The following is a 230686-nucleotide window of genomic DNA, read 5'->3' on the forward strand; positions in this document are numbered from 1 at the left end:
AGCCAGCCCATCACGTCATATTCGCGGTGCTGGACAAACGCCCCGCCTGAACGGGAGGCTTCCCGCCCGGCGGCGTCATGGACAAGGGTGAGCTCCGTGCCGTCCGGCAACTGTACCTGTTGCAGTTCACCCGCTGCGCTATAGCTGAACGTGCTGGTCAGCGCGTCATCACGCTCATCTTCTCTGGCTAGCGTCCGCGTTACGGTGCGTGCGGTATCATCAAACTGCCGGGTGAGCAGGGTGCCGTTCAGCCATTCCCGCACTACCCGGTCACGGAGGTCATACTCCAGTTGGACGTGGCTGGTAGCAGAGGTGACTTCGACTAGCCTGCCTGCGGCGTCATAGCGATAATGCAGAGTATCGTCCGGCGCGGTTTCTTTGATGAGCAACCCGCGTCCGTCATACAGGAAGTGGCGGGTTTCGCCTTCGCCATTACGGATGGCGATGCAGTGGCCGTCTTCGTCATAGGTGTAGTGGGTGTCGGTGCCCGCCATATCCCGCTCGCGGATGACCCGCGCATCGGCATCCAGCCACCATTGCCAGCGGCTGCCGTCCGGGGCGACAACGGCGACCAGTTGCTGGCTCTCTTTGTCGTACTCGTAACGCCAGGTGCGATCTTGTGCATCCGTCCGCGAGGTGAGCAGGTCAAAGGGGCCGTAGCTCTGACGCCACAGTGCCCCGTTGCCGTCCACCGTGCTCAGCAGGTTGTTATGCTTGTCGTATTGGCGTTGTTCTTGTTTGTCGTCGGGGCGTATCAGTTGCTCCGGCAGCTTCCAGCTTGCACGGCGGTATCCCAGACGGAATTGTGCTCCGTCTGGCCGCTGCCACTGCACGACTCTGTCCTGCTGGTCATAGCGTAGCTGCTGGGTACGCCCGAGCGCATCGCTGGCACTCAGCAACCGTTGACGATGATCGTAACGCAGCCGTGCCTGAACCTCGCCCGCCTGATCGCTCACCTGCGTCAGCAGGCCGTGGCGGTTCCAGGTAAATCGTACTTCGCGAGTATCCGGCCCCGTGAGCTTCTCCGGGTTGCCCGCCTCATCGAACGCCCATTGCCAGATACGCCCCAGTGGGTCGGTGATACCGCATAACCGCTGAGCGTCGTCGTAGTCATAGGCCCAGGCATGACCGCTGCCGTCGGTGAAAGCGCTCACCAGACCGCTGTCGTCCAGATAGGTGAACTCAACCACCCGGCCTGCGGGGGAAATCTCACGCAACAGGTTGCCGTGGTCGTCGTAGTCGTAGCGGGTGACGTGCCCTAACGGAGATTTTTCCCAGCTCATCAGCGACAGCGCGTTGAAACCAAATTCGCTGCGCTGACCTAATCCGTCGGTCATGACCACGCGGTCATCGAGATAGTCAAAACGCGCGGTCAGGTAGCCGTCAGCACAGGTGGTGTAAACGCAGCGACCCTGATAGTCATACTCGTAACGCGCCCAGGTCTGGTCGTTGTCATGCCAGCGCGTGAGTCGGTTTTCGTTGTCATAGTCGTAGAACAGGTGATAGGCATGGGTGGCATCGGCCTCAATCAGTCGCCCCTGTTCATCCTGCCGGTATTCGGCCAGTACGGTTTTTTGTCCGGCATCAATGCGCTGTATCTGGTGTAGGTAATCTCCCCGCCATACCAGCAGCAGCTCGATACCATCACTGTGTTGCACTTTGCGCAGATAGCCTTTTGGATCGCGGATCAGGGTAATGCGGTTGTCGTGCGGGTCGCGCACGGACGACAGAAGCAGCCGATCGCCCTGAGGCACATCGAACTCACGCCAGGTGAGGCTGTCACGGTCCCACAGGCTAAATCCCTCTGCACGCCGATGCAGAGTAAAGGCCGGATAGAGCGGACAAAATACCGCCTGCACATCCTGATGGAAGGTGAAATCAATGTCGTATCCCTGTGCCAGCGTGATAACGACGTGGGTATTCAGGCCGTCGTGGCTGACGTATGCGGCTTCGCTCCAGGTGTCATACCAGCCGCGTCCTAGCAGGCCGGTATGGGTGGCGGCAGAGCGGTAAGTGCGCTCAAAAAGCAGAGGAAGTGTTTGCCCCAGTTCGAGATCCAGACGCATCTCGATCACATCCCCGCTGGGAATATAGACCGGATCTTTTAGAAAGCCCCGAGTGGCTTCCTTAATACGTGCCAACCCTTTGCTATTTTTAAACCCTTTGCTGGCACACCGAGCCGCTCTCCGTAGCCCCACCGCCGTTCTTAACGCCCCCATGCGAATGCCTTTGAGCACCGCGGTTGGCCCACGTGTAAATAGCTTCCCTAGCCCTTTGAACATGCCCCGGCTGGGCGGTACCAGAAATTCCACGGCTATCAGCAGCGCTTTTTCCCACCAGCTGAATTCGTCACTAATATCCAGACAGGTTTGCTGACCGGAGCCAAAAAAGACGGTGGATGCCCCTTCTTTGATGGTGGCACCACAGACGGTTTTATCGTCGATACGTGCTGCTGGCGAGCCATTGACGTAGACGGTTTCACTGCCTTGCGCAATCAACTGGGGCGAGTTGTGTTTGGTGCAGGCTACCGTATCAACCTCAGCACGGGAAATGGGCTTTTTCTCCGCAAACACGGTGTCTGAGCCAGAATCGACGGGCCCAAACGGCGGGGCGCCGCTGTCTACCATGGCAGAAACTTTGCTGGAGACGCTGCTAATCAGTCCCCCTAGCAGGCTGACTGCACCAAACCCCACCGCAAGTTTGACTGCCCCGACAACCAGTGCCGCCCCCATGCCGCCCGTCCCGACAACAGCGACGGCAATGGCACCTGCCACGGCAGCCGCTGCGGCAAAGGCTACGGCTGCTACAACCGCCCCTGCGATAGCCCCAGCCAGCGCACCGAGAAAACTTTTGTGCTTGATGGTTTTGCCCGGTGATGTCGGTGCTTTTCCCTGGCCCGGTTGAGGACGACCGGCCGGCGGTGTCGGGCCTTTGCCTGCATGCATGGCCCCCACGCGGGCAACACGGTTCAGAATATCACTCAGCATGATGACTCCTTTCAGGCAGTGGCTTTAAAGGTCTCGACCACCGCCAGCATCGCCGTTTTCTGCTCCGCACTGAGCTCGCCCGCCACGGTTACGGTAAACGTCAGCAATAACTCACCGCGTACCTGCATCACGACAACCTGATGCATCGGCCCTTCTGGTGACCGCCAGGTATATTCCAGTCCGTGTGCGGGTTGCCCATCCAGCGTCAATACCCAAACGCTGCGCTCTTCATACCCTTTTAGGTGTGCCGCAAACTGGCCCAACGTCTGCTGATAAACCGTCTCTGCTGTCAGGCCGAAGTCAATCGGAGTCCGGTTGACAACCAGGTTGATGGCATCGCCCGGCAGAACAAAAACATGGAGTGATTCATCGCGCCAATCGGCGGGGATAGCCAGCGTCCCTTCATTCATCTGATACATAGTCATCCTTAATTCAAATCGATACGGGTGCCGTTCAGCGTCAGGTTATTCCCGACGATCTCAATATCCCCGCTGTGCTTGATTGATATATAGCCCGCACCCGTACCAATCTGAATGCTGCCATCTTCGGCGTGGATAAAGATATCGTTCGTCACCCTCAGCGTTTCGTTGTCTTCCACGACGGTGCTCCGGTTTTTCTTCACCACCACCGTTTGCTCCCCCTGGATCTCAGTAATCTGATCGGCAATGACGGAAACCGTCTGGTTCTGCTGCACGACGACCGTCTGATCGCGGCCAATGTTTTCGTTGTGATCCACATTCACCGATGTACTGCGGTTATTCAGCACTACGGTGTTCATGTCTTTCTGAGCATGAATAAACACTTCTTCCTGACCAGCCTGATCTTCAAAGCGCAGTTCGTTGAACCCTGCGCCTTTGTGGGTTGATGTGCGGATTGAGGTGCGCGTCTTGTTGGCGGGCAGCGGATAGGGCGATGGATTGGTGGCGTGGAAGGTTCTGCCCGTCACGATCGGCTGGTCTGGATCGCCTTCGAGGAAACTCACAATGACTTCATGGCCGATGCGCGGAATAGCGATCAGGCCGTACTGACCACCGGCCCAGCCTTGGCTGACGCGAACCCAGCAGGAGCTCTGGTCATCGCTCGCACCGTAGCGATCCCACGGGAATTGCAGTTTTACCCGGCCATACTGGTCGCAGTAAATCTCTTCACCCGCCGGGCCGACGACGGTGGCGATTTGCGGGCCGTCTACCATCGGCTTGTACGGCAGATCAGCACGCCAGGTGCTTTTGGCGCTGATGACCTCGAAGCTGTTGCTGTAGGTGGTCGGTTCACCGCCACTTTCTTCTTCCAGCGCCTGCGGCTGCTGCCCGCTGTGGGTAATGGCCACCAGTTGCCAGCCGGTATTGAGTGCCGGGTTGGGGTGTTCGGTTAAAGCAAAACTGCTGCCGGGCATCAGTTCAGCGGCATTGGATTCACCGGAACCGGTCATGGCACCCGCCCGCAGTGCGTCCAGCCGGTAGCCGGTAAAGGCCTTGCCGCTCGGGTCTTGTTTAAAGCGCCCCGGGTAGTCGAAGTGCTGATAGCTTTCGCGCTGGTGCGTCAGCTCGCCGCTCATCTTGCTGTGCAGCAGACCATAGGCGGGGGTTTTGAAGCTGTAATCCTTGAGGGCGACTTCTGCGGTACTGACGGCTTCGGCATAGCGGAAGCGGTTTACGTACGGCCCTTCGCTGAGACCCTGTGTGGCAAGGTTGAAAAACAGTTCAGAGCCTTTGCTGAGCGCCCCGGCATCATCCGCAAAGACGACGCGGTGTTTGCCTTCCTCAAATTCATGGAAGAAGTACAGGCCTTCTTCTGCGGCCAGTCGGGTGACGAACGCCAAATCGCTTTCCCGATACTGCACGCAGTATTCGCGGGGCGCGTGGTCGTGACGCAGCGCAAAGGCATAATCGGTAATGCCAGACTCTTCCAGCAACGTACCGATAATGACTTCCGGCTTTTGCGCCTGAAAGATGCGGGCGTTGGTACGCAGCCCCAGCCGCCACAACGCCGGACGGACTTCCGCCTGATAGCGCGTGCGGCGAAAGCCGGTGTCGCCCTGTGCAAAGGCGCTGACAATGCCACTCACTCGCCGTTGGAGTATGCCTTCATACCACACCATCAACTCACACGGCTGGTCAAGCACCGTACCAAAATCCATATCCGGCAAGGCACTCGCCAGATTCAGCGACAGGGCAAACGGCTGGTTAAGCGCTTCGCTGAGCTGAAAATCCACCACGGCAAATGTCGGGGCAGGCAATGCGCCGACCTTTACCGTGAACTGTAATCCTGTACTGTTTGCCACGTTTATTCCCTCGCGTCCCGTGATGAAAACCGTGTTGTCTGCACTCAGGTCTGGGAGAATCAGACCTCAGGGCAGTGCACGCAAAAAACCCGGGACAAGCCCGGGTTGAATACAACAAAATTACGCTTCGACCGGTGCACGCCAGTCATCAGAGCCGGAAGTCCCGGCAACGGTGTGCTCCCAGTCAATTTTGCGGTAGGCCAGCGACACTTCAATCAGTTGGGTGTAGTCCAGCTTGGACGGGTCCTGACAGTGTGGCATTTTGCAGTCGATATCCACGATGGTGGCATCGGTCAGGATGGTAGAGAAGAAGTGCTCCTGCTTGCCTTCCACCGAGGTGCGATACCATTTCAGGGTCACGGTCGGCAGCATTTCACCAGATGCCAGGGCGTTGTACATCAGCGGTACGGCTTTGTTCAGCGCGACAGTGAATTTGAACGGCTTGTGCACACGCTGACCGGATGGCTGACCAGACTGCGGGTCGGTCGGTACGGTGACGATGTGTTTGAATTCCTGCACCAGCATTTCATCTTCGTGGCCTTCCACATAGATGTTGCCGACAGAGTCAGAGGTGAAAGCACCCGCGGTGATGTTGCCCTGCGTTTTCCCTTCGATGCTGATATAGCATGGAGTTGGCATAGTCTTGCTCCTTGTTGTTGAACGAAATGAATTGTTGAACGAGTTGAATAACTTCACGTTCTGTATAGCAATTCACGTGCCAACTTTTATCTTATTGTTTTTAATATAAAATAACTTAACTCAAATTTTCCTTAAGCAAAATTTGAGCAAAAAGTTGCGCAGACCTCGTGAAAAAACGGCATCCATTGCGCAAAAAGTGATTTCAACCAGAAAGTGAGCAAGAAGTTGCGCAGAATGCGCAATTATTCTGAAAATTTTGATTAGACATGTGAGATTAGCGTCTTTTTTGAAGGAGTTAGCTATTGATTGGGGGTAAATAAATGTTATTACCGATTAAAAATGCAAAACATAATTCAACTGGCTAATCGTTAGTCGCCTAATGTGGTGGGCGGTAAGGACGGGATGGCAAAAACTGGGAGAGTGAATAAAAAGAGGGAAATGCCTGGCCTTAGCATGCTGAAAGTAGGCGGTAAAAATAGTGGGGCGGTGCGTTGCCCCAACCGTATTTCGTTTAATGACGCGTCTATTCTTGCGGCGAGTTAGCCTTCCTGCATCGCCTTTTCCACTTCTTCCGCCAGAATCGCAATACCGCGTTCGATTTTTTCCGGCTCCGGCACATAATTCATGCGCATGCACTGGTGAGCGTGCGGCCAGTCCTGATCTAAGCCGGGGAAGAAGTAGTGACCCGGCACCATGAGAACGCCGCGTTTTTTCAGGCGCTGGTACAGAATTTCCGTCGTGATAGGCAGATCCTTAAACCACAGCCACAGGAAGATCGCACCTTCCGGCTTATGAATCAGGCACTGCTCGGGCGATAGATAGCGGCGAATGATTGCGATGGTTTCTGTTACACGCTGCTGGTAGAACGGGCGGATGACGTCATTAGATAAGCGCAGCAGATCGCCACGCTGAATCATCTCGTGTGCCAGCGCCGGGCCGACCGCACCCGGAGACAGGCTAATGATGCCGTTCATGTTGCCGATGGCGGAGATCACCTTTTCATCCGCAATGACGATACCGCAGCGTGAGCCGGGCAGACCCAGCTTGGACAAGCTCATGCACAGGATGATGTTCGGGTTCCACAGCGGCGTCGCATCGCTGAAGATAATGCCGGGAAACGGCACGCCATAGGCGTTATCAATCAGCAGGGGAATGTTGTGCTGCTGCGCCAGAATATCCAGACGCATTAGCTCGTCGTCGGTCAGCACGTTACCAGTTGGATTGGTCGGGCGGGATACGCAGACCAGCCCGATATCATCGGTAATCGACAAGTTATCGAAATCGACGTGATATTTAAATTGCCCCTCGGGCAACAGCTCGATCTGAGGACGAACGGAGACGAACATATTGTCGTCCAGCCCGGAATCCGAATAGCCGATATATTCCGGTGCCAGCGGGAACAGCACCTTTTTCAGGCTGCCATCGCTGTGGCGACCGGCAAATAAGTTAAATAAGTAGAAAAACGCACTCTGGCTGCCATTTGTTAGCGCAATGTTCTGTGGTCCAATCTGCCAGCCTAATTCATTACTCAGCAGCTCGGCCAGCGCCTTAAGCAGCGTATCCTTACCTTGCGGGCCGTCGTAGTTGCATAGCGCTTCCGTTAATTTCCCTTGTTCCAGCATATCCTGACACAGCTGTTTGAAGTAGCTGTCCATCTCCGGAATATGCGCCGGATTGCCGCCGCCCAGCATGATGGCGCCTGGCGTACGCAGCCCTTCGTTCAGATCGTCCATTAATTGAGTGATGCCAGCGTGGCGCGTGAATTTCTTACCGAAAAGAGAAAAGTTCATAGTTTAGTTATCAGTGGTCGTACACAGGTTAGCGGCAACCATAGCGCTTGCGCCAATAGGGTGCAATGTGGTCAAAAAACAGCCCGACAATTTTTTATCCTGTTTAGTTTTTGATTGTCAGAGTAAATCGCTGAGATAAATAGGCGCGTGGAAATGATTTCAGACGGTCGGCTTTATTTTGCTGAAACGATGTCAGCTTTTACCGATCGATGTCTCAATAATTCTGCAATTATAGATGCCATTCATAGTGAATTAGTGATGCTAATTGGATAAATAACGCGACAATGCCGAATTTTTCCATCTGGTGATAGCTATCACATTCTGACCATCTGCTGATTTGTAGTCTTTAGCTCGCATTAGCTAAAACAATTCAGCAGAGAGGGATGGTTAACATGAAAAAATTACTGGCTATAGGCATTACACTGGCGCTGACATCATGGCAACTATCGGCACAGACGTTTGTGCTGACAGATGCTGAAGGCAGTGTGGAAAAGGGAAACTGGCAAATTGGCAGTGATGCCCTGAAGATACAAAATCAGCATTTCAGCATTGAGCAAAAAGTCCTGCACGGCGGACGTCAGGAAGGCAGTAAAGTGATCACAATTACCAGCCAGGACGGCCTGAAAATTGCCCTCAGCCCGACGCGAGGGATGAACTTGCTGCATGTAACGGGCAAAAACATCCGCTTAGGGTGGGATTCGCCAGTTGATGAGGTCGTCAACCCGAATACCATCAATCTGGAAAGCCGTAATGGATTGGGCTGGCTGGAAGGTTTCAATGAGATGATGGTGCGCTGCGGCTTCGAATGGACGGGGCACCCGGTTGTCAGCGAGGGCATGATCTATACCCTGCATGGCCGTGCGGGCAACACGCCAGCGTCAAAAGTGGTGGTGGAAGTCAGTGATAAAGCGCCGCATACCATTACGGTGCGCGGCCTGCTGAAGGAAAACAGCTTTAAGAAGTCGAATCTGGAAACCTGGACTGAGCTGCGTTACGTCCCCGGCAGCGAGTCGTTTACCGTGCACGATGTGCTGACCAACAAAGCCGACTATGCGCGTGACTATCAGATTATCTACCACAGCAATTTCGGTACGCCGATTCTGGAAGAAGGTGCGCGTTTCATCGCACCGGTAAAAGATATTTCTCCGTTTAATGACCATGCCAAAGCGGGTCTCGCAACCTGGCAAACCTACAAAGGGCCGACAAAAGACTTTGATGAAATGGTGTTCAACATTACGCCGTATACGGATGCACAGGGTAAAACGCTGGCGGCGCTGGTGAACAAGGCGGGGGATAAGGGCGTGTCGATTGCCTTTGATACCCATCAGCTGCCGCTGCTGACGCTGTGGAAAAACACGGACACGGAAAAACAGGGTTACGTCACGGGGATCGAACCCGGCACTAACTACGCCTATCCGGTTACGATTGAACGCGAACAAGGGCGGGTCAAAAAGCTACAGCCCGGCCAGAGCACGACGTTTGAGCTGACATACAGCCTGTTGAGTAGTGCAGAGGCAGTACAGAAAACGGAGCAGCAAGTGAAAGCCATTCAGGGTGACAACAAAACCACGCTGACGGAAAAACCTATTGCCATCGAGTAACGTTATCTATGCCGACCACAGAATCTGGTGGTCGGCTATCTCACGTTGGTTACGCTGAGTCATTGTCACGTAAAGCCATAATTATCTTTTCTTATCCGTATTTTCATTTTACGCGTACCTTGAAGAAGGTATTTGTTACGTATTTGATCAGGGGATGAGAATGTCGTTGAAAGATGCGCTGCTCGCGCTGTGTGTTGTCGTGCTATGGGGCGTGAACTTCGTGGTGATCAAGGTTGGGCTGAACGACATGCCGCCTTTCTTACTGGCAGGGCTACGTTTTTCGCTGGTGGCGCTCCCGGCTATTTTCTTTGTTCCTTTCCCACGTATTCCCCTGAAATGGCTGCTCGCCTATGGCATGACGATCAGCTTTGGTCAGTTTGGCTTCTTGTTCCTCGCCATCAAGCTGGGTATGCCTGCGGGGATTGCGTCACTGGTGTTACAGGCGCAGGCCTTTTTTACGCTGCTGGTTGGCGCGGTCTTACTCTCCGAAAAGCTGCGCTGGAATCACGTGGTCGGCATTCTGGTGGCGGCGCTAGGGATGGTCGTGCTGGCAGAAGGTCGCACAGCGCTGCAAATGTCCTCTGGAATGACTACCACCACGCTGCTGCTGACGCTGGCGGCGGCGCTGTCATGGGCGGTGGGCAACATTATCAATAAAGTGATCATGAGCCAAAACAGCGATGTGCGCATCATGTCGCTGGTGGTGTGGGGGGCGCTGGTGCCTGTCGTGCCGTTTTTCATCAGCTCCTGGCTGTTTGAAGGTCGGGACGCGATTGTCCATAGTTTAACGACTATCCAACTGCCGACGATATTATCTCTGGTTTATCTGGCATTTGCGGCAACCATCATCGGCTACGGGATTTGGGGAAGCCTGCTGGCGCGCTATGAAACCTGGCGTGTGGCCCCGCTGTCGCTGCTGGTGCCAGTGGTTGGGCTGGTCAGTGCCGCCATTTTTCTGGGTGAATCGCTCTCGTTACTACAGATCGTGGGCGCGGTGCTGATTATGGTCGGCCTGTTGGTGAATGTGTTTGGTGCGCGGCTGCGTTTATGGCTGCCCGTGCGGCAATCGTAGCAGAACGTATTCTCTTGCCAGAGAAACAGCGCCCGGCGGGCGCTGTCGATCATCGCTATTCCCGCGCTTTCACTGCCTGGCGCATCCCTTGCGCCAAAATATCGTTCAGATCGGCTGTCACCTGCTCCACTAAACCTGACCGTTGGGTGAGATCTTCACCCCAGTGCGCGGTATTGGCGAGCACCTCGTTGACCAATTCATGCACGGTTAGATCGGTCCCAACACGTGGCCACCGCTGGCGGTAACGGCTGAGCCACTGCTCATCATCTTGTAAAGGATAAGTCTCGCCCGCTCGTTCTCCGCGGTAGAAGGCAATCAGCGCGGCCAGTGCAAACGTCAACCGTGCCGGAAAGCGCCCGTCGCGGTGGCCTGCCAGCAACTGCGGCAGAATACGTGTGCGGAATTTAGTCATGCCATTGAGTGCGATGGAGAGCAACTGATGGCGAATATAGGGATTCTGAAAACGTCCGGTGACGGCATCGGCAAATTCACGCAACTCATTCGCCGGTAAATCCAGCACCGGGATGATTTCTTGATGTAGCGTATTTTCTACAAAGCGACGCACATCGGCATCCTGCATGGCTTCACCTACCGTATCTAGCCCGCAGAGCCAGGCAACTGGAACCAGAGCGGTGTGTGCACCATTCAGAATCGCCACTTTACGTTCTTTATAGGGTCTGATGTCGTCAACAATGCGGATATTAAGCGGGCATTCTGCAAGTTTCAGTTCATCCGCTAGCCAGTTGGGGCCTTGAATGACAAAGAGGTAAAAATGTTCGGCGGTATCCAGAAAGGCATCGTGGTAGCCCAGTTTCTCTTCCAGCGCTGACGATTCTTCATGCGGGTATCCCGTTACGATTCTGTCCACGAGCGTGGAACAGAAGGTATTTGCCGTCTCAATCCAGTCGATAAACGCGGGTGAGAGCTGCCATTCCTGGGCATAGCGCAGAACCAGAGCTTTAAGCGCTTCACCGTTATAGTCGATCAGTTCGCAGGGGATGATGACCCAGCCTTTATCGCTCTCACCGTTAAAATACGTAAAGCGTTCCAGCAACAGTCGTGTCAGCTTGGCGGGAAAACTGACTGGCGGCGTATCGTTGAGGCTGTCTCCAGCGTGATAGCTGATGCCCGCTTCCGTGGTGTTTGAAAAAACAAAGCGAGTGGCGGCATTATGGGCCAGTGCCAGGTAATCGGCAAAATGCTGATACGGGTTAATCTCGCCATTCACCGATCGGATCAGACGCGCATCGCTGACTGCCTCGCCCTGTTCGTTAAGCCCCCTAATGACCGTGGTGTAAAGCCCATCTTGCGTATTGAGCGACGGTGGAAAATCGGTATTAATCGGGCGCACAATCGTTACGCCCGCCTGAAGATCGGTCTTCTCATTCAGCACATCTAACTGCCAGTCCACAAAGGCGCGCAAGAAGTTGCCTTCACCAAACTGAATCACTTTTGTTGGATAGCATGCGCCGGGAAAGTCTTTCCGATTCAATGTCTTCATGATTATTCCCTCATCAAAATGTGATGACGCCTTTGATTAGCTCACGGTTGTTAATGACATCCTTTTCATAGATGTCAGCCAATGTGGCAAACGGGTAACGGTGCGTCAGCATCATTTCTGCGGTGAGTTTGCCTTCAGACATTAGACGTCCCACTTTGGCAAAATCTTCCGGTGTGGCGTTACGGCTGCCCATCATCGTGGTTTCTTTCTTATGGAATTCAGGGTCGGAGAACTGTAAATCACCTTTAAACAGACCGACAAACACGATGCTGCCACCGTGTCGGATCAGGTTAATGGTGTTGTTCATCGCATGCTGGTTTCCCGTGGCATCAATCACTTTTTCAGCCAATGAACCACCAAATTCGGCGCGTAGCTGGGCCTCAAAGTCCTCGGCAGAGGGATCGACGACCGGCAGATTCAGGTTGGCAATGACGTGTTCGCGGCGGGCAGCGCTGGTATCCGCAACCACCACCTGAGCGCCATCTGCTTTGGCGATGGCCGCTGCGCCGAGGCCAATGGGGCCGGCACCGACGACCAGCACCTGTTCGCCACGTTGCACTTTCGCCCGGCGAACAGCATGCGCGCTAATGGCATATGGCTCGATCAATGCCGCCGCTTGTGGATCGATCCCTTCTGCAAGCAGTACGTTTGTGGCGGGCACAGCTAGATATTCGCTGAATCCGCCATCCTGATGTACGCCAATGACTGAAATTTTCTCGCAGCAGTTGGTACGGCCGCTTTTGCAGGCAGGGCATTGCTGACAGGCTACGTAGGGAATAACGGCAACCTGCTGGCCTTTTTTAAATTGATGTACATTTTTGCCTGTATCGACAACCTCACCACATATTTCGTGACCTAATACGCGTGGGTAGCTAAAAAAGGGTTGATTCCCTCCCCAGGCATGAATATCTGTTCCACAAATACCCACAGACTTAATTTTAATTAATGTTTCACTCTCACCCGGAATAGGTATTTCACGTTTTTTCCAGACAAGTTTTTTCGGTTCCTGGCAAATCAATGTATTCATTGTTGACATGATTTTTCTCTCCTGTTTTTTGTTTTTCCAGATATTGATGAAAAAAAATATTGATGAGAGATAGGAGCTGTAAATTGTGAGTGCGGACTCATAAAAATGTTTTAAATCGGTTTTTAATGTGTGCAAAAAAGGAGATCTCTCATGAGTCGTTCACAAAATTTACGTCACAATGTTATTAATCAGATTATCGACGATATGGCCCGTGGTCATATTCCGTCGCCTCTGCCGTCGCAAAATGCGCTGGCGGAGATGTATAACATCAGCCGCACGACGGTGCGTCATATTCTGGTTCACCTGCGTGACTGCGGTGTGCTTACACAGGTTGGCAGCGATTATGTGATTGCCCGAAAACCCGACCACGACGATGGGTTCACCTGCATTACCGCGCCGATGGATGAGCAAAACCGCATTTTCGAGCAGGCATTTTTCACCATGATCAACCAGCGTCAGCTCCGTGTCGGTGAGGTCTTCTCCGAGCTACAACTCGCGCGCGACGCGGGTGTCAGCCCGGTGGTAGTACGCGAGTATCTGTTAAAATTTGGGCGCTACAACCTGATTCAGAACGAAAAACGTGGGCAGTGGAGCATGAAAGAGTTCGATCAGGCATATGCGGAACAGCTCTTTGAATTGCGGGAAATGCTGGAGACGCATGCTCTGCAACATTTCCTCAATTTGCCGGACGACGACCCCCGTTGGCTACAGGCCAGAACCTTGCTGGAACGCCACCGTATGTTACGTGACAGCATTGGTAACAGCTTTCGCATGTTCTCACAGCTCGACCGTAGCTTTCATGCGCTTTTACTCTCTGCTGCTGAAAATGTCTTTTTTGATCAGTCTCTTGAAATCATCTCTGTAATATTCCATTTCCACTACCAGTGGGATGAAAGCGATCTCAAACAGCGCAACATCATTGCGATTGACGAGCACATGACCATCCTCAGCGCGTTGATCTGCCGAAGCGATCTGGATGCCACGCTGGCGCTACGTAACCATTTGGATTCAGCTAAACAATCGATGATTCGCTCAATTAATCAAACAGCGCGGGCTGACTATTAAAAACCGATTAAAAACCGTAAATCATTATCAAGAGCACGGTTTTATCAAAATAAAAACGCCTGAGAAATATCTCTTATCTATGCTCACGAGAAGTCGAATTTATTAATAAAAATTCGTGAGTGGTGATGACATATTTCATTGCTTTCCGTTTAAAACCACTTTACTCAACCCTGCGTTGAGTAAAGATAAAATTATAATATCCAGGAGCCAGACGTGGAAAAGAATAATATAACGCTAGACCCGCGTTCTTCGTTTGATACCCGTTCTTCAGCACCGCCAGAGGGAATAATTAAACGCAGTAGTCGAATTAAACGTATTCAAACTACCGCAATGATTCTGCTATTTTTTGCTGCGGTGATTAATTATCTCGACCGAAGTTCTCTGTCGGTGGCTAACTTAACGATTCGTCAGGAATTGGGGCTAAGTGCGACAGAAATCGGGGCATTACTCTCCGTTTTCTCTCTTGCCTATGGGATTGCACAGCTCCCTTGTGGGCCGTTGCTGGATCGTAAAGGCCCGCGCATTATGCTGGGCCTTGGGATGTTTTTCTGGTCACTGTTTCAGGCGCTGTCTGGCATGGTACACAGCTTCACTCAGTTCGTACTGGTTCGTATTGGTATGGGAATTGGTGAAGCACCGATGAATCCATGCGGCGTGAAGGTGATCAACGACTGGTTTAACATCAAAGAACGTGGCCGTCCGATGGGATTCTTTAATGCGGCTTCAACCATTGGTGTTGCGATAAGTCCACCCATTCTGGCGGCGATGATGTTAGTTATGGGCTGGCGCGGCATGTTCATTACCATCGGCCTATTCGGCATTTTCCTCGCTATCGGCTGGTATATGTTGTATCGCAACCGTGAGCAGATTGAACTCACCGCGGATGAGCAGAATTACCTGAACGCGGGCAGTGTGAACGCTCGCCGCGATCCGTTGAGTTTTATTGAATGGCGCAGTCTGTTTCGTAACCGCACGATGTGGGGCATGATGCTGGGTTTTAGCGGCATCAACTATACCGCGTGGTTATATTTGGCCTGGCTGCCCGGCTATCTGCAAACGGCTTATAATCTGGATTTAAAAAGCACGGGTCTGATGGCGGCGATCCCTTTCCTGTTTGGTGCCGCCGGAATGCTGGTGAACGGCTATGTCACGGATTGGTTAGTGAAAAAAGGAATGGAGCCGATCAAGAGCCGTAAAATCTGCATCATTGCTGGTATGTTGTGCTCAGCCGCTTTTACTTTTGTGGTGCCACAGGCGACAACCTCAATCGAGGCTGTGTCACTGATTAGTATGGCGTTGTTCTGCATCCACTTCGCGGGAACATCGTGCTGGGGGCTGATCCATGTTGCCGTTGCGTCGCGTATGACGGCATCGGTCGGCAGTATCCAAAACTTTGCTAGCTTCATCTGCGCATCATTCGCCCCGATTGTGACCGGCTTTATTGTGGATACCACGAATTCCTTCCGTCTGGCGCTGATCATCTGTGGTTGTGTGACGGTATTGGGTGCGCTGGCCTACGTTTTCCTCGTTCGCCAGCCGATTAGCGATCCCCGTAAGGATTGATTCTCCGCCGTCCCGCATCCTTATTTGTTCCTTTCTTTTGCGGGGCGGTTTTTTGTCACGTTGCTTTATGACGGTGCGTATAGATCGTGCCGGGTCGCAAAGGTGGCACGACATACTCGCAATTTCTCATGCCTTTCCTACGCTTTTTACTGCTGCTGGTGAATCCGTTAAGCCGTGTCTGTTTATTGGTGTGGATTTTGCAAGTTAGCCAGGCAAGAGGGTAAGAAATAAAAGCAGTGAGTGAAATCAACGGGATAAAGGGGTCGGAATGAGAATAAAAAACAAAACATCGGGAAAATGGCTGCTGTCACTGAGCGTGACGGCGTTGCTGGTGAGTGGAACCGTGCAGGCCGCATCGGCCCCTGCGGTGGAAGCGAAAAACGGTATGGTGGTCAGCTCGCAATATCTGGCTTCGCAGATCGGCGTCGATATCCTGAAAATGGGCGGCAATGCGATTGATGCCGCCGTGGCCGTGGGTTACGCGCAGGCTGTGGTGAACCCCTGTTGTGGCAATATCGGCGGCGGTGGGTTTATGACGCTGCACCTGGCCGATGGGAAAGACACCTTTATCAACTTCCGTGAAACGGCACCTGCGGCAGCCAGCGCCAACATGTATCTGAACGCTGATGGGAGCGTGAAAAAAGACGCGAGCCTGTACGGCTATCTGGCCGCTGGCGTACCGGGAACGGTGCTGGGGCTGGATACTGCGCTGCAAAAATACGGCAAATTGACGCGCGAACAGGTGATGGCACCCGCAATTAAACTGGCGCGTGAAGGTTTTGAACTGACGCGAGCAGACACCGATATTCTGGACACCACCGTCAAGCGCTTCAAAGCCGATCCTGAGGCGGCGCGCATTTTCCTGCGTCCTGACGGTAGTGCGTTGCAGCCCGGCGATAAGCTGGTTCAAACCGATCTGGCGAATACGCTGGCGGCGATCGCCGCTAAAGGGCCGGATGCTTTCTACAAGGGCACAATCCCGCAGATGGTGGAGAAAGCGGCAAAGCAGGGTGGTGGGATTCTGACGGTAGCTGATTTTGCCGATTACCGTATTACCGAAACGGCACCGATAACCTGTAACTATCGCGGTTATCAATTTGTCTCTTCGCCACCGCCCAGCTCCGGTGGTGTCACGATGTGTGAAATTCTCAATATTGTCGAAGGCTACGACATTAAATCGACGGGCTTTAACTCGGCAGCCACCGTGCATGTGCTGACGGAAGCGATGCGCCACGCCTACATGGACCGTAACACGTACCTCGGCGATCCGGCGTTTGTGAGTAATCCCGTCGAGCGCCTGTTGAGTAAGGATTATGCCGCCGAAATCCGCAAAAAAATCGAACCGGAGAACGCGACGCCGTCCGAAAACGTGCAGCCGGGGATTGGCCCGCACGAGCGACCAGAAACGACGCACTACTCCATCGTGGATAATCAGGGCAATGCGGTGTCCACGACTTATACCGTCAACGGGCGTTTTGGTTCGGTGGTAATTGCGCCGGGTACGGGCTTCTTCCTCAATAACGAAATGGATGACTTTACCGTGAAGGTTGGCGAGAAAAACCTGTACGGATTAGTACAAGGGGAACGTAATTCGATCGCCCCCGGTAAGCGCCCACTTTCGTCCATGAGCCCGTCACTGGTGACGAAAGATGGAAAAGTCTTCATGGTGCTCGGTTCGCCCGGCGGTTCGCGCATTATCACCATCACGCTGCAAACGGCGCTGAATATTATCGATCACGGCATGGCGCCGCAGGAAGCGGTGGACGCACCGCGCATCCATCATCAGTGGCTGCCGGACGAGGTGTATTACGAACAGCGTGGGCTGTCTGCGGATACGCTGAACCTGCTGAAGCAGCGCGGCTACAAGATGGTGGAACAGACGCCTTGGGGCGCAGCAGAGCTGATTCTGGTTGGCTTACCAGGTGCGGCGGGCGTGACGCCTGCGGATTCGGGCAATGACTCGGCGGTATCCGGGAAAGTGCGTGAAGGTTACCTGTACGGCGCAAATGATATCCGCCGCCCGGCCGGGGCAGCGATAGGGTATTAATTTTACTTTCCTATAAGTTAGCGGCCCAGAAAGGGCCGCTCTATTGAATCTATTCTGATTTTTTATCAATTAGCCCGAGTAAAGACATATCATAGAGAAGATCTGATTTTTCTTCCTCGGTAATATCTTGGGTTAGTTTATCCAAACCTTGATTTGAGAGGATACTGTTTATACTGTTACGTAAATTTTTTTCAACCTGTTGTGGTCCCCTTCCTGCCATTAAAACCAATGTGACCACGTCGAGCATTAGGTTTTCTATATCTAATGCATAGGCATTTTCAAACTGATAGTATGCATAGCCGATCTCTGACTCATGTTCAGCCCATCTTTCACCTCGGCGATTAAACGACTCAATTTTATTCCTGCAATAGGCATAATAATATCTTAAAAGAGAGTTTTTAATTTCTTCATAATTAATTCTTTCCTCTGTCATTTTTTTGCTCCTGGTCTCAATGTAATCCCGTTGTTGTCAAGTATTTTCACTTCAATCCCAGGGTATCTTTGCTGAAATTGCTCTACAACTCCTAAGCAACTTCCACAGGCTGGACGCTCTGTAAAGATAGTAACCGTTCCTTTAGCTGATATATTACCAGCTAATTTGTCTGAAATATTATCCAGTATCTTATATTCTGAATCCGTATTTCTGGCTATTATAAACCCCTTATTGTTAGGTATCTCTTGGTATTTGAAACTCTCACTTCCTTTACCAACTAAGCCATTACCGGATACATTCACACCACTATGCGCAGCTAGTGTTTTTGGAATGCCGGGGATATTAATATCTGCGACGGCAACATTACCACTACGTTTGGGATCTGATGGTAGTCCTGCTCTTAGGTCTGTCACCTGTTGTTTAAATGCTACCGTCTGCTGTATGGTCTTCTCATTAACCAGATAACTTTTCCAGCCTGCGGTTGGCGTCACGAGGCTTTTTGACAGGTATTGATTACCAACGCCTGCCTTCCCGATGCCCGCGAATGTACTCGCTATCGAAATACCAAAACCTAAAGCTTCTACTGTGTCCTTAGACCAGCCTGTCATCTGGCTAAAATTTTCAATCCATTGGTTTCTGGCAAACATCTGACCATCAGAAATGCTGTCGCCTGTAGTATAGGTAAACAGCTGTTCCATGTCATAGCCTACATAAAGCGGGTAATTGCTTGTACGTTGCCGATCTTTTTGCACCCAATAATTGGCGAGTATTCCATCTTCTTCGCGTGTTGCAGGGTACAGCGCCATCAACGTTTCATATTGCTGACGTTCTTCTGAATTTAACGATTCCTGCGCCACACAGTTAACTTTGCGACAGGATGCTGCCAACAGGCGCATTTCTTTCTCTTTGTTACCCTCGGCAAGCTCTTTGATGGCCTGAATTTCATCAAGGTGCAATTGTCGATTAAAGCGTTCAACAATTTCAGCAGCGTTGGCACCGCTATTTACGCCACTGGCTTTGCCTGTGGCGACTGCGCCCATAATCGCACCCGCGAAGCGGCTAATTTGAGCCTGCTTTTCTTGCCATCCTTCTGATTTTACAAGGTTATCGTTAATAATTATGCCAGCCAGCTCTGCTGCCAGTGCGCCTGCCGCAGCGCCTTTGACGTTACCACCGCTGATTTCAGCCGCTATGCCCGAAACGACAGCATGGCTGAGTGCTTTGCCCGGCACATCAAGGACAGAGCCGTTATCCCCTATAAACTTCGCCCCTTCAGCGTTAATTTGGCTGCCGATATTACTTAGGAGCGCGGTGGTGAAATTATCTTTGAAGCTACCGCCGTTAATCGCGGTGCCGATGCTGGAGCTGATAACTGACTGTCCGGCGACACGTTGCGCCACCTTACTCCAGTCACCGTTGCTGAGCATGGGTAATTTCTCTGCGCCAACAACCGCACGGCCAGTTTTTAATATGTGATCAAAACTGGCTAACGCACCACCCACAGCCATTGAAGTCACCAGCGATTGAACAGAGGCGCTGCTACCTAATGCCCGCATGGTTTTGGTCAGGTTGCCTTTGTTGTCGATCAGCGCGATGGCTGCCTGTGAGGTTAGTGCCGTCATCCCAGAGTAGACAGCTCCAGACATCACGGTGGCTGTCATCCCTGAAGTCGTACCGGCTGCTGCTGTCGCCGCCATCCCTGCCAATCCCGCTCCTGCGGTAACTGCCGCAACGGCAATGGCAATCACGGCACCCACTACGGGGTTCAGGCTTTGTGTGGTGTGGTTCCAACTGCTGTAGGCATCCTGTACTGCGTTCCATTGCACGTCTTTACGACTATTCAGCCCTTTGAGCCACGTTGCTCCTGGTGTATTGCTGAGTATCAGCAATGCTTCTTGCAGCGATTTAGCATTGTGTGTTTTTACGTCAGCGGAAATCCCTGTTGCGGCATCAACGGTAAACTGACCACCTGCATGGATAGATGGCAATAGCCATGTGTCCTTGGTGTATCCCTTATCGGAATTTTTAATGAAAAAACCTTTCGATGTGGTGATGGTTTGCTCGAACGTGGTATTTTTTACCGCTTTAAAGATGACCTGACCCTTAGTGCTGGTGAGTTTGGCGTTCTTGCCTGCCGCTATTTTGCTGGCTTCATAGATGCTGTCATCGCGGCTAAGCAGACTGATGTCACTTCCTGCAGTAAACTCAGCTACTTTGTTGCTGACACTATGATATGTCTGTTTACCTTTTTTCTTTTTGCCATACCAGGTGCGGCTACTGGATTCTGTTTCATAGTGATTGGTTTCTTCCATGGCCTGCGCATACAGGAATCCCCCTTTAGCAGCAACATCCATTGCGCCTTTTGCAACTAAACTCGTTGCCTGGAATAAGATGCTGCTGTTGGATAACAGCGTCAGCACACCACCGCTGTTTAACACGACATTTTGTTGTGTCGTAGACTCATTAAATTCATTATTGCCTTCTCGCATCGCGTAATTTTTTAGTGCGTTAAATTCCATCTTTCCACGGGAGCTTAACGTCATATCCCCTATTGAGGACAATGAACTTCCGTATGCAATGAGATCGCCATTTGTGGCAAGGGTAAGATTTCTCCTTGCATTAATCTGAGTGATAGCATGGCGATCGTCTCTATTGTCCTCATCAGGAGTGGCGATGGCAGAATACGCGGTAGAAAGTAATGAAAGAGTGTTACCAGCCAAGAGAGTGATATTACTGGCGGATAAGTTTGCTGATTTAATACTAAGTGTATTTCCTGAGTTTATTAATAGATTTCCGTTACTCACAATTCGACTTGACAATGAAGGGTGGCGTGTTGATGGAAGATATTTTTTATAAGCCTCATCTGTCTTTTTAGAGTCGATAGTCAGGATGCCATTGGCGATTAAATCAATATCCCTTCCTGAGTTAAAAAATACTCCAAATAAAGATAGGTTACCTTCTGCTTTGGCAAGGATGCTGTTTCTTGAAAATATTTTATTTAACTTAGATAATGTGTTGTCAAATCTCTCTTGATCGTTGTTCTGCGTTACTCCCGTCCCCGTTTTATGAGTGATTAAATCGTATTGATGATTGTTAATTATGATGTCTTTTTTGGCAGTTAATGCAGTGTTTGTGTTATCTCCAAAAATAACACCTGATAAATTTATATTCCCACCCGAATTTAAAGAAAGCGTATCTCCTGCGTGGAGTGATGCATACTGACGATCGCCATTATCATTAAATGTTGGTCGCGTGCCTGTGGAGTAATAGATATTACCTTCACGGCTGTTAAGACTAACGTTATTTGCTTTCAAAACCGATATCGTTGAAGCAATTGTGGCAATGGAGTTGATGTTTATATCTTTGTTTTTTGATAGTAAATTTGAGTTGTCAATAATTGTTTGATTTTTAGAAATCAAATTTATATTATTTGATGATTCAATTATACCATTTATTTTTATATCACCAGCATTCAGTAAAACTTCATTTCCATTAATGTTTATTGTGTCAGGAGTGACAACCGTTGGAGAGGTTGGTTGCAGGACATTTCCTATTTTTATTAGCCTTTCAAAATCTGCAACGACATTCCCAGTGGCATGTACCTTTGCCGATAGCAACTGCTCGCCTTTAAAAACGCTCTCTTTGTCTTTGACTTTATAGTAGGCAAGGATAAGCGGTATACCATCATCCAAAATAGTTGTACTGGCCGATTGTGGCGTATTCGAACGTCTAATGGCCTGTTCTTGTGCCGTTTCTGAGCGGAAATTGGTTGTATGTTCAGTTTGTTTTAACAACGGGGAGATATTTAAAAATTCCTGTCCTGCCAGAAAGATATTTCCATAGGATTTCAAATTGCTGGCGTTATTCTCCAACCGTGTAGCATTAATATAGAGGTTTTTTGCTCCGTGAATTTCGGATTCAGATGTAGCAACGTCCCCTTCAAGCTCTTTTTTAACAATTAAAGGGATATATGTTTTTGCATCGGAAAGCGATCGTATTGGTAATTCATTGCCAACATTAAGGTTGGCGTAAGTTAAATCCTTCTTCTCTTTTACAACGATCTGATCTCTGACATTGTTAAGCGATCTCGTCCGAATCACCAAATCCCCGATATTGGTTTTAATCGTCCCTGAACGATTTTCGACCTTAACGCCTTTATTCCCCGTCGCGTCTTTTTGGATCCACAGGTTGTTGTTGGCCTGAATGGTGGCCTGCGTGTTGGTCAGGTTATCGTTGAACAGGCGCATATCTTCGCCTGCTATAATATTCCCTTGGTTATTCAATACGGTACTGGCAAGCGTGATATCACGATCGCTTTTCACCGTATTGCCTGCGGCGATGTCGACCTGTTGTGCAGTCAGATTAATATCGGTTTTCGCGTGCACATTACCGAGCTGGATTTTACCTTTGCTGTCTAGCGTAATGCCTTGCTGAGAGCTGGTCAGGTTAGCGACGTTCGCACCAACGCCATCCTCGGTTGCCACGAGTCGGATACGTTCAGCGTACATGCCGCCAAGCGCTTTGGTGTCGACTGCCAGTAGTGGTTTTGCACCTTCTCCGGCGATAGGAACGATCGTGCCGGTTTTGAAATCGACCCGATTGCTGCCTTGAGTTAGCGTCAGGTTTTTCGCGTTGATTTTGCCGTTCAGTTCGGTTGCCCGGCTGAGGATATCGACATAATCCGTTGCTGAACCGTCCAGGCCTTTGCCACCAATGGTGATGCTGCCTTTTTTCACTTCCAGCGCTTCAAGTGCGCCTTGCTGATCTAACACCGGTTTACCCGTCGTCAGCGTGGCTGAAGGCGTGTTGATAAACCCACATCCGTCACAGGTGATGCCGTTAGGGTTAGCAATCAATACGTTGGCTTTATTCCCGAAGACTTCTATTTTCCCTTGCAGGTCTGAGCGGGTGGAGCCCGTCACCTCGTTGATAATCAAATCGGCCGCTTTGCCATTGAGGTTGGCGTTAGCGTTTACCTGTCCGGCCAACTGCGATTGACCTGCGGCAATGCTGTTATTTAGCACGGCACCAGGTGTTCCGACGCTGAAATCTTTATAGGTATTGTGAGAAACACCTGCCGCATTTGGCGTCGCGATATTGATGACCGGGACGGCACCCGCGTTGTTGACCTGCGTACGTGGGCCGTCTGGCGTGAGCGCCGCGAATGCAGGGTGTAAGGGTTGAATTGCGGTCAGGTAGATCAGCAGATAGCTAAGCCCGCGTGTGGTGCGGTTATTGAATTTTTCCATGTGACTTTCCTTGTTTTCCTTTTGCTGTGAATCAATGCTTAATCAAAAAGTGCTGTAACGGGGAGGGAGGCGTTCCAGTAAACGACGGCGTTATCGGGATGGAGATCGTCCGGGAAATGCAGCGGCACACCGAGCGACACGGATTGGCTTACCCAACGTGAAGACGCGGACAGACCAACGGAAGCGCCGGTCATATTGCCGCCATCGACTTTGCCGGTTTTCCCGGCGATCCATCCGCTATCCACTGCCGTTGTGAGCGCGATATCGCCCAGGAACGGCAGCGTGGCGAATTGCCAGTTCACTTCGTTACGCCAGTAGAAACCCCGATTGCCGGTCAGCGTTTGTTCCTTAAAGCCCCGCACGGAATACTCGCCGCCGAGCGAGACGCGTTCGCTGGTATACAGGTTGTCCGGCGTGGTTTGGCCGTAGAGGGAGGTCAGGAAGGTCAGCGAAGGTGCAAGCGGGTAGAAATAGCTGCTGCTGACGCTAAATTTACGGAACTCGCTGCGTGGCAGGCCACTGTTTTCCTTTGTGTCATCCGTCGCGCCCCAGCTCCTCAAGCCGTGGCTTAGCATCGGGTTGAGCGTAAAATATCCACCTGCCAGCGTGGTGCTGTAGCTGAGTCCAATACTGGCGCTGCTGACCGTAGGGCTGCTGACTTCAAGGCGTTCGCCTGCCATGCGGTTCTCGGTGCGTCGACGAGAAAGCGCGCTATCCAGCGCCAGCTTTTGCTTCCCATCCCGATAGAGCGTTCTGTTGAGGTTGAGTCGATGGGTATTGCTTTGGCCTTCATAGCGATACGCGCTGCTGCCAATCGGGATCGGCTGGAAAAAGTCGTTCCAGGCGTATTGATAGCCGAGTGTCCAGTAGCCATAAGGCAAGGACATCCCGCCCGATAAGGCTTTGCTGCCGTAGCGATGGTTGAATGCGCTATCACGGCTGGCGGTGAGCCACCAGCGGTCAGCGAGTCGCAGCGGGTTATCGAGCGTGAGATGAGTGGAAAGTTGTTCGCGGCCCGTGCTTTTTTGTCCGCTGTTGTCCGTGCTGAGAGACAAGGCCACAGGGCGGGATTTTGTGGTGCGTTTTAGATAAACAATCGAACTTCCGGCTTGTTTTCCCGGCTGAATATCAATCGCCACCTGTTGCGAAGGCAGGCGATTAATCTGTTCCATCCCTTGTTCGATATCGCGCAGATTAAGAATACGTCCTTCCAGCCCGGGGAATGCCATCTTGATTGCCAGTGGTGTTTCCCCTTCCATGCGGATGGCTTCTATTTTTCCCTCGCTGACGCTGATGATGAGCGTGCCGCCGGAGAGGTCTTGCTCCTGTAAATAGGCCTGACTGGTGACAAAGCCGTGATTGAGGTAGGTGTTGGTGGTTTCCCTCACGACGTTATGGATGGTGGCTAAATCAAGGCAGCGATTTTGGTAGCGTTGCTGGAGAGCGGTCCGATCTTTCGTCGAGAGAGTGTTTGCACCGTGAAAGACAATGCTTTGGATGGGGAAGCAGACGGCATCCTTTGCTGCTGATGCTGTGACCGTGGGTATCGTTAAGGTGGTGCTGTTTTCCAACGATAAACGCTGCTGCTTGGCCTGCTCTAATAATGCTTTTTGCTGGAGCTCCAGCGCATCTCGATCCGTTGGGCTGATGGCAGTGGCGGCAAAGGTTGAGCTGCTGACGCTCAAAAAAATAAGGCTTATAAAAGAAAGGGTTTTACACAAAATGAACGCAATCCTTACGTTGATTTACATTTTGCGCTTATATACACAAATGCCATATTCCGTGGCTAGGTAAAATCAATGGCCAGTAGAAATTCGACAGAATGCATTGAGAAACTCAATTCATGAGAATAAAAATGATAGTCATTATCATTTTTATATAGATAGAAAGGTAACTATATCGTAAGTCAGAGTAATTTTTATATTTATCATAGGGTTTCCGCTGCGATGGAAACCCTATGAGGAGGAAGAGATCGAAATCAAGTACGCGTTAGCGCCCCCAGACAGTCATCCAGTGCGCCGACCAGCCAGTCGATATCTTGTTTCTGGAATGCCAGCGGCGGACGCAGTTTAAGCACGTTGCCATAAGGACCCGCCACGGACGTCAGTACGCCGTTGTCGCGTAGCGCTTCCGTTAGATTCAGCGCCAGTGCTTTATCCGGCGTTTTGTTCTCTCTGTCACTCACCAGCTCAAACCCGATGAATAGCCCAGCACCGCGCACGTTGCCTACACTGGCGTATTTTTCTTGAAGAGTAGTGAGTTCCGCCAGCAACTGTGCACCCACGATGCGGCTGTGTTCCTGAAGCTGCTCATCGTGAATCACCTTCAGCACCGCCTGTGCCGCGGTCATCGCCACCGGATTCCCACCGAACGTATTGAAGTAGGGGATCTGGTCGCTGAAGGCGGCGAGTACGTCGCTTTTTGCCAGCAGCCCAGATCCGGTGCATTGACCCGATAGGCATCCGGTGGTGGAACCAGCTGCGTGGTCGCCGCCAACGGCTGGCCGCTGCCCAATGCAGGTGAGACGCCGGAGGTCAGATCGCTGGTGCCGTGGTAGGCTTCACGCGTCACGATCACACCTGTGCCTATACATCGAGGTATTTCTTGCCGTCGGCATGTTCGGCGCGGAAGCTGTTGGTATCCATGATGGTTGAACGTGTTGACATACTCTCTCCCGTTATAAAATGTGCGCCGCAGTGTTAGTTGGCATCGGCGACAAGCGGCTCGAGCAGATGTTCCCGTCGTGCTTTGGTCGTCAGGAAATAGAGGTAGCCGAGCAGCATAAAGGTGCAGAACAGCCCCCCGATCACTGGGTTGAACCAGAGCATCGCAATCAGGCAGATGATGGCGCAGACGAGTGCGAACGCGGGGACGATAGGGTAACCGGGGGCACGATAGCTGCGTGCCATATTGGGGGCGCTACGGCGCAGGCGGAACAGGCTTAACATGCTCATGATGTACATGACGATGGCGCCAAAAACCGCCATGGTAATCATCGCTGCCGTCAGGTTCATGCCCTGTAGGTTAATCCCGTCGCAGAAGATGGCGGCAATCCCGATTGCGCCACCAGCCAGAATGGCGCGGTGTGGGGTGTGGAAGCGGGACAGCTTGGCAAGCCCCGGCGGAAGATAGCCTGCGCGCGCCAGTGCGAAGAACTGGCGAGAATAGCCCAAAATAATGCCGTGGAAGCTGGCGATAAGACCGAACAGACCAATCCACACCAGCATGTGCATCCAGTTGGAGTTTTCCCCGACGATGAGTTTCATTGCCTGTGGCAAAGGATCGTTGAGGTCGGAGAGCTGACGCCAGTCACCCACGCCGCCAGCCATCACCATCACGCCAATTGCCAGCACCACCAGCGTCAGGATGCCGCTCACGTAGGCGCGTGGGATGGTGCGTTTCGGATCTTTCGCCTCCTCGGCAGCCATTGCTGCGCCTTCGATGGCGAGGAAAAACCAGATGGCGAACGGTATCGCTGCAAACATACCGGAAATGGCCGCGGGTGAAAATTCATGTTGTCCCGCCCAACCGTGTGCCACGAAATTACTCAGGCTAAAGCCTGGCGCAACCACACCCATAAACACCAGCAGTTCCATGACGGCCAGCAGCGTGACTACCAGCTCAAACATCGCCGCCAGCTTCACGCCGAGAATGTTCAGGCTCATAAAGATAAGGTATGCGCCAACGGCCGCGAATTTGGGATTCAACTCAGGGTATTGCACGTTCAGATAGGCACCAATCGCCATTGAAATGGCTGGTGGTGCGAAAACAAATTCAATCAGCGTGGCCATACCAGCAATCAGGCCACCCAGATCGCCGAACGCGAGTCGGCTATAGGCAAAAGGGCCGCCAGCATGGGGGATCGCCGTAGTGAGTTCGGTAAAGCTAAAAATAAAACAGGTGTACATGGCGGCAATGAACAGCGTCGTGACTAAAAATCCCAACGTGCCAGCGACACCCCAGCCGTAGCTCCAGCCAAAATATTCACCAGAAATTACCAGTCCTACCGCGATACCCCACAAATGCAGGGTGCCCAGCGTGGGCGTTAATTTGCTCGTCATCACATTATCCCCGTCAGTCTGCTCATGGTTATTCAGGGCCAGTACGGCAACCCCTGTTGGCTTGTGTAGCGATAATGCCCACGCTTGTTGGTGGAAAACTTGACGCTGGCGCATCGAATGCTGCGCGCTGAAGTCAACTTTTACGGTGGGTATCGCGCCTGCGCCTTCTGGGGTCAAACTGGGGTTCTGGTGCGTCAAGTTTCTCTGTACGACACACGCCATGCTGAACGCTCGTTGAGTCGCGTCGGAGTGGGAACCATGAGTGCTAAACAATATGACACCTTAAATAATTCAGAAATTACCTCGCTGGCGCACCGTGCGCTTGCTTGCTACCCAGCGGCGCTACAAGGCGAAGTGCGGCTGCTGTGCCGCTCGGAAAATGCGACGTTTCTTGTTTCGTCGGCAGGTAAGCGTTATGCACTGCGACTACATCGTAGCCACTATCACCAGAAAGCAGAGATTGAAAGCGAGCTGCTGTGGCTGGATGCGCTGCGAGAGACGGGCATTGCCGTGCCGGAAGCGGTTCGTAATGTGGACGGGGAGCGTGTGCAGTCACTGGGTTTATCCGACGGTTCCTGTCGCTATGCCGTGCTGTTTCACTGGATTGACGGCGAGATGCCGACCACCCGCATTGATCCGCGAGCGTTCCAGCAACTGGGCGAGATCACTGCTCGCCTGCACCAACATAGCCGCCAGTGGCAGAAACCTGACGGTTTCCAGCGTATTGTCTGGGATCATCACACGATGGTCAGCGCGCAGAGTCATTGGGGAAACTGGCGTGACGCGCCGAACCTATCGCATGGCGAACACGGTATTGTCGAAGAGGCCATCGGGCGTATGGGGGCGGAAATGGCGGAATTTGGCAAATCGCCGCACCGCTACGGGTTGATTCATGCCGACCTGCGCCTGACCAATCTGCTCCTGCATCGCGGCGAAACGCGAGTTATCGATTTTGATGACTGCGGTATGGGGTGGTATCTGCACGATCTGGCCGCGGCGATCAGCTTTGTCGAGCACCATCCGCGTGCGGCGGAGTGGGTTGAAAACTGGCTGTGTGGTTATGAACGTGTGGCGCACGTCAGCGATGAGGAATTGGCGCTGTTGCCGACGCTGTTGATCCAGCGGCGCATCCAGCTTACGGCGTGGGTAGGGTCGCACGCAGAAACCGAGATGGCGCAGAGTCTTGGGCCAGACTGGGCAAAACACAGCGTGCGCCTGTGTCGGCGCTATCTGGAAACCAGCGATCTGCCGATTGGCGTGGCCTGAATGCACCACGGACGGGCAGCGTGCGCTATCGTAATGCCTGCTCGTCCCACAAGAGATTTGTAACCCATTGATTTCGCTTCCTCACGCTCTGGTATGAAACTTGCTGGTATGAAGTCTGCTGATCGTTTCATGGCCCGTTGGCGGGTTGTGTGATACGGCGAGGTGAAAGGCAATGGAAAACGTGACGTACTCTTCGGCGCTGAATGCGGCGTTCTCCCGCAACTGTGGCGTGCTGGCGGCGGCGGCAACCGGACTCGGCGACTTTATCCATGATAATGGCGGTGATGCCGATCGTATATTCGGCATCAGCGGCGTCGATCCCGAGCAGCTCGCCAGCCCGACGCTCAGTCTGGGGCTGGTGAACTATTGCCGTGTGATGGAGGAAGCCGCGCGTAATTCAGGCGTTGATAATTTCGGTTTACGCTACGGCAAGCAGTTTAAACCGCAGTCATTAGGCCTGATCGGCTATATCGGTTTATGTTCGGATACGCTGGAGCAGGCGCTGCACAATGTGGTGAAGGCGTTTCCCTGCCATCAGCACGACACGCTGACGCGCATGGTGGATAAAGGCGACTGCTGGCGGCTGGATTACCAGGTTCGGCACGGCGCTATTCTGCATCGTCGGCAGGATGCTGAACTGACGCTGGGTATGCTGCTCAACCTGATTCGCCATGTCTTGGGCAAGCACTGGGCGCCGCGCGAAGTGCATTTTGAGCATCCGCGACCTGAAATGTGGCATGAGCATTGTAAGGTGTTCGATGCACCAGTTTATTTCGACCAACCCTATAACTCTCTGCTTATGCCCAAACACCAACTGGTCCGTACTATGCCGGATCGCGATATGACATTGCTGTTGGTGATGCAAGATGCGATTCGCCGTCTGAATGAGACGTCACCGCAGCAAAGTATTGTCGATCAGGTGCGTACGCAGGTTCATCTGTTATTGATGCAGAAAGAGCCGACGCTGGAAGAGGTGGCGGAGAAGGTGGGGTTGTCCAGTTGGTCGCTCCAGCGTCGTCTGCGGGAGGAGGGGCTCAGTTTCTCTCTGCTGGTAGACAAACTGCGCTGTGAAATGGCGACGCACTATCTTCAACAGAAGCAACTACCGATTTCGGAAATGGCGCTGTTGCTCGGCTATTCCGAGGTGAGCGCCTTTTCCCGTGCATTCCGTCGCTGGTTTGGCATTAGCCCGCGCCAGTGGCGTAAAGGTGAAGCCCTCAACGTTTCCTGATGCTGTCACTTAAAGTCCGCCTCAGGCAGGCGAGAATCCTGCCCGATTCTTCAGTCTGCTCCCCGAATAGCGCGGGGGATATCCCCTATTTTGAGGCCGCGTTACTGCTGCTAGCCTAGGATTAAGATGAAATCCCCCGAACATCAACAGAAAACAGCATTAAGGCGACGATAAGCTGCCTTATACTATTTGCCGCGTATCAATCGTGTTGCTGTGTGTAACGCGTGCGCATTTTTCGCGTTGTATATTGCTCACCTGTTTGTGGTTTGGTGGGTCAGGCATCTAGGTTTGTATAAAGGTTGACGGAGAAAGCGCTTGCGGCTCAGACGTTCATTAACGATTAAACAGATGACAGCCGTGTCTGCCGTGGCACTGGTAACGATCAGCCTGTTTATCGTCATACAGCTCTTTCACTTCGTTCATCAGCGCCGTGAAGATTATGCCAAGCAGTTGGAGAGTATCGCCTATTCCGTGCGTCAACCGCTGACGGATGCGGTGTTACAAGGGGAAGTGCAGCGGGCGGGCAATATTCTGGACAGCTTATTACCCGTTGCCTTTCTGAGCCGGGCAGATGTGCTGCTGCCGGATGATTTCCAGACGCTGCACGCGAATTTCCCGAAAGAGCGCCCAGTGCCGGATTGGATCGCGCGAGTCTTTAAGTTACCAATTCGCATTTCTATTCCGCTTTATTCACCGCCACAGACGCAGTATTCGGCTCCGCTGGCGCATCTGGTGTTGCAGGCGGATTCCTACCGGATGTATCAATTTATCGTCAGCACTTTTTCAACCATGCTGGCGACGTATCTGCTGCTGGCGTTGATTATGTCGATCGCCATTACTTGGTGCATTAACCGCCTGCTGATACACCCGCTGCGTGGGATTATTGTCGAGTTACAGAATCTACCGCCAGACGACATGCTCCACCGTCCGCTTACGCTGCCGTCCTGGCATCAGGATGATGAGCTGGGCGCGCTGGTGCGCAGCTATAACCGCAATCAACAGTTGCTGGTGCAGTCGCTTTCTGCCAGAACGGAAGGGGCGGGGTTGCCGGACAACGCGCACTTTATGCGACGCCTTGAACAGCGTCTGGCCGACGCGACACCGTTCAGTCTGATGGTGTTCGGGCTGGATTCCTCTGCTGGCAAACAGGATAAGGTAGACACGCTAGCGAAGCAGCTCAGCGCAGTGATTGAAGAACAGAACGAGGCTGGGCTCATCTATCTGGCGCGTCTCGACTGTGATGAGTTCGCTATCATCGGGAAGCAACTGCAATCCGCCGGACAGGCACAATATTGGGCACAGAATGTGATGCTGGCGATTAATTCACCTTTTTTGCCTGCGGGCTCCCAGCCTGCGCGGGCTGTCAGCGTGGGTATCCTCACTATTACCGATCCTCGACCCGAAGACGCGGCGCTGCTTTTATCACAGGCACGTTTTGCTATGCAGCTGGCGCGGCGTGATAAAAAATCCGGGATTCATCCTCTTACGGTGCCTTCCTGAGTATTTGCAGGTAACGTAAATGTTACTTTTCATAGAAAGGTTTCCTGAACGGCACATTCCCCGTATGACGGGGGTTTGAGGGTTTTTCAAGGCAATATTTCTGCCGAAAAAATGTGCATCTGTTACAGGTAAATTGCACTGATGTTTCTTTATAATTCCTGCTGACGTGATTCAGCTCTTGTTTTTAACCTGTTGTTCACAAACTAAACTTATAAAACATTCTCAGCTTGTTATTGCAATGTTACTTTTCGGCGCAATCACAGGCGGCATTTTCGTACCCTATTCCCCTCCTGTGTTTTCCCCACCATAGGACGTATGTATGAAAACATCAATTTTTAAAAGTCTTTATTTTCAAGTTCTTGCTGCCATTACAATAGGGATACTGTTGGGGCATTTCTACCCCCAGCTTGGTGAGCAAATGAAGCCGCTGGGCGATGGGTTTGTTAAATTAATTAAAATGATTATTGCGCCGGTTATCTTCTGTACGGTAGTAACTGGTATTGCAGGCATGGAAAGTATGAAGTCGGTCGGTCGTACTGGCGCGGTCGCCCTGCTGTATTTTGAAGTCGTGAGTACGATTGCGCTGATTATCGGCCTGATCGTGGTCAACGTGGTGCAACCTGGCGTGGGCATGAACATCGATCCAAGTACGCTTGATGCGTCTGCGGTGGCAGTTTATACCCAACAGGCTTCGCAACAGGGTCTGATTCCGTTCCTGATGGACGTGATTCCGGGGAGCGTGGTCGGTGCGTTTGCCAGCGGTAATATCTTGCAGGTTCTGCTGTTTGCTGTGATGTTCGGCTTTGCGCTGCACCGCTTAGGGCCAAAAGGCAAAGTGATTTTTGACGTGATCGATAGCTTCTCCAAGGTCATTTTCGGCGTCATTAACATGATCATGAAACTGGCTCCGCTGGGTGCGTTCGGTGCAATGGCCTTCACCATCGGTAAATATGGTGTCGGTACGCTGATACAGCTGGGACAACTGATCGCTTGCTTCTACATCACCTGTGTACTGTTCGTGTTCCTGGTGCTGGGCAGCATTGCCAGAGCGACGGGCTTCAGCATCTTCAAATTCATTCGCTACATCCGTGAAGAACTGCTGATCGTACTGGGCACATCCTCTTCTGAATCCGTGCTGCCACGTATGCTGGAGAAGATGGAGAAGGTCGGTTGTAAAAAATCCGTCGTGGGTCTGGTGATTCCTACCGGCTACTCGTTCAACCTGGATGGCACCTCCATCTATCTGACGATGGCGGCGGTATTTATCGCTCAGGCGACTAACAGCCACATGGATATCTGGCACCAGATTACGCTGCTGGTGGTGCTGCTGCTGTCTTCTAAAGGCGCAGCGGGCGTGACGGGAAGTGGATTCATCGTGCTGGCGGCAACGCTGTCTGCCGTAGGCCACCTGCCTGTTGCCGGTCTGGCGTTGATTCTGGGTATTGACCGCTTTATGTCAGAAGCCCGTGCGCTGACTAACCTGATTGGTAACGGTGTGGCGACCATCGTGGTAGCAAAATACTGCCGCGAGCTGGATGAGAAGAAACTGGATGCTGAGCTGTCTGGCACCAACAAAAACGATAACGCAGCCACACCGACTGCACAGTCATAATTCCAACGTGTAGTCATCATTCCGGTATCGTTTTCTAAATCAATTCCCCACGGCGCTAACGCTCTGTGGGGAATTTTTTTGTCTGCCAACATATCGAACCAAACTGTTTCCCTTCCTTTTCTTGCTCGCCAAGAAACGTAAAAATATTGTTAAATATGACTATTTTTTCCTTTTTTGCGGATTATTTCGCCTCTTGAGGTGACATAGACAAAAGCGCGCTGTCCAAGGGAATGGTACACTTCGCGTCTTCAATTTTTTCCGTGATATATCCACGAGAGTGTGCGGTGGCAGACGCAAGGCCACTATAATGATCAACAATAACCACATTTATTATGTTGGATAGCTATGAGTAGGGGTTCACATGCAGGGCACCAAAAAGGCGCTTTTCGTTGGTGGTTTGTTGCTGGCCGTGGTCAGCAACGGCGTGCAGGCTGAAGCACTACAGCCCGATCCTGCCTGGCAGCAGGGTAAGCTTGATAATGGTTTTACCTGGCAGTTATTAACCACGCCACAGCGCCCCAGTGATCGGGTTGAACTGCGTCTGGTTGTTAATGCTGGGTCGCTGCTGGAAAACGCCCAGCAGGTAGGCTTTGCCCATTTTCTTCCCCGTCTGGCCTTAGCGCCCGGCGATAAGCTGTCCGCCGCTCAGCGACCTTCCATGTGGATGCGGGACGCTAACAGCTCACGCGTCTTGCCTCCGGTCATTGTCTCGTACGACTTCACGTCGTATAACCTGAGTTTGCCGAATAATCGCCCCGAACTGCTGAAAGAAGCGCTGACGTGGCTTTCGGAAAGCGCAGGGCAGATGACGTTTGACGAAAAACGCCTACAGGCTGCGTTGAAGGTGCCCGATCAGGTGGCAACCTTTCCAGTTAACCCACAGGATCCGAGCTGGCGCTATCGCCTGAAAGGCTCACCCTTGCTGGCGCACGATCCTGCTCAGGACGTCAAACCGCCGTTGAATGGCGAGCAGCTCCAGCAGTTTTATAAAACCTGGTACACGCCAGATGCGATGACGCTCTACATCGTCGGTCATGTGGATAACCGCAGCGTGATCGAGCAGATCGGGAAAGTCTTCTCCCCGCTGGAAGGGAAACGTGAATCACCCGCGCCGTTGCCGACACTGAGCCCGCTACCGCCGCAGGCGATCAGCCTGATGAATAACAACGTCCAGCAGGATACGCTGTCGTTGATGTGGGATGCCCCGTGGCACCCGATTCGTGAATCGCAGGCGCTGGTTCGCTACTGGCTGGGTGATATGACGCGGGAGGCGATGTTCTGGCACCTACAGCAGGTGCTGGAGAAGAGCTCGCTGAAGAGCAATAACCTCCGCTTCGACTGCAATGTGTTTTATACCCGTTCTCAGTGTGCGATTCATATGGATGTACCGAATAGCGACGGTGTTGAACCGGGCGTGACGTTTATGGCACGTGAGCTGGCGACGCTGCGTGAAAAAGGGCTGACACAGCAAGAGTTTGATGCACTGATTGCGCGCAAGACGGACGAGCTGAACAAGCTGTTTGCGACCTATGCGCGTACCAGCACGGACATCCTGATGGATCAGCGGCTGCGCTCTCAGCAGAATGGCGTCGTAGATATTTCTCCCGAGCAGTATCAGAAACTGCGCCAGACCTATTTGTCCGCGTTGACGCTCGATATGCTGAATCAGGAACTGCACCAGCAGCTGGTACAGGATACAACGCTGATGTTGATCCAACAGCCCGGTGAACCGGAAGCGAATATGAAGGCGTTGCAAGAAGCGTATAACCGGATTATGACGCCGGTGGCCGAACCGGTTGCCCGCGCTGGGGCAGCGGCATCTGAAGGCGCAGTTTCCGAAGAAACAAAACCGCAGGAAACGGCGCCCACCGCACAGTAAGTCATTAATCAGTAAATCTTTAATCAGCAAATAGTAAAGGCCGCGATTGCGGCCTTTACTATTACCACGCTACGTACGGTTTACGCAGGCATTGCCTCAAGCGGGATAATCGCGCCACGGTATTGAATGACCGTGCTGGCCGTCAGGTGGCCGCGCTGTGCGGCTTCCTGCGTGCTGCCGCCGTTCAGACGTACTGCCAGATAACCTGCGCTGAAAGAGTCGCCTGCGGCGGTGGTATCGACCACTTTCTCTTTTGGCAATTTGATCGCGGGAACATCAACCAGCTCTTGTCCGCGTTCAGACACGATGCAGGAATCAGCACCGCGTTTGATGACCACTTCGTTAACGCCCAAACCGTGCGTCCGATCCAGCACCGTTTCCAGTGGCTTCGTGCCCCACAGCATGTCTTCGTCATCCAGTGTCAGGAAAGCGATATCGGTACAGGACAGGATATCGGTGTAGGCCTGCTGCGTTTCTTCCTTGCTCTGCCACAGACGTGGGCGATAGTTGTTATCAAAAATCACTTTACCGCCGTTGGCGCGGCAGGCGCGCAGCAGGGCGAGGAGACGCTGACGGCTTTCGGCGTTCAGAATCGCCAGACTGATGCCGCTCAGGTAGAGATAGTCAAATTGTGCTAGCGATTGACCGATTTTTTCTGCTTCTGGGCTGTCCAGCCAGTAGCGGGCCGCTGCATCATTACGCCAATAGTAGAATGTACGCTCGCCGCTATCGTCGGTTTCAATGAAGTATAAACCGGGTAATTTGTTGTCCAGTCGCTGAATCAGGTCGGTTTTCACCCCTTCTTTTTGCCAGGCAGCCACCATCTCGGTACTGAAGCTATCGGTGCCGAGTGCGGTCACGTAATGCACACCCAGCTTATCGGCGTTTACCTGGCGGGCAATGTAAACGGCAGTGTTCAGCGTATCGCCGCCAAATCCACGGTTAAGATCCGTGCCCTTCTGCGACAGTTCGATCATGCATTCGCCGATTACGGCAATGTTAGTAGTTGTCATCACTTTTGGCCTGTTTGAAAAGGTACCCTGCACCTGATGTTATTGGGGATAAAAAATGCGGAAATTAACGTCAGTCTCAACATTACGCGAGACTGAGTCAATAGCCTTGAAACGATGTTTTATTTTTTCATGACGCAGATCGGAAAACCAGTGCTTTCACGCTGCTTTTAGCGATCGGAGGACGGTTCTTTTTCTTGCTCATTCTTATCCGTCGAGGTGTCGCCTTTGTAGTTCGCCGTTGCGATCCAGGCAGCGCAGAAGAGCGTCAGACGCGCGAAGAAATAGAAGAACGCCATCAGGCCAATGACCGAACCGAACGCGGCACCGGAAGGGGAGCTGGCCAGTTTAGGCAGCGCGACGGTCATCGCGAACTTGATCACTTCAAAGCCCACGGCGGCGATTAGCGTGCCGCGAAAGAGCGCTTTTCGCTTGGGTTTATGGCGCGGTAAAACGAAAAATATCCACAGGAATAACAGATAGTTGGCGAAGATGGAGATGGACAGGGCAATCAGTGTCAACGCGGGGCGCAACCACTCGATGCCATCGAGCCCCAGCGCGTTCACAATCATGTTTTGCGCGGTGCCGGCAACAGAGGTCAGGAAAAGCGTAATAATGAGCGCAATGACCAGGCCGATCAGCGACAGGAAATCCCGCGTGTACTGAAAGTAAATCTTCTCTTCATCTTTCGGGTTTCGTTCCCACACGTCGCGCGACTGGGCGCGAATCGCTTCACGCAGGTTTCCCATCCAACTGATGCCGGAATAGAGTGCGATCAGTAACCCAGTAAGCCCCACGGTGGTACGCTGCTGCACGGCGGTGTTAACGGTACTTTTCAGCGTATTGGCCAGGTTAGGATCGCTGATGCTGTTGACGATACGGTTAATCAGCCCCGTCAGCAGGTCAGGGTTGGAGGCCAGCACGAAACCCACGGCGGCAAAAGACACCATGAGAATCGGGATCAGCGACAGAAAGGAAAAGTAGGTAATCGCTGCGCCAAACTGGTTGCCCATCCGATCGTTGAAACGTTCGCCCGCGCGAATCAGGTGCGCCACGCTGGGAATGGCCTGAATACGTGCGATCAGGCGTTTGCTTTTGCCAAGCAACGAGTGCGGTTTCTGCGGTGACGCGTTTTTCTCTGGCGTTGAGGATGTTGACTGACGATCCGGATCTGCCGGTACAGGCATTGCGTTTCTCCTGTGTTCGGGATTATAAGTTTGATTATAACCAACAATATAAGAATGTTACTTTTCGATGTTTTTCTGAACGTACGTCATACACGGACGTTAAGCGAGTGAATTTTCCATGCCAACACCTTCCCCATCCGAACCGGCGCTGAGCGGTCTGCGCCTTAATCTGCGCATCGTTTCGATTGTGGTGTTCAACTTCGCCAGCTATCTGAATATCGGCCTGCCGTTGGCGGTGCTTCCAGGGTATGTGCACGATCACCTTGGCTACAGTGCATTCTGGGCCGGGCTGGTGATCAGCCTACAGTACTTCTCCACGCTACTGAGCCGGCCGTACGCAGGTCGCCGCGCCGATGAAAAAGGACCGAAGAAAATCGTCGTCTGGGGATTAGCTGGCGTCATGCTGAGCGGAGTGTTTTACCTGCTGGCCGCCTTTAGCGACGCCTCGCCTGCAATCACGCTGCTGTTGTTGTGTCTTGGGCGTATTGTGCTCGGCGCCGGACAGAGCTTTGCCGGTACAGGTGCAACGCTCTGGGGCGTCGGTGTGGTCGGCTCTCGACACATCGGGCGCGTGATTTCATGGAACGGTATTGCGACTTACGGCGCGATGGCAATTGGCGCACCGCTCGGCGTCTGGCTCAACCATATCGGTGGGCTAAAACTGCTTTCCGTATGCATTATCCTGATCGCAGCCGTGGCGATTGTCCTCGCGCTGCCGCGCCCCACGGTGCAGGTCGCGCCGGGGAAAAAGATTCCCTTCCGCGAAGTGCTGGGGAAAGTCTGGGTTTACGGCATTATTCTGGCGATCGCCTCTGCGGGTTTTGGTGTGATTGCGACCTTCATCACGCTGTTTTATGCCGATCGGAATTGGGAAGGTGCGGCGCTGACGCTGACCATTTTCAGCTGTGCCTTTGTCGGTGCACGGTTGGTGTTTCCTAACAGTATTCAGCGGTTTGGCGGGCTGCGTGTAGCGATGGCGTGCTTTGTGGTTGAGATCGTGGGGTTGCTGTTGGTCTGGGGTGCGACGCAGCCGCTGATGGCGGAAGTCGGTGCGTTTCTCGCGGGGGCAGGTTTCTCTCTGGTGTTCCCGGCATTAGGCGTTGTCGCCGTTCAGGCCGTATCGCCGCAGAATCAGGGTAGCGCGTTGGCAACCTATACGATATTTCTCGATTTATCGCTGGGCATCGTCGGGCCGGTAGCGGGCGTGCTGATGGCCTATACCGGTATCGCCTCTATTTATCTGGCGGCGGCTCTGCTGGGGCTAGGCGGTCTGGCACTGACATGGCGACTGACCCAGCGCACGGTAGAAGACTAGGGCAAGCCATAATAAAATACCTGAACATTGTGCCTCCATATTGCCAGAAGGCAACGCAACAGGCCCTCGTCCAACCTGTTGCGTTAGTGACATCGTGTTATTTAATCGGCTGTTGATCGGTTTTAGGCTGGTTGGCGCGGTAGGCATCCATGATCGGTGCCCAGTCCATGCCTAATGGGACAGGGTACTGTTTAAACAGTTCGCCGTACTCTTTGTCAAAGTTTTGAAGCGTTACCGTATATTGACTCACGCCGATTGGAAATTTTTTATCATACCAATTGTCAGTGACCTCTTCGGCAATGCCACGGGCAAGCAAGAGGTCTGGACTAACGCCAAGCCCACGCCCCATCAAGACCACCTCATAATAACCGCCGGGGGCCAGACCAAAATAAAGCCGGTTACGTTGGTCAATGCGCTCGCCAATCTGATAACGCTGCTGCATTTGTTGTGCTAAATTTGCAGGTAAATCAACCGTGATTCGGTACCGCTTACGATCGTAAAAGGACACCATTTCTATCACGGCTTTGTCAGGAACAACAACGCCTTCGGTAGGTAATCCTCCCCCTCCTGCCCAATAGTAACGTTTGCCTGTGATCCGATCACTCAGCAGCCCACCCGCTCCACCGCCCGCTTCACGATCGGCATAAATAAGTTTTCCACCACGATAAAATTCCGTTCGCGTATTGTTAGTGATATCAATATTGCTGCCAGTGCCATAACGCCAGTTAACCGGAGTTCTGACATTTGGGCTTGAGCAGGCGGCCAGCGAAATGCATAACCCCACCGCTATAATAAAATATTTAAACATCATGCCTCCAAATTGCCGATTAACTGCCGCCGTTCCTTGCTGACGGTGGTTTCCTGTTTGTGGGTTCCCGCTGGACTGGATATGCCCTGGTTGCCAGAAGGCAACGCAACAGACCCTCGTCCAACCTGTTGCGTAGTGACATCGTGTTATTTAATCGGCTGTTGATCGGTTTTAGGCTGCTTAGCGCGGTAGGCATCCATAATCGGTGCCCAGTCCATACCTAATGGGATAGGGTGCTGTTTAAACAGTTCACCGTACTCTTTGTCAAAGTTCTGGAGAGTCACCGTGTATTGGCTCACGCCGATTGGGAATTTTTTATCATACCAATTGTCAGTGACCTCTCCGGCAATACCTCGGGCAAGCAAGAGGTCTGGACTGACGCCAAGTCCACGCCCCATCAATACCACCTCATAATACCCGCCGGGAGCCAGACCAAAATAGAGCCGATTTCGTTGATCAGTGCGTTCGCCAACTTGGTAGCGCTGTTGCATTTGCTGGACTAAATTTGCCGGTAGATCAACCGTGATTCGGTACCGCTTACGATCATAGAGGGACACCATTTCGACCACTGCGTGATCGGGAACCGCCATTCCTTCTACAGGCAAACCACCACCGCCGGCCCAGTAATAACGTTTTTCCGTAATCCGTTTTACACTGGCACCAGGGCCTACTCCGCCCCCAGGATAGCCGCCAATAAATGCCCCAGTACGATAAAACTCAACGTTGGTCGTCCACGTTTCATCAATATTACTGCCCGTACCATAACGCCAGTTAACCGGAGTTCTGACATGTGGACTTGAGCAAGCGGCCAGCGAAATGCATAGCCCCACGACCATGATAAAATACCTGAACATCATGCCTCCTGATTACCGATGATATGCCGCCGTTCTTTGCTGACGGTGGTTTCCTGTTGGTGGGTTCCCGCCGGACTGGATATCCCCTGGTTACTGGCACTGCGGTGTACATAGTCACGACGTAGCGCCCGATAAACCTCGGGAGAAAGCTGCTGACTCAGGTTCTTTATCACGCCCTGCTCGGTTGCTGCCAATGCCCAGAGTTGATCCAATTTAGCCAGATTAACCGCTGGCAATTTGATGGCTCCAGATTCAAGAAGATGCCCGTTTATTGTGGGATCCCACACCTTAAACGGCACCCCAGCAGAACGTCCGGCCTCCACCATCATATGTAACGGGATACGCGAGTATTCCCCTTCTACCACGCGGTTCATCACCACCTCCACATACACGGCCTTTTTCGGCCATACATCATCCTTACCGCGCTTGCGGATAAACGAATAGGGGATCAAACTGATTGCCCCCACGGGGGGCGTGGCCGCACGCGGTAAATGCGGGTGAAGCCGATCCACCCAGCCCTGCGCGATCTTCTCTTCGGCATAGGCTTTCGCCTGACGGTAGGCGCGACTTTCCGTCTCCGGCGTAGTCGTCGCTTCTTCGCTCATAAAGCGCTCCAGTTCAAGGCACTCGGTTAGCGCTGGGTCACTGTTCGGGTTACGCAGGCTCCAGCGGCTGTAATACCCGCCGCCGATATCTGAGTGTGCACCCGGCAGCGCCAGTTCGGTAAAATGCGCGGGGATGCTGGTACCAATCGCCGTAGGCGTGATGCGTGTTAAGGGGAAGTGCTTGCGCACCTCATCCAGTGCGGTTAAATGCACCACCCGTTCGGCGCAGTCATCCTGCAAACGGATGTTGAGACTGGGATGATACGATGAAGCCACCGTATCAAAAATCCCGACAAAGGTGATACGCACATCGTCACGACTGGCCCAGTCAAATCCGGCTTTCAGGCGGATGGTGCTGGTTTTGTCCACCGCTTGCACCAGCGGGTGATCGGCCTTTTGGTCGATCACGTTAACAAAATGGCGTGCCGCCGCCGCCCCACGGCTAAAGCCAAACACATCGAAGACAATACGGTGGATGCAGTCGATGTTAGAAAGAGCCTCCTTCAGATCATCATCTATCGCTTGTACGATAGACTGTTCGCAGGCCTGATTCACCTTGCCAACGATAGAGGTATTTTCACTGCCAAAGTCCAGATCCAGCCCTTTTGTCAGCATATTGTCCGATCGGTACTCCTGGCCCTCGTTTCCTGCAACCGGATCGCGCGTACCAATGCCGCTGATATAAGCATGCGCACTTAACGTTTCGCCACCGACGTTAAACTGCTCATAGAGTTTCCAGACATTGGTTTTATCGTTCGCCGCACTGTCACTCACCGGAAGCCGCCCCATCTGGCAGCCGCGTAGCTCTTTCTCCCGCTGTACTGGGTCGGAACAGGTTTCGGCCAGCCATTGCTCCACTTTTTTAAGGCCGGATTCGGCGTTATAGGTGTTATTCCCCGTACCGTCGAAGAACACACCAATGCGTAACACGTTGATCGGGTAACCTTTGACTTCGATAACGTAGGAATGTTTGGTAAATAGGCGAACCTTGCCGGCTTTTCCTTCCTGATGCGCCTCTGGCAACGGGTGTTCAGGCGCGGTCAGGCACAGGTCACCCGTGGTCGCTTTAATATGTTCCCGTGGAGTTTCCTCATGCCCGATCTTCTCTGTTACATAGGCGGGCACGGCACTTTGCCCTTCCTTCAAGGCCTCACGGGATTGCGCCGCCTTGAGCCAGGGTTGCGTCTCCAGTTTGACCGTTATCGGGCCAACGGCAAAACCGCGCACCAGCGTCGGCCCGTCGTTAAGCTTCACCGTTTCAGACTTGCCAGTATCGTCGGTCAGTGTCGCTTTTAGCCCTTTAAACGAACGATTGTGTTCATCACGAACATCAATCTCTATCCAGCAATCGTAATGTTCGCAGGGGATACAGTAAGGATCGGCTGCCATTAGTTAACTCCTGTTAATTCATTATGCTGCACCATCCAGTGGTTGACCTGCGCGAATTCAGCTTCGGTCAGCATCAGCGGCGCTCGAATACTCTCCAGAGGAAGCCCGACTTGTAAGGTCAAGGCTCCAGCTACCACTCCATCGAGCACGTCTTCCTGAAGCTTCTCCGCATTGGCTTGCCTGAGAACGGACAAAATAGCCCCGGCCGGATCGGGATGACGTGCCATCATGCTCGTCATGGTCTGCCACAGACGCCGACGAAGAATATAGGCATGACGATCCTCGTCATACAACGCCGCCAGATGAGGCGGACGAATGTGAAACCAGGGAGTTTTTAACGCGGGATGAAATGGCGTATCGGGATTTCGTGTAAACCCGGTGTCGTTGATCCAGAGTCCAGTGCACGGACCCAGGACGGCATCTTGCTCTGCTGGGCTCATGGCGCAGAGCATCGGCAGGAAGATTTGGGGTTCAGAGAAACGAAACCAGACCGCCTCTCCTTCACGGATAGCCAATATCAGGCTTTGCCAATGGCGGCGAACGACGTCTGTCGACTGTTCGCTGACCAGATAAAAACCACTCAGTGCTGGAGAATCCGACACGAATGCAGGTGAAGGGTTAGACAACAGCCAGGGACCAAGTGCCACTTGTTCGTCAAATTCTGTCCCCGCAAAGAGGGGGAAAGCTTCACCCTGGCTGAGTTCATAGAAACGGGATACCGCCGCGCGATCTAACGCGCCGTCGACAATAGCAAAGAGGGTGCCGCTATGCTGTGCTTGCCACGTATTCAGACTCATGCTTTGCCTCCCTTCGCAAGGGGGCAAGGTTTGACCAACGGTGACATCGATTCCATGCTTTTATGAATGGCGGGTGCAGGTAATGTCGCGGGTGGAGCAAGGGGGACGGCAACACCGCCCGGCAGAATAGGGCTCTGTCCGGCCCAACCCGAACCACTACCCGCGCTGCCCCCTGAGTTAATATTGATCGCTGGACCAACGATGCTCACGCCGCTGGGATCGATCTTCACGAAGCTTCCCCCGACTTTCAGCGTCAGCTCCGCGCCCGCTTCAAGAACCACCTTAGCCCCCGCTTTTACATGCACTTCCTGTCCGGCCTCAACCAGCAAAGCCTGTCCCAGTTTCTGGTGCATTGAGGCATCAACGGTCAGCGAGTAGTCCCCTTTAATGTGGTCACGTTTCTCGTTCTCGACCGTCAGGTGGTCGTTTGCTTTGATGCGGGTCACTCGCTCATGATCAATATCCGTATGCGCGTCGTGTTTGATGTGCCAGACGACGTCATTTTCAATAACCGCGTTGAGATCCTTCTGACCGTGAAGGTAAATCTCCTCCTGTCCGGCCTGATCTTCAAAGCGCAGCTCGTTAAACCCTTCTCCCTGATGCGTCTCCGTGCGCAGTACGGTACGTGTCTTGTGGGCTGGCAGGTCATAAGGCGGGCGGTTGGTGGCGTGAAAGGTTCGCCCAGTCACAATCGGCTGATCCGGATCGCCTTCAAGGAAGCTGACGATCACTTCATGCCCGATGCGCGGGATCGCAATCATGCCGTACTGGCCGCCCGCCCAGCCCTGACTGACGCGCACCCAGCAGGAACTCTGGTCGTTACTCGCCCCGTAGCGGTCCCACGGGAATTGCAGTTTTACCCGACCATACTGGTCGCAGTAGATCTCTTCCCCCGTTGGACCGACGACGGTGGCGATTTGCGGGCCGTCCACCATCGGTTTGTAGGGCATGGCGGCACGCCACGTCGTCGTGCCTTTCACCACAGTAAAACTGTTGCTCATGGTCGTCGGTTCGCCGCCGCTTTCCTCTTCCAGCGCCTGCGGCTGTTGCCCGACGTGCGTGACGCTCACTGTCTGCCACACCGCGTTCAGCGCCGCATTCGGGTGTTCCGTCAGCGTAAACGTGTTGCCCGGCATCAGCCCCGCACAGTTGGATTCCCCTTCGCTCGTCACCGCCCCTGAGCGCAGCGCATCCAGCCGGTAACCGCTGAACGCCTTGCCGCTCGGGTCTTGCTTATAGCGCCCCGGATAGTCGTAATGCTGGTAGCTTTCGCGCTGGTGCGACAGTTCGCCGCTCATTTTCTTGTGTGACAGCCCGTAAGCCGGTGTCTTGAAGTTGTAGTCTTTCAGCTCGACGTCCGATGTGCTCACCCGCTCCGCATAGTGGAAGCGTCGAACATATTCGCCCTCACTCAGCCCTTGTGTCGCCAGATTGAAGAACAGCTCGGGGCCTTTGGTCAATGCACCCGCATCGTCGGCAAACACCACGCGGTGCTTACCTTCTTCGTATTCGTGGAAGAAATACATACCCTCCTCGGCGGCCAAGCGGGTGATAAAGGCTAAATCGCTTTCCCGATACTGCACGCAGTATTCGCGGGGTGCGTGGTCGTGGCGCAGTGCAAAGGCGTAGTCGGTAATGCCAGCTTCCTCCAGCAACGTACCGATAATCGCCTCCGGCTTCTGCGCCTGAAAGATGCGGGCATTGGTGCGTAACCCCAGCCGCCACAGCGCCGGACGGACTTCCGCTTGATAGCGCGTGCGCCGGAATCCGGTGTCGCCCTGCGTGAAGCCGCTGATAATCCCGCTGACCCGACGTTTTAGCTCGCCCTCATACCACATCATCAGCTCACACGGCTGGTCCAGCACCGCACCAAAATCGACATCCGGCAACGCGCTCGCCAGACTCAGCGACAGGCTGAAAGGCCGATTCAGCCCTTCATCCAGCCTGAAATCCACCACCGCGAAAGTGCCTGCTTCCAGGGCACCGACCTTTACGGTGAACTGTAATCCTGCACTGTTTGCCACCTGTCCTCTCCTTTTTCCTTCGCCATGGCTACCGCACGCCCCGAGTTTTCCCAGAGCGGCACGTCACTATCCTGATTAAAATAAAAACCTGCGCGGTGGTCTGCATGAGGTTTTCGCGATGAGGTATTCACGCTGGAACGGGCAAATAGAGTGCGGAATGGGGACAATAGAAAAATTGTGAAGACGTTCCCTGTAACATCTGATCCTACCCACCAATCCTTGGCATGAATCCTGTTGCTTAATGAGTCTTCAAAGGATAGCAAGCGAAGTGGGAACTCAATAGTACGAGGAAAGAACTAAAAACAATGTAATCAATTGATTAATATTGAAATAGTTTCATTTTTAAATAAAACACATAGAAAAAGAGCTGATCTTTCTCCCATGTCGGCATAGGTAGAGCGATGCTGTGTTTCTCAGGTTAAAAGCTAAGCTGGCAGGAACCTAAAATCCCCAATGAGCTGGGGATTTATTAAGAGACTGGTGGGGAGATTATTTCAGCTTCAGCGTGTGGATGATGCCTTCAGCTTCGGTCTGTGCCTGCTGCTGATTATCCGCTGGCAGCGTGATCTGCAAGGTCAGTAGTTGGTTTTCCACTTTACCCAGCACGACGGAGGAATAAGCCTGCTGCCCGCTGCTGGTGATAATGCTGTCGAGCTGTTGCAGCTTCTTGCCGTCAACGTCGATGGTCTTGTTGGTAACGACCTGGAGGTTGGCGTCGCGCGTGCGCTGTTGATCTTCCAGACGCTGTGCCAGCACGGTCAACTCTTCCGTGGTGTTGTCGCCAAGAATCACGATGACCGCTTTCTGCCCATTATCATTGGCGTAAACGTGCATGTTGTTCGCCTGCGTACCGACTTTACCGCTTTGATCACGCATATCGGCTGGCAGGGTAAACGCAATCTTACCATTCATTAATTCAATATTCTGACCTGCGCTGGCTTCTGCGGCAGGCTTATCTTGCGCGCCCGATTTTGCAGCGTCATCCGTTTTGCCATCACAGGCAGCAAGCAGGCCGACAAGCAAGCCGACACCGAGGTATTTAATGATATTCGACATGGGATCCCTTTCTCTCGTTTTTGAAACCGATAATCGTTTTAAACAGGTAATAACAGTATGGCACCCTATTCAGATAGCAAAAACAAGCATTTTGTTGTTGCAAACCGTTGTTGTTGCCTGCGTTATTTTTACAAAACGATGAGTGACTTGATGAGAAAAGGCGGCACAAATGGCCGCCTGATTGGCATTAATGGTGGCTGCTGACGGAACGGTAGTCGGCCGAGTCTTTCTGTTCGCTTAGACGTTTAAGCACCATGTTCAGCATGACGCCGTACATCGGCAGGAAGAATGCCAAGCTGATCAGCAGCTTGAAGGCATAATCCACCATCGCAATTTCAACCCAGTTTGCCGCCATGAAGGCATCGGTACTGCGGTAAAACGCAATGAAGAAAAAGGCCAGCGTGTCGCTGAAATTACCAAACACGGTCGACACAGTCGGCGCGATCCACCACGCGCGTTTCTGACGCAGTCGATTAAAGACATGAACATCCAGAATCTGGCCGAGAACATAAGCCATGAAGCTGGCGCAGGCGATACGTGCCACGACGATATTTATCTGATTGAATGCCTCGAACGACTGCCACGATCCCTGATAAAACAGGCTCGACACCAGATAGGAAATGACCAGAGCAGGCACCATCACGGTGAGAATGATACGACGCGCCAGCGGCGCACCGAAAACTCGTACCGTCAGGTCAGTTGCCAGAAAAATAAACGGGAAGGTAAACGCGCCCCAGGTGGTATGAAAACCGAAAATCAATACCGGGAGCTGAACCAGATAATTACTCGACGTAATGATCAGGACATGGAACAACGATAGCCAGATCAGCGCCGTAAGCCGCTGCTGGGGAGTAAAACGATACATAATGTGACCTTTTTGGTTATTGGGGTTAGGGAACCCAAGGGATAACGTGCAGATTTATGCTGCAACGCGGCGGCATAATACGCAATTGTTTCGTTAATGCAATTATTTCGCTACGGGCATGTGTTTTGCCTATAAAAAATGGTTGTTTTATGCGCAAATGTTGTCGTCGCTTGCGTCGGGAAATCCTCAGCGTAAACTAAGGCGGTTTTTTGATTCCTGTACTGAGAACGTTGATGACCGATCCCTTTACCAACCCGGATAAAACCCTTGATGCACAGGGGCTGCGCTGCCCTGAACCTGTAATGATGGTGCGTAAGACGGTACGCCAGATGGAAACTGGGCAAACGCTGCTGATTATTGCCGACGATCCGGCCACCACCCGCGATATTCCCAGTTTTTGCGTGTTCATGGAGCATGAGCTTCTGACACAAGAGACCGAGCAAGTTCCCTATCGTTATCTGCTGCGCAAAGGTTAATAATACTCGGTGCGTTATATCGTTCGTTGACGTGTGTGATTAGGAGAAACACGGGGATGAGGTTCCCGTAGGGAGGCCTCGCCCCGTGGTCGCTCCGTGTATCTCGATCCTTCAACCAACAGCCAGCAACGGTAATATCAGTCCTGTTTTCTCAGCAGCCGCAGCGCGTTGGCGGTGACCAGCGCCGTTGCGCCGGAATCCGCCAGCACGGCGAGCCACAGCCCGGTAATACCCAGAATGCTGGTGACCAGAAAGACGGCTTTCAGCCCCAGCGCGATAGTAATGTTCTGGTGAATATTGCGCTGCGTCGCCCGCGACAGGCTAATTATCGCCGCCAGACCGGTCAGGCGGCTGTGCGTTAAGGCTGCATCGGCCGTCTCCAGCGCCACATCCGTACCGCTTCCCATCGCAATCCCGATCGTTGCGGCTTTCATCGCCGGTGCGTCGTTGATGCCGTCGCCGACCATTGCCACAGGATGCTGCTGACTCAATTCGCTGACTGCCGCGACCTTATCGGCGGGGAGCAGGCTGGCGCGGTAATCGATCCCTAATGTCGCCGCAATCGCCGCCGCCGCGCGGGGATTATCGCCCGTGAGCATGACCCCACGAATCCCCAACTGCTGTAAGGCATCCAGCGCTTCACGCGCATCGTGACGTAGCGTATCGCTCAACGCCAGCACGCCGAGCAGACTATCGTCCTCTTGCACCACCACGACGGTTTTTCCTTCGTTTTCCAGCGCCTCAACCCGCTGTAACCAGTCGGTATCAAGCAAGTCGGACGCGACACGAGTCGGCGCGCTGACCTGAATTCGCTTGCCGCCAATCGTACCTTCCACGCCGACACCCGCCAGCGCTTTGCGATTTTCCGCCATTGGCAGGAACGTGCTGCTGGATCGCGCATGCTGGACAATCGCTTTGGCAAGCGGATGGTGTGAACCGGACTCCACGGCGGCGGTGCGTGTCAGCAGCGCCGTTGCGCTCACGCCTGCGGCGGGCAATACGTCCGTCACCTGCGGTTTGCCTTCTGTCAGCGTGCCCGTTTTATCGAACGCGATAGTCTTGATGCTGCCCAGCGATTCCAGCGCCGCGCCGCCTTTAATCAGCGCTCCACGGCGCGTTGCAGCGGCTAGCCCCGACGTAATCGCCGCAGGCGTTGAGATCACCAGTGCACACGGACAGCCGATTAACAACAGCGTCAGGCCGCGATAAATCCACTCTTGCCACGGCTGCGCCAGCAGCAACGGCGGCACCAGAATCACCAGCAGCGACAGCAGCATGATGGCTGGCGTGTAATAGCGGCTGAATTTATCGAGGAAGCGTTCTATCGGCGCACGGCGCTCTTCCGCTTCTTCGATCAGTTGCAGAATGCGGTCGATCGCGCTGTTGCCCGGCTGTGACACCACGCGCAGTTGCACGACCCGATCGACGCACAGGCTGCCTGCGGCAATTTTCTCACCGGGCGTACGTTCAACGGGAACCGATTCACCGGTCAGCGCGCTTTCATCAAAGCTGGCGTCGCTGTTCAAGAGTTCCGCATCGGCGGGGAGCCGGCCACCGGGGGCGACTTCAATCACGTCACCGGGAACCAGACTGGCGACGGGAACGAGGCGTCGCTGCCCGTTGCCGACGACCGTAGCATCTTCGGGAAGCAGCGCCATCAGCGCCGTTACGCCCCGCCGTGCACGGTTTGCCGCGTAAGATTCCAGATGTTCGCCCAGCATAAACAGCAGCAGGATGACGGTGGCTTCGGTGGTGGCGCCAATCAAGAGCGCCCCGATGGAAGCCACGCTCATCAGTGTTTCAATCGCGAAGGGCGTACCCGTGCGAATGAGCTGCACCGTTTTCTTCAGTATCGGAATCAGCCCGATGATGGTGGTCGCGATAAACGCGATCTGCCCGCCGCGCTCGCTTAGCAGGGAAAGTCCCCAGCTTGCAGCAGCCAGCAGAGTGAAAAGTATTAAGAAACCATATTCATGTACGAAGCGACGTACGGTCGAGGTGTCGGGTGGGGCGAGTGGGAGTGCGGTGTCCTGCAAGATGAAGCCCACTTGCTGAACGGCATGTTGAACCTGGAGTCGAATATCGGTGTTGGCATCAACAACCAGTTTTTCGGTGGCGAACAGCACTTTGGCCTGTTCAATTCCGGTGAGATTTTTTACGGCATTTTCGATTTTACGTGCGCAACTGGGACAATCCATCCCGCTGATTTTCCAACTGAAACGCTGGTGGGATCGGGGCCTGTCGCTGTCTCCGCCGTCGGGGTCGTCTGAATCCGTGCTACCGCCGCTGTCTGACGACGACTGATCTGTACCGCACGTGCTTTGCACTACGGCGTCAGATGTGTGTTTGGTTGAACAGCAGCTGTGGTCGGCGTGGTTCGAATGCTGCGTGTGTTCGTTGCAGCAACTTTTGGCGCGGCGTGGCGCGCGGTGAACGCTGTTATTGCAGCAGGCTGATTTCTCAGTGCTGTGGTTATGCTGATGAGAGTGCATCTCTTCCTCCATTGTTAGTGACTTACATTCTCATCAGGAACTTTACACCGCCGCTTAATGCTTAGCCAGATTTTCGTGAGCGCCGCGAACGTCAGAAATAGAGGGAGCGAACGATCAGGAAATGGCCGCCAAAATAGCCCGCCGCCACAATCGCTTGATGGGCACGGAATGGAAAACGGTAATGGTGAATCAGCCAAGCCGCATGGGCGATAAATAGCAGTACGGTGCCCGTCAGCAGGGAGACATTCGCGTTTGTCCCCAGCGCAAAATACCGCTCGCCAGCAATCCAGACCATTAACGTCGTCATGATGATGAATGCGCAGGCGGGCCAACGCTGTGTTTCTAATCGTCCCCAGATAATGGCGATCAGGATCACGGCCAGAATGACGAGCGTTAATGCCAGCGGCCAAAAGAAAGTCAGTGAAATCTGTCCGGTAAAAAAGCTAATGGTGTACAGCAGATGGGAGAGGAAATAGGCGCCAAATGCGTAAAGCAGACGCTGAGTCGGCAGCAACAGCAGGGTATCTGCGACGAGCGTGGCCAGCAGCCCCAGCACAATCAGATAGCCCAGCACACCAAGTAGCGGCATCTGCCAGGCTAGCGCCAGCAGCAGTAGCATCGTGACCGGTTTGAATAACCAACGTTGCCACGTTGGACCACGGTAGCTGGCGTCCACATACAACCAACCAGAAAAAAGCACAGCAATAAATGACCAAAGCATAGCGTGTCCTTTTTGTGTTTTTGTTTGTGTCAGGATAAAAATAAACCGTTCTTTGTTCAGTGTAGGGGATTGTGGGGAAGTTAAACAACACGGGGTGAGACGGATGCGATTTCTGTGAGCTTCATGGTATGTTATCGCCTGTTTTTATTGTAGATGGGCGCCGTGAAGTCTTGTAAGGGAGCATTGTGTTGAATGAGTAATGAATCCGCGCTTTATCGTATTCAATTTATAAATAACGGTAAGAATTACCAGCTTTACGTGCGTGAGTTGGTGCAGAGCAGCCTATTCGGTTTTATTGAAATCGCCGACGTCGTGTTTGATAGCCAGTCTACGGTGTTGGTTGACCCGTCAACCGAGAAACTGAAAACGGAATTCTCCGGCGTGAGCCGCAGTTTCATCCCTCTACAGGCGATCATTCGCATTGATGCCGTGACGGAAAAAGGCAGCGCACGCATTTCTGATTTAGGCGATAACGTTGCCGCGTTCCCTTATCTTCCCGGCAAGAAACCCTGATTTTCTCGGCGCGTGTCCTTTGAGCGAAAGGGCACGAGCTTTATTCGCATTGTGCCTCAATTCGGATTGTGCCCCAGCAGAGGTAGCGATTACGGCTTCGGTGGCTTAGGCTGCTTTTTCTGCCACGCCAGCAGCTCAAACACGCCAAAAAGGAAAATGCGTGCCTGAAGCGCGCGGCTCAGCGCAGGGCTGTCTTTCGGCTGGCTGGATTTTAACAGCAGCAGTTGAAAACCATGCATCAGGATCATAAATACCATCGCCACGGTCATGAAGATATTCAACGGCTTGGGGAACGGCTGAATCAGGTTAAGCAACAAAAATCCCCACACGCCCAGCATCAGTAATCTGCCAAGGTTAATCAAAATCATCTCTTACCCTTACGTCGCTGCGAAGATCACTGACGGATGTATAAACGGTAGGCGACCTGGCCCGCAATTTTTTCACGGTGCAGTTGCCAATTCTCCGGGATAGTCAGTTGCGCATTTTCCGCTTCTGTTTCCACGTAAATCCACGCGTCGGGTGCCAGCCAGCCCTGTTGTTCCAGCAGAGCAAGCGTGTTGTTCAGCAGTTCTTTGCGAAACGGTGGATCGAGAAACACAACGTCAAACGGTGTGCCCGGCTTTGCCAGCCAGCTCAAGGCATCAGTATTGATCACCTCGGCGTTTTCCGCCCGAAGCAGCGCCAGATTTTGCGTTAATTGCTGGGCGACTGCACGCTCCATCTCCAATAATGTGGCGTGTGCAGCATAACGAGAAAGGGCTTCCAGCCCGAGCGCACCGCTGCCAGCAAAACAGTCCAGACAGCGCGCCTGTTGAATGACGGGAGCCAGCCAGTTAAACAGCGTTTCCCGTACGCGATCGGTGGTGGGACGTAAACCGGGGCTATCAGGAACCGGAAGTTTTCTGCCGCGCCATTGACCACCGATGATTCGGATTTGTCCGGCGGCTGACGATGCATTTTTTTTAGCCATAGCTCACAGGGTTATTGTTGTGCCGCATCATCATGGTGTGGATGCGGGCAGGAAATTTCTGGCGCTATTCTAGCGGCGGTTACGTGTAGAGGGAATGTTAAGATGGACGTTAAGGCGCTTAACCCAAAATTTTGTGCTGTCTGCGGCCTTTCGATCACGTACGGTGTTTGACACACTTCGTTACGGACAGTGCCTTTCGTTACGAAGATTGTCGGCAGCGCGGAGAATTGTCTGCCATTGCCCCCGTTGGCTGCGTGTTGCTGTCGGCCGGAAAGTGTTAAACTTGTTGTTTAAATATGATTTTCATTGATTGATTCGCTGCGGTGAGCAGCGTGGAGCGCGATCGCACATGTCAAAAGAAAAGAAGCGCGGTTTTTTTTCCTGGCTGGGATTAGGGAAACAGGAAGAGAAACAACAGGAACAGCCGCCAGAGCAGCCAGTTGTTGAAGAACAGATAAAGGTTGAAGAACAGATAAAGGTTGAAGCGGAAGACGTGATCCAATCGGTTGCTGAGCGTGATGTTACCGCCTTTGCTGACGCGATCGACCATGACGTTCTCGATCGTGATATCGTCGATCCGATCGTGCAGACCTCGATCGCCGACAGCGCGACGGTGGTTAATGCTGAGTTGGACGTTGCGCAGCAGGAAGAACAAGAATACGAAGAACCAGAACCTACGCAGCCGGATGATCTCCCGGCTGTGGCGCAAGAGCAGGAACGTCCGACGAAAGAAGGTTTCTTCGCTCGCCTGAAACGCAGTCTGGTAAAAACGCGCCAGAACCTCGGTTCCGGATTTATCGGATTGTTTCGCGGTAAGAAAATTGACGACGATCTGTTTGACGAACTGGAAGAACAGTTGCTGATTGCCGATGTTGGGGTTGAGACGACCCGTAAAATTATCGGCAGCCTGACTGAGCACGCTAGCCGCCGCCAACTGAAAGATGCTGATACGCTTTTTGTGAAGCTGAAAGAAGAAATGGCGGAGATTCTTGCTAAGGTGGATGCCCCGCTGAATATCGAAGGCAAAACGCCGTATGTCATTCTGATGGTTGGCGTTAATGGCGTGGGTAAAACCACCACCATCGGGAAAATGGCACGCCAGTTCCAGGCACAGGGCAAATCCGTGATGCTGGCGGCGGGGGATACTTTCCGTGCGGCGGCGGTCGAGCAACTGCAGGTCTGGGGACAGCGCAATAACGTGGCGGTGGTGGCACAGCATACCGGTGCGGATTCGGCATCGGTGATTTTCGATGCGATTCAGGCAGCGAAAGCGCGCGGCGTTGATGTCCTGATCGCGGACACCGCCGGTCGCTTGCAGAACAAAGCGCATCTGATGGAAGAGCTGAAAAAGATTGTACGCGTAATGAAGAAGCTGGATGAAGACGCGCCGCATGAAGTGATGCTGACGCTGGATGCGAGCACCGGGCAGAACGCAGTGAGCCAGGCCAAGCTGTTTAATGAGGCGGTTGGGCTGACGGGCATTACCCTGACTAAGCTGGACGGCACCGCGAAAGGCGGGGTGATTTTCGCCATTGCTGACCAGTTTGCTATTCCTATCCGCTATATTGGGGTCGGTGAAGGTATTGAAGATTTACGGCCATTCAAGGCCGATGATTTTATTGAGGCACTTTTTGCCCGAGAGGATTAAAACGGATGATTCGTTTTGAACAGGTCAGTAAAGCTTACCTCGGTGGGCGTCAGGCATTACAAGGGGTGGATTTCCATCTGCGCCCCGCGGAAATGGCGTTCCTGACTGGCCATTCCGGCGCAGGGAAAAGTACCCTGCTGAAACTGATTTGTGGCATTGAACGTCCTAGCGCGGGTCAGATTTTGTTTGGCGGCCACAATATCAGCCGCCTGAAAAAACGCGAAGTCCCGTTCCTGCGACGCCAGATCGGCATGATCTTTCAGGATCACCACCTGCTGATGGAACGCACGGTCTATGACAACGTCGCGATGCCGCTCATCATCGCGGGCGCCAGCAGTGAGGATATCCGTCGCCGGGTATCCGCCGCACTGGACAAGGTTGGCCTGCTGGATAAAGCGAAGAACTATCCTATTCAGCTGTCCGGTGGTGAGCAGCAGCGCGTTGGCATTGCACGTGCGGTGGTGAACAAACCTGCGGTATTGCTGGCGGATGAACCGACCGGCAACCTGGACGACGTGCTGTCAGAAGGCATTTTGCGCCTGTTTGAAGAATTCAATCGTGTTGGCGTTACCGTCCTGATGGCGACGCATGACACTGGGCTTATCGCCCGCCGTAATTACCGTGTGCTGACGCTGTCGGATGGCCGCATGGTGGGGGGAAACCACGATGGCGAATAACGTCCGTAATGCGAAAAAACCTGTCGCAAAAGCGAAAGCGCTGCGCGGTGGCTGGCAGGAACAGTGGCGCTATGCCTGGGCCGATACGTTAGCTGATATGCTGCGCCAGCCGCTGGCTACCTTTCTGACCGTGATGGTCATCGCTATCTCGTTGGCGTTGCCCAGCATCTGCTATCTGGTCTGGAAAAATGTCAGTCAGGCGGCCACACAGTGGTATCCCTCGCCGCAGTTGACGGTGTATCTGGACAAATCGCTGGATGACAACGCAGCACAGGCGGTTATCACGCAGCTTCAATCTGAAGACGGTGTCGATAAAATCAATTATCTGTCGCGCAATGAAGCGATGGGCGAGTTCCGCAACTGGTCCGGTTTTGGTGGCGCGCTGGATATGTTGGAAGAGAACCCGCTGCCAGCCGTGGCGATTATCACGCCGAAAATGAGTTTTCAGGATTCCAACACGTTGACGACGCTGCGCGACCGCGTGGCGGCGACGCAGGGCGTGGATGAAGTACGGATGGACGATAGCTGGTTTGCGCGGTTGGTGGCATTGACCAATCTGGTTGGGCAAATTTCCGCGATGATTGGTGTCCTGATGATCGTCGCCGTCTTCTTGGTGATTGGCAACAGCGTGCGTTTGAGTATTTTCAGCCGTCGCGAAACCATCAATGTGATGAAGTTGATCGGTGCGACGGATGGCTTTATTCTGCGCCCGTTCCTGAATGGCGGGGCGGCGATGGGCGTAGGTGGCGCGGTGCTGTCGCTGATTTTATCGCAGGCGCTGGTTTGGAAACTGGGTGCGGTGGTGGCGCAGGTGGCGTCCGTCTTCGGTACGACGTTTGCCGTCAAAGGATTAAGCTGGGATGAATCTCTTCTGCTGCTGTTAATCGCTGGCATGATTGGCTGGTTGGCCGCCTGGCTGGCAACGGTGCAACATTTACGCCGTTTTACACCACAGTAAGCGTTTTCTGGTATAATTATCCCCTGTAATTCAGACCGTATTGCAGGGGAAATCTCCTCAGCGACATCTCTTATTTGTTCTTCCCGCTGTGTTTTCCCCTTGGTTTAGCGTGTGTGAGTGGCTCGTTTTCCCCCAGCTTGATCTCTGTCATGAGGTGAATAAAATGATAGGAACTTGTGAGCGAAATCACAGTCTGAATAGACAGATTTTAGGATTTGATTAATCTGGTTTTAGGTTTTTCATAAAATAAGCTTTTAAGGTGCCGCATTTTGCCATTTTCGCGCAAAACGATGCGGTTAAGCAGTGCTAAGATAGCCAACTGCAATATGACGAGTAGAGCAACTGAGAGGGTTGAATGACCAAAGATATGCAAACTTTCACCTTAGTTCCCCAAGGCAGTTTGGAAGGATATATTCGTGCCGCCAATGCCTATCCGATGCTGACGGCGGAGGAAGAGCGGGCGCTGGCTGAACGGCTGCATTATCAGGGCGATCTGGATGCGGCTAAGCACCTGATTCTGTCACACCTGCGTTTTGTTATTCATGTTGCCCGTAACTATTCCGGCTACGGCCTGCCGCAGGCGGACCTGATTCAGGAAGGGAACATCGGCCTGATGAAAGCGGTACGTCGCTTTAACCCTGAAGTCGGCGTGCGTCTGGTTTCTTTCGCCGTGCATTGGATCAAAGCCGAAATTCATGAATACGTGCTGCGCAACTGGCGTATCGTGAAAGTCGCGACCACTAAGGCACAGCGTAAACTGTTCTTTAACCTGCGTAAGTCGAAAACGCGCCTCGGTTGGTTTAATCAGGATGAAGTCGAACTGGTTGCGCGTGAGCTTGGCGTGACGAGCAAAGACGTGCGCGAGATGGAATCCCGCATGGCGGCGCAGGACATGACGTTCGATCCGACGCCTGAAGAAGATTCACACGACGGCAAGGCGATGTCGCCGATGCTTTACCTACAGGATAAATCGTCTGACTTTGCCGATGGCATTGAAGAAGATAACTGGGAAACGCATGCGGCCGATAAGCTCACCTACGCGCTGGAAGGGCTGGACGAACGCAGCCAGCACATTATTCGCGCCCGCTGGTTGGATGATGACAACAAATCCACCTTGCAGGAGCTAGCCGATCAATACGGCGTTTCCGCAGAGCGTGTGCGTCAGCTAGAAAAGAATGCGATGAAAAAACTGCGAGCGGCCATAGAAGCTTAATCGCTCTCATCGCCTCTTTCTTTCGCGGCCGGGTAATAATACCCGGTCGTTTTGTTTTTTTGTCTGATGCCAGCCCGCAGTGCGTGAGCTATGGCTTCTCTGGGTTGAGTTGGTCAAGAACCAACGGCGTTTCTTTTCTACGAATGTAGCGCCAGCCGCCGGATACAGGTGAAAAGCCGCAAGACAACATAAATCGCGCCAGTACCTCCTCTTTGATCGTCGCGTGATCGGCTGTGGCCAGCCACCACTCGTTCACTTCAGGAAGCTGACGACGCACTTCATCAATCAACAGTTTCCCTACGCCCCGTCGCCGCGTGACGTCCCTCACCATCAGATCGCTTAGCTCTGCATAGTCCCCTTCAATTTCGACCAGCACACCACCTAACAGCCGATCGTTAAAACGGGCTGCAAATAATCGCCAATCGAGTGAGAGGTCTTCTTCTAATAAATCAATGTTCTGATGTGGCCAGATTTTTGCCAGATCAATTTTATCCTGAGGGCTGAATCGGGTGAGGCATTCAACGGTTAGTTTCATTTTTATCGGCACTCCATCATATGAGTGAAGAATAATGTCGTTGTTTTGTAGTGGTTCGGTGATGTAATTTGATCGTTATGGTTAATAGGGCAAATGTTTTTCTCATTCTTTGTTTTTCGAGTAATCCATCAACAATTAATGCACAAAGTAGAATATCTGACTATATATAAATTAAATGCTGGTTGTTGCATCTGGTGTTTTGTGCTGTTTGCTCCGCTTGTTTCTGACAGTGTCAGTTGATTTGCAGCATAAAATTCCTGTTTAATAATATGAAAAATAAAGCCTTATTAGAAATTATTACTAATAATAACCTAAGCCTTTCTTACTTATAAGAAAATAGCAGGTTATGGCGGAAGGCGGTCAGGTTTTCGGCAATATCCATAATGACAGATGGGGTAAAAAGAATGAAGCTCAGTAAAGGTAAAGTATTGCTGATGGGTTGTATGGCTGCGGCGTTGAGTCACGCAGTCAGCGCTGCCGATATTAAGGTTGCGGTTGTTGGTGCCATGTCTGGCCCCGTTGCACAGTATGGCGATATGGAGTTCATTGGCGCGCGTCAGGCCATTGAAGACATCAACGCAAAAGGCGGTGTAAACGGTAACAAACTGGTTGGCGTTGAATATGATGACGCGTGCGACCCTAAGCAGGCCGTTGCCGTCGCGAACAAGGTCATCAATGACGGTATCCGTTATGTGATTGGTCATCTGTGTTCCTCCTCAACGCAGCCTGCGTCTGATATCTATGAAGAAGAAGGCGTGATCATGATTACGCCTGCGGCAACCAACGCCGACTTAACCACGCGCGGCTACAAAATGGTGCTGCGCACGACGGGGCTGGATTCCGATCAGGGGCCAACCTCAGCAAAATACATTGTCGAAACCATCAAACCGCAGCGTATCGCCGTGGTTCATGACAAACAGCAATATGGTGAAGGGCTGGCCCGCTCTGTTCAGGATAGCCTGAAAAAAGCCGGTGCGAATGTTGTACTGTTTGAAGGTGTGACGGCGGGTGATAAAGATTTCTCCACGCTGGTTGCGCGTCTGAAGAAAGAGAACGTCGATTTCGTCTATTTCGGCGGCTACTACCCAGAAATGGGGCAGATTCTGCGTCAGGCGCGTCAGGCTGGCATGACCACCAAATTCATGGGCCCGGAAGGCGTGGGTAACTCGTCGCTGTCCAACATCGCAGGCGATGCCTCTGAAGGCATGCTGGTGACGCTGCCGAAGCGTTACGATCAGGTTCCTGCTAACCAACCGATTGTCGATGCGCTGAAAGCCAAGAAGCTGGATCCAACCGGTCCGTTCGTTTGGACGACCTATGCCGCGCTGCAATCGCTGACCACGGCGATGACGCGTACGGGTAGCGATGCGCCGGAAAAACTGGCCGCGGATCTGAAAGCGAACCCTGTGGATACAGTAATGGGACCATTAAGCTGGGATGCAAAAGGCGACCTGAAAGGGTTTGAATTTGGCGTATTTGAGTGGCACAAAGACGGTACGTCCAGCGCAGTGAAATAATCATCATGCCGGTAGGTGGGTAACGGATAAAGATGCCGTTGTCCGCCTCTTCGGCGTGAAGAGTATTCTTCGCTCGCTGCGTGTATACCAATAATAATCCCTCAATACCGAAGCCCCCGTTGCCGCAAGGCGCGGGGGCAGCATTTAAGGTTTAAGGTATGTCCGAGCAGTTCCTTTACTTTTTTCAGCAGATGTTCAACGGCCTGACGTTGGGCAGCACCTATGCGCTGATCGCCATTGGCTACACCATGGTTTACGGCATTATCGGCATGATTAACTTCGCACACGGCGAAGTGTATATGATCGGTAGCTACGTCTCCTTTATTGTGATTGCGGCCCTGATGATGATGGGTATCGATGCTGGCTGGCTCCTGATTGGTGCCGCTTTCATTGCCGCTGTGGTCATTTCCAGCGCCTACGGCTGGAGTATCGAACGGGTGGCTTACCGACCTGTTCGAACGTCAAAGCGCCTGATTGCGCTGATTTCTGCCATCGGGATGTCAATTTTCCTGCAAAACTACGTCAGCCTGAATCAGGGCTCGCGTGATGTTGCGCTGCCGAGTCTGGTGACCGGCCAGTGGGTGCTAGGCGAAAGCAATGGCTTTGCCGCGACGATTAGCACCATGCAGTTGACCATCTGGATTGTTACGTTCCTCGCTATGCTGGCCCTGACGCTATTTATTCGCTATTCCCGTATGGGTCGCGCCTGCCGCGCCTGTGCGGAAGACCTGAAAATGGCTAGCCTGTTAGGGATTAGCACCGATCGCGTGATCTCCCTGACCTTCGTCATTGGTGCGCTCATGGCCGCCGTTGCTGGCGTGCTGCTGGGGCAATTCTACGGCGTCATCAACCCCTATATCGGCTTTATGGCCGGGATGAAAGCCTTTACGGCGGCGGTACTGGGTGGAATCGGCAGCATCCCTGGTGCAATGATCGGTGGGCTGATTCTGGGCGTAGCCGAAGCGCTGACGTCTGCTTACCTGAGCACGGAATACAAAGATGCGGTGTCGTTTGCGCTGCTGATTGTGGTGCTGTTGGTGATGCCAACCGGTATTCTGGGTCGCCCGGAGGTTGAGAAAGTATGAAGCAGCTCAACCTGTTTAATGCGTTGGTTTCCGCGTTCATGCTGCTGGTGCTGGCCTCGTTCTTAATGGGCATGCAACTGGCGCTGGATGGCACCAAATTGGTGGTGCGCGGTGCCGATGAAGTGCGCTGGTATTGGATTGGTGCGGGCTGCATCGTGGTGTTCTTCTTCCAGTTGATCCGCCCGTTCTTCCAGCAAAGCATCAAGAAATTTTCCGCTCCGTCACTGGTGCTGCCGAGCTTTGATGGCAGTACGCCACGGCAGAAGATATTAGCTGCGGCGTTGATTATCGCGGCTATCGCCTGGCCGTTTCTGGTATCGCGCGGTTCGGTGGATATCGCCACGCTCACGCTGATTTACGTGATGCTGGGTCTGGGCTTGAACGTTGTGGTTGGCCTGTCCGGTCTGCTGGTATTGGGCTACGGCGGGTTTTACGCCATTGGCGCGTACACCTATGCGCTGCTGAATCACTATTACGGCTTGGGCTTCTGGGAAAGTCTGCCGCTGGCAGGAATGGTAGCGGCGCTGTCCGGCTTCCTGCTAGGGTTCCCAGTGCTGCGTTTGCGCGGTGACTATCTGGCGATTGTGACGCTCGGGTTCGGTGAAATTGTTCGTATCCTGTTGCTGAACAACACTGAAATTACCGGTGGTCCGAACGGCATCAGCCAGATCCCTAAACCGACCTTCTTTGGTCTGGAATTTGGCCGCAGCGCGCGCGATGGCGGTTGGGATACGTTCCACAACTTCTTCGGTCTGCAATATGACCCCAGCGATCGCGTCATCTTCCTGTATCTGGTCGCGCTGCTGTTGGTGGTGTTAACCCTGTTTGTGATTAACCGCCTGCTGCGTATGCCGCTGGGACGTGCCTGGGAAGCGCTGCGCGATGATGAAATCGCCTGCCGCTCTCTGGGGCTGAGCCCAACGCGCATCAAGCTGACGGCCTTTACCATCAGCGCCGCGTTCGCCGGTTTTGCTGGGACGCTGTTTGCCGCGCGTCAGGGTTTCGTCAGCCCGGAATCGTTCACGTTCGCTGAATCTGCTTTTGTGCTGGCCATCGTTGTACTGGGTGGAATGGGCTCGCAGTTTGCGGTCATTCTTGCTGCAATCTTGCTGGTCGTCTCCCGCGAACTGATGCGCGATCTGAATGAATACAGCATGCTGTTGCTGGGTGCGTTGATGGTTCTGATGATGATTTGGCGTCCGCAAGGCCTGCTGCCGATGAAGCGTCCTGAGATGAAGTTGAAAGTCGCGAAGAAGGAAGAGCAAGCATGAGCACGCAGCCACTATTATCAGTCAGAGGTCTGATGATGCGTTTTGGCGGCCTGCTGGCGGTCAATAATGTTGAAATGGACATTCATGCTGGCGAAATCGTCTCGCTGATCGGCCCGAACGGGGCGGGGAAAACCACGGTCTTTAACTGCCTGACCGGTTTTTATCGCCCAAGCGGTGGCACTATCATGCTGCGCGATCGTCATCTGGAAGGGTTACCCGGACAGGCGATTGCCCGAATGGGCGTGGTGCGCACATTCCAGCACGTTCGCCTGTTCCGTGAAATGACGGTGATCGAGAACCTGCTGGTGGCACAGCATCAGCACCTGAAAAGCGGCGTATTTGCCGGGCTGTTGAAAACGCCGGGCTTTCGTCGTGCGGAAGCAGATGCGCAGGAGCGCGCCGCGGTGTGGCTGGAGCGTATCGGCCTGCTGGAGTTAGCGAACCGTCAGGCGGGGAATCTGTCTTACGGCCAGCAACGCCGTCTGGAAATTGCCCGCTGCATGGTGACGCGCCCTGAGCTGCTAATGCTGGATGAGCCTGCGGCTGGTCTGAACCCGAAAGAAACTGACGAGTTAAATCAGCTGATTGCGGAACTGCGCGGTAGCCATCAGGTGTCCGTGTTGTTGATTGAACATGATATGAAACTGGTGATGGGAATTTCCGACCGGATTTATGTCGTCAATCAGGGAACGCCGCTGGCACAAGGCACTCCAGCTGAAATTCGTAACAACCCAGATGTCATCCGTGCCTATCTGGGTGAAGGATAACGTTTATGCTGTCATTACATCAGGTTTCGGCCCACTACGGAAAAATTCAGGCGCTGCATCAGGTGAGCCTGCACATTGATCAGGGCGAGATTGTTACGCTGATCGGCGCGAACGGCGCCGGTAAAACCACGCTCCTGGGCACGCTGTGCGGTGACCCGCGCGCCACAGAAGGCACCATCACGTTTGATGGCAAGGACATCACGAACTGGCAGACCGCGCAGATTATGCGTGAAGCTATCGCGATTGTGCCGGAAGGGCGTCGCGTCTTTTCCCGCATGACGGTAGAAGAGAATCTGGCGATGGGTGGGTTCTTTGCCGAGCGCGATCAGTATCAGGAACGGATTGCGCGCGTCTACGATCTGTTCCCGCGTTTGTATGAACGACGCGCCCAGCGTTCCGGTACGATGTCCGGCGGTGAGCAGCAGATGCTGGCGATTGGCCGTGCGCTGATGAGCCAGCCGCGTTTATTGCTGCTGGACGAGCCGTCGCTGGGCCTGGCACCGATCATCATCCTGCAAATTTTCGATACGATCCAGCAACTGCGCGAAGAAGGCATGACCATCTTCCTGGTAGAGCAAAACGCCAATCAGGCGCTGAAACTGGCCGATCGGGGTTATGTACTTGAAAACGGCCATGTCGTATTGGAAGATACCGGAGCGGCATTGTTAGCTAATGAAGCGGTACGTTCGGCCTATCTGGGCGGATAATTTTAGAGCAGATCTACCCTAAATCATTCGAGCGGCGGAACGCCAACGCGCATGCTGCTTGAAGGATGACAGGGAGAATCGTTATCGGGCCGGTTTACCGGCCTGTTTCGTAGAAGGGTTAAGAAGAAATGGCCATTGAAGGGTTGTTAGCGCACCGCATCGCTCGGTTAAAAAGTTCCGCCATCCGTGAACTGCTGAAACACAGCAAGATGGAAAATATTATCTCGCTGGCTGGCGGGATTCCGTCAGATGCATTATTTGATTTCGAAGGGCTAAGCCAGGCCACGCAGTTAGCGATTACCGAACAGCCGAAAACGGCATTCCAGTATGGTTTAACCGAAGGAAGCGGCGTGCTGCGCGATCGCATTGCCGAACTGTGTGCCGTACGCGGCGTAAAAACGCGCGGTGACGATATTGTCGTGACGGCCGGTTCACAGCAGGCGCTTGACCTGATCATGCGTGCGATGGTCGATCCGGGCGACGTGTTCGTCGTTGAACGCCCGACTTATCTGGCGGCGCTGCAAACGCTGGAACTGGCGCAGGCGCAGGTGATGTCGGTGTCGTCCGATGCCGACGGCATGGTCGTTGATGAGCTGGAAGAGCTGTTGAAGAAACAGCGTATCAAAGGCGTTTATATCGTTCCGAACTTCGGTAACCCGAGCGGCGTTACGCTGAGCTATGAACGTCGCCTGAAATTGATTCAACTGGCGGAGCGCTACGGTTTTGTCATTATCGAAGACGATCCCTATGGCGAGTTACGCTTCACCGAAGAGCGCAACCCGACGCTGTTCCAACTGGCGCAGGAGCAATTGGGCAGCACCGAATATGTGCTGTATACCTCTACGTTCTCGAAGGTGCTGGCGCCGGGATTACGTCTCGGCTGGGCGATTCTGCCGGATTGGCTGTTGCACAAAGTCGCGATTATCAAACAGGCCGCTGACCTGCATGCCAGCGCGCTGTCGCAGACCGTCGCGGAATGCTATCTGGGGTTGGGACGTCTGGATACGCAGATCGAGAAAATTCGCCACGCGTATAAGCACAAAGGCGAACTGCTGGCAAAACTGGTCGAGAAGGAACTGGGTGATGTGATCACCTTCAACCAACCGAAAGGTGGGATGTTCCTGTGGGCGAAGTTCCGTCAGGACGATTTCAACACGACGGAATGGCTGAAGAAGACGCTGGAGCAGGGCGTTGTTTTCGTGCCAGGTGAGTTCTTCTTCCCAGACAATATCGATTACTCAACGCTGCGTCTGTCCTTTGCGACGGCTACGGATGAGCAAATGCATGAAGCGGTAGCACGCCTGCGTCGGGCGCTGTAATCGCCGATAACGGATTACCCGCTAATGTAAAAAGCCGCTGAAGAGTCAGCGGCTTGAGGTTGCTGACAAAGTCGTAGAGCGGGAATAACGGATAGATCGTAAAGACGCTGTAAACACGTCCCTGTGCGCTCGGATTGCGCCATCCCTGGCGCAAACGCTTTACTCTTCTATTCCGTTATGCCCGTTTTCATTCGGTAAATAGGTTTGTCAACGGTCTGAAGCCGCTGAAGAGTCAGCGGCTTTATTTTGTGTGCTAAGTGGCTTGGGAATCTATCACTTGGCCGCGTTCGTTAAAAGGTTTCCCAATTATCACGGCTTGTGCTGCCTGATGTACCCGCCAGAGCCAGCCTCGGTGCCGTCGGCTTCTTCGCTTGTGATGTCAGCCGTGGTGCTGGCGTTTGAACGCCGCTGATTTTGAACACGCCCATTAATTCCAGCAGCGTTCTGGCTTGCTCACTCAGGCTGTCTGCGGCGGAGGCGGATTCTTCAACCAGCGCGGCGTTCTGTTGCGTCACCTGATCGAGCTGATTCACCGCATCATTCACCTGAGCAACGCCCTGTTCCTGCTCGTGCGTGGTCAGGCCAATTTCACTGAGCAGGTTGGCAACATGCTGAGACTTTTCGACGATCTCTTTGATGGTGATGCCCGCATCGTTAACCTGTTTCTCCCCCATTTCCACGTTGGCCACACTTACGCTAATCAGATCTTTGATTTCACGCGCGGCAGAAGCGGAACGCTGTGCCAGAGATCGCACTTCACCCGCGACTACGGCGAAGCCACGGCCTTGTTCACCGGCTCTGGCCGCTTCAACGGCAGCATTGAGCGCCAGGATGTTGGTCTGGAAAGCAATGCTGTCGATGACGCCGATAATATCGCCGATCTTACGTGAGCTGGCGGTGATATCTTCCATGGTACGCACAACGTTATTGACTGCATCGCCGCCTTTTTGCGCCGTGGTGCTGGCGGAGTGGGCTAGTTCTGTGGCGGTGCGTACGGTCGCAGCGTTCTGCTTCACCGTGGTATTCATTTGTTCCATTGAGGCGGCGGTTTCCTGAAGATTTGCAGCCTGTTCTTCCGTGCGCTGGCTCAGATCGGTGTTGCCCATCGCAATCTGCGTCGCGCCCGTGGCGATAGATTCGCTGCTCTGGTGCACTTGACCTACGAGGTTGCTCAGGTTTTGACGCATATCTTCCATCGCCGCCAGCACGCTAGTGGTATCACCATCGCGCAGTTCAATCGCAACGGCCAGATTCCCTTGTGCAACCTGACGCGTGACTTCCAACGTGTAGGCCGGTTCTCCCCCGAGCTGACGTTTAATGGTTCGAGTTATCCACCATGAAATCATTGCGCCCAACACAACAGCAAGCAGAGCGATGATGACCATCAGCGTGCCGGCACGTGTGGCATTCTTTAAGGACTGGTTAGCAGCATCAACCGTAATCTTCTCTTGCCAACTAACCATGTCATTCAATGCGCTGAAGACGATATCCTGCTTAGCCTGAACGTCGGTTAATAGTAGATCTTGAGCTTCTTTGTTCCTGTGTGCTATGACCAGTGCGATGGCGCTTGTTATGCTGTCGTTATAGGTTGGCCGTACGCGATCCAGTGCCGCAATCAGTTCCTGTGAATGTTGATCGATAGCGCGGTCGCGTATTTTTGCGAGTAATGCGTTATTACGGGCGATCATATTGTCGATGTGGGTTTTCTCTTCCTGCATTTTCCGGCTGTCTTCCCGCATCGTCAGGTTTCTGATGACGATCGCGTTAGTGTTTATGTTGTCTTTAAACTCCTTCATCATCATGAGGTTGGTAATGCGGACCTGCGACAGCAGTTGAATGTTTTCCCCGAGCTTGTCGAGTTGGATACGGCCAAATACCGCCACCAGAAATCCGATAGCGATGATCAGGGTAAAGCCGATCCCTAGCATTTTACCCAGGCTACTCTTTTTGATGAGATTCATTGTGTCCCTTATTATATGTTGAGAATGAATATGGTTGGTGTCGGCGTGCTTTAAACGTGAAATAGGGGTTGCGCAAATGTATTTATTTTGCAAGTACCATCACGTTGATACCCTAAAGACTCGCGTCGCAGAAAGATAAATAAACATGCGACTTGAAGAATGACAGGTATATCCTTTCCCGTAATCGTTGCCTGTTTTCCTTGGCTAATAAACTTATCCTAAGTTTACTTTTTCCTGTCACGCTTTCCGGTAAGTAGTCGTCGTGTCTGGTGCGCTAGAACATAGACAAATAAGGGTAAATGATGGCGCAGGAGTATAAAAGGTGGCGGTAAAAGCCGCAATATCTCTGTGGGTTAGAGAAAAAATAAACTGCGGTCATGCTGTAATGCTAAATTGACAATCATGTTAATAAACGTTGTGGTTATGATTTTTTGCTTATTTATTCAACGCTGAGGGGTGTTTATTTTTTATTCATTCTTTTTTTTCGAACAACATGATGTTTTTACCTTCATATATTTGATGTTTTTATCATCGAAAATTGCCATTCCTCGTTTTTTATTGATTTTATTCCATCGCGCTTAATATAAAACGCATTGCTGTTTTTTCTCTTTATTCATTGTCTTTCCCTATTGAAAGATTTCGCTCGTCATCGTCGATGAGGGTCGGAAAGGTAATGTGAGACGTTCGGGTCATAACGGGATAAAAAACCGCTGATCGCTCAGCGGTTTTGGGGGGACTTGGCTGGCTGTTAAAAGGTTTCCCAGTTTTGCTTATCGCTTCTCGTGCTGCTTTTAGGATTAGCGAGAGAGAGTTTGGCGCTGTCAGGCCGTTTCAACGGCGGTGTAATACGCTGTGACGATCCGCCTTCAACGATGAACACTTTCATCAGTTCGACCAGACGGGCAGCCTGATCGCTCAGGCTATCGGCGGCAGAAGCGGATTGCTCAACGAGTGCGGCATTCTGCTGCGTGACCTGGTCAAGTTGGTTCACGGCATCATGAATCTGCGAGACGCCGGATTCTTGCTCCTGCGTAGTGACGCCAATTTCGTTAAGCAGACCCGCAACATTGTGTGCCTGACGTACCAGCTCTTCAATCGTCGCGCCAGCGCTGTCTACCATGGCGGAACCGGCTTCCACCTTCTCGACGCTGTGGCCGATCAGCTCTTTGATTTCTTTTGCCGCAGAAGCGGAGCGTTGTGCCAGAGAACGCACTTCACCCGCAACCACCGCAAAACCACGGCCTTGTTCGCCAGCCCGTGCGGCTTCCACCGCGGCGTTGAGCGCCAGGATGTTGGTCTGGAAGGCGATGCCGTCAATGACGCTAATGATATCGCCAATTTTACGCGAGCTGTCGGTAATCTCTTTCATGGTGACAACGATATTGCCAACGGCTTTGCCTCCTTTGGCGGCGGTATCGCTGGTGGCCTGCGCCAACTGCGTGGCATTACGTACCGTCTCGGTATTTTGGCGCACGGTCTGGCTTATTTCTTCCATTGACGCTGCGGTTTGTTGCAGATTCGCCGCCTGCTCTTCCGTGCGCTGGCTGAGGTCGGTACTGCCTGCGGCAATCTCGCTGGCACCGGTTGCGATAGATTCGCTGCTCTCACGCACCTGTTCAACAATCCCACTCAGGCTTTTGCGCATACCGTTCATGGCAGCCAGCACGCTGTGGTTGTCGCCGGGGCGCAGATCGACGCTGACGGCTAGATTTCCCTGCGCAACCTCTTGGGCGATGTGTGCCGCGTAAGCCACCTCACCGCCCAGCAGGTTTTTTATCGTGCGGGTAATCAAGATGGAGATAAAAATCCCGACGAAGACTGCGAACGCAGCGAACAGCAGCAGCGTATTGCCATCGTCTCTGGCTTTATGCATGGCGTTGGTCGTCGTTTCCATCGTTTGTTTTTTCTGCAACGCCGTCAGCCCGTCCAGAGCAGCAAAAACTGACGCTTGTGCGGGGGGTAATTCATTGACCATAACTAACGCGGCCTGCACTTTTTCTTCCGGCACCCCGGAGAGGCTTAATGCAATAGCGTTATTCACCGCTTTCAGATAAACCGGCCGAGCCTGCGTAAGCTGTTCCAGCAAGGCACGCGCCTCCGGTTCGGCAAGCTGTTTATAGACTTTTTCCAGCGCTTCACTATTACGGGTAATTTGCTGATCTAAAATGCGTTTTTCTTCCTGGATACGCGCGCTGTCTTGTGACAGCCCGATATTACGGACAACACGGGCGACAACCTCAAAGCCACTCTTGGTGTCCTGAATGAGGAGCAGGTTGGTCAGGTTTTTTTCAGAGAGTGATTCAATATCTTTACCCAGATTGGCGAGATGGACGCGCCCCAGAATGGCAACCATCAGACCGATAATGATGACAGAGGCGAAACCCGTGCCCAGCATGGCACTAAGTTTCATTTTTGATAGAAAATTCATAATGTTCCTTTATTATTTTTCATTGATTGATGCAGGCTTTACCTTACAGATTGGTCATCCTTTACGACAGGTCAGGAATGGGGTGCGCTTCTGATTGCATACTGCGGTATGCCAATTTGCGAGAGCGGGCAGGAGAACGCGTTGTTTCTTACCCAAGCGATATTATAAAGGCAGAATAAAAACGGGTAGATGCGGAATACGGGAGTAAAAAGGGCGCATTTTTCAGCATAAAGGAGGTATGTACATGCATTATTCAGTTGATACCAACGGGGAAGCTGCAGCCTCCCCATTGTGAAATTTCACACTTTACAGCACCAGCGCTATTACAGCACCAGCCACAATGCCCATGTGAAGAGGAACCCGGCCAGCCCGAGGATAGTCGTCAACACCGTCCAGGTGCGCAGGCCGTCGGCGACGGACAGCCCCAGATATTTGGTGACAATCCAGAAACCGGAGTCATTGACGTGCGACAGACCCAGCCCGCCAAAGCAGGCAGAGAGCGTCACCAGCACCAGTTGCATCTGGTTCAGGCCGCTGACGGCTTCGCTCAGCAGGCCGCAGGTGGTGAGAATGGCAACGGTAGCGGAACCTTGCGAGGCACGCAGCGCCAGTGACAGAAGAAACGCGGCAGGCACCAGCGGCAGGTGAATGCTGGTCAGCGTATCCGCCAGCGCCTTACCGACACCGGATTCCACCAGCACTTTACCGAATACGCCGCCCGCACCTGTCACCATGATGACGACCGCCGCGGCAGGCATGGCATCGCCCATAATGTTGCCGGTCTTTTCAAGCGACCAGCCTCTACGCATGGCGATAAAGTAAAAGGCGAGTGCTAGGGCAATCAGTAGCGCAACCGCAGGGGAACCGACCAACGTGGTGATATTACGCAGCGGGTGGCCTGCTGGGAACAGCGTCGCCGCCACGGTGCCGAGCATAATAATGGCGATAGGGATGACAATCAGCGCCGTAACCAGACTAGCGGAAGGCGCATTCTTATGTGGTGCCACCTCATTTTTTTCTTCAGTTTTTGCTAATTGCAGTTGCTCCAGCACATCAACAGATAGCGCGTACTGCCGACGGTTAATATATTTTGCAACCCAGAAACCGATGATGCCGACAGGAATAGAGATCGCCAGCCCTAATATAGTTAACCAGCCCACATCGGCTTTTAACAAACTGGCTGCCGCAACCGGTCCAGGATGAGGGGGCAGGGCGACGTGAACCGTCAACATCACTCCCGCGACGGGCAGACCGAATTTAAGTGGAGAGACCTTGGCGACTTTTGCGAAACCATAAATAATAGGTGCCAGAATAATAAAGCCGACATCAAAAAATACCGGAATGCCGAGAATAAATGCTGCCATGGTCAATGCGGCAATGACGCGTTTTTCTCCCAGTGTTTGCGTGAATTTCTTTGCCAAAGACTCAGCGCCACCAGAAACTTCGATCATTCTGCCCAGCATGGCACCTAGCCCAATGATCATGGTGATCGAACCGAGTACCCCGCCCATTCCACTGGACATCACTTTCATTATTTCTTCTGTGGGTATTCCGGTTGCTAATGCAACCAATAGGCTGACGACCAGCAGGGCAACAAAGGGCTGAATTTTAAATTTAATGACCATCAGCAGCAGGAGTAATACCCCGGCGATAGCGATGCAGAGTAAGAGCGAGGTGGCCATGTTCTTATCCTCATTGATCCCGTCTTTTCAATTCAGAGGCTGAAAAGGTATTGGGTTATTGTTTTATTTGAAGAAAAGGGTGACCTGATTCCCGCATCGGAATAATGCGGGAACCTGACCTTTTCTCGATATTTTATAAATATGTCTCTGGTGTTTATTCTTTTATGGGAACAGCAATATTTTTCCGCGATAACTTATTTCTTTAGATAGGGTTTAGCCCATCCCAACCCGTCTTCCGTTTTACCGCGTGGGTTATATTCACAGCCAACCCAGCCGGAATAATTCACGCGATCCAATTCGGCAAAGATGAACGGATAATTAATTTCCCCTTCATCGGGTTCATGTCGCGCAGGAACCGAAGCAATTTGAATATGTCCGATGCGGCCAGCCAAATCGTGAATAATTTGCGTCAGGTTGCCATCGACAATTTGTGCGTGGAAGAAATCCAGCTGGATATAAACGTTCGGCCTGTCGATCAGATTGGCTAATTCCAGCGCCTGATATTGACTAGCGAACAGGTAATTCGGCTTCACCTTCGCGCTCAGCGCCTCAATCATGATGTTGATGCCGTGCGGTGCAAACTTATCGGCGGCGTAGCGCAGGTTATCGATGAAGGTTTGCTGATAGGCAGCACGGTCTTCACCGGGCGGCACGACGCCCCCCATCACCAGCACCGAAGGGCAATCCAGAGCCAGCGCATATTCCAGAGCGTTATCGATATCTCGGCGGGCATCTTCAATACGGTCGGGCAGGGCAGAGACGCCCCATTCGCCCGCCGCAATATTGCCGGGCGCGGTATTGAACAACACCTGCTTCAGGCCATTTTCCCGCAGCTTTTCCGCCAGCAGCGGTGCTGGATAGTCATAAGGAAACAGGTACTCGACCGAGGTGAAACCCGCATCGGCAGCGGCTTTAAAACGATCGAGAAACGGCACATCAGTAAACAGCATAGAAAGATTGGCAGCAAACTTAGGCATGGTTAACTCCATAGCTCAGTAAAAAGTCACTCATCAAGAGAGCTCGGTAATTTCGTCAGCGGTGAGGTAGCGAATTTTTCGATCGCCGAGAATAAAAATCAGCTTGGCGGTTTCTTCCAACTCTTCCATGTTGTCCGCCGCCGCTCGCAGATCTTTACCAGTGACGACCGGGCCGTGGTTAGCCAACAAAAACGCCTTGTAGCGCGAGGCCAGCTTCGCCAGATCTTCACCGAGTCGCGCATCGCCGGGGCGGTAATAAGGCACGACGGGCACTTTACCGACGCGCATCACCACATAGGGCGTGAACGGCTTGATGGCATCCTGCGTGTCCAACCCTTCCAGACACGAGAGCGCCGTCAGATAGGTGCTGTGCAGATGAACGATCGCTTTGCATTCGGGATCGTTACGGTAAATCGACAGGTGAAAACTGACTTCTTTCGACGGTTTATCCCCGGAGAGCCACTCGCCACTCAGGCTGACTTTGGACAGCCGCTCGGCATCCAGTTCGCCGAGGCAGGAGCCGGTCGGCGTTGCCAGCAGCGTGCCGTCATCCAGTAACAGTGAGAGATTGCCCGCGGAACCGGTGGCATAGCCGCGCTGGAAAAAGGACGCGCCCAGCTTGACCATTTCCGCGCGTGCGCGCTGCTCGTTGTTCAACGCGGCTTCGGTGCTGTGGTGTGTTTCACTCATGCGGCAAACTCCTTTTGGGCGCGGGCAAAAAAGTCTTCATCACCGAAATTGCCGGATTTCAACGCCAGAGAGAGTGGATGATTGGTGGATCGCACCCACGGCACGCCGGGAGAAATGGACGGCCCGATATGGAATGCGTGGATGCCCAGCGTCTGTACCACGATGCTGGAGGTTTCACCGCCCGCGATGATGAAGCGCTGGAAACCGTCTTGCTGAAGCTGGCGGGCAACGGCGGCAAACAATTTTTCCACCGCCTGACTGCTGGCTTCCGCGCCCCAGCGCTGCTGAATTTGCGCCAGTTCATCGGGTGATGAGGTGGCGTACAGCAGCGGCGCGAGTGTGTCGTCACGGTGTGCCTTCACCCAGTCGGCCAGTTCCTGAACGTAGGCTTGCTGGGCATCATTGCTCTCTAAGCAGCGTGCGACGTCAATCGCGCGACCCGCCGCCTGTTTCAGATAGTGGGCGACCTGCTTGTTGGTCATCACCGAACAGGAACCGGACAGCACAACGCCTGCGCCGGACTGCGGCTTGCCTGCGCCGGTGGCGGAACCAGTCTGTGTCGCAGACTCTGCCCACTGACGCGCCAGCCCAATCGCCAGGCCGGAACCACCGGTGACCAGCTTCATATCGCGCAGCGCCTCACCCTGCGTTAACAGGTGCTGTTCGTTCAGCGTATCCAGCACCACATAGCGTATGCCTTGTTCTTTCAACTGCGTCAGCCGCTGCTTAACGGCCTCTGCCCCCTGATCCATCACGGCATACGGCACCAGCCCGCAGCGTCCGGCTGCCTGCTGCTCCATGACGCGCATCAGGTTACTGTCCGTCATCGGCGTGACGGGATGGTGGCGCATCCCGGATTCAGACAACAGCTGATCCATCACGAATAAATGCCCTTGATAGACGGTTCTGCCGTTCACCGGCAGCGCCGGAGAAATGATGGTTTGCGTTTCGCCAAGCTGTGCTAACAGCGCATCGGTCACCGGACCGATGTTGCCTTTCGCGGTGCTGTCGAAGGTGGAGCAATATTTAAAATAGAACTGCTGGCAGCCCTGCTGTTGCAGCCACGCCAGCGCCTTGAGTGAATCTGCCACGGCTTGTTCCGCCGGGCAGGAGCGCGATTTTAGGCTAATCACCACGGCCTGCGTGTCGACCTTAAAGTCTGACGGCGGTACGCCGTTGAGCTGCACGGTCGGCAGCCCGTTGTTCACCAGAAAGCTGGCGATATCTGTGGCGCCGGTAAAATCGTCGGCAATCACACCTAGCTTGATCATGGCGCCTCCTTCTTTTCCGGCAGCGTAATGCCGTTAAAAATCTTGATGACCGCGCTGTCGTCTTCTTTACCGAATCCGGCGTTGCTGGCGGCGGTAAACATATTGAATGCGGTGGAGGCCAGCGGCAGCGGGAAATGGAGCGATTTGGCGGTGTCGGTGACCAGCCCCAGATCTTTCACGAAAATATCAACGGCGGATTTCGGCGTGTAGTCGCCATCGACAACGTGACGCATGCGGTTTTCAAACATCCAGGAATTCCCGGCGGCGTTGGTCACCACGTCGTACATAATATCCAGCGGGATATCGGCACGCGCGGCCAACGCCATCGCTTCTGCGCCGGCGGCGATGTGTACGCCTGCCAACAGCTGGTGGATAATTTTAACGGTCGCACCCAGCCCGATCTCTTCACCGATGCGATAGACCTTGCCCGCGACGGCATCGAGCACGGGTTTCAGTTTCTCAAAAGCCAGATCGGAGCCGGATGCCATCACCGTCATGTCGCCTGCGGCGGCTTTCACCGCACCGCCGGATACGGGTGCATCCAGCATGATGAGCTGATGCTCAGCCAGACGCTGTTCAATGTTTTTGGCATCCTGCGCGGAGATAGTAGAAGACACCATAACCACGGTGCCGGGCTTGAGTTTCGCAGCGACCTGCGGCTCACCGAACAGAATCCCGTTAACTTGCGCGGCGTTCACCACCAGCAGCACGACGGCATCCAGCTTGTCAGCGAAGGCATCAATACGTGTGTCAGCCTGCGCCGCACCCGCCTGACGTAAGCGTTCCAGTGCCTGCGGGTTGATATCGACACCGTATGTCGTCAGGCCAGCGTTGATGCAGGACGCCGCAGCGCCAAAGCCCATGGAACCCAGACCGATAACGGCGACAGCATAATCAGAAGTCTTTTTCATCGTGGTTGCCTTGTTAAAATTAGTGATTTTTTGTTCTCTGGTGTTAAATATAAGGACTATCAGAACAAATTGTGGTGATTTTTATCACATAAATTAACATTGAGATCGTGATGATTCAGTGTAGTTGAACCTCGCCGGGAAGGTTATTTCCATTATTATATTTATATATCAGTAGATTATTTCTATTTTGGCATTGAGTGATGAGAAAGGTTGTTATGTCTGGCGTGGTTTATGACGTGAATTTATGATAATTATCGTCATCAAACGGGGTGTTTCTCACAATATTTATCAGCCACCCTATTTATCAGACCAGCACAACCAAACAGGGAACGGACAGCGTGATTCCAGTAGAACGTCATCAACAGATTCTGGCGCTGATCGCCGAGCGCGGCGCGGTAAGCATTAACGAACTGACCGAGCGACTGGGCGTGTCGCACATGACGGTACGGCGCGATGTGCAAAAGCTGGAGCAGGACGGCCTGCTGCTGAGTGTCTCCGGCGGCGTGCGCTCGCCTGAACGGCTGGCGATTGAGCCGTCGCATCAGGATAAATCGGTGATGTTCAGCCAGCAGAAAGAGGCAATTGGCAAACTGGCGGCGCAGCATATCCCGTTCAATAGCTGCATTTATCTGGATGCGGGCACTACCACGCTATCGCTGGCGCGCGAACTGGCCGATCGTGACGATCTGCTGATTGTCACCAACGATTTTGTGATTGCTGCTTTTCTGATTGAGTCCAGCCAGTGCCGCATGATTCACACGGGTGGCACGCTGTGTCGGGAAAACCGCTCCTGCATTGGCGAAGCAGTGGCACAGGCGCTGCGCAACCTGTTTATCGACATCGCTTTTATCTCCGCGTCTTCCTGGAGCCTGCGCGGGCTGTCCACGCCGAATGAAGACAAAGTGGTCGTGAAACGCGCGGCGGTGGACGCCAGCAGCAAATGCGTCCTGCTGTGCGACACCTCAAAATACGGCCGCATCGCCACCCATCTCGCCACGCCGCTTAGCGTCTTCGACAGCATCATCACCGACGACGGCCTGCCCGCTGCTGCTAAAGACGCCTTGAGCAAAATGGGGGTTGAGGTGCTGGTGGCGGGGTGAGGGGGTTATTTAGGCGAATATTTTAGAGATATGAAAAGAAGAATAAGCATACTGCTAAGTATATCGATCCTAATTGCTTTGCCGCTTCTCTATTATTGGCCTGCAATGGTTATTCTGACGGAAGGGAGTTCTCGCTACACGGAACAGGACGCCCGACGATATGAAATGCTTACAGACGACATCATTAAAAATAGCCCGCGTATTTCTTCTCTCTATGATTTTGGCTATGCAACGGTTGATGGCCCTGCGTTGGAAGTCAGCAATATTACGTTTCAAAATACCAATGATGCGACAAACATACGCAGCTATCTAGCGTCGCTTGGTTTTACGCTGAGTTACACAGACACGACCGGTGAGTATTGGAAGTCTACGGATTCAGATAAAACGATACATATAGGAATCATCAACGATCCTAAAATCGTTATCGTTGATGTTATTCGAAAATAGCCCTGAGCGTGGTAGTCAGTGCGTTTGAATGTATGGGTGATGTTCCGGTGTGTAGCATTTTTGTACACGTCATGTAGGGTTGTAGAGAGATTCACTACACAGGCATGATGATGAAACCTGAAACTAAAGAAGCGCCAATCAATATTCGGGCCAAAGCCTCCCAGCGGGACTTGATCGATATGGCTGCAAACCTTGTGTCAAAATCACGTACCGATTTTATGCTTGAAGCCGCCTGCCGCGAGGCGCAGGACATCTTGTTGGATCAACGTTTGTTTATTCTGGACAACGAACAGTTTGACGGATTGTTGGCCGAGTTGGATGCGCCTATCACCGCAGAACGTCATGCCCGCATTAACGATCTGATGAGCCGCAAATCTCCATGGGAATAACTGCACCAGAGCCATTACTGATTATTGTTCTTGGTGGCATGCTATTGATTGAATACATCCTTATTTAGCCACTTTTTAAATATCAAAAAAGTGGCACATAGGTTCCATTTGCTGATGCAGGATTCGGATGATAAGAAGATCTTCTTCTCGTATGCGGTAGAAAATAGCGTGTTGCCTATGATCGAATCGGCGCACACCATTGCTAATTTCAGGGTACTCTTGGCCTATATAAGGGGATTCTGCTAGCAGAATCAGCGTATTCTCTAGCGACTCTGTATAATTGTCAGCCTGACTGATGCCATAGTTGATCAATGTGTACTCAAAGATGCCTGCGAAATCTTCTGCTGCAAGATTAGAGAGTTTATACATTCCGTTCGCGCTTCTTTTTTGCCGCAATTTCACGCAGCGTCAACGAACTTTCTCCACTTTGCTCCCCTGCATAAATCGCTTTTTTCAGAGCCTCTGTTTTGGATTCTTGTTGCTCAAGAAGGCGAAGCGCTGACCTGATGACTTCACTGGTAGAACTATAGCGACCGCTATCTATTAATTTGGAGACAAAGTCATCCAGTTGTTCGCCGATCGTAATACTTGTCGTTCTAGGCATAAAACCTCCTGTGTTATCTATTAACACAGATGGTAGCACAGAACAGCCTACTTAGTAGCCAATAAGAAGATAGTAGCCAATAAGAAGACCTTCTTTCCTTGTCACTTTCCCGTCATCTTCCAGTTATTTTTCTGTCATGTGCTCATGTCATGTTTACCTTCGCATAAAAAACGCCGTGATGATGGCGCATTTAATTGATTGCAGGAGACAGGCATGTTCAACAACACAATTCGTAAAACACATGCTATTCGCACCGCCGCGGCGTGTGTGGCATTAGCGCTGATGAGCGCCAGTGCGCAGGCCGCGACAGAAATTCCTTTCTGGCACTCCATGGAAGGCGAATTAGGGAAAGAAGTGAATTCTCTGGCTGACCGTTTTAACCAAGCGCACAGCGATGTAAAAATTGTGCCGGTCTACAAAGGCAACTACGAACAGAATCTGGCCGCTGGGATTGCGGCCTACCGCGCGGGGAATGCGCCCGCCATTTTGCAGGTCTATGAAGTCGGTACGGCGACCATGATGGCAAGTAAAGCCATCAAGCCAGTCTATGAAGTCTTCAAAGAGTCAGGCATTAATTTCGATGAGTCGGTGTTTGTACCGACCGTCTCCGGTTATTACACCGATGCGAAGAGCGGTCACCTGCTGTCGCAGCCGTTTAACAGCTCCACGCCGGTGCTGTACTATAACAAAGATGCCTTCAAGAAAGCCGGTTTAGATCCAGAGCAGCCGCCGAAAACCTGGCAGCAGATGGCTGAGTACACCGCCAAACTGCGTGCTGCTGGGATGAAGTGCGGCTACGCCAGCGGCTGGCAGGGTTGGATTCAGATTGAAAACTTCAGCGCCTGGCACGGTCTGCCAGTTGCGAGCAAAAACAACGGCTTTGACGGCACCGATGCCGTGTTGGAATTCAACAAACCAACGCAGGTTAAGCACATTCAGCTGTTGCAGGACATGAACAAGAAGGGTGACTTCACCTATTTTGGGCGTAAGGATGAGCCGACCGAGAAATTCTATAACGGCGACTGCGCTATTACGACCGCCTCTTCCGGTTCGCTGGCGAACATTCGGGAACACGCCAAGTTCAACTACGGTGTTGGCATGATGCCGTATGACGCCGATGCGAAAGGTGCACCGCAGAACGCCATTATCGGTGGTGCCAGCCTGTGGGTGATGGGTGGAAAAGATGCCGCGACCTATAAAGGCGTCGCTGAGTTTATGAAATTCCTGGCCGAACCGGAAAATGCTGCTGAATGGCACCAGAAAACCGGTTACCTGCCAATCACTACTGCGGCGTACGAACTGACGCAGAAGCAGGGCTTCTACGAGAAAAACCCAGGTGCGGATATCGCCACGCGTCAGATGCTGAACAAGCCACCGTTGCCGTTCACCAAAGGTCTGCGTTTGGGCAACATGCCGCAAATTCGTACCGTTGTGGATGAAGAATTAGAAAGCGTATGGACCAATAAGAAGACGCCACAGCAGGCGTTGGATAGCGCAGTAGAACGCGGTAACGCGCTGCTGCGTCGCTTTGAACAATCGACGAAGTAACACGCTTCTGTTGAGCAATATCGGGCCGAAGGGAATCGGCCTGTTTCTTTTCTGTTTGCAATGAGTTACCGCATGACATCATCCCGCCCCGTTTTTCGCAGCAGCTGGTTGCCCTACGTGCTGGTGTTGCCCCAACTGCTGATTACCGTGATTTTCTTTATCTGGCCTGCCGGTCAGGCGCTGTGGTATTCGGTGCAGAACCTGGATCCATTTGGGTTATCCAGCGAATTTGTCGGCATGGAAAACTTCAGACAGCTGTTCAATAACCCTTACTACCTTGATTCGTTTTACACCACGCTGATATTCAGCTTTCTGGTGGCAGGGTTTGGCATGCTGATTTCACTCTTTCTGGCCGCGCTGGTGGACTACGTGATCCGTGCCAGCCGCCTGTACCAGACGTTGATCATCCTGCCGTATGCCGTGGCACCCGCCGTTGCTGCCGTGTTGTGGATGTTCTTGTTTAACCCCGGTCTGGGGCTGATCACCCACTTTCTCGGGCTGCTGGGCTATACGTGGAACCACGCACAGAACAGCGGTCAGGCGATGTTTTTAGTCGTACTGGCGTCGGTCTGGAAACAGATTAGCTATAACTTCCTGTTCTTCCTTGCTGCGCTGCAATCGATCCCCCGTTCGCTGGTGGAAGCGGGCGCGATTGATGGTGCTGGCCCCGTTCGGCGCTTCTTCAATCTGGTGCTGCCGATGATTTCTCCGGTGAGCTTCTTCCTGCTGGTGGTCAATCTGGTGTACGCCTTTTTCGATACCTTCCCGATTATCGATGCCGCAACGGCTGGTGGACCGGTGCAGTCGACGACCACGCTGATCTACAAAATTTATCGTGAGGGCTTCGCAGGGCTGGATTTGTCCAGTTCGGCAGCGCAGTCGGTGGTACTGATGATACTGGTTATCGGGCTGACCGTGATTCAGTTCCGTTTTGTTGAGCGGAAGGTGAATTACCAATGAAGATAAATCTACAAGGTCAATGCCAATGATTGAGAATCGTCGCGGGTTAACTATTTTCAGCCACGTCATGCTGATCGTCGGCATTCTCGCCGTACTGTTTCCGCTGTACGTGGGGTTTGTGGCCGCCACGCTGGATAATCAGGAAGTCTTTCAGGCTCCGATGACGCTCATCCCCGGTTCTCACCTGTGGGAAAACCTGCGTTATATCTGGCTGCACGGCGCGGGCAATAACACCACGCCGTTCGGACTGATGCTGCTTAACAGCTTCGTGATGGCGCTGGCGATTACGATAGGCAAAATCACCGTATCGATCCTGTCCGCTTACGCCATCGTCTATTTTCGTTTTCCGCTGCGCAACCTGTTCTTCTGGATGATTTTTCTGACGCTGATGCTGCCGGTGGAAGTGCGTATTTTCCCGACGGTGGAAGTGATCGCGCGGCTGGACATGATGGACAGCTACACCGGTTTAACGCTGCCGCTGATGGCTTCGGCGACCGCGACCTTCCTGTTCCGCCAGTTCTTTATGACGCTGCCGGATGAGCTGATGGAAGCGGCGCGTATCGACGGTGCCAGCCCGATGCGTTTCTTCTTCGACATGGTGTTACCGCTGTCGAAAACCAATCTGGCGGCGTTGTTCGTGATCACGTTCATCTACGGCTGGAACCAATACCTGTGGCCGCTGCTGATTGTCAGCGATGCCGATCTGGGCACCGCAGTCGCCGGGATTAAAAGCATGATTGCCTCCGGCGATGGGGCCACGCAGTGGAATCAGGTGATGGCGGCCATGCTGCTGACCATGTTGCCGCCGCTGCTGGTTGTGCTACTGATGCAGCGCTGGTTCGTTCGCGGTCTGGTCGACAGCGAAAAATAAATCGAGACGAATTTCGGAAACGCTTATGGCATGTTTAAAACTTCAGGCCGTCACCAAGTCTTACGATGGCAAAACACAGATTATCCAACCTATCGATCTGGACGTCGCGGACGGCGAATTCGTGGTGATGGTCGGGCCGTCAGGCTGTGGCAAATCGACGCTCCTGCGCATGGTAGCAGGCCTCGAACGCACCACCAGCGGTGATATCTACATTGATAACCAGCGGGTCACCAATCTGGAACCGAAAGATCGCGGTATTGCGATGGTGTTCCAGAACTATGCGCTTTATCCCCATATGAACGTGTTCGACAATATGGCCTACGGCTTGAAAATCCGTGGCTTCGGCAAGGCGCAGATCCGCGAGCGCGTGGAAGATGCGGCGCGAATTCTGGAACTGATGCCGCTGCTGCAACGCAAACCGCGTGAGCTATCGGGCGGTCAACGTCAGCGCGTGGCGATGGGACGGGCGATTGTGCGTGAACCGGCGGTATTCCTGTTCGATGAACCGTTGTCGAATCTGGATGCCAAACTGCGCGTACAGATGCGGCTCGAATTACAGCAACTGCACCAGCGTTTGAAAACCACCAGCCTGTACGTCACGCACGATCAGGTTGAAGCCATGACGCTGGCACAGCGCGTTATCGTCATGAACAAAGGGATCGCCGAACAAATCGGTGCACCGGCTGAGATTTATCGCCGCCCGGCATCGCTGTTTGTGGCCAGCTTTATTGGTTCACCGGCCATGAACCTGTGGTCAGGTCGCATTAGTGATGACGGCTGCCGCTTTGAAATCGATGGCGACATCGCGCTGGCGCTGTCTGAACCGAAGCCGCAATGGCGCGGTAAAGCATTGACGCTGGGGGTTCGACCAGAGCATATTCAGCTGGCGACGAGTGAAACTGGCGGTATCCCGTTGCAGATTTCAACACTCGAACTGCTGGGCGCGGACAATTTAGCGCACGGCAAGTGGGGCGGGCAGAACGTGATTGCGAGGCTCTCTTATGAGCACTGCCCCGCGATCGGTTCAACGCTCTGGCTACAATTACCGACGTCATCATGGCACCTGTTTGATTCGCAAAGCGGATTACGGATGGAATAATGGAAACAATCTGGCCTTACCCGAGCATTGTCGCCCATCGCGGCGGCGGTTCACTGGCACCGGAAAACACGCTGGCGGCGATTGATGTCGGTGCCAGCCTCGGTCATAAGATGATCGAATTTGACGCCAAGCTGTCGCAGGACGGCCAGATTTTCCTTTTACACGACGACACGCTTGAGCGCACCAGTAACGGCTGGGGCATTGCAGGTGAACTGCCGTGGGACAAGCTGGTCGGGCTGGACGTCGGCGGCTGGTACGGTCATAAATTTGTCGGTGAACGCCTGCCGCTGTTATCGGAAGTAGCAAAACGCTGTGTGCAGTACGGCATGGCGGCCAACATCGAAATTAAACCCACCACTGGATATGAAACAGAAACCGGACGGGTTATCGCGCTGGCGGCGCGCCAGCTGTGGGCCGATCATCCGGTCGCACCGCTGCTGTCATCGTTTTCTATCGAAGCTCTGGAAGCGGCGCAGCAGGCGGTGCCAGAACTGCCGCGTGGGTTGCTGCTGGATGAGTGGGAAGAGGACTGGCTGGCGTTAACGCAGCGTCTGGATTGTGTGTCCATCCACCTGAATCACAAACTGCTGACGGCAGAACGCGTCGCGTCGCTGAAAGCTGCGGGTTTGCGTATTCTGGTTTATACCGTCAACCAACCTGATCGCGCGCAAACTTTGCTGGATTGGGGCGTTGACTGTATCTGTACTGACCGGATAGATTTAATCGGGGCTAACTTCGCGACCGGCTGAGGTCTGCCTTATACCCGTCATACTTCAAGCTGCTTGTGCGTTGGCTGCCTTTGCTCACCCCAGTCACTTACCTGAGTAAGCTCCTGGGGATTCTCGCAGTTGCCGCATTACAAGGCCATAAATGGGCCTTGCCCTAAAGGGTCAACGCATAGCGTTGTTCAAAACGCTAACGTTTTGTCACGCAACTCGAATTATTTAGGGTATATCTCCGTAATAACGGATCCTCTTTCTGACTTGGTGCCGGTAATAAGGAAGTGGCGTCATGCCCGCATTTATTGTTTCGCTTTGGCACCAGATTTTTCTGTCGTTACCCCTCTTTGTTCTTATCGCACTCGGCTATAGCCTGATTCGCTATGGTAAATGGCCGACCACTGTGACCGACGGCATGACACGCTTTGTCTTCTCCGTCGCCATGCCCGCGATGCTATTCCGCCTGATGTCGGATTTTTCCAAACGTCCGGTGGTGGATGCCCGACTGCTGATCGCCTTTTTTGGCGGCTGCCTGCTGGTGTTTGTCTTAGGCCGCATCGTGGCGCGCAAGGTCTTTCATCTCGATGGCGTCTCTGGCTCGCTGTTTGCGCTGAGCGGTATCTTCTCCAACAACGTGATGCTGGGGCTGCCGATTGCCACGCTGATGCTGGGCGAAAAGGCGATTCCGTCTGTCGCGCTGGTCGTCGTGTTCAACGGGCTTATTTTGTGGACGCTGGTGACGGTGTCGGTGGAATGGGCGCGTAACGGCGCGCTGTCGCTACAGGGCTTTACCAAAACCGCGCTGGGCGTGCTGAAGAACCCGCTGATTATCGGCATTCTGTCCGGGACCTTATTCAGTCTGACGGGTCTGCCGCTGCCGTCGTATGTCGATCAGCCGCTTGCCATGCTGGGACAGATTGCCGCGCCGCTGTCGCTGGTGGCACTGGGAATGGGACTGGCGGAATACCGCGTGCGTGATGGCTGGCAGATCAGTACGGCGATTTGCACGATCAAGCTACTGGTTCAGCCGCTGGTGATCTGGGGGATTGCGATTGCACTCGGCCTGCCGGAAATGGAAACGCGTGCGGTCGTGCTGCTGGGGTCGATGGCGGTGGGCGTCAACGTCTATCTGATGTCGCGCCAGTTCGATGTACTGGGTGGCCCGGTGGCATCAAGCCTATTGCTATCAACGGCGATGGCGGCATTAACCACGCCGTTGATTCTGACGCTGATGGGTGTGCGGCTATAAGGCCGCCATCGAATCAGGGATTCTGTTTAATCGGCGGCGGTGGTGTGGTTTTCTGCGAGCGATCTAAATCCTTCTGTAGCTGCTGCTGGCGCTGTTGCTGCAACTGCTGATTGCGCTGTTGGAGCTGCTGATTCAACTGCTGTTGCTGTAATTTCTGGTTCTGCTGCATATTTTGCTGCAACTGTTTCTGGCTGCTGATACCACTCTCAAATTGCTGCTGAGGCGTCGGTGCTTGCGTCGTGTTAGCGCTTGCCAGAAGCGGCAGGCTTAGCAGGGCAGCACAGGCCAATAGTGTCTTAGGGTGTTTCATTAAACCTCCACGCAGGCTATACCCGTCATACTTCAAGCTGCTTGTGCGTTGGCCGCCCTTACTCACCCCAGTCACTTACCTGAGTAAGCTCCTGGGGATTCGCCCGGTTGCCGCCTTCACGCAACTCGAATTATTTAGGGTATACATGCCCGCATCGTGTTTTCATCAGCACATTATCCTGATGTATTTACTTAAGTGTAATCGTTGTGGATGAAAACGTCGTGCAGAGTAATCCGCAATCCTGCGTGCACAGGTTTTGGGCTGCCCTGTGGGAATGCGTTATACTGCGGCGGAATTTTTCTTCGTGGTTGACGCTATCTCATGTTCCATATCGCGCTCTATGAGCCTCAAATTGCACCGAACACTGGCAATATTATCCGACTGGCGGCCAACAACGGCTGTACACTTCATTTGATTGAACCACTTGGGTTTGATTTTGAAGAGAAAAAGCTGCGCCGCGCAGGGCTGGATTATCACGATCTGGCGAACGTCAGCCGTCATAAAAACTATCAGGATTTTCTGGCTGCGGTTCCCGGCAAACGCATCTTCGCCTGTACCACCAAAGGCAGCCGCCCGTATGACCAACCGAGCTACCAGCCAGGTGATGTATTGCTGTTTGGATCGGAAACGTCCGGTCTGCCAGACGAGATTCGCAACGGCTTTGAATCAGATTTCCGTATCCGCATTCCCATGCAGTCTAATAACCGTAGCCTGAATCTGTCGAATGCCGTGGCGATAATTAGCTATGAAGCCTGGCGGCAAAATGGCTTCGGCGGCTGCCTATAGCTGTTGCTTGCTACAGCCTGCCATTGGCGGATTTTTTCAGGGGTGGATTCACCAGAAACACCACTTCCCCGCGATAATACGGTGAAGTGGCAAGGCGCTGCTGCCACTGCGGTTCCCACTTGCCGTGTTGCACCAACCCGACCCGGAACGGCAGGGTCAGCTTCATCAGTGCAGGCAGGTACTCTGCGTAATTGGTAATGGTGCTGCGCCCCTGATAGATCTGCACCACCACTTCATCCAGCTTGCCCTGTAAGCGGTTCAACGCCGCAACATCACCGGTTTTCGACCAATCGAGCAGCCCTGTAATACTGAGCTGACAATCTTCGGGTAAACGCTCGCGTAATTGCGTCAGAAACGCGACATAGCCTGCTAACTGATAGCTTTTCGCGTCAAAATCGATCTGAATCCCAACCACTTGATTGCCCTGACTCTGCCACTTTTCCCGTAACTTTAGTATCCGGTTCAGGTGGCGATCGGAAAGCTCCAGCGTGGTCATGCGGAAAGCCAGCCAGACGCGGTTAACGCGCAACTGGCTGGGCGGGATCCCCTGACGCAGGAACACGACCTTGCCTTGGCGGCGCGCCACTTCGCCCTGATGCAGATACAGCGTCTGTGCCTGATGCAGAATCGGCTGGGGCCGCACCGCCGCCCACAGCCAGAAATTCTGATAGCGCGTTGCGTCGACGATGGGGGGGGCCGTGTTGATGGCTGAAGTGACTGCGTTAACGGAAGCGGCCTGCGAACAGAACGAGAACAGGCCGGCCAACACGATTAACGGCGTTACCAGTAATAATCGAGCTTGTCTGCCCACACGCTGCCTTTGTACTTGGTTTTCAGTTGGGTAAACCAGGCTTTGCGGGTTGCCTTGCTGATGTCCTGCGGACCACAGTCGTTATAGCCGCTTGGCGCATAGCAGTTAACCGCGCGATACAGGGCATAGGTTTTGTCTTCCGGCGGCGCTTTTGGGTCGGCAATCACCCGCATATACCCATCCAAACGGTTATATTCGGTGCCGACGAACTGCGTTGGCGCGTTGGTGAGTCCACTCAACATGCTGCCTTCTCCCCAGTCGAAGCCCACACTGTTATTGGTGCGCAGGAAAAACTCGCCGAGGCAGTTAATCGAACGAGCATCATTGGGGCGTTGATTCAGCGTCTCGACCACGTCATTCAGCGCCGGGCATTGGTAGTCTTCTTCGGTATCGCTGCCGTCCCAGTCAAATGCTGTTAAATCTTCCTGATTCCAGCTTTGATTTTCGCTGCTGACGAGCGGCGCAATGTCTTTCCTCAACTGAACATCTTTGAGATAGCTGGCGTAATCACCGTGGGTCAGCGACTTGGTTAACAACGTATGCAGTGCGATAGCCCGTTCTTCATGGGTTTGCTGCGGGCCCGTTTGCTGACGCAGCAGCTCGGCGTTGGCACTAATTTTCAGCACGGCGGAACGGAAACGCAGATTTTTCACTGGGCTGTCGGCGGCAAAGATCCGCTCTGGATGACCTGCCTTGACCAACGTTTCCGCCAGCGCCAGTTGCAGGAACTGATTTTGCGTGTACCCCATATTGCGTGTTAAGAGTTGACGCCAATGCGCTTCCGCCTCATCCCAGCGCTCCAGACGCACCAGCGCCCGACCGCGTAAGACTTGCAGGCTGAAACGCACAGTATCAGTCAGATCGTTCGCCTGTGTCGCGGGAACGCTGTTAACCACGGCAGCGTAATCTTTTTGACCATAAAACAGCTGTGCTGCCTGAAGGTAGCTGAACGCATCCTGCATGTTGTCTTGCGCAAACAGCGGTTTCTGCGCGGCCAACTCGTCAGCGGATAAGGCGGGTAATGCCAGCCAGCCGTCATCTGAACGCAAGCGTTTGAGGTCTTGCACCATCGTCAACGGCGGGCTGCCCGGCGCGCTGGTGAATTGCCGATTTTCCAGCAGCTTGTTGTCGATCTCGTCGCTCAATTCAAGGAGTGCTTCGACGTCGGCGGTGTTGTCCAGCTCGTGTTGGTACGTTGTCGCTAAGGCATTCATATCGTCCATAATCCAGTAAGCACGGCGATACAGCCCGTTAGCGGACTCGATGTATTGCCCGTCTGGATACTGTTTCAGATAGTCGCCAATATGCTGAATGGCAAGCTGTGCAGCCGCTTTATCGGCTTTACTGGCATCGAACATATTGTATTCATCAAGCGCGTTTTCCATCGCTTTATTGATCGCTACGCGAATCAACATATAGCGCGAGGTTTCCGCGACCCACGGCTGTGGTGAAGATGTTAGCGCCTGAAAGCCGCTTTCCGCCTCATCGAAGTGGCCCTGATAAAACGCCAGCGCCGCGAACAGATACTGAGTGAGTGCGCCGGCATGTCCTTCACCCGGCAGGCTTGCAAGACCTTTGTTCAGCGCCTCTTTGGTATACAACGGGCTGAGAAGATTCACCCGCTGATGTGCCAGCAGTGTGCGCTGTTCATGGGTGAGCGGTGTGTCAGCCCGCAGGACGTCGAAAAACGCTTCCAGCGTGGAAAGCGCATTGGAAATATGGCGACCTTCGTTATCGTCAGGCGAAAACGTGGAGATCGTGCCCTGAACGGCTGAAGAGAGGTTAAGCTGCTTCGCTTTATTCAGCGTTGAAAGGTAGGGCGCATCAGCCGTGACATCTTCCCCAGAATCGGAAGATGGAACCCCTTCTGTGGCGGCAATCCCCATGACTCGGTAGGCCGTAAAAGGGTCGATACGTGAACGCGTTTGATCGGGTAAAGGATGGGGTAACGGAAGCGACATCTTGTGGAGACGGCTTTGCAGCAACATCAGGTTAGCACGCGTGTCGTTGCCCGGCTGCAAATAGGGCAGGGCAGACACGCCACATTCCGAGTCGGAAAAGCCGCACACTCCATCGCTGGAACTGAATGCCTGACTGCTCATTAGCGCGGTCAGTACGCCAGCCAGCAGCGTTACTCCTTTCATGGTTTGTATCCTTCATTCAACACGTGTCTTGCCTGTTTTCGGCATGAGTGACGATCACTCTACGCAATCGCCGAAAAAACTCAATGCAGTATAACCGTTAGAAGATAAACAGAAAGTGACAGGTGCCCATGTCGGGCACCTGAGAGCGTGTTATAGAAGTAAACGTCGGCAGTAGGGAACGTGCCTGCCTGATTTACCGCTGATGCAGTGGCAGCCAGATGATCAGACGCAATCCACCCAGTGGACTGTCTTCCGCTTTTACCCAGCCTTTGTGCTGTGTAATGGCGGTTTCCACGATGGCGAGCCCTAAACCGCTGCCGCCGGATTCGCGGTCACGCGCTTCATCCGTACGGTAGAAGGGACGGAAAATCTGCTCGCGATCTTCCGGGCTCACGCCGGGGCCATCGTCATCCACTTTAATGGTGATGCCCTGATTATCCACTGAGAAGGCCACTTCGATGTGGTTGTGAGAATAACGCAGCGCGTTGCGCACGATATTTTCCAGCGCACTGTCGAGCGAGGCGGTGTTGCCAAAGAGCGTCCACGGCCCCGGAGGATAGGGCACTTCCAGCGTTTTCCCCATCTGCTCGGCTTCAAAGGCGGCATCATCCAGTACATTGCCCCACAGTTCATCGGCACGCAGGAACTCACGGGTCAGTTCGTTCTTGTGTTGATTACGTGAGAGCACTAGCAGATCGTTAATCATGCTGTCGAGCCGCTGAGTTTCCATTTCAATGCGGTTCAGCTCATTGCCTTCACCCTGACGCCGACGCAGCAGCGCCGTTGCCAACTGCAAGCGTGTCAGCGGCGTACGCAGTTCATGGGAGATATCCGACAGCAGGCGTTGCTGTGCGGTGACCATCCGCTCCAATGCGCTGACCATCTGGTTAAAGCTGACGCCCGTCGCCTGAAATTCCTGCGGACCAGATTCCAGCTCAGGGCGCTGGCGTAAATTGCCTTTGGCGACTTCGTCGGCAGCATGTTTGAGCTTACGTGCGGGTTTCGCCAGACTCCAGGCAAGCCAGAGCAGTAGCGGTGAACTGATCAGCATGGTGAAGATCAGCAGTAGTAAAGGGCGGTCAAACAGCAGGCTGATGAAATCGGACTGTGGGCTGCTGCTGGGGCGGCTCAGGTAAAGTTGGTAGTTGTCTTCACCATCACGAATAGAGAAGGGGCCAAGCAGTTCAATACGGCCATAGTTTTTCTTTTGTGGATGATCGGCGTTATCTGACAGCCCGATAAAGTTGCGCACGATCTGCATTTCATTCTTTTGTGCACCCAGCACGCGTCCTTCGCTGGTGACTAACAGGAGGCGCTGCCCCGGTGGAGCCCACTTTTCCAGCACCCAGAATAGCCGTAACCACCAGCGCAGATCGTTGGCTGGCGTATTGGCAAGGTCTGCTTCAATGTGCTGTTCCAGCATGATGCCCTGCCGCTGCTCGTTCTCCAGCAAGGCGGTAAGCTGGCGCGAGTCCAGCTTAGGCACCATCAGGACCAGCATGAGTACCAGCGCCAGCGTCAACCAAAAAATGGCAAAAATACGGGCGGTCAAGCTATTGATCATGCAGCCGATACCATCAAATAGCCTCGTCCACGCAGCGTTTTAAACCAAGGCAGACCGTCCCTGCGCTCTGGCAACTTACGCCGCAGGTTCGAGATATGCATATCGATCGCGCGGTCAAACGGTGTCAGCCGTTTCCCCAGCACTTCCTGACTTAAATGTTCGCGGGACACTACCTGTCCCAGCCGCTGTGCCAGCAGATAGAGCAGCGTAAATTCGGTGCCTGTCAGGTCCAGTACGATATCGTCGAAGCTGGCTTCCTGTCGTCCGGGGTTCAGACGCAAGCTGTCGACTTCCAGCGTCGGGGCGCTGTTATCACCCGCCTGCTGTTGATCGGTCCAGTTGGAGCGGCGGAGAATTGCGCGAATCCGCGCCACCAGTTCCCGGTCGTTAAAAGGCTTTGGCAGATAATCATCGGCACCCAGTTCTAAACCAAGAACGCGGTCTAATTCGCTGCCGCGGGCGGTCAGCATAATGACCGGCGTTTGATGCTGCTGTCGTAGTTCTTTTAATGTATCGATACCGTTTTTCTTCGGCATCATCACATCCAGTAATAACAGGTCAATGGTGTTATCTAATATCTGTAACGCCTGCTCGCCGTCATAGGCGACAACGACGTTAAAACCTTCCATTTCGAGCAATTCTTTCAGTAAAGCGGTCAGCTCTCTATCGTCATCAACCAGCAGAATTTTATTCATGTTTTCTCTACCTCCAAGGGCAAAATACGACATAGATTAGCGCTATTCCATGACTTTACGTAGTTTTACATCCTCTGACGCATGTTTGCAGCAAGATGCGTAGACTCCTGTTCAGTGATTCACAAAATGACGTACCGCTCTGGAGAGTTATTGATGCAACAGTTCGCAACCTTATCTCTTACTTCACTGCTTATGTTAGGCACTTTTACCGCCTTTGCAGCAGAAAGTGGAGACGCCTCGGCGAGCGGCTGGCATATCGATGATTCCGTCACAAAAGGCACATCCGTCCAGCAAGGTATGTTCGATGGCGTGAGGCTGACTGAGCAACAGCGTCAGCAAATGCGTGATTTGATGCACCAGAGCCGTCAGGACAAGCCGACGTTTAATGCCGAAGATGTTAAAGCCATGCATAAGCTGGTGACGGCAGAAACGTTTGATGAAGCGGCGGTACGAGCGCAGATAACCCGAATGATGAGCGTGCAGCTCGAGCGTCAGATTCAGATGACCCGAGTGCGCAACCAAATGTATAACCTGCTGACGCCAGCGCAGAAAGAGATATTAGAGCTGAAGCATAAGCAACGCATGAAAGAGATGCAGCAACAGATATCGATGTTGAGCCAGATGGCCGCGCCAGCACCAGGTATAACAAGCCAGGCCGAGACAGATAATCCCGAGTAGTAGCGCTAGTGTAGTAAGTAGTCTGTAGTAAGTGTAGTGCAGTCCGAGTAGTCATGTGTAGTAGGTACACACCCTGTTTTTCCTTGCCATAGACACCATCCCTGTCTTTTCGCCCTCCATGATGGAGGGCTTTTTTTGCCTAAAATTCGGCACGAAAAAATCAGCACAATATGAGATATAACGCGTAGAATGTGAGCACCAAAAAATGATGCTCATGAATGTTCCCTTACCTGTCTTCAGGCTTTTGGCTGACATCCTCATAAAAGCACGCTGAAACACCCTTGGCCGCTCGCCGATTACACGGCGATGTCATACTTTCCCTGTACCATTGCTTCATCGCGTTAGCCTCTGCCACGACAGGGGGCGCATTCTTTTATTTTAACTTTTGATATCAATACCATGACCCGTTCTTCCCGTTCGACCGCCTGGTTACGCGTCGTCAGCCTTTCTCTGGCGGCCTTCATTTTTAACACCGCTGAATTTGCCCCCGTCGCGCTGTTGTCAGATATCGCTGCCAGTTTTTCCATGAGCGCCGCGCAGGTCGGGCTGATCATCACGATTTACGCTTGGGTGGTTGGGCTGATGTCGCTGCCCTGCATGCTGATGTCCAGCGATATGGAGCGACGCAGCCTGCTGATCAAAATCTTTATCCTGTTCGCCGTCAGCAATGTGTTGTCTGGTCTGGCTTGGAACTATTGGGTGTTGGTAATCGCTCGTATCGGCGTGGCGCTGGCTCACGCGATATTCTGGTCGATTACGGCATCGCTGGTGGTGCGTTTGGCACCTGCGGACAAAAAAGCGCAAGCGTTAAGCTTGCTGGCGACCGGCACGGCGCTGGCGCTGGTGCTGGGGTTACCGCTGGGGCGTGTGGTCGGGCAGTATCTGGGCTGGCGTGTGACGTTCGTTCTGATTGGCCTGATTGCTGCGGGGATTATGGTGGGTCTGATTAAACTGCTGCCTGTGCTGCCGAGCAGTAATTCCGGTTCGTTGAAGAGTTTGCCTCTCCTGCTTAAACGTCCGGCGCTGCTGTGCGTGTACGGCCTGACCGTCATGATCGTTACGGCGCATTTTACCGCCTACAGTTATATTGAGCCGTTTATCCAGAAAGTGGCGTTGTTGAGTGAAAACTTCACGACCATCTTGCTGCTGATTTTTGGTGGTGCTGGCATCATTGGCAGCATGCTGTTCAGCCGCTACAGCGGCAAATATCCGGCAGGCTTCCTGATTGTCTCGTTCGCGTTTCTGGCGGTGTGTTTACTACTCCTGCTGCCTTTGTCATTCAGCGGCTGGAGCCTGTCGACGCTGTGTGTCGTCTGGGGGATCGCCATTATGGCGCTGAGTCTGGGAATGCAGGTCAAGGTGCTGACGCTGGCATCGGATGCTACCGACGTGGCGATGGCGCTCTACTCAGGAATTTATAACATTGGGATCGGCGGCGGTGCGCTGCTGGGCAATCAGGTGATTATCCATTTGGGCCTGCCCGACATCGGTTTCATGGGTGCGGCGATGGCGATACTGGCAACCGTGTGCTGTATTTTTACGTTTGTCCGCTATGCCCGTGTGTTAAAAACATCATTGGCGAACTGAATACGGGCAATGACCCAAGCGATCCTTGTTTCTGTCAACGTCTCCGTTTTCTGTAAGGGCATTCGTTTTACGTGAGGGCATGATGAATCCACACTATGCACGTCTGGTGACGCTGGCAGCCGTGAGCGCAACGGTCGTAGCGCTGGTACTGTTCATAATGAAAGTGTTTGCCTGGTGGCATACCGGTTCGGTAAGCCTGTTGGCGTCGTTGGTTGATTCGCTGGTAGATATCGCCGCGTCGCTGGTGAACCTGCTGGTGGTGCGCTATTCGCTGCAACCCGCAGATACTGAGCATGCATTCGGCCACGGTAAAGCGGAATCGCTGGCTGCGCTGGCGCAGAGCATGTTTATCTCCGGCTCGGCGCTGTTCCTGATTCTGATGGGGCTGCAACATTCGCTGGAGCCCCAGACGCTGCACGCACCGGAAGTGGGCATGTGGGTGACGCTCATTGCGCTGGTGGCTACGCTGCTGCTGGTAGCGTTCCAGCGCTGGGTCGTGAAGCGTACGCACAGTCAGGCGGTGCGTGCGGATATGCTGCATTATCAGTCCGACCTGTTGATGAACGGTGCGATTCTGGTGGCGCTGGCGCTCAGTTGGAAAGGTATTATGCGCGCCGACTCCCTGTTTGCATTGGGTATTGGCGGCTATATTTTATATAGCGCGTTACGCATGGGGTATGACGCCGTGCAGTCGCTGTTGGATCGCGCCCTGCCGGAGGACGAGCATCGCGCGATTGCTGAGGTGATTGTGAACTGGCCGGGCATTCGCGGCGCACATGCGTTGCGTACCCGACGTTCCGGCCCAACGCGCTTTATTCAACTGCATCTGGAAATGGATGACACGCTGCCGCTGGTTCAGGCGCATCAAATTGCAGATGATCTGGAGCAGGCATTACGTGAACAGTTTCCGGGGGCCGATATTATTATCCATCAGGATCCGGTTTCTGCCGTGCCGGAAAATCAGCGTGGCAGATTGACGGCGTAGTCGGCTAGGTTTCAGCATTTTATGTTAAAAACGTGATAGGCCATGAAAATTTATGCACAATTTAGCCTGACCTGAATCAATTCAGCTTCGGGTGTTTGTTATAATATGCTAATAAAAGAATAAGGCGTTGCTGCCGTGTTTCACGGCGGCGGTGAATTTACGATAGAAGAATCCTGCAAAATTACATCTACAAGTCCAGAGGTTGTCATGATTAGAAGAATCGGAGTGTTGACGAGCGGTGGCGATGCACCAGGTATGAATGCGGCAATTCGTGGTGTAGTTCGCGCTGCACTATCGGAAGGGTTAGAAGTTTACGGCATTTATGATGGTTATCAGGGCTTGTACGAAGATCGCATGGAGCAGTTGGATCGTTACAGCGTGTCGGATGTGATTAACCGTGGCGGCACGTTCCTGGGTTCCGCGCGATTCCCGCAGTTTCGTGATGAAGCGGTGCGCCAGGTCTGCGTGGAAAATATGAAAAGACGCGGCCTGGATGCGCTGGTCGTTATCGGCGGTGACGGTTCCTATATGGGGGCTAAGCGCCTGACCGAAATGGGTTTCCCTTGTATCGGCTTGCCCGGCACGATCGATAACGACGTTGCGGGTACGGACTACACTATCGGTTACTTTACCGCGCTGGAAACCGTGCTGGAAGCGATTGACCGCCTGCGCGATACCTCCTCTTCACACCAGCGTATTTCCATTGTTGAAGTCATGGGACGCCACTGCGGTGACCTGACGCTGGCGGCGGCGATTGCCGGCGGCTGTGAGTTCATCGTTCTGCCGGAAGTGCCATTCAGCCCAGAAGATCTGGTCTGTGAAATTAAAGCGGGCATCGAGAAAGGCAAGAAACACGCGATTGTGGCGATCACCGAACTGGTGTGCGATGTCGATGAACTCGCGAAATACATTGAGAAAGAAACGGGACGCGAAACCCGTGCGACCGTACTCGGCCACATTCAGCGCGGCGGCTCGCCGGTTGCCTACGACCGTATTCTGGCCTCACGCATGGGCGCCTACTCTATTGAGCTGCTACAGCAGGGTTACGGCGGCCGCTGTGTCGGTATCCAGAATGAAAAAATGGTGCACCACGACATCGTTGATGCCATTGAGAACATGAAGCGTCCTTTCAAAGGCGACTGGCTGGATACAGCGAAAAAACTGTTCTAGTTTTAATTTTTCTGACCTAAGAAAGCTGATGCACTCTGTCTCTTCGTCCATTTTATGCGGACGAAGAGACAGGGTGCGCAATTAATGTCATTATTTTCATGCTACCTCGTAGCACGCGCCTGGTACGGGGCGGCTTGTATCTTATCCCACGTGGTGATGAATCCAATTAGTAGAACATGTATTTCACAATGAAAGCTGTGATGACTTTCTCATGTAACTCAATCGAGTGTGCGAAGCCGATTGTTTTTCGGGCCAGACGTTTAATGCGCGTCCTCAATGTCAGGTTGTTACGCTCAATACGTTGAGTGAAGATTTTGCCTGTCAGATGCGTATCCTTTGGCACTTTTCTGGCATCACTGCCCCACTCATTGCGGGTTATCATTCCGATGTTAAATGGTGTAAGGCGTGCCAATAACTCACAGCAGGTTTCATCCGTGTGGGGCCAAATGTATAGGCCAGTACACCGCCCGTCCTGCTGCTGAAAGCTCATGTCACGGGTCAGCCTGCCCATCACGTCATATTCCAACTGCTGGACGAATGCACTGCCTGAACGGGACGCTTCCCGCCCAGCGGCATCATGAGCAAGGGTGAGCTCTGCGCCGTCCGGCAACTGTACCTGTTGCCGGACGGCGCAGAGCTGTATACGAAAGTACTGGTCAGCGCGTCGTCACCTTCGTTTTCCCCGATCAGCGTTCGCGTTACGGTGCGTGCGGTATCCCGCTCGCGGATAACCCGCGCATCCGCATCCAGCCTACTAGTAATGTTTAGCATTGAACATTACTGATGTAACAAAATATTCTGCATCGCAGGGATATAACCGTAATCAAATACTTCTCTCACAAAAGAACGATTGCCCTCTAGCATGATCTTTACCGTAGGCGCCTCGGTACCGCCGATACGGAAATCTTGACCGCTGGTCGGGACACTATCGATAAACGATGTCACCAAACCATTCGGCATCATATAGTGTGAATAAGTCTGGAACGGTTGCTTAGGTGGGTTACCAAGTATTAAACCGGAAGTATTCATGGGCGTGTAAGGGCCAAACAAACGGTCACTTACAAAACCGTATAGCCCGTCGGGTCCAGTCAACCCGTCGGCGTAGGTGAACTTATGACTGATTGTGAACAGGTAATATTTTCCATCCTGAAACACATAGTGTGGGCGTTCAGTCTGGTCATTGACACCAACCGCTGTGATTAGGGGCGGCAGAATCTCCCATTCATCGCCTTTTAGATCTTTAGCTACAGCCAAACCGATACAACCAACCTGAAAGCGCGCACCACCTACATATTCATAGCCTGGTGGCACTAGCCCTACTTCAGCCGGTCCTACAACATGTGAACCTCTATCGCCAGCCACATTACCTTCAAACACCATATATAATTTACCGTCCTTCGGATCGATAAACGGGCTTGGATCACGAAAGTTCCAGGTAGCATTCTGAGCTTCAGTCTGGTAATAAACCCCATCCGCCTCGAACAGTCGCTTGACCTCGTTGAAGTCCAACAGTTGAACGCCCTCGTCAGACGTCACAATCCGACCACGGACTTTGGCAATTGTGGAGCCTGGTGTGACGCATGTATAATAAAGGTCGATATCGCCCTCGCTATTCAGCAGTATCGGCGTCCCTGCCCATTCGCGAGCTGTCGGTGAAACCCCTTCGGCCATCACGCGGCCACCGAAAATCCAGTCTTTACCGGTTCGAGAATACCAATAACACATCCGTGCGCGTCCATGCCGGTCCTCCCAGTCGGCCTTGATATCATAATTGCCTTGACCATCAATATACTGCGGATCATGCGGATGCCGGTCAGCCGTCAGGGTTAAAATTACAGACCAGCCGTTGATGGATACTATAGTACCCTCCAAGGTACGCAGCGGCATGGTGTCCCAGATAAATATATTATTATTCATGACTGGAAAATCAGGGCTAACCAAGGGTTGTGTGGTAGTTGGATCATTTTCATTAATTTTCAAGACATCTGCACGAGTCCAGATGGTTGGTTTATAATTTACCGCTTTCATAAGGTTTACCTTTTAATAAGTGAGTAATACGGTGGTGGGCATAACAGCGAAGTATATATTACTGCAACCCGTTTAACTGCATGGCCAATTTGCTTTTGTTGACTATGTCAGTATATTTTCATGGTCCTGCTGTATTTATATGTATGATAGGATTCAGCTACATCGTAACTATCCACACCTGACCATGCCTGAGATTGATAGTCAATTAAAACGCTGTAAGAAACTATTTATATGAAGGTGATTCTATATGAAGGTAATTTTTCAAATAGTAGGTGGTACTCATCAGCGGTCACCACTTTCAGAGCGTGAGTTTTGGTCCAATTAATTTCAATTGTTATGAAAAATTAGCATCTGATATAAATAATTTATGATTATTTATCAGTGAGTTATTCTTTTTGTAAAGAAAGTCAAGAACATGGTTTTCGCTATTTCCCCCAGATCACGCCACCTTCTTACTAGTACATTTTATTAACATGGGTTACTACGTGTAAATTACGCACATATAAAATAATTGTAACTTGAAAATAATTAAATTTCATTTAACAAAAAATGACATGCAACAATACAAAAAATAATTATGTAAAAAATAATAAAATTTAATATATTTTACGGAATGATAGTGAAATTCGCATGAATATTATTTTTTATTTCGTTATGTAAATTCAGATTATATTTTTTTCAAGTTGTGTCGAATCTCTTTGTGATGGCTATTGCACACGTTCCTCACGTATATTTCGGCGATGAAAATAATTAGGTGGTGACTTAAAAGCGTTAATTTTATAAAGTCTTTTTTTAAGGATACGTTTTATGACAGTCACTATCGAAGTGCCGTGCCGATATTGTCAGCAGACAGAACCCGTTCATTTGAACTACATGAAAAAATCATTGGTACCGATATCGAAAATACCATTACAACGTATTTGAGTCATAACCAAAAACAAGTGCTGTTATTGATTAGAGAAAGCCGATGATTTTGAGGGTGCCGTCAAATTACGTGCCGATTTTTCCTGTGGAATCCATCACGCAGATCATTCATTTTCAGCATAGTGAAGTCTCGTCATTAACTGGCATAATGCGTATGTCATTTTCGGTCAATACCTTAACGGAACGTTCCCGTCGGACATGAGTCGGCGTGTTGGCCTACACTCGTTAAGGGCGCGCCTGTTGGTGCCGATGCATGATAGCGCCCATTGCCGAGAAAAGTGCTTACTTGCCAATATCTGCCCGGCGTGAAAGGGCGGGTATACATAGAGATTATTGAGGTTTTCGCATGAAAAAAGTTACCGTTGCCGCAACACAAATGGCGTGTTCCTGGGATCTGCCCAAGAATATCGAAAACGCTGAAAAACTGGTGCGACAAGCGCATGCAAAAGGCGCGCAGGTTATCCTGATTCAGGAACTGTTTGCCGCACCGTATTTCTGTATCGATCAAAGCCCAGAGCACTATGCGCTGGCGCAGGAGCTGGAAACCAGCCCGCTGATTAAGCATTTTTCCGCACTGGCGGCGGAGCTGAACGTGGTGTTGCCGTTGAGCTTCTTTGAGCGTGCCAATAACGCCTATTACAACTCGCTGGTGATGATTGACGCGGACGGTTCTGTGCTGGATGTTTATCGCAAAACGCACATTCCGAATGGCCCGGCGTACCAGGAGAAGCAATTCTTCATTCCGGGCGATACCGGTTTTAAAGTCTGGCAGACGCGCTACGCAAAAATCGGCGTGGGCATTTGCTGGGATCAGTGGTTCCCAGAAACCGCACGCAGCCTGGCGTTGAAGGGTGCCGAGCTGATTTTCTATCCGACCGCGATTGGTTCTGAACCCGCTTACCCAGACATCGACAGCCAGCCGCACTGGACCCGCGTTCAGCAAGGTCACGCCGCCGCGAATCTGGTGCCGGTAATCGCATCCAACCGTATTGGTACAGAAGCCAGCAAATACATCGACGGTCTGGAAATGACGTTCTACGGCTCGTCCTTCATTGCCGACCAAACGGGGGCGCTGTTGGCACAGGCCAATAAGACGGATGAAGCGATTTTGGTGCATGAATTTGATTTAGAAGCCATTGCGGCACAGCGTGCGTCATGGGGCCTGTTCCGCGACCGTCGCCCGGAAATGTACGGCACGATTGCCACCTCTGACGGCAAGACCGGGAGATAAGTGATGTCACAGTTAGCTACTCCTCATCTCACTACGCCGCAGCAGGATGGCTTTGCGATGCCCGCCGAATGGGCACCGCATGATGCCGTGTGGATGATTTGGCCGTATCGTACCGACAACTGGCGCGAGCAGGGTGTTCCGGCGCAGAAAACGTTCGCGCGCGTGGCGGAAGCCATCGCCCAGAACACGCCGGTTATCATGGGCGTGCCTGCACGCTACATGGCAGATGCGCAAAAAGTGATGCCGGTGAACGTCACGTTGGTGGAAATGGAAAGTGACGACGCCTGGATGCGTGACACTGGTCCAACCATCGTGCTGAATCAGGCCGGTCAGCGTCGGGGTATCGACTGGCAGTTCAACGCCTGGGGCGGCGAGCTGGGCGGTCTGTATGAAGACTGGCGTCAGGATGAGAAAGTGGCGGCACAGGTGCTGGACTATCATCAGGCCGCACGCTATGCTGCGCCGCTGATTCTGGAAGGTGGGTCGATCCATGTTGATGGTGAAGGCACCCTGTTGACCACGGCAGAATGCTTGCTCAATCCGAACCGTAACCCGCATTTAAGCAAGGCGGAAATCGAACAGCTGATGCGTGATTACCTCGATATTTCGACGGTTATCTGGCTGGAAGAAGGCGTGTATAACGACGAAACCGACGGGCATATCGATAATATGTGCTGCTTCGTGCGCCCCGGCGAAGTGGCGCTGCACTGGACGGATGATGAAAACGATCCGCAGTATGTGCGCTCTATGGCCGCTTATCGTGTGTTATCTACGGCCAAAGATGCTCAGGGTCGACAGTTGAAAATCTGGAAATTACCTGCCCCCGGTCCACTGTATGCAACCAAAGAGGAAGCACAGAGCGTGGACAGCGGCGATGCCGTTGAACGACTTGCCGGTTCCCGCCTGGCGGGTTCTTATGTGAATTTCCTGATCAGCAACCAGCAGATTGTTTTCCCGCTGCTGGATGAGAAGACGGATGATGTTGCACGCGATCTGCTGCAACAGATGTTCCCTGGCTACGTGATTAGCGGCGTGCCTGCGCGGGAAATCCTGCTGGGCGGGGGAAATATTCACTGCATTACGCAGCAAATCCCTGCGGCGAAGTAACGTTTCCTATTCTCTGACGGTGGGCGATCACGCTAGCCGTGATTATTCCCCCTGTTAGCATGCGGCTCACAGGGGGATCATCTCATCAGGATTAGCGTAAAAGGCTGGTTTTAGAAGTTGCATCAAATTTTGATGTCGCTTGGGGAATGGTTTTTAAGCCAATCCGCCATCGCTGCATCCATGCGGGTTTGCCAACCGCGACCAGTCGCTTTGAAAGCTGCGATAACTTCCGGTGAGTATCGAATACTGACTTGTACTTTTGGTGCAGGTTTAACGGGGCGTCCCTGTTTGCGCATTGCTTTCAATTTACTGAAAGGCATAAGCTGCACGTTCTCACCTTCAAGCGAGCGTGTATCAGGATCTTGTGCGATAGCTTCCTGAATTTTACGGTCTTCCTCATCCGTAGGGAGGATAGTACCCTGCTTAAGTTTTGGCATATTTTTCCACCTCCGCTTTAGTGGCTTTCCGCAAACTGATGATGCGGTAAATTTCTTCGTCGTCTCCATCGCTGTAAGTAAATACTACGACATAAATTCGGTTGTTGAGATAAGCAAGGCCGTAAGTGATACCGATGTAACGGTCTTCGCTGTAGTTACCAAGAGAGTCAGATGCGGCAACCATTCGGTCCCAATCAAGATATTTAGCATCGGCCAAGTAAACGCCGTGTTTTTGCTTATTACTCTGATTCTTAATCGGGTCGAATATAATTTTCATTTGTTTATTGTAGCTACAATAAATATGAAGTCAAACGTATAGAAATAGCCAGACAAGCTGACAGTGAATCTAGTGGTGCTGATAGTTGAATGAGATCAAAAAAAGCCGGTTGGCGCGACAGCACGAACCGGCTTTTTCATTGGACGAACAGATGTCCGTCCGTTTTCTGTCAACGCTTAGCCGCGTTTAGCGTCGGCTGCCGCTTTCACGATGACAGCAAAGGCGTCAGCTTTCAGTGATGCACCGCCAACCAGCGCGCCGTCGATGTCCGGCTGGGTGAACAGCTCGGCGGCATTCGCCGCATTCACCGAACCGCCGTACTGGATGATCACTTGCTCAGCAACAGCTGCATCTTGCTTAGCGATGTGATCACGGATGAATTTGTGAACCGCCTGAGCCTGTGCTGGGGTTGCAGATTTGCCGGTACCGATGGCCCATACAGGTTCGTAGGCGATAACGGTGTTTTCAAATGCTTTCGCGCCCAGTGTATTCAGCACAGCGTCCAGTTGACGTGCACAGACGGCTTCCGTCTGGCCCGCTTCGTTTTCTGCTTCGGTTTCGCCAATGCACAGCACCGGAATCAGACCGACATTTTTCAGCACGCCAAATTTCTTCGCAATGAATTCATCGCTTTCTTTGTGGTAGGTTCGGCGCTCAGAGTGTCCGATGATGATGTATTTCGCGCCGATGTCTTTCAGCATCTCGGCAGACGTTTCGCCGGTGAAAGCGCCGGAAAGGTTCACGTCAACGTTCTGCGCGCCCAGCGCAATGCGGCTGCCGGCCAGTTGGTGATTAGCTTGATCGAGGTAGATAGCCGGTGGTGCAATCGCTACGCCACAGCCGTCAACGGTGCTGAGCTCTTTACGCAGACCCGCGATCAGTTCGTTGACCATGTTAGTGCTGCCGTTCAGCTTCCAGTTACCCATAACTAATGGATGTCGCATCTTTTTTCCTCCAGCCGGAATCGCGAATGAATCAATATGTTAGTAAATCAAGGTGTTAATGAACCGATGCATAAATTTTACTGCCGTTAGGCAATATGACCTGCCCACAGTATAGAGACGAAATGTGACCGTGGCTCTGTTTTTCGTCATTAATTACCGTGTTGATCACGGTTCAGATAGCGTTAGCTTAATCGGTTCAACAGCAAAAGTTAGCCCTTTTTCACCATCATCTGCAACAACATAACGCAAAGCTCCTTCCGTTTGCTGATAAAAGCGCTGTCCCTTGCCTTTTTCCAGCAGTCCTGTGACTTTTTTCACACTCTGTTCTTCCGTCAGTGACGGTGCGAATGTGCGCGCCAGCGCAGCCATATAGTCGATGGCCTGCTTACGACGCACTGCGGTTTCTTGTTCACTTTGCGGTTGCGGTAGCCAGGTAATTTGCAGCGTTTTGATTTTCCCGGTGCCTTTTTCCAACGCGGTTGAGGCATAGAGGTTGTCGTTGATCCGGCTGGCGGCGCGGGTCAAGATGCTGGTGATATTACCGGTGTCGACAACCCTAAATTCCCCGATCGGCAGCGTCGGATTACTCAGATTATAGCGAGAACGAAACTGCGTGATGGTTTGATCGAAGGTGGGGGCTCCAGCCAGCAGATACGGCGCATTGGCTGAGGTTTTAGGCGGGAACGTCGGATCGGCTCCTGCGTGAGTCTGGTACAGCACTAGCGATGATAAAACCAAAAGTGAAGCGATGCGTTTTCGTGTCATAGGGATTCGGGTCAACCACTGCAGAAGATGTCCAGGCCGCTAACGGCGGAATACGTTTGATTAAAACGGCATTTGTGCGTTGTTGTCAAAAATAGTACGTCGTTGTCAAACATAATACGTTGTTGTCAAACATAGTACGTCGTTGTGAGAAATCACACGTGGCTGACAAAAATCGCGTAAAGATTGCGGGCAACTGTCTCGGTTGAGGTAAAATCAGCCAGCGTAAAATACAGATTAATTCGGCCAGAGAGGCCGACAATTCAGGGCGTTATCGTTAATGACATTACAGCAGTGGTGCTTCTCGTTTAAAGGCCGAGTCGGTCGTCGTGATTTCTGGCTTTGGATGGCGATTTGGGTCGCATTGATGGCGGTGCTGTTTACGCTATCTGGCCAAAGCTGGCTGGATACGCAATCGACGGCGTTTGGTTTGGTGGTATTACTGTGGCCGACGGCGGCGATCATGGTGAAACGGCTGCATGACCGTAATAAGAGCGGCTGGTGGGCGCTTCTGCTCGTGGTGGCGTGGATGTTGGTTTCGGGGAATTGGACGATGTTCTCGCCCATCTGGCAGTGGGGCATTGGCCGTTTCTTGCCTATCCTGATTGTCGTGATGACGCTGCTCGACTGCGGCGTTTTTCTGGGGACAAAAGGAGAAAACCGCTTTGGGGCAGCGGCGGAGCCGTTTCGTTTCCGCCGCTAGTTGGTATAAAACGCGGTTTACCAATAGTTTTCGGCGGTCATATGGCCGGGCCTGCGGCGCAGGTGCTTGGTCATCTGACGTTCTTCTTTCAGCAACAGCTGAGTGTCGCGTACCATCTGCGGGTTACCGCACAGCATGACGTGGCTGGTTGCTGCATCCATCGGCAGGCCCACGGCGGCTTCCAGCGTACCGCTGCTGATAAGCTGGGGAATGCGGCCCGTCAGCGAGCCCGTTTCTTCTTCCCGACTGACGACCGTTTGAATACGCAGTTGACCGTGGTAGCGCTGCTGTAATTGCTGCATCAGCGGCAGATAGCTCAGATCGCGTGAGAAGCGGGCGGCGTGCACCAGCACAATATTCTTAAAACGCTCCAGACCCTTGCCTTCCTGAAGAATCGACAGATAAGGGCCAATGCCCGTCCCTGTTGCCAGCATCCACAGCGTTTCACAATCAGGCACTTCTTCCAGTACGAAAAAGCCGGCAGCCTCTTTGACGATCAGGACGTCTGAACCGGGCTGAAGCGCATGCAGATGCGGGCTGAGCTTACCTTCTGGCACCGTCACCAGATAGAACTCAAGCGTGGGATCGCTGGGCGCATTCACGTAGGAATAAGCGCGCTGCACCTTCTCGCCATCAATCTCCAGCGCCAGTTTGCCATACTGCCCGGCAGTGAATGCATCGGTGGGCGCGTGAACCCGAATGCTAAACAGACTTTCTGTCCAGTTTTCTACCTGAACTACCTTGCCTGTCACCCATTCAGCCATATTTTTCTGCTCCTGTAGCTTGCATTAGACGCTGCTATTTTTGCATGTAAGTCGAGCATCTACGATACGCCATTTATTAACAACTGTGAAACAATCAGTCAGCCGATCGGTGGTCAGCAGAACGTTTTCAGAGCGGAGTCGATGGTGTCGATGTTAAAGGCACTAAAGAGACGCTTGGTGATAAAATGAGAGTTAAGTAAGCACGAGGTCATAAATAAAAAAAACCGCTTCGGCGCTGGATTATCCCCCTCTTTGAGCCACTGTCGGTTTAAAGCCTGTTTTTAGTTAGATTAATGCATTTGCATTTCACAATGCAGATGCATTATAATTGCTGTGCTCATCCGGGCAATCGCAACTCATGCGACTTAAACTTAAGAGGAGAAACCCCAGCGGTTTAGCAAACCGATGGCTCCGCAGTATGGGAGTTTCTGGGGACATGGCATGAACATATTCCCGGCGAATGAAGAAGTGGGAATAAATACAAGAGGGTTTAATCAATGACTATTCACATTAATACAGCGGACGTGTCACTGCGCGCGGAGTCTCGACTCACCGAACGCAGCCAGACAACGATTCCGGCAGCAATACGCGATGCTTTGCATCTCAAGCCAGGTGAGTACATTAAGTACACCTTACTTGCAGGCGGCAAAGTCATCATGTCCCGACAGGAAGAAGAACAGGACGACCCAGTTATATCGCAGTTTCTGGCTTTTCTCGAAAACGACATGAAGAAAAACCCACAGAACATTTATCCCGTACCGGTAGTGTTCTGGGAAAGCATCAAAGCATTAACTGCTGGAGTTGAGGTCGATTTAGACGCGCCGCTTACTGATGACTAACTAAAAAAGCAAGGCGGTGAGACATGGAGTATTTAGAAGTAAATGGTTGGAAAGTCTTCTTTCATTCATGCTTTTTGCTGCAAATAGCAGAACTTACTCAAAAGGTTGTTGAGCTAAAGGCTGCAAAACCCGGTGAATACCTTGGCAAGAAGGAAACAAAGCTCCTACATGCGATTGAGCGTGTGATTGAGGAATGGATAGCAGCCGATCCCCTTAACGCGCAATACCGTCAGGGAGACACTCTAGGCGATGAATTCAAACATTGGTTCCGCGCAAAGTTCTTGTCGCAGTTTCGTTTGTTCTATCGTTGCAGTGCGGAGCATAAGACCATCATTATCGGTTGGGTAAATGATTTTGAGACACTTCGCGCTTACGGTTCAAAGACAGACGCCTATAAGGTGTTTTCAGGAATGTTAAAAGCGGGCGATCCGCCAGATGACTGGGAGAAACTTCTCAGTGAGGCAAAAGCAGCCACTGCTACCTCTTCTATTTCTGGTTTCCTCGGAAAATAAACCTCACATATAGCCCGTGATGACGGGCTTTGTTGTTTATCCAAATGAACCATCACATTGCTGGTGGTTGAGTTTAATAATTTAGTTTCCTGTGTATCGACTTCACCCGAGCGCGGTTCAACTCTTGCTTTGAAGTTACTTTCTGATTTTAAATGTCATTTTCTGCTGCTTTCTGATTAAGGCAAAAGGCCGTGAGGCCATTTTTCCTGTCTGGGTTTTGAAGCGCGAATGTTCCGCCAAAAGCCGGGGTTCATAGGGGCTGGCGTAGCCCCCTATGTCGGGCGTGTGCTACGACTTAGCATGAAGAGAACAGTGCTCTGACTTTTGGGATATGACGCTGAAACATCTTAGATATCAGGCCAACAGTCTGAAATCGCGGCATGTCATATCGTACCTGACATTAGCGGAGAATGTCCTGCGACACTTTCCGCTAATGTTAAGAACGGTGCTGAGCACCGTACCTCCTCGCCAACACTTATCGAAGTATGGTGTTGCTTTATTAGCACTGATTTATGGGAATCCCTCAGCGCTTCGGAGGGTTTTTTTCCGTATATCGGTCAGCCTTTTTTAAAGGGCAGAACATTCCCGTTATGGTAGATATACGGCTGGTGGCTATCATAACCCGGAATAAACAGGGCGCGTTTATCACCCAGTTTCACACTCATATCAATCATCAGATTTTGGTTTGATGGTTTTGATGCGATATTAAAGAAGCATTGGGTTAAACCAAACGGTTTTAACATTGAAGCCGTGTCAATTGGTGGTCTTGGCAGGCGTTCAGGGCTGAGATCCACCGGCTTACCATTAGTGCCTCGATGTTTATTCATATAAAAAACATTTATTCCTCCCTCAAGGCAGGTCTTGGTTGTTTTGTAACCATCCATTTTTGGCAAGATTGTTTGTACGATATCGTAAATTTTCTTACCGTCTTTATACTCGTCATCACTAGTCCATGAACCAATACGCGGAACACCATCCATTACTACATTTGGCCCACGAGCTGTTAACAAACCAATTAATGGAACGACCGTCGTATTCGTAACCAGCCCGGCAATCGCATCAGCCATCCCGTTCCCTGCCTTTTGGGTTTTACCTGCTTGCCCGGCACGGACAGGTTTTTCTAATGGGTAGATATGGTTGCTGTCTGCGAGCTGGTTATAAATGAGGTAGTCATCCCCTTCATCGGTGATGACCATCAAATCCATTGCCCGAGCGAACTTCAGCGCTGTAGACGGATTCTGATCCACAGGAATGGGAGGCTGATTGCTGGCACACCCGCTCAGCACGGTTACAGCCGTCAGTAAACCAATTGTTAGTGTGTTTAGCTTCATCACGATTTCCCTTGTAATGTTTTATTTTACCTATTCAACCTTCGCAAAACGGACACTTATGCTTTGGCATATCATCATATGGCGAAATGAAATGACTATCGCAGTGAGGACATGTAACCATCTTTATCTCTTCTGTCCTGTAGTCGCGAGCTAGTATCCACGTCGCGTTCGCATCTAACATGATACCAGATGAATTTCTAGGCCGAAATTTATGGTGTACTGTCAGGTAGACCTCATAGGCAGTGATTATCTCCCTAATATCAACCACTTTGTCAGGGTCTTTTGCGATCCGCAGATAGATAGTCATGAAGTTTGTTGCTTCAATTACAGCAGGAACTTGTGCAGCATACGATCCTTACGATCCAGATAGTGCGTCGATTTAATCCGGCGGATCGTGCGGGATTTGCCGCGGATCAGCAGTGTTTCTGTGGTAGCCATGTTGCCTTTACGCGCGATCCCGTCCAGCAAATCACCTTTGGTGATGCCGGTTGCAGAGAAAATCACGTTATCGTTGCGCGCCATGTCATCAAGCTTGAGGACGCCACCGGCTTCGATGCCCATTTGGCGGCAGCGTGCCAGCTCATCTTCACCGATGCGGCGGTTTTCAGCGCTATCGCCTTTGACCTGATGACGTGCCAGCAAACGTCCCTGCATATCGCCATCAAGTGCGCGAATAACGGCCGCTGAAATCACGCCTTCCGGTGCTCCGCCGATGCCGTACAGCACGTCAACTTCGCTGTCTGGCATGCAGGTGAGGATGGATGCCGCAACGTCGCCGTCTGGGATCGCGAACACTTTCACACCCAACTGCTGCATGTCCACGATACAGGTATCGTGGCGCGGTTTAGCGAGTATAGTCACCGTTAATTGGCTTAGCGGTTTACCCAGCTTCAGCGCGACATTACGCAGGTTGTCTGCCAGCGGCAGGTTGAGGTCAATCACGCCTTTTGCCTCGGGGCCGACAATCAGCTTTTCCATGTACATATCTGGCGCGTGCAAAAACGTGCCTTTTTCGCCAACGGCCAACACGGCCAGCGCGTTCGCTTGACCCATTGCCGTCATCCGTGTGCCTTCAATCGGATCGACGGCAATGTCGACGGCATCGCCCTGACCGGTACCGACCTGCTCGCCGATGAACAGCATAGGCGCTTCGTCGATTTCCCCTTCACCGATGACAATCTGACCGTTGATATTGACCTGATTCAGCATGATGCGCATTGCCTGTACGGCCGCATTGTCGGCGGCATTCTTGTCGCCACGGCCTAACCACTTATAGCCTGCCAGCGCGGCTGCTTCGGTGACGCGCGAGAACTCGATGGCTAATTCACGTTTCATAAATACCTGTCTATTGTCGATCGGGAAAAGGAGCGGCCTCATGTTAACCACTTAAGTATGGATTTAGGGGAAACACGGTGATGAGGTTCCCGCAGGGACACCTCGCACTGTGGTCGCCCCGGTATCTCGGTTCTTAAACGAGCAACATTAGGATGTGGGCAGGATTTTATCACAACGATGTAGGGAGGCGGTTGGGCGATAGGGAAAAAACGGGCGCGACAGGCGCGCCCGATGTGGATAGATGCGTTGGCGGATTACGCGTCGTGGTCTTCCCAGTTACGAGCACGAGCCACGGCTTTCTGCCAGCCGCTGTAGCGCACGTTGCGCTCTACCGTTTCAATGCTGGGGCGGAATTCACGCTCGATCGTGGCTTTGCTCTTCACTTCATCCAGATCGTTCCAGAAGCCTGTCGCTAAGCCCGCCAGGAAAGCGGCACCCAGTGCCGTGGATTCACGCACTTCTGGACGTTCCACGCGCGTACCGAGAATATCGGACTGGAACTGCATCAGGAAGTTGTTGGCGACCGCGCCACCGTCGACACGCAGCGCTTTCAGGCGCGTATTGGCGTCCGCCTGCATGGCATCCAGTACGTCGCGGGTCTGGAAGGCAATGGATTCCAGCGTTGCACGAATGATGTGGTTCGCATTCACGCCACGGGTCAGACCGAAGATCGCGCCACGGGCATACGGGTCCCAGTAAGGGGCACCCAAACCGGTGAAGGCAGGGACGACGTAAACGCCGTTAGAATCCTTCACTTTCGTTGCGAAGTATTCGGAGTCCATTGAGTCGCCGATCAGCTTCAACTCGTCACGCAGCCATTGGATAGATGCGCCGCCAACGAACACCGAGCCTTCCAGCGCGTAGTTAACTTCACCGCGTGGGCCGCAGGCGATGGTGGTCAGCAGGCCGTGTTTGGATAGTACCGCCTCTTTACCCGTGTTCATCAGTAGGAAGCAGCCCGTGCCGTAGGTGTTTTTTGCCATGCCCGGATTGACGCAAAGCTGGCCGTACAGCGCCGCCTGCTGGTCACCCGCGATACCAGCGATAGGAATACGCGTACCGCCTTTACCACCAATGTTGGTCTGGCCGTAGACTTCTGAAGACGCGCGCACTTCCGGCAGCATTTCGCGCGGAATATCCAGCGCTTCCAGCATGCGGGTATCCCATTCCAGCGTATGAATGTTAAATAGCATGGTGCGGGAGGCGTTGGTGTAATCCGTTACGTGGACACGCCCTTGCGTCATTTTCCAAATCAGCCAGGTATCGATGGTACCAAACAGCAGTTCGCCGCGTTTGGCGCGTTCACGGGAGCCTTCAACGTGATCCAAAATCCATTTCACCTTGGTGCCGGAGAAGTAGGGATCGACCACCAGACCGGTGGTGTTGCGAACGTACTCTTCCAGACCGTCTTTCTTCAGCTTTTCGCAAATTTCAGCGGTACGACGACACTGCCAGACGATGGCGTTATAAATTGGCTTGCCGCTCTCTTTTTCCCATACGACGGTGGTTTCACGCTGGTTGGTGATGCCAATGCCCGCGACTTCATCCGCGCTGATGTCGGCTTTAGCCAGCACTTCGTTCAGCGTTGAGCTTTGTGATGCCCAAATCTCCATTGGGTCGTGCTCTACCCAGCCTGCTTTTGGATAGATCTGGGTGAATTCACGCTGTGAAACGCTAACGATATTGGCATCGTGATCCAGTACGATGGCGCGGGAGCTGGTTGTGCCTTGGTCGAGCGCGACAATGTATTTTTTTTCCGGGTTCATAAATCCAATCCTGTAATGATTAACCGTGAAATAGGATGGTCGTAGCGTTAAGTTTAACGGCTTTCACGACGCGGGGTACTTTCTGCCTCGGGTTCGCACACATCGCATGGCAGATTGTGGCCAATCAGTGCGCGATAGCCGAAGGCACCCAGACAGGCACCGATAATGGGGCCGAAGATGGGAACCAGGAAGTAAGGAATGTCGCGTGCACCGGTGAAGGCTACGTTGCCCCAGCCCGCCAGAAACGCGAACAGCTTAGGACCAAAGTCACGCGCGGGGTTAAGGGCGAAGCCGGTCAGCGGCCCCATGGATGCACCGATAACGGCAATCAAAATACCGATCAGCAGCGGAGCGAGTGGCCCGCGTGGGATACCGTTACCATCATCGGTCAGCGCCAGAATCAGGCACATCAGTATGGCGGTGATGACGGTTTCAACCAGTAGCGCCTGCATGACAGAAATGTGTGGGTTCGGATAGGTTGAGAAAATGCCCGCTAAACTCAGGCTTTCGGTGCTGCCGCGCACCATATTGTTGGTTTGTTCATAATCCACGAACAGATTGTGATACAGACCGTAGACCAGTGCAGCGGCACAAAAGGCTCCTGCAATCTGCGCCAGAATGTAAGGCACAACCTTGTGCCCATCGAAGCAGGCAAACAGCCACAGGGCAATAGTGACGGCTGGGTTGAGGTGAGCACCGGAAATGGCGGCGGTCAGGTAGATTGCCATCGCAACCCCCAGACCCCAAATGATGCTGATCTCCCACTGTCCGAAGCTGGCTCCCGCCAGTTTCAAGGCGGCGACACAGCCGACACCGAAGAAAATCAGCAGGCCAGTGCCGAGAAACTCGGCGATGCACTGGCCTTTTAGCGTTGAACGTTCTGCTTGGCTCATATTTTTTCCTGCTGGGTAACATACAGAGTGGTAGGTCTAAGGATACCGTTGGGGGCATCCTCTGTTTTAAATGTATTTATGATGTGAATTTATCGTTAGCGCGCGAAAACGAGAAATATCGAAATTTAAATGTGTGTTGTGCGTCAATAAAATGAGCGTATTCGCTTATAAAATGACTCGCGGTGGTTTTTCGCCCACGGTTGATAGTAACGCTCAGGTTAAATTTATTAACACAATAGGAGTCATGGAGAAGCGAACAGGAGTCGTTTTCAGTTTGTGCTGCCTGTTTTTCAGTTTGTACTGATAGTGTTACGTAAGAAAAGCTGCCACACTCGCGTAATGGGGGATGTGTGCTAGACAGGTGGCGGTTGGCTACATACAATTTCGCTATGGTCTGTCTTGCCAGCCGTCCCGCGGTCAGGATTATGTTTACGGGCGGATGACGCGACACCGTTGAGTGTTGGTTATGGAGTCCGAAAGCCAGCGTTAACCGATCTTTGCCTTGTTGCGATTAAAAGGGGTTTGAAGAATGTCATTTGAAGTGTTTGAAAAGCTGGAAGCGAAAGTTCAGCAGGCGATTGATACCATCACGCTGTTGCAAATGGAAATTGAAGAGCTGAAAGAGCAGAACAATGCGCTGTCGCAGGATGTTCAGGCGGCAGCGGGTTCACGTGAAGCGCTGGTGCGCGAGAACGAGCAATTGAAAGAAGAGCAAGTGGTATGGCAAGAGCGCCTGCGCGCGCTGTTAGGCAAAATGGAAGAAGTCTAATAGGACTTGCTGGCTCAGATGAAGTAACGGCTTATCGATTGAGCCAAATAAAAAAGGGCGTTTATCGCCCTTTTTTGTGCTGATGTCACCGCAATAAAAACGCAGGAATTCAACGATATTATTCAATATCCAGCGGGTCTTCCGCCAAAATAATACCGGTATTATCGGCATACAGATGGTCACCGGAGAAAAAAGTGACACCACCGAAGTTGACGCGAATATCGCTCTCGCCGATGCCTTCGCTACCCGCGCCGACCGGAATGGCCGCCATCGCCTGAATACCGATATCCAGCTCGGCCAAATCGTCAACCTGACGCACCGCGCCATAAACGACAATGCCTTCCCACTCGTTTTGCGTCGCTAACCGAGCGATTTCCGCGTTAATCAACGCGCGGCGCACGGAGCCTCCGCCATCGATCACCAGCACGCGCCCGAGACCGTTCTCTTCAAGGAGATCGAACAGCAGGCCGTTATCTTCAAAACATTTCACTGTGGTGATTTTGCCACCAAATGAAGTACGCCCGCCAAAATTAGAGAACAGAGGCTCAACAACATTCACCTCTTCGTGGTAGATATCGCACAGTTCGGAAGTATCGTATTTCATAGGATTAACGTCTGTTTGCCGCCGGAATCATGAGTATATCCCTTTCTGGCGGCTGTTGGCAAAATCATCAAATGTTAACTTGATGCGTATCAGTAAATACGCACCGCTTTTCGCCTGTGCTTACTTTACCCGCACTAACTCAATATCACGCCGACAGCGAACAGAATGTTGGTCAGCAGCGCGCCTTTCACCGTTTTTTCCAGCATCGGACGCATACTGAATGCGCTGGTTTCACGCAGTACATAGCGTGCCTGCTGAATGAGTAACGGAAGCGTCAGAATAAAGAGCCAGCCTGCCAGACTGTGCAGATAAAACGTTGCAAACAGACCGAGACAAACCGGAGCCAGCAACAGCAGCATCGTATGGTAGAAGCGCGCTTTTTCCGCTCCAAGACGCACTGCCAACGTGTTTTTTCCGCTGATGCGATCGTTATCGATATCGCGCAGGTTATTGATATTCAATACCGCCGTCGCCAACAGACCGCAGGCCGTTGCTGGCAGCATCACGACGCTGTCGAAATACCCCGTTTGCAGGTAATACGACCCTGCGACGCTGAGCCAGCCGAAAAAGATCAGCACCGAAATATCGCCAAGTCCGATGTAACCGTAGGGCTTGTTGCCAACGGTATAGGTGATGGCGGCGAAAATCGCCAGCAGCCCCAGAATCAGGAAACCAAAGATATCCGCTGGCTTTTCACACGCCAGAATCACCAAGCTCACACCGGAAATGATGGTGAGTGCCACGGTCACGATTAGCGCATTGCGTAGCTGTGCCAGTGTAATCGCTCCGGTCTGAATACCGCGCAACGGCCCGATGCGTTCCTCGGTATCGCTGCCTTTTATCGCATCCCCATAGTCGTTCGCCAGATTGGAAAGGATTTGCAGCAGTCCGGCTGTTAACAACGCCAGTAATGCTACGCCCGGTTTAAAGCTGCTATGCCAGCTCGCGATCGCCGAGCCGGTGACGATGGACGCAAAAGCTAATGGCAACGTCTTTGGACGCAGGCTATCCAGCCAGGCTTTGGTTTTGCTGCTATGGGTCGATAAGGTCATGGTGTGCTTCAATTTTATTGACGATTCAATTGCGTGAATCATCCGTTTATAAACAAGAAAAGTCAGTGATGGCGCGTCAGAAACAAAAGTGGGAGGCCAACGCCTCCCACTTTATCGTTAATCGTGCGATCCGCGAAAACGGATTATAAGATAAATCGACTCAGATCTTCATCTGCTACTAATTCATCCAGATGATTACGTACGTAATCTGCGTCAATGGTAACACTTTGACCGTTCATTTCGCTGGCGTCGTAAGACACGTCCTCGATCAGACGCTCCATCACAGTATGCAGACGGCGTGCACCGATATTTTCGGTGCTTTCGTTGACCTGCCAGGCGGCTTCGGCAATACGGCGGATACCATCGGGGGTGAACGAAATATTCACGCCTTCCGTCGCCATCAGCGCTTTGTACTGCTCGGTCAGCGAGGCGCTGGGTTCCGTCAGGATGCGCTCGAAATCTTCTGTGGTCAGCGCCTGCAACTCTACGCGAATCGGCAGACGCCCCTGCAATTCTGGAATCAGATCGGACGGGCTGGCAACCTGGAATGCGCCGGATGCGATAAACAGAATGTGGTCAGTTTTGACCATGCCGTGCTTGGTGGACACGGTGCAGCCTTCGACCAGCGGCAGCAGGTCGCGCTGAACGCCTTCACGGGAAACATCTGGGCCGGAGCTTTCGCCACGCTTACAGATTTTGTCGATCTCATCGATGAACACGATACCGTGCTGTTCAACAGCTTCAATCGCCTGCTGTTTCAGCTCTTCCGGGTTCACCAGCTTGGCGGCTTCTTCTTCTATCAGCAGCTTGAAGGCGTCTTTAATTTTGACCTTACGGGCTTTCTGCTTCTGTCCTGCCAGGTTCTGGAACATGGACTGGAGCTGGTTGGTCATCTCTTCCATGCCCGGAGGAGCCATGATCTCTACGCCAACGGGAGCGGCTGCCAGATCGATCTCGATCTCTTTGTCATCCAACTGGCCTTCACGCAGTTTCTTGCGGAATGCCTGACGGGTTGAAGACGGCTCCGGTGTGCTTTCAGCCTGTCCCCAGTTGTTTTTCGCGGGGGGAATCAACACGTCCAGAATGCGGTCTTCCGCCATCTCTTCCGCACGGAAGCGGTTTTTTTCGATGGACTGAAGGCGCACCATTTTGATCGCGGAATCTGTCAGATCGCGGATAATAGAGTCAACTTCTTTACCGACATAGCCGACTTCGGTGAATTTGGTGGCTTCCACTTTGATGAACGGTGCGTTGGCTAGCTTCGCCAGACGACGAGCGATTTCGGTTTTACCGACGCCGGTCGGGCCGATCATGAGAATGTTTTTAGGCGTCACTTCATGACGAAGTGCTTCGTCCAACTGCATACGGCGCCAGCGGTTACGCAGCGCGATGGAAACGGCGCGTTTCGCTTTATGCTGGCCGATGATATAGCTGTCGAGCTCGCTGACTATCTCGCGCGGGGTCATTTCAGACATAGTTGATCCTTACGCCTTGGAGGCTAATTCTTCTATCGTGTGGAACTGATTGGTGTAGATACAGATGTCGCCAGCAATCCCCAGAGATTTCTCGACGATATCACGCGCACCCAGCTCTGTGTTTTCCAGTAAAGCACGCGCTGCGGCCTGTGCATAAGGACCGCCGGAACCAATCGCGATCAGATCGTTTTCAGGCTGCACGACATCGCCATTACCGGTAATGATCAGCGAGGCGTTTTCGTCCGCAACGGCTAACAGGGCTTCCAGCTTGCGTAGCATACGGTCGGTACGCCAGTCTTTCGCCAGCTCGACGGCCGCTTTTACCAGATGACCTTGATGCAATTCCAGCTTGCGCTCAAAAAGCTCAAAAAGGGTGAAGGCATCCGCCGTACCGCCTGCGAAGCCCGCGATGACGCGGTCATGGTAGAGACGACGCACTTTACGCACGTTGCCTTTCATCACGGTGTTGCCCAGAGTGGCTTGTCCATCACCGCCAATGACCACCTGGCCGTTGCGGCGTACGCTTACAATTGTTGTCACGAGTCAGTCCCCGTTTGAAGAAAAAGATCCCCGCATGATTCGGGGCACATTGATTTTATAGATGGGGGAAAGCGTGGGGTTTTTCAACCCCCGCTGGCAAGAGGAATACAGTTTGATGCGCCTGCGCCTTTAAGACGTTGGATCATGCTATCTGCGGCAGCACGGGTGTTATAAGGCCCAAGCAGAATACGGTTCCAGCCGCCGTTAGAGGTGATGCGGCTTTCGATACCGGCAAACGCCAGCTGTGCTCTTACCGATTCTGCAGGGTCCATCGTTTTGAAGGAGCCACACTGAATCGCCCAGTGTTGGACTTTCTCGACTTTTGGCGCTTCAGGCTGTTTAACTGGCAGTTGCTTCGGTGCTTCCTGTCTTGGTGCTTCTTGTTTTGGCATGTCTTGTCTGGAAACAACAGGCGCCGTTTGCGTGACTACAGGCGCCCGCGTGGTGGGCTGAGTCGTTACGACAGGCGGCTGCTGCATTAATTGCGTCGGTGGCTTAATCGTTACCTGCGAGCGCGGAATCTGCGTCTGGTCGTTATACGGCACCTCGGAAAGCTGCGTTGGCTGACGACGCATATCAGACTGCATCTGTTCCAACAACTGGCGCTGCTCGTCCGTCAACTGCACCGGCGACTGAATCTCGCCACCCGCGGAAGGCTCCGTTGGCGTGGTGACGCCCAACTGACGGTTTTCCAGTTCTTTAATATAGCGCCAGCGTTCTTCCGGCTTGGGTGGCAGTCCGTTACCTTTGCCTGCATTCTGATGCGGCAGGACGGGGGATTCGTCCGGTTTATTATGGGCGATAAAGTACAGACCGCCTGCGAAGGTGACCAAAACGGCAACAGCGAGTGCGACCATCGTTTTGGACGCGCCTGAAGCGTTGCTTTTTTTCCGGCTATTTGTCGTTTTCCGATGCGTTCCTGATGAACGTCCTCGGCTCACGTAGTCTCTTTGTGCCACTGTCGTTTCGCTGTGAATTGATAGGTAAATAACATAATTAGGGGGTAATGTTACTGAACCCTCAAATATTTGACCAGCACCTGAAGTCTTAAAGCCGGTTACGGGCGTAATTCGGGGCGGCGACGCTGTCGCGTATGACCAGCTCACTGGATAACAGACGGGAACCGCTTTGTACCGTGTTACCTTGCAACTGTTCTAAGAGTAGCAGCATTGCCTCGCGTCCGATCTGATAACGAGGCTGGGCGACAGAAGTCAGAGGTGGCCAGCTGTACTGCGCCTGTTCGATATCATCGAAACCGATAACGGAGAGATCGCGTGGGATGTCCAGCCCCATCTTTCTGGCCTGCGCCAGAACACCCAATGCCATGAGGTCGCTGTGACAGAAGATTGCGCTGGGCGGTTGCGGGTGCTGCATCAGCGCAATCAGGCCGTTAATCCCAGTTTCGTAGTTGAAATCGCCTCGAAAAATGTACTGGTTATCGATCAGAATTCCATTGCGGCGCAAGGCCTGAATGTACCCCTGCAGGCGATATTGGCTCAGGTGCATGTGCTCCGGACCCGCAATGCAGGCGATGCGCTGATGACCCGCCTGATAAAGATAATGTACGGCTTCAAAGGCGGCGGTCAGGTTATCAATATGCACGGTGGGCAGCGCCAGATCCGGTGAGAACTCATTCGCCATCACCATCGGCGGCAGATTACGCTGCTCTTCCTGGCCTGCGTCAAACGGCAGATTGGAGCCGAGTAACACCATGCCGTCGATCTGCTTGGTAATAATCAGGTCGACGAAGGTTTTTTCTTTTTGATGTTGGTGAGCGCAATCGCCAATCAACACCAGATAGCCGTGTTCGGCTGCCGTTTCCTCGATCCCGCGAAATATTTCGGAGAAATAGGGATCGCAGATATCCGGGACGATCGTCAGGATCGTGCGCGATTCGTTACGTTTGAGATTCCTGTTGAGCGTGTGGGGCGAATAGCCAACGGCGATGACGGCCTGCTCGACCTTCCTACGGGTGGTCGCAGAGACTTTCTCTGGGTTCATTAACGTTCGGGATACGGTCGCGGTGGAAACCCCCGCTTCATCCGCCACGTCTTTCATCGTCGCCGTGGTGACGCCTTTCTTTTGCTTCAACGCTTTTCTCCTTGCGTCAGCGTTAACTGGCGCTGACTGCCAGCAGAACGCTCCTGTCTGCTGACTTTCTATGATTATGGGTATCGCTTTTCTGCGCAGACAGTGATAACAGATTGAACGCAGGTTTTGTTGCTTAATTTGCACAAAAAGTGTGATGAATATCGTGTTCTCGACGCCGATCGCAAAAAATGCGTGGCAAGAAACCGAAATGATCTAACAGGAAGCGCTAACCGTCCGTGGGGTCGACATCCAGCATCCATTTCACTTTACGCGCCTGCGGCAGCGTACCGATTAGCGTCAGCGACGTTCTGACCAGTTTCTGCAATAGCGCTCTGGAAGGGTGCTGTAGTAAAAGCTGCCAGCGGAAGCGCCCCGCGCGTTTGGGTTGTAAAGCAGGTACCGGGCCCAGTAACCAGAGTGATTCATCTCGCAGCGGGCTCGCCTCCAGCAAATTACGCAATTGCTGAAGGAATAAGGCGGCCTGCTGATTATCGTGATCGTCAGCGCGAAAGAGGATATGGCTGGTAAACGGCGGCAGAAAAACGCTTTTTCGTTCGGTAAGCGCCTGGCTGGCAAAGGCATCGTAGCCCTGTTGCAGCAGCGTTTGTAATAGCGGATGTTCCGGATGGTGAGTTTGCAGTGCCACTTCGCCCGCCTTGCCCGCACGTCCTGCGCGACCCGCCACCTGAGTATAGAGCTGCGCAAAACGCTCGGCTGCGCGGAAGTCGGCAGAGAACAGCGACCCGTCAACGTCCAGCAAAGCGACCAGCGTCACGTCAGGGAAGTGATGCCCTTTCGCCAACATCTGTGTGCCGATGAGAAGGCGTGCACCTCCCTGCCTGACCTGCGAGAGCTGCTGCTCAAGCGCCCCTTTACGGCTGGTGGTATCACGGTCGATGCGGGTGATCGGGACATCTGGAAAGATCGGCGCAAGGCTTTGTTCCAACTGCTCGGTTCCCAGACCTACGGGCACCATATTGGTCGAGCCGCAGCCGGGGCACTGTTGTGGAACCGGACGCTGACTGTCGCAGTGGTGGCAGCGCAACATCTTCTGATGCTGGTGGTAGGTATAGTAGTGATCGCAGCGCTGACACTCTGCAATCCAGCCGCACTCGTGGCACATCACCACGGGGGCGAACCCGCGCCGATTGAGGAACAAAATAACCTGATTATCGTTCGTTAGATGGTGGCGGATACGGGTAATCAACGGCTGGGATAACCCGGCTGTTAACGGCAGCCCTTTCAGATCGATGATGTGCTGTTTGGCGAGCGCGGCATTACCCGCTCTTTTGGTCAGATTCAAGCGTCGATACTTGCCGATCTGGACGTTATACAGCGTTTCCAGCGCGGGCGTCGCCGTCCCCATGACGATGGGAATGTCTTCTTCTCTGGCGCGGAACACCGCCAAATCACGGGCGTGATAGCGCCAGCCTTCCTGCTGTTTGTAGGAACTGTCGTGTTCTTCATCGATCACAATCAGCCCCAAACGGGCAAAGGGCGTAAATAACGCTGACCGCGTTCCGATGACGATAGCCGCTTCACCGCTGCGGGCGCGTAGCCAGACGGCGAGGCGTTCGCTGTCGTTGAGTGCCGAGTGCAGCACCTCCACCGGAGCGTTAAACCGCTCGCGAAAGCGGGCGATCGTTTGCGGCGTCAGGCCAATCTCCGGCACTAACACCAGCGCTTGCTTGCCCTGTGCCAGCACGTTTTCCAACACGCTGAGATAGACTTCCGTTTTGCCCGAACCGGTGATGCCTGCGAGCAGCCAGGCGGCAAAGTGGTTATCTTCGCTGCGGATCGCGCCGACAGCAGTGGCCTGTTCGGTATTCAGGCGTAGGCGGTCGGTTGCCAGACTAAAACTTTGACGCCAGTCGTGAAGCGTTTGCTCTGCGGCCTGTAATTCGCACAGCCCTTTGCTACGCAGCGCCTGCAATGCTGTCTCCGTCAGCCCGATTTCGCTCACCTGATGGCGATAAAGCGGCGACTGAAGTAAGGCCGCCAGCGCCTGCTGCTGTTTTGCCGCGCGTTTGAGCGTGCTGAGCGGCGTCGCTCGGCCTTGTTCGGTGGCAAACCACTGCCAGAGCGGCGCGCGGTGTGCAGGTTTCCCCTGACGCAGTAGTATCGGCAGCGCATGGAACAGGACTTCGCCAATTGGATAATGATAGTACTCAACTGCCCACAGCAAAATGCGCCACAGGCTGGGCGGGAACAGTGGCTGCTCGTCCAGCACGTCATGCACGGGTTTTAATTGCTCAAGCGGAAGGTCGCTGGTGTTGCTCAGAGCCGTAATAATGCCGATCGCTTTACGGTGACCAAAGGAGACGCTGACGCGTGCGCCGACCTGCGGAGTCACGCCTCCTGCGGGTAGCAAATAATCGAATGTACGTGCCAATGGCACGGGCAAAGCGACCTGAGCGACAGACATAACCTCTCCGTGATAGTCGACGTGATTTGCGTGGCGATCAATGACATAACCGAGCGGTTTGTATCATGTGCGACGCAGGGTGAAAATAAGGCAAGGCGCTAGTGTACATGCTGCGAGGGATAATGTGTGGATGCGATTGCATCGTGGTAGCGGATTCTGTATGATCCGCCGCCATTATGCCATTTGCATAATGAAACTTACTTATACAACTTTCGTGTGGTGTCTGGCGGAACAGGGCTGGATAGCGACACGGCCTTAACTGAGGTTTCCCATGAAAAAAGGTATTCACCCGAATTATTCTGCAGTTACTGTAACTTGCTCTTGCGGTAACGTGATCAAAACCCACTCTACTGTGGGCCGTGACCTGAACCTGGACGTTTGTGGCGAATGCCACCCGTTCTACACTGGCAAACAACGTGATGTTGCAACCGGTGGCCGTGTTGACCGCTTCAACAAGCGTTTCTCCGTTCCAGGCGCTAAAAAATAAGTTTTACTGGCCAATTGGTACAGTAACTTTCTGCAAAGGCACCGAATGGTGCCTTTGTTGTTTCTGGCGTATCAGCATTGTTCATCGAGAAATTGTTCATCGAGAAGACGAGATTCGTTCTAATGCCGCCTGTGCGAGAAAACCCGAACGACTTTTAAATTCTGGGTTACTCGCCACGCAACGATCAATGCGGTCAATCAGCGACTTAGGCAGCGTGACGTTAATTTTTTCTGAACCGCCCATTAAACGCGTCACATCAATATCAACAACCGCCCACGTGTACCCAGCGTATTCTGCGTTTTTTGCTAGTTGGCCTACTGACGACACGGTGGGAATATCCTGACCCATCTCGATCAGCAGTTCGATATGTCCGGTAATCGCCTCTTTAGCATTCGCGATGGCATCGTCTAGCGTATCGCCTGCAGAAAAACAGCCCGGTAGATCTGGCACGGTTACACCGTATGCGTGGGTATCGTCGCCTGCTTCAATTGCAATCGGATAAAACATAATTAAGCCTCTTCGAGTCAGCGATGATCATATTCCTGCCTGTTTCCTGATGCTTTTTACCGTGCCTATCGGTAAATCCTTCTTCGGGTGGGGGATGGTGACTAACCCCGGTTTGCTGGGGTGCATAAGATGGTGACTAACCCCGGTTTGCTGGGGTGCATAAAATGGTGGTGGCTTCCGTTCACTCTTATCAGCTCCCACCCATCGGCCTTGATTTCTGCTATTAACGTCCTGCTATCCATCCCTGCACCCCGTTGCCCTTTACTACGATAACGATAACCCCGATAACTCCATCTGGCAATATTTTGGGGTTATTGGGGTTATTTTTAAGCCTGCATTTTTCATCCCTGCTGGCGTTTTACCAGCATCCCCAGAACGAAGATGCCGCCCAATCCCGCTGTAATAATCCCGATAGGCAATTCCTGGGGGGCCAGCAACTGTCGGCTGAGCCAATCGCCGCCGCACAGCAGTATCGCGCCCAGCACGGCGGTCAGCGGCAGCAGCTTCTTGTGCAGTACGCCGCTCAACGGGCGAGCCAGATGGGGAATCATCAGGCCGATAAAACCGATCACGCCGGTCAGCGCGACTAACAGCGACGTGGCGAACGCGCAGCAGATAAAAATTTCCACCCGTACGCGGGACAGATTAACGCCCATTGAGGCCGCCGTTTGTCCGCCCGCCAGCAGAGCATCGAGCGCACGCCAGCGTAAGGCAGTGAGGCCGAATAGCAGCAGGACGCTGAACACCGCGAACGGTAATGTATCCCAGCGGGCAAGACCCAGCCCGCCCAGTGACCAGAAAAGAATCGAGCTGGCGGTCCGCTGATCGCCGGAAAACACCAGATAGTTCGTCAGGGCACCGAACAGAAACGAGATCGCCAATCCGCAGATGATCAGTCGCTCTGCACCCCGCGCCTGTTGCAGCAGGAACAACACCGTCACGGCGACGGCCGATAAAATGCCGCCACAGAAGGCCGCCATCGGCAGCGCCCAGTCACCGAGTTGCTCGCCAAAGCGGGTGATGACGGAGACCGCGCCTGCCGAGGCTCCGGCAGACAGGCCGAACAGAAAAGGGTCGGCCAGATCGTTGCGGGTTGCCGTTTGCAAAAAGGCACCGACCATCGCTAAACCCGCACCACACAACGCTGCCAGCAGGCTGCGGGGAATGCGCAGTTCCAGAATGATGCGTGACGTCATCGGCGAGACGTCTGCCGACGATAGCCCCAATACGCTGGCGACCTGCGTAAGGGGAATCGTCGTGCTGCCTGTCGCAATATTTAACAGCATCAGCCCAACCAATATCAGCAGCGCGATAACGACGGTCGCGGCATAACGTGAAGACGTTGGGTTCACTTAAAGGCATCCGGGTAGAGTGCGCGTGCCAGTTTATCAATAGCGGCGATATTCGCGGGGCCCGGCGTAAGTTCTGCATATTGCAGCTTTAGATAGCGATGCTGTTGTACGGCTGGGGTAAATTTCATTAGCGGATGTGATTCCAGAAAGCGCCTTAACGCATCTGCACCGTTGCCCGTCTGGTAATCCAGCAAAATGATAAAGTCGGGCTCGCGTGCCGCCACGCTTTCCCACGATGTTGAAGCCCAGCTCGTTTCCATATCGTCCATCACGTTCTTGCCGTCCGCAGCCTCAATGATGGCGGTTGGCATGGCGAATTTCCCACTGGTAAAGGGCTTATCGTCGCCAGAGTCATACAGAAAAACCGTCTGCTTTGGCTGATTGCCAATACGGGTTTGCAGTTCGGCAATATGCTGCTTCCAGCCATCAATCTGTTCCTGAGCCTGTTCCTGCTTACCGAAGATTTTCCCCAGTTTCAGCATGTCGCCGTAGAGCAGATCCATGCTTGCTCGTGGCCGCTGTTGCTGTTGTTCGGTGAAAACACAGCTTTCGCTGAGTACCAGTGTCTGAATACCGTATTTTTGCAGCGCTTGTGGGGTGACTTCGCCACCGACCTTCATGCCGTAGTTCCACCCTGCAAAGAAGAAATCCGAGTGTACAGCCAGCAGGTTTTCCAACGTCGGGTATTTTGCTGCCAGTTCAGGGATTGTACCCTGCTGCTTGATAAAGTCTGGGGGCGCTTTATACCAGCCGGTGATCCCCGTCAGTCCGACAATATTTTTTTGCAGCCCAAGCGCAAACGCCATTTCCGTCATGTTCAGGTCATGGATAACGGCTCGCTGCGGCGGCTGGGTGAAGGTCAGCGGTTGCCCACAGCTGTCGACCGTGACCGGAAAACCAGAAGCGTGCGCCCAGCATGACGTCAATGCCAGCAGTCCAGACAGAAGCGTTATTTTCATCAGGGTTCCTTAGTGCAGTTCAGGGGCTTCAAAGATGCGAATGGGCGAGCCGTTTATCGGATGCGGCACCGTAAAGCTCTCCATCCCAAATACGGATTTCACACAGTCGGCGCTCAGCGCGTGTGCGGGCGTTCCCCAGCGGAGTAGCGTTCCCTGCTGCAAAACGGCGACGCGGTCGGCAAAAGGGGTTATCAGTGGCAGATCGTGCAGCACCGCCAGCGTTGAAATACCGCGTTTCCGCACGAGAGACAGCAACTGCGCACGCGCTAACGGATCGAGATGGTTAGTCGGTTCATCCAGCAGCAGGAGTTGCGGCGTTTGTGCAAAAGCACGCGCCAGCGCCGCACGTTGACGTTCCCCGCCGGAGAGCGTGCCCAGCAGGCGGTGGCGCAGCGGTAATAAGCCAGTATCGTCCAGCGCTTCTTCGATGAGCTGGCGATCCTGCGCAGGCGTGTTGAATCCGTGGTGGGGAATCCGCCCTAAGGCGACGTATTCCGCGACCCGCAAGCGCAGATCCGGTGCATCGTTCTGCGCCAGAATTGCGATGCGTTTTGCTCGCTCATGGCGGCTGAGTGTGTTCAACGGCTGGCCGTTCAACTGGATGTACCCCGTTGTCGCGCCGAGTTCGCTGGTTAACACGCGTAACAGCGTGGACTTGCCGCTGCCGTTGGGCCCAACCAGCGCCAAACGCTCCCCAGCCTGCATGGACAGCGAAATATCACTGAGTCTCGGCGTGCGATTGGCATCGGCAACGGAAACATGGTGAAGCTCTAGCAGCACAGGTTTGTTGGAGAGCGGCTCTGTCATGATGCGGGGATATCACCGTTAAAGGCTAAAATGGTATGTTATAACATAACAAATTAAATGCAATCCCGATTCACAACGTGAGTGGAAGACGAAGCGTTCGGAAGAAGTGCGAGCGGTGGAGGGTAGAGGTTTTAGAGGTTAATGAAGCGCGATATGTTGAGCGGGATTCTCTGCATAGCAAAACCCCGCCGGAGAAGGCGGGGTTTTGTTAGAAAATTGACAGCGTAAGCGCGATCAGTATTCCCACGTATCCGGGTCGATACCCATTTCACGCATGATGATTTTCGCGGCTTCAGGAATTTCATCGCTGCGTTCTTTACGCAGGTCTTCGTCATTCGGTAACGGTTGACCGGTGAACGCGTGCAGAAACGCCTCGCACAGCAGCTCGCTGTTGGTGGCATGGCGCAGGTTGTTCACCTGACGACGCGTGCGTTCGTCAGTTAGTATTTTTAATACTTTCAATGGGATAGATACTGTTATCTTCTTGACTTGCTCGCTTTTTTTACCGTGTTCAGCGTAAGGGCTGACATACTCGCCGTTCCACTCAGCCATGGGATACCTTAAAAATTAATCTAATGAAGACAGCATCTGTCATGAAATGCCACAATTCTAACGGTTATTCTGCTTATGCTCAATCTATACGCAAAGAAGTTTAGATGTCTAGATGTGTTGACGTCTATTAAAACTGCGTTTACTCTTAACTTCCTATCTTTTCAGCCTCAAGCCAGGAAATGAGCCGATGACGCGTAAACAGGCAACGATCGCAGTCCGCAGCGGGTTAAATGATGATGAGCAGTATGGCTGCGTCGTCCCCCCCATTCACCTTTCCAGCACGTATAACTTTACCGGATTCAACCAGCCACGCGCACACGACTATTCGCGTCGCGGTAACCCCACGCGTGATGTGGTGCAGCGTGCGCTTGCCGAACTGGAAGGTGGTGCGGGTGCGGTAATGACGAGCAGTGGGATGTCGGCGATTATGCTGGTTTGCACGGTGTTCCTGCGTCCCGGCGATCTGCTGGTGGCACCGCATGATTGCTACGGTGGCAGCTATCGTCTGTTTGACAGCCTGAGCAAGCGCGGCGCGTTTCGCGTCAAATTTGTCGATCAAAGTGATATCGCTGCGCTCAACGCAGCATTGGCAGAAAAGCCGAAGCTGGTGCTGGTGGAAAGCCCGAGCAATCCGCTGCTGCGCATCGTGGATATTGCTGCGATTTGTCAGGCTGCGCGGGAAGCGGGCGCGGTCAGCGTGGTGGATAACACCTTCCTGAGCCCGGCGTTGCAGAAGCCGCTGGAGCTGGGTGCCGATCTGGTGGTGCATTCGTGTACCAAGTACCTGAATGGTCACTCTGACGTGGTGGCGGGCGCGGTGATCGCCAAAGATGCCGACACCATTACTGAACTGGCCTGGTGGGCAAACAATATTGGTGTTACAGGTGCGGCGTTTGACAGCTATCTGCTGCTACGTGGCCTGCGTACCTTATCGCCACGTATGGCGGCCGCGCAGCGTAATGCGCAACAAGTAGTTGAGTTCTTACAGACGCAGCCGTTGGTGAAGGCGCTGTATCATCCTTCACTGCCGAACAATCCCGGCCATGATATTGCCCGCCGTCAACAATCTGGCTTTGGCGCTATGCTAAGTTTTGAGCTGGATGGAGATGAAGACACGCTGCGCCGTTTTCTGGCATCGCTGGAGCTGTTCACGCTGGCGGAATCGCTGGGCGGCGTTGAAAGCCTCATCTCTCATGCGGCAACGATGACGCATGCCGGCATGGCGCCAGAAGCGCGTGCGGCGGCGGGTATCTCTGAAACATTACTGCGTATTTCCACCGGCATTGAAGACGGCGATGATCTGGTTGCCGATCTGGATCGTGCGTTTCAAGCCGCTGCCAAGAGGTAAGAATGAGTGCATTAGGAGTAGCGCCATCGGTAACGGGCCGACAGCTGCATAAGTTTGGCGGTAGCAGTCTGGCCGATGTGAAGTGTTACCTGCGCGTAGCCGGTATTATGGCGGAGTATAGCCACCCCGGTGATTTGATGGTGGTGTCTGCCGCTGGCAGTACCACAAATCAACTGATTAGCTGGTTGAAACTGAGCCGAAGCGATCGCCTGTCGGCGCATCAGGTTCAGCAGGCATTACGCCGCTACCACAGTGAACTGATTGCCGGGCTTCTGCCTGCGCAAGAGGCAGAAGCGCTGACCGCCCAGTTTATTCGCGATCTGGAGCGTTTGGCTGCGCTGCTGGATGGCAAGATGACGGATGCCGTCTACGCCGAAGTGGTCGGGCACGGTGAAATCTGGTCGGCTCGCCTGATGTCTGCCGTGTTGAATCACCGGGATATGAATGCAGCGTGGCTGGATGCGCGTGATTTTCTCTGTGCGGAGCGTGCCGCGCAGCCGCAGGTGGATGAAGGGCGCTCCTGGCCGCTGTTACAGCAATATCTGACGCAACATGCAGGGCAGCGTTTAGTGGTAACGGGTTTTATCTGCCGTAATGATGCAGGTGAAACGGTGCTGCTGGGGCGCAACGGCAGTGACTATTCCGCCACACAAATTGGTGCGTTGGCGGGCGTTGAACGCGTGACCATCTGGAGCGACGTCGCTGGGGTGTATAGCGCTGACCCGCGCAAAGTGAAAGATGCCTGCCTGCTGCCGCTGCTGCGTTTGGATGAAGCCAGTGAACTGGCACGTCTGGCAGCTCCGGTATTACATACGCGTACCTTACAACCTGTTTCCGGCAGCGATATCGACCTGCAACTGCGTTGCAGCTATCAGCCTGAACAAGGATCGACGCGCATTGAGCGCGTGCTGGCCTCGGGTACGGGTGCCAAAATTGTCACCAGCCATGATGACGTGTGCCTGATTGAAGTTCAGGTTCCCGCAGGACATGATTTTGCGCTGCTGCAAAAAGAAGTCGAACAGCTTCTGAACCGTGCGCAGTTGAAACCGCTGGCGATCGGCGTTCATCAGGATCGTAACCTGCTGCAACTGTGCTACACCTCCGAAGTGGTGGATAGCGCATTACAACTGCTAACACAGGCCGCGTTATCCGTTGAGCTCAACCAGCGTGACGGGCTGGCGATGGTGGCGATGGTGGGTGCGGGCGTGGGTAACAATCCGCTGCACAGCCACCGTTTCTATCAGCAGTTGAAAGATCAGCCGATTGAATTTGTCTGCCAGGCCGATGATGGCATCAGTCTGGTCGCTGTGCTGCGTGTTGGTCCGACGGAGCATTTGATTCGTGGGTTGCACCATTCGTTGTTCCGAGCAGAAAAACGTATTGGGCTAGTGCTGTTTGGCAAAGGGAATATTGGTTCACGCTGGCTGGAGCTGTTTGCGCGTGAGCAGAGTAATCTGTCTGCACGTACCGGCTTTGAGTTTGTACTCGCTGGCGTGGTGGACAGTACCCGCAGCTTGCTGAACGATGATGGGCTGGATGCCAGCCGTGCATTGGCTTTCTTCGAAAGTGAAGCGCAAGAGCGGGATGGCGAAGATCTGTTCCTGTGGATGCGCGCGCACCCCTTCGATGATTTGGTGGTGCTGGACGTCACCGCCAGTGAGTCGGTCGCCGATCTGTATCTGGATTTCGCCAGCTATGGTTTCCATGTTATCAGCGCCAACAAACTGGCGGGGGCGTCCGGTGGCAATAACTACCGCCAGATCCGCGACGCGTTCGCGAAAACGGATCGCCACTGGTTGTATAACGCGACCGTCGGTGCAGGGTTGCCGGTCAACTTTGCCGTACGCGATCTGCGGGAAAGCGGTGACAGTATTCTGGCGATTAGCGGGATTTTCTCCGGCACGCTTTCCTGGTTGTTCTTGCAGTTTGACGGCACGGTGCCGTTCACCGAACTGGTCGATCAGGCTTGCCAGCAGGGGCTGACTGAACCTGATCCGCGCGTTGACCTTTCTGGTCAGGACGTTATGCGTAAATTGGTGATTCTGGCGCGTGAGGCTGGCTATGATATCGAACCGAGTCAGGTTCGGGTTGAGTCGCTGGTGCCGCTGGGCTGTGAGCAGGGTTCTGTCGATTACTTCTTCGAGAACGGCGATTCGCTGAACGAGCAGATGCTGCGTCGTCTGGAAGCCGCACAGGAAATGGGTCTGGTTCTGCGTCACGTCGCACGCTTCGACAGCAATGGTAAAGCGCGTGTGGGCGTTGAAGCCGTTCGCCCCGATCATCCGCTGGCCTCGCTGTTGCCGGGTGATAACGTGTTTGCGATAGAAAGCCGCTGGTATCGGGATAACCCTCTTGTTATCCGTGGGCCGGGCGCGGGGCGCGATGTTACCGCCGGTGCGCTTCAGTCTGATCTGAACCGTTTGGCGCAGTTACTGTAAATCTGCTGTAAGCGTAAGCTACCGTTGGCCGTCTCTTAGTCATATTTTTATGCAGACCAAGAGACGGTTTCGTGCGCCACAACCCCGCCATTTTCATGCTACCTCGTAGCAAACGCCCGACACGGGGCGGCTCACGCGCCGCTCGCCCCGTGACCCCAGGCTTTCCGGCGCAAATTATGCCGCTGGCGCGGTGCCTTCTTCGATATCCGGCTTAACGGACCGCTTGCGACACGTTTACTCGTCCCATAAATGGGACTCGCCCTTCGGGCCAGCACAAGTGCTGTTCAAAAACGTTGCTGACGTTTTTGTCCGACGTGGCGCAAGCTTGAGCCGCTTCCCTGCGGCTCATCCTAAGCCTGCTATCTCTTCAGCATAATTTTTTACGCCGGATAATGGCAAACTCCGCAGAGCTTTCGCGTACTTATATAAGGCGAGCGTTAAGCGTATTTCCCCATATTCTCCACTAGTCCTGTCATTGAAATGTCACAGTGACAACACGCCACTGACACGATGTCACCGCACAATCAGCGCATTGTTTGATTATCGTGGAATGCACAGCTGTGCAAAAAACAACTTCCTCTGCGGCAGCCCCGCACATTGTCATCGACCATCTACATGTTGGATACGGCACGACAGCGGTATTGAACGATATCCATCTGGAGATTGCACAGGGCGAATTCGTGGCGTTGCTCGGTTCGTCAGGGTGCGGCAAGACGACGTTACTGCGTACGGTTGCTGGCTTCTCGTCACCGCGTGCGGGGGCGATTCGCGTTAACGGACAGGACATGACGCAAGCGCCGCCAGAGAAACGCGGAATGGCGCTGGTGTTTCAGAGCTATGCGCTGTGGCCGCACATGACGGTGGCGCAGCATATTGCTTACGGACTGCGTTTGCGCCGCGTCCCACGTGCGGAAATTGCCAGCCGTGTAGCGGAGCTGGAAACGATGCTCGGTTTAACGGGCCTGAGCGCCCGTAAGCCAGCGGAACTGTCCGGTGGACAGCGGCAGCGCGTCGCCTTGGGTCGTGCGCTGGCGGTACGGCCCGATATTCTGCTGCTGGACGAACCGCTCTCCAATCTGGATACCCGTATTCGCCTACAGCTACGTGATGAGATTCGTGCGCTGCAACAGCGGCTGGGGCTGACAGCGATCCACGTGACGCACGATCGGGAAGAAGCGATGGTGATGGCGGATCGCATCGTGATTTTGAATCAGGGTCGCATCATGCAGGCGGGTAGCCCGCAAGAGGTGTACCACCATCCGGCCAGCGCGTTTGTCGCAGCGTTTATGGGTGCGGAAAATCGGCTTGTGCTGGAAGCGCGTTATGACGGCGATACGCTGATGATTCCCGGTGATGCCGAGAGCCATTCGCTGGTCCCTGAGAATACGTCGCTACCGCCCGGCCCGATAGAAGCGCGCTTTCGTGCGGAAGCCGCTCGTCTTTACGATCCGGCGGACGTCCCGCTTATCCAGCCCGGTATGTTGATGCGCTATGGCACGGTACAGGCACAGAGCTACCCCGGCGGATACTGGCAGCATACGATTTCCAGCGGCACTTGGCGGATACAGGTTCATGCGTCGCACCCCTATGCCATCGGGCAGCGGGTTGCCGTGCAGATCCCTGCCGAGGCGCTGTTTCTTTTCCCGCTGGCAGAAGAGGCTATGCCTTTGACGGCGGTACCAAATACCACTTCACGTTATTCCTCGCTTCCAGGCCTGATCCTGAATTGGAGACAAATGAGATGAAACGCATTTTTGCTGCAACGCTGATGATGAGTACGCCGCTGGCGGCGGTACAGGCACAGGAATTAACGGTGTTGACGGCGGGTGACCAGAACATGGTCGATTATGTGAATGAATACTTAGGGCCGCTGTTTGAGAAGCAGCATCTCGGCGTAAAAGTGCGCGCTGTCGGTACTGGGCCAGGTGATGCGGGGTCGCAGAAGATTCTTGAGCGTTTCAATGCACAGCAGGCCGCTGGTGCCAAAGTCTGGGACACCGATGTGGCGGTTGTGCATGAGAAGTTTGTCGGCCCGATGGTGCAAAAGGGCGACCTGCTGAAATATCGCGATGATATCGCCAGCGGCAAGCTGGTCAGCATGGCTGCTGCGGATAAAGCCATGGGTACGGACGTGAAAGGCTACGTCATGCCGATGTTCAGTAGCCAGACGGCGCTGGCCTATAACCCCAGCATGGTAGCGAATCCGCCTAAAAGCTATGACGAAATCCAACAGTGGGCAGCCGCAAATCCGAAGATGTTCGGCTACAACGGCATTAAAGGCGGCGCATCGGGAGTGAGCTTCGTCATGGGCTGGATTTACGCTTACGGCGGCGATGCCCAGAAGCTGATGAACGGACCGTTTGATGAGGCGGAAGCGAAGAAATGGCAACCCGCGTTTGAACGCCTGAAAGCCTTTAACAAGAACGTGACGCTGACGCCGGGCAATGCTGGCACGCTCGACATGCTGAGCCGCGGTGAAATCGCGATGGGGCCGGTGTGGGTCGATATGTTCTATTCCTGGAAAGCGAGCGGGCAACTGCCGGACAATTTCAAGTTGCTGCTTCCTGCGCCCGGTATGCCGGGGCAGCCGATGCACTATGTCATCCCCGCGCAGGCACCGAACCGCGAACTGGCTAAACAGTTTGTCGAATTGGCAACCAGCGCCAAAGTGCAGGCCGAAGGGATCGTGGAACGCTTTAACTGGTATCCGGGGGTCGATGCCAAGTACGTTCAGGCTGAGCTGAAGCCCGCCGTCTGGCAACGCCTGTTCACGGATGTGACGCCTGATGAACTGGCGAGCAAAGGGAAGACATTCCCTATCGCGCCTTATCACACCGCGATTTTAAACGCCTATGAGCAGGCGATGGCGAAGTAATCATTCCCTAAATTTTTATACCCTTAGCATCACATGCGCACTGGCGGGATGAGGCCAGAGCGCGGAGACATTCATGTTGCAAGTATCCCAATTCTCTTCCCGACTGGCGGGTATCGCGCTTGTGCTACCCGCGCTGGCGGTGGTGGCTGTCTGTTTTATCACGCCGCTGGGGCTGTCGGTTGGGGGCGCTTTTGTCAGTCAGAATGGCGTGGGCATTGATAATTTTGTCACGGCATTGACGCTGTATCTGCCCGATATCCTGTTTACCTTACTGATTGTGAGCCTCGCGACGCTACTGATCGGCCTGCTGTCCGTCATGATCGGCGGCTACCTGACACTGGGGGAAAGCCCGCGCATGGTGGCGCTGCTGCGCTGGGTCTATCGCTGGCCGCTGTTTATCCCGTTTATCGTGACCGGGCAAATTTTACGCACGTTTCTGGCCAAGAACGGCTGGTTGAATGGCGCGCTGGATACGCTCGGTATTGTCGATATGGCCAGCGCCAGCAACTGGCTGGATTGGCGCGGCATTGTGTTCGCTTTCGTCTGGAAGCAGACGCCGTTTGTGGCATTGCTGGTTGCGGGCGCGATGGCGTCGCTGGATCGCACGATGATAGAGTCCGCCCGTAATTTAGGCGCATCTCGCCTGCGTATCCTGTGTGAAATTGTGGTGCCTCAGGTTGGGCAAACGCTGCTCACCGGGCTCATTCTCTCTTTCGTCACCATGATGTCGGTACTGTCCGTACCGATGATGATCAATGCCCAGTCGCCAACGATGCTCACTGCCAACATTGCCTTTCGCATTAACGCCTACGGCGATTACGGCGTCGCGAATGCGTTGGGGGTGATTTCCCTGCTGATGACTGGCCTGTTTGCCGTGATTTATCTCCGCTTGAACATGAGGGAGAAGGCATGAAGAACGTACTGTGGTGGATCCCGAGAATGCTGATTCTAGGGACGCTGATCTTCTTGATCTTTGGGCCTTTGGCTAACCTCCTGCTGTGGTCGGTGGCGGAGAAATGGTTCTATCCTCACCTGCTGCCCAATGAGTGGGGTTTTGCCTTCTGGAAGCGGGTGTTTTCGCCGCGCGGTGTGGCCTGGGAAGCGCTGGGGAATAGCGTGATGGTGGCGGTGTTCACCGTGCTGGCCTCGCTGTCGCTGGCGATTCCGGCGGGATATGCGCTGGCGCGCCTGCCGCTGCCTGCTCGTGGATTGATACTGCTGGTATTCCTGATCCCGCAGGCATTCCCGAATTTGACGGTGTACGTCAACATCGCCCGCCTGTTTTATCAGTGGGGACTGAACGGCACGTTGCTGGGTGTCGTGCTGGTTCACACGGTTCACGGGCTGGTGTTTGCGGTCTGGATTGCTTCGGCGGCGTTCTCGGCGGTGGGGCGTGAAATGGAGCAGGCGGCGCGTTCAATTGGTGCCGGGCCATGGCGTGCTTTTGTTGATATTACCCTGCCGCTGGCTATGCCAGGGCTGATGGCATCGGCCATCTTCGTTTTCCTCGAATCGCTGGATGAATTTACCGGCAGCTACTTTGTGGGAGCACCGGATGTGCAGATGATGCCGCTGCTGCTCTATACCGCGGGGGCGGGCGGTAACTATCAGATCGCTTCTATTACTGCGTTGGTGCTGCTGATTCCTTCTGTGCTGTTCATGCTGGTGGTGGAACGTTTTTTAAAGGCCGACGTAATGGCAAGGATAGGGAAATGACGGTGGGTAAACCGGGTTACGTCAGCGCACAGGATGTTGCGCGTCGGGCTGGTGTATCGCGCTCGGCGGTGTCCCGCAGTTTTACTCCCGGCGCCAGCGTGTCGGCTGCCACCTATGCCAAAGTGATGACGGCAGCGCAAGAGCTGGGGTATCAGGTTAACGATCTGGCGCGCGGCCTGCTGGCGAACAGCAGTCGTCTGGTTGGGCTGGTGGTGACACACCCCGAGGTCGGGTTTCGCGCCAATTTGGTCGCAGAGCTGTCGCAGGCGTTAATCCAACGCGGCTCGATTCCTGTGCTCATCAATACCGGCCATGTGCGGGAAGCGATGGCTGCTGCGCGCTCCATTCTGTTTGGTCACCGTGCGGAAGCGACGATTGTGCTTTCCGGCTCGCCGCCAAAAGAATTTGTCGAACTGGCACAGCTAAATGGCCAGCCGCTGATTGTTATTGGGCGGCACGAACCGGCGTGTGACAGCGTACACATCGATAATGACACCGCCGCGCGTATGGCCGCGCGGCTGTTTGCCTCATCGGGCAGAACGCGTTTGGCTTTGGCTGGAGCGGCGTCGGCAACGCCCAATATTATTGAACGCGAGCAGGCGTTTTGTGAGGAGGCATGCGCGTTAGGGCTGCCCGTGGCCGTAGTGCGCGGCACTGATACAGATTATGACGATGGGCTGGCGGTGGGGCAGACGCTGTTTTCGCTCCCGGAAAGCGTCAGACCAGATGCGGTGTTCTGTGTTAACGATTTAGTCGCGTTCGGCGTGATCGATCGCGCAAAGCAGTGTGGGCTTGCCGTTCCGCAGGATCTTATGGTCATCGGGTTTGATGATATTCCGGCCGCAGGGTGGGATGCCTATGCGTTGACGACATTCCGTCAGGATCCCGCAACGATGGCGGCTCAGGCATTGGCGTTGCTCGATCGACGCCAGTCTCAGGTACAAGAACCTGCGTGTCGAGCGAAAGTGGCTGCCCCGCTCATCCGCCGCCAGTCGGCATAACGGTACTGGCAGGCGATAGCGCGTCGATAGTGAAACCGAGGATACATATGAAACTGATTCAACTCTCCGACCTCCATCTGACCGCACAAGGCGGCAACTTGCATGGCCGCGACCCAGAGCAGCAGTTGAAGGCGGCGATTGCCGATATCAACGCACACCATCGCGATGCCGATCTGGTGGTCATCTCCGGCGATCTGTCCGATGACGGCAGTGCGGCATCTTATGCGTTTCTGGCCTCGGCGCTGGCTGAACTCCAGCTTCACTGGCGTGTGACGATGGGGAATCACGACGACAGGGAGACGTTTTTAGCCCAGTTCCCGACGCTGGCGGATGAAAACGGGTTTGTGCAGAGCGTGACGTCCGTGGGGGATGATTGCGTCATTCTGCTGGATTCGTTGCAGGCCGGTGGCGTTGCCGGAACGCTGTGTTCAGTGCGGCTAGCGTGGCTGGAACAACAGCTTCAGGCTGCGGAAGGCAAGAATGTGTTCCTGTTCCTGCATCACCCTCCGATGTCGATTGGGCTTCCGGCGCTTGATAGCGTTCGATTGGCACCCGAAGCGGCAGAGGCGCTGTCTCAGGTGTGTCATCGCTTCGGTAACGTACGACATATTTCTGCGGGGCACGTGCATAGGCCAGCCAGTGGCGGCTGGCGAGGAATATCGTTCAGCACGGTACGCGGCACCAACCATCAATCCGCGCTGCGCTTTGCTCCGGGATTTGAAACCAGTCTGGAAGCCCCGCAATACGCCATTTTTCTGACGACAGAAGAAGGGCATACCGTACATTTTCACGATTTCCCCTGTGGCTGATGGCGTGCTCTTTCGTTTAATCATATTTTTTATGCAGTCTGAGAGACGGTTTTGCTGTTATCCGGCGTAAAAAATTATGCTGAGGAGATAGCTGGATTAGGATGAGCCGCAGGACGCGGCGAGAGCTTGCGCCACGTCGGGAACGTGTCGCAAGCGGTCCGTAAAGCCAGATACCGACGAAGGCACCGCGTCAGCGGCATAATTCCCGCCGAAAGCCTGGGGTCATGGGGCGAGCGGCGTTTGAGCCGCCCCATGTCGGGCGCGTGCTACGAAGTAGCATGAAAATAACGACATTATCGCGCACGAAACCGTCTCCGCGTTGACATAAGAATGTGACTACAAGACAGCGCGTTGCGGAAACCCATCATGAACTTTTTTCATTTACCGTGAGCAATCATCACGGCTTGTCGTGCTAAAAAACGTTGACTCTTTAAGCGGATTACGTCATTTTCTATATAGACGTCTAAACGTATAGACGTGTAGCGAATGATAATAACAGTCACGGTCAACGGGGTAGCAGGTATGAGCTTTTTTCACGCAAACCAGCGGGAAGCGCTGAATCAAAGTCTGGCGGAATTACAGGGGCGCATTAATGTGTCATTCGAATTTTTCCCGCCGCGTACCAGTGATATGGAAGAAACCCTGTGGAGCTCTATTGATCGACTGAGCAGCCTGAAGCCCAAGTTTGTTTCCGTGACTTACGGGGCGAATTCTGGCGAGCGTGACCGTACTCACAGCATTATCAAAACGATTAAAGAACGTACCGGTCTGGAAGCGGCACCTCACCTGACCTGTATTGATGCCTCGCGTGAGCAACTGCGCGACATCGCTCAGGATTACTGGCAGAGCGGTATCCGCCATATTGTCGCGCTGCGTGGCGACTTGCCTCCAGAAGGCGGCAAACCGGACATGTATGCGGCGGATCTGGTTTCGCTACTGAAAGAGGTCGGTGATTTTGATATTTCGGTTGCCGCCTATCCTGAAGTACACCCTGAAGCGAAAAGCGCACAGGCTGACCTGATTAACCTGAAACACAAGATTGATGCTGGCGCGAATCGCGCTATCACACAGTTCTTTTTCGACGTAGAAAGCTATCTGCGGTTCCGTGACCGCTGCGTGGCGACGGGCATCGATGTAGAAATTGTGCCGGGCATTCTGCCAGTGTCGAACTTCAAGCAGTTGCAAAAATTTGCCACGATGACCAACGTCCGCGTGCCGAACTGGATGACGAGCATGTTTGACGGCCTGGATAACGATCCAGAAACCCGCAAAATGGTGGGGGCGTCTATCGCTATGGATATGGTGAAAATTCTCAGCCGCGAAGGCGTAAAAGATTTCCATTTCTATACGCTGAACCGCGCTGAACTGAGCTACGCGATTTGCCATACGCTGGGCGTCCGCCCTAATGTGGCACGCTGAGGCGACACGCAAGGTTTCAGGAAGAAAAAGGCCGCATGCGGTGACGAAGAGTAACGATATTGGGATGCCTTTCAACGTCACTTACGGCGGCTCTGAAAAGGAGGAGTTTCAGGATGAGATTCCTATTCATGCGGCTCGGCCGTCTGGCTAATCTTTATCTCCCGCGCCTGTTTTTATCTCTTATCCCATTTTTATTGCTAGTCGTTCCTATAAATAATCGTTTCTATCACTCATAACAGTACGATGACCGCTCGGCGGCGTTATGAGCCATCCGCCTGACTATTCGAATCCCTCTTTCTCTCCACCTATCCTCATCCTGTTAATGGCTTTGCCTGCTGGTCAGATTTCCAGGTATCGATCGCGGGAGTATCGTTGGCCGATACACACAAAATGCTGTTGCTGCCAAGTCGTTTGAAGACGTTAGTCTGGTTGTTATAGCGTGGCGGAAGGCAAGAGTAGGTATACCCGTGGTACCGAAATCGTAAAAATATTGTTTTATTCCTGTAGAAATAAATAGATACGCTTTGGTGGGATATATTATTCATTTTGGCTGTTGATAGGGATTATCGTTCATTGATATCCTATCTATTGCTGTTAGCTATCATGATAAGGAGAATAATAATGAATATTCGGGACTTAGAGTATCTTGTCGCGCTGGCAGAACATCGTCACTTTCGGCGTGCGGCAGATTCCTGCCATGTGAGTCAGCCAACACTCAGTGGACAGATTCGTAAACTGGAAGATGAACTCGGGGTGATGCTACTGGAACGAACCAGTCGCAAGGTCTTGTTTACGCAGGCTGGGCTGTTGCTAGTCGAGCAGGCCCGAACGGTATTACGTGAGGTCAAGGTACTAAAAGAGATGGCAAGCCAGCAGGGCGAAGCCATGTCTGGGCCGCTGCACATTGGCCTGATCCCCACCGTGGGGCCTTATTTGCTGCCCCAAATCATTCCGATGCTGCATCGCACGTTTCCCAAACTCGAAATGTACCTGCACGAAGCGCAAACCCATCAACTACTAGCCCAGTTGGACAGCGGCAAACTGGACTGCGCCATTCTGGCGATGGTGAAAGAGTCCGAAGCTTTCATCGAAGTTCCTCTCTTCGACGAGCCAATGAAACTGGCGATTTACCAAGATCATCCTTGGGCGAACCGCGAACGTGTGGCGATGTCCGATCTGGCGGGTGAAAAACTGCTGATGCTGGAAGACGGCCACTGCCTGCGCGATCAGGCGATGGGTTTTTGTTTTCAGGCGGGGGCGGATGAAGATACGCATTTCCGAGCAACCAGCCTGGAGACACTGCGCAACATGGTTGCAGCTGGAAGCGGTATTACGCTGCTGCCGGCGTTATCGGTTCCGCGCGAACGCGAACGCGACGGCGTCTGCTATTTGCCGTGCTATAAGCCGGAGCCCAAGCGCACTATCGCGCTGGTGTATCGCCCCGGTTCACCGCTGCGCGGACGTTATGAGCAACTTGCTGATACCATCCGCGAGCATATGCAAGGCTATATGGAAAACCTGTCAAAATAAGCGGTTAAGCCCGTTCAGCGCGGCTACACGGTACGCTTCTGCCATGGTTGGATAGTTGAAGGTAGTATTAACGAAATATTCGATAGTATTGCCTTCACCTTTCTGTTCCATGATGGCCTGCCCGATGTGGATAATCTCAGCGGCGCGCTCACCAAAGCAGTGAATACCCAGAATCTGTTTCGTTTCACGATGGAACAGAATCTTCAAACTCCCCACATTCATCCCAACAATCTGCGCCCGTGCCAGATGTTTGAACTGTGCCCGCCCGACTTCATAAGGCACTTTCATCGCGGTGAGCTCTTGCTCGGTTTTCCCCACGGAGCTGATTTCTGGGATGGTATAAATGCCGGTTGGGATATCTTCGATCAGATGCGCGCTGGCATCGCCTTTGATGATCGCCTGTGCGGCGAGTCGACCCTGATCGTACGCCGCCGATGCTAGGCTTGGATAGCCAATGACATCGCCGATGGCATAAATATGCGCCAGCGCCGTCTGGTACATGCTGTTGACCTTGAGCTGCCCGCGGCTGTCGGTGCTCAGGCCGATATTCTCTAGCCCCAGCGTTTCCGTGTTACCCGTGCGTCCGTTGGCATAAAGCAGGCAATCCGCCTTCATCTTTTTGCCTGACTTCAGATTAACGATAACGCCGTCAGACAGCCCTTCAATACTCTCGAACTCTTCGTTGTGGCGAATCACCACGCCGTTATTCCAGAAGTGGTAGGACAGGGCATCCGACATTTCCTGATCGAGAAAGGCCAGCAGCCTATCGCGGGTATTGATTAAATCGACCTTAACGCTCAGGCCGCGAAAGATCGAGGCGTATTCGCAGCCGATAACGCCCGCACCGTAAATGATGACGTGCTGAGGCTCATGGTCGAGTTGCAGAATCGAGTCGCTATCGTAAATGCGTGGGTGGTTGAAATCGACGTCTGCCGGATGATACGGACGTGAACCGGTCGCGATAATGATATTCGCGGCGGTCAGCGTTTCATGGGTGTTGTCTGGGTAGTGAACAGCGATCGTGTGTGCATCGATGAAGCTGGCTTCGCCGGAAAACAACTCGCACTGATTACGCTCATAAAATCCTTGTCGCATACGGGTTTGCTGACCAATGACGCTGTCGGCGTGGCGCAGGATGTCGGAAAACGAGGAGCGAATAATGCGGGAGTTGTCACTGTAGAGGGGGTTTTGATTGAACTCGATAATACGGCTGACGGCGTGGCGGAGGGCTTTAGAAGGAATCGTACCCCAGTGGGTACAGCCGCCGCCGACATTGTAGTGACGTTCAATCACCGCAATTTTGGCCCCGTGCTTGGCCAATCCCATTGCTGCACCTTCACCGCCGGGACCGGAACCAATCACAATGGCATCATAATCGAATTGATGTTCTAGAGTCATGGTAGGTTAAACCTGTTTTTATACAAAATAATAACGTGGCTGTAACATTGTGCATTGTAACATCGACTGCGGCAGAACCCAATCATCCCTGCCTTTACTATGGAAACAGATTCTCACATTCTTAATATGGCAAACTTTGTCTCATTCTGCGGACAATAAAGTTTGCTATAGTGCCCCTCTGGAAAAGGGAGTAGATCATTTGGGCAGCATAATGGGTGTCAGAGCACAACAGAAAGAACGGACTCGTCGTTCCCTTATTGAAGCTGCATTTAGCCAGTTAAGCGCTGAGCGCAGCTTTGCCAGCCTGAGCCTGCGTGAAGTCGCTCGTGAAGCGGGTATCGCACCGACGTCTTTCTATCGTCATTTTCGTGACGTGGATGAGCTGGGGCTGACAATGGTTGACGAAAGCGGGCTGATGTTGCGCCAGTTAATGCGACAGGCCCGGCAGCGTATCGCCAAAACCGGTAGCGTGATCAAGACGTCAGTTTCCACCTTTATGGAATTTATCGGTAATAATCCTAATGCGTTCCGGCTGTTGCTGCGTGAACGCTCAGGGACGTCGGCGGCGTTCCGTGCGGCGGTCGCGCGGGAAATTCAGCATTTTATCGCTGAATTGGCGGATTATCTTGAGGTGGAAAACCATATTCCCCGCAGTTTCGCGGAAGCGCAGTCGGAAGCGATGGTGACCATTGTTTTCAGCGCGGGGGCGGAAGCCCTGGATGTTTCCTTGGAACAGCGTAAACAGCTAGAAGAGCGGCTAGTACTGCAACTGCGGATGATCGCTAAAGGTGCTTATTACTGGTACAGAAAAGAACACGATAGCAGCTTTACCGTGCCATAAATCCTCTATACCAACATGAGAAGGGATAAACCATGACACACAAACCTCATCAAGAAAAAGGTACGCTGGTGCTGGCGTTGATTGCGGGCCTATCCGTAAACGGCGCATTTTCCGCCCTGTTTAGCAGCATTGTTCCATTCTCGATTTTTCCCCTGCTTGCGCTGATATTATCCATTTATTGTCTGCATCAACGTTATTTGCACCACAGTATGCCGGAAGGTATTCCGATGCTGGCAGCGGCCAGTTTTCTGCTGGGATTGTTGATTTACAGCGCCATCGTGCGCGTTGAATATCCCGCGATTGGATCGAACTTTATTCCTTCAATCCTGTGCGTGGTGTTAGTTTTCTGGATTGGCCTGAAGCTGCGTCGCAGAAAAGAGACGGATGCTGTATCTGCAGAAGAGAGCGAGACGCTGTAGCGGATGGATACTGGCGGGGTGACCCGCCAGATTATGTGCGTTACTGACGTTTTTCCAACAGCACGCCGCACTCCATATGATGGGTGTAAGGGAATTGATCAAACAGCGCCAGACGGCGAATGTCGTGGGTTTCCGATAGCGTTTGCAGGTTGTTGCTCAGCGTTTCCGGGTTGCAGGAAATATAAAGAATGCGCGGATACGCCTGCACCAGTTTCACCGTTTCGTCATCCAGTCCGCTGCGCGGCGGGTCAACAAAAATGGTCTCGCACTGGTAGCTCGTCAGATCGATACCCTGTAAGCGGTTAAACTGGCGTACGCCCTGCATAGCCTGAGTAAATTCTTCCGCTGCCATACGGATAATCTGCACGTTCTCTATCTGGTTCGCCGCGATATTATACTGTGCCGCCGCGACGGAGGGCTTGGCGATCTCCGTCGCCAGTACGCGTTCGAAATTTCTTGCCAGCGCGAGTGAAAAATTGCCGTTACCGCAATACAGCTCCAGTAAATCTCCTGTTGATCCCGCTGTCGCATCCAGCGCCCATTCCAGCATCTGAATATTTATCGCGGCATTCGGCTGCGTGAAGCTGTTTTCTACCTGTCGGTAAATCATATCCCGACCTGCAACCGGCAGGCACTCATCGACATAATCGCGATCGAGGCAGATTTTGGTTTTTGTCGCGCGACCAATCAACTGTAGACGGAACCCCTGCGCTGTCAGGCTATCGCGCAGAGCGCGGGCATGTTCCTGCCATTCCTCATCCAGTGCGCGGTGATACAGCAGCGAAACGATCACTTCGCCGCTCAGGGTGGACAGGTAGTCTATCTGGAACAGTTTGCGGCGCAGGACAGAATCGGGCTTAATGACGGTAAGCAGCTCCGGCATCAGGCGGTTGATCAGTTCACTGGCAGCCGGAAAGCGATCAACCCGAATGCGCTGTTTGGTTTGCTGGTCAAACATGATGTGATAAAGCTCGTCGCCATCGTGCCAGATACGGAATTCGGCACGCATCCGATAGTGAGTGACGGGAGAACGGAAGACGACAGGCTCCGGTGCATTGAACGGTGCCATCATCCCACGCAGACGCTCGGTTTTCTCTGCAAGCTGGTCGTCGTATTGTTCGATGGGCAGGATTTCTGGCGTCATGGTTTTCTCGTCAACAGCGTCTAAAAGGGTGTTATTGGCCGGGAATTGTAGGGAATCCGGCCAGAAAGTCCAGTTTTGTTACGTGATTATCCTGTAGTGATATAGAAGTCTAGACTTCCACAATTCGCGATTGTAGGATGAGCGTCCGGCCTTGTACCACAAGTTAAAAGGGAATCCAGTGTAAATCTGGAGCTGACGCGCAGCGGTAAGGAATGCCCCAGCGATAGCATTATTATGCAGACACTGTCTTCAACTTTTGAGGATGGGAAGTCATCGCTTTCGTTGTATCCCCTACCGTTGTTGACGATTTGTGGGACAACGGCATCCAAGCCCGAAGACCTGCCGGAATACGTCGCAATTGGTTCTGCATATCGCGTGCTATTAACAGAGCCTGCGGCATCCTTATTATTTCTCGGATGCTTTAACAATGATTAAAAAAATTTCGCTGCTGACGGCGCTTTCCGTCACGGCATTTTCTGGCTGGGCACAGGAAAGCCAAAATCCGTCATCGGAAAAAAATGCCGATGATATGGTAGTCACAGCAAATCGTTTCGCACAGCCGGTTTCTTCGGTGCTGGCGGCAAACAGTATCGTAACTCGGGCTGATATCGACCGTTGGCAGGCCAAGTCGCTCAATGATGTGATGCGTCGTTTACCGGGAGTAGATATTGCTGAGAATGGTGGCCGAGGACAACTTGGTTCGATGTTTATTCGTGGCAGCAATTCTAACCATGTATTGGTGCTGGTTGACGGCGTTCGTCTTGCCTCTGCAGGAGTCTCTGGCAGTGTTGACTTCAGTCAGATACCTATGTCGTTAGTACAGCGTATTGAATATATTCGTGGCCCTCGTTCTGCTGTGTACGGTTCTGATGCTATCAGTGGCGTCATCAATATTATTACTGAACGTGCTCAGGATGGAGGCGTGCTAAATGCTGGTTACGGTTCTCATGCTTATCAAAACTATGATGGTTCAGTACGTGGTCATGTGAGTGACAATACCGTTGTCAGTGTTGCAGGAAGCTATGAAGCTACCCATGGATATAATGTCTATCCTTCCTCGCCTTGGCCAGCTGACAGAGATAATGATGGTTATCGCAGCAAATCTTTTTGGGGATCGCTGGAACAGCGTTTCTCTGAAAATACTTCCGGTTTTTTCCGTGCCTATGGATATGACAATAATACGGATTATGATGTTGTTGGTACCGCTCAAGGAAATGATAAGCGTTATTTGAATACTCGAAATTATGACGCGGGTCTGAAGTTCAACGAAGGTATATATTCAAGCCAATTAATTGCTAGTTACCAAACCTATGATGATCTCAATTTTAATGATGTGACCGGAAAATATAACGGCACGATTACGCAAATTGAGCAACGTAATCTGCAATGGGGCAATGTCTTCAGTGTAGGAAATGGTAGCGTAAGTGTCGGAACTGACTGGCGCAATGAACGAGCGCAACCAGGAGGCAGCGCCGCCTATAATCAGGCTCATAGCCGTGACAATACAGGCATCTATTTAACAACTCAGCAGCAGTTTGGTTCTGTTACGTTAGAGGGCGCTGTTCGTGGTGATGATAATCAACAATATGGCCGACACGGTACGTGGCAAACCGGTGCCGCATGGGAGTTTATTGACGGTTACCGAATTTTAGGCTCTTACGGTACAGCATTTAAAGCACCGACATTTGACAAGATATATGACACTGCATACTCGCAGGGGAATCCCAATTTATCGCCTGAAGAAAGTAAGCAGTGGGAACTTGGCGTAGAAGGCTTAAGTGGTCCGGTGAACTGGCGGGTGTCCGGTTACCGTAATGAAGTTGATAACCTCATTAACTTTCGTTCACTCCCTCTAGGCCAGAGTACCTACGATAATATCGGTAAAGCGGTAATGACTGGGGCTGAGTTTACTGCAGCGTATGACACTGGGTGGCTTTCGCATCAAGTCACTTTAGAGTACCTAGACGCCAAAGATAAAACTACAGACAAAGGTTTGGCTCGCCGTGCCCATAAGAAAGCGAAGTATGAACTTGCTACAACATTGGAAAATAATGTCAATGTGTCGTTGACGTGGCTTTACCAAGGTGCTCGTTCCGATTCGGATTTTGATCCTATTACTTTCCAACCTAAACCCGTGAAGCTTGGAGGATATAGCCTTTGGGATCTCGCTGCCTCATATCCGATCACCTCTCATCTGACAGTTCGTGGTAGAATCGCAAACCTGTTTGATAAAGATTATGAGACGGCATATGGCTACCGCACGGCAGGGCGAGAATACTATCTCACAGGAAGTTATACCTTCTAACCTGCCATCCCGTCCTACGATTCTGGTCTTCGATTCCGGCGTAGGCGGGCTGTCTGTTTATGATGAAATCCGGCAGCTCTTGCCGGATCTTCACTATATATACGCATTCGATAATGAAGCGTTTCCCTATGGTGAGAAATCACAGCAGTTCATTATCGAGCGCGTGGTTGAGATTGTTAACGCAGTTCAACAACGCCATCAGCTTGCATTAGTTGTGATCGCCTGCAATACGGCGAGTACGATTTCCCTTCCTGCGTTACGTGAGCGCTTTACTTTCCCTGTCGTGGGCGTCGTCCCAGCGGTTAAACCAGCGGCTAAGCTGACGCGCAACGGTGTTGTTGGCCTATTGGCGACGCGCGCAACGGTTCAACGCCCGTATACGCACGAACTTATTGCCCGTTTTGCGACGGATTGCCAGATTTTGTCATTGGGATCGTCAGAGCTGGTCGAGTTAGCAGAAGCGAAATTGCAGGGGGAGACGATCTCTATTTCCGAACTGCAAAAAATTCTGCGCCCTTGGTTACGTTTACCGGAACCGCCAGATACGGTCGTGCTCGGGTGTACGCATTTTCCATTATTAGCAGAAGAGCTGAAAATGGCCTTGCCAGATGGAACACGTCTTGTCGATTCCGGTGCCGCTATTGCCAGAAGAACAGCATGGCTGATTGCTAATCTGGATAATCCTGCACTTTCGACAGATAAGAATCTGGTTTATTGCTTAGCGATTACACCTAAAGTCGCTACGCTGTGGCCAATATTGCAGCGTTATGGCTTCAATTCGCTGGAAAAATTGCCACTTTGATAGCCTTGTGGGCAAATAGTAGACAAGCGATAATTTTTTTGCATTTAGCGCTTGTCAGTGGCCGAGAAGTCCCTATAATGCGCATCCACTGACACGGCAACAGCGACACGCGGTTGTGGTGACAGCAAAAAGATTCAACGAAGCAGTCAGTAATGACTTGACTTCACAGCGGAAAAGCATAGTATGTGCAGCCCGCGCCACCGATGAAGTGGCACTGCTCTTTAACAATTTAATCAGACAATCTGTGTGGGCACTCACAAGACCGTATCTTAACGATATAAAAAAGTCTTGAAGAGTGAACAACAGTAAAATTCATTACGAATGAACAGTGACTAATTCTTTGAGCATCGCTGACGAGTTCAGCAAATCAAACAAATCTTAAATTGAAGAGTTTGATCATGGCTCAGATTGAACGCTGGCGGCAGGCCTAACACATGCAAGTCGAGCGGTAGCACAGGAGAGCTTGCTCTCTGGGTGACGAGCGGCGGACGGGTGAGTAATGTCTGGGAAACTGCCTGATGGAGGGGGATAACTACTGGAAACGGTAGCTAATACCGCATAACGTCTTCGGACCAAAGAGGGGGACCTTAGGGCCTCTCGCCATCGGATGTGCCCAGATGGGATTAGCTAGTAGGTGAGGTAATGGCTCACCTAGGCGACGATCCCTAGCTGGTCTGAGAGGATGACCAGCCACACTGGAACTGAGACACGGTCCAGACTCCTACGGGAGGCAGCAGTGGGGAATATTGCACAATGGGCGCAAGCCTGATGCAGCCATGCCGCGTGTGTGAAGAAGGCCTTCGGGTTGTAAAGCACTTTCAGCGGGGAGGAAGGCGGTGAGGTTAATAACCTTATCGATTGACGTTACCCGCAGAAGAAGCACCGGCTAACTCCGTGCCAGCAGCCGCGGTAATACGGAGGGTGCAAGCGTTAATCGGAATGACTGGGCGTAAAGCGCACGCAGGCGGTCTGTTAAGTTGGATGTGAAATCCCCGGGCTTAACCTGGGAACTGCATTCAAAACTGACAGGCTAGAGTCTTGTAGAGGGGGGTAGAATTCCAGGTGTAGCGGTGAAATGCGTAGAGATCTGGAGGAATACCGGTGGCGAAGGCGGCCCCCTGGACAAAGACTGACGCTCAGGTGCGAAAGCGTGGGGAGCAAACAGGATTAGATACCCTGGTAGTCCACGCTGTAAACGATGTCGATTTGGAGGTTGTGCCCTTGAGGCGTGGCTTCCGGAGCTAACGCGTTAAATCGACCGCCTGGGGAGTACGGCCGCAAGGTTAAAACTCAAATGAATTGACGGGGGCCCGCACAAGCGGTGGAGCATGTGGTTTAATTCGATGCAACGCGAAGAACCTTACCTACTCTTGACATCCACAGAATTTGGTAGAGATACCTTAGTGCCTTCGGGAACTGTGAGACAGGTGCTGCATGGCTGTCGTCAGCTCGTGTTGTGAAATGTTGGGTTAAGTCCCGCAACGAGCGCAACCCTTATCCTTTGTTGCCAGCGATTCGGTCGGGAACTCAAAGGAGACTGCCGGTGATAAACCGGAGGAAGGTGGGGATGACGTCAAGTCATCATGGCCCTTACGAGTAGGGCTACACACGTGCTACAATGGCGTATACAAAGAGAAGCGACCTCGCGAGAGCAAGCGGACCTCATAAAGTACGTCGTAGTCCGGATTGGAGTCTGCAACTCGACTCCATGAAGTCGGAATCGCTAGTAATCGTAGATCAGAATGCTACGGTGAATACGTTCCCGGGCCTTGTACACACCGCCCGTCACACCATGGGAGTGGGTTGCAAAAGAAGTAGGTAGCTTAACCTTCGGGAGGGCGCTTACCACTTTGTGATTCATGACTGGGGTGAAGTCGTAACAAGGTAACCGTAGGGGAACCTGCGGTTGGATCACCTCCTTACCAAGAAGATGTGTGTTAAGTGAAGTGCTCACACAGATTGTCTGATGAAAATAACGAGCAGAAATACCTTAATAGGCTTGTAGCTCAGGTGGTTAGAGCGCACCCCTGATAAGGGTGAGGTCGGTGGTTCAAGTCCACTCAGGCCTACCAACTCTTCCGTGAGTGGTATCTAAGGTATCTGTAAGCAACGATGGGGTTATAGCTCAGCTGGGAGAGCGCCTGCCTTGCACGCAGGAGGTCTGCGGTTCGATCCCGCATAGCTCCACCATCACTACTCGCTGTATAGAAAACTTCAGAGTGTACCTGTATGGGTGCACTGCGACGTTTTGCTCTTTAACAATCTGGAACAAGCTGAAAATTGAAACATGACAGCTGAACATACTGACACAACAGTAATGTAGTGTGAGTGATGAATCAGTTTGTCAATGAGTCTCTCAAATAATCGCAGCGCGACGTTGGCTTTATTTATTAAAGACACCTTCGGGTTGTGAGGTTAAGCGACTAAGCGTACACGGTGGATGCCTAGGCAGTCAGAGGCGATGAAGGGCGTGCTAATCTGCGATAAGCGTCGGTAAGCTGATATGAAGCGTTATACCCGACGATACCCGAATGGGGAAACCCAGTGTGTTTCGACACACTATCATGACATGAATACATAGTGTCATGAGGCGAACCGGGGGAACTGAAACATCTCAGTACCCCGAGGAAAAGAAATCAACCGAGATTCCCCCAGTAGCGGCGAGCGAACGGGGAGGAGCCCAGAACCTGAATCAGTTTGTGTGTTAGTGGAAGCGTCTGGAAAGTCGCACAGTAAAGGGTGATAGTCCCGTACACAAAAATGCACAAGTTGTGAGTTCGATGAGTAGGGCGGGACACGTGACATCCTGTCTGAATATGGGGGGACCATCCTCCAAGGCTAAATACTCCTGACTGACCGATAGTGAACCAGTACCGTGAGGGAAAGGCGAAAAGAACCCCGGCGAGGGGAGTGAAATAGAACCTGAAACCGTGTACGTACAAGCAGTGGGAGCCTACTTGTTAGGTGACTGCGTACCTTTTGTATAATGGGTCAGCGACTTATATTCTGTAGCAAGGTTAACCGTATAGGGGAGCCGCAGGGAAACCGAGTCTTAACTGGGCGTTAAGTTGCAGGGTATAGACCCGAAACCCGGTGATCTAGCCATGGGCAGGTTGAAGGTTGGGTAACACTAACTGGAGGACCGAACCGACTAATGTTGAAAAATTAGCGGATGACTTGTGGCTGGGGGTGAAAGGCCAATCAAACCGGGAGATAGCTGGTTCTCCCCGAAAGCTATTTAGGTAGCGCCTCGTGAATTCATCTTCGGGGGTAGAGCACTGTTTCGGCTAGGGGGTCATCCCGACTTACCAACCCGATGCAAACTCCGAATACCGAAGAATGTTATCACGGGAGACACACGGCGGGTGCTAACGTTCGTCGTGAAGAGGGAAACAACCCAGACCGCCAGCTAAGGTCCCAAAGTCATGGTTAAGTGGGAAACGATGTGGGAAGGCATAGACAGCCAGGATGTTGGCTTAGAAGCAGCCATCATTTAAAGAAAGCGTAATAGCTCACTGGTCGAGTCGGCCTGCGCGGAAGATGTAACGGGGCTAAACCATGCACCGAAGCTGCGGCAGCGACACTTAGGTGTTGTTGGGTAGGGGAGCGTTCTGTAAGCCGTCGAAGGTGGCCTGTGAGGGCTGCTGGAGGTATCAGAAGTGCGAATGCTGACATAAGTAACGATAATGCGGGTGAAAAACCCGCACGCCGGAAGACCAAGGGTTCCTGTCCAACGTTAATCGGGGCAGGGTGAGTCGACCCCTAAGGCGAGGCTGAAAAGCGTAGTCGATGGGAAACAGGTTAATATTCCTGTACTCGGTGTTACTGCGAAGGGGGGACGGAGAAAGCTAGGTTATCCGGGCGACGGTTGTCCCGGTTTAAGCGTGAAGGTGGATGACCTTGGTAAATCCGGGTCGTCATTAACACTGAGGCGTGATGACGAGTCACTACGGTGATGAAGTAACCAATGCTACGCTTCCAGGAAAAGCCTCTAAGCTCCAGGTAACATCAAATCGTACCCCAAACCGACACAGGTGGTCAGGTAGAGAATACTCAGGCGCTTGAGAGAACTCGGGTGAAGGAACTAGGCAAAATGGTGCCGTAACTTCGGGAGAAGGCACGCTGATGGTAGGTGAAGTGACGTGCTCACGGAGCTGAACTCAGTCGAAGATACCAGCTGGCTGCAACTGTTTAATAAAAACACAGCACTGTGCAAACACGAAAGTGGACGTATACGGTGTGACGCCTGCCCGGTGCCGGAAGGTTAATTGATGGGGTCAGCCGCAAGGCGAAGCTCTTGATCGAAGCCCCGGTAAACGGCGGCCGTAACTATAACGGTCCTAAGGTAGCGAAATTCCTTGTCGGGTAAGTTCCGACCTGCACGAATGGCGTAATGATGGCCAGGCTGTCTCCACCCGAGACTCAGTGAAATTGAACTCGCTGTGAAGATGCAGTGTACCCGCGGCAAGACGGAAAGACCCCGTGAACCTTTACTATAGCTTGACACTGAACCTTGAGCCTTGATGTGTAGGATAGGTGGGAGGCTTTGAAGCGAGGACGCCAGTTCTTGTGGAGCCAACCTTGAAATACCACCCTTTAATGTTTGATGTTCTAACGTGGGCCCGTAATCCGGGTTGCGGACAGTGTCTGGTGGGTAGTTTGACTGGGGCGGTCTCCTCCCAAAGCGTAACGGAGGAGCACGAAGGTTAGCTAATCCTGGTCGGACATCAGGAGGTTAGTGCAAAGGCATAAGCTAGCTTGACTGCGAGAGTGACAGCTCGAGCAGGTGCGAAAGCAGGTCTTAGTGATCCGGTGGTTCTGAATGGAAGGGCCATCGCTCAACGGATAAAAGGTACTCCGGGGATAACAGGCTGATACCGCCCAAGAGTTCATATCGACGGCGGTGTTTGGCACCTCGATGTCGGCTCATCACATCCTGGGGCTGAAGTAGGTCCCAAGGGTATGGCTGTTCGCCATTTAAAGTGGTACGCGAGCTGGGTTTAGAACGTCGTGAGACAGTTCGGTCCCTATCTGCCGTGGGCGTTGGAAGATTGAGAGGGGTTGCTCCTAGTACGAGAGGACCGGAGTGAACGCACCACTGGTGTTCGGGTTGTGATGCCAATTGCATTGCCCGGTAGCTAAGTGCGGAAGAGATAACCGCTGAAAGCATCTAAGCGGGAAACTTGCCTCGAGATGAGTCTTCCCTGGGCACTAGATGCCCCTGAAGGGCCGTTGAAGACGACGACGTAGATAGGCTGGGTGTGTAAGCGTAGCGATACGTTGAGCTAACCAGTACTAATGACCCGAGAGGCTTAACCTTACAACACCGAAGGTGTTTTGAGAGTGACTCATAGAGATGTGTTTTGATATTTAGCTTGTTTTAGGATTGGTTCTGATGGTTGTGCGAGAGCGTAAGCAAAGCATGACGGTTAGAATGAAACAGAATTTGCCTGGCGGCGATAGCGCGGTGGTCCCACCTGACCCCATGCCGAACTCAGAAGTGAAACGCCGTAGCGCCGATGGTAGTGTGGGGCTTCCCCATGTGAGAGTAGGGAACTGCCAGGCATCAAATAAGTGGAAAGCCCCTGTCGCAAGACAGGGGCTTTTTGCTATGGATGTTAGGAATAGTTGTTTATACGTATCCGGTGGCAAAAGACAGCCGGTATCTTGCGTAGATCAGGTAGACTATGTGATATCTGAATTAGTAGGTATTTCTATCATGGCGTCGAGCGTTATTTCATTAAAGTCTTATAACTCTTTCTCGTTACCTGTTTCCGCATCTTGTATTAAGGTTGCGGATACTCAGGAAAAATTGATTGAAGGATGGCGCGTCGCCAGTGCATCACAAGAGCCTATTTTGTTGCTAGGGGAAGGGAGTAATGTCCTTTTTCTTGAAGATTTTTTAGGTACTATTCTGCTAAATCGGCTCAAGGGTATAGATATTCGAGAAGAAAGCGATGGGTGGTATCTTCATGTTGGTGCAGGTGAGAATTGGCATCAATTAGTTGAATATACGCTTAAGCGTGGCATTGCTGGGTTAGAAAATCTGGCATTAATTCCCGGATGTGTGGGCTCTGCACCGATACAAAATATTGGTGCGTATGGTATTGAATTACAACATGTCTGTGATTATGTGGAATTGCTGGATCTGACTGAAGGTAAGGTCATGCGTCTTAGCTCTGAGGAATGTCAATTCAGTTACCGTGAAAGCATATTCAAGCATAAATATCGCTCTGGGTTTGCGATTACTGCTGTAGGGTTTTTTTTAAAGAAAGAGTGGAATCCAGTACTCAACTACGGTGATTTGGCAAAACTGAATCCTGAAACCGTGACGTCACAGCAGGTATTTGATTTTGTTTGTCATATGCGTCGAAGTAAACTTCCAGACCCTGTAGTGACAGGTAATGCTGGTAGCTTCTTCAAAAATCCAATAATTACACAACAGCATGCCGAACGTATTTTACAAGACTATCCGAATGCTCCTCAGTATTTACAAGCTGATGGTAACGTTAAATTGGCCGCTGGATGGTTAATTGATCAATGCAAACTTAAAGGATTCCAGCTTGGTGGTGCTGCTGTTCACGAGAAACAGGCATTAGTTCTGATTAATAAAAATAATGCAAAAAGCTCAGATATTGTTGAATTAGCTCGTTACGTCCGCAACCAGGTTTCTGAAAAATTCTCCATACAACTGGAACCTGAAGTTCGCTTTATTGCTGCGCATGGAGAGGTCAATGCCATCGAGGTATTATCATGAAAGATATTACGGTTCCTCTTAAATTAATTAAAATCCTATCTGATGGTGAATTTTATTCCGGTGAGCTACTGGGCGAAATGATGGGGATGAGCCGAGCTGCGATTAATAAACATATTCAAACTATACGTGATTGGGGAATTGATGTTTTTACTGTAACGGGTAAGGGCTATTCTTTGCCAACGCCTATGCAGTTACTAGATGAAGAAGTTATTCTTAAGCGCCTACCGGAAAGTGGCGTGACGGTTTTACCTGTCGTTGATTCTACGAATCAGTACATTTTAGAACGATTGGATTCGCTGTCATCCGGTGATGCATGTATTGCTGAGTATCAGCAATCTGGGCGTGGTCGTCGGGGGCGGCAATGGTTTTCACCCTTTGGTGCGAATTTGTATTTATCCTTATATTGGCGTTTAGAGCAGGGACCAGCTGCGGCTGTTGGAGTGAGTCTGGTTATCGGTATCGTAATGGCCGAAGTGCTACATAAGCTTGGTGCTGATGGTGTTCGAGTCAAATGGCCTAATGATTTATATCTGAAGGATAGAAAATTGGCTGGTATTCTTGTTGAACTGACTGGGAAAACTGGGGATGCTGCTAATTTGGTAATTGGTGCAGGCATTAATTTACAAATGAGGGCACCTGCCCCAGATACGATTAATCAAGGCTGGATAAATTTACAAGAGGCAGGTATAGAGATTGATCGTAATACTCTCGCTTCGGCTCTTATTTCTGAATTAAGAAGCGCTTTGGCCGTCTTTGAACTACAAGGTCTTGAACCATTTATTCCCAGATGGGAAAAATTGGATAACTATTTTAATCGTCCGATCCGTTTGATTATCGGTAATCGCGAAATACATGGGATAGAACGAGGAATCGATCACCAAGGTGCATTGTTATTAGAAAACGATGGTTTGATAGCACCGTATATTGGTGGGGAAATTTCTCTGCGCGGTGTATAAAAAAAGGGGGGGAGATATCCCCCTTTTATATATTTATTTTCTTAATCTAACACATTCAACGGCATGGTTGGCGCTTTTGGTCATAATAAGACTAGCTCTCTCCCGGGTAGGGAGGATATTTTCTTTTAGATTAAGTCCGTTAATTTCCTTCCATAATTGAGATGCAATACCGATAGATTCTTCTTCCGTCAATTTTGCATAATTATGAAAATATGAGTTTGGATTTGAGAATGCACCCTGCCTAAACTTCAAAAATCTATTTATATACCATGTCTGTAACAGTGTTTCAGACGCATCCACATAAATAGAGAAATCTACGAAATCAGAAACAAAAACTCTATGTGGATCATGTGGATAGTCCATTCCACTTTGTAAAACATTCAAGCCTTCTAATATTAAAATATCAGGTTGCTCCAGCACTTTATTGTTATTAGGAACAATGTCATATGTCAGGTGGGAATAAGTTGGGGCTGTGACTTTGTGTGTCCCTGATTTTATATCAGAAACAAATTTCACCAAGCTATGCATATCGTATGACTGCGGAAAACCTTTTTTCTTCATCAAATCGCGTTCTTTTAGCACCTTATTTGGATGAAGAAACCCATCGGTTGTAATAAGTTCTACACTGCGGTGTTCCGGCCAACGGCTTAATAACGCTTGAAGCACACGAGCTGTGGTACTTTTTCCTACAGCGACACTGCCTGCAATACCGATTATGTAAGGTATTTTTTGGCCATCAGTTCCTAAGAACTGCTCAAGCACAGCCTGACGTCGTAAATTAGAGCTGATATAGAAATTGAGCAGGCGAGATAGCGGCAGATAAATTTCTGCGACTTCGTCTAATGAAAGGTCTTCGTTAATCCCTTTGAGCTTAACGATTTCTTCCTCTGTCAGCGTTAACGGGACGGAATCGCGCAAGGCGGCCCATTGGCTGCGGTTAAATTGTAGATATGGCGTGGCCAAGGATTGCTCTCTATTGCTCATAAGTCGTGTTCTGCCTGCTTCACAGGTAAGAAAAGGGACTCTTCGCCCAGCGAAGAAAACGGGCTATTAGTTTAGTCAACGCGATGATCGCGGCACCTTCTCTTATGTAATAAATTTTTGATAATGGGCAGGTTAACACTTTGCTGCTAGAAAGAAGAAGAGAAAATCGGTGCTGTACCCGATGCTTCTATGTTTACGCATCGAGTGTTTGCTAACTAGCGATGGCTTTACCTAAACCATTCACGGCAAAGAGGCGCTTATAATAAATGGCCGTTGGGTGATAATAGCCATCGGGTGTGCAAGCATAGTCTGGTAATTCTCCCAGATGGCGATAGCCCAATGCACGGTAGAACGCTTCTGCGGGGGAACCTGCTTGAGTATCTAAGTAGAGTAATCCCCTCTGTTGTGAAAGCGCGCTCTGTTCCAATAGTTGAATGAGCAGTCGGCCTATTCCTGCTCTTCTTGTGCGACTGTGAACCAATAATTTTTGAATTTCAGCTCTGTTTTTCCCATTTGGCTTTTGACACAACTCAAGCTGTACGCTTCCGACGACACCATTCTCATCGCGCGCTACCCATAACATGCGTTCACCGCTGGCGACGAATGTTTGCAAACTATGAAAATATTCTGTGGCTTCTTTGTGGGACAGTGGCGAGTGGTACCCAACAGAAGCACCTTTTTCTACAGCATCTATGAGTAGGCTAGCCAGTTCCTCACGATAGGCAGGTAAGGTTGCGGCATTGAGTTGAACGGTTTTCATCGTATTTTTCCTCTTCGACAGAAATTTATTTCTAACCGAGCAAAATGTATTCCAGGTTCATTCCCTTAGAAAAGCGAGCAAAATAGCATCGATCAGTGCAGTGCGTGCTCTTCTAAAGAGCAAAATCGTATTTTAGGTGCTAGAGGCATCGGCGGAAATTTGATGGCGAAACCTCCACTTTACTGGATAGAACTGGTGGTTCTTTGCGCTAATTCTTACTGTTACTCTAGATTTATAGCTGTATTTGGATAAAATCTAAGCGATAGCGCATTTTACGCAATTTTTTTGTTGCATCGAGCGTTCTGTCTACCTAGAATGCGCAGCACTTGAAGCCGGCTTAGCTCAGTAGGTAGAGCAACTGACTTGTAATCAGTAGGTCACCAGTTCGATTCCGGTAGCCGGCACCATCAAGTACACAATCAGGTGGGGTTCCCGAGCGGCCAAAGGGAGCAGACTGTAAATCTGCCGTCACAGACTTCGAAGGTTCGAATCCTTCCCCCACCACCAAATTCAATCCTGGCAACAGGATACTCGATACGGTAGTAAAAGTAAGCCGGATCGACGAAGGCGGGGTCTATAAAATCTTATTCCCCAACTTCAAAATCTACAGAAAAATTAGGTAGCCGAGTTCCAGGATGCGGGCATCGTATAATGGCTATTACCTCAGCCTTCCAAGCTGATGATGTGGGTTCGATTCCCACTGCCCGCTCCAAGATGTGCTGATATAGCTCAGTTGGTAGAGCGCACCCTTGGTAAGGGTGAGGTCGGCAGTTCGAATCTGCCTATCAGCACCACTTCCTTTTCCTCCTCCTGATTTTCTTTCTGTGAATAAATTCAGCGAGCTATCGCTTGGTTGATGTGGTGATACCACCGATTTATCCGTGTCTTAGAGGGACAATCGATGTCTAAAGAAAAATTTGAACGTACAAAACCGCACGTTAACGTCGGTACTATCGGCCACGTTGACCATGGTAAAACAACGCTGACCGCTGCAATCACTACCGTTCTGGCTAAAACCTACGGTGGTAACGCGCGTGCATTCGACCAGATCGATAACGCACCAGAAGAAAAAGCACGTGGTATCACTATCAACACCTCTCACGTTGAATACGATACCCCGTCTCGCCACTACGCGCACGTTGACTGCCCAGGGCACGCCGACTATGTGAAAAACATGATCACCGGTGCTGCCCAGATGGACGGTGCGATCCTGGTTGTTGCTGCGACTGACGGCCCAATGCCTCAGACCCGTGAGCACATCCTGCTGGGTCGTCAGGTTGGCGTTCCTTTCATCATCGTGTTCCTGAACAAATGTGACATGGTTGATGATGAAGAGCTGCTGGAACTGGTTGAGATGGAAGTGCGTGAGCTGTTGTCTCAGTACGACTTCCCAGGCGACGACACCCCAGTGGTTCGTGGTTCTGCTCTGAAAGCGCTGGAAGGCGACGCTGAGTGGGAAGCAAAAATCATCGAACTGGCAGGCTACCTGGATTCTTATATTCCAGAACCAGAGCGTGCGATTGACAAGCCGTTCCTGCTGCCAATCGAAGACGTATTCTCCATCTCCGGTCGTGGTACCGTTGTTACCGGTCGTGTAGAGCGCGGTATCGTTAAAGTGGGTGAAGAAGTTGAAATCGTTGGTATCAAAGATACGGCGAAATCTACCTGTACTGGCGTAGAAATGTTCCGCAAACTGCTGGACGAAGGTCGTGCAGGCGAGAACGTTGGTGTTCTGCTGCGCGGTATCAAGCGTGAAGAAATCGAGCGTGGTCAGGTACTGGCTAAGCCGGGTTCAATCAAGCCGCACACTCAGTTCGAATCAGAAGTGTATATCCTGAGCAAAGATGAAGGCGGCCGTCATACTCCGTTCTTCAAAGGCTACCGTCCTCAGTTCTACTTCCGTACCACTGACGTGACGGGCACCATCGAACTGCCAGAAGGCGTAGAGATGGTAATGCCGGGCGACAACATCAAAATGGTTGTTACCCTGATCCACCCAATCGCGATGGATGATGGTTTGCGTTTCGCAATCCGTGAAGGCGGCCGTACAGTAGGCGCGGGCGTTGTTGCTAAAGTTATCGCTTAATCGCTGATAACGTTTGACGCGACACGCGATAAAAGGGCATCATTTGATGCCCTTTTTCTACGCTGTCATGGTAGAACCTATCTCATCAGCGATTGTGAGATATAATCATTGGTGAGATAGGCTCTGTAGATACGGCGTAAATACCGAATTATTCGTTTTACAGAACATCTTTCGGTTTGGTTGCTCCGTGGTTACGGGGCAAAGTTATTTGTCTGAATCATTGTGACAGGTTGGTTTATGAGTGCGAATACCGAAGCTCAGGATAGTGGGCGTGGCCTGGAAGTGATTAAGTGGCTGGTAGTAGGTGCCTTGCTGGTCGTTGCGATTGTTGGCAATTATTATTACCGCGAACTTAGTCTTCCTCTGCGTGCATTGGCTGTTGTTATCCTGATCGCCGCAGCTGGTGGTGTGGCTCTGCTGACCACAAAAGGCAAAGCAACCGTAACGTTTGCTCGCGAAGCGCGTACTGAAGTACGTAAAGTAATTTGGCCGACTCGTCAGGAAACGTTACACACCACGTTAATCGTTGCCGCAGTTACTGCCGTGATGTCACTGATTTTGTGGGGGCTGGATGGTATTCTGGTTCGTCTGGTATCGTTTATCACTGGCCTGAGGTTCTAAAAGATGTCTGAAGCTCCAAAAAAACGTTGGTACGTCGTTCAGGCGTTTTCTGGTTTTGAAGGTCGCGTAGCACAGTCTCTGCGTGAACACATCAAACTCCATAATATGGAAGAGCTTTTTGGCGAAGTCATGGTTCCTACTGAAGAAGTCGTTGAGATCCGTGGTGGTCAACGTCGCAAGAGCGAACGCAAGTTTTTCCCCGGTTATGTTTTAGTACAGATGGTTATGGAAGATGCGAGTTGGCATCTTGTGCGCAGTGTACCCCGTGTTATGGGGTTCATTGGCGGCACATCTGACCGTCCTGCTCCAATCAGTGATAAAGAAGTGGATGCGATTATGAATCGTCTCCAGCAGGTTGGTGACAAGCCTCGTCCGAAAACGTTGTTTGAACCGGGTGAAATGGTTCGCGTTAACGATGGTCCATTTGCCGACTTTAACGGCGTTGTTGAAGAAGTTGATTACGAGAAGAGCCGCCTGAAGGTGTCTGTTTCTATATTTGGTCGTGCGACACCTGTTGAACTGGACTTTGCTCAGGTCGAAAAAGGCTAATTGCCTGACAAGACTTGCTGAAAATAGCGACTTGCCTATGGCGCGAAATTAACCTATAATTTCGCGCCTTTTGTTTTTCAGTGGCCTTAACGGCGTCTGAAACGTAATACAAACCACGGGGAGCCTTTTATTAGGCGCTATTACCCAATCGAGGAAAGTTAAATGGCCAAGAAAGTACAAGCCTACGTCAAGCTGCAAGTTGCAGCTGGTATGGCTAACCCGAGCCCACCGGTAGGTCCTGCTCTGGGTCAGCAAGGTGTTAACATCATGGAATTCTGTAAGGCGTTCAATGCTAAAACTGAAAGCCTTGAGAAGGGTCTGCCGACTCCGGTTGTTATTACCGTTTATTCTGACCGTTCTTTCACCTTCGTTACCAAAACGCCTCCAGCAGCTGTTCTGCTGAAGAAAGCGGCTGGTATCAAGTCTGGTTCAGGCAAGCCGAACAAAGACAAAGTAGGTAAAGTAACGAGCGCTCAGGTTCGTGAAATCGCAGAAACTAAAGCTGCGGACATGACTGGTTCTGATGTAGACGCCATGGCGCGCTCTATCGCAGGTACCGCTCGTTCCATGGGCCTGGTAGTGGAGGATTAATAAATGGCTAAGCTGACCAAGCGCATGCGTGTGATCCGTGACAAAGTTGATGTAACTAAACAGTATGACATCAACGAAGCTGTTGCTCTGCTCAAAGAGCTGGCCACTGCTAAGTTCGTAGAAAGTGTAGACGTAGCTGTTAACCTCGGCATCGATGCACGTAAATCTGACCAAAACGTTCGCGGTGCAACTGTTCTGCCTCACGGCACCGGTCGTTCTGTTCGCGTAGCTGTCTTCACCCAAGGTGCAAACGCTGAAGCTGCTAAAGCAGCTGGCGCTGAATTCGTGGGCATGGAAGATCTGGCTGATCAGATCAAGAAAGGCGAAATGGGCTTTGACGTTGTTATTGCATCTCCAGATGCAATGCGCGTTGTTGGTCAATTGGGCCAGGTTCTGGGTCCACGTGGCCTGATGCCAAACCCGAAAGTGGGTACTGTAACTCCTAACGTTGCTGAAGCTGTTAACAATGCTAAAGCTGGTCAGGTTCGTTACCGTAACGACAAGAACGGCATCATCCATACCACTATCGGTAAGGTTGATTTCGATTCTAACAAATTGAAAGAAAACCTAGAGTCTTTGTTGATTGCGCTGAAAAAAGCAAAACCATCTCAGGCGAAAGGCGTGTACATCAAGAAAGTTAGCTTGTCTACCACTATGGGCGCTGGCGTTGCCATCGACCAGAGCGGTCTGAACGCTGCTGCTAACTAATAGCTTTTGTTCCGCTTTACTCGGGTGTGAGATTTACCTATAATTTTACGCCCGTTGTTCCTCAAGTGGAATGACGCAAGAATTTTTCGGTTGGAGCCTGGCCTATCCAGGCCTCCGTCCAAGACCGCAGGTGTTTCGTAAGAAACTTAATTCTCCTGCGTAGACGGTGACAGAGCCTAAATAACGTTTTTCTTTTTTATAAAGAATAATTTTTTACTGGATTCTGCTCACCGTGTTTCAACGCTTATCTCTAATTTTGGCGATAAGTGAAGTGAGTTCCGGAGAGTTTCTCCGGCTAAATCCAGGAGCAAAAGCTAATGGCATTAAATCTTCAAGACAAACAAGCGATTGTTGCTGAAGTCAGCGAAGTAGCCAAAGGTGCGCTGTCTGCGGTTGTTGCGGATTCCCGTGGCGTTACCGTTGATAAAATGACCGAACTGCGTAAAGCAGCGCGTGAAGCTGGCGTTTACATGCGTGTTGTTCGTAACACCTTGCTACGTCGCGTTGTTGAAGGTACTCAATTTGAGTGCCTGAAAGACACGTTTGTCGGTCCGACCCTGATTGCATATTCTCTGGAACACCCGGGCGCTGCTGCTCGTTTGTTCAAAGAGTTCGCGAAAGCGAATGCAAAATTCGAGGTCAAAGCTGCAGCCTTTGAAGGTGAGCTGATCCCGGCGGCTCAAATTGACCGTCTGGCAACGCTGCCGACTTACGAAGAAGCACTGGCACGTCTGATGTCGACCATGAAAGAAGCCGCTGCAGGCAAACTGGTCCGCACTCTGGCTGCTGTTCGCGATGCAAAAGAAGCTGCGTAATAGCACTTTCTTTTCTAACGTACTTGCTAACGTATAAACTATTTCTGATTCTTAGGAACAATTGTTATGTCTATCACTAAAGATCAAATTCTGGAAGCAGTAGCAGCTATGTCTGTAATGGATGTTGTTGAGCTGGTTTCTGCTATGGAAGAAAAATTCGGTGTTTCTGCTGCTGCTGCTGTAGCTGTTGCTGCTGGCCCAGCTGAAGTTGCTGAAGAAAAAACTGAGTTCGACGTTGTGCTGAAAGCTATCGGCGCTAACAAAGTTGCTGTAATCAAAGCTGTGCGCGGCGCAACTGGTCTGGGCCTGAAAGAAGCCAAAGATCTGGTTGAGTCTGCACCAGCCGTGATGAAAGAAGGCGTGAGCAAAGATGACGCTGAAGCACTGAAGAAATCATTGGAAGAAGCTGGCGCAGAAGTTGAAGTTAAATAAGCCAACCTTTCAGGTTGCAGCCTGATTTATTAGGCTGATGGCTGGTGACTTTTTAGTCACCAGCCTTTTTGCGCTGTAGGGCATTAATGGGATTTCACACTGTTTAGCCATTGATTTCCCCCAATATTTTTTTCTATTGACGACTTAATATACTGCTTTCCTGCATGGGCTCCATGCCTAAGCAAGAGCAACGAAATGGTTTAAGAGTAATAGAAAGACGTATTACGGAAAGTTCTCTATTTTCCGACCAACATAAATAGTGTTGCATGAACTGTCCTTGTTAGGGCAGACAGAGTGGTTCGACTTGTCAGCTAGCTGAGGAACCCTATGGTTTACTCCTATACCGAGAAAAAACGCATCCGTAAGGATTTTGGTAAACGTCCACAGGTTTTGGACATACCTTATCTCCTTTCTATCCAACTTGACTCGTTCCAGAAGTTTATCGAGCAAGACCCAGAAGGTCAGTACGGTTTGGAAGCTGCATTCCGTTCTGTTTTCCCTATAAAAAGCTATAGCGGCAATTCAGAGCTGCAATACGTTAGCTATCGCTTGGGCGAGCCTGTATTTGACGTCAAAGAATGTCAGATCCGTGGTGTGACGTTCTCTGCGCCGCTACGCGTAAAACTGCGCTTGGTGATCTACGAGCGCGAAGCGCCTGAAGGCACCGTTAAAGACATCAAAGAACAAGAAGTTTACATGGGCGAAATTCCGCTCATGACTGATAACGGTACCTTCGTGATCAACGGTACTGAGCGCGTAATCGTGTCTCAGTTGCACCGTAGCCCAGGTGTGTTCTTCGATAGCGACAAAGGTAAAACCCACTCTTCAGGTAAGGTGCTGTATAACGCACGTATTATTCCTTACCGTGGTTCCTGGCTGGATTTCGAGTTTGATCCGAAGGATAACCTGTTTGTCCGTATCGACCGCCGTCGCAAATTGCCTGCGACCATTATCTTGCGCGCGCTGGGTTATTCCACCGAACAGATTCTCGATCTTTTCTTCGATAAAATTGTCTATGAAATCAATGGCAATAAATTGCAGATGGATCTGATTCCTGAGCGCCTGCGTGGTGAAACCGCATCGTTTGATATTGAAGCGAACGGTAAAGTTTATATCGAGAAAGGTCGCCGCATCACTGCGCGCCATATCCGTCAGTTAGAGAAAGACGGTATTGAGCGCATTGAAGTGCCTGTTGAGTATATCGCTGGCAAAATACTGTCCAAAGATTATGTCGACGAGAGCACCGGTGAACTGATCGGCGCAGCCAACATGGAACTGTCGCTGGATCTGCTGGCTAAACTGAGCCAGTCTGGCCACAAACGTATTGAGACACTGTTCACCAACGATCTTGATCATGGTGCATACATGTCTGAAACCGTGCGCGTCGATCCGTCAAACGATCGTTTAAGTGCGTTGGTTGAAATCTATCGCATGATGCGTCCTGGTGAGCCACCAACGCGCGAAGCCGCGGAAACGCTGTTCGAGAACCTGTTCTTCTCTGAAGACCGCTACGATCTGTCTGCGGTTGGTCGTATGAAGTTCAACCGTTCTCTGCTGCGTGACGAGATCGAAGGTTCCGGTATCCTGAGCAAAGATGACATCATCGAAGTGATGAAGAAGCTCATTGATATCCGTAACGGTAAAGGCGAAGTGGATGATATCGACCACCTCGGCAACCGTCGTATCCGTTCCGTTGGCGAAATGGCAGAAAACCAATTCCGCGTTGGTCTGGTGCGTGTAGAACGTGCTGTAAAAGAGCGTCTGTCTCTGGGCGACCTCGATACGCTGATGCCACAGGACATGATCAACGCCAAGCCGATTTCGGCTGCCGTGAAAGAGTTCTTCGGTTCAAGTCAACTGTCACAGTTTATGGACCAGAACAACCCGCTGTCTGAGATTACGCACAAACGTCGTATCTCCGCATTGGGTCCAGGCGGTCTGACGCGTGAACGTGCTGGCTTTGAAGTTCGTGACGTACACCCGACTCACTACGGTCGCGTTTGTCCTATCGAAACGCCGGAAGGTCCAAACATCGGTCTGATCAACTCCCTCTCCGTTTATGCGCAAACGAACGAATACGGTTTCCTTGAAACCCCGTATCGTCGTGTGCGTGAAAATGTGGTGACGGATGAGATCCATTACCTGTCTGCGATTGAAGAAGGTAACTTCGTTATCGCACAGGCGAACACCAATTTGGACGAAGAAGGCCGCTTCATCGACGAACTGGTTACCTGCCGTAACAAAGGCGAGTCCAGCTTGTTCAGCCGCGATCAGGTTGAATACATGGACGTTTCCACACAGCAGGTGGTTTCCGTCGGTGCATCCCTGATTCCGTTCCTGGAACACGATGACGCCAACCGTGCCCTGATGGGTGCGAACATGCAACGTCAGGCCGTTCCGACCCTGCGTGCTGATAAGCCGCTGGTTGGTACCGGTATGGAACGCGCCGTTGCGGTTGACTCCGGTGTAACTGCCGTAGCCAAACGTGGTGGTACAGTACAGTACGTGGATGCATCGCGTATTGTAATCCGCGTTAATGACGATGAAATGTATCCGGGCGAAGCTGGGATCGACATCTATAACCTGACCAAATATACCCGTTCTAACCAGAACACCTGCATCAGTCAGATGCCGTGTGTGTCTTTGGGTGAGCCGGTAGAACGTGGTGACGTTCTGGCAGATGGCCCGTCCACCGATCTGGGTGAACTGGCGTTGGGTCAGAACATGCGCGTGGCATTCATGCCATGGAATGGTTACAACTTCGAAGACTCCATCCTCGTTTCCGAGCGTGTGGTTCAGGAAGATCGCTTTACGACCATCCACATTCAGGAACTGGCCTGTGTGTCTCGTGACACTAAGTTAGGGCCTGAAGAAATTACTGCGGACATCCCGAACGTGGGTGAAGCAGCACTTTCTAAACTGGATGAATCCGGCATCGTTTACATCGGTGCGGAAGTGACCGGCGGTGACATTCTGGTTGGTAAGGTAACGCCGAAAGGTGAAACCCAACTGACGCCAGAAGAGAAACTGCTGCGTGCGATCTTCGGTGAGAAAGCGTCTGACGTTAAAGACTCTTCTCTGCGTGTACCAAACGGTGTTTCCGGTACGATTATCGACGTACAGGTCTTTACCCGCGATGGCGTGGAAAAAGACAAACGTGCGCTGGAAATCGAAGAAATGCAGCTGAAGCAGGCGAAGAAAGACCTGACTGAAGAATTGCAGATTCTGGAAGCGGGCCTGTTTGCACGTATCCATGCAGTCCTGGTTTCTGGCGGCGTAGAAGCTGACAAACTGGACAAACTGCCGCGCGAGCGCTGGTTGGAACTGGGTCTGACTGATGAAGATAAACAGAATCAGTTGGAACAGCTGGCAGAACAGTATGATGAGCTGAAGCACGAGTTTGAGAAAAAACTCGAAGCTAAGCGCCGTAAAATCACCCAAGGCGATGATCTGGCACCAGGCGTGCTGAAAATCGTTAAGGTTTATCTGGCCGTTAAACGTCAGATCCAACCGGGTGACAAGATGGCAGGTCGTCACGGGAACAAAGGTGTTATCTCCAAGATCAACCCGATCGAAGATATGCCTTACGATGAGAACGGTACGCCGGTCGATATCGTACTGAACCCGCTGGGCGTACCTTCACGTATGAACATCGGTCAGATTCTGGAAACCCACTTGGGTATGGCTGCGAAAGGTATCGGCGAGAAAATCAACGCCATGCTCAAACAGCACGAAGAAGTGACCAAACTGCGTGAGTTCATCCAGAAAGCCTATGACCTGGGCGACGATGTGCGTCAGAAAGTTGACCTGAGCACTTTCTCAGACGAAGAAGTTATGCGTCTGGCTGAAAACCTGAAGAAAGGTATGCCAATTGCAACGCCAGTATTTGACGGTGCAAAAGAGAAAGAAATCAAGGAACTGTTGCAGATGGGCGGTATCCCTACCTCCGGTCAGATTACCCTGTACGATGGACGTACCGGTGAGCAATTTGAGCGTCAGGTTACCGTGGGCTACATGTACATGCTGAAACTGAACCACTTGGTTGACGATAAGATGCATGCTCGTTCCACCGGTTCTTACAGCCTGGTTACTCAGCAGCCGCTGGGTGGTAAGGCGCAGTTCGGTGGTCAACGCTTCGGTGAGATGGAAGTGTGGGCGCTGGAAGCTTATGGTGCAGCTTATACCCTGCAAGAAATGTTGACCGTTAAGTCTGATGACGTGAATGGCCGTACCAAGATGTATAAAAACATCGTGGATGGCAATCATCAGATGGAACCAGGCATGCCGGAATCCTTCAACGTATTGTTGAAAGAAATTCGCTCGCTGGGTATCAACATCGAGCTGGAAGAAAAGTAATTCCAGCCTGTTGTATTGCTGGCATTCGTCATAGGGACACCTGAACGTTGTTTTTAACGACAATATTGTTGTTAACGGCATAGATCAGGTGTCTATCAGGTCTAACTCCGACAGGAGCCAATCCGTGAAAGACTTATTAAAGTTTCTGAAAGCGCAAACTAAGACCGAAGAGTTTGATGCGATCAAAATTGCTCTGGCCTCGCCAGACATGATCCGTTCGTGGTCTTTTGGTGAAGTTAAAAAGCCAGAAACCATCAACTACCGTACGTTCAAGCCTGAGCGTGACGGCCTTTTCTGTGCCCGTATCTTTGGGCCAGTAAAAGATTATGAGTGCTTATGCGGTAAGTATAAGCGCCTGAAACACCGCGGTGTTATTTGTGAGAAATGCGGCGTTGAAGTGACCCAAACTAAAGTACGTCGTGAGCGTATGGGTCACATCGAGCTGGCTTCTCCGACTGCGCACATCTGGTTCCTGAAGTCACTGCCTTCCCGTATCGGTTTGCTGTTAGATATGCCGCTGCGTGATATTGAGCGCGTGCTTTATTTTGAATCTTATGTCGTGGTTGAAGGCGGTATGACCAACCTTGAGCGCCGTCAGATCCTGACTGAAGAGCAGTATCTGGATGCGCTGGAAGAGTTTGGTGATGAATTCGACGCCAAAATGGGTGCCGAAGCGATCCAGGCTCTGCTGAAGAACATGGATCTGGAGCAGGAATGCGAGCAACTGCGTGAAGAGCTGACCGAAACCAACTCTGAAACCAAACGTAAGAAGCTGACTAAGCGTATTAAGCTGCTGGAAGCATTCGTACAGTCTGGTAACAAGCCAGAGTGGATGATCCTGACCGTTCTGCCAGTACTGCCACCAGATTTGCGTCCTTTGGTTCCGCTGGATGGTGGTCGTTTCGCGACTTCCGACCTGAACGATCTGTATCGTCGCGTGATCAACCGTAACAACCGTTTGAAACGTCTGCTGGATCTGGCTGCGCCGGATATCATCGTACGCAACGAAAAACGTATGTTGCAGGAAGCGGTTGATGCCCTGCTGGATAACGGCCGTCGTGGTCGTGCGATCACCGGTTCTAACAAACGTCCTCTGAAATCTTTGGCCGATATGATCAAAGGTAAACAGGGGCGTTTCCGTCAGAACCTGCTCGGTAAGCGTGTTGACTACTCCGGTCGTTCTGTAATCACCGTTGGTCCATACCTGCGTCTGCATCAGTGTGGTCTGCCGAAGAAAATGGCACTGGAGCTGTTTAAACCGTTCATCTACGGCAAGCTGGAACTGCGTGGTCTTGCTACCACCATTAAAGCCGCCAAGAAAATGGTTGAGCGCGAAGAAGCTGTCGTATGGGATATCCTGGACGAAGTCATCCGCGAACACCCAGTACTGCTGAACCGTGCACCAACACTGCACCGTTTGGGTATCCAGGCATTTGAACCGGTTCTGATCGAAGGTAAAGCGATCCAACTGCACCCGCTGGTTTGTGCGGCATATAACGCCGACTTCGATGGTGACCAGATGGCTGTACACGTACCGTTGACGCTGGAAGCCCAGTTGGAAGCGCGTGCGTTGATGATGTCGACCAACAACATCCTGTCCCCTGCGAATGGTGAGCCAATCATCGTTCCTTCTCAGGACGTGGTATTGGGTCTGTATTACATGACGCGTGACTGTGTTAACGCCAAAGGCGAAGGCATGGTGCTCACGGGTCCGAAAGAAGCTGAACGCGTTTATCGCGCTGGTCTGGCCTCTCTGCATGCGCGCGTTAAAGTGCGTATCACGGAAGAGATCAAGAGCATCGAAGGTGAGGTTACGCATCAGACGTCGATTATCGATACGACTATCGGTCGCGCCATCCTGTGGATGATCGTACCGAAAGGTCTGCCGTACTCGATCGTTAACCAGCCTCTGGGCAAGAAAGCGATCTCCAAAATGCTGAACACCTGTTACCGCATTTTGGGTCTGAAGCCGACAGTTATCTTCGCTGACCAGACTATGTACACCGGTTTTGCTTACGCGGCGCGCTCTGGTGCTTCCGTAGGTATCGATGACATGGTTATCCCGGAGAAAAAAGCCGAGATTATCGAAGAAGCCGAAACCGAAGTTGCCGAGATTCAGGAGCAGTTCCAGTCTGGTCTGGTTACCGCGGGCGAACGCTATAACAAAGTGATCGATATCTGGGCAGCGGCGAACGAACGTGTTGCGAAAGCGATGATGGAAAACCTGTCCGTTGAGGATGTGGTTAACCGTGATGGCGTGGTTGAGCAGCAGGTTTCTTTCAACAGCATCTTTATGATGGCTGACTCCGGTGCGCGTGGTTCTGCAGCACAGATTCGTCAGTTGGCGGGTATGCGTGGTCTGATGGCGAAACCAGATGGTTCGATCATCGAGACGCCAATTACCGCAAACTTCCGTGAAGGTCTGAACGTACTCCAGTACTTCATCTCGACGCACGGTGCGCGTAAAGGTCTGGCGGATACCGCACTGAAAACGGCGAACTCCGGTTATCTGACTCGTCGTCTGGTTGACGTTGCACAGGATCTGGTTGTGACCGAGGACGATTGTGGTACCCACGAAGGTATCATGATGACGCCGGTTATCGAGGGTGGCGATGTTAAAGAGCCACTGCGTGAGCGCGTACTGGGCCGTGTAACGGCTGAAGACGTGATCAAACCGGGCACCGCGGACATTCTGGTTCCACGTAACACGCTGCTGAATGAGCAGTGGTGTGACATGTTGGAAGAGAACTCCGTTGACGCCGTTAAAGTACGTTCAGTGGTAAGTTGCGAAACCGACTTTGGCGTGTGCGCCAATTGCTACGGTCGCGATCTGGCTCGTGGTCATATCATCAACAAAGGTGAGGCTATCGGGGTTATCGCGGCACAGTCCATCGGTGAGCCAGGTACACAGTTAACCATGCGTACGTTCCATATCGGTGGTGCGGCATCGCGTGCGGCAGCTGAGTCCAGCATTCAGGTGAAAAACAAAGGTAGCCTGAAACTGAACAACGCGAAGTTCGTTATGAACAGCAACGGTAAACTGGTTATTACTTCACGTAATACCGAACTGAAACTGATCGACGAATTCGGACGTACCAAAGAAAGCTATAAAGTGCCTTACGGTGCAGTGATGGCGAAGGGTGACGGCTCAGAAGTTAGCGGTGGCGAAACCGTCGCAAACTGGGACCCGCATACCATGCCAGTGGTGACCGAGGTAAGCGGTTTCATCCGCTTTGCTGATATGATTGACGGTCAGACCATTACTCGCCAGACCGACGAACTGACTGGTTTGTCCTCTATCGTGGTTCTGGATAGCGCAGAGCGTACCGGTAGTGGTAAAGACCTACGTCCAGCACTGAAAATCGTTGATGGCAAAGGCGAAGATGTACTGATTCCAGGTACTGATATGCCTGCTCAATACTTCCTGCCGGGTAAAACAATTGTTCAGCTGGAAGATGGGGTTCAGATTGGTGCCGGTGATACATTGGCGCGTCTCCCTCAGGAATCCAGTGGTACCAAGGACATTACCGGTGGTCTGCCACGCGTAGCCGACCTGTTTGAAGCCCGTCGTCCGAAAGAGCCGGCTATTCTGGCAGAGATCAGCGGTATCATTTCCTTCGGTAAAGAAACCAAAGGTAAGCGCCGTCTGGTAATTTCTCCGTTGGATGGCAGCGATGCTTACGAAGAGATGATTCCGAAATGGCGTCAGCTTAACGTGTTCGAAGGTGAAGTTGTGGAGCGTGGTGACGTTGTTTCCGACGGCCCAGAGTCTCCGCACGATATTCTGCGTCTGCGTGGTGTACATGCAGTAACGCGTTATATCACCAACGAAGTTCAGGAAGTTTACCGTCTGCAAGGCGTTAAGATTAACGATAAACACATCGAAGTTATCGTTCGTCAGATGTTGCGTAAAGGCACCATCGTTAGCGCTGGTGGCACGGAGTTCCTGGAAGGCGAACAGGCAGAATTCTCTCGCATCAAGATTGCTAACCGCAAGTTGGAAGCGGATGGCAAGATTACGGCAACGTTCAGCCGCGATCTGCTGGGTATCACCAAAGCATCTCTGGCGACCGAGTCCTTCATTTCTGCGGCATCGTTCCAGGAAACCACTCGCGTACTGACCGAAGCTGCTGTTGCTGGTAAGCGTGATGAACTGCGTGGCCTGAAAGAGAACGTTATCGTAGGTCGTCTGATCCCAGCGGGTACGGGTTATGCGTATCATCAGGATCGTATGCGCCGCCGTCAGGCGGGTGAAGCGCCTATCGTACCTCAGGTGAGTGCCGATGAAGCTTCTGCTAACCTAGCCGAACTGCTGAACGCAGGCTTTGGTAGCAGCGACGACGAGTAAGTCTCTTTACGCTGCACTATCATGCGGTAAATAACAAAAACCCCAGCTATCATGGCTGGGGTTTTTTTATTGCGCACATCCCTGTGCGCTACCTAAAGGCCGTCGCAAGCGACGTTAAAAATTGATGGAAGGCGTCCTTGCCTTCCACCCTGGCGGGCCAACGCTGTGCGTTGTTATAAAACGCTCCCAGCGTTTTATTTCTTCCTGAAATTTTTTGTTGTACAGTAGTGTAAAGTAAATAGAACGGAACCGACATGGACACCTCAACTACGCCAACACTCTCACAGCCTGGCGGCTCATTACCTCAGCAAGATGACTCACTTTCTTCTGATAAAACCTTACAAACACAGACAGTAAGCCATTTTCAACATCGAGCAAAACGCGCAGCATGGGGAAGTTTTGTGGGGGCCGTTGTCGATTGGTACGATTTTCTACTGTACGGAATTGTTGCCGCTCTTGTATTTAATACCGAATTTTTCCCACAGGTCAGCCCGACAATGGGGACGCTGGCGGCATTTGGTACGTTCGGCGTTGGTTTCCTGTTTCGACCGCTAGGCGGCATGGTGTTTGGCCACTTCGGCGATAAGCTGGGTCGTAAACGAATGCTGATGATCACGGTCTGGATGATGGGTATTTCTACTGCGCTGATTGGCCTGTTACCCTCGTTTGATTCGATTGGCTGGTGGGCACCGGTGCTGCTGGTTACGCTGCGGGCAATTCAGGGCTTTGCGGTGGGTGGTGAATGGGGCGGTGCGGCGCTGTTGGCGGTAGAGAATGCACCGAAGAAGAAGAAAGCGTTTTACAGCAGTGGCGTACAGGTTGGCTTTGGGGTCGGTCTGCTACTTGCTACAGGGTCGGTATCGGTGGTGAGCAATTTGACGACCAACGAAGAATTTACCACCTGGGGTTGGCGTCTGCCGTTCTTATTCAGCCTGATTCTGGTGGCTATCGCCTGGTGGGTGCGTAACGGGATGGATGAGTCTCAGGAATTTGAGGCGAATAAAACGCTGGGAGAAAGAGCCAATAAATTGCGTTCGTTCCCTATCATGGAAGCACTGCGCCAGCACCCGAAGGCATTTCTGCTGATTATTGCGCTACGGCTTGGCGAACTGCTGACGATGTATATCGTCACCGCGTTTGCCCTCAATTATTCCACGACTCATCTTGGGCTATCGCGGGATATCTTCCTGAACATCGGGCTGCTGGTGGGGGCGATCAGCTGCGTATCTATTCCTTTCTTTGCCTATCTGGCAGATAGCTTTGGCCGCCGTCGGATCTACGTTACTGGTGCACTGATTGGGGCGGCGAGTGCGGTGCCATTCTTTATGGCGCTGGAAAGCCATAACACACTGCTGATTCTGTTCTTTGCCATCATGTTGGCGAATATTGCTCACGATATGATTGTTAGCGTACAGCAGCCCATGTTTACTGAGCTATTTGGTACGGCGTACCGCTATAGCGGGGCGGGTGTGGGTTATCAGGTCGCCAGCGTGGTTGGCGGCGGGTTTACACCTTTTATCGCTGTTCTACTGGTGCAGTTTATGGATGGCTCATGGCACGCGGTGGCGGCTTACCTTGCTATTGGTTGTTTGCTGTCGGCGATTGTCGGGATGCAGATGAAAGCAAAACCGACGGATGCTTCACCTCACTAAGATCCCCGTCTCTCTAATCCAAAATGCCGATACAGATGCAGAGTCTGTATCGGCATATTTTTTACTGCTTTTTAGTCTACTGTTTTTTGCCGTGGCGCTATCTGAACCGATCAAGATCGCTTCGCTTTAGCCCAATATCCTTAAGCCCGTCATCGCTCATATTTCGTAGTATCTTCAGCGTTTGTGCCCTTGCCCGCCAGGCTTTCCACAAGCGGTAAGGCAAAATCAGCATTAGCCAAAATGGTGACTCGCGGAACGGTTTTTGTGATCGATTCTCATGAAATTCCATATTTTCCCCCTCGCCAGTGAATGATCGCTATGATGAGGTGAAAGGTATTTTCAATACAGACTCAAAAAATCAATTTTTTTAGCATACAGATTGTGTGATATTGCATCTGAATGGTGATTTTTATTTGAATCTGTACTGGTTACTGCTGTGAATCTTGATAGGGAATGATACTGATGACGCGTTATCAACACTTGGCTGGGCTGTTAGAACAGCGGATCGAACAAGGGTTGTACCAAAGCGGAGAGCGGCTGCCTTCTGTACGGGCACTGAGTACAGAGCATGGTGTGAGCATCAGTACCGTACAGCAAGCCTATCATCTGCTGGAAACCCGGCAGTTGATTATGCCGCAGCCGCGTTCGGGATATTTTGTCACACCGCGTAAGGCAACGCCGCCCGTACCCGCGCTGACGCGTCCTGCTCAACGCCCGGTTGAGATCACGCAGTGGGAATCGGTGCTGGAGTTGGTGAACGTGCGTCTGGAAACCAACGTGCTGAAATTTGGTAGCGGAATGCCGGATGTAAGCCAGCCGACCATCAAACCACTGTGGAAAGAGATGAGTCGCCTCTGCCAATATCAGGATCCTCGGGTTTTACAATATGACAGCGTGTATGGCGTGCCTGCGTTGCGCGAACAGATTGCTCGTCTTACCGTCGACTGCGGCTGCCAACTGACTCAAGATGATATTGTGATCACGACCGGATGTCAGGAAGCCTTATTTGTTGCCGTCCGCGCCGTTTGTCAGCCTGGTGATATCGTAGCCGTTGAGTCACCGGCTTTTCCGGGCACGATGCAGATCCTCCGTGGACTTGATGTCAAAGCGATAGAGATCCCAACTGACTCAGTCACGGGGATCAGTCTCGAAGCATTGAGGCTGGCGCTGGATCAGTGGCCGATCAAAGCCGTACTTCTGGTGCCGAGCTGTAACAATCCGCTTGGCTTCATCATGCCAGACGCCCGTAAAAAATCGCTGGTGACGCTGGCGCAGCATTTTGATATCGCGATTATTGAAGATGATGCCTATGGCGAGTTGGCCTATGAATATCCGCGTCCCCGTGCGATCAAATCATTTGATGAAGACGGACGTGTACTGTTGTGCAGTTCGTTTTCAAAGAATCTGGCTCCCGGTTTGCGCGTTGGCTGGATTGCTCCGGGGCGCTATCTGGAGCGGGTGATTCATACAAAATACATCAGTACAGGATCGACGGTGGTGCAGCCCCAGCTAGCCGTGGCGGAATTTATTCGTAACGGACACTATCAACCTCACCTACGCCGCATGCGTGCTCAGTACAAAGCGAATCTGGATACGTTTACTTGCTGGGTGCGTGAGTATTTTCCGTCAAACATCTGTGTGAGCCGTCCCCAGGGGGGCTTTCTGATGTGGATTGAACTGCCCGAATATTTTGATTCGCTCAAGCTCAGTCGTGAGGTCAGAAAAGCAGGCATACAGATAGCCGCTGGCTCGCTCTTCTCCGCCTCAGGCAAATATCGCAATTGTATTCGACTCAATTATGCCAATCGCTTTACGGAAGAAATGAGAGAAGGGCTGCGCATTGTGGGCAATGAAGTCGCGAAGATGATGCACACTTTTCCTGACCAGAACGCACCCTGATAATTTTAAGGAAGGGCCGATACGGGTAAGGATAAGCCCCGTATCGGCGGGTTGATGTGCAGAGCCGATAAGTAGCAAACAGCTCCGGCCAGCACGCTCTGTAATCATGCTCAGGCTTGCCAACGACGCTACTGTATTACTCAGCGAATGCCGTGACGATAGGCCGAATGTCATGTTGCGCAGCGCTATCCTGAGAATGTTGCCTTCCGTGTAATTCTCATTTCAGCTTGCGAACTGCATCCCAAATCATGCGTATCACGCATACCGATCGCTTAAGATCCGAGATGCGAGGACTACCACGGTGCGAGGTGTCCCTGCGGGAACCTCATCACCGTGTTTCCCTCTCACTTCACGCTTCTGTGACCACTATCAGGCATATCGCCGCGTTACCTGCGCAATGACTCTCTGCCTAAATAACTGTCCCAGTCTTTCCATACGGGCTGGAGACCTGCTCGTATGATGGCCTGCGCTACCTCTTCAGGGCGTCGTGAATCATGCGGTGAAAACTGTTCCAGTTCAGGATGGTCGTCGGCGTAGCCACCTGGCTGGGTTTTGGAAAATGCGCTGACGGTGTTAATTGCGATAGGAATGGCATGATCGCGAAAGAAAGGCGATTCACGCGTGGAAAGCGACAGCTCAATATCCGGTGACAGCAACCGGAATGCACAAATGACCTGCATGAGCTGCGCTTCATTCATAAGCGACGCCGGTTCAATGCCGCCTGCACAGGGGCGCAGGCGCGGGAACGAGATAGAATACCGGCTCTGCCAGTAGTTCCGCTGTAAGTGCAGCAGGTGTTCCGCCACCATGTAGCAGTCGGTGCGCCAGCTATTGGACAGGCCGATTAAAGCGCCTAGCCCGATCTTGTCGATCCCCGCACGACCCAGTCGATCCGGCGTGGCGAGTCGCCAATGGAAATCCTGCTTTTGTCCTTTTAGATGATGCAGTTGATAGGTCGCCGGATGATAGGTTTCCTGATAGACCATCACGCCATCTAACCCCAGCGTTTTCAACTCGGCATATTCGTCTTGCGACAGCGGCTGAACTTCAATCATCAGCGAACTGAAGAGCGGTCGGATGAGTGGAAAGACGCGACGAAAATAATCCATGCCTACTTTACGCTGGTGTTCGCCGGTCACGAGCAACAAGTGTTCAAACCCCAGTTTCTTGATAGCGGCGCATTCACGCAGGATCTCTGCTTCATCCAGCGTTTTTCGCTTGATGTGGTTACTCATCGAAAAGCCGCAGTAGGTGCAGTCGTTAGAGCACAGGTTGGACAGGTACAGCGGGACATAGAAGCTTACCGTATTGCCGAAACGCTGGCGGGTGAGCTGTTGCGCCCGCTGAGCTAGCGGTTCCAGATAGGCGCTGGCGGCAGGTGAAATGAGCGCCATAAAATCGCCACGTGTCAGGTGTGGGGCAGCAAGCGCTCGCTCGACATCACGTGCGGTTTTACTGTTGATGCACAGCGTCAGGTCATCCCAGTCGAGCTGTTCCCAGACGGTTTGGAAATCGACGCTCATCGCTCCGCCCCTTCTGTTTGCTGATGCAGAAAACCGGTGAGCGGGCTGGTGGCGCTGGCGACAAATTGCTTACTTCCCAGACCGGCCTGACAGGCAAGCCCACCGGCATCGACTGCCAGTCTGAATGCGTGTGCCATCGCTACGGGATCGCGGGCAACGGCGATGGCCGTGTTGACCAGTACAGCGTCGGCTCCCATTTCCAGTGCCTCGGCCGCATGACTGGGCGCGCCAATGCCCGCATCGACAATCACCGGAACACGCGCCTGTTCGATGATGATGCGGAGAAAATCTCGCGTTTGCAGTCCTTGATTGGAGCCGATCGGTGCGCCCAGCGGCATCACTGCCGCACAGCCGACTTCTTCCAACCGTTTGCACAACACAGGGTCGGCACCGCAGTAGGGCAGCACCGTAAATCCCTCTTTTACCAGCTGTTCGGCGGCTTTCAGGGTTTCGATAGGATCGGGCAGCAGGTATTTCACATCGGGGTGAATTTCCAGCTTCAGCCAGCGAGTGCCCAGCGCTTCTCGCGCCAGTCGGGCCGCAAAAATGGCTTCGTCTGCGGTTTTGGCCCCTGAGGTATTCGGCAGCAGCGTAATACCGAGCTGGCGTAGCGGGGCGAGAATGGCGTCGTTGCCGCCGTTCAGGTCAACGCGTTTCATCGCCATAGTGACTAACTGAGAACCAGAAGCCTCAAGTGCTGCCAGCATCAATTCTGGCGTGGCGAATTTCCCAGTGCCGGTCAGCAGCCGTGAAGTGAATGTCGTATCGGCAATGTGCAGCATGTCATCCTCCCGCGATTGCCTGAAAAAGCAAAATATCATCACCGTCTTGCACCTGATGTTGTGGCCAGGTGGCGTGCGGGATAATGGTTTGGTTGATGGCCAGCGCTGTGCCAGGCTGGAGCCGATTGATCTGGCTCAGCAGCGCTTCAACCGTGGTGGCCTCTGGGCATTCAAAGGGTTCGTCATTCAGCGTGATTTTCATGCTTCCCTCCACATACTGGGCAATGGGGGGCACGCGTCAGTTGGAGCGTGTTCCAACTCTGCTGTTTGCCATTGAACATCCTCAGCTTGCCGTCTAGCGCGGACGGTATACCGGCCAGCAGTTTTATCGCTTCCAGTGCCTGAAGCGTGCCAATCACGCCGACCACCGGCCCCAGCACGCCGGCGGTGCGGCAGTTGCGCTGCGGTTCGGTCGTATCGGGGTACAGGCAAGCGTAGCAGCCAGCGTGATAAGGCGGTGTGAAGACGGCGAGCTGGCCGCTGAAACCGACGGCGCTCCCGCTGATGAGCGGCTTGCCTGCGCTAAAACAGGCGGCGTTAACCGCGTGGCGCGTGGTCATGTTGTCGCTGCAATCCAGCACCAGATCGACGCGGCTGACGGCGCTGTATAACGCGTCACCGCTGAGCCTTTCGGTAATCGCAATCGCTTCTGAGTGCGGATTTAATGCCTGTAGCTGACGCTGCGCCAACACGGCTTTGGGTTTGTCGGTGTCGCTGGTGCGATACAGAATCTGGCGTTGCAGGTTGCTGATGTGCAGTGAGTCATCGTCGGCAAGCAGTAGCGTGCCGACCCCAGCGGCGGCCAGATAGAGCGAAGCGGGCGCCCCAAGCCCACCCAGCCCAACGAGCAGAACGCGGGCGGCTTTGAGCTTCTCCTGACCTTCCGGGCCAATATCTTCCAGCATTAGTTGACGGCTGTAGCGCATGAATTCGCTATCGCTCAGTCCGGCAGGCGCTGGATGGTGAGTCGTTACCATATCATGCCTCCCGTCCTTCAATCATTTTGAGCAGCGTCGTGGTGGCCTGCCGCCAGTCTGGTGCCTGAGTAATGGCGCTGACGACGGCAATGCTGCCGACGCCCGTTGCCAGCACCGCAGGTACTCTGTCGATGCTGATGCCGCCAATTGCAACGGTGGGAAAACGGTCCTGCAGATCGGTTATGTGCCGCGTTAGTTCGGCCAGCCCCTGCGGCGCTGATGGCATATCCTTGGTTTGCGTCGGGAAAATATGCCCCAGCGCGATATAGGACGGGTTTATCGCCACCGCGCGTGCCAGTTCACGATCGTCATGCGTAGAGACGCCTAAGCGCATACCCGCTTGTTTAATCGCGGCCAGATCGGCAGTATTCAGGTCTTCCTGACCCAGATGTACGCCGTATGCCTGATGTTTTACCGCTAATTTCCAGTAGTCATTGATGAAGAGCTGCGCCTGATAGCGGCGACCCAATGCGATCGCCTGGATCACATCGGCTTCGGCTTGTTCATCTGACCGATCTTTGATCCTAAGCTGGATCGTTTTCACCCCGACGCCGAGTAGTCGCTCGATCCACTCCACGCTATCGACGACGGGATAAAGCCCCAGTCGCTGTGCCGTTGGGGCAAAAGTCGTCGAGTCCGTCATTTGCTTTCCTCGGTTTGCAGGCTGGTGGCGCTGTGATAAAGCTCGCTGCCGCGCGAGCGGAATTCTTGCGACATCTGCGCCATACCCACTTCAACTGGTTTGGCTTCTGCTTCCTGTTTCGCGGCGTAGTCGCGTACTTCCTGTGAGATTTTCATCGAGCAGAATTTAGGGCCGCACATGGAACAGAAGTGGGCGACTTTGCCGGATTCCTGCGGCAGCGTTTCATCGTGGTAGGCACGGGCGGTTTGGGGATCGAGCGCCAGATTGAACTGGTCTTCCCAGCGGAATTCGAAACGTGCTTTTGACATGGCGTTATCACGGATCTGCGCACCGGGGTGGCCTTTCGCCAAATCAGCGGCGTGAGCGGCGATCTTGTAGGTAATCAGCCCCTGTTTGACGTCTTCTTTGTTCGGCAAGCCAAGATGTTCCTTCGGCGTCACGTAACAGAGCATCGCACAGCCGAACCAGCCGATCATGGCGGCACCGATGCCAGAGGTGAAGTGATCGTAACCCGGAGCGATATCGGTGGTCAGCGGGCCGAGCGTATAGAATGGTGCTTCGTGGCAGTGTTCAAGCTCTTCGGTCATATTGCGGCGGATCATCTGCATCGGAACGTGGCCGGGGCCTTCGATCATCACCTGAACGTCGTATTCCCAGGCAATTTTGGTCAGCTCACCTAACGTATGCAGCTCGGCAAACTGGGCTTCGTCGTTGGCGTCCTGAATGGAACCCGGGCGTAAGCCGTCACCCAGCGACAGCGCAACATCGTAAGCGGCACAAATTTCACAGATTTCACGGAAGTGTTCGTACAGGAAGCTCTCTTTGTGATGCGACAGGCACCACTTTGCCATAATGGAACCGCCGCGTGATACGATGCCGGTCAGGCGTTTGGCGGTCATCGGCACGTAGCGTAACAACACGCCAGCGTGGATCGTAAAATAGTCCACGCCCTGTTCTGCCTGCTCCAGCAGCGTATCGCGGAACATTTCCCAGTTCAGGTTTTCCGCCACACCGTTCACTTTTTCCAGCGCCTGATAAATCGGTACCGTCCCGATTGGCACGGGGCTGTTACGCAGAATCCACTCGCGGGTCTCGTGAATATAGCGGCCGGTGGAGAGATCCATCACGGTATCCGCGCCCCAGCGGGTAGACCAGACCAGCTTTTCCACCTCTTCTTCGATGGAAGACGTCACGGCGGAGTTACCGATATTGGCGTTAACCTTCACCAGAAAATTACGGCCGATAATCATCGGTTCCGATTCGGGGTGATTGATGTTTGAGGGAATAATGGCACGCCCGGCGGCCACTTCCTGACGGACAAATTCCGGCGTGATGTTTTCTGGCAGAAGGGCGCCAAAACTTTGCCCTGGATGCTGCTGGCGTAGTACCTCGCCGCGAATACGCTCGCGCCCCATATTTTCGCGAATGGCGATAAATTCCATTTCGGGGGTAATGATCCCCTGTCGGGCATAGTGGAGCTGGGTAACGCGTTGGCCTGCTTTGGCACGCAAAGGTCGTGGCAAATGTTCGAAACGCAGATGATCCAGACCGGCATCCGCCAACCGCTGTTGGGTGAAATCGGAGCTGACGCCGGATAGCGACTCGGTGTCGTAACGTTCTGCAATCCAGCTGGCGCGCAGCTTCGCTAGCCCAACGCGGACATCGGGTTGCGCAGCGGGGTCGCCATAAGGCCCTGACGTATCGTAAACCGGAATTGGCTCATTGGGTTCGTATTGGGGGTTGTCTTTACTGCCGCCAAGCAACGTCGGGCTAAGCTGAATTTCTCGCATCGGTACGTGGATGTCATCGCGTGAACCTGTCAGGTAAATGCGTTTGGAATTGGGAAAGGCGGTTCCCTGTAAGGTTTCAATAAACTGCTGGGCGGCGGCACGCTGTTCACGGCGACCGGATTTGGATGCTGTAGATAACTCTGTCTTTACCGACGAGGTTTTTATAGACAAGGGTTCTGTAGACATAGCAAGTTCCTGTAAGACGTAAAGGGAAGATTGCTTGTCTGGAGCCGGAGGGAGTAATAATGATATTGGGCGTCAGAGCAGGTATGTAGGAATACGCAGCCTTGGGCTCAATAGGGGTGCATTACTCTTGTTCCCTTCGCAGGTATTAACCCGATCAGGTTCCGCGGATCCCGAATTAACGGTCTCAGCCTGTGCGCTCATAAGTTTCGTCATAACGATTGATTTCGTAAAACAAAACACGAGCACGCTAGGCACTCCGACAAGATATGCCCGTCTCTTAAACGGGCCAATAAAACCCCTACACTGTATGTCGGCAAAACGCGGATGTCAAAGCGTGCCGCTTTTGCTTTTACAATGTGTGATGATGTCCTGAAATAACGTCAAATGACGGCTATTTGTCGTAAACCTGCTGAATCATTCTGTCTTCTAACGTAAAACGTTCCTCCAGCGCTTCGCCGACGTGGGAGAGTGCCTGCTGGAATTCGAGGCAGTTATCATGGTCGATGGCTGCCGCCAGATGGCTATCGTAAAACGTCATAATTTGCTGTGTGTTATTTTGCAGGGCGAAGTCGAGCTGGGTGGAAAGCGCTAATACTTGTTCGCTGTGCGTCGCTGCTTCATGCAGCATTTTTTCGTATAAATGAAAGTGGCCGGTAGAAAGATAGTCCACCAGATTCTGGCAAAAATTATCCAATGCCTCTTCATCCAGAAGAGAAAGCGTTTCCTTGTTCGGCTTGATGCCAACCAGATGATAGTAAGCCACCAGAAGCCGCTTACGCGCTTGTAGCCATTGGTCGATTAACGCATTATTGCCACCAACGTATTCAGTTAGACTTTGTAGCTGGTTTAGCATTGTTGACTCCGTGAACGGTAAGAAATAACTGAAATCCCAGTTATAAAACTTATGTAATCACTCTGAATGTAAAATGCCAGTGAAGTGGCAGTGGAGCAATAAAAAGATATGGAACAGACGCTAAAAGGTGATGAAACCGGCTGGTGGGTGGTTAGCGACGCGGTACAAATCTGGCTCCCTCAGGGAGAATTGCCGCGCGGAACGGCTACGGCGTGGTCGTTGCAGGGGAAAACGGCTCGCCAAATCGGTGAATGGCAAGGACTGCCTGTCTGGTTGGTGTGCCAGGGCCGCGATACCGATATGGCATCGGTTCGCCAACTGCTCGATCAGGACGTGGATTTATTCCAACTGGCAGGGCGAGGCGTACAGTTGGCTGAGTTCTATCGTTCTCATCGTTTTTGTGGTTATTGCGGCCATGATATGGTGCGGAGCAAAACGGAGCTGGCGTGCTTATGTCACCACTGCAAAGAGCGCTATTATCCGCAGATCGCGCCTTGCATCATCGTTGCGATTCGCCGTGGTGATGAGATTCTGCTAGCGCAGCACAATCGGCATCGCGGAAACATGTACACCGTGCTGGCTGGGTTTGTAGAAGTGGGCGAAATGCTGGAGCAGACGGTCGTGCGTGAGGTAATGGAAGAGAGCCAAATTCAGATAAAAAACTTGCGCTATGTGAGCTCGCAGCCTTGGCCATTCCCTCATTCTCTGATGATGGCGTTTATGGCCGATTATGCAGGTGGTGAAATCAAGCATGATCCGAAAGAGCTACGTGACGCGGGCTGGTTCCGTTATGACCAACTCCCGCAGTTGCCTCCACCGGGCACCGTCGCGCGTCGGCTTATTGAAGATACGGTGGTACTGTGCCGCACTTATCACGAGAACGAAGGCTGACGTGGTACTCTTTGCGTCATAAAGCGTTTGCCTTATAACGCATCCGTTTCATCACATCTATCCGGTGTAGAACCGCCGTGAGGTTGAAAGGAAAAGAACATGATTGATCTGAAAAACGATCGCTATTTGCGGGCGTTATTACGCCAACCCGTTGATGTCACCCCGGTGTGGATGATGCGTCAGGCGGGGCGTTATCTGCCGGAATATAAGGCAACGCGCGCGCAAGCGGGTGATTTTATGTCGCTGTGTAAAAACGCAGAGCTGGCTTGTGAAGTCACGTTACAACCTTTACGGCGCTATGCGCTGGATGCGGCGATCCTGTTCTCTGACATTCTCACTATCCCTGATGCCATGGGCTTAGGGCTTTATTTTGAAGCGGGTGAAGGCCCACGCTTTCACTCCCCGATCACGTCGCATGCCGATGTGGTTAACCTGCCTGTCCCTGATCCAGAACAGGAACTCGGGTATGTGATGAACGCGGTGCGGACGATCCGTAAAAATCTCGCGGGTGAAGTGCCGCTTATCGGCTTCTCTGGCAGCCCGTGGACGCTGGCGACCTATATGGTTGAAGGCGGTAGCAGCAAAGCGTTTACCGTCATCAAGAAAATGATGTTCGCCGAGCCTAAAACGCTACACCTGTTGCTGGATAAGCTGGCTGATAGCGTCATTCTTTATCTCAACGCGCAGATTCGCGCGGGTGCGCAGGCGGTGATGCTCTTCGATACCTGGGGCGGCGCGCTGAGCGGACGCGACTACAAAGAATTTTCTCTGCATTACATGCACAAGATCGTTGATGGTTTGCAGCGCGAGAATGAAAGTCGCCGTGTGCCCGTGACGCTCTTCACTAAAGGTGGCGGCCAGTGGCTGGAAGCGATGGCAGAAACGGGCTGCGACGCGTTGGGGCTAGACTGGACGAGCGATATTGCTGACGCACGCCGTCGCGTAGGCGATAAAGTCGCGCTACAGGGAAACATGGATCCGTCGATGTTGTATGCCGGTCCGGCACGGATCGAGCAGGAAGTGGCGTCGATCCTGGCTGGATTTGGACAAGGCAACGGCCATGTTTTCAATCTGGGTCACGGTATTCATCAGGATGTGCCGCCGGAGCATGCGGGCGTTTTCGTTGAGGCCGTGCATCGGTTGTCTCGCCCTTATCACGCATGATTCACAGGAGGTGATGTGATTGATACACAACGGCTGCGGGCTGAACAGTTGGCCCGCGCTTCTGATGTGATTCGGCACGACGATTTACCTTTTGAGCAGCCCACGTTTATCGCGGGTGCGGACGTTGGCTTTGAGCAAGAAGGCTCCGTAACCCGCGCTGCGATTGCGGTAATGCGCTATCCTTCGTTGGAACTGATAGAATACAAGATTGCGCGTATCAGCACGACAATGCCTTATATCCCCGGCTTTCTTTCGTTTCGTGAATGTCCTGGGCTACTCGCCGCGTGGGCGTTGCTTAAACAGAAACCGGATCTCCTGTTTGTTGATGGGCATGGGATTTCCCATCCACGTCGTCTCGGCGTTGCCAGCCATTTTGGTCTGCTCGTTGATGTTCCGACGATTGGCGTGGCGAAAAGTCGGCTTTGTGGCCGATTTGAGCCATTGGCGGAGAGCGTTGGCAGTCAGCAGCCGTTACTGGATAAAGGCGAGCAGATTGGCTGGGTATGGCGCAGTAAAGCGCGCTGTAATCCGTTGTTTGTGGCGACGGGGCATCGAGTCAGTCAGGATAGTGCATTGTACTGGGTGCAATCTTGTATGCGCGGTTACCGTTTACCGGAGCCGACTCGTTGGGCTGATGCTGTCGCATCAAATCGTCCCGCATTTGTTCGTTGGCAACGGCAGTAAGTGGCTAACGTATTGTCGTAAAACTTTAGGAATTCAGGCATAGGGCGTCACTGTGATTTCAGGTACACTGCCGTCCGTCGCCGTTAATGAGCATAAAAATGTTACGTAACCCCATTCATTTACGTCTGGAAAAGCTGACGAGCTGGCAACATGTCACTTTCATGGCATGTCTTTGTGAACGTATGTATCCAAATTACCACGAGTTTTGTCGTCAAACAGCATTCGGCGACGCGATGGTGTACCGTCGTATTCTCGATCTGGTATGGGAAACATTGGTTGTTAAAGATGCGAAGGTTAATTTCGATAGCCAGTTGGAAAAACTGGAAGAAGCGGTTCCCGCTGCGGAAGATTACGATCTTTACGGCGTCTATCCAGCTATTGATGCCTGCATCGCTCTGGGTGAACTGATTCATTCGCGTTTAAGCGGGGAAACGCTGGAACATGCAATAGCGATTAGCGAAACGTCTATCCGCACGGTTGCCATGCTGGAAATGACGCAGGCGGGCAAAGAAATGACCGACGATGAGCTCAAGATTTTACCTGCGATTGAAGAAGAGTGGGACATCCAATGGGAGATTTTTCGCCTGTTGGCGGCCTGTGAAGAACGCGACATTGAACTGATCAAAGGGCTCCGGTCCGATGTGCGCGAGGCCGGAAGTAGTAACATCGGGATAAATTTGCATCAATAACGCGATAAAACGTGATTTAAGGCCTGAAATGGCCCGTCTTAAGGCTTCACATTCGCACCCTGTCTGGTCTACATTTGGGGGGCGTAAAAAAGTGGCTGTCGGTGCGTGTATGCAGGAGAGTGCTACTACACCCTAAAACGGGATGGGGCATATCCATCGCACTCGATGCTTAGCAAGCGATAAACACACTGTAAGGATAACTTATGAATAAGACTCAACTGATTGATGTAATTGCGGACAAAGCTGATCTGTCAAAAGCACAGGCTAAAGCAGCTCTGGAATCAACTTTGGCGGCAATTACCGAGTCTCTGAAAGAAGGTGATGCAGTACAATTAGTTGGTTTTGGTACGTTTAAAGTGAACCATCGTAATGAGCGCACTGGCCGCAACCCACAAACCGGTAAAGAAATTAAAATTGCTGCAGCCAACGTGCCAGCATTTGTTTCTGGCAAGGCTCTGAAAGACGCTGTTAAATAACCCCATGCCGGTTAAAAGTTTAAGCAGAGGGGCGTTTTCGCCCCTTTTGCTTTTACGACGCTGGTGTGGCGCAGGCCTCGTGCTTATAGCCGTGGTGGCCTGCAGTAGCCGCACCGCACCGCCAGACGTTTTCGCCAGCGGTTACGTTGCCGATCGTGGTGTTGTGCGTTTGTGGCGCAAGGATGATGCGCAGAATACGGCTGCACTGACCACCGTATACAACCCGCTTCAAGGTAATGGTCTGGTAGTGACTCGCTATACGTTCCAGCAGGATAAGCTACGCGAGATACAGCGTAATCAGCTCGGTGCACAACAAGAAGATATGCGTTTGCGCTTTGCAGAAGATGGCACTGTCAGCTTTATGCAGCGGCAGCTTGCCGAAAGGCGTGAATCGGTTTCTGATGATGAAATCGCGCTTTACCACTTTGATGCTAAGCGCATGCTGGAATTAAGCGATGTACTGCGTGCAGGCAAGGTGATGCTAAAGCAAGGGAAATGGCTGGAAGGGCAGGTGCAGTCGTGTGACGGTACGGTGGTTCGCCCTGATTTTGACAATGACTCGCGTGAATGGCTCGCACAGCAAAAAGCGCATGCCACGCGCCCGCTAAACGTCGCGTGGCTGGACGCGCCAGAAGGAACGCAGTTATTACTGGTGGTGGAAGATGACGTCTGCCAGTGGCAGCCTAAATAGGCATTAGCGATAAAAAACCCGGATTTCTCCGGGCTTCAGTATTTATCAGACAATCGTTATCGGACCATCGTTTTATCAGGCTTGCTCGCGCTCAATGGCACGGTAGCCGATATCTTTTCGACAGAATACCCCTTGCCACTGAATGCCTGCTGCTATTTCATAAGCGCGTTGTTGCGCTTCAGCGACGGTATTACCTAACGCAGTGACGCACAGTACACGGCCACCGTTGGTGACGACATCAATGCCGTTCAACTTGGTGCCAGCGTGAAAGACTTTGCCATCTTCGGCATCATGCTGTGGTAAACCGGAAATCACATCGCCCGTATTGTAGTCAGCCGGGTAACCGCCTGCAGCCAATACCACGCCCAGAGACGGACGTTCATCCCAGACAGAATCTTTCTGATCCAGCGTGCCGTCACAGGCTGCCAGACACAGCTCCACCAGATCGGAACGCAGGCGCAGCATAATTGGCTGTGTTTCTGGATCGCCAAAGCGGCAGTTGAATTCGATCACTTTTGGCTGACCATCGGCAGAAATCATCAGACCAGCATACAGGAAACCGACGTAGGTATTTCCCTCAGCGGCCATGCCGTTCACGGTCGGCCAAATTACCTGATCCATCACTCGCTGGTGGATTTCATCGGTCACGACCGGAGCTGGCGAATAAGCGCCCATACCACCGGTATTCGGGCCAGTATCTTTATCCCCAACACGCTTATGGTCCTGACTGGTTGCCATCGGCAAGACATTCTTGCCATCTACCATCACGATGAAGCTGGCTTCTTCGCCATCAAGGAACTCTTCCACCACGATACGGTGTCCGGCATCGCCGAATGCATTCCCCGCTAGCATATCCTGAATGGCGTTCTCTGCTTCCTGCAACGTCATGGCGACAATCACGCCTTTACCCGCAGCTAGTCCGTCGGCCTTGATGACGATAGGTGCGCCTTTGCTGCGTACATAGGCCAGCGCGGGTTCAACTTCGGTGAAGTTCTGATATTCCGCTGACGGGATATTGTGGCGTGCCAGAAAATCTTTCGTAAAGGCTTTAGAGCCTTCTAACTGTGCAGCGCCCTGCGTTGGGCCAAAGATTTTTAGCCCCGCGTTCTGAAACGCATCCACAACACCGATAACTAACGGTGTTTCTGGGCCAACGATGGTTAAATCGATGTGGTTTGCCTGCGCAAAGGTGACTAACGCTGGAATATCCGTTGCGGCGATATCGACGTTGGTCAGCGCAGGTTCAAGTGCGGTGCCCGCGTTTCCCGGAGCAACATAAACATGTTTCGCCAGCGGTGACTGTGAGGCTTTCCAGGCCAGCGCGTGTTCGCGTCCGCCATTACCAATTACTAAAATGTTCATTTCGGTCAGCTCCAGAATTAATGGCGGAAATGGCGCATGTCGGTAAAGATCATCGCAATGCCGTGTTCGTTGGCGGCGGCAATGACTTCATCATCACGAATAGACCCGCCCGGTTGGATCACACAGGTAATGCCAACAGCAGCCGCGGCATCAATACCATCACGGAATGGGAAGAACGCATCAGACGCCATGGCGGAACCTTTTACTTCCAGCCCTTCGTCGCTCGCTTTGATGCCGGCGATTTTCGCTGAGTAAACGCGGCTCATCTGGCCAGCACCTATCCCGATGGTCATATTGTCGCGTGCGTACACAATCGCATTGGATTTAACAAACTTAGCCACTTTCCAGCAGAAAAGGGCATCACGTAATTCCTGTTCGCTCGGCTGGCGCTCGGTGACGACACGCAATTGAGATGCATCGACCATGCCCAGATCGCGGTCCTGTACCAGCAAACCACCGTTGACGCGTTTGAAGTCCAGTCCAGGAACGCGTTGTTGCCAACTGCCGCTGGTCAAGACGCGTACGTTTTGTTTGGCTGCGGTCACCTTCAATGCGGCCTCGCTGGCAGATGGCGCAATAATCACTTCGACAAACTGGCGGCTAATGATGGCCTGAGCCGTCTCTTCATCCAGCTCGCGGTTGAAAGCGATAATGCCGCCGAATGCAGATGTTGGGTCGGTTTTATAGGCGCGCTCGTAAGCATCAAGAATTGAGCCGCCAATTGCTACGCCGCACGGATTCGCGTGTTTAACGATAACGCAGGCTGGTTCTGCAAATTCTTTCACACATTCCAGCGCTGCATCGGTGTCGGCGATGTTGTTATAAGACAGCGCTTTGCCTTGTAACTGTGTAGAGGTGGCGACAGAGGCCTCGTGAATATTCTCTTCTATATAGAAGGCCGCTTGCTGATGGCTGTTCTCACCGTAGCGCATGTCCTGCTTTTTGATGTAGTTCAGGTTCAACGTGCGCGGGAAGTGGCCCGATGGTTTATCGGTATCACCATGGTAAGGCGGAACCAGTGCACCAAAGTAGTTGGCAATCATACTGTCATAAGCGGCAGTGTGCTCGAAGGCTTTAATGGCTAAATCGAAACGGGTTTCGTAGGTCAGTGAACCCTCGTTGGCGTCGATTTCGTTAATGATGGCGCTGTAGTCGCTGCTCTTGACCACGATAGCCACATCTTTATGGTTCTTGGCGGCGGAGCGGACCATCGTCGGGCCACCGATATCGATGTTCTCAACCGCATCTTCTAACGTGCAGTTCTCACGAGCGACGGTCTGGGCAAATGGATACAAATTCACAACGACGATATCAATCGGTTTGATGTCGTGCTGCGTCATGATCGCATCATCTTGATCGCGCCGTCCCAGAATGCCGCCGTGTACTTTTGGGTGCAAGGTCTTCACACGCCCATCCATCATTTCCGGGAAACCGGTGTAGTCAGAGACTTCAGTCACCGCTAACCCAGCATCGGCCAGCAAACGGGCTGTTCCACCCGTTGAAAGGAGCTCGACGCCACGGTGGGACAGAGCTTGAGCAAATTCGACAATACCTGCTTTGTCAGAAACGCTGAGCAGAGCGCGGCGAATTGGACGGCGTTGTTGCATGATGATGTTATCCCCTGGATTTGGGTAGTCAGTAAAGAACGGTATGTGAATATCGTCTTTGTCAGAGCAATAATTGCGGAATAAAGAGAAATATTCAGTTAGCGTTCGCAAAAATACGACGATTTTGAACGGGGTGAATTGTAGCGAAAACGTTTGCGTGATGCTCGTCAATTTTTGAGTAGAATGCTTTCTGTGGATAAGTTTGTGCAAAAATAGGTATAAAGCGGGGTTTTGCTGTGGAATGCAGCAAACAGTCATTTTTCTTTAAAACACCTATTGCGGCCTGACGAGAAGTCCCTATAATGCGCATCCACTGACACGGCAACAGCGACACGCGGTTGTGGTGACAGCAAAAAGATTCAACGAAGCAGTCAGTAATGACTTGACTTCACAGCGGAAAAGCATAGTATGTGCAGCCCGCGCCACCGATGAAGTGGCACTGCTCTTTAACAATTTAATCAGACAATCTGTGTGGGCACTCACAAGACCGTATCTTAACGATATAAAAAAGTCTTGAAGAGTGAACAACAGTAAAATTCATTACGAATGAACAGTGACTAATTCTTTGAGCATCGCTGACGAGTTCAGCAAATCAAACAAATCTTAAATTGAAGAGTTTGATCATGGCTCAGATTGAACGCTGGCGGCAGGCCTAACACATGCAAGTCGAGCGGTAGCACAGGAGAGCTTGCTCTCTGGGTGACGAGCGGCGGACGGGTGAGTAATGTCTGGGAAACTGCCTGATGGAGGGGGATAACTACTGGAAACGGTAGCTAATACCGCATAACGTCTTCGGACCAAAGAGGGGGACCTTAGGGCCTCTCGCCATCGGATGTGCCCAGATGGGATTAGCTAGTAGGTGAGGTAATGGCTCACCTAGGCGACGATCCCTAGCTGGTCTGAGAGGATGACCAGCCACACTGGAACTGAGACACGGTCCAGACTCCTACGGGAGGCAGCAGTGGGGAATATTGCACAATGGGCGCAAGCCTGATGCAGCCATGCCGCGTGTGTGAAGAAGGCCTTCGGGTTGTAAAGCACTTTCAGCGGGGAGGAAGGCGGTGAGGTTAATAACCTTATCGATTGACGTTACCCGCAGAAGAAGCACCGGCTAACTCCGTGCCAGCAGCCGCGGTAATACGGAGGGTGCAAGCGTTAATCGGAATGACTGGGCGTAAAGCGCACGCAGGCGGTCTGTTAAGTTGGATGTGAAATCCCCGGGCTTAACCTGGGAACTGCATTCAAAACTGACAGGCTAGAGTCTTGTAGAGGGGGGTAGAATTCCAGGTGTAGCGGTGAAATGCGTAGAGATCTGGAGGAATACCGGTGGCGAAGGCGGCCCCCTGGACAAAGACTGACGCTCAGGTGCGAAAGCGTGGGGAGCAAACAGGATTAGATACCCTGGTAGTCCACGCTGTAAACGATGTCGATTTGGAGGTTGTGCCCTTGAGGCGTGGCTTCCGGAGCTAACGCGTTAAATCGACCGCCTGGGGAGTACGGCCGCAAGGTTAAAACTCAAATGAATTGACGGGGGCCCGCACAAGCGGTGGAGCATGTGGTTTAATTCGATGCAACGCGAAGAACCTTACCTACTCTTGACATCCACAGAATTTGGTAGAGATACCTTAGTGCCTTCGGGAACTGTGAGACAGGTGCTGCATGGCTGTCGTCAGCTCGTGTTGTGAAATGTTGGGTTAAGTCCCGCAACGAGCGCAACCCTTATCCTTTGTTGCCAGCGATTCGGTCGGGAACTCAAAGGAGACTGCCGGTGATAAACCGGAGGAAGGTGGGGATGACGTCAAGTCATCATGGCCCTTACGAGTAGGGCTACACACGTGCTACAATGGCGTATACAAAGAGAAGCGACCTCGCGAGAGCAAGCGGACCTCATAAAGTACGTCGTAGTCCGGATTGGAGTCTGCAACTCGACTCCATGAAGTCGGAATCGCTAGTAATCGTAGATCAGAATGCTACGGTGAATACGTTCCCGGGCCTTGTACACACCGCCCGTCACACCATGGGAGTGGGTTGCAAAAGAAGTAGGTAGCTTAACCTTCGGGAGGGCGCTTACCACTTTGTGATTCATGACTGGGGTGAAGTCGTAACAAGGTAACCGTAGGGGAACCTGCGGTTGGATCACCTCCTTACCAAGAAGATGTGTGTTAAGTGAAGTGCTCACACAGATTGTCTGATGAAAATAACGAGCAGAAATACCTTAATAGGCTTGTAGCTCAGGTGGTTAGAGCGCACCCCTGATAAGGGTGAGGTCGGTGGTTCAAGTCCACTCAGGCCTACCAACTCTTCCGTGAGTGGTATCTAAGGTATCTGTAAGCAACGATGGGGTTATAGCTCAGCTGGGAGAGCGCCTGCCTTGCACGCAGGAGGTCTGCGGTTCGATCCCGCATAGCTCCACCATCACTACTCGCTGTATAGAAAACTTCAGAGTGTACCTGTATGGGTGCACTGCGACGTTTTGCTCTTTAACAATCTGGAACAAGCTGAAAATTGAAACATGACAGCTGAACATGCATTGGTACCTGCGGGTATGAATGGTGTATCAGTGCGTCAATGAGTCTCTCAAATAATCGCAGCGCGACGTTGGCTTTATTTATTAAAGACACCTTCGGGTTGTGAGGTTAAGCGACTAAGCGTACACGGTGGATGCCTAGGCAGTCAGAGGCGATGAAGGGCGTGCTAATCTGCGATAAGCGTCGGTAAGCTGATATGAAGCGTTATACCCGACGATACCCGAATGGGGAAACCCAGTGTGTTTCGACACACTATCATGACATGAATACATAGTGTCATGAGGCGAACCGGGGGAACTGAAACATCTCAGTACCCCGAGGAAAAGAAATCAACCGAGATTCCCCCAGTAGCGGCGAGCGAACGGGGAGGAGCCCAGAACCTGAATCAGTTTGTGTGTTAGTGGAAGCGTCTGGAAAGTCGCACAGTAAAGGGTGATAGTCCCGTACACAAAAATGCACAAGTTGTGAGTTCGATGAGTAGGGCGGGACACGTGACATCCTGTCTGAATATGGGGGGACCATCCTCCAAGGCTAAATACTCCTGACTGACCGATAGTGAACCAGTACCGTGAGGGAAAGGCGAAAAGAACCCCGGCGAGGGGAGTGAAATAGAACCTGAAACCGTGTACGTACAAGCAGTGGGAGCCTACTTGTTAGGTGACTGCGTACCTTTTGTATAATGGGTCAGCGACTTATATTCTGTAGCAAGGTTAACCGTATAGGGGAGCCGCAGGGAAACCGAGTCTTAACTGGGCGTTAAGTTGCAGGGTATAGACCCGAAACCCGGTGATCTAGCCATGGGCAGGTTGAAGGTTGGGTAACACTAACTGGAGGACCGAACCGACTAATGTTGAAAAATTAGCGGATGACTTGTGGCTGGGGGTGAAAGGCCAATCAAACCGGGAGATAGCTGGTTCTCCCCGAAAGCTATTTAGGTAGCGCCTCGTGAATTCATCTTCGGGGGTAGAGCACTGTTTCGGCTAGGGGGTCATCCCGACTTACCAACCCGATGCAAACTCCGAATACCGAAGAATGTTATCACGGGAGACACACGGCGGGTGCTAACGTTCGTCGTGAAGAGGGAAACAACCCAGACCGCCAGCTAAGGTCCCAAAGTCATGGTTAAGTGGGAAACGATGTGGGAAGGCATAGACAGCCAGGATGTTGGCTTAGAAGCAGCCATCATTTAAAGAAAGCGTAATAGCTCACTGGTCGAGTCGGCCTGCGCGGAAGATGTAACGGGGCTAAACCATGCACCGAAGCTGCGGCAGCGACACTTAGGTGTTGTTGGGTAGGGGAGCGTTCTGTAAGCCGTCGAAGGTGGCCTGTGAGGGCTGCTGGAGGTATCAGAAGTGCGAATGCTGACATAAGTAACGATAATGCGGGTGAAAAACCCGCACGCCGGAAGACCAAGGGTTCCTGTCCAACGTTAATCGGGGCAGGGTGAGTCGACCCCTAAGGCGAGGCTGAAAAGCGTAGTCGATGGGAAACAGGTTAATATTCCTGTACTCGGTGTTACTGCGAAGGGGGGACGGAGAAAGCTAGGTTATCCGGGCGACGGTTGTCCCGGTTTAAGCGTGAAGGTGGATGACCTTGGTAAATCCGGGTCGTCATTAACACTGAGGCGTGATGACGAGTCACTACGGTGATGAAGTAACCAATGCTACGCTTCCAGGAAAAGCCTCTAAGCTCCAGGTAACATCAAATCGTACCCCAAACCGACACAGGTGGTCAGGTAGAGAATACTCAGGCGCTTGAGAGAACTCGGGTGAAGGAACTAGGCAAAATGGTGCCGTAACTTCGGGAGAAGGCACGCTGATGGTAGGTGAAGTGACGTGCTCACGGAGCTGAACTCAGTCGAAGATACCAGCTGGCTGCAACTGTTTAATAAAAACACAGCACTGTGCAAACACGAAAGTGGACGTATACGGTGTGACGCCTGCCCGGTGCCGGAAGGTTAATTGATGGGGTCAGCCGCAAGGCGAAGCTCTTGATCGAAGCCCCGGTAAACGGCGGCCGTAACTATAACGGTCCTAAGGTAGCGAAATTCCTTGTCGGGTAAGTTCCGACCTGCACGAATGGCGTAATGATGGCCAGGCTGTCTCCACCCGAGACTCAGTGAAATTGAACTCGCTGTGAAGATGCAGTGTACCCGCGGCAAGACGGAAAGACCCCGTGAACCTTTACTATAGCTTGACACTGAACCTTGAGCCTTGATGTGTAGGATAGGTGGGAGGCTTTGAAGCGAGGACGCCAGTTCTTGTGGAGCCAACCTTGAAATACCACCCTTTAATGTTTGATGTTCTAACGTGGGCCCGTAATCCGGGTTGCGGACAGTGTCTGGTGGGTAGTTTGACTGGGGCGGTCTCCTCCCAAAGCGTAACGGAGGAGCACGAAGGTTAGCTAATCCTGGTCGGACATCAGGAGGTTAGTGCAAAGGCATAAGCTAGCTTGACTGCGAGAGTGACAGCTCGAGCAGGTGCGAAAGCAGGTCTTAGTGATCCGGTGGTTCTGAATGGAAGGGCCATCGCTCAACGGATAAAAGGTACTCCGGGGATAACAGGCTGATACCGCCCAAGAGTTCATATCGACGGCGGTGTTTGGCACCTCGATGTCGGCTCATCACATCCTGGGGCTGAAGTAGGTCCCAAGGGTATGGCTGTTCGCCATTTAAAGTGGTACGCGAGCTGGGTTTAGAACGTCGTGAGACAGTTCGGTCCCTATCTGCCGTGGGCGTTGGAAGATTGAGAGGGGTTGCTCCTAGTACGAGAGGACCGGAGTGAACGCACCACTGGTGTTCGGGTTGTGATGCCAATTGCATTGCCCGGTAGCTAAGTGCGGAAGAGATAACCGCTGAAAGCATCTAAGCGGGAAACTTGCCTCGAGATGAGTCTTCCCTGGGCACTAGATGCCCCTGAAGGGCCGTTGAAGACGACGACGTAGATAGGCTGGGTGTGTAAGCGTAGCGATACGTTGAGCTAACCAGTACTAATGACCCGAGAGGCTTAACCTTACAACACCGAAGGTGTTTTGAGAGTGACTCATAGCGACGTGTTTTGATATTTAGCTTGTTCAAAGATTGGTTCTGATGGTTGTGCGAGGGCGTGAGCGAAGCATGACGGTTGGAATGAAACAGAATTTGCCTGGCGGCGATAGCGCGGTGGTCCCACCTGACCCCATGCCGAACTCAGAAGTGAAACGCCGTAGCGCCGATGGTAGTGTGGGGTTTCCCCATGTGAGAGTAGGGAACTGCCAGGCATCAAATAAAATAAAAGGCCCAGTCGAAAGACTGGGCCTTTTATTTTATCTGTTGTTTGTCGGTAATCGCTCTCTGGAGTAGGACAAATCCGCCGGGAGCGGATTTGCACGTTGCGGAGCAACGGCCCTGAGGGTGGCGGGCAGGACGCCCGCCATAAACTGCCAGGCATCAAACACGTGGAAAGCCCCTGTCGAAAGACAGGGGCTTTTTGCTATGGGGTGTTATCTGCAATAGATTTCCGAGCTGTGTATTTATTTAGGCGTATCAGGTAGATAGCCGTAACAAATACGGGATAGAGAAGCAGTGATAGAGGGGCAGTTTTAGTATGCAGAAACCTTCCTAACTTATCCAGTTCGCGTTAATTATGCGTTAACGCGAGCAGTGAGATCCATCATAATGGCGATATTGGGGAAGGCCTGCGTAGGACACGCAGGCAGGATGCTTCAGATTAGTGCAGGATTTGTGAAAGAAATGATTGCGTGCGCTCTGAACGAGGGCTGGAGAAGAAAATATCTGGTGGGGCTTGTTCTACGATCTCACCTTGATCCATAAAGATCACCCGATCAGCGACGGTTCTCGCGAATCCCATTTCATGCGTGACGCAAAGCATCGTCATTCCATCCTGAGCTAGCCCAAGCATAGTATCTAGCACCTCTTTTACCATTTCAGGATCCAGCGCAGACGTCGGCTCGTCAAACAGCATAATCTTGGGCTTCATGCACAGTGAACGGGCGATGGCCACACGTTGTTGCTGGCCTCCAGATAGCTGCCCCGGAAATTTATGCGCATGTGCGGCGATACGCACGCGTTCCAGATAGTGCATTGCCAGCTCTTCCGCTTCTTTTTTCGGCGTGTGGCGCACCCAGCATGGTGCCAGGGTGCAGTTCTGCAACACAGTTAAGTGTGGGAAAAGATTGAAGTGTTGAAAAACCATGCCAACTTCAGTACGAATTTTTTCGATGTTGCGCAAATCATTATTTAATTCAATCCCATCAACGACAATTCGCCCTTGCTGATGCTCTTCGAGATGATTAATACAGCGTATGGTGGTTGATTTCCCCGAGCCGGAAGGGCCACACAGCACAATGCGTTCCCCCTGCCTGACCTGAAGATTGATGTCTTTAAGCACATGAAATTGCCCGTACCACTTATTCACATTCTCTAAGGTAATCATGTGATCGGTTGATTGAGTTAATACAGTCTGATTCATGGATGGCCTCAGTGTGACTTGTGTCCGGTGTTAAAACGATTTTCCAGATGTTGGCTATAGCGCGACATGCTGAAACAGAAAATCCAATAGACCATCGCGGCAAAGACATAGCCTTCCGTCGACATGCCCAGCCAAGTCGGATCGACCGTTGCTTGTTGGATACTGCTGAAGAGATCGAAAAGACCGATGATGATCACCAGACTCGTGTCTTTAAAGAGAGAAATAATGGTATTCACCAGACCCGGGATAACCATTTTCAGCGCTTGCGGGAGAATGACCAGCCCCTGCATACGCCAATAGCCTAAGCCCAGTGATTCAGCGGCTTCATATTGTCCTTTCGGCAGTGCCTGCAAGCCACCGCGAACCACCTCTGCGACATAAGCGGACTGGAATAAAATAACGCCGACTAATGCCCTCAGCAGTTTATCGATCGTGGTGCCTTCCGTTAGAAATAGCGGTAGCATCACGGATGACATAAAAAGCACGGTGATGAGCGGTACACCACGCCAGAACTCGATGAACACGACGGAAAGCATACGGACAATCGGCAGCGTGGAACGACGACCTAATGCGAGCAAGATACCAAGTGGCAGTGCACCCGCAATACCCACGGCGGCGATGATCAGCGTCAACGTTAGGCCACCCCATTGATAGGTTTCCACTCTACTGAGTCCGCCAAAGCCGCCGTAAAGCAACCACCAGGCGATGAGCGGATACGCCACTGCCCAGACGGCAAGATAGCGTCCGCGATAGGGGATGCTTTTCAGGAACATCGGCAGGATACTGAGTAGCCCGATAGCGAGTGCAAAGTTGATGCGCCAGACTTCCTCTGCCGGATACAGTCCATACATGAAATGACTAAATCTGGCATGGATGAAGACCCAACAAGCACCATCACGCGTACAGTCATTCCGAGTTGTACCGATCCAGTTCGCCTGAAAGATCGCCCAATTAAGCAGCGGCGGTATGGCAACCCACAACAGCCAGAGGCAAAATAGCGTTAACAGGCTATTGCTGATACTTGAGAAGAGATTACGTCTAGCCCACTGCATCGCTTTGAACAGAGGGGACTGACGGTCTTGCGTATAATGGTTCATCGTCATGACGTCCTCTTAGCGTTCGACTAACGCGATTTTGCGGTTATACAGATTCATCAGCAGCGAGATCAGTAGGCTGATAATGAGGTAAACCGACATGGTAATGGCGATGGTTTCAATAGCCTGACCGGTCTGATTCAGCACCGTTCCTGCGAACAGCGACACCATATCGGGATAACCAATCGCGGCAGCCAGCGAAGAGTTCTTCACAATATTCAGATACTGGCTGGTCAGTGGCGGAATGATGACGCGTAGCGCCTGTGGGAGTATGACTTTACGCAGCGTCACGGGATTCGGTAAGCCGAGAGAACGTGCCGCCTCGTGTTGACCGTGGGAAACCGATTGGATGCCTGAACGAATGATCTCGGCGATAAACGATGAGGTGTAGACCGACAGAGCGACGGTCAATGCCGCCAGTTCAGGGATCAGTACCATACCACCGCGGAAATTAAAGCCTTTTAATTCCGGCATGTCCCAGTGAAAGGCTGCACCAAAAATCAGATGGCTGAGTGCACACAGCCCAAGCAGCAGGCCTAGCGCCAGCGGCCAGGTTCTGCGTGGCTGGCCGGTTAACGCGTGATAGCGTTGGTTACGCCGGAAAACACCCCATGTCACGACCAACGTAATAATGAGAGAAAGAAAAAATGCCGCTGCACCTGATTCCAATTCAGGGGAGGGCAGATAGAAGCCACGATTGCTGAGAAAGGCGACATCAAACGCGCTGATTGACTGACGCGGTCCCGGCAGATTTCGTAGTACAGCAAAATACCAAAAAAAGATCTGCAATAGCGGCGGAATGTTACGGAATATCTCAATGTAAATGTTAGATATTTTTCGCAGTAACCAGTTGTCGGATAATCGGGCCAGACCAACTGTGAAGCCGAGAATCGACGCAAACACGATACACAACGCTGAAACCAGAAGCGTGTTGAATAGCCCAACAAGAAAAACGCGGGCGTAGGTGTCACCTTGTTGATAGTCAATCAGGTGCTGGACGATGCCAAAGCCAGCGCTTTTATTCAGGAAATCGAAGCCAGAGGTAATGCCCCTTTGTGCCAGATTGGTCACGGTGTTGTGCAACAGGTAGGCTGCGACAGCCAATACAGCGATAACAACGACAACTTGATACAGCCAGGCGCGCACCGCTGGATTAGTCAGTGATAAATCACCTTTTACGGTTGGGCGTTGTAGCATGCTTGAACCTCGAAACGGGGCTACTGAAGGGCGCAGCGATCCACTACGCCCAGGGTTTTCTGATAATTAACGTACCGTTGGCGCGTACTGAATCCCGCCTTTGTTCCACAGTTCGTTCAGGCCGCGTTTAATTTTCAGTTCGCTGCCCATGCCGACATTACGTTCAAAGACTTCGCCGTAGTTGCCGACTTGTTTGATGATTTTGAATGCCCAATCGTTCGGTAATTTGAGATCTTTACCGTAGCTGCCTTCATGACCCAGCAAGTGAGACATATCTGGCGTGGTTGGTTTTGCTGCTAGTTGATCGACGTTTTTCGAGGTCACGCCCATCTCTTCCGCGTTCAGCATGGCGAACAGCGTCCAGCGTACAATCGAGAACCACTCTTCATCGCCACGGCGTACCACTGGGCCCAGCGGCTCTTTGGAAATCACTTCTGGCAGAACGATGAATTCCGCAGGTTTGCTCAGCTTGATACGCAGTGCGTACAGCTGTGACTGGTCTGATGCCAGCGTATCGCAGCGGCCAGACTCCAGCGCTTTGGCGCTTTCATCAGAGCGGTCGAACGTGACAGGGGTGTACTGCATTTTATGGGTCTTGAAGTAGTCAGCGACGTTCAGCTCGGTATCGGTGCCGGCCTGAATACAGACGGTTGCGCCGTCCAGCTCTTTGGCGCTGGTTAAGCCCGCTTTGTTGTGTGTCAGGAAGCCAATGCCGTCGTAGTAGGTCACGCCAGTAAAGAGCATGCCCATGCCGCCATCACGGGAAGACGTCCAGGTGGTGTTACGTGATAGCACATCAACCTCGCCGGATTGCAGCGCAGTGAAGCGTTCTTTTGCCGTCAGCGGCGTGTATTTAACTTTATTGGCGTCGCCGAATACGGCGGCTGCAAGGCCGCGGCACACATCAACATCAATGCCGGAGTATTTGCCGCTGGCGTCTGCATAGGAAAAGCCGGGCAAACCATCACTGATACCGCATTGCACAAATCCTTTCTTCTGAATGGCGTCCAGCGTTGCGCCCGCATGGGCTTGATTGATGGCGGCAAAGAGTGACGCGCCAGCAACCAGAGTAGAAATCACTATTCTTTTCATAATCATCCTAGCGTCTAGAGTTATCTGCTGTTGTTGCAGTACACCGTTGTGTTGCGGTGCACAATGAGGTGCACCCTACCTGTCTGTCGGGATGCCGACGTGAGCAGAGCAAAGCAAATAAAATGCCAATTTTCTATTTGATTGATAATCAAGACGAAAATGAAGGGTTGCTGATCTAAGTAGGTAATTCTAAATAGGTATGAACGCACCGTGATAAATGCAAAGCGGGCAATGTGCCCTTTTTTGGTGCGTCAAAATGGAGAGCGCGAGATGCCTTCAGCCACTCTGCGCGTTGTGGAGAACAGTGAGTAAGGCTGAGTGTTAAGTGGGGGGGAGTGCCATCAGCCCAGCGGTGGCGTGGGTTGATGGCGTGAATGTTAGTGTGTGATGTGGCGCTGATAATACTTTTCGAGCTTAACCTGTAGCTGGCTTAGCACGGTGCTGAACATCAGGTAAATCAGCGCCGCCTCGACGTACAGAATCAAGGGTTCATAGGTAACAGAAACGATGCGTTGGGCGGATAAAAACATCTCTGGCACGGTGATCACGGCGGCCAACGACGTATCCTTGATTAAGGAAATAAACGTATTGGAGAGCGGCGGTAGCGACACAAAAACGGATTGAGGGAAGATGACCCAGCGAATCGCCTGCTTGCCATTCATACCGAGAGAATAGGCAGCATTCCATTGACCTTTCGGGACAGACAAGATGGCTCCGCGCACGATCTCCGAGCTATAAGCACCCACGCTGATAGTGAAACCAATGAGTGCGGCAGGAAAGGCATCCAGAGTAATCCCCGCGCTGGGCAGCCCATAAAAAATCAGGAAAAGCTGCACCAGTAATGGCGTGCCACGGATAACCCAAACGTAGAAATCCCCCAGCCATTTCAACGGCTTTGGGCCATAAAGGCGAACCAGCGCGATGAGAATACCGAGGGCTAAGCCAAATATGAAAGACAGAATCGCCAGAGGGACAGTGAATTTAAGTCCCGCAGAAAGCAGACTCCAAAAGGAGTCTGCCATGAGTTGTAGCCAAGGCGGCATGAAAACGAGCTCCGATAACGGTATGCGCTGATAACAGTGCGATTATTGAGAAACATCCTCCCCGAAGTATCGCACAGATATCGTTTTATAGGTGCCGTCTGCTTTAATTTCATCCAGAGCTTTATTCAATGCCTCCACCAACGGAGCCTGATTTTTACGTACCAGAATCGCAGAAGGCTCACCGTCTTTTGAGGTTGCCGCAATCTTCACGTTGGCATCCGGCTTCTGCTTTTTGAAATCCAGGAATGACAGATTATCGTTCAATGTGGCATCGGCACGGCCGCTGAGAACCAGATCCAGCGACTGGTTAAAACCATCCGTTGGTACAATTTCCGCACCATAGCTGGTGGCTTGCTTAGAGTAATTACTGGTCAGGCTCTGGGCAGATTTTTTGCCTTTCAGATCGCTGAAATCTTTGAGGGTGGTGTTATCGCCACGGACAACCAGCACCGCCTTGGAATCAATATAAGGCTTGGAGAAATCATACTTAGCCTGACGCTCTTTGGTTACACCAACCTGATTGATGACCGCATCGTAGCGCTTGGCATCAATACCGGCGATTAACCCGTCCCAGCGTCCTTCAATGAACTGGGCTTTCACGCCAAGTTTTTCCGCCACTGCACGGCCAATATCCACATCAAAGCCAACCAACTGGCCGGATTTATCATGATAGGTGTAAGGCGCGTAGGTGCCTTCTGTGCCGATCTTGATAATCCCTGCGGACTTGATGGCGCTAAGGTCATCGGCATGAGCGAATACGCTGGTAGCAAGCAGGGCGCTGGTCAGTAAAGCAAAACGTATTTTTTTCATTATGAATTCCTGTGAGTAGTGTGCAGTGATGCGCTTATAACTTTTATTAATAACGAATCTACGCGACAAAACACCTGTTTATAAATCACGTTGTGTGATGGTTTATATCAGAAGTGAATATAGTGGCTTTGCGTCGTTTTGGCGATGTTGCTCACCTTACTGCGTGAACAGACTATCCGCCTCATTTGAGGTGTTTTGGGCATGTAAAATGGAGGGGAGGTTGCCCTCTATCCATAGAGCCAGTCCCTCGACAAGTTTGCTGACTTCTCTGCCCATTGGCGTTAACGAGTAATCGACATGCGGCGGGATCACGGGATGTGATACGCGCAAAACAAAACCGTCATGCTCCAGCGTTTGCAACGTTTGCGCCAGCATCTTTTCGCTAACGCCGCCCACTGTTCGCCGTAGTTCACTGAATCGATAGGTGCGCTCACGTAGTGCCAACAATACTAATACCCCCCAGCGGCTCGTCACATCGCGCAGAATGGTTCGTGAGGGGCACGCTTCTGCCATCACATCAGCACAGGTAAAACTAGGTGAGGATTCTGGCGTCATGTTTCTCTCCTGATTCAGTCATATGACACTAACTTTTTGGTGCGTACTTGTAAAAAAGTTAACGACATCGTAATTATCTCAAATGTTATTTCCTGATACCACCGTACACGATTCCCGACCACTCAATAGCAAGGTGATTCTTATGATAAAGACGCTGTTTCTGACGGCAACGCTGGGATTAAGCCTCACGATCGGTGCCGTATACGCACAAACGCCGGCGTCCGTTTCCCGTAACCCTGAGGCGCTGTTTACCAGCCCCGATCCCACACTGAACGCGAACAAGCAGGTGGTTTACCGCATCCTCCGTGAATTGCTTGACGCGGGGCATTGGGATAAAGCGGATGAACTCCTTTCTGCTGAGTATTTACAACATAACCCGAATGCCCAGAGCGGTCGTGCCGCGGTTGTGGATTACTTTACCAAGGTGCTCAAGGTTAAGCCTCAGCCGCTTCCTGAACGGCTAAATATGAAAATCATTGCCGTGGTAGCGGAAGGCGATTTGGTTACGGTGCTTTATCCGCGCACCGTTCGTGACCCGAAAGCGGCAGGGGGTTCCTATACCACAACATGGTATGACACGTGGCGTATTAAAGGCGGTAAAGCGGTAGAGCATTGGGATCCGGCGTTACTGGGTGAAGCGCCCGATTTACGTTAACAAGCGATCTTGCACCGTTTCTCTGTAGTGAACATAGCGTAATCAATAGATATAGGCGAAGAGGTACTCAGTATGGAACGCAGAAATTTTCTGAAGCTGGCTGCTGGAAGTGCCGCCCTTGTGGCAACTGGGCGCGCGTTTGCCCAAACGGATAATGCGAATGGGGTTAGTTCCGCTTTTCAACCCCTGACGGTGCAGGGAACGGTGTTGCCGACGCGTGGCAGGGTTACAGGTACGGCATTACCACTCAATGCCGCTGCAACGAAGGATACCCGTTATCGGACACCTTTCCGCTTCGGTATGGGGGGCACACAGATTGGCAATATTTTCGCCCCTATCAGTGATGAGCAGGCACACTCTACGCTACAAGCCGCGTGGGACGGCGGTGTTCGCTACTACGATACTTCACCTTTCTACGGTCACGGCCTTTCCGAACATCGGCTCGGGAGGTTCCTGCGTGACAAGCCGCGCGATCAATATCTTGTTTCTACAAAAGTGGGACGTATTTTTCATCCCAGTCGAACGCCGTTGCCTGACTCGCTATGGGCGGACAAACTTAACTTTTCTTATAAATATGATTATACCGCTGCTGGTGCCCGACGCTCTGTTGAGGACAGCCTGCAACGGTTAGGGCTGTCCAGTATTGATATCGTCTACATCCACGATCTCAGCCCAGATAATACAGAATTGCCTACACCGTGGACGACCTCATTTGAGATTGCGCGTAACGGTGCGATGGTTGAACTGGAAAAGATGCGTTCGGAAGGGCTCATCAAAGCTTGGGGTTTCGGTATCAACCGCGGTGATGCTGCGGTGATGGCGGCTGAATTGGACAAGGGGCCAACACCGGATATTGTTTTACTTGCCTGCCAGTACAGTATTATCGACCATCAGGAAACACTGACTAAAACGTTTCCGGCTTTGGCGAAAAAAGGCATTACGGTGACGGTTGGTACGCCGCTTAACGACGGTTTTCTGGGGGGGAGAAATCGTTACCACTTCAGCAATGATCTTCCTCCTGGCGTAGTTGAGAAGCGGGCTCGTTTAGCCACTATCGCGGATCGGCACGGTATCGACATTCGTACTGCGGCGCTGCAATTTGCTGCTGCGCCACCTATCGTATCGGCCATTATTCCTGGTGCTCGTGTTCCTGGGCAGGTCGAAGCCAATATCCAGTCGATGAAGGTGAGTATTCCCAAAGGCTTTTGGGATGAGCTCAGGGAACAGAAATTAATCACGGCCGATGCGCCGATACCCACCTGATTTTGATAAGAAACATCAGATCGTCGCATTGGGTTTGTTGAATACAAACGGTGATAATAGGGTCGTTGAGCAACGCGCCTTCACCAGGGCAATTACCTATTATCACCGTTCTATACTCGTAATACTTCAAGTTGCATGTGCGTTGGCTGCGTTCACTCACCCGAATCACTTACCTGAGTAAGTGATTCGGGATTCCTTCTCTTGCCGCCTTCCTGAAACTCGAATTATTTGGAGTATATATGGTGGGTTTTATCATCACGTATTTTCACGTTTTTACTGGTTTAACGGTGTAAAGATAAAACCTTTTGCGTGGTCCGGCTGTCACAATGGGATGCTACGCTAAAGAGGACTATTGCTTCTGTCGTTATCCGTTAAGGAGACAACAATGAAGATCCGCATCGCCAGCTATAATGTCGAGAACCTGTTCCACCGTAGCGCGATTCTCAACCTCCCTGATTCCCGGCAGATTGACACCTTGTTGCAGCAGGTCAGGCAGCTTCAGCATCTTCTTGAACAGCCTCAATATGACGATGCCCTGAAAGATCAGGTGTTCCGCCTTTCTATCGCACTGCGCCCTTATATTGATATCCGTACTGATGCCGGCACGCTAGGACGATGGAAAAAAGAGGACGCCGGCACTGGATTTAGGATCAATAAAAGCTGCCGGGGTCGTGGCGATTGGATCGGTGAAATCATCTTTAAGGCGCAGGAGTTCAGCAGTCAACAGCGTAAGAATACGGGCAAGATTATCACCCTGCTTAACGCCGACATCCTGTGCGCGGTTGAGGTCGAAAACATGGATGTCCTGCGTGATTTCAACAATCAGGTGCTGGGGGACGATAAATTCAGCCAGTTCGTGATGATCGACAGCCCGAACGATCCGCGTGGTATTGATGTCGCCTGCCTGACGCGCTATCGGATTGCCCAGCTCCGCACGCATATTTTTGATGCCGGAAAGCGTTTTGATCCCGTATTTAGTCGTGACTGCCTCGAAGTCACGCTGGATGCCGGCCTCAAACAGCCGATTTATATTCTGTGTAACCATTTCAAAAGCCAGAGCGGTCAAACGGAAGAAGAGCGGCTGCGTGGGGCGGAGAAGCGTCGCGATCAGGCCGAACGCGTGGCGGAGATTGTTCAACAGACTTACGATCTCAAGAAGGACTACGTGGTCATTCTCGGCGATTTGAACGAGGATTCGTCAAACCCCTGGCACAGTTTGGCTCCGCTGTTTTCTCTGTCGGATTTACACCCGATTATCGACCCTGAACGCCCGGAAAAAGAGCGCTACACCTACTATTTCGCTGGCGGAAAGAAAGGTGCTCGGTTAAACCAACTGGACTACATTTTCTTGTCTGCACCGCTGCATCAGGCGGTGGTGGAGTGGGGCGTCGAGCGTCGGGGGATTTATAATATCGACAAGATTGCCGCCAAAGAGGGCGCGGAACCCGTTACGCCGCTACCGGAAGTCACCTCATGGGACACGGCTGCGTCCGACCATGCCGCGCTCTGGGTGGAAGTGGATATTACCTGATGGTCGCTTTAAGGCTATGATTGCGTAATAAAAGAGAGCAATCATAGCCGTATAAACCGAGGAAGATGATGAGCAAACAAGGATTGGAAAACTACCCAGACGCGCTGCGCTGGTCGTTTGGCGATAGCCCCGAGCTGGCGGATGAGCTGCTGCAACTGGTACTGGAAGGACATAAAACGGCAACCTGTAGCTCGTACCACGCATTCAAAAATGAGCAAACGCCGCAGGTCGGTGATTACAACATTGTGCTGGACGGTGCCGGACAGCCTTCCTGCGTGATTCGGACGCGCTCGTTAACGCTGGTGCGCTACTGCGACGTCACCGCTGAGATGGCAGCCAAAGAAGGCGAAGGCGACAAAAGCCTGGCTTTCTGGCGGCAAGTGCATCAGGAGTTTTTCGAACGAGAAGGCACCTTTGCCCCAGATATGCTGCTGGTGTTTGAAGAGTTTGAGCTGGTTGAGGTGTTTTGATTCTGGGTTAGCCGCTGATAAAAAACCAGACAGTGTTTTTTAGTTGGAGTGGCTGAGTTTGGCAATCGGGTAGAGATATATTATATACACTCTTGTGCTAATCAGCTGCAGGTAATGCTATACGCAGTATATTCGGCAGGGACGTGGGAGCGACGCGAGGCTAGATAGAATTCTGGTTTGCACTGTTGGGGGAAGGAAATCAACGGGCAGAATTAATTAAAGCCGCAGTTGCGGCTCATTCGGTAGACGGTACTGTTAATCCAAGCTCGGTATGATAGTTTATCAGGGTAGTAAAGCGGTAATCGCGGCGCAGTATGTTCGTATCATTTTTTCTGACGGCCTCAACATAACGAGCCACATATTTGGAAAACTGTTTGGTAATATGCGATTCTTTAGAAAGCAGGTCTTTCGCGGCTTTTTTACTTTTCAGAAGGAAGACTTCGGTGCTAACGTAAGACGGATCGGTTATTAGCATGGCTTTAGAGTAGTCCAGCCCCATTCCCCTGACGTCGTTCCTGCTTGTGTCGCGCTCAATGATGTGACAGTCATCATGGCGGATATGCGACCTGACCGGAATGGCGAAAGTTAGTCCATTCAGCTGTATCTGAACAATTCCATGGCCTCTGATTTTATCGCCACCGAGCCATGAATTTGATCTGGCGTCGAAATCGAGTGCTTCATGCACCACGGGATTATGCTGATAAAAAGTGTTATCTAGCTTTCTAAGTTCCATAAGTATCCGATTTTCGATACAAAAAAACCCTGACAAATAGACAGGGTTTTTAGGGTAGTTATCTTACAAGGAATTTGGGTTTTTACCGTGGGGATGTTCCTACCGCCACAAACAAACAAGGAATTTGGGTTTTTACCGTGGGGATATTCCTACCGCCACAACTAAACTACGACTTAATCATGACACAAATAGGACAAGAATGCAACACCAGTCAGCCTTAGGATTCATCTTTAGGATGTTTGCGCTGTCGGCGTTTGATCTCACCTTGCATGGCAGAAACGATAAATTGCCCTGTGCTTTCATCTGGCTCTTTTACTTTTTCCATTGCTTCAGCAATATCATGCGGAACTCTCGCCTCAAGCTTTCTTGATTTTGCATTTACTGCTTTCGTTGCCATGACTATTCCTAATGCTGATTGGTGCCAGACAGTATACACAATAAAGCACAAAAAATAGCGTTGACGTGGCTGACACTTAATTTTATAGTGGCTGACACCTTGAGTGATTCAAGGTTAAAAATAGCGAAGCCCGCAGGTGCTACCAACACCTACGAGCCTCTAACCACAATGTTATTGGAGCTAACACTATGGCTGATATCCAGTCTACCCAAACTCACCCCGAATTTCAGTATCGCTTTCTTGCTTTGGGAACATCTTCCCAACGTGTTGTGCATATTATCGCTACCACAGAACGTCAGGCGCGGGAACATTCCCCTGATGGTCATGTCATGGTCTTCGCAGGTCGCCTGCCTGTTCAGGAGGTGCGCCATGTTTGATAACACGCCGTTAGAGCCAGAAGAAGCGCTCGATCAGTGTCGTGCGCTGGCTTACGCCATTGTTGAATTGAACAACCCAGAGTCGAAAGAGATTTTAACGTTCGTGTTGGCAGAGCGATTAGACAATCTGCACCGACTCTTTCATGCGCCGGAAGTTGATCAATAAGAAGGGATGAGTCATTAACAACCGATTCCCCATCTCACAGACGCCAATGCTCATCGCGTCCACGCTAAGGCCGTTGTTACCTTAATCAACGGCAAAGAAAAAGGCGCTTAACCAGAAAGGTAAAGCGCCTTTTTTCAAATGCTTAACTGATTAGCATCAGTTCATGCCGTATTTTTTCAATTTCTTACGCAGAGTACCGCGGTTGATGCCCATCATCAGGGCGGCGCGGGTTTGGTTACCGCGGGTGTATTGCATCACCATGTCCAACAGTGGCTGTTCAACTTCAGCCAGTACCAGCTCATACAGGTCACTTACATCCTGACCGTTCAATTGAGCAAAATAGTTCTTCAGTGCCTGTTTAACCGAGTCGCGCAGGGGTTTTTGGGTTACCTGAGCCTGAGAGTTTACAGTGGAAACGGTCAGTACGTCAGAATTCACGCGTTGTTCGAACATAGTTCTGTCAGCTCTTTTTCTGTTTACGCAAGATTTTCAAAATATGCCTTCAACGCCTCCAGCTGCTCGCTGGCATCCTCAATGGCGTTGAATGTGCGCCTAAACTGGTCGTTTGGGGCATGCTCCTGGAGATACCAGGATACGTGCTTACGAGCGATACGAAATCCCTTGCCTGGACCATAAAAGTCGTGCAATTCCCGTATGTGCTCGATCAACAAGCGCTTAACCTCTGCCAACGGCATTGGTGCCAGCAACTCCCCTGTGTCCAGATAATGCTGGATTTCCCGAAAGATCCAGGGTCTTCCCTGAGCGGCTCGTCCTATCATCAGGGCGTCAGCCCCAGTGTAGTCAAGAACCGCTCTGGCTTTATGCGGGTCTGTAATGTCGCCATTCGCAATGATAGGAATGGAAACGGCCTGCTTAACTGCCCGAATGCTGTCGTATTCGGCGAAACCATTGAACAGGCACGCACGCGTGCGTCCGTGAATGGTTAACGCCTGAATGCCACAGTCTTCAGCCAGTTTGGCAATTTCTACACAGTTGCGGTGCTCTGGTGCCCAACCGGTACGGATCTTCAGTGTTACCGGTACGTCTACCGCTTTCACTACCGAAGAGAGGATCTGTTTGACCAAATCCGGATACTGCAACAACGCAGATCCTGCCATCTTGCGGTTAACCTTCTTCGCCGGGCAGCCCATATTGATGTCAATGATCTGCGCGCCGGAATCAGCGTTAATTCTCGCTGCCGCCGCCATCTCATCGGGGTCACAACCGGCGATTTGCACGGCTCTGATACCCGGTTCATCGCTATGAACCATTCGCAAACGCGACTTGTCTGAACGCCACACTTCCGGGTTGGAAGAAAGCATTTCAGACACGGTCATTCCAGCGCCCATCGCATGACAGAGTGCTCTAAATGGGCGATCGCTAATACCAGCCATTGGGGCTGCTATCAAGCGATTACTAAGCTGAAATTGTCCAATGTGCATAGACAAAAATTGACCATACTGTGCCTGCAAGGGCGCGTATATTACGCATTTTTTACGTCAGATGAAAGGCCAAACTTTGACCAATTTACGGCTATCGATCAATGAAAATGCACTTCGTGAGGATGTGTAAAAATATTATCCATATTTAACATGTAGTTATGTTTTTATGTCGATTTTTTGCTCTGGGAAATATTCATCTGTTTACAGAATTTTATCTGCAAGCGCGGCCATTTTTAGTGGAGATACAGCAGGCTATCAATGCTTTATCAGTGAAATGCGTTGGTTAATGTGGCAAAAAAGGGTACTGATTTACCTGAGGCTGGCCGACAGACCGTCTGACCAGCCTTGTGAAGTGGCTTAATGGATGATGATTCGGCCATTAAGCGGCTGTGTAGGGCGGTTATTGGCGTGATGCATGACCGAGCGGAACTGGTTTATTTGTTCAGCAGAGGCGGTGACAGGGTGATCCAACACGAGCCAGCGAATGCCTTCTGAGCAAGGTGGCGTGGTGAGCGACCCACTAAACCGATAGTAGTTTAATGACGTCGGCAATAGGCTCTGAATCGCGATTGGTGTGCGCACGTCCTCTGCCTGATTAACCTGAGCCGGAATCTGCTGCCATGTCGTGGCTAGCGGCAGATTGGCTTCTCCTTCCTGAAACATCAGCGCGATAACGGTGAGCGCGCCAGTTGCATCTTTATAGACAAAATGGCCTTCCAGCGGAAACTGCTTACCATCGATTTCATTTTCACTCGGTGCGTGAAAGTGAAACTGCTGCAAGGTGAATGTCTCGTTATCCAAAACCAGCGTATTCCCCGGGCTGACGTTAACCTGAACGGTATGCCCGTTGTTGATAATTTGCTGTGTCCCAGACTGGAACGCTAACTGTAAAGGGGCGTGTTGGGCGTCCAGAGCCTGGCGGATATTGATGGGAGATTGGTTTTTACCGGTTTCACATAGCGAGAAGTCTGGAGACAGCTTTCCCCAGTGTGCCGGATCGCCGTTGCCTTCGTAGCCCCAGTGCACCGGATCGGCTGCCAAGGCGGAAGAGCAGGCAGATAGCATCAATACGATAGAGAGTTTACCTTTCATTTTTCATCCCTTGAAAATAACGATATGGCATCGTTGAGCGCTGGGCGCAGGTGCGTCCAGTCGCTTACCGAGCGGAATAATACGCCTGTTTATGGGGATCAATCGTGAGATATAGCAAGAAGAAAGGTGCCCACCGTTGCACATACGGTGGGCGGGACTCGCGGGATAATGTTATTACGATGCGCGGCGTTGGCCGGTAATGCGGCACCACTCTTCGCGTTCAGCCACCGGATCGAGCGTGAACTTGTCTGCGTAGGCTTCCGCGACGCCATCGGCCTGCGTGGCCAGTACACCGGAAAGGCCGAGGTGACCGCCTGCTTTAGGTAAATCGCTAATCAGCGGTGCCAGTTCGCGCAGCGGGCCAGCAAGGATATTGGCAACGACGACATCGGCAGACAGGTCGGCAGGCTGGTCTTTCGGCAGATAAAGCTCCAGACGCTCAGAAACGCCGTTACGCTGCGCGTTATCGCGGCTGGCTTGAATCGCCTGCGGATCGATATCAATCCCGATGGCGCGTGCTGCACCCAGTTTCAGAGCCGCAATCGCCAGAATGCCGGAACCGCAGCCAAAATCGATGATGGTTTTCCCTTCCAGATCCAGCCCATCGAGCCATTGCAGGCACAGCGCGGTTGTCGGATGGGTGCCAGTGCCAAATGCCAGGCCAGGATCGAGCATGACGTTGACGGCAGTCGGGTCAGGAATGTCACGCCAGCTTGGGCAAATCCACAGACGCTTGCCGAACTGCATCGGGTGGAAATTATCCATCCACTCGCGTTCCCAGTCTTTGTCTTCCAACTGCTCGATTTTGTGCTTAAAACCCGCGCCCAGCAGCGGTTCTTGCTCCAGTATGGCGATAACAGCGTTCATATCGGTTTCGGCATCGTACAGCGCAATCGCGTCAGTATCGCCCCACAGGCGAGTCTCGCCCGGCAGCGGTTCAAACACGGGGGTATCGTGCGTATCCTGAAACGTAACGGATACCGCACCGCTTTCCATCATGACGTCACCCAGTTGTTCTGCAACCTTTCCTGAGGTGTTTATTTTCAGTTGAATCCACGGCATAGCAGTCTCTATTACATTTAAAGTGAAGATGAAGCGGCAACCGGCGCTGGTGGATTATGACCAAAGCGGTTGCCAATAATAAACGCCATCAGGCTGAGTAGCAGCGATGGCACAATCGGGTGATACCCAGCTAGATGAAGATTGAAGCTGGCCAGTAAGGTATAGCAAATTGCGCCAGTGAACATGGCGCTAAGCGCACCCGCGGCATTCGCGCGTTCCCAATACAGACCCAGCACCAGCGGCCACAGGAACACCGCTTCCAGCCCGCCAAACGCCAGCAGGTTCAACCAGATGATCATATCTGGCGGCCGTAAGGAAGCCAGTAGCACCAGCAGGCCCAATAGTAGGGTGGTCATGCTGGACAGGATCTTGATGCGGCGTTCGTTATGGATCTGCTGCGGGCGTACGCTGAGGTAGAGATCTTTGATGATCGTGGCGGAGGCCTGAAGCAAATGCGCATTAATGTTGGACATGATAGCGGCCATTGGCGCGGCGAGAAAGATCCCTGCGGCCAGCGGCGGTAATACGGTGACCATCAGCGCCGGTAAAACCTGATCGGGAATCGTCAGATTTGGCATCACGGCGCGGCCCAGCGCACCGGCCAAGTGCATGCCGAGCATCAGAATGCCGATGACGATCGTGCCGATAATAATCCCGCGGTGCAGCGCTTTGCTGTCGCGATAAGAGATGCAGCGCACGGCGGTGTTCGGCAAGCCGATGACGCCGAAGCAGACCAGCACCCAGAATGAGGCCATAAACGGCATCGACAGAATGCCGTTGCTGCCCTGTGGCGATACCAGCATCGGGTCGATTTGTTGCAGTTTATCGACTGCGCTATGCAAGCCGCCGGCGGCATAGATCACGCCGACCAGCAGGATGACGGTGCCGATCAGCATCACGATGCCCTGCATTGCATCATTAAGCACGCTGGCGCGGAAACCACCAAACGTGGTGTACAGCGCGATGGTGACGCCGAAAATCAGCAGGCCGATGTCGTAAGGGATGTTCGCTGCGGTTTCCAGCAGACGCGCGCCACCAATGAACTGCACAGCCATGGCGCCGATAAACGCGACCAACAGGCTGATGCTGGCGAACCAGACCAGCAGCGGACTGTTGTAGCGCGCGTATAGCATGTCGTTCAACGTGATAGCGTTGTAACGCCGCGCCAAAATGGCGAATTTTTTCCCCAGAATTCCGAGCGACAGCAGCATGGTGGGAAGCTGGATCATCGAAAGCAGCACCCAGCCCAGCCCGTATTTATATGCCGCACCCGGCCCACCGATAAAAGAGCTGGCGCTGACGTAAGTGCCAATGAGCGTCATCGCCAGAACAAACCCGCCCATTGAGCGGCCGCCGAGGAAATACTCGTTAAGAAAGTTACCCGCCTGACGGCGACGGTACGCATAGACCGACAGCCCGAACACCAGCAGTAGATAGCCAATCAGCGGCAATAAAATTTCAATTTGCATCGTCACTCTCCAGTGAGATATCGCGGAAAATGACGCGCACCATCAGCCAGCACAGCAGCGTAAACACGAGCGGCAGCAGCAGGCAGGCCATCTCAAACCAGTGTGGCAGGCCAGTGATCCCTTGTGTGTTGTCAGGCAAATAGGCGGCAAGCACCCAGGCCACTAAATAAACCAGCGTCAGGCCGAAAGCCCAGCGGGCCTCTTTGTGCGCCTGAGGAAAGCGTGTATCCATGTTCTTCTCCACCGTAAATGGGAGGATTGGCATCGTTATGAACGTCGTGATGACGAAAGCGGGAATTTTACGGCATGTGGGCCAATTGACTAGTAAGAATTACGCCAGAAGCGTAAAAGCCAGCCGTGGGGTACCATTACTTGACGCGAGAACATTTTACTCCAAGCGCCAACAGGGAGTGAGCATGACGGTTTTTTCAGAGTGAAAACGCGGAAAAGGAGCCGAACGGTTTAATGATTGTCACTTTTGCGTCATTAGTTGTCACCTCCGGATGAGCGTGCTCATGGCTCTCTGGATAACACTGAGGTTCCATTAAAAGGAGCCCGATCATGTTGAATAACCCTTCATTGAAATACAAAGCGCATCCACCGATTGGCCTAAAAGATCGGCAATGGCCTAGCAAGACATTAACCCAACCACCACGTTGGCTTTCCACCGATTTACGGGACGGTAATCAGGCTCTTGCTGAGCCGATGAATGAAATGCGTAAACTGAAATTTTGGGATCTGCTGATTGCCTGCGGATTCAGAGAGATTGAGGTCGCTTTTCCGTCTGCTTCACAAACTGATTTTAATTTTGTTCGCTTATTGATTGAAGAAAAGCGTATTCCGCAGAATGTGACAATTCAGGTTTTAACGCAGGCGCGAGAAGATTTGATTACGCGTACATTTGAATCGCTGAGTGGTGTACATCGCGCCACCGTTCACTTATACAACGCGACTGCACCGGTTTTCAGGGATGTGGTGTTTCGTCAGACACGTGATGAAATTATTCAGCTTGCGGTCAATGCGACGAAGCAGATCCGTCAGTTATGTGCTGAGGCGCAGGAGACTGACTGGACCTTTCAATATTCACCGGAAACGTTCTGCTTTACCGAGCCAGATTTCGCGCTTCAGATTTGCGAGGCTGTCGCCGATGTCTGGGAGCCTGATGCGTGCCGCCCCATGATTATCAACCTTCCCGCGACCGTTGAGGTCAACACGCCCAATGTGTATGCCGATCAGATAGAATATTTTTGCCGACATTTTTCCCGTAGAGATAAGGTCTGTATCAGTGTGCATCCGCATAATGACCGCGGTACAGGCATTGCCTGCGCTGAACTTGCTTTACTGGCTGGCGCTGAAAGAGTTGAGGGCTGCCTGTTTGGTAATGGAGAACGTACCGGTAATGTCGATTTAGTGACGCTGGCGCTTAATCTTTACACGCAGGGAATCTCTCCTGAGCTCGATTTCAGCCACATGAAGAAGGTGGTGGAAGTGGTTGAGGAGTGTAATCAACTCCCCGTCGCACCACGTCACCCTTATGCCGGAGAACTCGCTTTTACGGCTTTTTCCGGATCGCATCAAGATGCGATTAAAAAAGGGTTTGCAGCACGACTGCATTCGGCCTCGCCAGTATGGGAAATTCCCTATCTTCCGCTCGATCCGGAAGACATCGGTTGCAATTATGAGGCCGTTATTCGCGTAAACAGCCAGTCAGGAAAAAGCGGTGCTGCCTGGCTGCTTGAGCAAAACCATGGCCTCATCTTGCCTCGTCAACTTCAGAAGGCATTCAGTCTGCTGGTACAGAAAGCGTCTGAATCTGAGGGGAAAGAGATGTCGCAGATGGCTATCTGGATGCTATTTCGTGAGGCTTACGGTTTAGTCGAATTACCGCTGATTCGGTTAACTAAATATACCTGCGATAATCAGCTTGGGCAGAACACAACGCTTTCAGCTGAAATCATTTTCCGCGAGAAAAGACTGAATTTGAAGGGCGCAGGAAACGGTTTTCTCTCTGCGGGAATGACGGCTCTCTGCCGAGAGGTGAAAGCAGATCTTAATATTGTGAGCTATCAGGAACACACGTTAGGTCAGCGTAGTGACAGCCGTTCTGTGGCTTATGTGTGCTGTCAGAACCATGCGGGTGAATGTGCATGGGGTGTCAGCATTGACAGCGATGTTACCCGAGCCTCTTTGCAAGCGATGCTGAATGCCGCAGGGCGTTTGATTATGGGTTGAAGTAATTGCCGGGCGTCACGCCCATGACTCTGCGAAACATGGCAGTGAAAGCTCCCGGGTTGGCATAGCCTAAATCAAGCGCCACTCGGGTGACTTGTTCGCCCTGTGCCAGACGCGTTAGGGCAATCAGCAAACGTGCACGACGAACCCACTCACTAAATTGCATACCGGTTTGCTGATAAAAATGTCGGCTGAGTGTTCTTACGCTGACGTTGGCTTGCTCGGCAGCGTTGGCCACAGTCCAGGCCTCATAGGGGGCCTGACGGACGGCATTGCACAATAATTTCAGGCGCTCAGAAATCGGCTCAGGAAGACAAAAAGGAAGCGTATTCATCAAACGTATTTCATCAAGGATAAGTTCATAAATACGTTCGGTCCGACTTCCTGGCTCATAATTAGCGGGAAGTTTCAGGACATCGATGATGAGTTCTCGTAATAAAGGTGTTATCCCCACGACCTGACAGATAACAGGGAGGTCTGCTCTGGCAAGCGGTTCGACAAAAAGTACTCTGGCCTTAACTTCACCCACAATATGTAAGGCATGTGGAATATCTGCGGGTATCCATACCCCACGCGAGGGTGGAACCACCCAGATTCCCTGTTGGGTTTCAACCCGAATAACCCCACTAAGCGTATGAATTAACTGAGCGCAACTGTGAGTGTGCCAGCTTTCATAATCCCCGTGATTATAGTTGTGTGCGTACGGAATTAATGGTCTGCACGAGAAATCAAAATCGGATTGTCTTGTCACTCTGCAACCACCATCTCATCCTAAAAAAGACGATATATCCTACCTCGTTTGCTTGCGGGTTGCTTGTGCTAGTCAGCGTTTGCGAACGGCATGACGACTCGGAGGCATAAATAACAAAGGCCAGCATAAGCTGGCCTTTTGACTCGATTGCGCAGTATTTACTGCAAGCCGAGTTTCTTCTCCAGATAGTGGATGTTAGTGCCACCTCTCTGGAAGTTTTCGTCGCTCATGATCTTCATCTGAAGTTCGATGTTGGTTTTGATGCCATCGATGATCAGTTCAGCCAGCGCGTTCTTCATACGGGAAATCGCGATTTCGCGGGTTTCGCCGTAGGTAATCAGCTTGCCGATCATGGAATCGTAATACGGCGGTACGGTATAACCGGCGTAAATATGCGATTCCCAACGGACACCAAAGCCACCCGGCGCGTGGAAACGCGTGATTTTACCCGGGCTTGGCAGGAACGAGTTCGGGTCCTCGGCGTTGATACGGCATTCCACCGCATGGCCGCGAACCTTAACGTCTTTCTGCTTGATGGACAGTGGCAGACCGGCAGCGATGCGCAGCTGCTCTTTGATCAGATCCACGCCGGTAATCATCTCGGTAACCGGATGCTCCACCTGAATACGGGTGTTCATTTCAATGAAGTAGAACTCACCGTTTTCGTACAGGAACTCAAACGTACCCGCACCACGATAGTTGATATCGATACAGGCTTTGGCGCAGCGCTCGCCGATATTGCGGCGCAGCTCGTCCGTAATGCCCGGTGCTGGCGCTTCTTCCACCACTTTCTGGTGGCGACGCTGCATGGAGCAGTCGCGCTCGGCCAGATAGACGGCGTGGCCCTGACCATCAGCCAGAATCTGAATTTCCACGTGACGTGGGTTTTCCAGATATTTTTCCATGTAGACCATGTCGTTGTTGAAAGCCGCTTTGGCTTCCGCACGGGTCATGTTGATGGATTGTTCCAGATCTTTGTCGCTGCGCACGACGCGCATACCACGACCACCGCCACCGCCAGAGGCTTTGATGATGACCGGATAACCGATGCGTTTTGCATGAGCACGGTTAGCGTCCATGTCACCGTCTAACGGACCATCAGAGCCTGGTACGGTCGGAACACCCGCTTTTTTCATTGCGGTGATGGCTGACACTTTGTCGCCCATCAGGCGAATGGTTTCTGCGCGCGGGCCGATGAAGATAAAGCCAGAGCGTTCAACCTGCTCGGCAAAATCCGCATTTTCGGACAGGAAACCGTAGCCAGGGTGAATCGCGACGGCACCGGTGATTTCCGCAGCGGAAATAATCGCTGGGATGTTCAGATAGCTTTTTGTTGACGGAGCCGGGCCGATACACACGGTTTCGTCCGCCAGCAATACGTGTTTCAAATCGCGATCCGCACTGGAGTGAACGGCGACGGTTTTGATGCCCAGTTCTTTACAGGCACGCAAAATACGCAGCGCAATCTCTCCGCGGTTAGCGATAACGATTTTATCTAGCATGATAAGCCTCGTTATTCGATGACAACCAGTGGCTCGTCAAATTCGACCGGCTGACCGCTTTCGACCAGGATGGCTTTCACCACGCCTGATTTGTCGGCTTCGATCTGGTTCATCATTTTCATGGCTTCGACGATGCACAGGGTATCGCCGACGTTGACGTGCTGACCCACTTCCACGAAGGCTTTAGCATCCGGGCTTGGGGTGCGATAGAAGGTTCCAACCATTGGAGAACGAACGATGTGTCCACTGATGGCAGCCGGTGCGGCAGTTGCTTCCACTGGCGCTGGTGCAACGGCGGCGGCCAGAGCAGGCTGTGGCTGCATCATTGGTGTCGCGTAAGCCTGTTGCATCATCGGGTAGTTAACCGCTGCTGGGGCACGACTGATACGTACTGATTCTTCACCTTCAGAAATTTCCAGTTCGGCGATGCCGGACTCTTCAACCAGTTCGATCAGTTTTTTGATTTTACGAATATCCATGGATGTGGTTCCGTACTCTTTTGTTTAATTGGAAGTTGACAGGCGTTTTACCGCCGTCTGTAAAGCATACTGATAACCATCTGCCCCGAGGCCACATATCACGCCTACCGCAACATCAGAAAGATAGGAGTGATGACGAAAAGGCTCACGTGCGTGCACGTTGGACAGATGAATTTCGATAAACGGAATCGCGACCGCCAGCAGGGCATCACGCAGCGCAACGCTGGTGTGGGTAAATGCCGCTGGGTTAATCAGAATGAAGTCTGTGTTTCCTCTGGCCTGATGGATGGTATCGATCAGAACATGTTCCGCATTGGATTGCAGATGGGAAAACTTCACGTTCAATGCCTGCGCCTGTGTTTCCAGCTCGCTGACGATGTCTGCTAACGTCGTGTTACCGTATTTGTCGGGCTCTCGGGTTCCTAGCAGATTCAGGTTTGGACCGTTCAAGAGCAAAATGTGAAATTTTTCTGCCATTGTGCTGCTATCTCCCGCGATTGACCAAGATTGCCAAAACCGTGTCGCACAAAATAGCGCGAAGCTATTCGTTTGTCACCTTTCGTGACGCAAATTGTCCGGCCCGAGAAATTAAAGTCGTGCATTATAACCATATCGTGGCAATTCGCAGCTAAATACTGGTCTTATCTGCGGAGATATTCCTGCACCAAGCCGTGAGAAGGCGTGAGTTTCACTGCGGTCCGTAACCTGCTTGTCCTGTATTGCTGCGGCGTTTAGCGCCACCATTGGCGAAATTTCTTATAACGTAACAGCAGCAAGATCAGCGCCGCGAGCGCGTACAAAATAGGCTGTGGGGAGAGCGTTTTAACTGACCAAAGATAGTGGATAGGCGCAAGGATGGCGACTAAATAGACGAAATTATGCATTTTTTGCCAGTGCGATCCCAACTTGCGCATCATTATCTGTGGTGATGTCACTGCTAGCGCCAGCAAAATCAGCCAGCTTATGATTCCCAACGTCAAATACGGTCGGGATATCAGTTCGCTCCCCAGCAGTGCCAGATGATCCAGACCCAACTCCAGCAGCGCATAGCTCACCAGATGCAACGTCGCCCAGAAAAAGCACCACAGCCCGAGGAGGCGTCGGCAGCGAATCAGCAGCGGCTGTTTACCGTAGCGCGCCAGTGGCGTGACCAAGAGCGTTGCCAGCAGCAATTTCAGCGCCATTCGGCCGGTAAAATGCTGGATATCTTTGGCGGGGTCGGCGCTGAACCACCCTTGGTCGACTGACAATATCAGCCACAGCAGCGGCAGAAAACCAGCCAGATGGAGTAGCACTTTTAACCGGGTAATGTGTTGTAACGTCAGTCTCATGCTGATGTGGATTCCTATCCTGACAGGATGCTGTAGCGAGAAGTTTTGTGTTATTCGCTAAAAGTTGTCGCGCAGATTCAGACCACGATACAGCGAGGCGACCTGATCGGCATACCCGTTGAACAACAGCGTGGGTTGACGTTCAACGTTCAGCAAACCACCTGAGCCAATGACGCGCTCTGTCGCCTGCGACCAGCGGGGGTGATCCACATGCGGGTTAACATTGGCATAGAAGCCATACTCATCCGGAGCCGCCAGATTCCACGTGCACGGGGGCTGCTCGCGAGTAAGCCGGATATGCACGATGGATTTGATGTTCTTGAAGCCGTATTTCCACGGTGTAACTAACCGGATGGGCGCACCGTTCTGCGGTGGTAGTGTCTTGCCGTAAACACCGATGGCCAGCAGCGCCAGAGGATTCATGGCTTCATCCATCCGCAGCCCTTCTACATAGGGATAGGCCAGCCCGCCGCCCATGAAGCGATCTTTTTGCCCCGGCATCTGTTCCGGGTCGTAAAGCGTTTGAAACGCCACGTATCGGGCGTTGCTGGTGGGTTCGGCGAATTTAATCAGCTTAGCCAGCTCAAAGCCGACCCACGGAATCACCATCGACCACGCCTCGACGCAGCGGAAACGGTAGATCCGCTCTTCCAATGGAAAGCGTTTTAGCAAATCGTCGATATCCAGCGTGAGAGGCTTAGCGACGTCACCGTCTATCTTAACGGTCCAGCCTTCGGTTTTTAGCCCGCCCGCATTGGCTGCCGGATCGGCTTTGTCCAACCCGAATTCATAGAAGTTGTTATAGCGCGTAACTTTATCTTCCGGCGTGAGCGGCAGATCGAGCTTCCAGTCGGCGGGTTGGCTAAACGTGAGCGGTTTACCCGGTGGCGCTTTGGGTTTATCACCATCTTTAAACCAGGCTAGCAGGTCAGCCTGTGCAGAAAACGGCAGTGAGAGCGCCGCAGCGGAAATACCCAGCGCTTTTAAGACGCGCCGACGCTGATAGAAGAGGGATTCTGGGGTAACGTCGGCTTCCGTGAATTTGCGATGTTTGTGCATGTGAACTCCCGCCAGTCATTATTATTGTTGACGCAAAGTGGCGTTTTTAATGCTTACCGTTCACTTAGTTATAGATGACTTGCGGTAGAAACTGCGACAGGAGAGATGAAATACTTTTTTGCAGGGTGTAACAGCGCTCAAGATTACTGATAATGCGTTGGGCGATGATAATGGATAGATCGTAAAGACGCTGTGAATACATCCATGTACGCTCGAGCCGCGCAGATATGAATCTCATCCCTGAGATTCACCCTTTCAGGGCCGTCGCAAGCGACGTTCAAAGGCGTTCCTGACGCCTTTGTCCCTGTCGCGGACGCTTTACTCTTCTATTCCATTATCACCGTTTTCGTTCCGCAAATTAATACGTCAACGAAAAGTGTTAGCTGATTTTCACCAGCGTGCGGCCAGTGACTTTGTTTTCCAGCAGCGCAGCGGCAACAGCAGGGACGTCTTCCAACCCGATTTCCTGCGTGACTTGCTGATAGAACGATTCAGGCAGGATGGCAGCCAGACGCTCCCACGCTTGCTGGCGGCGAGCCAGCGGTGCCATCACGGAATCCACGCCTTGCAGGCGAACATTGCGTAAAATAAAGGGCATCACGGTCGTTGGCAGTGCAATACCGCCAGCCAGACCGCACGCGGCGACCGTCGCGTTGTAATCCATCTGCGCCAGCAGCGTCGCCAGCACGTTGTCGCCGACGGTATCCACCGCGCCAGCCCAACGTTGTTTTTCTAACGGGCGAGGGCTGCCGCTGAATTCGCTGCGATCCAACACCTGTTTGGCACCCAATTTTTTCAGGTAATCAGTGTTGTCGGCACGGCCGCTGACAGCAGTAACCTGATAGCCTAGCTCTGCAAGCAGGGCGACTGCCGTGCTGCCGACGCCGCCGCTGGCACCCGTCACAATAATGTCGCCGCTTTCTGGGGTGATGCCACCGTCTTCCAACGCCATCACGCACAGCATCGCGGTAAAGCCTGCGGTGCCAAGAATCATGGCTTTACGCGCATCCAGCGACGCGGGGAGAGGGACCAGCCAATCGCTCTTCACACGCGCCTGTTGTGCCAAACCGCCCCAGTGGTTTTCACCTACGCCCCAACCCGTCAGAATTACGGGCTGGCCGACGCTAAACCGATCGCTGTCGCTGTGGCTTACTGTACCTACGAAGTCGATCCCAGGAACCATCGGGAAGTTACGAATAATTTTGCCTTTGCCAGTAATGGCAAGCGCATCTTTATAATTAATACCGGACCAACTGATATCAACAGTCACATCCCCGGCGGGAAGCTGCTCTGCGCCAATCTCGCGAATCTGAGCGTGGGTCAGTCCGTCTGACTGTTCAAGAACTAAAGCCTGCATGGGCTATCTCCTGTAGCAGGATTAAATATGGGGAAGTCATTAACGACTATATACCCGTCATACTTCAAGCTGCATGTGCGTTGGCTGCGTTCAGTCACCCGAATCACTTACTTGAGTAAGCTCATCGGGCCTCCCTCGCTTGCCGCCTTCCTGCAACTCGAATTATTTAGCAACTGTCTTGAACACTATTTTTCATGAGGTAATCAGGTGAAAAGACGCATCCCATTCCTTACCCGTTTTGAGCATAGCGTTCAGAATAGTCAGAAGTTTGCGCATGCAGGCAACCAGCGCGACTTTTTTCGGTTTGCCCGCCGTCACGAGACGCGTATAAAACGCGTGAATCACCGGATTAAACCGAGTCGCGACCAACGTTGCCATATACAACACGCTACGGACGTGGGCCCTACCACCAAATATTGTCCGCTTGCCCCGCATTTTGCCAGAGTCCCGATTGAGGGGCGCGACGCCTGCCAGCGCACTAATCTCGCGGCGCGAGAGTTTTCCCAGTTCGGGTATCTCTGCCAGCAACGTAGCGGTGGTCGTGGTTCCGACGCCTTTGACGCTATTGAGTAAACCGGACAAGGCGCTGAAGTGAATCTGAACATGCCTGTTCATGTCGTGGTCTATGCGAGCCAGCTCGTGTTTCAGCGCATCAATAATCGTTTTTATGCTCTTACGAGCCTGAGGATGAGCCTGAGTAAGGCGGTTACGTTCAGCGACAAGCATGGTCACGAGTTGGCGTCGGCGAGTGACGAGAGCCGCCAGAGCCTGACGTTGAGGGTCTGGCAGCGGTTGAATAAAACGTTCGCGCTCAGGATGACGGTCGATGACCTCGGCCATCATAGCCAAGGCTTTGGCATCAATCGTGTCGGTTTTGGCGAGGTATCCCATGGCCCGCGCGAAGTCTCTGGCCTGACGTGGGTTGATAACCACGACCTCAAACCCAGCGGCTTGTAACGAACAAGCGAGTGGGGCTTCGAGGCCACCAGTAGCCTCCATGAGGATAAGGGAAACAGGATGTTTTGCCAGTTCAGCCAGAATAGCGTCAAAGCCATCGAGGTCATTCCTGGCGGAAAAGGGCGGCAATGCGGAACCGATAGCGACATCGAGGGAGGCTTTGGAAACATCAATGCCGATGTGAAGTAAATTTGGCAGACTCATTTTTACCCCTCCTTGCAAATACGAAATGAGGTCAAACAACTGTACGGGTTTCAGATGAGTGACGCGGTTCATGCGCAATGAGCTAAATAACGGGCTTAGAAACCCCAGGGTAAACCAGGCTACATGAACCGTGCCAAACCTACATTGTCAATAATACCTAAACTTCAAGATACAAGGGTATAGTTATTACAGCTACCTTCGTTAGTATTGGTACTATGCGTTGTAGCTGGCCTATGCGAACTGATAAAAAACAACAAACTCGCAGAAATGACAATTATTTGGAATAGGACGCAGGGATGGGATTTACGACCAGGTTCTCGATACTCATAGTATTGCTGACGGTTATCGCCATTTTTCTTATGTTTTTCAGTAGCATATTTAGCCTCTGTTATTATAGCCAGTTGCGAACCGAGCAGCAGCTACGCGAGGTCACGGCCAGTATCGATCAGGCGCTATTAGTGCAATCGCCCGAAAATATTCAATATTGGCTGCCGGGAATGATGAAGTCGGTAGGCATTGTTGCGTTGGATATTCAGGATAATGATTCGACCCTCTATTCCATACAACTGCCCGAGGCCGGTTGGGAACGTACCCACCTCTATCATGAGGTCGAATTTCCGCTGATGCACCATTTGAATATGGCGATCGTCTTAAAATATGTCGACCCGTTGATTGGTTTACCGCGGTTCGTGGTGTCGACGTTATCGGTATTGCTGGCCGCAGGCCTGATGCTGCTGATGCTGTACTTCTCCATTCGCTGGCTACGTCGGCAGGCTGCCGGACAGGAAGAATTGGAAAAACGCGCGCAGCGTATTCTCAAGGGCGAGCGTGAATCGGTTATGCAGGGGTCGGTACGTGAATGGCCGGTCAAGACCAGCGGAGCGCTCGATCAACTGTTGTCCGATTTAGTGGAAGCGCGGGAAGAGCGTGGCAGGGTTGATACCTTAATCCGTGCTTTCGCCGCGCAGGATGCTGAAACCGGGCTGAGTAATCGTCTGTTTTTTGATAATCAATTGACCACACAGTTGGAAGATGGCGAAGAAGTGGGGACGCACGGCGTCGTCATGATGATTCGCGTACCAGATTTTGAAACCTTGCAGGAAACGCACGGCTATACCAATGCGCTTCAGGAATATCGTTTCACGCTGGTCAACCTGCTATCGACGTTTGTCATGCGCTACCCCTCTGCGCTGCTGGCGCGTTATTTCAGCAGCGATTTCACCGTATTACTCCCCCATAGCACGCTAAAGGAAGCCACTGCAATCGCCACGCAGTTGGTGAAGTCTATCGATATTCTTCCGGCCTGCTCGTTGATCGATCGTGAGGATGTTCTCCACATGGGTATTTGTGCCTATCGCGGCGGGCAAAGCGCCGAACAGGTGATGGAAAGTGTGGAAGACGCGACGCGCAATGCGGTATTGCAGGGGGGGAACAGCTGGTGCGTGTTTGATAGGCAGGTACCTGATAAAGGGCGCGGCAGCGTAAAATGGCGGACCTTGCTCGAACAGACGTTAGCACGCGGCGGTCCACGGCTGTATCAGAAACCTGCGGTGACAAAAGAGGGCGTGGTGCATCATCGCGAAATGATGAGCCGGATTTACGACGGAGAACAGGAACTGCTCGCGGCGGAGTATATGCCGCTGGTTCAACAACTGGGGCTGGCAGCCAGCTATGATAGGCAGCTTGTGGCTCGAATTATTGATCTGTCAGCGAGCTGGCCCGGAGAAACACTGGCCTTACCGGTAAGTGTGGACTCACTTTTGCAAAAGCCGTTCCTGCGCTGGCTAAGAGAGATGTTGCTGCAATGTCCGAAAAGACAGCGTCAGTGCATTTTATTTGAACTTGCAGAGGCAGATGTCTGTCAATATATCGGTCGACTGCGCCCAGTGCTCAATTTGATCCTGGGATTAGGCTGTCGCCTAGCGGTCACGCACGCGGGTTTAACGCTGGTCAGTACGACGTATATCAAGTCACTTCCCGTGGAGATCATCAAGCTTCATCTCGGTTTGGTCCGCAGTCTTGAGCGCCGCCCAGAAAATCAGCTGTTTGTACAAAGCCTGACCGAGGCCTGTAAAGGCACGCAAACGCGGGTGTTTGCTGCAGGTGTACGAACCAAAGAGGAGTGGCGGATGCTGTTGGGCAAGGGCGTTTATGGTGGGCAAGGCGATTTTTTTGCCGCATCAGTCCCTGTAACGGATGAGCTGAAAAAATATTCATCGCGGCATCGTGTTTAATATAAACGTCCCGTGCAAATTGACGTAGAATGAGGCGGTTGTTAAATCGGTTAGTGTGTGCTTACGTTAGCGCCAATCCGATTAAATGTTAGATTTTATGTCCTGTGTTAGCGCAATTTTGTCGGGTGGACAGTGGTAAGATGCCTTGCCGCCTGAGGTGAAAGCATGCTGTGCCTTCTCCCTGACGCCGACGTGCGCAACGCAGACTCATTTTTCACCGAAGCAGAGCCTTTTCGTGCCTTGTCGCTGCTTCGTGTGGTTGGTAAAGTAGGCGGATTTATTTTTCGCCCCCAGCTTGCAGGATTATCCTTTCGTTATGTTTAAGAAATTTCGTGGCATGTTTTCCAACGACTTGTCCATCGACCTGGGTACCGCCAATACCCTGATTTATGTTAAAGGGCAGGGCATCATACTGAATGAACCCTCTGTGGTTGCGATTCGTCAGGATCGTGCGGGTTCTCAAAAGAGCGTGGCAGCAGTCGGCCATGACGCTAAGCAGATGCTAGGCAGAACGCCTGGGAATATCGTGGCGATTCGCCCGATGAAAGACGGTGTGATTGCCGATTTTCAGGTTACAGAAAAAATGTTGCAGCACTTCATCAAGCAAGTGCATAGCGACAGCTTTATGCGTCCTAGCCCGCGTGTGCTGGTGTGTGTGCCGGTTGGCGCAACGCAGGTTGAACGTCGCGCCATTCGCGAATCCGCGCTGGGCGCAGGTGCCCGTGAAGTGTTCCTGATTGAAGAGCCGATGGCGGCGGCGATTGGTGCTGGCATGCCAGTATCCGAAGCGACCGGTTCCATGGTGGTGGATATCGGTGGTGGTACTACGGAAGTTGCGGTGATCTCGCTGAACGGCGTGGTGTACTCCTCTTCTGTCCGTATTGGTGGTGACCGCTTTGATGAAGCGATCATCAACTACGTTCGTCGTAACTACGGTTCACTGATTGGTGAAGCGACGGCAGAACGTATCAAGCATGAAATCGGCTCTGCTTACCCAGGTGACGAAGTGCTGGAGATTGAAGTGCGCGGCCGTAACCTTGCAGAAGGTGTTCCACGTGGATTCACGCTGAACTCCAACGAAATACTGGAAGCGCTGCAAGAGCCGTTGACGGGTATCGTCAGCGCAGTCATGGCGGCGTTGGAACAGTGCCCGCCGGAACTGGCCTCCGACATTTCCGAGCGCGGTATGGTGTTAACCGGCGGCGGTGCGCTGCTGCGTAACCTGGATCGTTTGCTGATGGAAGAAACCGGTATTCCGGTTGTGGTGGCTGAAGATCCGCTGACCTGTGTTGCCCGTGGTGGTGGCAAGGCGCTGGAAATGATCGACATGCACGGTGGCGATTTGTTCAGCGAGGAGTAATCCTGTCTGGAAAAGGGGGGGACCGGATGGATGAACGCCTGCGTTTTTCATCTCTCGTGGTTACCCCTTTTTTATTTGCCTGAGCAATGAAATTCGCCCTACGGGGTATCGCTTTGTGACGTTAAAAATCGCCAGGTGCGATTTGAGGTTGCTGTCGAGGAATACGCAAATTTTATGAAGCCGCTTTTTAGCAGGGGGCCTTCCCTGCAATTACGACTTTTTCTTGCTGTCGTTACCGCGATTGTCGTGATCGTTGCGGACAGTCGGCTCGGTTCGTTCGTCAAAATCAGAACGTACATGGACACCACTGTCAGCCCATTCTACTTTCTGGCGAATGGACCCCGTCAGGTTTTGGACAATATGTCTGCCTCACTGGCAACCCGTGAACAATTAAGCCTTGAAAATACTGCGCTGCGTCAAGAACTGTTGATGAAAAACAGTGACCTGTTGCTGCTAGGCCAGTTCAAGCAGGAAAATGCGCGGTTACGTGAACTGCTCGGCTCGCCGCTGCGTCAGGATGAGCAGAAAATGGTGACGCAGGTGATGTCCGCCGGAACCGACCCTTACAGCGATCAGGTGGTGATTGATAAAGGTCAGGCGAACGGCGTGTATGAAGGGCAACCGGTCATCAGCGATAAAGGCGTGGTAGGTCAGGTTGTGGCGGTTGGTCAGTTTACCAGCCGAGTTTTGTTGATTTGTGATGTTTCCCACGCGTTGCCGATTCAGGTGCTACGCAATGATATCCGCGTGATTGCCGCCGGCAATGGCTGCGCCGACGATCTGCAACTCGAACACCTGCCTAACAATACCGATATCCGAGTGGGTGACGTACTGGTCACATCGGGTCTGGGCGGTCGTTTCCCAGAAGGCTATCCGGTTGGTGTTGTGTCATCGGTCAAGGCCGATACGCAGCGAGCCTATACGATTATTCAGGCACGTCCGACTGCGGGGCTACAGCGCCTGCGCTATCTGCTATTACTGTGGGGCGTGGAAAACAACGCCAATACGGCGTTACCGCCAGCGGAAGTGCATCGGGTTGCCAATGAGCGTCTGATGCAGATGATGCCGCAGGTTTTACCGTCGCCTAACGATATGGGACCGCCGCTTCCTCCTGATATCGCTACGCCCACCGCTGAGCCGCAGAGAGGCCGCCAATGAACCGTTATCGTAGGCATGGCAACTGGATTATCTGGCTTTCTTTTCTGATCGCCATGGTTTTGCAGATTATGCCGTGGCCGGATGAAATCTACATGTTTCGCCCCTCCTGGCTGACGCTGTTCCTCATTTACTGGGTGATGGCATTGCCACACCGTGTGAATGTCGGCACAGGATTTATATTAGGCCTGATTATGGACCTGATTCTTGGGTCTACACTAGGAGTACGGGCGCTGGCGCTGAGCATTATTGCTTATTTGGTCGCTTTTAAATTCCAGCTATTCCGAAATATGGCGCTATGGCAGCAGGCGTTAATCGTTATGTTGTTGTCGCTGCTGATGGATCTCACGGTATTCTGGGCAGAATTTTTAGTTATTAATGTCTCTTTCCGACCGGAGACATTCTGGAATAGCGTCGTTGATGGCGTACTCTGGCCGTGGCTGTTCCTGCTGATGCGTAAAATTCGTCGTCAGTTTACTGTGCAATAAGGTGATTCATGACTCAGCTTTATCTGGCTTCCGCTTCTCCCCGCCGTCGCGAACTGCTCACGCAGCTCGATATTCCTTTTTCTGTACTCAATGTCACGGTGGAAGAACAGCGGTTACCGGAGGAGGCAGCGGAAGTGTATGTCCGGCGTCTGGCGCATGAGAAAGCGGCCGCCGGTGTCGTAGCGGCACTGTCCGATTTACCGGTTCTGGGCGCCGACACCATTGTGGTACTGAACGGTCAGGTATTAGAAAAACCACAGAATGAAGCTCATGCGGCAGAGATGCTGAGTCAACTGTCCGGCAAATCACACAAAGTGATGACGGCCGTCGCGCTGGCAGATAAAGATGATGTCTTGAGCTGTCTGGTGATAACCGATGTCGTCTTCCGCCCGCTTTCGCAGCAGGATATCGCACGGTATATCGCCAGCGGAGAGCCGATGGATAAAGCCGGGGCTTACGGTATTCAGGGCAAAGGAGGATGCTTTGTCCGGTCGCTTAACGGGAGCTATTACGCGGTGGTTGGGCTGCCGCTGGTAGAAACTCATGAGCTATTCAGTAATTTTGCTGCGTTGCGGAGTGCAAGAGGAAAACATGACTGCTGAGTTACTGGTAAACGTCACACCGTCAGAAACGCGCGTTGCCTATATCGACGGCGGTATTCTGCAAGAAATTCATATTGAGCGCGATGCGAAGCGCGGCATTGTCGGCAACATCTATAAGGGCCGCGTGAGTCGCGTCCTGCCGGGCATGCAGGCTGCTTTTGTGGATATCGGTCTGGATAAAGCGGCATTCCTGCACGCGTCCGATATTATGCCGCACACCGAATGCGTTGCCGGTGACGAACAGAAGAATTTTCACGTCCGTGACATCGCCGAACTGGTACGTCAGGGGCAGGATCTCATGGTGCAAGTGGTCAAAGATCCGCTGGGAACCAAAGGCGCACGGCTGACGACGGATATCACGCTGCCGTCGCGCTATCTGGTGTTTATGCCCGGTGCATCGCATGTCGGCGTGTCACAGCGAATAGAGAGCGAGGCAGAACGCGAGCGCTTAAAGAAGACGGTCGCCGAGTATTGTGATGATGACGGTGGTTTCATCATTCGTACCGCAGCGGAAGGGATTGGTGAAGAAGAACTCTCGCAGGATGCGGCGTTTCTGAAGCGTCTGTGGGGCAAGGTGATGGAGCGCAAAAAGCGCAACCAGACCAAATGTAAGCTCTACGGTGAAGTGGCGCTCGCCCAGCGAATTTTGCGTGATTTCGCCGGTGCTGCGCTGGATCGCATTCGGATTGATTCTCGGCTGACGTATGAAGCACTGCTGGAATTTACCGTCGAATATATCCCAGAGATGACCCGTAAACTCGAGCACTATGCGGGCAAACAGCCAATTTTTGACCTGTTTGACGTGGAAAATGAGATCCAGCGTTCGCTGGACAGAAAGGTTGAGCTGAAGTCTGGTGGCTATTTGATCATCGATCAGACTGAAGCGATGACGACCATCGACATCAACACAGGGGCGTTTGTCGGCCATCGCAATCTGGATGAAACCATTTTCAATACCAACACGGAAGCGACACAGGCGATTGCGCGACAGCTGCGTCTACGTAACCTTGGTGGCATCATCATTATCGATTTCATCGATATGAATAACGAAGATCACCGTCGGCGGGTGCTGCATTCACTGGAGCAGGCGCTCAGTAAAGATCGGGTTAAAACCAGTATTAACGGCTTCTCTCAACTAGGGTTAGTGGAGATGACGCGCAAACGCACGCGTGAGAGTATCGAACACGTGCTGTGTCATGAATGCCCGACGTGCCATGGTCGTGGCACGGTGAAAACGGTCGAAAGCGTCTGCTATGAAATCATGCGCGAAATCGTGCGAGTCCACCACGCTTATGACACCGATCGTTTCCTGGTCTATGCCTCACCGGCTGTCGGGGAAGCGCTGAGAAGTGAAGAGTCGCACGCGTTAGCTGAGGTTGAAATTTTCGTCGGCAAACAGGTCAAAGTACAAATCGAACCCCTGTATAGCCAGGAGCAGTTTGACGTTGTCATGATGTAAATTCGTGCGCTTGTCGTCGGCGACGAAAGAAGGAGAAATTAGTGAGGCGACTGCCCGGAATACTCATCATCACGGGTGCCACTCTTGTCGTGATGGTTGCGCTGTTAGTCAGCGGCTTAAGACTGGTGCTGCCACAGCTCGATCACTTCCGGCCACAACTGGTGGTCTGGGCGCAGTCTGCTGCCGGTGTTCCGTTAGAAATCGGTTCGATGACGGGGCGCTGGGAGTCCTTTGGCCCCACGCTGGAAATTGAAAAATTTCGCACGTCCCTGCCGGAATCGGACTGGCAGGTTGACCGCATTACGCTAGCGCTGGATGTGTGGCAGTCGCTGTTGCACGGGCGCTGGCAGTTTCGCGATCTCACATTTCACCAGTTAAAACTGGATATTAATAGCCAATTTACTGGGCAGCAGCAGGATAGCAAGCTGATGGCGTCAGGGAAGGTCAGCGATCTTTTCCTGCGCCAGTTTGACCACTTTGACCTGCGTGACAGCCACATTACCTTTCTTACCCCTTCTGGTTCCCGCGCGGAGCTGAGCATTCCTCAACTGACCTGGCTGAATTCCGAGAAGCGTCACCGAGCGGAAGGCTTGATCAGCCTGTCGAGTTTTAATGGTCAGCACGGCGTCGTGCAGATGCGTATGGACTTGCACGACGATCATGGGCTGCTCAGCAACGGCACGTTCTACCTGCAGGCTGACAATATCGATATGAAGCCCTGGCTTAGCCGCTGGATGAAAAGCACAACCGGGCTGGAAAGTGCCGATTTTAGTCTCGCAGCGTGGCTCAACCTCCGTGATGGTGACATTCACAGCGGCGATGTGTTCCTCAATCACGGAACGGCAGGTTGGGGTGAAGGCCGCGATGCGCATCGCCTGAATGTGGATGATATGACGCTGCACGTCAGCCGTCAGGAAAATGGCTGGCAGGTGGATGTGCCTGAATTGAATCTGGCAACGGATGGCGTCGCCTGGCCGAAAGGTCGGCTCTCCGCACTCTGGCTGCCAAAGAATGAACACATGTTAGGGCCCGATCGGCAGGAAGAGCTGCGCATTCGAGCCAGCAACGTGGCATTGGCGCGAGTAAGCACGCTGCTTCCGCTGCTGTCCGGCACGACGCCAGAATTGAAAGCGCGCTGGGATGAACTGCAACCGACGGGCACATTGAATACCGTTGCTGTTGATATCCCTCTGCAACAGCCTGAGCGAAGCCGCTTTCAGGCCGACTGGCAGGATGTGAGCTGGAAGCAGTGGAAATTGCTGCCGGGGGTCGATCATTTCTCCGGCTCTGCCCGCGGTAGTACCGAACGCGGTCAGGTCAGCATCGCGTTAAAGCAGAGCTCGCTGCCCTATGTCGATATGTTCCGTGCGCCGCTGGAAATCAAACAGGCCAGCGGCACGATAGACTGGCGTAATGATGCACAGGGTCTGGCGCTCTGGAGCCATGGGCTGGACGTGCAGGCGAAATCGCTATGGGCTAACGGCGATTTCCGCTATGAACAGCCAGTTAAGCAGGAACCGAAACTGGATATTCTGGCGGGCATTCGGCTGACCGATGCGGCGGATGCCTGGCGCTATTATCCTGAACGGTTTATGGGCACCGAACTGGTGGATTATCTGAGCGGCGCACTGAAAGGCGGACATGTCGATAACGCCACCTTGATCTTTGCCGGTAATCCGCAGCATTTCCCTTATACGCATAACGAAGGCCAGTTTGAAGTCTGGGTGCCGGTTAAAGAGGCTACCTTCGAATTTCAGCCGGGCTGGCCTGCGCTGACGCCGCTGGATATTAATCTGGATTTTGCCAACAACGGCCTGTGGATGTTTGCGCCGCAAGCCTGGCTGGGCAAGGTGGAAGGCAAGAATATTAGCGCGGTCATTCCCGATTATGAAAAAGAGATGCTGCTCGTCGATGGCGAACTGGACGGTCCGGGGCCTGAGGTAGGGAACTATTTTCATCAGACGCCGCTGAAACCCTCGCTGGGTACGGCATTGGATGAGCTGAAAATTGGCGGACCGGTGAAAGGGACGCTGCATCTGGATATCCCGCTTGCCGGTGACGACGTCCACGCCAGTGGCGACATTACGCTGAACAATAACAGTCTCTACATCAAGCCGCTGGATACCACGATTAAGAATCTCACGGGTAAGTTCCGCTATGAGAACGGCAACTTACGCAGTGAAACCCTTCAGGCGAATTGGCTGAATCAGCCGATGGCGGTCAATTTCACGACGGAAGAGCACGCGAAGGCTTTTCTGGTGAATGTGGGTTTGCAGGGTGACTGGCAGCCTGCGCGCTTGCCCGGTTTACCTGCATCGGCCAGCAAAGCCCTGTCCGGCACGGCAGGCTGGAAAAGTACGATTGCCGTCAACCTGCCGCATTCTGGTAAGACAACTTATGATGTTGATGTACAAACTGATTTCAATAAAGTAAGTAGTCACTTACCTAACCCGCTAAATAAACCCGCTGGCGAGAGCCTGCCGCTGGAGGTAAAAGCCAGCGGCGACCTGAATGGTTTCGCGATGAAGGGACGGCTGGGCAAGGATAACCACTTCAATAGCCAATGGCTGCTGAAAGGCGACACGGTGACACTGGCGCGGGCAAGCTGGCAGAAAGGGACAGCGGTGGCGCCTGGATTGCCAGAAGACTCCTCGTTGGTACTCGATCTTCCGCCACTGGATGCTGAAAGCTGGCTGGGGCTTTTGCCTTCTCTGCGTGCTTCGACACCAGTGGAAGGGAAAAAGGCGCACAGTACGCTTCGTTTTCCAGAAGCCGTGACGTTGCGAACGCCTGAGCTACAGCTGCTGGGGCAGCAGTGGCACGATCTGGAAATCACGCGTAAAAATATGCTTGCTGGCAGTGAAGTGCAGGTAAAAGGGCGCGAAATTGACGGAACGGTTGAGATACCCAATCGCGGCATATGGCGTAGCGACATCCATTATCTCTACTACAATCCTCAGTGGAAAGGGAATGAAGCGACCAACCCAGTTGCATTAGCAGAGAAAAAATCACCGCTAAACGATCCGAGCATCAGCTTCGACGACTGGCCGTCGCTGGCGGTTAACTGTCGCCAATGCTGGATTATCGGGCAGAATATGGGACGTATTGAAGGAACGCTGCTGACAGAAAAGGAAAAATTAACGCTGACGGATGGCATCATTGATACGGGCAAAGCCCGTATGACGGTAAACGGTTCCTGGCAGGAAAACGCGGAAGGCGTGCGGACGGCGCTAAAAGGCCGCCTGACAGGGGAGAATCTGGAGCAAAACGCTAACTGGTTTGGCGTTGATTCACCGCTGAAAGCCGGTTCTTTCGATGTGGACTACGATCTGTACTGGCGCGGTACGCCTTGGGCACCGGATATTGCCAGCCTGAGCGGAATATTGCACACGCGCATCGGTAAAGGTGAGATTGCCGAAGTGGGGGCGGGTCAGGCGGGTCAATTGCTGCGTTTATTGAGCTTTGATGCGCTGATGCGTAAGCTGCGGTTCGATTTTAGCGATACGTTTGGTCGTGGATTTTACTTCGATTCAATTAGCAACACGGCATGGATTAAAGATGGCGTGTTACATACTGATGATATGTTGGTTGACGGTCTGGAGGCGGATATCGCGATAAAAGGCGATCTCGACCTCGCTAAGCGACAGGTCAATATGGAAGCGGTTATCGCCCCGGAAATTTCCGCGACGGTGGGGGTAGCGACCGCATTTGCTGTTAACCCGGTTGTCGGGGCTGCGGTGTTTGCTGCCAGTAAAGTGCTGGCACCGCTATGGAACAAGATTTCGCTGATTCGCTACCAAATTTCCGGTAGCCTCGATCAGCCAAAGATTCAGGAAGTGCTGCGTGAGCCGAACAAGAAGAAAGGCGAATAATGCCGTTGGGGCAGCGCAGCGTACTCAGCCGATTATCTGATAAAGAGTGAAAAATTATGAGCCTTTCGTTTGTCAGTGAGCAGTTACTCACCGCCAATAAATTGAATCTTGACGATCTCGCCGCTGTGCTGGGGTCACTTAATGAACGTCGACTGGACTATGCCGATCTCTATTTCCAATCCAGCTACCATGAGTCTTGGGTGCTGGAAGATCGCATCATTAAAGACGGGTCTTACAATATCGACCAGGGCGTGGGTATCCGTGCGATTGACGGTGAAAAGACTGGGTTTGCTTATGCCGATCAAATCACGCTGAACGCATTGCATCAGAGCGCGCAGGCTGCGCGCAGTATTGTGCGGGAACAAGGTACAGGGACTGCGCACACGTTGGGTGCAGTATCGCATCATGCGCTTTATCCAACGTTGAATCCGTTGGATAGCCTGACGCGTGAGGACAAAATTGCGTTGTTGCAGCGTGCCGACACGGTCGCGCGTGCCGCCGATGCGCGTGTACAGGAAGTGTCAGCCAGCCTGACCGGCGTGTATGAGCTGGTGCTGGTGGCGGCGACGGACGGTACGCTGGCGGCGGATGTGCGCCCGCTGGTTCGTCTGTCGATCAGCGTGCTAGTTGAATCTGAGGGCAAACGTGAACGCGGTTCCAGCGGCGGCGGCCTGCGTGGCGGCTATGACTATTTCTGGGAAGTGGCTGACGGCGAAGCACGCGTCGACGCCTGGGCGAAGGAAGCCGTGCGAATGGCGCTGGTTAACCTGTCGGCGGTGGCCGCTCCTGCCGGGCCAATGCCAGTGGTGTTGGGTGCCGGCTGGCCGGGTGTACTGCTGCATGAAGCCGTTGGTCATGGTTTGGAAGGTGATTTTAACCGTCGCGGTACGTCAGTATTCAGCGGGCAGATGGGGAAACTCGTTGCGTCAGAGCTGTGCACGGTGGTGGATGACGGCACGCTGACCGGGCGTCGCGGTTCGGTTTCGATGGACGATGAAGGCGTTCCGGGGCAATACAATGTCCTGATCGAAAACGGTATTCTGAAAGGCTATATGCAGGACAAGCTGAATGCGCGTCTGATGGGCGTTGCGCCAACGGGCAACGGTCGCCGCGAATCTTATGCGCACCTGCCGATGCCGCGCATGACGAACACCTACATGCTGGCTGGGAAATCTACGCCGGAAGAGATTATCTCCAGCGTTGAATACGGTCTGTATGCGCCAAACTTTGGCGGCGGTCAGGTCGATATCACTTCTGGTAAGTTCGTCTTCTCGACATCCGAAGCCTACCTGATCGAAAAAGGCCGTATCACTACCCCAGTCAAAGGTGCGACGCTGATTGGCTCCGGCATTGAAGCGATGCAGCAGATCTCGATGGTTGGTAACGATCTGGCGCTGGATAACGGCGTCGGCGTGTGCGGTAAAGAAGGGCAAAGCCTGCCCGTCGGCGTGGGTCAACCTACGCTGAAACTGGAAAGCCTGACCGTCGGCGGCACCGCGTAATTTGCTCTGAGTCCTGAGTACCCTTTAAGACCGCGCGTTATTAGCGCGGTTTTTTTTCTGGGTTGGCTATGTCGCGGAGCACGATATCAGGATACCGCAGCAATGATCGATTTAAGCTGTTTGATGTG

The 230686-nt window shown here is 52.5% G+C and carries 193 protein-coding genes, 8 tRNA genes, 6 rRNA genes, 4 pseudogenes and 2 riboswitches (2 of these 213 only partly in view); of the genes and pseudogenes, 107 read left to right on the forward strand and 104 right to left on the reverse strand.

What is annotated here, in order from left to right:
- The 5 genes from DMB82_RS00260 to DMB82_RS00280 form a co-directional block, all read right to left on the reverse strand.
- Positions 1-2987, reverse strand: the 5' portion of a protein-coding gene (locus DMB82_RS00260; RefSeq protein WP_228400024.1) for an RHS repeat-associated core domain-containing protein. It extends 1291 nt beyond the left edge of the window; only the first 2987 of its 4278 coding nucleotides appear in the window; its start codon is at positions 2985-2987; its stop codon lies off the left edge, out of view.
- A gap of 11 nt (positions 2988-2998) precedes the next feature.
- Positions 2999-3406, reverse strand: a complete 408-nt coding sequence (locus tag DMB82_RS00265; protein WP_102117930.1) for a DUF1795 domain-containing protein — start codon at positions 3404-3406, stop codon at positions 2999-3001.
- A gap of 8 nt (positions 3407-3414) precedes the next feature.
- Complete coding sequence (locus DMB82_RS00270) at positions 3415-5268, reverse strand: type VI secretion system Vgr family protein (protein WP_116163911.1); 1854 nt, start codon at positions 5266-5268, stop codon at positions 3415-3417.
- A 120-nt stretch (positions 5269-5388) separates the two neighbouring features.
- Complete coding sequence (locus DMB82_RS00275; protein WP_044208411.1) at positions 5389-5907, reverse strand: Hcp family type VI secretion system effector; 519 nt, start codon at positions 5905-5907, stop codon at positions 5389-5391.
- Positions 5908-6446: 539 nt separating this feature from the next.
- Complete coding sequence (locus DMB82_RS00280) at positions 6447-7697, reverse strand: valine--pyruvate transaminase (RefSeq protein ID WP_116156658.1); 1251 nt, start codon at positions 7695-7697, stop codon at positions 6447-6449.
- 392 nt (positions 7698-8089) lie between these two features.
- On the opposite strand from DMB82_RS00280, the gene DMB82_RS00285 reads away from it, so the two are divergent.
- Positions 8090-9298 carry an aldose 1-epimerase family protein gene (locus tag DMB82_RS00285; protein ID WP_116163913.1) on the forward strand — a complete coding sequence of 403 codons (1209 nt, stop codon included), beginning with the start codon at positions 8090-8092 and terminating at the stop codon, positions 9296-9298.
- A 160-nt stretch (positions 9299-9458) separates the two neighbouring features.
- Positions 9459-10370: an EamA family transporter gene (locus DMB82_RS00290; RefSeq protein ID WP_116163915.1), complete on the forward strand. Its 912-nt coding sequence runs from the start codon at positions 9459-9461 to the stop codon at positions 10368-10370.
- A gap of 55 nt (positions 10371-10425) precedes the next feature.
- Here the strand turns inward: DMB82_RS00290 and DMB82_RS00295 are convergent, their stop codons facing one another.
- Positions 10426-11871 carry a tagaturonate reductase gene (locus DMB82_RS00295; RefSeq protein WP_116163917.1) on the reverse strand — a complete coding sequence of 482 codons (1446 nt, stop codon included), beginning with the start codon at positions 11869-11871 and terminating at the stop codon, positions 10426-10428.
- A gap of 13 nt (positions 11872-11884) precedes the next feature.
- Positions 11885-12907: a zinc-binding alcohol dehydrogenase family protein gene (locus tag DMB82_RS00300; RefSeq protein ID WP_103971442.1), complete on the reverse strand. Its 1023-nt coding sequence runs from the start codon at positions 12905-12907 to the stop codon at positions 11885-11887.
- A gap of 141 nt (positions 12908-13048) precedes the next feature.
- On the opposite strand from DMB82_RS00300, the gene DMB82_RS00305 reads away from it, so the two are divergent.
- The 3 genes from DMB82_RS00305 (at position 13049) to ggt (ending at position 17573) form a co-directional block, all read left to right on the forward strand.
- The gene (locus DMB82_RS00305; protein ID WP_103943617.1) at positions 13049-13963 is read left to right on the forward strand and encodes a GntR family transcriptional regulator; all 915 of its coding nucleotides are present in this window, start codon (positions 13049-13051) and stop codon (positions 13961-13963) included.
- A gap of 213 nt (positions 13964-14176) precedes the next feature.
- Positions 14177-15526, forward strand: a complete 1350-nt coding sequence (locus DMB82_RS00310; protein WP_116163919.1) for an MFS transporter — start codon at positions 14177-14179, stop codon at positions 15524-15526.
- Between the two features lie 268 nt (positions 15527-15794).
- The gene (ggt, locus tag DMB82_RS00315) at positions 15795-17573 is read left to right on the forward strand and encodes a gamma-glutamyltransferase (protein WP_116163921.1); all 1779 of its coding nucleotides are present in this window, start codon (positions 15795-15797) and stop codon (positions 17571-17573) included.
- A 49-nt stretch (positions 17574-17622) separates the two neighbouring features.
- Here ggt and DMB82_RS00320 read toward each other — a convergent pair whose 3' ends face one another.
- The 5 genes and pseudogenes from DMB82_RS00320 to eat all read right to left on the reverse strand — a co-directional run bounded on the left by DMB82_RS00320 (position 17623) and on the right by eat (position 27316).
- Positions 17623-18006 (reverse strand): hypothetical protein, encoded by a 384-nt coding sequence (locus DMB82_RS00320; RefSeq protein WP_116163923.1) that lies wholly within the window; start codon positions 18004-18006, stop codon positions 17623-17625.
- Complete coding sequence (locus DMB82_RS00325) at positions 18003-23255, reverse strand: DUF637 domain-containing protein (RefSeq protein ID WP_116163925.1); 5253 nt, start codon at positions 23253-23255, stop codon at positions 18003-18005. The genes DMB82_RS00320 and DMB82_RS00325 overlap by 4 nt, the downstream gene beginning before the upstream one ends.
- A gap of 38 nt (positions 23256-23293) precedes the next feature.
- Entirely contained in the window at positions 23294-24976 is a 1683-nt protein-coding gene (locus DMB82_RS00330) for a ShlB/FhaC/HecB family hemolysin secretion/activation protein (protein WP_116163927.1), read from the reverse strand.
- 257 nt (positions 24977-25233) lie between these two features.
- Positions 25234-25841 (reverse strand): annotated as a pseudogene (locus DMB82_RS00335) (aminotransferase class III-fold pyridoxal phosphate-dependent enzyme); the annotation flags it as partial.
- 113 nt (positions 25842-25954) lie between these two features.
- Positions 25955-27316: an ethanolamine permease gene (gene eat, locus DMB82_RS00340; RefSeq protein WP_116156622.1), complete on the reverse strand. Its 1362-nt coding sequence runs from the start codon at positions 27314-27316 to the stop codon at positions 25955-25957.
- A 258-nt stretch (positions 27317-27574) separates the two neighbouring features.
- On the opposite strand from eat, the gene DMB82_RS00345 reads away from it, so the two are divergent.
- The 5 genes from DMB82_RS00345 (at position 27575) to DMB82_RS00365 (ending at position 34804) form a co-directional block, all read left to right on the forward strand.
- Positions 27575-28582, forward strand: coding sequence for a phosphotransferase enzyme family protein (locus DMB82_RS00345; protein WP_102118108.1), 1008 nt, complete (start codon positions 27575-27577; stop codon positions 28580-28582).
- A gap of 172 nt (positions 28583-28754) precedes the next feature.
- Positions 28755-29813, forward strand: coding sequence for an AraC-like transcriptional regulator QhpR (gene qhpR, locus DMB82_RS00350; RefSeq protein WP_102118109.1), 1059 nt, complete (start codon positions 28755-28757; stop codon positions 29811-29813).
- Positions 29814-30161: 348 nt separating this feature from the next.
- Positions 30162-31313: a diguanylate cyclase domain-containing protein gene (locus DMB82_RS00355; RefSeq protein ID WP_102118110.1), complete on the forward strand. Its 1152-nt coding sequence runs from the start codon at positions 30162-30164 to the stop codon at positions 31311-31313.
- 319 nt (positions 31314-31632) lie between these two features.
- Positions 31633-32925 (forward strand): dicarboxylate/amino acid:cation symporter, encoded by a 1293-nt coding sequence (locus tag DMB82_RS00360; RefSeq protein ID WP_102118111.1) that lies wholly within the window; start codon positions 31633-31635, stop codon positions 32923-32925.
- Between the two features lie 361 nt (positions 32926-33286).
- The gene (locus DMB82_RS00365) at positions 33287-34804 is read left to right on the forward strand and encodes a M16 family metallopeptidase (RefSeq protein ID WP_116163929.1); all 1518 of its coding nucleotides are present in this window, start codon (positions 33287-33289) and stop codon (positions 34802-34804) included.
- Between the two features lie 80 nt (positions 34805-34884).
- On the opposite strand, the gene kdgK is transcribed toward DMB82_RS00365, so the two are convergent.
- Positions 34885-35817: a 2-dehydro-3-deoxygluconokinase gene (gene kdgK, locus DMB82_RS00370; RefSeq protein ID WP_102118113.1), complete on the reverse strand. Its 933-nt coding sequence runs from the start codon at positions 35815-35817 to the stop codon at positions 34885-34887.
- A 167-nt stretch (positions 35818-35984) separates the two neighbouring features.
- Positions 35985-37001 (reverse strand): inner membrane protein YhjD, encoded by a 1017-nt coding sequence (yhjD, locus tag DMB82_RS00375; protein ID WP_102118114.1) that lies wholly within the window; start codon positions 36999-37001, stop codon positions 35985-35987.
- 118 nt (positions 37002-37119) lie between these two features.
- Here yhjD and DMB82_RS00380 point away from each other — a divergent pair, with 118 nt between their 5' ends.
- The gene (locus DMB82_RS00380; RefSeq protein WP_116163931.1) at positions 37120-38316 is read left to right on the forward strand and encodes an MFS transporter; all 1197 of its coding nucleotides are present in this window, start codon (positions 37120-37122) and stop codon (positions 38314-38316) included.
- 97 nt (positions 38317-38413) lie between these two features.
- Here DMB82_RS00380 and DMB82_RS00385 read toward each other — a convergent pair whose 3' ends face one another.
- From DMB82_RS00385 to DMB82_RS00415, 7 genes are all read right to left on the reverse strand, one after another.
- The gene (locus DMB82_RS00385; RefSeq protein ID WP_228400025.1) at positions 38414-39127 is read right to left on the reverse strand and encodes a DUF2931 family protein; all 714 of its coding nucleotides are present in this window, start codon (positions 39125-39127) and stop codon (positions 38414-38416) included.
- A 143-nt stretch (positions 39128-39270) separates the two neighbouring features.
- Positions 39271-39981, reverse strand: a complete 711-nt coding sequence (locus DMB82_RS00390) for a DUF2931 family protein (RefSeq protein WP_228400026.1) — start codon at positions 39979-39981, stop codon at positions 39271-39273.
- Entirely contained in the window at positions 39978-41972 is a 1995-nt protein-coding gene (locus DMB82_RS00395) for a T6SS phospholipase effector Tle1-like catalytic domain-containing protein (RefSeq protein ID WP_116163933.1), read from the reverse strand. Before DMB82_RS00395 ends, DMB82_RS00390 begins: the two co-directional genes overlap by 4 nt.
- Positions 41972-42769 carry a DUF4123 domain-containing protein gene (locus DMB82_RS00400; RefSeq protein WP_040032747.1) on the reverse strand — a complete coding sequence of 266 codons (798 nt, stop codon included), beginning with the start codon at positions 42767-42769 and terminating at the stop codon, positions 41972-41974. The genes DMB82_RS00395 and DMB82_RS00400 overlap by 1 nt, the downstream gene beginning before the upstream one ends.
- The gene (locus tag DMB82_RS00405; protein WP_228400027.1) at positions 42766-44793 is read right to left on the reverse strand and encodes a type VI secretion system Vgr family protein; all 2028 of its coding nucleotides are present in this window, start codon (positions 44791-44793) and stop codon (positions 42766-42768) included. The genes DMB82_RS00400 and DMB82_RS00405 overlap by 4 nt, the downstream gene beginning before the upstream one ends.
- Positions 44794-45282: 489 nt before the next feature.
- Entirely contained in the window at positions 45283-45849 is a 567-nt protein-coding gene (locus tag DMB82_RS00410; protein ID WP_102118116.1) for a DcrB family lipoprotein, read from the reverse strand.
- Between the two features lie 187 nt (positions 45850-46036).
- A complete protein-coding gene (locus tag DMB82_RS00415) occupies positions 46037-46714 on the reverse strand; it encodes a 7-cyano-7-deazaguanine/7-aminomethyl-7-deazaguanine transporter (RefSeq protein WP_116164041.1) in 678 nt (225 codons plus the stop codon).
- Positions 46715-46947: 233 nt separating this feature from the next.
- Between DMB82_RS00415 and tusA the strand changes: the two genes are divergently transcribed.
- The gene (gene tusA / locus DMB82_RS00420) at positions 46948-47190 is read left to right on the forward strand and encodes a sulfurtransferase TusA (RefSeq protein ID WP_116164043.1); all 243 of its coding nucleotides are present in this window, start codon (positions 46948-46950) and stop codon (positions 47188-47190) included.
- A 137-nt stretch (positions 47191-47327) separates the two neighbouring features.
- Here the strand turns inward: tusA and DMB82_RS00425 are convergent, their stop codons facing one another.
- Both DMB82_RS00425 and DMB82_RS00430 read right to left on the reverse strand, forming a co-directional pair.
- On the reverse strand, positions 47328-49682 hold the full coding sequence (locus DMB82_RS00425) for a zinc/cadmium/mercury/lead-transporting ATPase (RefSeq protein WP_116164045.1): 2355 nt from the start codon (positions 49680-49682) through the stop codon (positions 47328-47330).
- Positions 49683-49773: 91 nt separating this feature from the next.
- Positions 49774-50403, reverse strand: coding sequence for a lysoplasmalogenase (locus DMB82_RS00430; RefSeq protein ID WP_102118118.1), 630 nt, complete (start codon positions 50401-50403; stop codon positions 49774-49776).
- A gap of 192 nt (positions 50404-50595) precedes the next feature.
- On the opposite strand from DMB82_RS00430, the gene DMB82_RS00435 reads away from it, so the two are divergent.
- Positions 50596-50916, forward strand: coding sequence for a DUF1820 family protein (locus DMB82_RS00435; RefSeq protein WP_102118119.1), 321 nt, complete (start codon positions 50596-50598; stop codon positions 50914-50916).
- Positions 50917-51005: 89 nt separating this feature from the next.
- On the opposite strand, the gene DMB82_RS00440 is transcribed toward DMB82_RS00435, so the two are convergent.
- Entirely contained in the window at positions 51006-51281 is a 276-nt protein-coding gene (locus DMB82_RS00440) for a DUF1145 family protein (protein WP_161503027.1), read from the reverse strand.
- A gap of 29 nt (positions 51282-51310) precedes the next feature.
- A complete protein-coding gene (gene rsmD / locus DMB82_RS00445; protein WP_102118120.1) occupies positions 51311-51886 on the reverse strand; it encodes a 16S rRNA (guanine(966)-N(2))-methyltransferase in 576 nt (191 codons plus the stop codon).
- Positions 51887-52235: 349 nt separating this feature from the next.
- Between rsmD and ftsY the strand changes: the two genes are divergently transcribed.
- From ftsY to rpoH, 4 genes are all read left to right on the forward strand, one after another.
- Positions 52236-53534 (forward strand): signal recognition particle-docking protein FtsY, encoded by a 1299-nt coding sequence (gene ftsY / locus DMB82_RS00450; RefSeq protein WP_116164047.1) that lies wholly within the window; start codon positions 52236-52238, stop codon positions 53532-53534.
- 5 nt (positions 53535-53539) lie between these two features.
- Positions 53540-54211, forward strand: coding sequence for a cell division ATP-binding protein FtsE (ftsE, locus tag DMB82_RS00455; RefSeq protein WP_102118122.1), 672 nt, complete (start codon positions 53540-53542; stop codon positions 54209-54211).
- Positions 54201-55169, forward strand: coding sequence for a permease-like cell division protein FtsX (gene ftsX, locus DMB82_RS00460; protein ID WP_102118123.1), 969 nt, complete (start codon positions 54201-54203; stop codon positions 55167-55169). The genes ftsE and ftsX overlap by 11 nt, the downstream gene beginning before the upstream one ends.
- Before the next feature lie 355 nt (positions 55170-55524).
- A complete protein-coding gene (gene rpoH / locus DMB82_RS00465; RefSeq protein WP_039275909.1) occupies positions 55525-56382 on the forward strand; it encodes an RNA polymerase sigma factor RpoH in 858 nt (285 codons plus the stop codon).
- Between the two features lie 88 nt (positions 56383-56470).
- Here the strand turns inward: rpoH and panM are convergent, their stop codons facing one another.
- Positions 56471-56917 (reverse strand): aspartate 1-decarboxylase autocleavage activator PanM, encoded by a 447-nt coding sequence (panM, locus tag DMB82_RS00470; protein WP_102118124.1) that lies wholly within the window; start codon positions 56915-56917, stop codon positions 56471-56473.
- Between the two features lie 404 nt (positions 56918-57321).
- On the opposite strand from panM, the gene DMB82_RS00475 reads away from it, so the two are divergent.
- The 6 genes from DMB82_RS00475 (at position 57322) to DMB82_RS00500 (ending at position 63583) form a co-directional block, all read left to right on the forward strand.
- Complete coding sequence (locus DMB82_RS00475) at positions 57322-58434, forward strand: branched-chain amino acid ABC transporter substrate-binding protein (protein ID WP_116164049.1); 1113 nt, start codon at positions 57322-57324, stop codon at positions 58432-58434.
- Between the two features lie 158 nt (positions 58435-58592).
- Positions 58593-59519, forward strand: coding sequence for a high-affinity branched-chain amino acid ABC transporter permease LivH (gene livH, locus DMB82_RS00480; RefSeq protein ID WP_039275912.1), 927 nt, complete (start codon positions 58593-58595; stop codon positions 59517-59519).
- On the forward strand, positions 59516-60790 hold the full coding sequence (locus DMB82_RS00485) for a high-affinity branched-chain amino acid ABC transporter permease LivM (protein WP_103862333.1): 1275 nt from the start codon (positions 59516-59518) through the stop codon (positions 60788-60790). The genes livH and DMB82_RS00485 overlap by 4 nt, the downstream gene beginning before the upstream one ends.
- Positions 60787-61557 carry a high-affinity branched-chain amino acid ABC transporter ATP-binding protein LivG gene (livG, locus tag DMB82_RS00490; RefSeq protein WP_116164051.1) on the forward strand — a complete coding sequence of 257 codons (771 nt, stop codon included), beginning with the start codon at positions 60787-60789 and terminating at the stop codon, positions 61555-61557. Before DMB82_RS00485 ends, livG begins: the two co-directional genes overlap by 4 nt.
- 5 nt (positions 61558-61562) lie before the next feature.
- Positions 61563-62264 carry a high-affinity branched-chain amino acid ABC transporter ATP-binding protein LivF gene (gene livF, locus DMB82_RS00495; protein ID WP_116164053.1) on the forward strand — a complete coding sequence of 234 codons (702 nt, stop codon included), beginning with the start codon at positions 61563-61565 and terminating at the stop codon, positions 62262-62264.
- 128 nt (positions 62265-62392) lie between these two features.
- On the forward strand, positions 62393-63583 hold the full coding sequence (locus tag DMB82_RS00500; RefSeq protein ID WP_116164055.1) for an aminotransferase-like domain-containing protein: 1191 nt from the start codon (positions 62393-62395) through the stop codon (positions 63581-63583).
- 290 nt (positions 63584-63873) lie between these two features.
- Here DMB82_RS00500 and DMB82_RS00505 read toward each other — a convergent pair whose 3' ends face one another.
- The 7 genes from DMB82_RS00505 to ltnD all read right to left on the reverse strand — a co-directional run bounded on the left by DMB82_RS00505 (position 63874) and on the right by ltnD (position 73503).
- Positions 63874-65544 carry a methyl-accepting chemotaxis protein gene (locus DMB82_RS00505; protein WP_116164057.1) on the reverse strand — a complete coding sequence of 557 codons (1671 nt, stop codon included), beginning with the start codon at positions 65542-65544 and terminating at the stop codon, positions 63874-63876.
- Between the two features lie 748 nt (positions 65545-66292).
- The gene (locus tag DMB82_RS00510; RefSeq protein WP_102118130.1) at positions 66293-67972 is read right to left on the reverse strand and encodes a methyl-accepting chemotaxis protein; all 1680 of its coding nucleotides are present in this window, start codon (positions 67970-67972) and stop codon (positions 66293-66295) included.
- 323 nt (positions 67973-68295) lie between these two features.
- Positions 68296-69654: a GntP family transporter gene (locus DMB82_RS00515; RefSeq protein WP_116155922.1), complete on the reverse strand. Its 1359-nt coding sequence runs from the start codon at positions 69652-69654 to the stop codon at positions 68296-68298.
- A 194-nt stretch (positions 69655-69848) separates the two neighbouring features.
- Positions 69849-70631 carry a 2-oxo-tetronate isomerase gene (gene otnI, locus DMB82_RS00520; RefSeq protein ID WP_116164059.1) on the reverse strand — a complete coding sequence of 261 codons (783 nt, stop codon included), beginning with the start codon at positions 70629-70631 and terminating at the stop codon, positions 69849-69851.
- A gap of 33 nt (positions 70632-70664) precedes the next feature.
- Complete coding sequence (gene otnC, locus DMB82_RS00525; RefSeq protein ID WP_103943798.1) at positions 70665-71321, reverse strand: 3-oxo-tetronate 4-phosphate decarboxylase; 657 nt, start codon at positions 71319-71321, stop codon at positions 70665-70667.
- Positions 71318-72592, reverse strand: a complete 1275-nt coding sequence (gene otnK, locus DMB82_RS00530; RefSeq protein WP_116164061.1) for a 3-oxo-tetronate kinase — start codon at positions 72590-72592, stop codon at positions 71318-71320. The genes otnC and otnK overlap by 4 nt, the downstream gene beginning before the upstream one ends.
- The gene (gene ltnD, locus DMB82_RS00535) at positions 72589-73503 is read right to left on the reverse strand and encodes an L-threonate dehydrogenase (protein WP_014917036.1); all 915 of its coding nucleotides are present in this window, start codon (positions 73501-73503) and stop codon (positions 72589-72591) included. The genes otnK and ltnD overlap by 4 nt, the downstream gene beginning before the upstream one ends.
- 338 nt (positions 73504-73841) lie before the next feature.
- Here ltnD and ygbI point away from each other — a divergent pair, with 338 nt between their 5' ends.
- The 3 genes from ygbI to DMB82_RS00550 all read left to right on the forward strand — a co-directional run bounded on the left by ygbI (position 73842) and on the right by DMB82_RS00550 (position 75439).
- A complete protein-coding gene (gene ygbI / locus DMB82_RS00540) occupies positions 73842-74603 on the forward strand; it encodes a DNA-binding transcriptional repressor YgbI (RefSeq protein WP_116164063.1) in 762 nt (253 codons plus the stop codon).
- Between the two features lie 30 nt (positions 74604-74633).
- Positions 74634-75050 (forward strand): hypothetical protein, encoded by a 417-nt coding sequence (locus tag DMB82_RS00545; RefSeq protein ID WP_116164065.1) that lies wholly within the window; start codon positions 74634-74636, stop codon positions 75048-75050.
- A 110-nt stretch (positions 75051-75160) separates the two neighbouring features.
- Positions 75161-75439 (forward strand): type II toxin-antitoxin system TacA family antitoxin, encoded by a 279-nt coding sequence (locus DMB82_RS00550; protein WP_125176134.1) that lies wholly within the window; start codon positions 75161-75163, stop codon positions 75437-75439.
- Positions 75440-75514: 75 nt separating this feature from the next.
- Here DMB82_RS00550 and DMB82_RS00555 read toward each other — a convergent pair whose 3' ends face one another.
- Both DMB82_RS00555 and DMB82_RS00560 read right to left on the reverse strand, forming a co-directional pair.
- Complete coding sequence (locus DMB82_RS00555) at positions 75515-75808, reverse strand: type II toxin-antitoxin system RelE/ParE family toxin (RefSeq protein WP_039308505.1); 294 nt, start codon at positions 75806-75808, stop codon at positions 75515-75517.
- A complete protein-coding gene (locus DMB82_RS00560) occupies positions 75801-76043 on the reverse strand; it encodes a type II toxin-antitoxin system ParD family antitoxin (RefSeq protein WP_012772867.1) in 243 nt (80 codons plus the stop codon). Before DMB82_RS00560 ends, DMB82_RS00555 begins: the two co-directional genes overlap by 8 nt.
- A gap of 213 nt (positions 76044-76256) precedes the next feature.
- On the opposite strand from DMB82_RS00560, the gene ugpB reads away from it, so the two are divergent.
- The 6 genes from ugpB to DMB82_RS00590 all read left to right on the forward strand — a co-directional run bounded on the left by ugpB (position 76257) and on the right by DMB82_RS00590 (position 82489).
- Positions 76257-77591 carry a sn-glycerol-3-phosphate ABC transporter substrate-binding protein UgpB gene (gene ugpB / locus DMB82_RS00565; protein ID WP_014917030.1) on the forward strand — a complete coding sequence of 445 codons (1335 nt, stop codon included), beginning with the start codon at positions 76257-76259 and terminating at the stop codon, positions 77589-77591.
- 72 nt (positions 77592-77663) lie between these two features.
- The gene (gene ugpA, locus DMB82_RS00570) at positions 77664-78551 is read left to right on the forward strand and encodes a sn-glycerol-3-phosphate ABC transporter permease UgpA (RefSeq protein ID WP_010281599.1); all 888 of its coding nucleotides are present in this window, start codon (positions 77664-77666) and stop codon (positions 78549-78551) included.
- Positions 78552-78576: 25 nt separating this feature from the next.
- Positions 78577-79422, forward strand: coding sequence for a sn-glycerol-3-phosphate ABC transporter permease UgpE (gene ugpE / locus DMB82_RS00575; RefSeq protein WP_039275834.1), 846 nt, complete (start codon positions 78577-78579; stop codon positions 79420-79422).
- Between the two features lie 25 nt (positions 79423-79447).
- Positions 79448-80521: a sn-glycerol-3-phosphate import ATP-binding protein UgpC gene (locus DMB82_RS00580; RefSeq protein ID WP_116164069.1), complete on the forward strand. Its 1074-nt coding sequence runs from the start codon at positions 79448-79450 to the stop codon at positions 80519-80521.
- Positions 80521-81270, forward strand: coding sequence for a glycerophosphodiester phosphodiesterase (gene ugpQ / locus DMB82_RS00585; RefSeq protein ID WP_116164071.1), 750 nt, complete (start codon positions 80521-80523; stop codon positions 81268-81270). The genes DMB82_RS00580 and ugpQ overlap by 1 nt, the downstream gene beginning before the upstream one ends.
- Positions 81271-81532: 262 nt before the next feature.
- Positions 81533-82489: an AEC family transporter gene (locus tag DMB82_RS00590; RefSeq protein ID WP_116164073.1), complete on the forward strand. Its 957-nt coding sequence runs from the start codon at positions 81533-81535 to the stop codon at positions 82487-82489.
- 13 nt (positions 82490-82502) lie between these two features.
- Here DMB82_RS00590 and DMB82_RS00595 read toward each other — a convergent pair whose 3' ends face one another.
- Entirely contained in the window at positions 82503-82799 is a 297-nt protein-coding gene (locus DMB82_RS00595; protein ID WP_116164075.1) for a hypothetical protein, read from the reverse strand.
- Between the two features lie 321 nt (positions 82800-83120).
- Here DMB82_RS00595 and DMB82_RS00600 point away from each other — a divergent pair, with 321 nt between their 5' ends.
- Positions 83121-83585 carry a tRNA (cytidine(34)-2'-O)-methyltransferase gene (locus DMB82_RS00600; protein ID WP_039363418.1) on the forward strand — a complete coding sequence of 155 codons (465 nt, stop codon included), beginning with the start codon at positions 83121-83123 and terminating at the stop codon, positions 83583-83585.
- 10 nt (positions 83586-83595) lie between these two features.
- Here DMB82_RS00600 and DMB82_RS00605 read toward each other — a convergent pair whose 3' ends face one another.
- The 4 genes from DMB82_RS00605 to cpxR form a co-directional block, all read right to left on the reverse strand.
- Positions 83596-84396, reverse strand: coding sequence for a DUF3142 domain-containing protein (locus tag DMB82_RS00605; protein ID WP_116164077.1), 801 nt, complete (start codon positions 84394-84396; stop codon positions 83596-83598).
- Entirely contained in the window at positions 84366-86540 is a 2175-nt protein-coding gene (locus tag DMB82_RS00610; RefSeq protein WP_116164079.1) for a PA5441 family protein, read from the reverse strand. Before DMB82_RS00610 ends, DMB82_RS00605 begins: the two co-directional genes overlap by 31 nt.
- A 193-nt stretch (positions 86541-86733) precedes the next feature.
- Positions 86734-88104: an envelope stress sensor histidine kinase CpxA gene (gene cpxA, locus DMB82_RS00615; RefSeq protein WP_102118146.1), complete on the reverse strand. Its 1371-nt coding sequence runs from the start codon at positions 88102-88104 to the stop codon at positions 86734-86736.
- The gene (gene cpxR, locus DMB82_RS00620; RefSeq protein ID WP_102118147.1) at positions 88101-88799 is read right to left on the reverse strand and encodes an envelope stress response regulator transcription factor CpxR; all 699 of its coding nucleotides are present in this window, start codon (positions 88797-88799) and stop codon (positions 88101-88103) included. Before cpxR ends, cpxA begins: the two co-directional genes overlap by 4 nt.
- Positions 88800-88952: 153 nt before the next feature.
- Between cpxR and cpxP the strand changes: the two genes are divergently transcribed.
- The 4 genes from cpxP (at position 88953) to pfkA (ending at position 93219) form a co-directional block, all read left to right on the forward strand.
- Positions 88953-89477, forward strand: a complete 525-nt coding sequence (gene cpxP / locus DMB82_RS00625) for a cell-envelope stress modulator CpxP (RefSeq protein ID WP_102118148.1) — start codon at positions 88953-88955, stop codon at positions 89475-89477.
- Between the two features lie 399 nt (positions 89478-89876).
- Complete coding sequence (locus DMB82_RS00630; RefSeq protein WP_102118149.1) at positions 89877-91064, forward strand: sugar transporter; 1188 nt, start codon at positions 89877-89879, stop codon at positions 91062-91064.
- Between the two features lie 82 nt (positions 91065-91146).
- Entirely contained in the window at positions 91147-92049 is a 903-nt protein-coding gene (gene fieF, locus DMB82_RS00635; protein ID WP_116164081.1) for a CDF family cation-efflux transporter FieF, read from the forward strand.
- A 207-nt stretch (positions 92050-92256) separates the two neighbouring features.
- Positions 92257-93219 carry a 6-phosphofructokinase gene (gene pfkA / locus DMB82_RS00640; RefSeq protein WP_102118188.1) on the forward strand — a complete coding sequence of 321 codons (963 nt, stop codon included), beginning with the start codon at positions 92257-92259 and terminating at the stop codon, positions 93217-93219.
- A 166-nt stretch (positions 93220-93385) separates the two neighbouring features.
- Here the strand turns inward: pfkA and DMB82_RS00645 are convergent.
- The 3 genes and pseudogenes from DMB82_RS00645 to DMB82_RS00655 all read right to left on the reverse strand — a co-directional run.
- Positions 93386-93705, reverse strand: a pseudogene (locus DMB82_RS00645) (IS1 family transposase); the annotation flags it as partial.
- Between the two features lie 24 nt (positions 93706-93729).
- Positions 93730-93990 carry a hypothetical protein gene (locus DMB82_RS00650; protein ID WP_228400029.1) on the reverse strand — a complete coding sequence of 87 codons (261 nt, stop codon included), beginning with the start codon at positions 93988-93990 and terminating at the stop codon, positions 93730-93732.
- 6 nt (positions 93991-93996) lie between these two features.
- Entirely contained in the window at positions 93997-95247 is a 1251-nt protein-coding gene (locus tag DMB82_RS00655; protein ID WP_102118151.1) for a glycoside hydrolase family 68 protein, read from the reverse strand.
- Between the two features lie 1270 nt (positions 95248-96517).
- Here DMB82_RS00655 and aguB point away from each other — a divergent pair.
- Positions 96518-97402: an N-carbamoylputrescine amidase gene (gene aguB, locus DMB82_RS00660; RefSeq protein ID WP_116164083.1), complete on the forward strand. Its 885-nt coding sequence runs from the start codon at positions 96518-96520 to the stop codon at positions 97400-97402.
- Between the two features lie 3 nt (positions 97403-97405).
- Entirely contained in the window at positions 97406-98509 is a 1104-nt protein-coding gene (gene aguA, locus DMB82_RS00665; RefSeq protein ID WP_116164085.1) for an agmatine deiminase, read from the forward strand.
- A gap of 122 nt (positions 98510-98631) precedes the next feature.
- Here aguA and DMB82_RS00670 read toward each other — a convergent pair whose 3' ends face one another.
- The 4 genes from DMB82_RS00670 to DMB82_RS00685 form a co-directional block, all read right to left on the reverse strand.
- Entirely contained in the window at positions 98632-98946 is a 315-nt protein-coding gene (locus DMB82_RS00670; RefSeq protein WP_102118154.1) for a BrnA antitoxin family protein, read from the reverse strand.
- Positions 98933-99163 carry a BrnT family toxin gene (locus DMB82_RS00675; protein ID WP_072037288.1) on the reverse strand — a complete coding sequence of 77 codons (231 nt, stop codon included), beginning with the start codon at positions 99161-99163 and terminating at the stop codon, positions 98933-98935. The genes DMB82_RS00670 and DMB82_RS00675 overlap by 14 nt, the downstream gene beginning before the upstream one ends.
- Positions 99164-99399: 236 nt before the next feature.
- Positions 99400-100167, reverse strand: coding sequence for a triose-phosphate isomerase (gene tpiA / locus DMB82_RS00680; RefSeq protein WP_116155942.1), 768 nt, complete (start codon positions 100165-100167; stop codon positions 99400-99402).
- 165 nt (positions 100168-100332) lie between these two features.
- Positions 100333-100932: a YiiQ family protein gene (locus tag DMB82_RS00685; protein ID WP_102118156.1), complete on the reverse strand. Its 600-nt coding sequence runs from the start codon at positions 100930-100932 to the stop codon at positions 100333-100335.
- Between the two features lie 277 nt (positions 100933-101209).
- Between DMB82_RS00685 and DMB82_RS00690 the strand changes: the two genes are divergently transcribed.
- A complete protein-coding gene (locus DMB82_RS00690) occupies positions 101210-101632 on the forward strand; it encodes a DUF805 domain-containing protein (RefSeq protein WP_102118157.1) in 423 nt (140 codons plus the stop codon).
- Between the two features lie 17 nt (positions 101633-101649).
- On the opposite strand, the gene fpr is transcribed toward DMB82_RS00690, so the two are convergent.
- Positions 101650-102396 carry a ferredoxin--NADP(+) reductase gene (fpr, locus tag DMB82_RS00695; protein WP_010281538.1) on the reverse strand — a complete coding sequence of 249 codons (747 nt, stop codon included), beginning with the start codon at positions 102394-102396 and terminating at the stop codon, positions 101650-101652.
- Between the two features lie 497 nt (positions 102397-102893).
- Between fpr and DMB82_RS00700 the strand changes: the two genes are divergently transcribed.
- From DMB82_RS00700 to DMB82_RS00710, 3 genes and pseudogenes are all read left to right on the forward strand, one after another.
- Entirely contained in the window at positions 102894-103235 is a 342-nt protein-coding gene (locus DMB82_RS00700; RefSeq protein WP_116164087.1) for a type II toxin-antitoxin system PrlF family antitoxin, read from the forward strand.
- Positions 103236-103258: 23 nt separating this feature from the next.
- The gene (locus DMB82_RS00705) at positions 103259-103747 is read left to right on the forward strand and encodes a type II toxin-antitoxin system YhaV family toxin (RefSeq protein ID WP_116164089.1); all 489 of its coding nucleotides are present in this window, start codon (positions 103259-103261) and stop codon (positions 103745-103747) included.
- A 343-nt stretch (positions 103748-104090) separates the two neighbouring features.
- Positions 104091-104250, forward strand: a pseudogene (locus DMB82_RS00710) (IS4 family transposase); the annotation flags it as partial.
- Positions 104251-104304: 54 nt separating this feature from the next.
- Here the strand turns inward: DMB82_RS00710 and DMB82_RS00715 are convergent.
- The 5 genes from DMB82_RS00715 to DMB82_RS00730 form a co-directional block, all read right to left on the reverse strand.
- Positions 104305-105078, reverse strand: a complete 774-nt coding sequence (locus tag DMB82_RS00715) for a hypothetical protein (protein ID WP_116164091.1) — start codon at positions 105076-105078, stop codon at positions 104305-104307.
- Positions 105079-105112: 34 nt separating this feature from the next.
- On the reverse strand, positions 105113-105385 hold the full coding sequence (locus tag DMB82_RS20740) for a FlhC family transcriptional regulator (RefSeq protein ID WP_116164093.1): 273 nt from the start codon (positions 105383-105385) through the stop codon (positions 105113-105115).
- A 17-nt stretch (positions 105386-105402) separates the two neighbouring features.
- Positions 105403-106413 (reverse strand): class II fructose-bisphosphatase, encoded by a 1011-nt coding sequence (gene glpX, locus DMB82_RS00720; RefSeq protein ID WP_116164095.1) that lies wholly within the window; start codon positions 106411-106413, stop codon positions 105403-105405.
- Between the two features lie 254 nt (positions 106414-106667).
- Positions 106668-108179, reverse strand: a complete 1512-nt coding sequence (gene glpK, locus DMB82_RS00725) for a glycerol kinase GlpK (RefSeq protein WP_102118159.1) — start codon at positions 108177-108179, stop codon at positions 106668-106670.
- A 53-nt stretch (positions 108180-108232) separates the two neighbouring features.
- On the reverse strand, positions 108233-109072 hold the full coding sequence (locus DMB82_RS00730; protein ID WP_102118160.1) for an MIP/aquaporin family protein: 840 nt from the start codon (positions 109070-109072) through the stop codon (positions 108233-108235).
- A gap of 529 nt (positions 109073-109601) precedes the next feature.
- On the opposite strand from DMB82_RS00730, the gene zapB reads away from it, so the two are divergent.
- Positions 109602-109841, forward strand: a complete 240-nt coding sequence (gene zapB / locus DMB82_RS00735; protein WP_010281529.1) for a septal ring assembly protein ZapB — start codon at positions 109602-109604, stop codon at positions 109839-109841.
- 118 nt (positions 109842-109959) lie between these two features.
- On the opposite strand, the gene rraA is transcribed toward zapB, so the two are convergent.
- From rraA to priA, 7 genes are all read right to left on the reverse strand, one after another.
- The gene (rraA, locus tag DMB82_RS00740) at positions 109960-110445 is read right to left on the reverse strand and encodes a ribonuclease E activity regulator RraA (protein ID WP_102118161.1); all 486 of its coding nucleotides are present in this window, start codon (positions 110443-110445) and stop codon (positions 109960-109962) included.
- Between the two features lie 134 nt (positions 110446-110579).
- Entirely contained in the window at positions 110580-111497 is a 918-nt protein-coding gene (locus DMB82_RS00745) for a 1,4-dihydroxy-2-naphthoate polyprenyltransferase (protein ID WP_102118162.1), read from the reverse strand.
- Positions 111498-111640: 143 nt separating this feature from the next.
- The gene (hslU, locus tag DMB82_RS00750) at positions 111641-112972 is read right to left on the reverse strand and encodes an HslU--HslV peptidase ATPase subunit (RefSeq protein WP_102118163.1); all 1332 of its coding nucleotides are present in this window, start codon (positions 112970-112972) and stop codon (positions 111641-111643) included.
- A gap of 9 nt (positions 112973-112981) precedes the next feature.
- Positions 112982-113512, reverse strand: a complete 531-nt coding sequence (gene hslV, locus DMB82_RS00755; protein ID WP_005973334.1) for an ATP-dependent protease subunit HslV — start codon at positions 113510-113512, stop codon at positions 112982-112984.
- Between the two features lie 83 nt (positions 113513-113595).
- Positions 113596-114471, reverse strand: coding sequence for a cell division protein FtsN (gene ftsN, locus DMB82_RS00760; protein WP_102118164.1), 876 nt, complete (start codon positions 114469-114471; stop codon positions 113596-113598).
- A gap of 88 nt (positions 114472-114559) precedes the next feature.
- Positions 114560-115603 (reverse strand): DNA-binding transcriptional regulator CytR, encoded by a 1044-nt coding sequence (gene cytR / locus DMB82_RS00765; protein ID WP_116164097.1) that lies wholly within the window; start codon positions 115601-115603, stop codon positions 114560-114562.
- Positions 115604-115829: 226 nt separating this feature from the next.
- On the reverse strand, positions 115830-118028 hold the full coding sequence (gene priA / locus DMB82_RS00770) for a primosomal protein N' (protein WP_116164099.1): 2199 nt from the start codon (positions 118026-118028) through the stop codon (positions 115830-115832).
- Positions 118029-118299: 271 nt separating this feature from the next.
- On the opposite strand from priA, the gene rpmE reads away from it, so the two are divergent.
- The gene (rpmE, locus tag DMB82_RS00775; RefSeq protein ID WP_010281510.1) at positions 118300-118515 is read left to right on the forward strand and encodes a 50S ribosomal protein L31; all 216 of its coding nucleotides are present in this window, start codon (positions 118300-118302) and stop codon (positions 118513-118515) included.
- A 96-nt stretch (positions 118516-118611) separates the two neighbouring features.
- On the opposite strand, the gene DMB82_RS00780 is transcribed toward rpmE, so the two are convergent.
- From DMB82_RS00780 to metJ, 6 genes and pseudogenes are all read right to left on the reverse strand, one after another.
- Positions 118612-119022, reverse strand: a complete 411-nt coding sequence (locus tag DMB82_RS00780; protein ID WP_039545938.1) for a type II toxin-antitoxin system HicB family antitoxin — start codon at positions 119020-119022, stop codon at positions 118612-118614.
- Between the two features lie 27 nt (positions 119023-119049).
- Positions 119050-119264: pseudogene (locus DMB82_RS00785) on the reverse strand (type II toxin-antitoxin system HicA family toxin).
- A 99-nt stretch (positions 119265-119363) separates the two neighbouring features.
- Positions 119364-120374: a FecCD family ABC transporter permease gene (locus DMB82_RS00790; RefSeq protein WP_116164101.1), complete on the reverse strand. Its 1011-nt coding sequence runs from the start codon at positions 120372-120374 to the stop codon at positions 119364-119366.
- Positions 120371-121333 (reverse strand): ABC transporter substrate-binding protein, encoded by a 963-nt coding sequence (locus tag DMB82_RS00795; RefSeq protein ID WP_116164103.1) that lies wholly within the window; start codon positions 121331-121333, stop codon positions 120371-120373. The genes DMB82_RS00790 and DMB82_RS00795 overlap by 4 nt, the downstream gene beginning before the upstream one ends.
- A 9-nt stretch (positions 121334-121342) precedes the next feature.
- A complete protein-coding gene (locus DMB82_RS00800) occupies positions 121343-122140 on the reverse strand; it encodes an ABC transporter ATP-binding protein (protein WP_116164105.1) in 798 nt (265 codons plus the stop codon).
- A gap of 234 nt (positions 122141-122374) precedes the next feature.
- Entirely contained in the window at positions 122375-122692 is a 318-nt protein-coding gene (metJ, locus tag DMB82_RS00805) for a met regulon transcriptional regulator MetJ (RefSeq protein ID WP_005973355.1), read from the reverse strand.
- A gap of 187 nt (positions 122693-122879) precedes the next feature.
- On the opposite strand from metJ, the gene metB reads away from it, so the two are divergent.
- From metB to oxyR, 10 genes are all read left to right on the forward strand, one after another.
- Entirely contained in the window at positions 122880-124040 is a 1161-nt protein-coding gene (metB, locus tag DMB82_RS00810; protein ID WP_116164107.1) for a cystathionine gamma-synthase, read from the forward strand.
- 2 nt (positions 124041-124042) lie between these two features.
- Positions 124043-126478, forward strand: coding sequence for a bifunctional aspartate kinase/homoserine dehydrogenase II (locus tag DMB82_RS00815; RefSeq protein ID WP_102118170.1), 2436 nt, complete (start codon positions 124043-124045; stop codon positions 126476-126478).
- A gap of 560 nt (positions 126479-127038) precedes the next feature.
- Positions 127039-128223, forward strand: a complete 1185-nt coding sequence (locus DMB82_RS00820) for an ABC transporter ATP-binding protein (RefSeq protein WP_116164109.1) — start codon at positions 127039-127041, stop codon at positions 128221-128223.
- Positions 128220-129353: an extracellular solute-binding protein gene (locus DMB82_RS00825; RefSeq protein ID WP_116164111.1), complete on the forward strand. Its 1134-nt coding sequence runs from the start codon at positions 128220-128222 to the stop codon at positions 129351-129353. The genes DMB82_RS00820 and DMB82_RS00825 overlap by 4 nt, the downstream gene beginning before the upstream one ends.
- Before the next feature lie 73 nt (positions 129354-129426).
- Positions 129427-130266: an ABC transporter permease gene (locus DMB82_RS00830; protein ID WP_039486819.1), complete on the forward strand. Its 840-nt coding sequence runs from the start codon at positions 129427-129429 to the stop codon at positions 130264-130266.
- Positions 130263-131069: an ABC transporter permease gene (locus DMB82_RS00835; protein WP_116164113.1), complete on the forward strand. Its 807-nt coding sequence runs from the start codon at positions 130263-130265 to the stop codon at positions 131067-131069. The genes DMB82_RS00830 and DMB82_RS00835 overlap by 4 nt, the downstream gene beginning before the upstream one ends.
- Positions 131066-132070: a LacI family DNA-binding transcriptional regulator gene (locus DMB82_RS00840; protein ID WP_102118174.1), complete on the forward strand. Its 1005-nt coding sequence runs from the start codon at positions 131066-131068 to the stop codon at positions 132068-132070. Before DMB82_RS00835 ends, DMB82_RS00840 begins: the two co-directional genes overlap by 4 nt.
- A gap of 47 nt (positions 132071-132117) precedes the next feature.
- On the forward strand, positions 132118-132879 hold the full coding sequence (locus DMB82_RS00845; protein WP_116164115.1) for a phosphodiesterase: 762 nt from the start codon (positions 132118-132120) through the stop codon (positions 132877-132879).
- A gap of 522 nt (positions 132880-133401) precedes the next feature.
- Complete coding sequence (gene metF / locus DMB82_RS00850; protein WP_102118177.1) at positions 133402-134298, forward strand: methylenetetrahydrofolate reductase; 897 nt, start codon at positions 133402-133404, stop codon at positions 134296-134298.
- A gap of 621 nt (positions 134299-134919) precedes the next feature.
- Positions 134920-135828 carry a DNA-binding transcriptional regulator OxyR gene (gene oxyR, locus DMB82_RS00855; RefSeq protein WP_102118178.1) on the forward strand — a complete coding sequence of 303 codons (909 nt, stop codon included), beginning with the start codon at positions 134920-134922 and terminating at the stop codon, positions 135826-135828.
- On the opposite strand, the gene sthA is transcribed toward oxyR, so the two are convergent.
- Positions 135820-137226 (reverse strand): Si-specific NAD(P)(+) transhydrogenase, encoded by a 1407-nt coding sequence (gene sthA, locus DMB82_RS00860; protein ID WP_102118179.1) that lies wholly within the window; start codon positions 137224-137226, stop codon positions 135820-135822. The genes oxyR and sthA overlap by 9 nt on opposite strands.
- A 211-nt stretch (positions 137227-137437) precedes the next feature.
- Here sthA and fabR point away from each other — a divergent pair, with 211 nt between their 5' ends.
- Together fabR and DMB82_RS00870 are read left to right on the forward strand one after the other, a co-directional pair.
- Positions 137438-138067: an HTH-type transcriptional repressor FabR gene (gene fabR, locus DMB82_RS00865; protein ID WP_167469173.1), complete on the forward strand. Its 630-nt coding sequence runs from the start codon at positions 137438-137440 to the stop codon at positions 138065-138067.
- A gap of 32 nt (positions 138068-138099) precedes the next feature.
- On the forward strand, positions 138100-138486 hold the full coding sequence (locus DMB82_RS00870; protein WP_102118181.1) for a YijD family membrane protein: 387 nt from the start codon (positions 138100-138102) through the stop codon (positions 138484-138486).
- A 40-nt stretch (positions 138487-138526) separates the two neighbouring features.
- Here the strand turns inward: DMB82_RS00870 and trmA are convergent, their stop codons facing one another.
- Positions 138527-139630 (reverse strand): tRNA (uridine(54)-C5)-methyltransferase TrmA, encoded by a 1104-nt coding sequence (gene trmA / locus DMB82_RS00875; RefSeq protein ID WP_116164117.1) that lies wholly within the window; start codon positions 139628-139630, stop codon positions 138527-138529.
- Positions 139631-139761: 131 nt separating this feature from the next.
- A riboswitch (cobalamin riboswitch) is annotated at positions 139762-139991 on the forward strand.
- A 66-nt stretch (positions 139992-140057) separates the two neighbouring features.
- Between trmA and btuB the strand changes: the two genes are divergently transcribed.
- The 9 genes from btuB (at position 140058) to birA (ending at position 150450) form a co-directional block, all read left to right on the forward strand.
- Positions 140058-141935: a TonB-dependent vitamin B12 receptor BtuB gene (gene btuB, locus DMB82_RS00880; RefSeq protein ID WP_116164119.1), complete on the forward strand. Its 1878-nt coding sequence runs from the start codon at positions 140058-140060 to the stop codon at positions 141933-141935.
- Entirely contained in the window at positions 141880-142737 is an 858-nt protein-coding gene (murI, locus tag DMB82_RS00885) for a glutamate racemase (protein ID WP_116164121.1), read from the forward strand. The genes btuB and murI overlap by 56 nt, the downstream gene beginning before the upstream one ends.
- Positions 142738-143117: 380 nt before the next feature.
- A 16S ribosomal RNA gene (locus DMB82_RS00890) occupies positions 143118-144659 on the forward strand.
- Between the two features lie 73 nt (positions 144660-144732).
- Positions 144733-144809, forward strand: a tRNA-Ile gene (locus DMB82_RS00895).
- Positions 144810-144851: 42 nt separating this feature from the next.
- Positions 144852-144927 (forward strand) — tRNA-Ala (locus DMB82_RS00900).
- A gap of 223 nt (positions 144928-145150) precedes the next feature.
- Positions 145151-148057 (forward strand): 23S ribosomal RNA (locus DMB82_RS00905).
- 129 nt (positions 148058-148186) lie between these two features.
- Positions 148187-148302: ribosomal RNA gene (gene rrf / locus DMB82_RS00910) — 5S ribosomal RNA — on the forward strand.
- The 16S, 23S and 5S rRNA genes sit together here with 2 tRNA genes alongside, the layout of an rRNA operon.
- Positions 148303-148456: 154 nt before the next feature.
- Positions 148457-149494, forward strand: a complete 1038-nt coding sequence (gene murB / locus DMB82_RS00915; RefSeq protein ID WP_102119304.1) for a UDP-N-acetylmuramate dehydrogenase — start codon at positions 148457-148459, stop codon at positions 149492-149494.
- Positions 149491-150450, forward strand: a complete 960-nt coding sequence (gene birA / locus DMB82_RS00920; RefSeq protein WP_116156672.1) for a bifunctional biotin--[acetyl-CoA-carboxylase] ligase/biotin operon repressor BirA — start codon at positions 149491-149493, stop codon at positions 150448-150450. The genes murB and birA overlap by 4 nt, the downstream gene beginning before the upstream one ends.
- A gap of 33 nt (positions 150451-150483) precedes the next feature.
- Here birA and coaA read toward each other — a convergent pair whose 3' ends face one another.
- Together coaA and DMB82_RS00930 are read right to left on the reverse strand one after the other, a co-directional pair.
- Entirely contained in the window at positions 150484-151434 is a 951-nt protein-coding gene (gene coaA, locus DMB82_RS00925; RefSeq protein ID WP_102119302.1) for a type I pantothenate kinase, read from the reverse strand.
- Positions 151435-151645: 211 nt separating this feature from the next.
- Positions 151646-152194 (reverse strand): GNAT family N-acetyltransferase, encoded by a 549-nt coding sequence (locus DMB82_RS00930; RefSeq protein ID WP_116156673.1) that lies wholly within the window; start codon positions 152192-152194, stop codon positions 151646-151648.
- A 331-nt stretch (positions 152195-152525) separates the two neighbouring features.
- Between DMB82_RS00930 and DMB82_RS00935 the strand changes: the two genes are divergently transcribed.
- The 14 genes from DMB82_RS00935 to shiA all read left to right on the forward strand — a co-directional run bounded on the left by DMB82_RS00935 (position 152526) and on the right by shiA (position 168352).
- Positions 152526-152601 (forward strand) — tRNA-Thr (locus DMB82_RS00935).
- A 15-nt stretch (positions 152602-152616) separates the two neighbouring features.
- Positions 152617-152701, forward strand: a tRNA-Tyr gene (locus DMB82_RS00940).
- Between the two features lie 130 nt (positions 152702-152831).
- Positions 152832-152906 (forward strand) — tRNA-Gly (locus DMB82_RS00945).
- Between the two features lie 6 nt (positions 152907-152912).
- Positions 152913-152988: transfer RNA gene (locus DMB82_RS00950), tRNA-Thr, on the forward strand.
- 107 nt (positions 152989-153095) lie between these two features.
- Positions 153096-154280, forward strand: coding sequence for an elongation factor Tu (gene tuf / locus DMB82_RS00955; RefSeq protein WP_102116828.1), 1185 nt, complete (start codon positions 153096-153098; stop codon positions 154278-154280).
- Between the two features lie 237 nt (positions 154281-154517).
- On the forward strand, positions 154518-154901 hold the full coding sequence (secE, locus tag DMB82_RS00960; protein WP_102116827.1) for a preprotein translocase subunit SecE: 384 nt from the start codon (positions 154518-154520) through the stop codon (positions 154899-154901).
- Between the two features lie 3 nt (positions 154902-154904).
- Positions 154905-155450, forward strand: a complete 546-nt coding sequence (nusG, locus tag DMB82_RS00965) for a transcription termination/antitermination protein NusG (RefSeq protein ID WP_005970339.1) — start codon at positions 154905-154907, stop codon at positions 155448-155450.
- Between the two features lie 162 nt (positions 155451-155612).
- Entirely contained in the window at positions 155613-156041 is a 429-nt protein-coding gene (rplK, locus tag DMB82_RS00970; protein ID WP_005970337.1) for a 50S ribosomal protein L11, read from the forward strand.
- A 3-nt stretch (positions 156042-156044) separates the two neighbouring features.
- Complete coding sequence (gene rplA, locus DMB82_RS00975; protein WP_010285494.1) at positions 156045-156749, forward strand: 50S ribosomal protein L1; 705 nt, start codon at positions 156045-156047, stop codon at positions 156747-156749.
- 317 nt (positions 156750-157066) lie between these two features.
- Positions 157067-157564, forward strand: coding sequence for a 50S ribosomal protein L10 (gene rplJ, locus DMB82_RS00980; RefSeq protein ID WP_010285495.1), 498 nt, complete (start codon positions 157067-157069; stop codon positions 157562-157564).
- Positions 157565-157630: 66 nt separating this feature from the next.
- Positions 157631-157996, forward strand: coding sequence for a 50S ribosomal protein L7/L12 (gene rplL / locus DMB82_RS00985; RefSeq protein ID WP_005970331.1), 366 nt, complete (start codon positions 157631-157633; stop codon positions 157994-157996).
- Between the two features lie 327 nt (positions 157997-158323).
- Positions 158324-162352: a DNA-directed RNA polymerase subunit beta gene (rpoB, locus tag DMB82_RS00990; protein WP_102116825.1), complete on the forward strand. Its 4029-nt coding sequence runs from the start codon at positions 158324-158326 to the stop codon at positions 162350-162352.
- Between the two features lie 124 nt (positions 162353-162476).
- Complete coding sequence (gene rpoC, locus DMB82_RS00995) at positions 162477-166700, forward strand: DNA-directed RNA polymerase subunit beta' (protein ID WP_116164313.1); 4224 nt, start codon at positions 162477-162479, stop codon at positions 166698-166700.
- Positions 166701-166954: 254 nt separating this feature from the next.
- Entirely contained in the window at positions 166955-168352 is a 1398-nt protein-coding gene (gene shiA, locus DMB82_RS01000; protein ID WP_102116823.1) for a shikimate transporter, read from the forward strand.
- A gap of 97 nt (positions 168353-168449) precedes the next feature.
- On the opposite strand, the gene DMB82_RS01005 is transcribed toward shiA, so the two are convergent.
- On the reverse strand, positions 168450-168641 hold the full coding sequence (locus DMB82_RS01005) for a DUF1127 domain-containing protein (protein ID WP_010285501.1): 192 nt from the start codon (positions 168639-168641) through the stop codon (positions 168450-168452).
- Positions 168642-168814: 173 nt separating this feature from the next.
- On the opposite strand from DMB82_RS01005, the gene DMB82_RS01010 reads away from it, so the two are divergent.
- Positions 168815-170251: an aminotransferase-like domain-containing protein gene (locus DMB82_RS01010; RefSeq protein ID WP_116164311.1), complete on the forward strand. Its 1437-nt coding sequence runs from the start codon at positions 168815-168817 to the stop codon at positions 170249-170251.
- A gap of 386 nt (positions 170252-170637) precedes the next feature.
- Here the strand turns inward: DMB82_RS01010 and thiH are convergent, their stop codons facing one another.
- The 7 genes from thiH to rsd form a co-directional block, all read right to left on the reverse strand.
- Positions 170638-171774 (reverse strand): 2-iminoacetate synthase ThiH, encoded by a 1137-nt coding sequence (gene thiH, locus DMB82_RS01015; RefSeq protein WP_116164309.1) that lies wholly within the window; start codon positions 171772-171774, stop codon positions 170638-170640.
- Positions 171771-172556, reverse strand: a complete 786-nt coding sequence (locus tag DMB82_RS01020) for a thiazole synthase (protein WP_102116820.1) — start codon at positions 172554-172556, stop codon at positions 171771-171773. Before DMB82_RS01020 ends, thiH begins: the two co-directional genes overlap by 4 nt.
- Before the next feature lies 1 nt (position 172557).
- A complete protein-coding gene (gene thiS, locus DMB82_RS01025) occupies positions 172558-172758 on the reverse strand; it encodes a sulfur carrier protein ThiS (RefSeq protein ID WP_102116819.1) in 201 nt (66 codons plus the stop codon).
- A complete protein-coding gene (locus DMB82_RS01030; RefSeq protein WP_116156679.1) occupies positions 172739-173533 on the reverse strand; it encodes a HesA/MoeB/ThiF family protein in 795 nt (264 codons plus the stop codon). The genes thiS and DMB82_RS01030 overlap by 20 nt, the downstream gene beginning before the upstream one ends.
- A 1-nt stretch (position 173534) precedes the next feature.
- Positions 173535-174176: a thiamine phosphate synthase gene (gene thiE, locus DMB82_RS01035; protein WP_116164307.1), complete on the reverse strand. Its 642-nt coding sequence runs from the start codon at positions 174174-174176 to the stop codon at positions 173535-173537.
- Positions 174173-176152, reverse strand: a complete 1980-nt coding sequence (thiC, locus tag DMB82_RS01040) for a phosphomethylpyrimidine synthase ThiC (protein WP_116164305.1) — start codon at positions 176150-176152, stop codon at positions 174173-174175. The genes thiE and thiC overlap by 4 nt, the downstream gene beginning before the upstream one ends.
- A 114-nt stretch (positions 176153-176266) precedes the next feature.
- A riboswitch (TPP riboswitch) is annotated at positions 176267-176421 on the reverse strand.
- 122 nt (positions 176422-176543) lie between these two features.
- Positions 176544-177005, reverse strand: a complete 462-nt coding sequence (rsd, locus tag DMB82_RS01045) for a sigma D regulator (protein WP_102116815.1) — start codon at positions 177003-177005, stop codon at positions 176544-176546.
- 108 nt (positions 177006-177113) lie between these two features.
- Between rsd and nudC the strand changes: the two genes are divergently transcribed.
- The 6 genes from nudC to DMB82_RS01075 all read left to right on the forward strand — a co-directional run bounded on the left by nudC (position 177114) and on the right by DMB82_RS01075 (position 181600).
- Positions 177114-177896 (forward strand): NAD(+) diphosphatase, encoded by a 783-nt coding sequence (nudC, locus tag DMB82_RS01050; protein WP_102116814.1) that lies wholly within the window; start codon positions 177114-177116, stop codon positions 177894-177896.
- Between the two features lie 99 nt (positions 177897-177995).
- On the forward strand, positions 177996-179060 hold the full coding sequence (hemE, locus tag DMB82_RS01055; protein WP_116164303.1) for a uroporphyrinogen decarboxylase: 1065 nt from the start codon (positions 177996-177998) through the stop codon (positions 179058-179060).
- Between the two features lie 15 nt (positions 179061-179075).
- Positions 179076-179744: a deoxyribonuclease V gene (gene nfi, locus DMB82_RS01060; protein ID WP_116156676.1), complete on the forward strand. Its 669-nt coding sequence runs from the start codon at positions 179076-179078 to the stop codon at positions 179742-179744.
- 98 nt (positions 179745-179842) lie between these two features.
- Positions 179843-180433 carry a YjaG family protein gene (locus tag DMB82_RS01065; protein WP_102116811.1) on the forward strand — a complete coding sequence of 197 codons (591 nt, stop codon included), beginning with the start codon at positions 179843-179845 and terminating at the stop codon, positions 180431-180433.
- A gap of 203 nt (positions 180434-180636) precedes the next feature.
- A complete protein-coding gene (gene hupA / locus DMB82_RS01070) occupies positions 180637-180909 on the forward strand; it encodes a nucleoid-associated protein HU-alpha (RefSeq protein ID WP_005970302.1) in 273 nt (90 codons plus the stop codon).
- Positions 180910-180913: 4 nt separating this feature from the next.
- Positions 180914-181600 (forward strand): DUF1481 domain-containing protein, encoded by a 687-nt coding sequence (locus DMB82_RS01075; RefSeq protein ID WP_102116810.1) that lies wholly within the window; start codon positions 180914-180916, stop codon positions 181598-181600.
- Positions 181601-181675: 75 nt separating this feature from the next.
- Here DMB82_RS01075 and purD read toward each other — a convergent pair whose 3' ends face one another.
- Entirely contained in the window at positions 181676-182962 is a 1287-nt protein-coding gene (gene purD, locus DMB82_RS01080; protein ID WP_102116809.1) for a phosphoribosylamine--glycine ligase, read from the reverse strand.
- A gap of 17 nt (positions 182963-182979) precedes the next feature.
- Complete coding sequence (gene purH / locus DMB82_RS01085) at positions 182980-184569, reverse strand: bifunctional phosphoribosylaminoimidazolecarboxamide formyltransferase/IMP cyclohydrolase (protein WP_116164301.1); 1590 nt, start codon at positions 184567-184569, stop codon at positions 182980-182982.
- Between the two features lie 605 nt (positions 184570-185174).
- Here purH and DMB82_RS01090 point away from each other — a divergent pair.
- The 5 genes from DMB82_RS01090 (at position 185175) to rrf (DMB82_RS01110) (ending at position 190355) form a co-directional block, all read left to right on the forward strand.
- Positions 185175-186716 (forward strand): 16S ribosomal RNA (locus DMB82_RS01090).
- A 73-nt stretch (positions 186717-186789) separates the two neighbouring features.
- A tRNA-Ile gene (locus DMB82_RS01095) sits at positions 186790-186866 on the forward strand.
- A gap of 42 nt (positions 186867-186908) precedes the next feature.
- Positions 186909-186984, forward strand: a tRNA-Ala gene (locus tag DMB82_RS01100).
- A 219-nt stretch (positions 186985-187203) separates the two neighbouring features.
- Positions 187204-190110 (forward strand): 23S ribosomal RNA (locus DMB82_RS01105).
- 129 nt (positions 190111-190239) lie between these two features.
- A 5S ribosomal RNA gene (gene rrf / locus DMB82_RS01110) occupies positions 190240-190355 on the forward strand.
- 449 nt (positions 190356-190804) lie between these two features.
- Here the strand turns inward: rrf (DMB82_RS01110) and DMB82_RS01115 are convergent.
- The 7 genes from DMB82_RS01115 to DMB82_RS01145 all read right to left on the reverse strand — a co-directional run bounded on the left by DMB82_RS01115 (position 190805) and on the right by DMB82_RS01145 (position 197357).
- Positions 190805-191566: an amino acid ABC transporter ATP-binding protein gene (locus DMB82_RS01115; RefSeq protein WP_116163839.1), complete on the reverse strand. Its 762-nt coding sequence runs from the start codon at positions 191564-191566 to the stop codon at positions 190805-190807.
- A gap of 8 nt (positions 191567-191574) precedes the next feature.
- Complete coding sequence (locus tag DMB82_RS01120; protein WP_116156347.1) at positions 191575-192669, reverse strand: amino acid ABC transporter permease; 1095 nt, start codon at positions 192667-192669, stop codon at positions 191575-191577.
- 9 nt (positions 192670-192678) lie between these two features.
- Positions 192679-193857: an amino acid ABC transporter permease gene (locus DMB82_RS01125; protein WP_102119400.1), complete on the reverse strand. Its 1179-nt coding sequence runs from the start codon at positions 193855-193857 to the stop codon at positions 192679-192681.
- A gap of 66 nt (positions 193858-193923) precedes the next feature.
- On the reverse strand, positions 193924-194949 hold the full coding sequence (locus tag DMB82_RS01130; RefSeq protein WP_102119399.1) for an amino acid ABC transporter substrate-binding protein: 1026 nt from the start codon (positions 194947-194949) through the stop codon (positions 193924-193926).
- A 377-nt stretch (positions 194950-195326) separates the two neighbouring features.
- Positions 195327-195992 carry an amino acid ABC transporter permease gene (locus DMB82_RS01135; RefSeq protein WP_102119398.1) on the reverse strand — a complete coding sequence of 222 codons (666 nt, stop codon included), beginning with the start codon at positions 195990-195992 and terminating at the stop codon, positions 195327-195329.
- 42 nt (positions 195993-196034) lie between these two features.
- Positions 196035-196802 carry an amino acid ABC transporter substrate-binding protein gene (locus tag DMB82_RS01140; RefSeq protein ID WP_116156348.1) on the reverse strand — a complete coding sequence of 256 codons (768 nt, stop codon included), beginning with the start codon at positions 196800-196802 and terminating at the stop codon, positions 196035-196037.
- 156 nt (positions 196803-196958) lie between these two features.
- Positions 196959-197357: a winged helix-turn-helix transcriptional regulator gene (locus tag DMB82_RS01145; protein ID WP_102119396.1), complete on the reverse strand. Its 399-nt coding sequence runs from the start codon at positions 197355-197357 to the stop codon at positions 196959-196961.
- 142 nt (positions 197358-197499) lie between these two features.
- Here DMB82_RS01145 and DMB82_RS01150 point away from each other — a divergent pair, with 142 nt between their 5' ends.
- From DMB82_RS01150 to DMB82_RS01165, 4 genes are all read left to right on the forward strand, one after another.
- Positions 197500-198012, forward strand: a complete 513-nt coding sequence (locus tag DMB82_RS01150; protein WP_189338705.1) for a nuclear transport factor 2 family protein — start codon at positions 197500-197502, stop codon at positions 198010-198012.
- 72 nt (positions 198013-198084) lie between these two features.
- Positions 198085-199275, forward strand: a complete 1191-nt coding sequence (locus tag DMB82_RS01155) for an aldo/keto reductase (protein ID WP_167469166.1) — start codon at positions 198085-198087, stop codon at positions 199273-199275.
- A 385-nt stretch (positions 199276-199660) separates the two neighbouring features.
- The gene (locus tag DMB82_RS01160) at positions 199661-200806 is read left to right on the forward strand and encodes an endonuclease/exonuclease/phosphatase family protein (RefSeq protein WP_116163841.1); all 1146 of its coding nucleotides are present in this window, start codon (positions 199661-199663) and stop codon (positions 200804-200806) included.
- 68 nt (positions 200807-200874) lie between these two features.
- Positions 200875-201276: an ASCH domain-containing protein gene (locus tag DMB82_RS01165; protein WP_116163843.1), complete on the forward strand. Its 402-nt coding sequence runs from the start codon at positions 200875-200877 to the stop codon at positions 201274-201276.
- Between the two features lie 235 nt (positions 201277-201511).
- Here the strand turns inward: DMB82_RS01165 and tenpIN are convergent, their stop codons facing one another.
- Both tenpIN and DMB82_RS01175 read right to left on the reverse strand, forming a co-directional pair.
- Entirely contained in the window at positions 201512-202009 is a 498-nt protein-coding gene (tenpIN, locus tag DMB82_RS01170) for a type III toxin-antitoxin system TenpIN family toxin (RefSeq protein ID WP_167469167.1), read from the reverse strand.
- A 217-nt stretch (positions 202010-202226) separates the two neighbouring features.
- Complete coding sequence (locus tag DMB82_RS01175) at positions 202227-202406, reverse strand: YlcI/YnfO family protein (RefSeq protein ID WP_100017740.1); 180 nt, start codon at positions 202404-202406, stop codon at positions 202227-202229.
- Positions 202407-202594: 188 nt separating this feature from the next.
- Here DMB82_RS01175 and DMB82_RS01180 point away from each other — a divergent pair, with 188 nt between their 5' ends.
- Together DMB82_RS01180 and DMB82_RS01185 are read left to right on the forward strand one after the other, a co-directional pair.
- Positions 202595-202783, forward strand: coding sequence for a host cell division inhibitor Icd-like protein (locus tag DMB82_RS01180; RefSeq protein WP_116163845.1), 189 nt, complete (start codon positions 202595-202597; stop codon positions 202781-202783).
- A complete protein-coding gene (locus DMB82_RS01185) occupies positions 202776-202949 on the forward strand; it encodes a hypothetical protein (protein WP_164498005.1) in 174 nt (57 codons plus the stop codon). Before DMB82_RS01180 ends, DMB82_RS01185 begins: the two co-directional genes overlap by 8 nt.
- Before the next feature lie 156 nt (positions 202950-203105).
- On the opposite strand, the gene fis is transcribed toward DMB82_RS01185, so the two are convergent.
- The 6 genes from fis to DMB82_RS01215 form a co-directional block, all read right to left on the reverse strand.
- Positions 203106-203402 (reverse strand): DNA-binding transcriptional regulator Fis, encoded by a 297-nt coding sequence (gene fis / locus DMB82_RS01190; RefSeq protein ID WP_005975342.1) that lies wholly within the window; start codon positions 203400-203402, stop codon positions 203106-203108.
- Positions 203403-203425: 23 nt separating this feature from the next.
- The gene (dusB, locus tag DMB82_RS01195; protein ID WP_010681537.1) at positions 203426-204391 is read right to left on the reverse strand and encodes a tRNA dihydrouridine synthase DusB; all 966 of its coding nucleotides are present in this window, start codon (positions 204389-204391) and stop codon (positions 203426-203428) included.
- Positions 204392-204748: 357 nt separating this feature from the next.
- Complete coding sequence (locus DMB82_RS01200) at positions 204749-205483, reverse strand: carbonic anhydrase (protein ID WP_116163847.1); 735 nt, start codon at positions 205481-205483, stop codon at positions 204749-204751.
- Between the two features lie 174 nt (positions 205484-205657).
- A complete protein-coding gene (gene prmA, locus DMB82_RS01205) occupies positions 205658-206545 on the reverse strand; it encodes a 50S ribosomal protein L11 methyltransferase (RefSeq protein ID WP_103861673.1) in 888 nt (295 codons plus the stop codon).
- 17 nt (positions 206546-206562) lie between these two features.
- Entirely contained in the window at positions 206563-208014 is a 1452-nt protein-coding gene (gene panF, locus DMB82_RS01210) for a sodium/pantothenate symporter (RefSeq protein WP_116163849.1), read from the reverse strand.
- On the reverse strand, positions 208004-208246 hold the full coding sequence (locus tag DMB82_RS01215) for a YhdT family protein (RefSeq protein WP_010681541.1): 243 nt from the start codon (positions 208244-208246) through the stop codon (positions 208004-208006). Before DMB82_RS01215 ends, panF begins: the two co-directional genes overlap by 11 nt.
- A 329-nt stretch (positions 208247-208575) precedes the next feature.
- Here DMB82_RS01215 and leuA point away from each other — a divergent pair, with 329 nt between their 5' ends.
- Positions 208576-210246, forward strand: a complete 1671-nt coding sequence (gene leuA, locus DMB82_RS01220; protein WP_109225369.1) for a 2-isopropylmalate synthase — start codon at positions 208576-208578, stop codon at positions 210244-210246.
- On the opposite strand, the gene DMB82_RS01225 is transcribed toward leuA, so the two are convergent.
- From DMB82_RS01225 to DMB82_RS01260, 8 genes are all read right to left on the reverse strand, one after another.
- Entirely contained in the window at positions 210236-210997 is a 762-nt protein-coding gene (locus DMB82_RS01225) for an AraC family transcriptional regulator (protein ID WP_039493100.1), read from the reverse strand. The genes leuA and DMB82_RS01225 overlap by 11 nt on opposite strands.
- Before the next feature lie 158 nt (positions 210998-211155).
- On the reverse strand, positions 211156-212499 hold the full coding sequence (gene accC / locus DMB82_RS01230; RefSeq protein WP_116163851.1) for an acetyl-CoA carboxylase biotin carboxylase subunit: 1344 nt from the start codon (positions 212497-212499) through the stop codon (positions 211156-211158).
- Positions 212500-212510: 11 nt separating this feature from the next.
- Complete coding sequence (accB, locus tag DMB82_RS01235) at positions 212511-212978, reverse strand: acetyl-CoA carboxylase biotin carboxyl carrier protein (protein WP_102119385.1); 468 nt, start codon at positions 212976-212978, stop codon at positions 212511-212513.
- Between the two features lie 24 nt (positions 212979-213002).
- Positions 213003-213455: a type II 3-dehydroquinate dehydratase gene (gene aroQ / locus DMB82_RS01240; RefSeq protein WP_010300311.1), complete on the reverse strand. Its 453-nt coding sequence runs from the start codon at positions 213453-213455 to the stop codon at positions 213003-213005.
- Between the two features lie 254 nt (positions 213456-213709).
- Positions 213710-214309: a protein-methionine-sulfoxide reductase heme-binding subunit MsrQ gene (msrQ, locus tag DMB82_RS01245; RefSeq protein WP_102119384.1), complete on the reverse strand. Its 600-nt coding sequence runs from the start codon at positions 214307-214309 to the stop codon at positions 213710-213712.
- 57 nt (positions 214310-214366) lie between these two features.
- Positions 214367-215368 (reverse strand): protein-methionine-sulfoxide reductase catalytic subunit MsrP, encoded by a 1002-nt coding sequence (msrP, locus tag DMB82_RS01250; protein WP_102119383.1) that lies wholly within the window; start codon positions 215366-215368, stop codon positions 214367-214369.
- Positions 215369-215747: 379 nt separating this feature from the next.
- Complete coding sequence (gene acuI / locus DMB82_RS01255) at positions 215748-216725, reverse strand: acrylyl-CoA reductase (NADPH) (RefSeq protein WP_102119382.1); 978 nt, start codon at positions 216723-216725, stop codon at positions 215748-215750.
- 192 nt (positions 216726-216917) lie between these two features.
- Positions 216918-217886 (reverse strand): IS110 family RNA-guided transposase, encoded by a 969-nt coding sequence (locus DMB82_RS01260; RefSeq protein WP_102119603.1) that lies wholly within the window; start codon positions 217884-217886, stop codon positions 216918-216920.
- Between the two features lie 296 nt (positions 217887-218182).
- On the opposite strand from DMB82_RS01260, the gene csrD reads away from it, so the two are divergent.
- From csrD to tldD, 8 genes are all read left to right on the forward strand, one after another.
- On the forward strand, positions 218183-220120 hold the full coding sequence (gene csrD / locus DMB82_RS01265) for an RNase E specificity factor CsrD (protein ID WP_116163540.1): 1938 nt from the start codon (positions 218183-218185) through the stop codon (positions 220118-220120).
- Between the two features lie 316 nt (positions 220121-220436).
- Entirely contained in the window at positions 220437-221480 is a 1044-nt protein-coding gene (gene mreB / locus DMB82_RS01270) for a rod shape-determining protein MreB (RefSeq protein ID WP_010300322.1), read from the forward strand.
- A 174-nt stretch (positions 221481-221654) separates the two neighbouring features.
- Positions 221655-222638 carry a rod shape-determining protein MreC gene (gene mreC, locus DMB82_RS01275; RefSeq protein ID WP_116163542.1) on the forward strand — a complete coding sequence of 328 codons (984 nt, stop codon included), beginning with the start codon at positions 221655-221657 and terminating at the stop codon, positions 222636-222638.
- Entirely contained in the window at positions 222635-223123 is a 489-nt protein-coding gene (gene mreD / locus DMB82_RS01280) for a rod shape-determining protein MreD (protein WP_012772977.1), read from the forward strand. Before mreC ends, mreD begins: the two co-directional genes overlap by 4 nt.
- Before the next feature lie 8 nt (positions 223124-223131).
- Complete coding sequence (locus DMB82_RS01285; RefSeq protein ID WP_102119539.1) at positions 223132-223725, forward strand: Maf family protein; 594 nt, start codon at positions 223132-223134, stop codon at positions 223723-223725.
- Positions 223715-225184 (forward strand): ribonuclease G, encoded by a 1470-nt coding sequence (rng, locus tag DMB82_RS01290; protein WP_102119538.1) that lies wholly within the window; start codon positions 223715-223717, stop codon positions 225182-225184. The genes DMB82_RS01285 and rng overlap by 11 nt, the downstream gene beginning before the upstream one ends.
- A gap of 41 nt (positions 225185-225225) precedes the next feature.
- Complete coding sequence (yhdP, locus tag DMB82_RS01295; RefSeq protein ID WP_116163544.1) at positions 225226-229056, forward strand: AsmA2 domain-containing protein YhdP; 3831 nt, start codon at positions 225226-225228, stop codon at positions 229054-229056.
- A gap of 56 nt (positions 229057-229112) precedes the next feature.
- Positions 229113-230558 (forward strand): metalloprotease TldD, encoded by a 1446-nt coding sequence (gene tldD / locus DMB82_RS01300; RefSeq protein ID WP_116163546.1) that lies wholly within the window; start codon positions 229113-229115, stop codon positions 230556-230558.
- A gap of 86 nt (positions 230559-230644) precedes the next feature.
- Here the strand turns inward: tldD and DMB82_RS01305 are convergent, their stop codons facing one another.
- Positions 230645-230686 carry the end of a hypothetical protein gene (locus DMB82_RS01305; protein ID WP_116156359.1) on the reverse strand. Its footprint extends 552 nt past the window's final position, so 42 of the gene's 594 nt are visible here — the last part of the coding sequence; its start codon lies beyond the right edge, outside the window — the gene reads right to left on this strand; its stop codon occupies positions 230645-230647.

The organism is Pectobacterium aquaticum (assembly GCF_003382565.3).
Classification (GTDB): domain Bacteria; phylum Pseudomonadota; class Gammaproteobacteria; order Enterobacterales; family Enterobacteriaceae; genus Pectobacterium; species Pectobacterium aquaticum.

Excerpts from the sequence above, each read along its gene's own strand:
- rplK (WP_005970337.1), top strand. The coding sequence starts at position 155,613 with ATGGCCAAGAAAGTACAAGCCTACGTCAAGCTGCAAGTTGCAGCTGGT.
- DMB82_RS00795 (WP_116164103.1), bottom strand. The coding sequence starts at position 121,333 with ATGAAAATAACGCTTCTGTCTGGACTGCTGGCATTGACGTCATGCTGG.
- DMB82_RS00290 (WP_116163915.1), top strand. The coding sequence starts at position 9,459 with ATGTCGTTGAAAGATGCGCTGCTCGCGCTGTGTGTTGTCGTGCTATGG.
- accB (WP_102119385.1), bottom strand. The coding sequence starts at position 212,978 with ATGGATATTCGTAAAATCAAAAAACTGATCGAACTGGTTGAAGAGTCC.
- DMB82_RS00845 (WP_116164115.1), top strand. The coding sequence starts at position 132,118 with ATGAAACTGATTCAACTCTCCGACCTCCATCTGACCGCACAAGGCGGC.
- DMB82_RS00595 (WP_116164075.1), bottom strand. The coding sequence starts at position 82,799 with ATGAAACACCCTAAGACACTATTGGCCTGTGCTGCCCTGCTAAGCCTG.
- DMB82_RS00265 (WP_102117930.1), bottom strand. The coding sequence starts at position 3,406 with ATGTATCAGATGAATGAAGGGACGCTGGCTATCCCCGCCGATTGGCGC.
- DMB82_RS00295 (WP_116163917.1), bottom strand. The coding sequence starts at position 11,871 with ATGAAGACATTGAATCGGAAAGACTTTCCCGGCGCATGCTATCCAACA.
- DMB82_RS01020 (WP_102116820.1), bottom strand. The coding sequence starts at position 172,556 with ATGCTGCACATTGCCGATACGACATTCACTTCACGGCTGCTGACCGGC.
- tusA (WP_116164043.1), top strand. The coding sequence starts at position 46,948 with ATGACCGATCCCTTTACCAACCCGGATAAAACCCTTGATGCACAGGGG.
- thiC (WP_116164305.1), bottom strand. The coding sequence starts at position 176,152 with ATGTCTACAGAACCCTTGTCTATAAAAACCTCGTCGGTAAAGACAGAG.
- DMB82_RS00815 (WP_102118170.1), top strand. The coding sequence starts at position 124,043 with ATGAGTGCATTAGGAGTAGCGCCATCGGTAACGGGCCGACAGCTGCAT.
- aguA (WP_116164085.1), top strand. The coding sequence starts at position 97,406 with ATGTCACAGTTAGCTACTCCTCATCTCACTACGCCGCAGCAGGATGGC.
- rplA (WP_010285494.1), top strand. The coding sequence starts at position 156,045 with ATGGCTAAGCTGACCAAGCGCATGCGTGTGATCCGTGACAAAGTTGAT.
- DMB82_RS01065 (WP_102116811.1), top strand. The coding sequence starts at position 179,843 with ATGTTACGTAACCCCATTCATTTACGTCTGGAAAAGCTGACGAGCTGG.
- DMB82_RS00610 (WP_116164079.1), bottom strand. The coding sequence starts at position 86,540 with ATGAAAGGAGTAACGCTGCTGGCTGGCGTACTGACCGCGCTAATGAGC.
- DMB82_RS00690 (WP_102118157.1), top strand. The coding sequence starts at position 101,210 with ATGACATTACAGCAGTGGTGCTTCTCGTTTAAAGGCCGAGTCGGTCGT.
- DMB82_RS00425 (WP_116164045.1), bottom strand. The coding sequence starts at position 49,682 with ATGCACTCTCATCAGCATAACCACAGCACTGAGAAATCAGCCTGCTGC.
- DMB82_RS00355 (WP_102118110.1), top strand. The coding sequence starts at position 30,162 with ATGACAGCCGTGTCTGCCGTGGCACTGGTAACGATCAGCCTGTTTATC.
- DMB82_RS00485 (WP_103862333.1), top strand. The coding sequence starts at position 59,516 with ATGAAGCAGCTCAACCTGTTTAATGCGTTGGTTTCCGCGTTCATGCTG.
- thiH (WP_116164309.1), bottom strand. The coding sequence starts at position 171,774 with ATGAGCGTCGATTTCCAAACCGTCTGGGAACAGCTCGACTGGGATGAC.
- purD (WP_102116809.1), bottom strand. The coding sequence starts at position 182,962 with ATGAACATTTTAGTAATTGGTAATGGCGGACGCGAACACGCGCTGGCC.
- rng (WP_102119538.1), top strand. The coding sequence starts at position 223,715 with ATGACTGCTGAGTTACTGGTAAACGTCACACCGTCAGAAACGCGCGTT.
- livH (WP_039275912.1), top strand. The coding sequence starts at position 58,593 with ATGTCCGAGCAGTTCCTTTACTTTTTTCAGCAGATGTTCAACGGCCTG.
- DMB82_RS00670 (WP_102118154.1), bottom strand. The coding sequence starts at position 98,946 with ATGCCAAAACTTAAGCAGGGTACTATCCTCCCTACGGATGAGGAAGAC.
- DMB82_RS00300 (WP_103971442.1), bottom strand. The coding sequence starts at position 12,907 with ATGTCAACAATGAATACATTGATTTGCCAGGAACCGAAAAAACTTGTC.
- DMB82_RS00395 (WP_116163933.1), bottom strand. The coding sequence starts at position 41,972 with ATGGCAGCCGATCCTTACTGTATCCCCTGCGAACATTACGATTGCTGG.
- otnC (WP_103943798.1), bottom strand. The coding sequence starts at position 71,321 with ATGAGTGAAACACACCACAGCACCGAAGCCGCGTTGAACAACGAGCAG.
- secE (WP_102116827.1), top strand. The coding sequence starts at position 154,518 with ATGAGTGCGAATACCGAAGCTCAGGATAGTGGGCGTGGCCTGGAAGTG.
- DMB82_RS00825 (WP_116164111.1), top strand. The coding sequence starts at position 128,220 with ATGAAACGCATTTTTGCTGCAACGCTGATGATGAGTACGCCGCTGGCG.
- DMB82_RS00655 (WP_102118151.1), bottom strand. The coding sequence starts at position 95,247 with ATGAAAGCGGTAAATTATAAACCAACCATCTGGACTCGTGCAGATGTC.
- DMB82_RS01200 (WP_116163847.1), bottom strand. The coding sequence starts at position 205,483 with ATGAAAGGTAAACTCTCTATCGTATTGATGCTATCTGCCTGCTCTTCC.
- accC (WP_116163851.1), bottom strand. The coding sequence starts at position 212,499 with ATGCTAGATAAAATCGTTATCGCTAACCGCGGAGAGATTGCGCTGCGT.
- metB (WP_116164107.1), top strand. The coding sequence starts at position 122,880 with ATGACGCGTAAACAGGCAACGATCGCAGTCCGCAGCGGGTTAAATGAT.
- cpxP (WP_102118148.1), top strand. The coding sequence starts at position 88,953 with ATGCAACAGTTCGCAACCTTATCTCTTACTTCACTGCTTATGTTAGGC.
- DMB82_RS01005 (WP_010285501.1), bottom strand. The coding sequence starts at position 168,641 with ATGGAATTTCATGAGAATCGATCACAAAAACCGTTCCGCGAGTCACCA.
- DMB82_RS00745 (WP_102118162.1), bottom strand. The coding sequence starts at position 111,497 with ATGACCTTATCGACCCATAGCAGCAAAACCAAAGCCTGGCTGGATAGC.
- oxyR (WP_102118178.1), top strand. The coding sequence starts at position 134,920 with ATGAATATTCGGGACTTAGAGTATCTTGTCGCGCTGGCAGAACATCGT.
- DMB82_RS00590 (WP_116164073.1), top strand. The coding sequence starts at position 81,533 with ATGCCCGCATTTATTGTTTCGCTTTGGCACCAGATTTTTCTGTCGTTA.
- DMB82_RS00275 (WP_044208411.1), bottom strand. The coding sequence starts at position 5,907 with ATGCCAACTCCATGCTATATCAGCATCGAAGGGAAAACGCAGGGCAAC.
- DMB82_RS01130 (WP_102119399.1), bottom strand. The coding sequence starts at position 194,949 with ATGAAAAGAATAGTGATTTCTACTCTGGTTGCTGGCGCGTCACTCTTT.
- DMB82_RS00500 (WP_116164055.1), top strand. The coding sequence starts at position 62,393 with ATGGCCATTGAAGGGTTGTTAGCGCACCGCATCGCTCGGTTAAAAAGT.
- mreC (WP_116163542.1), top strand. The coding sequence starts at position 221,655 with ATGAAGCCGCTTTTTAGCAGGGGGCCTTCCCTGCAATTACGACTTTTT.
- cpxA (WP_102118146.1), bottom strand. The coding sequence starts at position 88,104 with ATGATCAATAGCTTGACCGCCCGTATTTTTGCCATTTTTTGGTTGACG.
- tldD (WP_116163546.1), top strand. The coding sequence starts at position 229,113 with ATGAGCCTTTCGTTTGTCAGTGAGCAGTTACTCACCGCCAATAAATTG.
- DMB82_RS00580 (WP_116164069.1), top strand. The coding sequence starts at position 79,448 with ATGGCATGTTTAAAACTTCAGGCCGTCACCAAGTCTTACGATGGCAAA.
- DMB82_RS00435 (WP_102118119.1), top strand. The coding sequence starts at position 50,596 with ATGAGTAATGAATCCGCGCTTTATCGTATTCAATTTATAAATAACGGT.
- DMB82_RS00550 (WP_125176134.1), top strand. The coding sequence starts at position 75,161 with ATGAAACCTGAAACTAAAGAAGCGCCAATCAATATTCGGGCCAAAGCC.
- DMB82_RS00715 (WP_116164091.1), bottom strand. The coding sequence starts at position 105,078 with ATGAAGCTAAACACACTAACAATTGGTTTACTGACGGCTGTAACCGTG.
- DMB82_RS01125 (WP_102119400.1), bottom strand. The coding sequence starts at position 193,857 with ATGCTACAACGCCCAACCGTAAAAGGTGATTTATCACTGACTAATCCA.
- fpr (WP_010281538.1), bottom strand. The coding sequence starts at position 102,396 with ATGGCTGAATGGGTGACAGGCAAGGTAGTTCAGGTAGAAAACTGGACA.
- btuB (WP_116164119.1), top strand. The coding sequence starts at position 140,058 with ATGATTAAAAAAATTTCGCTGCTGACGGCGCTTTCCGTCACGGCATTT.
- DMB82_RS01175 (WP_100017740.1), bottom strand. The coding sequence starts at position 202,406 with ATGGCAACGAAAGCAGTAAATGCAAAATCAAGAAAGCTTGAGGCGAGA.
- DMB82_RS01260 (WP_102119603.1), bottom strand. The coding sequence starts at position 217,886 with ATGAGTCTGCCAAATTTACTTCACATCGGCATTGATGTTTCCAAAGCC.
- DMB82_RS00475 (WP_116164049.1), top strand. The coding sequence starts at position 57,322 with ATGAAGCTCAGTAAAGGTAAAGTATTGCTGATGGGTTGTATGGCTGCG.
- ugpB (WP_014917030.1), top strand. The coding sequence starts at position 76,257 with ATGTTCAACAACACAATTCGTAAAACACATGCTATTCGCACCGCCGCG.
- rplJ (WP_010285495.1), top strand. The coding sequence starts at position 157,067 with ATGGCATTAAATCTTCAAGACAAACAAGCGATTGTTGCTGAAGTCAGC.
- DMB82_RS00730 (WP_102118160.1), bottom strand. The coding sequence starts at position 109,072 with ATGAGCCAAGCAGAACGTTCAACGCTAAAAGGCCAGTGCATCGCCGAG.
- DMB82_RS00545 (WP_116164065.1), top strand. The coding sequence starts at position 74,634 with ATGAAAAGAAGAATAAGCATACTGCTAAGTATATCGATCCTAATTGCT.
- hemE (WP_116164303.1), top strand. The coding sequence starts at position 177,996 with ATGATTGATCTGAAAAACGATCGCTATTTGCGGGCGTTATTACGCCAA.
- fabR (WP_167469173.1), top strand. The coding sequence starts at position 137,438 with ATGGGTGTCAGAGCACAACAGAAAGAACGGACTCGTCGTTCCCTTATT.
- DMB82_RS00325 (WP_116163925.1), bottom strand. The coding sequence starts at position 23,255 with ATGGAAAAATTCAATAACCGCACCACACGCGGGCTTAGCTATCTGCTG.
- tuf (WP_102116828.1), top strand. The coding sequence starts at position 153,096 with ATGTCTAAAGAAAAATTTGAACGTACAAAACCGCACGTTAACGTCGGT.
- mreD (WP_012772977.1), top strand. The coding sequence starts at position 222,635 with ATGAACCGTTATCGTAGGCATGGCAACTGGATTATCTGGCTTTCTTTT.
- birA (WP_116156672.1), top strand. The coding sequence starts at position 149,491 with ATGAAAGATATTACGGTTCCTCTTAAATTAATTAAAATCCTATCTGAT.
- panF (WP_116163849.1), bottom strand. The coding sequence starts at position 208,014 with ATGCAAATTGAAATTTTATTGCCGCTGATTGGCTATCTACTGCTGGTG.
- mreB (WP_010300322.1), top strand. The coding sequence starts at position 220,437 with ATGTTTAAGAAATTTCGTGGCATGTTTTCCAACGACTTGTCCATCGAC.
- DMB82_RS01030 (WP_116156679.1), bottom strand. The coding sequence starts at position 173,533 with ATGGTAACGACTCACCATCCAGCGCCTGCCGGACTGAGCGATAGCGAA.
- metJ (WP_005973355.1), bottom strand. The coding sequence starts at position 122,692 with ATGGCTGAGTGGAACGGCGAGTATGTCAGCCCTTACGCTGAACACGGT.
- eat (WP_116156622.1), bottom strand. The coding sequence starts at position 27,316 with ATGACGAGCAAATTAACGCCCACGCTGGGCACCCTGCATTTGTGGGGT.
- purH (WP_116164301.1), bottom strand. The coding sequence starts at position 184,569 with ATGCAACAACGCCGTCCAATTCGCCGCGCTCTGCTCAGCGTTTCTGAC.
- DMB82_RS00280 (WP_116156658.1), bottom strand. The coding sequence starts at position 7,697 with ATGAACTTTTCTCTTTTCGGTAAGAAATTCACGCGCCACGCTGGCATC.
- rpmE (WP_010281510.1), top strand. The coding sequence starts at position 118,300 with ATGAAAAAAGGTATTCACCCGAATTATTCTGCAGTTACTGTAACTTGC.
- cpxR (WP_102118147.1), bottom strand. The coding sequence starts at position 88,799 with ATGAATAAAATTCTGCTGGTTGATGACGATAGAGAGCTGACCGCTTTA.
- rraA (WP_102118161.1), bottom strand. The coding sequence starts at position 110,445 with ATGAAATACGATACTTCCGAACTGTGCGATATCTACCACGAAGAGGTG.
- sthA (WP_102118179.1), bottom strand. The coding sequence starts at position 137,226 with ATGACTCTAGAACATCAATTCGATTATGATGCCATTGTGATTGGTTCC.
- kdgK (WP_102118113.1), bottom strand. The coding sequence starts at position 35,817 with ATGACAACTACTAACATTGCCGTAATCGGCGAATGCATGATCGAACTG.
- thiE (WP_116164307.1), bottom strand. The coding sequence starts at position 174,176 with ATGACGGACTCGACGACTTTTGCCCCAACGGCACAGCGACTGGGGCTT.
- DMB82_RS00630 (WP_102118149.1), top strand. The coding sequence starts at position 89,877 with ATGACCCGTTCTTCCCGTTCGACCGCCTGGTTACGCGTCGTCAGCCTT.
- DMB82_RS00835 (WP_116164113.1), top strand. The coding sequence starts at position 130,263 with ATGAAGAACGTACTGTGGTGGATCCCGAGAATGCTGATTCTAGGGACG.
- DMB82_RS00685 (WP_102118156.1), bottom strand. The coding sequence starts at position 100,932 with ATGACACGAAAACGCATCGCTTCACTTTTGGTTTTATCATCGCTAGTG.
- rsd (WP_102116815.1), bottom strand. The coding sequence starts at position 177,005 with ATGCTAAACCAGCTACAAAGTCTAACTGAATACGTTGGTGGCAATAAT.
- DMB82_RS01120 (WP_116156347.1), bottom strand. The coding sequence starts at position 192,669 with ATGACGATGAACCATTATACGCAAGACCGTCAGTCCCCTCTGTTCAAA.
- DMB82_RS00700 (WP_116164087.1), top strand. The coding sequence starts at position 102,894 with ATGACTATTCACATTAATACAGCGGACGTGTCACTGCGCGCGGAGTCT.
- DMB82_RS00400 (WP_040032747.1), bottom strand. The coding sequence starts at position 42,769 with ATGAGTCTGAATACGTGGCAAGCACAGCATAGCGGCACCCTCTTTGCT.
- DMB82_RS01150 (WP_189338705.1), top strand. The coding sequence starts at position 197,500 with ATGATAAAGACGCTGTTTCTGACGGCAACGCTGGGATTAAGCCTCACG.
- rsmD (WP_102118120.1), bottom strand. The coding sequence starts at position 51,886 with ATGGCTAAAAAAAATGCATCGTCAGCCGCCGGACAAATCCGAATCATC.
- nudC (WP_102116814.1), top strand. The coding sequence starts at position 177,114 with ATGGAACAGACGCTAAAAGGTGATGAAACCGGCTGGTGGGTGGTTAGC.
- DMB82_RS01160 (WP_116163841.1), top strand. The coding sequence starts at position 199,661 with ATGAAGATCCGCATCGCCAGCTATAATGTCGAGAACCTGTTCCACCGT.
- DMB82_RS00415 (WP_116164041.1), bottom strand. The coding sequence starts at position 46,714 with ATGTATCGTTTTACTCCCCAGCAGCGGCTTACGGCGCTGATCTGGCTA.
- DMB82_RS00365 (WP_116163929.1), top strand. The coding sequence starts at position 33,287 with ATGCAGGGCACCAAAAAGGCGCTTTTCGTTGGTGGTTTGTTGCTGGCC.
- DMB82_RS00410 (WP_102118116.1), bottom strand. The coding sequence starts at position 45,849 with ATGTCGAATATCATTAAATACCTCGGTGTCGGCTTGCTTGTCGGCCTG.
- pfkA (WP_102118188.1), top strand. The coding sequence starts at position 92,257 with ATGATTAGAAGAATCGGAGTGTTGACGAGCGGTGGCGATGCACCAGGT.
- ftsX (WP_102118123.1), top strand. The coding sequence starts at position 54,201 with ATGGCGAATAACGTCCGTAATGCGAAAAAACCTGTCGCAAAAGCGAAA.
- rpoH (WP_039275909.1), top strand. The coding sequence starts at position 55,525 with ATGACCAAAGATATGCAAACTTTCACCTTAGTTCCCCAAGGCAGTTTG.
- yhjD (WP_102118114.1), bottom strand. The coding sequence starts at position 37,001 with ATGCCTGTACCGGCAGATCCGGATCGTCAGTCAACATCCTCAACGCCA.
- DMB82_RS01115 (WP_116163839.1), bottom strand. The coding sequence starts at position 191,566 with ATGAATCAGACTGTATTAACTCAATCAACCGATCACATGATTACCTTA.
- msrQ (WP_102119384.1), bottom strand. The coding sequence starts at position 214,309 with ATGAGACTGACGTTACAACACATTACCCGGTTAAAAGTGCTACTCCAT.
- tenpIN (WP_167469167.1), bottom strand. The coding sequence starts at position 202,009 with ATGGAACTTAGAAAGCTAGATAACACTTTTTATCAGCATAATCCCGTG.
- DMB82_RS01215 (WP_010681541.1), bottom strand. The coding sequence starts at position 208,246 with ATGGATACACGCTTTCCTCAGGCGCACAAAGAGGCCCGCTGGGCTTTC.
- ftsE (WP_102118122.1), top strand. The coding sequence starts at position 53,540 with ATGATTCGTTTTGAACAGGTCAGTAAAGCTTACCTCGGTGGGCGTCAG.
- DMB82_RS00285 (WP_116163913.1), top strand. The coding sequence starts at position 8,090 with ATGAAAAAATTACTGGCTATAGGCATTACACTGGCGCTGACATCATGG.
- dusB (WP_010681537.1), bottom strand. The coding sequence starts at position 204,391 with ATGCACATTGGACAATTTCAGCTTAGTAATCGCTTGATAGCAGCCCCA.
- qhpR (WP_102118109.1), top strand. The coding sequence starts at position 28,755 with ATGGAAAACGTGACGTACTCTTCGGCGCTGAATGCGGCGTTCTCCCGC.
- glpX (WP_116164095.1), bottom strand. The coding sequence starts at position 106,413 with ATGAAACGTGAATTAGCCATCGAGTTCTCGCGCGTCACCGAAGCAGCC.
- DMB82_RS01165 (WP_116163843.1), top strand. The coding sequence starts at position 200,875 with ATGAGCAAACAAGGATTGGAAAACTACCCAGACGCGCTGCGCTGGTCG.
- leuA (WP_109225369.1), top strand. The coding sequence starts at position 208,576 with ATGTTGAATAACCCTTCATTGAAATACAAAGCGCATCCACCGATTGGC.
- shiA (WP_102116823.1), top strand. The coding sequence starts at position 166,955 with ATGGACACCTCAACTACGCCAACACTCTCACAGCCTGGCGGCTCATTA.
- DMB82_RS00380 (WP_116163931.1), top strand. The coding sequence starts at position 37,120 with ATGCCAACACCTTCCCCATCCGAACCGGCGCTGAGCGGTCTGCGCCTT.
- DMB82_RS00345 (WP_102118108.1), top strand. The coding sequence starts at position 27,575 with ATGAGTGCTAAACAATATGACACCTTAAATAATTCAGAAATTACCTCG.
- zapB (WP_010281529.1), top strand. The coding sequence starts at position 109,602 with ATGTCATTTGAAGTGTTTGAAAAGCTGGAAGCGAAAGTTCAGCAGGCG.
- livF (WP_116164053.1), top strand. The coding sequence starts at position 61,563 with ATGCTGTCATTACATCAGGTTTCGGCCCACTACGGAAAAATTCAGGCG.
- otnK (WP_116164061.1), bottom strand. The coding sequence starts at position 72,592 with ATGATCAAGCTAGGTGTGATTGCCGACGATTTTACCGGCGCCACAGAT.
- DMB82_RS01010 (WP_116164311.1), top strand. The coding sequence starts at position 168,815 with ATGACGCGTTATCAACACTTGGCTGGGCTGTTAGAACAGCGGATCGAA.
- DMB82_RS00305 (WP_103943617.1), top strand. The coding sequence starts at position 13,049 with ATGAGTCGTTCACAAAATTTACGTCACAATGTTATTAATCAGATTATC.
- ggt (WP_116163921.1), top strand. The coding sequence starts at position 15,795 with ATGAGAATAAAAAACAAAACATCGGGAAAATGGCTGCTGTCACTGAGC.
- DMB82_RS00800 (WP_116164105.1), bottom strand. The coding sequence starts at position 122,140 with ATGACAGAGCCGCTCTCCAACAAACCTGTGCTGCTAGAGCTTCACCAT.
- DMB82_RS01145 (WP_102119396.1), bottom strand. The coding sequence starts at position 197,357 with ATGACGCCAGAATCCTCACCTAGTTTTACCTGTGCTGATGTGATGGCA.
- DMB82_RS00830 (WP_039486819.1), top strand. The coding sequence starts at position 129,427 with ATGTTGCAAGTATCCCAATTCTCTTCCCGACTGGCGGGTATCGCGCTT.
- DMB82_RS00650 (WP_228400029.1), bottom strand. The coding sequence starts at position 93,990 with ATGCTAAACATTACTAGTAGGCTGGATGCGGATGCGCGGGTTATCCGC.
- DMB82_RS00515 (WP_116155922.1), bottom strand. The coding sequence starts at position 69,654 with ATGGCCACCTCGCTCTTACTCTGCATCGCTATCGCCGGGGTATTACTC.
- csrD (WP_116163540.1), top strand. The coding sequence starts at position 218,183 with ATGGGATTTACGACCAGGTTCTCGATACTCATAGTATTGCTGACGGTT.
- aroQ (WP_010300311.1), bottom strand. The coding sequence starts at position 213,455 with ATGGCAGAAAAATTTCACATTTTGCTCTTGAACGGTCCAAACCTGAAT.
- murI (WP_116164121.1), top strand. The coding sequence starts at position 141,880 with ATGGCTACCGCACGGCAGGGCGAGAATACTATCTCACAGGAAGTTATA.
- DMB82_RS01075 (WP_102116810.1), top strand. The coding sequence starts at position 180,914 with ATGCCGGTTAAAAGTTTAAGCAGAGGGGCGTTTTCGCCCCTTTTGCTT.
- DMB82_RS00840 (WP_102118174.1), top strand. The coding sequence starts at position 131,066 with ATGACGGTGGGTAAACCGGGTTACGTCAGCGCACAGGATGTTGCGCGT.
- DMB82_RS00870 (WP_102118181.1), top strand. The coding sequence starts at position 138,100 with ATGACACACAAACCTCATCAAGAAAAAGGTACGCTGGTGCTGGCGTTG.
- DMB82_RS00930 (WP_116156673.1), bottom strand. The coding sequence starts at position 152,194 with ATGAAAACCGTTCAACTCAATGCCGCAACCTTACCTGCCTATCGTGAG.
- DMB82_RS00360 (WP_102118111.1), top strand. The coding sequence starts at position 31,633 with ATGAAAACATCAATTTTTAAAAGTCTTTATTTTCAAGTTCTTGCTGCC.
- ugpE (WP_039275834.1), top strand. The coding sequence starts at position 78,577 with ATGATTGAGAATCGTCGCGGGTTAACTATTTTCAGCCACGTCATGCTG.
- ltnD (WP_014917036.1), bottom strand. The coding sequence starts at position 73,503 with ATGAAAAAGACTTCTGATTATGCTGTCGCCGTTATCGGTCTGGGTTCC.
- rpoB (WP_102116825.1), top strand. The coding sequence starts at position 158,324 with ATGGTTTACTCCTATACCGAGAAAAAACGCATCCGTAAGGATTTTGGT.
- trmA (WP_116164117.1), bottom strand. The coding sequence starts at position 139,630 with ATGACGCCAGAAATCCTGCCCATCGAACAATACGACGACCAGCTTGCA.
- DMB82_RS00555 (WP_039308505.1), bottom strand. The coding sequence starts at position 75,808 with ATGTATAAACTCTCTAATCTTGCAGCAGAAGATTTCGCAGGCATCTTT.
- tpiA (WP_116155942.1), bottom strand. The coding sequence starts at position 100,167 with ATGCGACATCCATTAGTTATGGGTAACTGGAAGCTGAACGGCAGCACT.
- ugpA (WP_010281599.1), top strand. The coding sequence starts at position 77,664 with ATGACATCATCCCGCCCCGTTTTTCGCAGCAGCTGGTTGCCCTACGTG.
- DMB82_RS20740 (WP_116164093.1), bottom strand. The coding sequence starts at position 105,385 with ATGACTATCTATCTGCGGATCGCAAAAGACCCTGACAAAGTGGTTGAT.
- DMB82_RS00320 (WP_116163923.1), bottom strand. The coding sequence starts at position 18,006 with ATGACAGAGGAAAGAATTAATTATGAAGAAATTAAAAACTCTCTTTTA.
- DMB82_RS01185 (WP_164498005.1), top strand. The coding sequence starts at position 202,776 with ATGTTTGATAACACGCCGTTAGAGCCAGAAGAAGCGCTCGATCAGTGT.
- DMB82_RS00390 (WP_228400026.1), bottom strand. The coding sequence starts at position 39,981 with ATGATGTTCAGGTATTTTATCATGGTCGTGGGGCTATGCATTTCGCTG.
- glpK (WP_102118159.1), bottom strand. The coding sequence starts at position 108,179 with ATGAACCCGGAAAAAAAATACATTGTCGCGCTCGACCAAGGCACAACC.
- panM (WP_102118124.1), bottom strand. The coding sequence starts at position 56,917 with ATGAAACTAACCGTTGAATGCCTCACCCGATTCAGCCCTCAGGATAAA.
- DMB82_RS00705 (WP_116164089.1), top strand. The coding sequence starts at position 103,259 with ATGGAGTATTTAGAAGTAAATGGTTGGAAAGTCTTCTTTCATTCATGC.
- DMB82_RS00560 (WP_012772867.1), bottom strand. The coding sequence starts at position 76,043 with ATGCCTAGAACGACAAGTATTACGATCGGCGAACAACTGGATGACTTT.
- aguB (WP_116164083.1), top strand. The coding sequence starts at position 96,518 with ATGAAAAAAGTTACCGTTGCCGCAACACAAATGGCGTGTTCCTGGGAT.
- murB (WP_102119304.1), top strand. The coding sequence starts at position 148,457 with ATGGCGTCGAGCGTTATTTCATTAAAGTCTTATAACTCTTTCTCGTTA.
- livG (WP_116164051.1), top strand. The coding sequence starts at position 60,787 with ATGAGCACGCAGCCACTATTATCAGTCAGAGGTCTGATGATGCGTTTT.
- otnI (WP_116164059.1), bottom strand. The coding sequence starts at position 70,631 with ATGCCTAAGTTTGCTGCCAATCTTTCTATGCTGTTTACTGATGTGCCG.
- DMB82_RS01285 (WP_102119539.1), top strand. The coding sequence starts at position 223,132 with ATGACTCAGCTTTATCTGGCTTCCGCTTCTCCCCGCCGTCGCGAACTG.
- DMB82_RS01180 (WP_116163845.1), top strand. The coding sequence starts at position 202,595 with ATGGCTGATATCCAGTCTACCCAAACTCACCCCGAATTTCAGTATCGC.
- nusG (WP_005970339.1), top strand. The coding sequence starts at position 154,905 with ATGTCTGAAGCTCCAAAAAAACGTTGGTACGTCGTTCAGGCGTTTTCT.
- DMB82_RS01140 (WP_116156348.1), bottom strand. The coding sequence starts at position 196,802 with ATGAAAAAAATACGTTTTGCTTTACTGACCAGCGCCCTGCTTGCTACC.
- acuI (WP_102119382.1), bottom strand. The coding sequence starts at position 216,725 with ATGCAGGCTTTAGTTCTTGAACAGTCAGACGGACTGACCCACGCTCAG.
- hslU (WP_102118163.1), bottom strand. The coding sequence starts at position 112,972 with ATGTCTGAAATGACCCCGCGCGAGATAGTCAGCGAGCTCGACAGCTAT.
- DMB82_RS00510 (WP_102118130.1), bottom strand. The coding sequence starts at position 67,972 with ATGAATTTTCTATCAAAAATGAAACTTAGTGCCATGCTGGGCACGGGT.
- DMB82_RS00600 (WP_039363418.1), top strand. The coding sequence starts at position 83,121 with ATGTTCCATATCGCGCTCTATGAGCCTCAAATTGCACCGAACACTGGC.
- coaA (WP_102119302.1), bottom strand. The coding sequence starts at position 151,434 with ATGAGCAATAGAGAGCAATCCTTGGCCACGCCATATCTACAATTTAAC.
- prmA (WP_103861673.1), bottom strand. The coding sequence starts at position 206,545 with ATGCCGTGGATTCAACTGAAAATAAACACCTCAGGAAAGGTTGCAGAA.
- DMB82_RS00780 (WP_039545938.1), bottom strand. The coding sequence starts at position 119,022 with ATGTTTTATCCGATTGCAATTGAAGCAGGCGACGATACCCACGCATAC.
- fieF (WP_116164081.1), top strand. The coding sequence starts at position 91,147 with ATGAATCCACACTATGCACGTCTGGTGACGCTGGCAGCCGTGAGCGCA.
- DMB82_RS00505 (WP_116164057.1), bottom strand. The coding sequence starts at position 65,544 with ATGAATCTCATCAAAAAGAGTAGCCTGGGTAAAATGCTAGGGATCGGC.
- DMB82_RS00430 (WP_102118118.1), bottom strand. The coding sequence starts at position 50,403 with ATGCTTTGGTCATTTATTGCTGTGCTTTTTTCTGGTTGGTTGTATGTG.
- metF (WP_102118177.1), top strand. The coding sequence starts at position 133,402 with ATGAGCTTTTTTCACGCAAACCAGCGGGAAGCGCTGAATCAAAGTCTG.
- fis (WP_005975342.1), bottom strand. The coding sequence starts at position 203,402 with ATGTTCGAACAACGCGTGAATTCTGACGTACTGACCGTTTCCACTGTA.
- hupA (WP_005970302.1), top strand. The coding sequence starts at position 180,637 with ATGAATAAGACTCAACTGATTGATGTAATTGCGGACAAAGCTGATCTG.
- DMB82_RS00385 (WP_228400025.1), bottom strand. The coding sequence starts at position 39,127 with ATGATGTTTAAATATTTTATTATAGCGGTGGGGTTATGCATTTCGCTG.
- msrP (WP_102119383.1), bottom strand. The coding sequence starts at position 215,368 with ATGCACAAACATCGCAAATTCACGGAAGCCGACGTTACCCCAGAATCC.
- thiS (WP_102116819.1), bottom strand. The coding sequence starts at position 172,758 with ATGAAAATCACGCTGAATGACGAACCCTTTGAATGCCCAGAGGCCACC.
- DMB82_RS01155 (WP_167469166.1), top strand. The coding sequence starts at position 198,085 with ATGGAACGCAGAAATTTTCTGAAGCTGGCTGCTGGAAGTGCCGCCCTT.
- ftsY (WP_116164047.1), top strand. The coding sequence starts at position 52,236 with ATGTCAAAAGAAAAGAAGCGCGGTTTTTTTTCCTGGCTGGGATTAGGG.
- DMB82_RS01135 (WP_102119398.1), bottom strand. The coding sequence starts at position 195,992 with ATGCCGCCTTGGCTACAACTCATGGCAGACTCCTTTTGGAGTCTGCTT.
- rplL (WP_005970331.1), top strand. The coding sequence starts at position 157,631 with ATGTCTATCACTAAAGATCAAATTCTGGAAGCAGTAGCAGCTATGTCT.
- priA (WP_116164099.1), bottom strand. The coding sequence starts at position 118,028 with ATGTCTGTCGCTCAGGTCGCTTTGCCCGTGCCATTGGCACGTACATTC.
- ugpQ (WP_116164071.1), top strand. The coding sequence starts at position 80,521 with ATGGAAACAATCTGGCCTTACCCGAGCATTGTCGCCCATCGCGGCGGC.